254 protein-coding genes, 29 tRNA genes, 1 other RNA gene, 1 pseudogene and 1 riboswitch (2 of these 286 running past the window's edge) are annotated in these 220237 nt (G+C 66.6%); of the genes and pseudogenes, 183 read left to right on the top strand and 102 right to left on the bottom strand.

Translation table 11 applies throughout. From position 1 onward, the window contains the following. A protein-coding gene (locus H958_RS0109495) for a hypothetical protein (RefSeq protein WP_028058496.1) crosses the window boundary here: on the top strand, window positions 1–338 show its 3' end. It extends 601 nt beyond the left edge of the window; only the last 338 of its 939 coding nucleotides appear in the window; its start codon lies beyond the left edge, outside the window; it ends in the stop codon at window positions 336–338. An 8-nt stretch (window positions 339–346) separates the two neighbouring features. Beyond that, on the top strand, window positions 347–1159 hold the full coding sequence (locus H958_RS36080) for a PfkB family carbohydrate kinase (RefSeq protein WP_196807294.1): 813 nt from the start codon (window positions 347–349) through the stop codon (window positions 1157–1159). Here the strand turns inward: H958_RS36080 and H958_RS0109485 are convergent. The 10 genes from H958_RS0109485 to H958_RS0109440 form a co-directional block, all read right to left on the bottom strand. Beyond that, entirely contained in the window at window positions 1146–2102 is a 957-nt protein-coding gene (locus H958_RS0109485; protein ID WP_028058495.1) for a zinc-dependent alcohol dehydrogenase family protein, read from the bottom strand. The genes H958_RS36080 and H958_RS0109485 overlap by 14 nt on opposite strands. 4 nt (window positions 2103–2106) lie before the next feature. Next, window positions 2107–5004 (bottom strand): alpha-mannosidase, encoded by a 2898-nt coding sequence (locus tag H958_RS0109480; protein WP_028058494.1) that lies wholly within the window; start codon window positions 5002–5004, stop codon window positions 2107–2109. Between the two features lie 90 nt (window positions 5005–5094). Next, window positions 5095–5748: a hypothetical protein gene (locus H958_RS0109475; RefSeq protein ID WP_028058493.1), complete on the bottom strand. Its 654-nt coding sequence runs from the start codon at window positions 5746–5748 to the stop codon at window positions 5095–5097. Further along, window positions 5748–7145, bottom strand: coding sequence for a selenium-binding protein SBP56-related protein (locus H958_RS0109470; protein ID WP_028058492.1), 1398 nt, complete (start codon window positions 7143–7145; stop codon window positions 5748–5750). Before H958_RS0109470 ends, H958_RS0109475 begins: the two co-directional genes overlap by 1 nt. Window positions 7146–7186: 41 nt before the next feature. Next, the gene (locus H958_RS0109465) at window positions 7187–7486 is read right to left on the bottom strand and encodes a hypothetical protein (protein WP_156027850.1); all 300 of its coding nucleotides are present in this window, start codon (window positions 7484–7486) and stop codon (window positions 7187–7189) included. Between the two features lie 45 nt (window positions 7487–7531). Further along, window positions 7532–8497: an NAD(+) diphosphatase gene (gene nudC / locus H958_RS0109460; RefSeq protein WP_028058490.1), complete on the bottom strand. Its 966-nt coding sequence runs from the start codon at window positions 8495–8497 to the stop codon at window positions 7532–7534. A 5-nt stretch (window positions 8498–8502) separates the two neighbouring features. Beyond that, window positions 8503–9132: an MBL fold metallo-hydrolase gene (locus H958_RS0109455; protein WP_028058489.1), complete on the bottom strand. Its 630-nt coding sequence runs from the start codon at window positions 9130–9132 to the stop codon at window positions 8503–8505. Then, complete coding sequence (locus tag H958_RS0109450) at window positions 9129–9449, bottom strand: co-chaperone GroES (RefSeq protein ID WP_028058488.1); 321 nt, start codon at window positions 9447–9449, stop codon at window positions 9129–9131. The genes H958_RS0109455 and H958_RS0109450 overlap by 4 nt, the downstream gene beginning before the upstream one ends. A gap of 13 nt (window positions 9450–9462) precedes the next feature. Next, window positions 9463–9933, bottom strand: coding sequence for an acetoacetate decarboxylase family protein (locus H958_RS43060; RefSeq protein WP_051324016.1), 471 nt, complete (start codon window positions 9931–9933; stop codon window positions 9463–9465). After that, the gene (locus H958_RS0109440) at window positions 9891–10685 is read right to left on the bottom strand and encodes a hypothetical protein (RefSeq protein WP_028058487.1); all 795 of its coding nucleotides are present in this window, start codon (window positions 10683–10685) and stop codon (window positions 9891–9893) included. The genes H958_RS43060 and H958_RS0109440 overlap by 43 nt, the downstream gene beginning before the upstream one ends. Before the next feature lie 3 nt (window positions 10686–10688). Between H958_RS0109440 and H958_RS0109435 the strand changes: the two genes are divergently transcribed. The 3 genes from H958_RS0109435 to H958_RS0109425 are packed head-to-tail and all read left to right on the top strand — an operon-like array spanning window position 10689 to window position 12205. Further along, window positions 10689–11492, top strand: a complete 804-nt coding sequence (locus tag H958_RS0109435) for an MBL fold metallo-hydrolase (protein WP_028058486.1) — start codon at window positions 10689–10691, stop codon at window positions 11490–11492. A gap of 29 nt (window positions 11493–11521) precedes the next feature. After that, window positions 11522–11866 carry a hypothetical protein gene (locus H958_RS0109430; protein ID WP_028058485.1) on the top strand — a complete coding sequence of 115 codons (345 nt, stop codon included), beginning with the start codon at window positions 11522–11524 and terminating at the stop codon, window positions 11864–11866. Between the two features lie 45 nt (window positions 11867–11911). Then, window positions 11912–12205 carry a metal-sensitive transcriptional regulator gene (locus H958_RS0109425; protein ID WP_028058484.1) on the top strand — a complete coding sequence of 98 codons (294 nt, stop codon included), beginning with the start codon at window positions 11912–11914 and terminating at the stop codon, window positions 12203–12205. Window position 12206: 1 nt separating this feature from the next. Here H958_RS0109425 and H958_RS36070 read toward each other — a convergent pair whose 3' ends face one another. From H958_RS36070 to H958_RS0109405, 4 genes are all read right to left on the bottom strand, one after another. Then, window positions 12207–13334 carry a S8 family serine peptidase gene (locus tag H958_RS36070; protein WP_051324015.1) on the bottom strand — a complete coding sequence of 376 codons (1128 nt, stop codon included), beginning with the start codon at window positions 13332–13334 and terminating at the stop codon, window positions 12207–12209. A 65-nt stretch (window positions 13335–13399) separates the two neighbouring features. After that, window positions 13400–14110 carry a GntR family transcriptional regulator gene (locus H958_RS0109415; RefSeq protein WP_231379202.1) on the bottom strand — a complete coding sequence of 237 codons (711 nt, stop codon included), beginning with the start codon at window positions 14108–14110 and terminating at the stop codon, window positions 13400–13402. After that, window positions 14107–14907: an AttM family quorum-quenching N-acyl homoserine lactonase gene (gene attM, locus H958_RS0109410; RefSeq protein WP_028058482.1), complete on the bottom strand. Its 801-nt coding sequence runs from the start codon at window positions 14905–14907 to the stop codon at window positions 14107–14109. The genes H958_RS0109415 and attM overlap by 4 nt, the downstream gene beginning before the upstream one ends. Window positions 14908–14929: 22 nt before the next feature. Further along, a complete protein-coding gene (locus H958_RS0109405) occupies window positions 14930–16213 on the bottom strand; it encodes a hydroxyacid-oxoacid transhydrogenase (RefSeq protein ID WP_028058481.1) in 1284 nt (427 codons plus the stop codon). Between the two features lie 37 nt (window positions 16214–16250). Between H958_RS0109405 and H958_RS0109400 the strand changes: the two genes are divergently transcribed. Next, on the top strand, window positions 16251–17588 hold the full coding sequence (locus H958_RS0109400; protein ID WP_028058480.1) for an FAD-binding oxidoreductase: 1338 nt from the start codon (window positions 16251–16253) through the stop codon (window positions 17586–17588). Between the two features lie 128 nt (window positions 17589–17716). Here H958_RS0109400 and H958_RS0109395 read toward each other — a convergent pair whose 3' ends face one another. The 5 genes and pseudogenes from H958_RS0109395 to H958_RS36065 all read right to left on the bottom strand — a co-directional run bounded on the left by H958_RS0109395 (window position 17717) and on the right by H958_RS36065 (window position 21869). Further along, window positions 17717–19144 (bottom strand): APC family permease, encoded by a 1428-nt coding sequence (locus H958_RS0109395; RefSeq protein WP_028058479.1) that lies wholly within the window; start codon window positions 19142–19144, stop codon window positions 17717–17719. A gap of 35 nt (window positions 19145–19179) precedes the next feature. Further along, window positions 19180–19449 (bottom strand): annotated as a pseudogene (locus H958_RS44955) (deferrochelatase/peroxidase EfeB); the annotation flags it as partial. A gap of 54 nt (window positions 19450–19503) precedes the next feature. Next, the gene (locus H958_RS0109385; protein ID WP_196807293.1) at window positions 19504–20109 is read right to left on the bottom strand and encodes a sensor domain-containing protein; all 606 of its coding nucleotides are present in this window, start codon (window positions 20107–20109) and stop codon (window positions 19504–19506) included. A 63-nt stretch (window positions 20110–20172) separates the two neighbouring features. Next, window positions 20173–20835, bottom strand: a complete 663-nt coding sequence (locus H958_RS0109380; protein WP_028058477.1) for a response regulator transcription factor — start codon at window positions 20833–20835, stop codon at window positions 20173–20175. Then, entirely contained in the window at window positions 20826–21869 is a 1044-nt protein-coding gene (locus H958_RS36065; RefSeq protein ID WP_081685730.1) for a sensor histidine kinase, read from the bottom strand. Before H958_RS36065 ends, H958_RS0109380 begins: the two co-directional genes overlap by 10 nt. 109 nt (window positions 21870–21978) lie before the next feature. On the opposite strand from H958_RS36065, the gene H958_RS0109370 reads away from it, so the two are divergent. After that, on the top strand, window positions 21979–22476 hold the full coding sequence (locus H958_RS0109370) for a ribonuclease H family protein (RefSeq protein ID WP_037409742.1): 498 nt from the start codon (window positions 21979–21981) through the stop codon (window positions 22474–22476). 62 nt (window positions 22477–22538) lie between these two features. On the opposite strand, the gene H958_RS36060 is transcribed toward H958_RS0109370, so the two are convergent. Both H958_RS36060 and H958_RS36055 read right to left on the bottom strand, forming a co-directional pair. After that, window positions 22539–23168, bottom strand: coding sequence for an MOSC domain-containing protein (locus H958_RS36060; RefSeq protein ID WP_051324013.1), 630 nt, complete (start codon window positions 23166–23168; stop codon window positions 22539–22541). A 9-nt stretch (window positions 23169–23177) separates the two neighbouring features. Next, entirely contained in the window at window positions 23178–24059 is an 882-nt protein-coding gene (locus H958_RS36055; protein WP_051324012.1) for a DMT family transporter, read from the bottom strand. Between the two features lie 62 nt (window positions 24060–24121). Between H958_RS36055 and H958_RS0109355 the strand changes: the two genes are divergently transcribed. The 6 genes from H958_RS0109355 (at window position 24122) to H958_RS0109330 (ending at window position 30094) form a co-directional block, all read left to right on the top strand. Further along, on the top strand, window positions 24122–25051 hold the full coding sequence (locus H958_RS0109355; protein ID WP_231379201.1) for a LysR family transcriptional regulator: 930 nt from the start codon (window positions 24122–24124) through the stop codon (window positions 25049–25051). Beyond that, a complete protein-coding gene (locus tag H958_RS0109350; RefSeq protein WP_028058474.1) occupies window positions 25048–25713 on the top strand; it encodes a response regulator transcription factor in 666 nt (221 codons plus the stop codon). Before H958_RS0109355 ends, H958_RS0109350 begins: the two co-directional genes overlap by 4 nt. A gap of 70 nt (window positions 25714–25783) precedes the next feature. Next, window positions 25784–27115, top strand: a complete 1332-nt coding sequence (locus H958_RS43055; RefSeq protein ID WP_051324011.1) for a sensor histidine kinase — start codon at window positions 25784–25786, stop codon at window positions 27113–27115. Beyond that, on the top strand, window positions 27112–28269 hold the full coding sequence (locus H958_RS0109340) for a LolA-like protein (RefSeq protein WP_028058473.1): 1158 nt from the start codon (window positions 27112–27114) through the stop codon (window positions 28267–28269). Before H958_RS43055 ends, H958_RS0109340 begins: the two co-directional genes overlap by 4 nt. Further along, window positions 28266–29231: an ABC transporter ATP-binding protein gene (locus tag H958_RS36045; protein WP_051324010.1), complete on the top strand. Its 966-nt coding sequence runs from the start codon at window positions 28266–28268 to the stop codon at window positions 29229–29231. The genes H958_RS0109340 and H958_RS36045 overlap by 4 nt, the downstream gene beginning before the upstream one ends. Further along, window positions 29228–30094 carry an ABC transporter permease gene (locus H958_RS0109330; protein WP_028058472.1) on the top strand — a complete coding sequence of 289 codons (867 nt, stop codon included), beginning with the start codon at window positions 29228–29230 and terminating at the stop codon, window positions 30092–30094. The genes H958_RS36045 and H958_RS0109330 overlap by 4 nt, the downstream gene beginning before the upstream one ends. 71 nt (window positions 30095–30165) lie before the next feature. Here H958_RS0109330 and H958_RS0109325 read toward each other — a convergent pair whose 3' ends face one another. Both H958_RS0109325 and H958_RS43050 read right to left on the bottom strand, forming a co-directional pair. Then, complete coding sequence (locus tag H958_RS0109325; protein ID WP_028058471.1) at window positions 30166–32370, bottom strand: NHL repeat-containing protein; 2205 nt, start codon at window positions 32368–32370, stop codon at window positions 30166–30168. A 40-nt stretch (window positions 32371–32410) separates the two neighbouring features. Further along, window positions 32411–33943 carry an LCP family protein gene (locus H958_RS43050; protein ID WP_081685729.1) on the bottom strand — a complete coding sequence of 511 codons (1533 nt, stop codon included), beginning with the start codon at window positions 33941–33943 and terminating at the stop codon, window positions 32411–32413. Window positions 33944–33995: 52 nt separating this feature from the next. Between H958_RS43050 and H958_RS0109315 the strand changes: the two genes are divergently transcribed. Then, complete coding sequence (locus tag H958_RS0109315) at window positions 33996–35408, top strand: peptidoglycan-binding domain-containing protein (RefSeq protein WP_028058470.1); 1413 nt, start codon at window positions 33996–33998, stop codon at window positions 35406–35408. 46 nt (window positions 35409–35454) lie between these two features. Here H958_RS0109315 and H958_RS0109310 read toward each other — a convergent pair whose 3' ends face one another. Genes H958_RS0109310 through H958_RS0109290 form a run of 5 tightly spaced genes read right to left on the bottom strand, consistent with a single transcriptional unit; the run spans window position 35455 to window position 41667 of the window. Beyond that, the gene (locus tag H958_RS0109310) at window positions 35455–36510 is read right to left on the bottom strand and encodes an aldo/keto reductase (protein ID WP_028058469.1); all 1056 of its coding nucleotides are present in this window, start codon (window positions 36508–36510) and stop codon (window positions 35455–35457) included. 35 nt (window positions 36511–36545) lie between these two features. Next, window positions 36546–38471, bottom strand: coding sequence for an alpha-galactosidase (locus H958_RS36035; RefSeq protein ID WP_037409740.1), 1926 nt, complete (start codon window positions 38469–38471; stop codon window positions 36546–36548). Further along, on the bottom strand, window positions 38468–39382 hold the full coding sequence (locus H958_RS0109300) for a carbohydrate ABC transporter permease (protein ID WP_028058468.1): 915 nt from the start codon (window positions 39380–39382) through the stop codon (window positions 38468–38470). The genes H958_RS36035 and H958_RS0109300 overlap by 4 nt, the downstream gene beginning before the upstream one ends. Next, a complete protein-coding gene (locus H958_RS0109295) occupies window positions 39379–40326 on the bottom strand; it encodes a carbohydrate ABC transporter permease (protein ID WP_028058467.1) in 948 nt (315 codons plus the stop codon). The genes H958_RS0109300 and H958_RS0109295 overlap by 4 nt, the downstream gene beginning before the upstream one ends. Next, on the bottom strand, window positions 40327–41667 hold the full coding sequence (locus H958_RS0109290; protein ID WP_028058466.1) for an ABC transporter substrate-binding protein: 1341 nt from the start codon (window positions 41665–41667) through the stop codon (window positions 40327–40329). Between the two features lie 213 nt (window positions 41668–41880). On the opposite strand from H958_RS0109290, the gene H958_RS0109285 reads away from it, so the two are divergent. Together H958_RS0109285 and H958_RS0109280 are read left to right on the top strand one after the other, a co-directional pair. Continuing rightward, window positions 41881–43830 (top strand): beta-galactosidase, encoded by a 1950-nt coding sequence (locus tag H958_RS0109285; protein ID WP_028058465.1) that lies wholly within the window; start codon window positions 41881–41883, stop codon window positions 43828–43830. A gap of 5 nt (window positions 43831–43835) precedes the next feature. Then, window positions 43836–44627: a DeoR/GlpR family DNA-binding transcription regulator gene (locus H958_RS0109280; RefSeq protein WP_028058464.1), complete on the top strand. Its 792-nt coding sequence runs from the start codon at window positions 43836–43838 to the stop codon at window positions 44625–44627. Here the strand turns inward: H958_RS0109280 and H958_RS0109275 are convergent. Next, window positions 44624–45493, bottom strand: a complete 870-nt coding sequence (locus H958_RS0109275) for a uroporphyrinogen decarboxylase/cobalamine-independent methonine synthase family protein (RefSeq protein ID WP_028058463.1) — start codon at window positions 45491–45493, stop codon at window positions 44624–44626. The two genes, H958_RS0109280 and H958_RS0109275, sit on opposite strands and share 4 nt — an antisense overlap. Continuing rightward, on the bottom strand, window positions 45493–47619 hold the full coding sequence (gene metE, locus H958_RS0109270; RefSeq protein WP_028058462.1) for a 5-methyltetrahydropteroyltriglutamate--homocysteine S-methyltransferase: 2127 nt from the start codon (window positions 47617–47619) through the stop codon (window positions 45493–45495). Before metE ends, H958_RS0109275 begins: the two co-directional genes overlap by 1 nt. A gap of 60 nt (window positions 47620–47679) precedes the next feature. Further along, a riboswitch (cobalamin riboswitch) is annotated at window positions 47680–47863 on the bottom strand. Window positions 47864–47898: 35 nt separating this feature from the next. Here metE and H958_RS43045 point away from each other — a divergent pair. Continuing rightward, window positions 47899–48699: a DsbA family protein gene (locus H958_RS43045; RefSeq protein WP_028058461.1), complete on the top strand. Its 801-nt coding sequence runs from the start codon at window positions 47899–47901 to the stop codon at window positions 48697–48699. Here H958_RS43045 and H958_RS0109260 read toward each other — a convergent pair. The 4 genes from H958_RS0109260 to H958_RS0109245 all read right to left on the bottom strand — a co-directional run bounded on the left by H958_RS0109260 (window position 48696) and on the right by H958_RS0109245 (window position 52585). After that, on the bottom strand, window positions 48696–49490 hold the full coding sequence (locus tag H958_RS0109260; RefSeq protein WP_028058460.1) for an aldo/keto reductase: 795 nt from the start codon (window positions 49488–49490) through the stop codon (window positions 48696–48698). The two genes, H958_RS43045 and H958_RS0109260, sit on opposite strands and share 4 nt — an antisense overlap. Next, window positions 49490–51097 carry a DHA2 family efflux MFS transporter permease subunit gene (locus tag H958_RS0109255; protein ID WP_028058459.1) on the bottom strand — a complete coding sequence of 536 codons (1608 nt, stop codon included), beginning with the start codon at window positions 51095–51097 and terminating at the stop codon, window positions 49490–49492. The genes H958_RS0109260 and H958_RS0109255 overlap by 1 nt, the downstream gene beginning before the upstream one ends. A gap of 113 nt (window positions 51098–51210) precedes the next feature. After that, entirely contained in the window at window positions 51211–51369 is a 159-nt protein-coding gene (locus H958_RS47450) for a hypothetical protein (RefSeq protein ID WP_196807291.1), read from the bottom strand. A 10-nt stretch (window positions 51370–51379) separates the two neighbouring features. Beyond that, window positions 51380–52585, bottom strand: a complete 1206-nt coding sequence (locus H958_RS0109245; protein WP_028058458.1) for an aminotransferase-like domain-containing protein — start codon at window positions 52583–52585, stop codon at window positions 51380–51382. A gap of 258 nt (window positions 52586–52843) precedes the next feature. On the opposite strand from H958_RS0109245, the gene H958_RS43040 reads away from it, so the two are divergent. Together H958_RS43040 and H958_RS48680 are read left to right on the top strand one after the other, a co-directional pair. Then, entirely contained in the window at window positions 52844–54505 is a 1662-nt protein-coding gene (locus tag H958_RS43040; protein WP_051324008.1) for a penicillin-binding transpeptidase domain-containing protein, read from the top strand. Window positions 54506–54719: 214 nt separating this feature from the next. Beyond that, on the top strand, window positions 54720–54848 hold the full coding sequence (locus H958_RS48680) for a hypothetical protein (RefSeq protein WP_255325414.1): 129 nt from the start codon (window positions 54720–54722) through the stop codon (window positions 54846–54848). Window positions 54849–54889: 41 nt separating this feature from the next. On the opposite strand, the gene H958_RS0109230 is transcribed toward H958_RS48680, so the two are convergent. Both H958_RS0109230 and H958_RS0109225 read right to left on the bottom strand, forming a co-directional pair. Then, window positions 54890–57835 (bottom strand): helix-turn-helix transcriptional regulator, encoded by a 2946-nt coding sequence (locus H958_RS0109230; protein ID WP_028058457.1) that lies wholly within the window; start codon window positions 57833–57835, stop codon window positions 54890–54892. Window positions 57836–58014: 179 nt separating this feature from the next. Beyond that, the gene (locus H958_RS0109225; protein ID WP_028058456.1) at window positions 58015–58389 is read right to left on the bottom strand and encodes a VOC family protein; all 375 of its coding nucleotides are present in this window, start codon (window positions 58387–58389) and stop codon (window positions 58015–58017) included. 123 nt (window positions 58390–58512) lie between these two features. Between H958_RS0109225 and H958_RS0109220 the strand changes: the two genes are divergently transcribed. Next, window positions 58513–59115 carry a helix-turn-helix domain-containing protein gene (locus tag H958_RS0109220; RefSeq protein ID WP_028058455.1) on the top strand — a complete coding sequence of 201 codons (603 nt, stop codon included), beginning with the start codon at window positions 58513–58515 and terminating at the stop codon, window positions 59113–59115. On the opposite strand, the gene H958_RS0109215 is transcribed toward H958_RS0109220, so the two are convergent. Next, window positions 59105–59500 carry a GlcG/HbpS family heme-binding protein gene (locus H958_RS0109215; protein WP_028058454.1) on the bottom strand — a complete coding sequence of 132 codons (396 nt, stop codon included), beginning with the start codon at window positions 59498–59500 and terminating at the stop codon, window positions 59105–59107. The genes H958_RS0109220 and H958_RS0109215 overlap by 11 nt on opposite strands. Next, window positions 59497–60387 (bottom strand): SMP-30/gluconolactonase/LRE family protein, encoded by an 891-nt coding sequence (locus tag H958_RS0109210; RefSeq protein WP_028058453.1) that lies wholly within the window; start codon window positions 60385–60387, stop codon window positions 59497–59499. Before H958_RS0109210 ends, H958_RS0109215 begins: the two co-directional genes overlap by 4 nt. Window positions 60388–60433: 46 nt before the next feature. Between H958_RS0109210 and H958_RS0109205 the strand changes: the two genes are divergently transcribed. The 5 genes from H958_RS0109205 (at window position 60434) to H958_RS0109185 (ending at window position 65248) form a co-directional block, all read left to right on the top strand. Next, on the top strand, window positions 60434–61528 hold the full coding sequence (locus tag H958_RS0109205) for a low temperature requirement protein A (protein WP_196807290.1): 1095 nt from the start codon (window positions 60434–60436) through the stop codon (window positions 61526–61528). A gap of 18 nt (window positions 61529–61546) precedes the next feature. Then, window positions 61547–62548, top strand: coding sequence for an LLM class flavin-dependent oxidoreductase (locus tag H958_RS0109200; protein ID WP_028058451.1), 1002 nt, complete (start codon window positions 61547–61549; stop codon window positions 62546–62548). 167 nt (window positions 62549–62715) lie between these two features. Further along, a complete protein-coding gene (locus H958_RS0109195) occupies window positions 62716–63327 on the top strand; it encodes a hypothetical protein (RefSeq protein ID WP_028058450.1) in 612 nt (203 codons plus the stop codon). 107 nt (window positions 63328–63434) lie between these two features. Further along, the gene (locus tag H958_RS0109190) at window positions 63435–64835 is read left to right on the top strand and encodes a tyrosine-type recombinase/integrase (protein WP_028058449.1); all 1401 of its coding nucleotides are present in this window, start codon (window positions 63435–63437) and stop codon (window positions 64833–64835) included. Between the two features lie 32 nt (window positions 64836–64867). Beyond that, window positions 64868–65248, top strand: a complete 381-nt coding sequence (locus H958_RS0109185; RefSeq protein WP_028058448.1) for a hypothetical protein — start codon at window positions 64868–64870, stop codon at window positions 65246–65248. Window positions 65249–65264: 16 nt separating this feature from the next. Here the strand turns inward: H958_RS0109185 and H958_RS0109180 are convergent, their stop codons facing one another. Both H958_RS0109180 and H958_RS0109175 read right to left on the bottom strand, forming a co-directional pair. Further along, window positions 65265–66353, bottom strand: a complete 1089-nt coding sequence (locus H958_RS0109180) for a two-component system sensor histidine kinase NtrB (RefSeq protein ID WP_028058447.1) — start codon at window positions 66351–66353, stop codon at window positions 65265–65267. After that, a complete protein-coding gene (locus tag H958_RS0109175; protein ID WP_051324006.1) occupies window positions 66353–67024 on the bottom strand; it encodes a response regulator in 672 nt (223 codons plus the stop codon). Before H958_RS0109175 ends, H958_RS0109180 begins: the two co-directional genes overlap by 1 nt. 213 nt (window positions 67025–67237) lie before the next feature. Here H958_RS0109175 and H958_RS46135 point away from each other — a divergent pair, with 213 nt between their 5' ends. The 18 genes from H958_RS46135 (at window position 67238) to H958_RS36005 (ending at window position 84508) form a co-directional block, all read left to right on the top strand. Beyond that, window positions 67238–67423, top strand: coding sequence for a hypothetical protein (locus H958_RS46135; RefSeq protein ID WP_156027848.1), 186 nt, complete (start codon window positions 67238–67240; stop codon window positions 67421–67423). A gap of 91 nt (window positions 67424–67514) precedes the next feature. Beyond that, entirely contained in the window at window positions 67515–67847 is a 333-nt protein-coding gene (locus tag H958_RS0109160) for a hypothetical protein (protein WP_028058445.1), read from the top strand. Then, entirely contained in the window at window positions 67847–68026 is a 180-nt protein-coding gene (locus H958_RS0109155) for a hypothetical protein (protein WP_028058444.1), read from the top strand. Before H958_RS0109160 ends, H958_RS0109155 begins: the two co-directional genes overlap by 1 nt. Before the next feature lie 232 nt (window positions 68027–68258). Further along, the gene (locus tag H958_RS0109150; protein ID WP_028058443.1) at window positions 68259–68585 is read left to right on the top strand and encodes a hypothetical protein; all 327 of its coding nucleotides are present in this window, start codon (window positions 68259–68261) and stop codon (window positions 68583–68585) included. Between the two features lie 275 nt (window positions 68586–68860). Next, window positions 68861–70840 carry a hypothetical protein gene (locus H958_RS0109145; protein ID WP_156027846.1) on the top strand — a complete coding sequence of 660 codons (1980 nt, stop codon included), beginning with the start codon at window positions 68861–68863 and terminating at the stop codon, window positions 70838–70840. Between the two features lie 85 nt (window positions 70841–70925). Beyond that, a complete protein-coding gene (locus H958_RS36020) occupies window positions 70926–71414 on the top strand; it encodes a dUTP diphosphatase (protein ID WP_051324005.1) in 489 nt (162 codons plus the stop codon). A gap of 2 nt (window positions 71415–71416) precedes the next feature. Continuing rightward, window positions 71417–71839, top strand: coding sequence for a hypothetical protein (locus H958_RS0109135; RefSeq protein ID WP_028058441.1), 423 nt, complete (start codon window positions 71417–71419; stop codon window positions 71837–71839). Continuing rightward, the gene (locus tag H958_RS36015; protein WP_051324004.1) at window positions 71836–72288 is read left to right on the top strand and encodes a hypothetical protein; all 453 of its coding nucleotides are present in this window, start codon (window positions 71836–71838) and stop codon (window positions 72286–72288) included. The genes H958_RS0109135 and H958_RS36015 overlap by 4 nt, the downstream gene beginning before the upstream one ends. Window positions 72289–72438: 150 nt before the next feature. Further along, on the top strand, window positions 72439–72633 hold the full coding sequence (locus H958_RS0109125) for a hypothetical protein (protein ID WP_028058440.1): 195 nt from the start codon (window positions 72439–72441) through the stop codon (window positions 72631–72633). A gap of 47 nt (window positions 72634–72680) precedes the next feature. Further along, window positions 72681–75671, top strand: a complete 2991-nt coding sequence (locus H958_RS0109120; RefSeq protein ID WP_037409737.1) for a 2'-5' RNA ligase family protein — start codon at window positions 72681–72683, stop codon at window positions 75669–75671. A 35-nt stretch (window positions 75672–75706) separates the two neighbouring features. Beyond that, window positions 75707–76093 (top strand): phage tail fiber protein, encoded by a 387-nt coding sequence (locus H958_RS36010; RefSeq protein ID WP_051324003.1) that lies wholly within the window; start codon window positions 75707–75709, stop codon window positions 76091–76093. An 81-nt stretch (window positions 76094–76174) separates the two neighbouring features. Continuing rightward, a complete protein-coding gene (locus H958_RS0109110; protein WP_037409736.1) occupies window positions 76175–76441 on the top strand; it encodes a hypothetical protein in 267 nt (88 codons plus the stop codon). Next, the gene (locus tag H958_RS0109105; protein ID WP_156027844.1) at window positions 76441–79245 is read left to right on the top strand and encodes a hypothetical protein; all 2805 of its coding nucleotides are present in this window, start codon (window positions 76441–76443) and stop codon (window positions 79243–79245) included. Before H958_RS0109110 ends, H958_RS0109105 begins: the two co-directional genes overlap by 1 nt. Window positions 79246–79285: 40 nt before the next feature. Continuing rightward, complete coding sequence (locus H958_RS0109100) at window positions 79286–80032, top strand: hypothetical protein (protein ID WP_028058436.1); 747 nt, start codon at window positions 79286–79288, stop codon at window positions 80030–80032. Then, a complete protein-coding gene (locus tag H958_RS0109095; RefSeq protein WP_028058435.1) occupies window positions 80032–80223 on the top strand; it encodes a hypothetical protein in 192 nt (63 codons plus the stop codon). The genes H958_RS0109100 and H958_RS0109095 overlap by 1 nt, the downstream gene beginning before the upstream one ends. Window positions 80224–80231: 8 nt before the next feature. Beyond that, window positions 80232–82670, top strand: a complete 2439-nt coding sequence (locus tag H958_RS0109090) for a hypothetical protein (protein WP_028058434.1) — start codon at window positions 80232–80234, stop codon at window positions 82668–82670. Window positions 82671–82772: 102 nt separating this feature from the next. Then, the gene (locus tag H958_RS0109085) at window positions 82773–83366 is read left to right on the top strand and encodes a hypothetical protein (protein WP_028058433.1); all 594 of its coding nucleotides are present in this window, start codon (window positions 82773–82775) and stop codon (window positions 83364–83366) included. A gap of 83 nt (window positions 83367–83449) precedes the next feature. Next, complete coding sequence (locus tag H958_RS36005; protein WP_081685727.1) at window positions 83450–84508, top strand: HK97-fold major capsid protein; 1059 nt, start codon at window positions 83450–83452, stop codon at window positions 84506–84508. A 73-nt stretch (window positions 84509–84581) separates the two neighbouring features. On the opposite strand, the gene H958_RS36000 is transcribed toward H958_RS36005, so the two are convergent. The 3 genes from H958_RS36000 to H958_RS49025 all read right to left on the bottom strand — a co-directional run bounded on the left by H958_RS36000 (window position 84582) and on the right by H958_RS49025 (window position 86842). After that, a complete protein-coding gene (locus H958_RS36000; protein ID WP_081685726.1) occupies window positions 84582–85247 on the bottom strand; it encodes a class I SAM-dependent methyltransferase in 666 nt (221 codons plus the stop codon). Between the two features lie 110 nt (window positions 85248–85357). Next, window positions 85358–86245: a collagen-like triple helix repeat-containing protein gene (locus H958_RS0109070; protein WP_028058432.1), complete on the bottom strand. Its 888-nt coding sequence runs from the start codon at window positions 86243–86245 to the stop codon at window positions 85358–85360. A 318-nt stretch (window positions 86246–86563) separates the two neighbouring features. Further along, window positions 86564–86842, bottom strand: coding sequence for a transglycosylase family protein (locus H958_RS49025; protein WP_081685725.1), 279 nt, complete (start codon window positions 86840–86842; stop codon window positions 86564–86566). Window positions 86843–87344: 502 nt separating this feature from the next. Here H958_RS49025 and H958_RS0109065 point away from each other — a divergent pair. The 3 genes from H958_RS0109065 (at window position 87345) to H958_RS0109055 (ending at window position 88799) form a co-directional block, all read left to right on the top strand. Beyond that, window positions 87345–87863, top strand: a complete 519-nt coding sequence (locus H958_RS0109065) for a hypothetical protein (RefSeq protein ID WP_028058431.1) — start codon at window positions 87345–87347, stop codon at window positions 87861–87863. A gap of 28 nt (window positions 87864–87891) precedes the next feature. Then, window positions 87892–88293: a hypothetical protein gene (locus tag H958_RS0109060; RefSeq protein ID WP_028058430.1), complete on the top strand. Its 402-nt coding sequence runs from the start codon at window positions 87892–87894 to the stop codon at window positions 88291–88293. 182 nt (window positions 88294–88475) lie between these two features. After that, the gene (locus H958_RS0109055) at window positions 88476–88799 is read left to right on the top strand and encodes a hypothetical protein (RefSeq protein ID WP_028058429.1); all 324 of its coding nucleotides are present in this window, start codon (window positions 88476–88478) and stop codon (window positions 88797–88799) included. On the opposite strand, the gene H958_RS0109050 is transcribed toward H958_RS0109055, so the two are convergent. Continuing rightward, window positions 88796–90337: an AAA family ATPase gene (locus tag H958_RS0109050; RefSeq protein WP_028058428.1), complete on the bottom strand. Its 1542-nt coding sequence runs from the start codon at window positions 90335–90337 to the stop codon at window positions 88796–88798. The genes H958_RS0109055 and H958_RS0109050 overlap by 4 nt on opposite strands. Next, window positions 90330–90662, bottom strand: coding sequence for a hypothetical protein (locus H958_RS48155; RefSeq protein WP_231379199.1), 333 nt, complete (start codon window positions 90660–90662; stop codon window positions 90330–90332). The genes H958_RS0109050 and H958_RS48155 overlap by 8 nt, the downstream gene beginning before the upstream one ends. 31 nt (window positions 90663–90693) lie before the next feature. Here H958_RS48155 and H958_RS0109040 point away from each other — a divergent pair, with 31 nt between their 5' ends. From H958_RS0109040 to H958_RS0109005, 8 genes are all read left to right on the top strand, one after another. After that, complete coding sequence (locus tag H958_RS0109040) at window positions 90694–91539, top strand: hypothetical protein (RefSeq protein ID WP_156027840.1); 846 nt, start codon at window positions 90694–90696, stop codon at window positions 91537–91539. Then, on the top strand, window positions 91539–91949 hold the full coding sequence (locus tag H958_RS0109035; RefSeq protein WP_028058425.1) for a phage tail fiber protein: 411 nt from the start codon (window positions 91539–91541) through the stop codon (window positions 91947–91949). The genes H958_RS0109040 and H958_RS0109035 overlap by 1 nt, the downstream gene beginning before the upstream one ends. Next, a complete protein-coding gene (locus tag H958_RS0109030) occupies window positions 91949–92398 on the top strand; it encodes a hypothetical protein (RefSeq protein WP_028058424.1) in 450 nt (149 codons plus the stop codon). The genes H958_RS0109035 and H958_RS0109030 overlap by 1 nt, the downstream gene beginning before the upstream one ends. Next, window positions 92398–93132, top strand: a complete 735-nt coding sequence (locus H958_RS0109025; RefSeq protein WP_028058423.1) for a hypothetical protein — start codon at window positions 92398–92400, stop codon at window positions 93130–93132. Before H958_RS0109030 ends, H958_RS0109025 begins: the two co-directional genes overlap by 1 nt. A 177-nt stretch (window positions 93133–93309) precedes the next feature. Continuing rightward, a complete protein-coding gene (locus H958_RS0109020) occupies window positions 93310–94722 on the top strand; it encodes a hypothetical protein (protein WP_028058422.1) in 1413 nt (470 codons plus the stop codon). A gap of 14 nt (window positions 94723–94736) precedes the next feature. Beyond that, window positions 94737–95363: a hypothetical protein gene (locus H958_RS0109015; protein WP_196807288.1), complete on the top strand. Its 627-nt coding sequence runs from the start codon at window positions 94737–94739 to the stop codon at window positions 95361–95363. A 57-nt stretch (window positions 95364–95420) separates the two neighbouring features. Further along, window positions 95421–95915, top strand: a complete 495-nt coding sequence (locus H958_RS0109010) for a hypothetical protein (RefSeq protein ID WP_028058420.1) — start codon at window positions 95421–95423, stop codon at window positions 95913–95915. A 32-nt stretch (window positions 95916–95947) separates the two neighbouring features. Further along, window positions 95948–96184, top strand: a complete 237-nt coding sequence (locus tag H958_RS0109005; protein ID WP_156027838.1) for a hypothetical protein — start codon at window positions 95948–95950, stop codon at window positions 96182–96184. On the opposite strand, the gene H958_RS35995 is transcribed toward H958_RS0109005, so the two are convergent. Next, window positions 96181–96375, bottom strand: a complete 195-nt coding sequence (locus H958_RS35995; RefSeq protein ID WP_037409735.1) for a hypothetical protein — start codon at window positions 96373–96375, stop codon at window positions 96181–96183. The two genes, H958_RS0109005 and H958_RS35995, sit on opposite strands and share 4 nt — an antisense overlap. A gap of 64 nt (window positions 96376–96439) precedes the next feature. Between H958_RS35995 and H958_RS47445 the strand changes: the two genes are divergently transcribed. The 11 genes from H958_RS47445 to H958_RS0108945 are packed head-to-tail and all read left to right on the top strand — an operon-like array spanning window position 96440 to window position 113761. Next, the gene (locus H958_RS47445) at window positions 96440–98503 is read left to right on the top strand and encodes a hypothetical protein (protein ID WP_051324001.1); all 2064 of its coding nucleotides are present in this window, start codon (window positions 96440–96442) and stop codon (window positions 98501–98503) included. Continuing rightward, window positions 98500–99252 (top strand): hypothetical protein, encoded by a 753-nt coding sequence (locus H958_RS0108990; RefSeq protein WP_156027836.1) that lies wholly within the window; start codon window positions 98500–98502, stop codon window positions 99250–99252. Before H958_RS47445 ends, H958_RS0108990 begins: the two co-directional genes overlap by 4 nt. Continuing rightward, window positions 99252–99977, top strand: coding sequence for a hypothetical protein (locus H958_RS0108985; protein ID WP_028058417.1), 726 nt, complete (start codon window positions 99252–99254; stop codon window positions 99975–99977). The genes H958_RS0108990 and H958_RS0108985 overlap by 1 nt, the downstream gene beginning before the upstream one ends. Beyond that, entirely contained in the window at window positions 99977–102757 is a 2781-nt protein-coding gene (locus H958_RS0108980; protein ID WP_028058416.1) for a hypothetical protein, read from the top strand. The genes H958_RS0108985 and H958_RS0108980 overlap by 1 nt, the downstream gene beginning before the upstream one ends. After that, window positions 102757–103623, top strand: coding sequence for a tail fiber protein (locus tag H958_RS43030; protein WP_028058415.1), 867 nt, complete (start codon window positions 102757–102759; stop codon window positions 103621–103623). The genes H958_RS0108980 and H958_RS43030 overlap by 1 nt, the downstream gene beginning before the upstream one ends. A 47-nt stretch (window positions 103624–103670) precedes the next feature. After that, the gene (locus H958_RS0108970; protein WP_028058414.1) at window positions 103671–104153 is read left to right on the top strand and encodes a hypothetical protein; all 483 of its coding nucleotides are present in this window, start codon (window positions 103671–103673) and stop codon (window positions 104151–104153) included. Further along, the gene (locus H958_RS43025; RefSeq protein WP_028058413.1) at window positions 104153–106483 is read left to right on the top strand and encodes a baseplate J/gp47 family protein; all 2331 of its coding nucleotides are present in this window, start codon (window positions 104153–104155) and stop codon (window positions 106481–106483) included. Before H958_RS0108970 ends, H958_RS43025 begins: the two co-directional genes overlap by 1 nt. Then, window positions 106483–108465, top strand: coding sequence for a DUF7297 family protein (locus H958_RS0108960; protein ID WP_028058412.1), 1983 nt, complete (start codon window positions 106483–106485; stop codon window positions 108463–108465). The genes H958_RS43025 and H958_RS0108960 overlap by 1 nt, the downstream gene beginning before the upstream one ends. Beyond that, window positions 108466–110100 carry a hypothetical protein gene (locus tag H958_RS0108955; protein ID WP_028058411.1) on the top strand — a complete coding sequence of 545 codons (1635 nt, stop codon included), beginning with the start codon at window positions 108466–108468 and terminating at the stop codon, window positions 110098–110100. It abuts the gene before it with no gap. Further along, window positions 110100–112496 carry a hypothetical protein gene (locus tag H958_RS0108950; protein ID WP_028058410.1) on the top strand — a complete coding sequence of 799 codons (2397 nt, stop codon included), beginning with the start codon at window positions 110100–110102 and terminating at the stop codon, window positions 112494–112496. The genes H958_RS0108955 and H958_RS0108950 overlap by 1 nt, the downstream gene beginning before the upstream one ends. Then, window positions 112496–113761, top strand: coding sequence for a PKD domain-containing protein (locus tag H958_RS0108945; protein WP_028058409.1), 1266 nt, complete (start codon window positions 112496–112498; stop codon window positions 113759–113761). Before H958_RS0108950 ends, H958_RS0108945 begins: the two co-directional genes overlap by 1 nt. Here the strand turns inward: H958_RS0108945 and H958_RS0108940 are convergent. From H958_RS0108940 to H958_RS0108825, 25 genes are all read right to left on the bottom strand, one after another. Next, window positions 113758–115728: a helicase-related protein gene (locus H958_RS0108940; RefSeq protein WP_028058408.1), complete on the bottom strand. Its 1971-nt coding sequence runs from the start codon at window positions 115726–115728 to the stop codon at window positions 113758–113760. The two genes, H958_RS0108945 and H958_RS0108940, sit on opposite strands and share 4 nt — an antisense overlap. Next, entirely contained in the window at window positions 115725–116351 is a 627-nt protein-coding gene (locus tag H958_RS0108935; protein ID WP_028058407.1) for a hypothetical protein, read from the bottom strand. Before H958_RS0108935 ends, H958_RS0108940 begins: the two co-directional genes overlap by 4 nt. Before the next feature lie 16 nt (window positions 116352–116367). Then, window positions 116368–116835, bottom strand: a complete 468-nt coding sequence (locus H958_RS46125; protein WP_156027834.1) for a hypothetical protein — start codon at window positions 116833–116835, stop codon at window positions 116368–116370. Then, complete coding sequence (locus H958_RS0108925; RefSeq protein ID WP_028058405.1) at window positions 116835–117500, bottom strand: sigma-70 RNA polymerase sigma factor region 4 domain-containing protein; 666 nt, start codon at window positions 117498–117500, stop codon at window positions 116835–116837. Before H958_RS0108925 ends, H958_RS46125 begins: the two co-directional genes overlap by 1 nt. Next, complete coding sequence (locus H958_RS0108920) at window positions 117497–118036, bottom strand: crossover junction endodeoxyribonuclease RuvC (protein ID WP_196807287.1); 540 nt, start codon at window positions 118034–118036, stop codon at window positions 117497–117499. Before H958_RS0108920 ends, H958_RS0108925 begins: the two co-directional genes overlap by 4 nt. Window positions 118037–118160: 124 nt before the next feature. Next, window positions 118161–118934 carry a hypothetical protein gene (locus H958_RS0108915; protein ID WP_028058403.1) on the bottom strand — a complete coding sequence of 258 codons (774 nt, stop codon included), beginning with the start codon at window positions 118932–118934 and terminating at the stop codon, window positions 118161–118163. Then, the gene (locus H958_RS0108910; RefSeq protein ID WP_156027832.1) at window positions 118934–119311 is read right to left on the bottom strand and encodes a PDDEXK family nuclease; all 378 of its coding nucleotides are present in this window, start codon (window positions 119309–119311) and stop codon (window positions 118934–118936) included. Before H958_RS0108910 ends, H958_RS0108915 begins: the two co-directional genes overlap by 1 nt. Before the next feature lie 8 nt (window positions 119312–119319). Further along, window positions 119320–120384, bottom strand: a complete 1065-nt coding sequence (locus H958_RS0108905; RefSeq protein WP_028058401.1) for a RecA family protein — start codon at window positions 120382–120384, stop codon at window positions 119320–119322. An 8-nt stretch (window positions 120385–120392) separates the two neighbouring features. Next, window positions 120393–123758, bottom strand: coding sequence for a DNA polymerase III subunit alpha (gene dnaE / locus H958_RS0108900; protein ID WP_028058400.1), 3366 nt, complete (start codon window positions 123756–123758; stop codon window positions 120393–120395). Continuing rightward, entirely contained in the window at window positions 123755–124252 is a 498-nt protein-coding gene (locus H958_RS43020; RefSeq protein ID WP_051324000.1) for a hypothetical protein, read from the bottom strand. Before H958_RS43020 ends, dnaE begins: the two co-directional genes overlap by 4 nt. Next, the gene (locus tag H958_RS0108890; RefSeq protein ID WP_196807286.1) at window positions 124249–124653 is read right to left on the bottom strand and encodes a ribonuclease H family protein; all 405 of its coding nucleotides are present in this window, start codon (window positions 124651–124653) and stop codon (window positions 124249–124251) included. The genes H958_RS43020 and H958_RS0108890 overlap by 4 nt, the downstream gene beginning before the upstream one ends. A 20-nt stretch (window positions 124654–124673) precedes the next feature. Further along, window positions 124674–124910 (bottom strand): hypothetical protein, encoded by a 237-nt coding sequence (locus H958_RS35970; RefSeq protein ID WP_037409731.1) that lies wholly within the window; start codon window positions 124908–124910, stop codon window positions 124674–124676. A gap of 4 nt (window positions 124911–124914) precedes the next feature. Further along, a complete protein-coding gene (locus tag H958_RS0108885) occupies window positions 124915–125907 on the bottom strand; it encodes a hypothetical protein (RefSeq protein ID WP_156027830.1) in 993 nt (330 codons plus the stop codon). 88 nt (window positions 125908–125995) lie between these two features. Beyond that, entirely contained in the window at window positions 125996–126154 is a 159-nt protein-coding gene (locus H958_RS46120) for a hypothetical protein (protein ID WP_156027828.1), read from the bottom strand. A 28-nt stretch (window positions 126155–126182) separates the two neighbouring features. Beyond that, window positions 126183–127289 carry a toprim domain-containing protein gene (locus H958_RS0108875; RefSeq protein WP_028058397.1) on the bottom strand — a complete coding sequence of 369 codons (1107 nt, stop codon included), beginning with the start codon at window positions 127287–127289 and terminating at the stop codon, window positions 126183–126185. Beyond that, window positions 127286–127411: a hypothetical protein gene (locus H958_RS48675; RefSeq protein WP_255325413.1), complete on the bottom strand. Its 126-nt coding sequence runs from the start codon at window positions 127409–127411 to the stop codon at window positions 127286–127288. Before H958_RS48675 ends, H958_RS0108875 begins: the two co-directional genes overlap by 4 nt. Further along, complete coding sequence (locus tag H958_RS43015) at window positions 127408–128289, bottom strand: FAD-dependent thymidylate synthase (protein WP_051323999.1); 882 nt, start codon at window positions 128287–128289, stop codon at window positions 127408–127410. Before H958_RS43015 ends, H958_RS48675 begins: the two co-directional genes overlap by 4 nt. Further along, entirely contained in the window at window positions 128289–129539 is a 1251-nt protein-coding gene (locus H958_RS0108860) for a DnaB-like helicase C-terminal domain-containing protein (RefSeq protein ID WP_028058396.1), read from the bottom strand. Before H958_RS0108860 ends, H958_RS43015 begins: the two co-directional genes overlap by 1 nt. Then, window positions 129536–130363 carry an ATP-binding protein gene (locus H958_RS0108855; RefSeq protein WP_028058395.1) on the bottom strand — a complete coding sequence of 276 codons (828 nt, stop codon included), beginning with the start codon at window positions 130361–130363 and terminating at the stop codon, window positions 129536–129538. Before H958_RS0108855 ends, H958_RS0108860 begins: the two co-directional genes overlap by 4 nt. Further along, the gene (locus H958_RS0108850; RefSeq protein WP_156027826.1) at window positions 130338–130904 is read right to left on the bottom strand and encodes a hypothetical protein; all 567 of its coding nucleotides are present in this window, start codon (window positions 130902–130904) and stop codon (window positions 130338–130340) included. The genes H958_RS0108855 and H958_RS0108850 overlap by 26 nt, the downstream gene beginning before the upstream one ends. Next, the gene (locus H958_RS0108845; protein WP_028058393.1) at window positions 130901–131170 is read right to left on the bottom strand and encodes a MerR family transcriptional regulator; all 270 of its coding nucleotides are present in this window, start codon (window positions 131168–131170) and stop codon (window positions 130901–130903) included. The genes H958_RS0108850 and H958_RS0108845 overlap by 4 nt, the downstream gene beginning before the upstream one ends. Next, entirely contained in the window at window positions 131151–131741 is a 591-nt protein-coding gene (locus H958_RS0108840; RefSeq protein WP_028058392.1) for a hypothetical protein, read from the bottom strand. Before H958_RS0108840 ends, H958_RS0108845 begins: the two co-directional genes overlap by 20 nt. Window positions 131742–132154: 413 nt before the next feature. Beyond that, window positions 132155–132331, bottom strand: coding sequence for a hypothetical protein (locus tag H958_RS46115; RefSeq protein ID WP_156027824.1), 177 nt, complete (start codon window positions 132329–132331; stop codon window positions 132155–132157). 36 nt (window positions 132332–132367) lie between these two features. Continuing rightward, window positions 132368–132838: a hypothetical protein gene (locus tag H958_RS46110; RefSeq protein WP_156027822.1), complete on the bottom strand. Its 471-nt coding sequence runs from the start codon at window positions 132836–132838 to the stop codon at window positions 132368–132370. Between the two features lie 112 nt (window positions 132839–132950). Further along, window positions 132951–133688 carry a DUF3102 domain-containing protein gene (locus H958_RS0108825; RefSeq protein WP_028058390.1) on the bottom strand — a complete coding sequence of 246 codons (738 nt, stop codon included), beginning with the start codon at window positions 133686–133688 and terminating at the stop codon, window positions 132951–132953. 225 nt (window positions 133689–133913) lie between these two features. On the opposite strand from H958_RS0108825, the gene H958_RS35960 reads away from it, so the two are divergent. The 33 genes from H958_RS35960 to H958_RS0108680 all read left to right on the top strand — a co-directional run bounded on the left by H958_RS35960 (window position 133914) and on the right by H958_RS0108680 (window position 141437). Next, on the top strand, window positions 133914–135842 hold the full coding sequence (locus H958_RS35960) for a glycyl radical enzyme family protein (RefSeq protein ID WP_156027820.1): 1929 nt from the start codon (window positions 133914–133916) through the stop codon (window positions 135840–135842). A 332-nt stretch (window positions 135843–136174) separates the two neighbouring features. Continuing rightward, window positions 136175–136246, top strand: a tRNA-Arg gene (locus tag H958_RS0108815). Between the two features lie 298 nt (window positions 136247–136544). Next, window positions 136545–136626, top strand: a tRNA-Leu gene (locus tag H958_RS0108810). A 12-nt stretch (window positions 136627–136638) separates the two neighbouring features. After that, window positions 136639–136713: transfer RNA gene (locus tag H958_RS0108805), tRNA-Pro, on the top strand. 11 nt (window positions 136714–136724) lie between these two features. Next, window positions 136725–136798 (top strand) — tRNA-Asp (locus H958_RS0108800). Window positions 136799–136803: 5 nt separating this feature from the next. After that, window positions 136804–136875, top strand: a tRNA-Trp gene (locus H958_RS0108795). A 9-nt stretch (window positions 136876–136884) separates the two neighbouring features. Then, a tRNA-Val gene (locus H958_RS0108790) sits at window positions 136885–136957 on the top strand. 3 nt (window positions 136958–136960) lie between these two features. After that, a tRNA-Val gene (locus tag H958_RS0108785) sits at window positions 136961–137033 on the top strand. A 70-nt stretch (window positions 137034–137103) separates the two neighbouring features. After that, window positions 137104–137487: a transfer-messenger RNA gene (ssrA, locus tag H958_RS44935) on the top strand. A gap of 142 nt (window positions 137488–137629) precedes the next feature. Further along, window positions 137630–137701: transfer RNA gene (locus H958_RS0108780), tRNA-Arg, on the top strand. A gap of 2 nt (window positions 137702–137703) precedes the next feature. Next, a tRNA-Ser gene (locus tag H958_RS46105) sits at window positions 137704–137791 on the top strand. A gap of 4 nt (window positions 137792–137795) precedes the next feature. Next, window positions 137796–137869 (top strand) — tRNA-Lys (locus tag H958_RS0108775). A gap of 19 nt (window positions 137870–137888) precedes the next feature. Beyond that, a tRNA-Asn gene (locus H958_RS0108770) sits at window positions 137889–137960 on the top strand. Between the two features lie 56 nt (window positions 137961–138016). Beyond that, a tRNA-Cys gene (locus H958_RS0108765) sits at window positions 138017–138088 on the top strand. A 3-nt stretch (window positions 138089–138091) separates the two neighbouring features. Continuing rightward, window positions 138092–138175, top strand: a tRNA-Ser gene (locus tag H958_RS46100). Window positions 138176–138178: 3 nt separating this feature from the next. Continuing rightward, a tRNA-Ser gene (locus H958_RS0108760) sits at window positions 138179–138265 on the top strand. Between the two features lie 17 nt (window positions 138266–138282). After that, window positions 138283–138453 carry a hypothetical protein gene (locus tag H958_RS46095; RefSeq protein ID WP_156027818.1) on the top strand — a complete coding sequence of 57 codons (171 nt, stop codon included), beginning with the start codon at window positions 138283–138285 and terminating at the stop codon, window positions 138451–138453. Continuing rightward, window positions 138444–138516 (top strand) — tRNA-Ala (locus H958_RS0108750). Before H958_RS46095 ends, H958_RS0108750 begins: the two co-directional genes overlap by 10 nt. Before the next feature lie 98 nt (window positions 138517–138614). After that, window positions 138615–138686, top strand: a tRNA-Phe gene (locus tag H958_RS0108745). A gap of 4 nt (window positions 138687–138690) precedes the next feature. After that, window positions 138691–138765, top strand: a tRNA-Ile gene (locus H958_RS0108740). Between the two features lie 12 nt (window positions 138766–138777). After that, window positions 138778–138849 (top strand) — tRNA-Glu (locus H958_RS0108735). A gap of 1 nt (window position 138850) precedes the next feature. Beyond that, window positions 138851–138925 (top strand) — tRNA-Leu (locus H958_RS0108730). A gap of 15 nt (window positions 138926–138940) precedes the next feature. Then, window positions 138941–139014 (top strand) — tRNA-Met (locus H958_RS0108725). Between the two features lie 14 nt (window positions 139015–139028). Next, window positions 139029–139099 (top strand) — tRNA-Gln (locus H958_RS0108720). Window positions 139100–139105: 6 nt separating this feature from the next. Then, window positions 139106–139181, top strand: a tRNA-His gene (locus H958_RS0108715). A 7-nt stretch (window positions 139182–139188) separates the two neighbouring features. Next, window positions 139189–139261 (top strand) — tRNA-Glu (locus H958_RS0108710). Between the two features lie 125 nt (window positions 139262–139386). Further along, on the top strand, window positions 139387–139875 hold the full coding sequence (locus H958_RS0108705) for a hypothetical protein (RefSeq protein ID WP_231379197.1): 489 nt from the start codon (window positions 139387–139389) through the stop codon (window positions 139873–139875). A gap of 37 nt (window positions 139876–139912) precedes the next feature. Next, window positions 139913–139985, top strand: a tRNA-Arg gene (locus H958_RS0108700). A gap of 88 nt (window positions 139986–140073) precedes the next feature. Then, window positions 140074–140145 (top strand) — tRNA-Gly (locus H958_RS46090). Between the two features lie 3 nt (window positions 140146–140148). Further along, window positions 140149–140221, top strand: a tRNA-Thr gene (locus tag H958_RS0108695). Between the two features lie 5 nt (window positions 140222–140226). Next, window positions 140227–140299 (top strand) — tRNA-Thr (locus H958_RS0108690). Window positions 140300–140613: 314 nt separating this feature from the next. After that, a complete protein-coding gene (locus tag H958_RS0108685; protein ID WP_028058388.1) occupies window positions 140614–141147 on the top strand; it encodes a hypothetical protein in 534 nt (177 codons plus the stop codon). Between the two features lie 86 nt (window positions 141148–141233). Beyond that, on the top strand, window positions 141234–141437 hold the full coding sequence (locus H958_RS0108680; protein ID WP_028058387.1) for a hypothetical protein: 204 nt from the start codon (window positions 141234–141236) through the stop codon (window positions 141435–141437). Here H958_RS0108680 and H958_RS0108675 read toward each other — a convergent pair. Next, window positions 141434–141676 carry a hypothetical protein gene (locus tag H958_RS0108675; RefSeq protein ID WP_028058386.1) on the bottom strand — a complete coding sequence of 81 codons (243 nt, stop codon included), beginning with the start codon at window positions 141674–141676 and terminating at the stop codon, window positions 141434–141436. The two genes, H958_RS0108680 and H958_RS0108675, sit on opposite strands and share 4 nt — an antisense overlap. A gap of 111 nt (window positions 141677–141787) precedes the next feature. Between H958_RS0108675 and H958_RS0108670 the strand changes: the two genes are divergently transcribed. From H958_RS0108670 to H958_RS47435, 64 genes are all read left to right on the top strand, one after another. Next, window positions 141788–141859, top strand: a tRNA-Gly gene (locus tag H958_RS0108670). A gap of 6 nt (window positions 141860–141865) precedes the next feature. Continuing rightward, window positions 141866–141938, top strand: a tRNA-Ile gene (locus H958_RS0108665). 35 nt (window positions 141939–141973) lie between these two features. After that, on the top strand, window positions 141974–142594 hold the full coding sequence (locus H958_RS0108660) for a lysozyme (protein WP_196807282.1): 621 nt from the start codon (window positions 141974–141976) through the stop codon (window positions 142592–142594). 2 nt (window positions 142595–142596) lie between these two features. Beyond that, window positions 142597–143403, top strand: a complete 807-nt coding sequence (locus H958_RS0108655) for a hypothetical protein (RefSeq protein ID WP_028058384.1) — start codon at window positions 142597–142599, stop codon at window positions 143401–143403. A 2-nt stretch (window positions 143404–143405) separates the two neighbouring features. Next, window positions 143406–144458, top strand: coding sequence for a hypothetical protein (locus H958_RS0108650; RefSeq protein ID WP_037409729.1), 1053 nt, complete (start codon window positions 143406–143408; stop codon window positions 144456–144458). Between the two features lie 93 nt (window positions 144459–144551). Continuing rightward, a complete protein-coding gene (locus tag H958_RS46085) occupies window positions 144552–144776 on the top strand; it encodes a hypothetical protein (RefSeq protein WP_156027816.1) in 225 nt (74 codons plus the stop codon). 9 nt (window positions 144777–144785) lie between these two features. Continuing rightward, window positions 144786–145349, top strand: a complete 564-nt coding sequence (locus H958_RS0108645; protein ID WP_156027814.1) for a hypothetical protein — start codon at window positions 144786–144788, stop codon at window positions 145347–145349. A gap of 102 nt (window positions 145350–145451) precedes the next feature. Continuing rightward, a complete protein-coding gene (locus H958_RS0108640; protein WP_028058381.1) occupies window positions 145452–145853 on the top strand; it encodes a hypothetical protein in 402 nt (133 codons plus the stop codon). Between the two features lie 6 nt (window positions 145854–145859). Then, a complete protein-coding gene (locus H958_RS0108635; protein ID WP_028058380.1) occupies window positions 145860–147914 on the top strand; it encodes a hypothetical protein in 2055 nt (684 codons plus the stop codon). Between the two features lie 42 nt (window positions 147915–147956). Continuing rightward, the gene (locus H958_RS0108630; protein WP_156027813.1) at window positions 147957–148304 is read left to right on the top strand and encodes a hypothetical protein; all 348 of its coding nucleotides are present in this window, start codon (window positions 147957–147959) and stop codon (window positions 148302–148304) included. Window positions 148305–148552: 248 nt separating this feature from the next. Next, window positions 148553–148987: a hypothetical protein gene (locus H958_RS0108625; RefSeq protein ID WP_028058378.1), complete on the top strand. Its 435-nt coding sequence runs from the start codon at window positions 148553–148555 to the stop codon at window positions 148985–148987. A 5-nt stretch (window positions 148988–148992) separates the two neighbouring features. After that, a complete protein-coding gene (locus H958_RS46080; RefSeq protein ID WP_156027811.1) occupies window positions 148993–149415 on the top strand; it encodes a hypothetical protein in 423 nt (140 codons plus the stop codon). A 263-nt stretch (window positions 149416–149678) separates the two neighbouring features. Further along, window positions 149679–150449 (top strand): hypothetical protein, encoded by a 771-nt coding sequence (locus tag H958_RS46075; protein WP_156027809.1) that lies wholly within the window; start codon window positions 149679–149681, stop codon window positions 150447–150449. A gap of 147 nt (window positions 150450–150596) precedes the next feature. Then, window positions 150597–151121: a hypothetical protein gene (locus H958_RS46070; protein ID WP_156027808.1), complete on the top strand. Its 525-nt coding sequence runs from the start codon at window positions 150597–150599 to the stop codon at window positions 151119–151121. Between the two features lie 4 nt (window positions 151122–151125). Beyond that, window positions 151126–152493, top strand: coding sequence for a hypothetical protein (locus H958_RS46065; protein ID WP_156027806.1), 1368 nt, complete (start codon window positions 151126–151128; stop codon window positions 152491–152493). Between the two features lie 39 nt (window positions 152494–152532). Continuing rightward, on the top strand, window positions 152533–153705 hold the full coding sequence (locus tag H958_RS0108605) for a zinc ribbon domain-containing protein (RefSeq protein WP_028058374.1): 1173 nt from the start codon (window positions 152533–152535) through the stop codon (window positions 153703–153705). A gap of 10 nt (window positions 153706–153715) precedes the next feature. After that, the gene (locus tag H958_RS0108600; RefSeq protein WP_028058373.1) at window positions 153716–154432 is read left to right on the top strand and encodes a hypothetical protein; all 717 of its coding nucleotides are present in this window, start codon (window positions 153716–153718) and stop codon (window positions 154430–154432) included. Window positions 154433–154638: 206 nt separating this feature from the next. Next, on the top strand, window positions 154639–156729 hold the full coding sequence (locus H958_RS35955) for a hypothetical protein (protein ID WP_231379196.1): 2091 nt from the start codon (window positions 154639–154641) through the stop codon (window positions 156727–156729). Beyond that, entirely contained in the window at window positions 156701–157993 is a 1293-nt protein-coding gene (locus H958_RS0108585) for a hypothetical protein (protein ID WP_028058372.1), read from the top strand. Before H958_RS35955 ends, H958_RS0108585 begins: the two co-directional genes overlap by 29 nt. Before the next feature lie 246 nt (window positions 157994–158239). Further along, window positions 158240–158761, top strand: a complete 522-nt coding sequence (locus H958_RS44930; protein ID WP_081685720.1) for a DNA N-6-adenine-methyltransferase — start codon at window positions 158240–158242, stop codon at window positions 158759–158761. A 135-nt stretch (window positions 158762–158896) separates the two neighbouring features. Then, entirely contained in the window at window positions 158897–159217 is a 321-nt protein-coding gene (locus H958_RS0108570; RefSeq protein ID WP_028058371.1) for a nucleoside triphosphate pyrophosphohydrolase, read from the top strand. 5 nt (window positions 159218–159222) lie between these two features. Further along, window positions 159223–159468, top strand: a complete 246-nt coding sequence (locus H958_RS0108565; RefSeq protein ID WP_028058370.1) for a hypothetical protein — start codon at window positions 159223–159225, stop codon at window positions 159466–159468. A gap of 9 nt (window positions 159469–159477) precedes the next feature. Then, window positions 159478–160023, top strand: a complete 546-nt coding sequence (locus tag H958_RS0108560) for a hypothetical protein (RefSeq protein ID WP_028058369.1) — start codon at window positions 159478–159480, stop codon at window positions 160021–160023. A 65-nt stretch (window positions 160024–160088) separates the two neighbouring features. Beyond that, window positions 160089–160727: a deoxynucleotide monophosphate kinase family protein gene (locus H958_RS43010; protein WP_156027803.1), complete on the top strand. Its 639-nt coding sequence runs from the start codon at window positions 160089–160091 to the stop codon at window positions 160725–160727. Window positions 160728–160733: 6 nt separating this feature from the next. Then, complete coding sequence (locus H958_RS0108550; protein WP_028058367.1) at window positions 160734–161369, top strand: hypothetical protein; 636 nt, start codon at window positions 160734–160736, stop codon at window positions 161367–161369. Then, window positions 161350–162006 carry a metallophosphoesterase family protein gene (locus tag H958_RS0108545; RefSeq protein ID WP_028058366.1) on the top strand — a complete coding sequence of 219 codons (657 nt, stop codon included), beginning with the start codon at window positions 161350–161352 and terminating at the stop codon, window positions 162004–162006. Before H958_RS0108550 ends, H958_RS0108545 begins: the two co-directional genes overlap by 20 nt. Beyond that, the gene (locus H958_RS0108540; RefSeq protein WP_028058365.1) at window positions 161999–162223 is read left to right on the top strand and encodes a hypothetical protein; all 225 of its coding nucleotides are present in this window, start codon (window positions 161999–162001) and stop codon (window positions 162221–162223) included. The genes H958_RS0108545 and H958_RS0108540 overlap by 8 nt, the downstream gene beginning before the upstream one ends. Beyond that, window positions 162216–162506, top strand: a complete 291-nt coding sequence (locus H958_RS0108535; protein WP_028058364.1) for a hypothetical protein — start codon at window positions 162216–162218, stop codon at window positions 162504–162506. Before H958_RS0108540 ends, H958_RS0108535 begins: the two co-directional genes overlap by 8 nt. Next, complete coding sequence (locus H958_RS0108530) at window positions 162503–163102, top strand: hypothetical protein (RefSeq protein WP_028058363.1); 600 nt, start codon at window positions 162503–162505, stop codon at window positions 163100–163102. The genes H958_RS0108535 and H958_RS0108530 overlap by 4 nt, the downstream gene beginning before the upstream one ends. Before the next feature lie 407 nt (window positions 163103–163509). Continuing rightward, a complete protein-coding gene (locus H958_RS0108520; RefSeq protein ID WP_028058362.1) occupies window positions 163510–164283 on the top strand; it encodes a hypothetical protein in 774 nt (257 codons plus the stop codon). Further along, window positions 164283–168887, top strand: coding sequence for a hypothetical protein (locus H958_RS43005; RefSeq protein ID WP_081685719.1), 4605 nt, complete (start codon window positions 164283–164285; stop codon window positions 168885–168887). The genes H958_RS0108520 and H958_RS43005 overlap by 1 nt, the downstream gene beginning before the upstream one ends. Next, window positions 168880–176622: a PcfJ domain-containing protein gene (locus H958_RS0108510; protein ID WP_196807281.1), complete on the top strand. Its 7743-nt coding sequence runs from the start codon at window positions 168880–168882 to the stop codon at window positions 176620–176622. The genes H958_RS43005 and H958_RS0108510 overlap by 8 nt, the downstream gene beginning before the upstream one ends. A gap of 475 nt (window positions 176623–177097) precedes the next feature. Then, the gene (locus H958_RS0108505) at window positions 177098–179728 is read left to right on the top strand and encodes a LamG-like jellyroll fold domain-containing protein (RefSeq protein ID WP_081685717.1); all 2631 of its coding nucleotides are present in this window, start codon (window positions 177098–177100) and stop codon (window positions 179726–179728) included. 10 nt (window positions 179729–179738) lie between these two features. Further along, window positions 179739–180554, top strand: coding sequence for a hypothetical protein (locus H958_RS0108500; protein WP_156027801.1), 816 nt, complete (start codon window positions 179739–179741; stop codon window positions 180552–180554). A gap of 38 nt (window positions 180555–180592) precedes the next feature. Beyond that, window positions 180593–180895 (top strand): hypothetical protein, encoded by a 303-nt coding sequence (locus H958_RS0108495; RefSeq protein ID WP_028058357.1) that lies wholly within the window; start codon window positions 180593–180595, stop codon window positions 180893–180895. Further along, entirely contained in the window at window positions 180892–181416 is a 525-nt protein-coding gene (locus H958_RS0108490) for a hypothetical protein (protein ID WP_037409728.1), read from the top strand. Before H958_RS0108495 ends, H958_RS0108490 begins: the two co-directional genes overlap by 4 nt. Continuing rightward, a complete protein-coding gene (locus H958_RS0108485) occupies window positions 181416–181700 on the top strand; it encodes a hypothetical protein (protein WP_037409817.1) in 285 nt (94 codons plus the stop codon). The genes H958_RS0108490 and H958_RS0108485 overlap by 1 nt, the downstream gene beginning before the upstream one ends. Next, the gene (locus H958_RS0108480; RefSeq protein WP_028058354.1) at window positions 181701–181973 is read left to right on the top strand and encodes a hypothetical protein; all 273 of its coding nucleotides are present in this window, start codon (window positions 181701–181703) and stop codon (window positions 181971–181973) included. After that, window positions 181974–182315, top strand: a complete 342-nt coding sequence (locus H958_RS35935) for a DUF6283 family protein (RefSeq protein ID WP_051323996.1) — start codon at window positions 181974–181976, stop codon at window positions 182313–182315. Between the two features lie 347 nt (window positions 182316–182662). Further along, entirely contained in the window at window positions 182663–183271 is a 609-nt protein-coding gene (locus tag H958_RS0108470; protein WP_028058353.1) for a metallophosphoesterase, read from the top strand. After that, window positions 183243–183716 (top strand): HNH endonuclease, encoded by a 474-nt coding sequence (locus H958_RS47440; RefSeq protein WP_196807280.1) that lies wholly within the window; start codon window positions 183243–183245, stop codon window positions 183714–183716. Before H958_RS0108470 ends, H958_RS47440 begins: the two co-directional genes overlap by 29 nt. 85 nt (window positions 183717–183801) lie before the next feature. Beyond that, a complete protein-coding gene (locus H958_RS0108465; RefSeq protein WP_156027799.1) occupies window positions 183802–185007 on the top strand; it encodes a hypothetical protein in 1206 nt (401 codons plus the stop codon). A 90-nt stretch (window positions 185008–185097) separates the two neighbouring features. Further along, window positions 185098–185433, top strand: a complete 336-nt coding sequence (locus H958_RS0108460) for a hypothetical protein (protein WP_028058351.1) — start codon at window positions 185098–185100, stop codon at window positions 185431–185433. 4 nt (window positions 185434–185437) lie between these two features. Further along, on the top strand, window positions 185438–185653 hold the full coding sequence (locus H958_RS0108455) for a hypothetical protein (protein ID WP_028058350.1): 216 nt from the start codon (window positions 185438–185440) through the stop codon (window positions 185651–185653). A 51-nt stretch (window positions 185654–185704) separates the two neighbouring features. After that, complete coding sequence (locus H958_RS0108450) at window positions 185705–186025, top strand: hypothetical protein (protein WP_028058349.1); 321 nt, start codon at window positions 185705–185707, stop codon at window positions 186023–186025. Continuing rightward, complete coding sequence (locus H958_RS0108445) at window positions 186022–186192, top strand: hypothetical protein (RefSeq protein ID WP_156027797.1); 171 nt, start codon at window positions 186022–186024, stop codon at window positions 186190–186192. Before H958_RS0108450 ends, H958_RS0108445 begins: the two co-directional genes overlap by 4 nt. Next, a complete protein-coding gene (locus H958_RS0108440) occupies window positions 186192–186410 on the top strand; it encodes a hypothetical protein (RefSeq protein WP_028058347.1) in 219 nt (72 codons plus the stop codon). The genes H958_RS0108445 and H958_RS0108440 overlap by 1 nt, the downstream gene beginning before the upstream one ends. 102 nt (window positions 186411–186512) lie before the next feature. Beyond that, entirely contained in the window at window positions 186513–187613 is a 1101-nt protein-coding gene (locus tag H958_RS35930) for an ArdC family protein (RefSeq protein WP_051323995.1), read from the top strand. Continuing rightward, complete coding sequence (locus H958_RS0108430) at window positions 187613–188017, top strand: hypothetical protein (RefSeq protein WP_028058346.1); 405 nt, start codon at window positions 187613–187615, stop codon at window positions 188015–188017. The genes H958_RS35930 and H958_RS0108430 overlap by 1 nt, the downstream gene beginning before the upstream one ends. Continuing rightward, complete coding sequence (locus H958_RS0108425; protein ID WP_156027795.1) at window positions 188017–188211, top strand: hypothetical protein; 195 nt, start codon at window positions 188017–188019, stop codon at window positions 188209–188211. The genes H958_RS0108430 and H958_RS0108425 overlap by 1 nt, the downstream gene beginning before the upstream one ends. 127 nt (window positions 188212–188338) lie before the next feature. Then, on the top strand, window positions 188339–188740 hold the full coding sequence (locus tag H958_RS0108420; protein ID WP_028058344.1) for a hypothetical protein: 402 nt from the start codon (window positions 188339–188341) through the stop codon (window positions 188738–188740). Further along, window positions 188740–188976, top strand: a complete 237-nt coding sequence (locus H958_RS0108415; RefSeq protein ID WP_028058343.1) for a hypothetical protein — start codon at window positions 188740–188742, stop codon at window positions 188974–188976. Before H958_RS0108420 ends, H958_RS0108415 begins: the two co-directional genes overlap by 1 nt. 328 nt (window positions 188977–189304) lie before the next feature. Next, entirely contained in the window at window positions 189305–189622 is a 318-nt protein-coding gene (locus tag H958_RS0108405) for a hypothetical protein (RefSeq protein ID WP_028058342.1), read from the top strand. Window positions 189623–189946: 324 nt separating this feature from the next. Next, entirely contained in the window at window positions 189947–190372 is a 426-nt protein-coding gene (locus tag H958_RS0108395) for a hypothetical protein (RefSeq protein ID WP_028058341.1), read from the top strand. 193 nt (window positions 190373–190565) lie between these two features. Beyond that, window positions 190566–192581 (top strand): hypothetical protein, encoded by a 2016-nt coding sequence (locus tag H958_RS0108390; protein ID WP_028058340.1) that lies wholly within the window; start codon window positions 190566–190568, stop codon window positions 192579–192581. Between the two features lie 89 nt (window positions 192582–192670). Next, window positions 192671–192931 (top strand): hypothetical protein, encoded by a 261-nt coding sequence (locus H958_RS0108385; RefSeq protein ID WP_028058339.1) that lies wholly within the window; start codon window positions 192671–192673, stop codon window positions 192929–192931. Window positions 192932–192943: 12 nt separating this feature from the next. Then, window positions 192944–193339 carry a hypothetical protein gene (locus tag H958_RS0108380; RefSeq protein WP_028058338.1) on the top strand — a complete coding sequence of 132 codons (396 nt, stop codon included), beginning with the start codon at window positions 192944–192946 and terminating at the stop codon, window positions 193337–193339. Window positions 193340–193397: 58 nt separating this feature from the next. Then, entirely contained in the window at window positions 193398–194159 is a 762-nt protein-coding gene (locus H958_RS0108375) for a hypothetical protein (protein WP_028058337.1), read from the top strand. A 5-nt stretch (window positions 194160–194164) separates the two neighbouring features. Continuing rightward, window positions 194165–194473 (top strand): hypothetical protein, encoded by a 309-nt coding sequence (locus tag H958_RS0108370; protein WP_156027791.1) that lies wholly within the window; start codon window positions 194165–194167, stop codon window positions 194471–194473. Then, entirely contained in the window at window positions 194470–194745 is a 276-nt protein-coding gene (locus H958_RS0108365) for a hypothetical protein (protein ID WP_028058335.1), read from the top strand. Before H958_RS0108370 ends, H958_RS0108365 begins: the two co-directional genes overlap by 4 nt. Before the next feature lie 34 nt (window positions 194746–194779). Next, entirely contained in the window at window positions 194780–196468 is a 1689-nt protein-coding gene (locus tag H958_RS0108360; protein ID WP_156027789.1) for a hypothetical protein, read from the top strand. Window positions 196469–196612: 144 nt separating this feature from the next. Then, window positions 196613–197182, top strand: a complete 570-nt coding sequence (locus H958_RS0108355; protein WP_028058333.1) for a hypothetical protein — start codon at window positions 196613–196615, stop codon at window positions 197180–197182. Then, window positions 197175–197711 carry a hypothetical protein gene (locus H958_RS0108350; RefSeq protein WP_028058332.1) on the top strand — a complete coding sequence of 179 codons (537 nt, stop codon included), beginning with the start codon at window positions 197175–197177 and terminating at the stop codon, window positions 197709–197711. Before H958_RS0108355 ends, H958_RS0108350 begins: the two co-directional genes overlap by 8 nt. A gap of 179 nt (window positions 197712–197890) precedes the next feature. Further along, window positions 197891–198163 carry a hypothetical protein gene (locus H958_RS47435; protein ID WP_196807279.1) on the top strand — a complete coding sequence of 91 codons (273 nt, stop codon included), beginning with the start codon at window positions 197891–197893 and terminating at the stop codon, window positions 198161–198163. Here the strand turns inward: H958_RS47435 and H958_RS0108340 are convergent. From H958_RS0108340 to H958_RS0108270, 15 genes are all read right to left on the bottom strand, one after another. Further along, window positions 198096–198464: a hypothetical protein gene (locus H958_RS0108340; protein ID WP_028058330.1), complete on the bottom strand. Its 369-nt coding sequence runs from the start codon at window positions 198462–198464 to the stop codon at window positions 198096–198098. The two genes, H958_RS47435 and H958_RS0108340, sit on opposite strands and share 68 nt — an antisense overlap. After that, window positions 198461–198664, bottom strand: a complete 204-nt coding sequence (locus H958_RS0108335) for a hypothetical protein (RefSeq protein ID WP_028058329.1) — start codon at window positions 198662–198664, stop codon at window positions 198461–198463. The genes H958_RS0108340 and H958_RS0108335 overlap by 4 nt, the downstream gene beginning before the upstream one ends. Continuing rightward, the gene (locus tag H958_RS46060) at window positions 198661–198828 is read right to left on the bottom strand and encodes a hypothetical protein (RefSeq protein WP_156027787.1); all 168 of its coding nucleotides are present in this window, start codon (window positions 198826–198828) and stop codon (window positions 198661–198663) included. Before H958_RS46060 ends, H958_RS0108335 begins: the two co-directional genes overlap by 4 nt. 28 nt (window positions 198829–198856) lie before the next feature. Beyond that, window positions 198857–199330, bottom strand: coding sequence for a hypothetical protein (locus tag H958_RS0108325; RefSeq protein ID WP_028058328.1), 474 nt, complete (start codon window positions 199328–199330; stop codon window positions 198857–198859). A 474-nt stretch (window positions 199331–199804) separates the two neighbouring features. Next, complete coding sequence (locus H958_RS46050) at window positions 199805–200035, bottom strand: hypothetical protein (protein WP_156027785.1); 231 nt, start codon at window positions 200033–200035, stop codon at window positions 199805–199807. Window positions 200036–200095: 60 nt separating this feature from the next. Beyond that, the gene (locus H958_RS0108315; protein ID WP_156027784.1) at window positions 200096–200272 is read right to left on the bottom strand and encodes a hypothetical protein; all 177 of its coding nucleotides are present in this window, start codon (window positions 200270–200272) and stop codon (window positions 200096–200098) included. Window positions 200273–200291: 19 nt separating this feature from the next. Further along, window positions 200292–200468 (bottom strand): hypothetical protein, encoded by a 177-nt coding sequence (locus H958_RS46045; RefSeq protein ID WP_156027783.1) that lies wholly within the window; start codon window positions 200466–200468, stop codon window positions 200292–200294. Between the two features lie 3 nt (window positions 200469–200471). Further along, complete coding sequence (locus H958_RS0108305; RefSeq protein WP_028058326.1) at window positions 200472–200687, bottom strand: hypothetical protein; 216 nt, start codon at window positions 200685–200687, stop codon at window positions 200472–200474. Window positions 200688–200855: 168 nt separating this feature from the next. Further along, a complete protein-coding gene (locus tag H958_RS0108300) occupies window positions 200856–201170 on the bottom strand; it encodes a hypothetical protein (RefSeq protein ID WP_028058325.1) in 315 nt (104 codons plus the stop codon). 111 nt (window positions 201171–201281) lie between these two features. Then, window positions 201282–201605: a hypothetical protein gene (locus tag H958_RS0108295; protein ID WP_028058324.1), complete on the bottom strand. Its 324-nt coding sequence runs from the start codon at window positions 201603–201605 to the stop codon at window positions 201282–201284. Further along, on the bottom strand, window positions 201598–201840 hold the full coding sequence (locus H958_RS0108290) for a hypothetical protein (protein ID WP_028058323.1): 243 nt from the start codon (window positions 201838–201840) through the stop codon (window positions 201598–201600). Before H958_RS0108290 ends, H958_RS0108295 begins: the two co-directional genes overlap by 8 nt. Window positions 201841–202051: 211 nt before the next feature. Beyond that, window positions 202052–202249: a hypothetical protein gene (locus tag H958_RS0108285; protein WP_028058322.1), complete on the bottom strand. Its 198-nt coding sequence runs from the start codon at window positions 202247–202249 to the stop codon at window positions 202052–202054. Then, entirely contained in the window at window positions 202246–202428 is a 183-nt protein-coding gene (locus H958_RS0108280; RefSeq protein ID WP_028058321.1) for a hypothetical protein, read from the bottom strand. The genes H958_RS0108285 and H958_RS0108280 overlap by 4 nt, the downstream gene beginning before the upstream one ends. Before the next feature lie 222 nt (window positions 202429–202650). Next, window positions 202651–202854: a hypothetical protein gene (locus H958_RS0108275; RefSeq protein ID WP_028058320.1), complete on the bottom strand. Its 204-nt coding sequence runs from the start codon at window positions 202852–202854 to the stop codon at window positions 202651–202653. Between the two features lie 38 nt (window positions 202855–202892). After that, window positions 202893–203201, bottom strand: coding sequence for a hypothetical protein (locus H958_RS0108270; RefSeq protein ID WP_028058319.1), 309 nt, complete (start codon window positions 203199–203201; stop codon window positions 202893–202895). 587 nt (window positions 203202–203788) lie between these two features. On the opposite strand from H958_RS0108270, the gene H958_RS47430 reads away from it, so the two are divergent. The 16 genes from H958_RS47430 (at window position 203789) to H958_RS0108190 (ending at window position 209810) form a co-directional block, all read left to right on the top strand. Beyond that, entirely contained in the window at window positions 203789–203932 is a 144-nt protein-coding gene (locus tag H958_RS47430) for a hypothetical protein (protein WP_196807278.1), read from the top strand. Window positions 203933–203953: 21 nt separating this feature from the next. Continuing rightward, entirely contained in the window at window positions 203954–204181 is a 228-nt protein-coding gene (locus H958_RS0108260; protein WP_028058318.1) for a hypothetical protein, read from the top strand. After that, window positions 204171–204350, top strand: a complete 180-nt coding sequence (locus H958_RS0108255) for a hypothetical protein (RefSeq protein ID WP_028058317.1) — start codon at window positions 204171–204173, stop codon at window positions 204348–204350. Before H958_RS0108260 ends, H958_RS0108255 begins: the two co-directional genes overlap by 11 nt. A 159-nt stretch (window positions 204351–204509) precedes the next feature. Then, window positions 204510–204761 carry a hypothetical protein gene (locus H958_RS0108250; RefSeq protein ID WP_028058316.1) on the top strand — a complete coding sequence of 84 codons (252 nt, stop codon included), beginning with the start codon at window positions 204510–204512 and terminating at the stop codon, window positions 204759–204761. Window positions 204762–204780: 19 nt separating this feature from the next. Continuing rightward, on the top strand, window positions 204781–205056 hold the full coding sequence (locus H958_RS0108245) for a transcriptional regulator (protein WP_037409721.1): 276 nt from the start codon (window positions 204781–204783) through the stop codon (window positions 205054–205056). After that, window positions 205049–205372, top strand: a complete 324-nt coding sequence (locus H958_RS0108240) for a hypothetical protein (protein ID WP_028058314.1) — start codon at window positions 205049–205051, stop codon at window positions 205370–205372. Before H958_RS0108245 ends, H958_RS0108240 begins: the two co-directional genes overlap by 8 nt. Window positions 205373–205381: 9 nt before the next feature. Continuing rightward, entirely contained in the window at window positions 205382–205774 is a 393-nt protein-coding gene (locus H958_RS0108235; protein ID WP_028058313.1) for a hypothetical protein, read from the top strand. Then, window positions 205774–206043, top strand: coding sequence for a hypothetical protein (locus H958_RS0108230; protein WP_028058312.1), 270 nt, complete (start codon window positions 205774–205776; stop codon window positions 206041–206043). The genes H958_RS0108235 and H958_RS0108230 overlap by 1 nt, the downstream gene beginning before the upstream one ends. Window positions 206044–206047: 4 nt before the next feature. After that, window positions 206048–206377, top strand: coding sequence for a hypothetical protein (locus tag H958_RS0108225; RefSeq protein WP_028058311.1), 330 nt, complete (start codon window positions 206048–206050; stop codon window positions 206375–206377). A 515-nt stretch (window positions 206378–206892) separates the two neighbouring features. Continuing rightward, a complete protein-coding gene (locus H958_RS0108220) occupies window positions 206893–207402 on the top strand; it encodes a DnaJ-like cysteine-rich domain-containing protein (RefSeq protein ID WP_196807277.1) in 510 nt (169 codons plus the stop codon). A gap of 46 nt (window positions 207403–207448) precedes the next feature. Next, complete coding sequence (locus H958_RS0108215) at window positions 207449–207715, top strand: hypothetical protein (protein WP_028058309.1); 267 nt, start codon at window positions 207449–207451, stop codon at window positions 207713–207715. 160 nt (window positions 207716–207875) lie between these two features. After that, on the top strand, window positions 207876–208163 hold the full coding sequence (locus tag H958_RS0108210; RefSeq protein ID WP_028058308.1) for a hypothetical protein: 288 nt from the start codon (window positions 207876–207878) through the stop codon (window positions 208161–208163). Between the two features lie 242 nt (window positions 208164–208405). Continuing rightward, the gene (locus tag H958_RS0108205) at window positions 208406–208759 is read left to right on the top strand and encodes a hypothetical protein (protein ID WP_156027782.1); all 354 of its coding nucleotides are present in this window, start codon (window positions 208406–208408) and stop codon (window positions 208757–208759) included. A gap of 1 nt (window position 208760) precedes the next feature. After that, window positions 208761–209066 carry a hypothetical protein gene (locus H958_RS0108200; protein ID WP_028058306.1) on the top strand — a complete coding sequence of 102 codons (306 nt, stop codon included), beginning with the start codon at window positions 208761–208763 and terminating at the stop codon, window positions 209064–209066. Further along, window positions 209063–209593, top strand: coding sequence for a hypothetical protein (locus H958_RS0108195; RefSeq protein ID WP_028058305.1), 531 nt, complete (start codon window positions 209063–209065; stop codon window positions 209591–209593). The genes H958_RS0108200 and H958_RS0108195 overlap by 4 nt, the downstream gene beginning before the upstream one ends. Window positions 209594–209603: 10 nt before the next feature. After that, window positions 209604–209810 carry a hypothetical protein gene (locus H958_RS0108190; RefSeq protein ID WP_028058304.1) on the top strand — a complete coding sequence of 69 codons (207 nt, stop codon included), beginning with the start codon at window positions 209604–209606 and terminating at the stop codon, window positions 209808–209810. Here H958_RS0108190 and H958_RS0108185 read toward each other — a convergent pair. The 9 genes from H958_RS0108185 to H958_RS0108145 all read right to left on the bottom strand — a co-directional run bounded on the left by H958_RS0108185 (window position 209797) and on the right by H958_RS0108145 (window position 213594). After that, window positions 209797–210093: a hypothetical protein gene (locus tag H958_RS0108185; RefSeq protein WP_028058303.1), complete on the bottom strand. Its 297-nt coding sequence runs from the start codon at window positions 210091–210093 to the stop codon at window positions 209797–209799. The two genes, H958_RS0108190 and H958_RS0108185, sit on opposite strands and share 14 nt — an antisense overlap. After that, the gene (locus H958_RS0108180; RefSeq protein WP_028058302.1) at window positions 210080–210268 is read right to left on the bottom strand and encodes a hypothetical protein; all 189 of its coding nucleotides are present in this window, start codon (window positions 210266–210268) and stop codon (window positions 210080–210082) included. Before H958_RS0108180 ends, H958_RS0108185 begins: the two co-directional genes overlap by 14 nt. After that, window positions 210265–210663 carry a hypothetical protein gene (locus H958_RS0108175; protein WP_028058301.1) on the bottom strand — a complete coding sequence of 133 codons (399 nt, stop codon included), beginning with the start codon at window positions 210661–210663 and terminating at the stop codon, window positions 210265–210267. Before H958_RS0108175 ends, H958_RS0108180 begins: the two co-directional genes overlap by 4 nt. Next, on the bottom strand, window positions 210660–211082 hold the full coding sequence (locus H958_RS0108170) for a hypothetical protein (protein ID WP_028058300.1): 423 nt from the start codon (window positions 211080–211082) through the stop codon (window positions 210660–210662). The genes H958_RS0108175 and H958_RS0108170 overlap by 4 nt, the downstream gene beginning before the upstream one ends. Further along, window positions 211060–211293: a hypothetical protein gene (locus H958_RS0108165; RefSeq protein WP_156027781.1), complete on the bottom strand. Its 234-nt coding sequence runs from the start codon at window positions 211291–211293 to the stop codon at window positions 211060–211062. The genes H958_RS0108170 and H958_RS0108165 overlap by 23 nt, the downstream gene beginning before the upstream one ends. Continuing rightward, window positions 211268–211507 (bottom strand): hypothetical protein, encoded by a 240-nt coding sequence (locus tag H958_RS0108160; protein WP_028058298.1) that lies wholly within the window; start codon window positions 211505–211507, stop codon window positions 211268–211270. The genes H958_RS0108165 and H958_RS0108160 overlap by 26 nt, the downstream gene beginning before the upstream one ends. Next, the gene (locus H958_RS0108155) at window positions 211504–212508 is read right to left on the bottom strand and encodes a hypothetical protein (RefSeq protein WP_156027780.1); all 1005 of its coding nucleotides are present in this window, start codon (window positions 212506–212508) and stop codon (window positions 211504–211506) included. Before H958_RS0108155 ends, H958_RS0108160 begins: the two co-directional genes overlap by 4 nt. Before the next feature lie 12 nt (window positions 212509–212520). Next, a complete protein-coding gene (locus H958_RS0108150; protein ID WP_037409718.1) occupies window positions 212521–212940 on the bottom strand; it encodes a hypothetical protein in 420 nt (139 codons plus the stop codon). 339 nt (window positions 212941–213279) lie between these two features. Continuing rightward, window positions 213280–213594 (bottom strand): helix-turn-helix domain-containing protein, encoded by a 315-nt coding sequence (locus tag H958_RS0108145; protein ID WP_156027779.1) that lies wholly within the window; start codon window positions 213592–213594, stop codon window positions 213280–213282. A 110-nt stretch (window positions 213595–213704) separates the two neighbouring features. Between H958_RS0108145 and H958_RS0108140 the strand changes: the two genes are divergently transcribed. Further along, complete coding sequence (locus H958_RS0108140) at window positions 213705–214007, top strand: hypothetical protein (RefSeq protein WP_028058294.1); 303 nt, start codon at window positions 213705–213707, stop codon at window positions 214005–214007. Between the two features lie 125 nt (window positions 214008–214132). On the opposite strand, the gene H958_RS47425 is transcribed toward H958_RS0108140, so the two are convergent. The 4 genes from H958_RS47425 to H958_RS0108115 form a co-directional block, all read right to left on the bottom strand. Continuing rightward, window positions 214133–214300: a LysM peptidoglycan-binding domain-containing protein gene (locus H958_RS47425; RefSeq protein WP_196807276.1), complete on the bottom strand. Its 168-nt coding sequence runs from the start codon at window positions 214298–214300 to the stop codon at window positions 214133–214135. A gap of 584 nt (window positions 214301–214884) precedes the next feature. Continuing rightward, window positions 214885–215037 (bottom strand): hypothetical protein, encoded by a 153-nt coding sequence (locus H958_RS47420; protein WP_196807275.1) that lies wholly within the window; start codon window positions 215035–215037, stop codon window positions 214885–214887. Further along, window positions 215034–215426 carry a hypothetical protein gene (locus tag H958_RS0108120; RefSeq protein ID WP_028058292.1) on the bottom strand — a complete coding sequence of 131 codons (393 nt, stop codon included), beginning with the start codon at window positions 215424–215426 and terminating at the stop codon, window positions 215034–215036. The genes H958_RS47420 and H958_RS0108120 overlap by 4 nt, the downstream gene beginning before the upstream one ends. A gap of 184 nt (window positions 215427–215610) precedes the next feature. After that, window positions 215611–215799 carry a hypothetical protein gene (locus tag H958_RS0108115; RefSeq protein ID WP_028058291.1) on the bottom strand — a complete coding sequence of 63 codons (189 nt, stop codon included), beginning with the start codon at window positions 215797–215799 and terminating at the stop codon, window positions 215611–215613. Between the two features lie 130 nt (window positions 215800–215929). Here H958_RS0108115 and H958_RS43000 point away from each other — a divergent pair, with 130 nt between their 5' ends. The 4 genes from H958_RS43000 to H958_RS0108095 all read left to right on the top strand — a co-directional run bounded on the left by H958_RS43000 (window position 215930) and on the right by H958_RS0108095 (window position 219812). Beyond that, window positions 215930–216538: a sigma-70 family RNA polymerase sigma factor gene (locus H958_RS43000; protein WP_081685716.1), complete on the top strand. Its 609-nt coding sequence runs from the start codon at window positions 215930–215932 to the stop codon at window positions 216536–216538. Window positions 216539–216547: 9 nt separating this feature from the next. Then, entirely contained in the window at window positions 216548–216931 is a 384-nt protein-coding gene (locus H958_RS0108105; RefSeq protein WP_028058289.1) for a hypothetical protein, read from the top strand. Between the two features lie 2 nt (window positions 216932–216933). Continuing rightward, on the top strand, window positions 216934–217206 hold the full coding sequence (locus H958_RS0108100; protein WP_028058288.1) for a hypothetical protein: 273 nt from the start codon (window positions 216934–216936) through the stop codon (window positions 217204–217206). Between the two features lie 158 nt (window positions 217207–217364). Then, window positions 217365–219812 (top strand): hypothetical protein, encoded by a 2448-nt coding sequence (locus H958_RS0108095; RefSeq protein ID WP_028058287.1) that lies wholly within the window; start codon window positions 217365–217367, stop codon window positions 219810–219812. Here the strand turns inward: H958_RS0108095 and H958_RS0108090 are convergent. Both H958_RS0108090 and H958_RS0108085 read right to left on the bottom strand, forming a co-directional pair. Further along, complete coding sequence (locus H958_RS0108090) at window positions 219809–220060, bottom strand: hypothetical protein (protein WP_156027776.1); 252 nt, start codon at window positions 220058–220060, stop codon at window positions 219809–219811. The genes H958_RS0108095 and H958_RS0108090 overlap by 4 nt on opposite strands. 10 nt (window positions 220061–220070) lie before the next feature. Continuing rightward, window positions 220071–220237: the final stretch of a helix-turn-helix domain-containing protein gene (locus H958_RS0108085; protein ID WP_081685715.1), read on the bottom strand. It continues 667 nt past the right edge of the window; 167 of the gene's 834 nt are visible here — the last part of the coding sequence; the start codon falls outside the window, past its right edge; the stop codon is at window positions 220071–220073.

Raw genomic sequence — 220237 nt, 5'->3', positions numbered from 1 at the left:
ACCCGGCGCTGTTCGACGGCGCCTGGTCGCGCGAGCGCCGGGCCGCGCACCTGCTCGCCCGGATGGCGTTCGTGCAGGAGCTGTTCGGCGGCCGCTCCGTCACCGTGTACCGCGGCTCGCGGGAGCCGGAGACCGCCTCGTTCGTCTCGGCGTCGTTCTCCCGCGCCGTGGCCGCGGAGAACGTGGCGGGGCGGGCGGGCACCGTGCGCGCGTGGGTCGTGCCGGCCGAGCGGCTGTTCATGACGTTCATGGAGACCGAGGCGATGAACCGCCGCTATCGCGAGGCCGAGGCGGTCCTGCTGGGACACGGGTTCGCTCCGGCCGCGCCGCGGGCATGACGTCGCACGTGAGGTTCGCGGTCGTCGGCCATGTCGAGTGGATCGAGTTCGCCCGTGTCTCGCACATGCCGGTCGCGGGCGAGATCATCGACGCCTCGGACTCGTTCCACGAGGCGGCCGGCAGCGCCGCGGTGGCGGCGGTCCAGCTCGCCAAGCTCGGGGGCGGCGCCGACTTCTTCACCGCGCTGGGCGACGACGAGCGCGGAGGGCTGGCCGCGGCGCGACTGACCGAGCTCGGCGTGACCGTGCATGCGGCCAGGCGCGACGCCGCGACGCGCTGGGGCTTCGTCCACCTCGACGACCACGGGGAGCGCACGATCACGATCGTCGGCGAGCGCCTGGTCCCGCACGGCGCCGACCCGCTGCCGTGGGAGCGCCTGGACGCCGCCGACGCCGTCTTCGTCTCCGGCGGCGACGCCTCCGCGATGCGCCAGGCCCGGCGCGCGCGGGTGCTCGTCGCCACGCCGCGCGCCGCCGCCGGCCTGAGCGGCGTCCAGGTCGACGCGCTGGTGGGCAGCGGCCACGACCGGCTCGAGCAGGTCGACCCGCTCGACCCGCCGCCGCACCTCGTCGTCACCACGCGCGGCGCCGAAGGCGGCGAGTGGCACGGCACCGAGCACCGCCGCGGCACGTGGAAGGCGGCGGCGATCGACGGCGACGTGGTGGACGCCTATGGCGCCGGCGACACGTTCGCAGGCGGGCTCACGTACGCGCTCGGCGCGGGCTGCGACACCGACGCGGCGCTCGCCTTCGCCGCCCGCTGCGGCGCCGCGAATCTGCGCGGCCGCGGGCCATATGAGGGCCAGCTCACTGAAGCGTGATCACCGCGCTGCCCTCGATCCGTCCCGCGCGCAGCCGGGAGAGGGCGGTCTCGGCCTCCTCGAGCGTGAACTGGGTGACCGTGGTGCGGACCGGGATCCTCGGGGCCAGCGCGAGGAACTCGCGCGCGTCGTCGCGCGTGAGGTTGGCGACCGAGCGCAGCACGCGCTCCTGCCACAGCGCCTCGTAGGGGAACGACGGGATGTCGCTCATGTGGATGCCGGCGCAGACCACGACGCCGCCGGGCGCGGTCGCGCGCAGGGCGGCGGGCACGAGCTCGCCGGCGGGCGCGAAGATCAGCGCCGCGTCGAGCGGCTCCGGACCGGGCTCGGCCGAGTCTCCCGCCCACTCGGCACCGAGCGAGAGCGCGAGCGCGCGGGCGCCCTCGTCGCCGGCGCGGGTGAATGCGAAGACCCGCCGGCCTTCGTGGACCGCTACCTGGCAGATGATGTGCGCGGCCGACCCGAAGCCATAGAGGCCGAGCCGGACGCCGTCGCCCGCCAGCCGCAGCGCGCGGTGGCCGATCAGGCCGCCGCACAGCAGCGGCGCGACCTGGAGGTCCGGGTAGCCATCGGGCAAGGGGAAGACGAAGCGCTCGTCGGCGACCGCGTACTCGGCGTAGCCGCCGTCGATGTCGCGGCCCGTGAAGCGGGCGTGCTCGCACAGGTTCTCGCGGCCGGAGCGGCAGTAGCCGCACGTGCCGTCGGTCCACCCGAGCCACGGGATCCCGACGCGCGTCCCGTCCTCGGTCATGCCGACGATCTGGTGGCCGGGGATCAGAGGGAGATGGCCCGCGGGGACCTCGCCGTCGCGCAGGTGCAGATCGGTGCGGCAGACGCCGCACGCGTGGACGCGGACCTTGACCTGGCCGGGGCCGGCGACCGGCTCCGCGACCTCGGCCGGGCGCAGCGGCCGGCCCGGAGCGTCGAGCAGCGCCGCGCGCATCAGCTCAGCGGGCGATGACGGTGACGATCTCCCACGGGCGGAACGGTACGACGATCTCGCCGTCGCGGAGCTCGAGCGGCGCGCCCTCGTCCTCGAGCAGGTTCGCGCGGACGGCGGCGGTGAGCGGGGCCGCCAGGCGGACGCGCGCCTCGCCGCGGCCGCCGTGCGGCTCGTACAGTCGCAGGACGAGCGCATCGGAGTCCTCCGCGCGCTTGACGGTGTCGAGCACGAGGCCGCCGTCCACCGACGCCCAGCTGCCCGGCGCGGCGTCGCTCCAGCGCACCGGCGAGTTCAACGCCGCCGCCTCGGCCACGACGCCGCCGTCCTGCCAGCCGCCGGCGTGGGGGAGGAGGGCGTACGCGAAGGCGTGGCGGCCGCGGTCGGCCTCCGGGTCCGGCAGGCGCGGCGCCCGCAGGAGCGTGATGCGCAGCGTGTCGCCGAACGCCGAGTAACCGTACTTGGCGTCCGTCAGCACGGCGACGCCGAACCCGTGCTCGGACAGGTCCGCCCAGCGGTGGCCGGGGACCTCGAAGCGCGCGAGGTCGGCCTGGGTGGATGCGTGCGTGGGCCGCCGCACCGCGCCGAACGCGACCTCGTAGGTCGCCTCGGTCGCGTGGACGGCGAGCGGGAACGCGACCTTCAGCGCCTTGTGCTCCTCGAGCCAGTCGACCTCGGTGTGGATCTCCAGCCGGCGCGACGCCGCATCGAGCCGGATCGTCTGGCGGATGAAGCCGCGCTCGAACGCGACCTCGGCACGCAGCGGGTGCTCGCGCACCTCGGCCACGCCCGCGGCGGGCTCCAGGTCGCGGCGCGTCTCGAGGTGGACGGGGTCGAGCTCCCACGCATCCCAGCGCGTGGGCTCGTCGTCGTAGATCTCCAGCCGGTTGGCCGGCGCGGACAGCGCCTCGCGCCCCGCGGCGACGAGCGAGACGACGGTGCCGTCGGGCGCGACGACGGCGCGCAGGTGCTCGTTGGCGAGCACGAGGGAGCCGTCGGCGAGGCGCTCGGCGGCGACGCGGTCGGTCAGCGGCGCTGCCGCCGGGGACGCGGCGGAGCCGCGCGCGAGCACCGCGCCCGCCCCGCACGGCGGCAGCGAGACCAGCGCGAGCTCGCCGTCAGGCGCGAGCACCACCTCGCGGCGCGGCCAGCCGCGCGTGTTGACCGGCGTCTCGCCGGGCGGCAAGGCGGCGCGGCAGAGCGCCTCGGCGCCCGCCTCCACCTCCGCCAGATCCCTGCGCGCCCGCTCGTTGACCTCGGTGATCGAGGACCCGGGGAGGATGTCATGGAACTGGTTGAGCAGCAGCACGCGCCAGAGGCGGCCGAGCTCCTCGCGCGGATACGGCGCCGCGCGCAGCGCGCTCAGCAGCTCCGCGTCGTGCAGCGCGCCCTCTCCGCGCCGGTTGCCGCGCTTGATCGCCGCCTGGCTCGTGTAGGTGCCGCGATGGAACTCGAGATACAGCTCCCCGACGATGATCCGCAGGTCACGCGCGTCGGCCTCGAGGTCGTCGAAGAACGCCGCCGGCGAGCGGACGACGGTGCGCGGCAGCCCCGCGACGTCGCCCGCGCGGCGCAGGCGCTCGAGCATCTCGCGCGTCGGGCCTCCGCCGCCGTCGCCGTGGCCGAAGACCAGCAGCCCGTGGTGCGAGCGGCCGTGGTCCTTGTAGGCCGCGGCCGAGCGCCGCAGCTCCTCGACGGTCGCCTCGGCGTTGTAGGTGTCGGCGGGCGGGAAATGGGTCAGGACCGAGGAGCCGTCAAGACCCTGCCACGTGAACGTATGGCTCTCGGGGGAGGTGAAGCGGTTCCACGAGAGCTTCTGCGTGAGGAAGCGCGTGATGCCCGCCTCGCGCATGAGCTGGGGCAGCTGGGCGGTGTAGCCGAAGACGTCCGGGTTCCAGAACTCCGTGCAGCGGCGGCCGAAGGCCTGCTCGAAGAAGCGCTGCCCGTAGAGGAACTGCCGCGCCAGCGACTCGCCGGAAGGGAGGTTGCAGTCGGGCTCGATCCAGGTGCCGCCGACCGGGATCCAGCGCCCGGCCTCGACCGCCTCGCGCACGCGGGCGAACATCGCCGGCGCACGCTCGCGCAGCCAGTCGTAGTGCTGGGCCTGGGAGTGGGCGAAGACGTGCTCGGGGTACTCGTCGAGCAGCCGCAGCTGCGTCGCCGTCGTGCGCACGAGCTTGCGCCAGGTCTCCTCCAGCGGCCACAGCCAGGCTGTGTCGAGGTGCGCATGGCCGACCGCCGACAGCTCGTGCACGGAGCCCGAGCCGCGCGCCAGCAGCCGCCACAGCCGCTCGCGGTCGCCGTCGAGCGTGAACGCGTACAGCTCGGCGAGCAGCTCGCCGGCCCAGGCCCCGTCGAGCCCCGGCGAGGACTCCAGCGCCGCGAGGAAGGCGACGTCGCACCACGTGTCCCAGGCCTCGCGATCGAAGCGCGCGAGCTCGCATCGCCGCAGGACGAACTCCTGCTCGAGCCCCTGGCCGGACTCGCCGAGCCCAAATGGGTCGTTGGAGGCCAGCTCGAGGTCGAGCGTCAGCCGCTCCCCGCCCGCCGCGGACGCGACAACGGTCGCATCCGGCCGGGCCTGGCGCGCGCCGGTGCTCAGTCCCTGGACCGGCTCGCCGCAGGCCCACAGCGTCGCCTCGCCGCCCGTCTCGAGCAGGAGGTCGACGCGCGCGCCGGCCCACTCCCGCGGGACCGCGCCCGTCGCCCGCAGCCAGTGCGTGGCGAACAGCGGGCCCAGCGGCTCGCCCAGCCCGACCGGCCGGTACTCACCGGCCGGCTCGCCGCGCGCGACCGGTCCGGACAGCGCCGGCGACAGCGGCGCGCGCTCGTGCCACACCCGCGCCGCGAGCCGGGCCGCCGCCTGGGCGACCCGCTCACGGGCGTACTCGCGGTGGGGGAACACTCAGGAAACCGTACGACTTCGACGGCTCCTATGGCAGGACCGCCGCGACGATGGACAGCATGAAACGACGCATTCAGCACCGTTGCCCGCTTATGTGAAGAGCGTCACGATGCCGGCGAGCACGAACGCGCTCGCCCACAGCCATTCGGTGTTCAGCCAGGCCTGGCGCACGATCGCGACGCCGACCTTCTCGTAGACGACGACCGCCACGATCCCCATCACGAGGATCATCGAGGCGACGTGCAGCATCAGGGCGAACCCGCTTCCCAGCAACGAAAGCGAGGCGTCGTGCACATGCTGGATCTCGTGGTCGGACGACGCCCGCGCCGCGCCGGCGGCGCTCGCGGAGATCAGGACCGGCGTCACCATCAGGCCCGCGCCGTGCGCCGTGGACATCAGGAACGACCACCAGCCCAGCTCGCGCCGGTTGACGGCCATCGAGGTCCAGCGGAAGTGCGCGTGCGGCTTGACGAAGCGGAACACGCCGAACACGATCAGCGCGATCCCGGCTCCGACGTGGAGCGCCGAGGAGTCGGCCAGCAGCCCGAGCCCGAGCACGAGCGCGGCGATCAGCAGGATCGAGCACTCATGGCCGATCGCGATCGGCCACAGCGAGCGCAGCACCGCGCGGCGCGAGCGCTCCTGCATGCCGATCGCGACCGCGAACAGCCAGCCCATCGCCGGATTGATGCCGTGATAGGCGCCGAGCAGGCCCAGGAGGAGATAGGGCCAGAGGCCGTGCACTACCGGTCCGGGAAGCAGTACGAGTCAGACGACGCGTCCCCGCCGGAGAGGCGAACCTGGTGCGGCCGCTCGCCGCTGTAGGGGATGAACACGTCCGGGTCCACGGTCAGCGAGCCGTCCTCGCCCGCGTCGAGCTTGACGAACCAGCCTTCGATCCCCTCGGGATAGAACTGGGCGTCCCAGGAGGCGTAGAGCGAGTTCGTGAGGTAGACGCGCTTGCCGTCGCGCGAGGTCTCGACCATCTGCGGGCCGCCGTTGAGCGGGCCCGAGGCAGGGTGCGCGGCGCGCTCGACGATCCCGCCGAGCTTGACGGTCGCCGTCTCGCGCGGGTTGCGCGGGTCGCTGACGTCGTAGCGCTTGAGCTCGCCGGTGCCCCAGCAGGACACGTACAGCGACCGGTCGTCGACCGAGAGCGAGATGTCGGTCACGAGCGGCGGTACGGCGCCGAAGCCCTGCAGCAGCGGAGGCAGCTGGTCCGCGTCGGCCGGCTGGGCCGGGATCGTGATCACCTTCCGGGCGCTGACCGTGCCGTCCGCGGCGCGCTCCCACAGCCACACCGAGGCCGACAGGTCGGCCGTCGAGGTGACGACGCCGACGAACCCGTAGGCCTTGCTCGGGTCGTGCGCCGGGCGCAGCTCCAGCACCATCTGGTGCTCCGGCCCGAGATCGATCTCCTGCACGTGGCGGCGCTCCTTGAGGTCCCACACGTGCAGCTTGTGGCCGTACTTGTTGCCGAGCAGCAGCTCGCCGACGAGCCCGTCCTCGACCATCTTCGGGGTACCCCACTCGGACGTGATGACCGTGCCGTAGTTGAGGTGCCACCAGAAGTCGTAGGCGAGCTCCTGCGGCCCGCGGTCGGTCTCCCACGCGCCGCGCACCGAGAAGTCGTCGTGATCGAGCAGGAAGATGCCGCCAGGGCCATCGCCCTCGGGGTTGCCGAGCGCCGACACGTAGATGCCGTCCGGCCCGCAGTGGACGGTGTGCGGCCGCGAGTAGCCGGCCTTGGACGCGATCTCGCCGGCGCCGACGGTCTTGACGAGCTTCGGCGCGCCGCCTTTGACGTCGACGACGTGGATGTCCGAGGAGCGCAGGCCCGGCACGAGCAGGTAGCGGCGTTCGACGTGCGGGTGCGGCGCCCACGGGCACAGCGCCGACGAGCACGCGTTCCAGCCGAAGTGGTGCAGCTCGTCGCCGATGCCCGGCATGTCGAGCCGCGCCGTGACCTGCCCATAGGTGGAGGAGCCCTCCCGCAGGTCGATCGTCGTCAGCGCATCCGGCGCGCGGTCGCCGTTGCTGCCCGTGTTGAGCGTGACGACGTACGCATGCGTCTCCGGTGCGGCGGCGGCCGCCTCAGCCGGGGACGTGTAGAAGGTCGGATCCGGGGTGAGTCGCGCCATGGAGGCAAGCTACCGAATCCCTGCAGGGATTGGCAGCTTTTTCAGGAGTGGGGCGAGCGCTTCACCGGCGCGCGAGCCGGAACGGGGTGCGGCGCGCGGCGCGAGGGCACCGGGGCGCCCTTGCGGTCGCGGCTGTGATCGCGCAGGCGCGCGTGCCACGGCTGCGACACCGGCAGCGGCAGGCGCAGCCCGCCGCCGCCGCACGGCTCCTCGGGATCCGGGGCGTCCCCGGGGCCGCGCCGGTAATCGTCGCCGTCGTCATCGTCGTCGTCGCGCAGGCGGAAGAACCAGACGAGCCACACGACGAGGGCCCCGACGTCGAAGACTCGGAGGCCAACCATGAAGATCCACCCCTCCAGCGACACAGCACCGAAAGGGTAGGCGAGTCACCCCGTCGTCGGCAAGAGCCAGTGTTCGACCAGACGGCGGGCGATCGCGAGCCGGGGCGGGAGCTTCAGCCGCCCGCCCGCGTCGCCGGGAGTGCCCCATCCGGCGTCGTCGTCCTCGGCCGCCGCGGCGGCGATCTCCTCGCGCGCGAACCAGCGCGCGTCCTGCAGCTCGTCATCGGCGACGTCCGGCTCTCCGCCGGCCCACGGCGCCGAGAAGCCGAGCATCAGCGAGGCCGGGAACGGCCAGGGCTGCGAAGCGACGTAGACCGGCCGTCCTACGGCCACGCCGGTCTCCTCGCGGACCTCGCGGGCGACCGCCTCTTCGAGGCTCTCGCCGGGTGAGACGAAGCCGGCCAGCGCCGAGTAGCGGCCCGTCGGCCACGCCGCCTGGCGGCCGAGCAGCAGGCGCTCGTCGCCGTCGGTCACGAGCATGATCACCACGGGGTCCGTGCGCGGGTGATGCTCGGCGCCGCAGGTGGGGCACGAGCGGACGAGCCCGGCCTCGGCGACGTCGGTCGGATGCCCGCAGTTGGCGCAGAAACGGTGGCGCCGGTGCCAGTTCAGCAGCGCCGCGGTGTAGGCCGCGAGCCCCCCGTCCTCCTGCGAGAGGACCATCGCCGCCTGGCGCAGCCCGATCCGCTCGCCGCCGGTGCCGGCCGGCGGCTCGCCACGGTTGCCGCCCGCGCCGATCAGCGGCGGGACGCCCTCGCCCGCCGGGTCCTCGTCGACGGCGAACAGCGGGCCTTCGGCGTCCATCCCGAGCAGGAGGTCGGCCGGCGCGCCGTCGAGCGGCACGCGCGCGAGCGACGTGCCCTGCACGCGCAGCCCACGGCTCCCGGCGACGATCGCCCGCGCGGCCGGGTGCGCGCGCTGGCCCGCGAGCCACTCCGGGTCGCGCCGGCGCGAGTCGTCGGCGCGGTCGAGCAGCGCCCCCGTGAACGCGTTCGGATCGGTCACCCCCATGGACGTTAGTCCCCGCCTGTCCAGGGCTCGCTCTCCAGCGCCTCGGCCAGCGCGGCCTTCCCATCGTGCAGGACCGGCGCCCCGTGACCGACGAGCACCCGCTCGAACGGGTGATCGAACAGCGGCGCGAGGTAGCGCCGCAGCCGCTCGTAGTGGCGCGGCGTGAACGGGCGCTGGGCCCAGATGCGCAGGCCGCCGCCGACGCCGACGAAGCGGTCGCCGAACGCGAGCGCGTCGCCGACCTCGACCGGCCGCTCCTTGTGGCTCGGGATCGCAAACAGCTCCACGCCGGGCGCGCGCTCGTGGACGGTCAGGCCCGGCAGCCGGCGCGCGAGGTCGGGATGGCCGACGATGCGGGCGTTCCAGCGCTCGGAGGCCTCCGCGGCGCTGCGTACGTGGTAGGGGATCGTGACCGCGACGGTCACGCTGCCGGACACGATCGCGTCGAGCTGCTCGGCGATGCCGTCGCCCAGCAACGGGTCGATCAGCACCGTGTCGGCGCCCGCGCGCACGGCGTAGCAGGCCACGACCTCGCTCCGCGGCCGCCATTCGGGGTGGGGGAGCGCCCAGCGCCAGATGCCGCCGCCGAGATCCTCGAGGCCGTCGCTCGCGCGCGGATCGCTCGGCGGCGTCACGCGGCCTGGACCTCCTCGACCTCGTCGAGCACGCCCAGCAGCTCGCCGACGCGGCACACGAGCAGGCGCTCCTCGTCGACCTCCACCCACGCGCCGGCGGACGCGGGGAAGACGACGTGGTCGCCCGGCTGTACCGGCATCCGCACGCCGACGTGCTCCCACCAGTCCAGGCCCGGGCCGACGGCGAGCACGATGCCGTGCTGGGGCGGCGGCTCGTGCGAGCCGGCCGGGACCAGGAGGCCGGACTGGCGGATCCGGTCGGGCTCGAGCTCTTTGACGACGACGCGGTCGAAGAGGGGGCGGAGGAAGTGGCGCATTTCGCCGGACACGCTAGGGCATGAACAGCCGCATCCCGTCGCCTGCGAGCGCCGGCCGCGTGCCGTTCAGGCCCAGCTCGGGTGCGTCGAGCGTGACCAGCGCGGGCGCCGCGCGCATCCGCAGCCAGCCGACCGAGACCTTCCCGTCGCCGATCGCCGGGCCCGGGATCACCAGCGGCACGCGCCCGCGGCGGCGGCGCACCCGCGCACGCAGCAGGACGCGGCCGTCCTTGCGCACCTCGACGGCCGAGCGCGTGTAGCTGAACTCGGCGAGCTCCTTCGGCAGGCGCCAGATCTCGCGGCCGCCGCGCATCGACTCGGGCGAGTCGACGTAGATGCGCGAGACGACCAGGCCGGAGAACACGATCAGCTCGTGGTAGGCGAGCGTGCCGCCGGTGTAGTCGGCCAGCACGATGCCTCCGCGCAGCGCGGGGACGATGATCACCTCGCCATGGAGGCGCCACGGCGCCGGCGGGTAGCCCATTGAACGGCCTCCAGGATCACGAGCGAGATCGCCACCGGCACCGTCGCGGGCAGCGTGTCATAGGCGAAGAAGAGCAGGTCCCACAGGATCGAGCATGCGAGCACGAGCAGCGCCGCGGGCAGCTGCGGCCGGCGCTCCATCGCCAGCACGCCGCCGAGCACGCCGGCGACGAACACGTCGCCGTAGCCGAGGCTCGCGTAGTGCAGGTCGAGGTACTGCAGCTGTGGCGCGCCGGGCGCGGGGATCGCCGCGTTGAGGACCGCGTTCGGCGCCTGCAGCTGGTTGCCGAACACGAGGATCGCGTCGACGGTCGCCATCGCCACGACCCCCGCCTTCAGCCACAGCGCCGGGACGATCCCGGCGAGGATGCGGCCGAGCGTGACGCAGCTGAGCGCGGTCAGCACCGCGGCCGCCGCGTCGCCGGCGAGCCCGTCGACGTCCGCCCACGCCAGGACCAGCAGCGGCGCCGCCAGGGCGGCCAGCGGCCATCGCGCACCGCGCATCGCCCATCCGAGCGCGAGCGCGGCGCCGGGCGGGATCAGCAGGAGCGCCACCCAGGTGAGCGCGTCCGCCGTCTCCGGGACCAGCTCGATCGCTCCGACCACGACGGCGATCGAGAGCGGCAGGATGAGCGCCCACCAGCCGCCCCGGAAGCGGTGCATCCACCGCGGCACGCCGGCCCCCGGCAGCGCGACCAGGCTCGCCTGGGCGGAGATCAGCACTGCGTCGGTGGCGATGAACCGGAGCGTCATCGCATGAAAGGATCACGTGTCGTGCTTGGAATCTGCGTCACGTGCGGCGTTCAGTACGCCGAAGCGGCCCCGGAGCGCTGCCCGGTCTGCGAGGACCCGCGCCAGTACGTCCCCCAGTCCGGGCAGGCATGGACGACGCTGGACGCGCTGCGCTCCTGCCACGCGAACGCGATCCGCGCGGAGGGCGAGCTGACCGGCATCGGGACCGAGCCCAGGTTCGCGATCGGCCAGCGCGCGCTGCTCGTGCCCACCGGCGACGGCAACGTCCTATGGGACTGCATCACGCTGCTCGACGACGAGACCGCCGCGGAGGTCGAGCGCCGCGGAGGCCTGCGGGCGATCGCGATCTCGCATCCGCACTACTACTCGAGCATGGTCGAGTGGGCGCACCGCTTCGACTGCCCCGTGCTCCTTCACGAGGACGACCGGCAATGGGTCATGCGCCCCGACGACTCGGTCCGGTTCTGGTCGGGCGAGGCGCACGAGCCCGCCGAGGGGCTGACGCTGCTGCGGCTCGGCGGCCACTTCGCCGGCGGCACGGTCCTGCATCGCGAGGGGATGCTGCTCTCCGGCGACATCGTGCAGGTCATCCCGGACCGCTCGCACGTCGCCTTCATGTACAGCTATCCGAACCTCATCCCGCTGCCGGTCGAGACCGTCCTGGACATGGCCGCCCGCCTGGAGCCCTACGCGTTCGAGGCGATCTACGGCGCCTGGTGGGGAACGGTCATCCCCGCGGACGGCGCCACGATCGTGCGGCGCTCGGCGAACCGCTACGTCCAAGCCGTGCAGGGGAACCTGCCGTGAAACACACCATCGGAGGTAAGAATCACGCCATGGCCGTTCTCGAACTCGTCAACTCGCAGCCGGACTGGCTCGGCGCCCTCACCGTCGCCTTGACGCGGCCACCTGGGGTGCCGGAGCGGCGCGCCGGGGACGATCCGTGGAAGGGCACCGGCCGCGCGGAGCGGCCGCGCCGCATCTCCGACGATCTCGCATGGCTGCGTCAGGCCTACGACGAGCCGGCCGGCCACGGGCTCAAGGGGCTCGACGACACCGCCGCCGTGGCCGCCTGGGAGGCCGATCACGATGCGCAGGAGCGGCTCGCGCGGCTGCGCGACCGCCAGGTGCTCGACGCCGCCGGCTTCCTGCTGCACGAAGAGGAGCGAGTCGTCGCGTAGCGGGCGCTCGATACCCCTGTGGGGTACCTGATAGCCTGAGTGGGCATGACGACGCCAACCCGCGGCTACACCGCCACCAAGGATCAGCTGCAGAAGCGCCTCGCGCGGATCGAGGGGCAGGTCCGCGGCGTGTCGAAGATGGTCGACGAGGATCGCTACTGCATCGACGTCCTGACCCAGATCGGGGCGATCCAGGCGGCGCTCGACAAGGTGGCGCTCGGACTGCTGGACGAGCACGCGCGCCACTGCCTGCTCGGCCACGGCGAGGGCCCGAAGGAGCCGGACGCGCAGGCGGACGAGCTGATGTCGGCCGTCGGACGGCTCATGCGCCGCGGATGAGCTACGGCGCGGTAGCCGCGCCGGCGTCGAGGATCCCGGCGCCGTAGGCCTGGTCCGGCCCGGGCGGCCCCGCGTCACGCGCGGTCGCCTTCAGCCGCTGCTCGAGCGCCTGGGGGGTGGGCTTGGGGCCGAGTATCCCCGACGCGATCACCAAGGCCGCTGCGGCCGACACGTGCGGCGCCGCCATCGAGGTCCCGACGTAGTCTCTCGGCAGGCCGAACCGGTGCTTGGAGCCCGCGTAGGTCATCTGCACGATCGGGCGAAGCGCGACGCCGGGACGGCATTGGGGCTCGCCCGGCCGCAGGGCGTCGTCGCCGCCGCCCGGCGCGACGATGTCGAGGCCCGGTCCGCTGTCGGAGTAGTCCGCGAGGCAGCCGTCCTCGGTCACGGCGCCGACCGACACCACGCCCGGCAGCGCCGCCGGGTACGCGACCCGCGCCTGGGCGGCGTTGCCGGCGGCGGCGACCACCAGGACGCCCCGGCGACGGGCGTGCTTGACCGCGGAGAGCACCAGCGGGATCTGCCGCGCCGAACTCACCAGCGTGCCGAACTCGAACGAGAGGTTGATGATCTGCGCGCCGTGGGCGACCGCGTAGCGGATCCCCGCCGTGATCGACTGCTGGTCGCCGTAGCCGTCGCGGTCGAGCACCTTGATCGGCAGCAGCGTGGCGCCGTAGGCGAGCCCCGTGACGCCGATCGCGTTCGCCGTCGCCTCGCCGATCGTGCTCGCGACGTGCGTTCCGTGCCCGTTCGGGTCGTCGGGGTAGGCGTCCTCGCCGTCGCACGGGTCCTCGCCAGGGCCGGCGTGCGGGCAGAAGTCGCGGCCGCGCGCCAGACGAAAGCGGCTGATGTCCGGCGAACGGCGGAACCGGCCGCGGTCCGCGTAGGCGAGCCCGGTGTCGAGCACGGCGACCCGCACGCCGATCCCTCCTGGGCGGCCCTTGGCGATCAGGTTGCCCCAGGCGCGCGGCGCGTCGACGCCGGTGCCGGGCAGGAAGTTCCACTGGTCATTGACCCAGCCGCCCGGCTGCCCGCTCGAGCCGGGGTCGTCCGGCGCGAAGACGGTCTGCGCCTGCGCCGGGGCCGCCGCGAGCAGCGAGGCGACGATCAGACCGGCCAGCACGCGCATCGGAGCCGGATCGTAGTCCCCGGCCGGACCGCTAGGAGCTGTTGAACTTTGATCCGTCGATACTCCTAGCTCCAGTCGAGCTCGAGCTGCGCGGCGCCGGCTCCGGCCTGCTGCAGCAGCAGGGAGCCGGTGTTGCACAGGTGCTCGCGCATCGCGGCGGCCGCCGCGGCGGCGTCGCGCTCGCGCAGGCAGCGCATGATCTCCTGGTGCTCGGCGAGGATCGTCGCGAGGTCGCGCGTGTGGCCGACCGTCGAGCCGACGCGGAAGCGCACGTGGTCGCGCAGCGAGCGGATCGTCGCCACCAGCCGCTGGTTGCCCGCCGCGTTCAGCAGCGTCTCGTGGAAGCGGACGTCATGCGCCATGAACACCGCCTCCTCGCCGGCGTCCGCGCAGCGCGCCATCTCTCCGAGCTCGCGCTCGAGCGCGTCGAGCTCGTCGTCGCGCAGCCGCCCGCAGGCGCGCCGGGTCGCGGGGACCTCGAGCAGCAGCCGCAGGGTGAACACCTCTTGCACGTCGTGCGCGGACGTCTCCAGCACGCGCACGCCGCGGTTGCGCTCGAAGCGCACGACGCCCTGGCGCTCGAGCTGCAGCAGCGCCTCGCGCACCGGCGTACGCGAGACGCCGAACAGCTCGGCGAGCTGGGCGACCGAGAAGCGCTCACCCGGCGCCAGGCGGCCGTCGATGATCGCCGTCCGCAGCTCCTGCAGCGCCCGCATGGCCAGCGTCTCGCGGCCGTCGCCCAGGCGGGCGAAGCCTTCCGGGGGAGGGTCGGTCAATCGTAGAACTCCGGGGCCTGCTTGAACTGGGGCCAGGCATCGGGGTCGTGGCCGGTGACCACGGTCGAGCCCGACCGCTCGGCGATGCGGCGCAGCTTGCGGACCGAGCGGACGGCGTCGACGGCCGAGGCCAGGAATCCCGGCAGCGCCTTCTCGTTCCAGTGGTCGGTCGTGTAGGCGGCGTCGACGGTCAGCAGCACCGAGCCGGAGTTGGGCAGCGTGACTTCGATCGACTGGTGGCCCGGCGCGTGTCCAGGCGTCTGCCACAGCTTCAGCACGCCGTCCCCGAACAGGTCGTAGCCGTCGTCGGTGGTCTCGAGCAGCTGCCACGGGACGCCGGGCTTGATGAAGTCGGCGTCGATGTAGCCGGCGGCGGCGAACCAGTCGGGCGCCCGGCTGTACTCGTACTCCGCGCGCGTGGCGATGACCTCGGCGTTGGCGAAGGAGTCGAGCGCGGCGACGGCGCCGGTGTGGTCCAGGTGCAGGTGCGACTGGACGATGTACTTGACAGACGACAAGTCGACGCCGAGCTTCTCGAGCTGCGGCACGCACGCCTCCTCGGCGGTCATCGTCGGCCAGTACACCTCCCAGATCCCGTCCCAGTGCTTCTTCGCGTCGACGGCGCACTCGGCCGCGTTGCCACCGTCGATGACGACGTTGCCGCCGGGGTGGGTGAGCAGGAACCACGGCACGGGGATCTCGTACTCCTCGCCCAGCCCCTGGTTCATCTTGATGTTCTCGACGTGGCACTTGAGCGTGCCGCACTGGAACATGTACAGCCGGATGTCGTCGCTCATCGCGTCGCCTTTCTCGTGCGCGCTACCAGTTCGCCAGGGAATCGCGCAGGATCTGCGCGAGGTCGTCGGGCCCGACCTCGCGCGGGGCCCCGACGAGCAGGCGCTGCTGCTTGAGCGCTCCCTGCACGAGATCGGGGATGTCCTCCTCGCCATAGCCGAGCTCCTCGATGCCGCGCGCGGCGCCGATGTCACGCATCAGCGAGCGCAGCTCGTCCGGCAGCGCATCGGGGCCGTCGTGGTCGACCGGCCCGCCGTGGAGCAGCTCGGCGACGTGCTGGTGGCGGTCCGGCATCGACTCGTAGGTGAAGCGGAAGGCGGCCGGCGCGGTGACGATCACCGAGTGGCCGTGCGGGACGAACGGATGGTCGTCCGGGTAGCCGGCAGGCCGGTAGACGTGCTTGAGGCCGGCGATCGGGTACGCGCACGCGTGCGGGATGTGCACGCCGGCTGAGCCGAAGCCGACGCCCGCCATCGAGGCGGCGAGCATCATCATCCCGCGTGCCTCGAGGTCGTCCGGGTCGGCGACCGCGCGCCGCAGGTAGCGGCCGCCGTACTCGAGCGCCTTCGCCGACCACACGTCGGCCACCGGGTTGGAGCCCTGGTAGGGCGGGCGGTCGTCGGGCGTCTCGGGCCGCGGGCGCTGGTCGTACGGGCGCGCGAGGAAGGACTCGGCGGCGTGGCAGACGACGTCCAGGCCGGTCGAGGCGACGACCTCCGGTGGCATCGTGCGCGCGAGCTCGGGGTCCACGATCGCCTGCGCGGGCCGCAGGTAGCGGTGCGAGATGCCGGTCTTGACCTTCTGCTCGGGGATGTCGAGCACCGCGACGGTCGTCGCCTCCGCGCCGGTGCCCGACGTCGTCGGGATCGCGAGATGGGGCTTGAGCGGCGCCTGCGGCTTGCGGCCTTCCCCGACGGGCGGGTTGACGTAGGACATCACGTCCGCGGGGTGCGTGGTGACGAGGTCGGCGACCTTCGCGGTGTCGATCGAGGAGCCGCCGCCGACCGAGACGAAGCCGTCCACGCCGGCGTCCTTGGCGAACTCGACGGCCTCTTCGAAGGACTCGATCGTGGGCTCCACGCGCGCGCGGTCGTAGACCACGACCTCGATCCCGTCGTGCTCGATCAGCTCGCGGATCCGGTCTGGATGGCCCGTGGCGAGCACTCCGGGGTCCGTAACCAGAAGTGCGCGTTCGACGCCGAGCCGCTTCAGCTCCCATCCCGCGTCGTTGGCCGCCCCAGGGCCGAACTTGATGGGCGTCGCCTCGAGCGTGAAGACGGTCTCATGGTCGGAAGATCTCGCAGACATGGCTCTCCTCGGACGACTGGCATGTAGCATGCCACAGGTGACAGGGAATCTGGCCGACGCGCTCGCGACGGTCGTCGGTTCGGCCCATGTGCTCGAGGATCCCGAGCTGCGGGCGCCGTACGAGCGTGATTGGTCAGGCCGCTTCGGCGCCGAGTCCCGGCTCGTCGTCCGGGCCGCCGATGCCTCGGAGGTGGCGGCGGTGCTGCGGATGTGCCGCGACTCCGGCGTCGCGGTGGTGCCGCAGGGCGGCAACACCGGGCTCGTCGGCGGCTCGGTGCCGCGCGGCGGCGAGGTCGTGCTCTCCCTGACGCGCCTGACGTCGCTGGGCGAGGTCGACATGACGACGGCGCAGGTCGAGGCCGGCGCGGGCGTGACGCTCGCCGTGCTGCAGAAGCACGCCGGCGCGGCCGGCCTGGACGCCGGCATGGACTTCGCGGCGCGCGACAGCGCGACGCTCGGCGGCATCGCGTCGACCGACGCGGGCGGGCTGGTCGCGTTCCGGCACGGGACGGCCCGCGCGCGGATCGCCGGGCTGGACGCGGTGCTCGGGGACGGAAGCGTCGTGCGCAGGATGTCAGGCTTGCTCAAGGACAACGCCGGCTACGCCCTGCCGGCGTTGCTCGTGGGCAGCGAGGGGACCCTAGGGGTCATAACGCGCGTGCGCTGGAAGCTCGTGGTACCGAACCCTGAACGAGTCGCGGCGCTGGTCCCGCTGGACTCGATCGAGGCGGCCGCCGAGCTGCTCGGAATCCTGCGCACGCGCGTTCCCTCGCTCGAGGCCGTCGAGTTCTTCCTGCCGGAGGGGCTCGAGCTGGTCTCGTCGTACTTGGGCGTCGACCCGCCGGTCGACGGCGCCGCCGTGTACCTCATCGTCGAGGCGGCGGCGCCGTTCGACCCGACCGAGGAGCTCGCCGAGGTGCTGCCCGAGGATGCCCTCGTCGCCGACGACACGGCCTCGCGCCGGCGCATGTGGCGTCTGCGCGAGTCGCACACGGAGGCGATCGCCGCGGCCGGCGTCGCGCACAAGATGGACGTCGGCGTCCCGCTGACCGCGCTGGGCGAGTTCCTCGCGCACGTGCCCGACGTCGTGGCGGCACTCGCGCCCGAGGCGCGCACGATCCTCTTCGGGCACCTCGCCGACGGCAACGTGCACGTCAACGTGCTCGGGCTCGACGACGACGGCGACGCGGTCGACGAGGCCGTGCTGCGGCTCGTCGCCGAGCTCGGCGGGACGATCAGCGCCGAGCACGGCATCGGGATCGCGAAGGCGCCGTACCTCGGCCTGGTCCGCGCCGCGGACGAGATCGAGGCGATGCGCGCGATCAAGCGCGCGCTCGATCCGTCGGGGCTACTGAACCCCGGCGTGGTCGTCTGACGGCGCGGCCGGCCCGAGCCGGCGCACAGCCATGCGCTTGCGGCGCGCGAGGCTAGCAGTTGGCGCGCCGCCGCTTTCCGTTTACCAGTTCACATAACGTTGATTAGCGAGCATTGAAACCGGCGCGCTCAGTCCTTGACCTCGCGCGCGAGGCTCTCGCCGATGCGGCGGGTGAGCGCCGGGAACGCGACCGTGATCGACAGCCCGACGATCAGCCAGACGCCGACGACGATCGGGAAGCGGTTGTACGGGAAGCTCGTGCCGTCGATGTTCTTCCAGATCGTGTAGCCGAGGAACGCGATCCCGATGATCGGCACGACGATCTGCCACAGCGGCGCGCGCCGGGCCGCCACGAACAGGAACCGGATCGCGCCCACGTTGGTGACGATGTAGGCGACGAGCATCGCCAGCACCCCGATCGTCCCCGGATACAGGAACGCGTTGACGGCCGAGGTGCCCACGATGCGCTGGACGATCGTGACCGCCAGCGCGGCCATCATGACGACCGCCAGCGCGCCCGCGGGCGCGCCCGTGCGCGAGGATGCCTGCCCGAGCCGCGCAAACCCGAACCCGTCCCGGCCCAGCGCGAACAGGATCCGCGAGGCGGCCGTGGCCGCGGCCAGCGCCGCGGCGAAGGCGCTGATCGTCGCGCCCAGGTCGATCGCGTCCGCCAGCCCGCGCCCCACGTAGGAGCGCGAGAGGTCCCCGAGCGGCGCCGACGAGCCCCCGAACGCCTTCACGCCCGCCGCGTCGGTCCCGAAGCCGAGCGTCTGGGCGATGATCACGAGGATGTAGAACCCGCCCGAGACCAGCACGGCGGCGGCGATCGCGCGCGGGATGTTGCGCGTCGGGTCGTCGGTCTCCTCGCCCAGCGCGGCGGCGCCGTCGAAGCCGCCGAATGACAGGAAGCCGAACACGGCGGCGGTCGCGACGGTGTCCAGCGACGTGCCGGACGGCACCTTGAAGATGTCGGCCGTGAAGCCCTGCCCGCGCGGGGCATCGCCGGTCGCGAGCTTGACGAAGATCACGATCACGAGGATCACGATCAGCGTCACCGACAGCCCTTCGAGTCCCAGTAGCGACCGCGTGACGGCGCGGATGTCGCCGTACGCGAACACGGTCATCCCGACCCCGGCGACGAGCGCGATCAGCAACCACTCGGCGCCGTCCCAGATGCCCGTGCTCTGGAAGAACGCGACGCCGAACAGCCCGACCTCCGCGGTCGAGGCGGCGACGAACGCGATGTAGGTGCCCAGGAGCGCCCAGCCCGCGAAGAACCCCGCCCGCGGCCCGAGCGTCACGCCCGAGAACGCGTACACCGAGCCCGCGTGGCTGAAATACGACGTCAGCCGCACGAACGCGTATGCGACGAAGATCACGCCGACGGTCGCGAAGATGAACGCGAGCGGCACGGCGCGGCCGATCAGCGTCGCCGGCAGCGTGCCGTTGAGCGCCATCGCCGCCGTCGGCGCCATCACCGCGATGGAGAGCGCGATCGCCTCCCAGAACCGCAACTCGCGGCGAAGCGTCGGGGGCTCTTGCTCCTGCATCTGCATGGCGCTTCCTCCTTCAGGCTCGAGGACGGCTGACGCTACATGCCTTCGCCGACGTATCCACCCGGTCGCGCGCCCGGCGGGATCGCGAACACCGCGCTGCCGACGTGCCGCGTGAACGCGTTCAGCGGATCGCGCTCGGCCAGGCGGCGGTGCACCGGCACGTAGCGGCGCCGCGGGTCCGCGGTGAACGCGAGCAGCAGCAGGCCGCGTTCGTAGCCGTAGCCACGCCGCAGCAGGCGTGCGCCGCGGTTCGCCCGCGGCTCGGCGAGCCCCGCATGCGAGTGCGGCGGCAGCGGCGCGGCGTCGAACTCGTGGTTGCCATAACCTGCCCGCGGTGGACCTGCGGATCTTCCTGCACGTCAGCGCGCGACGCTCTTGACGCGGCGCGGCCCGAGCAGGCCCGCGGCGAGCAGCGCCTCGGTCCAGGCCATCCAGCGCAGCAGGATCACGGTGACCGCGGCGAGTGGGATCGCGAGCAGGGCGGTCGCGAACGCCAGCGGCAGCGTGTCGGCGCTCCACAGCCCCATCTCGGCCCCGTCAGGGAGCGCCCAGTACCAGGCGGGCAGCGTCGCGAGCCCGAGCACGGTGCCGATCAGCGTCACCGCGATCGTGCCGAACGCGAACCCGACGATCGAGTGCACCGTCAGCCAGCTGAAGTCGCGCCACGTCTGCGGGTCGCGGAACGTCGCCGCCAGGCGGCCGAACAGCGTGTCCGCGCGATGGTCCTGGTAGCGGCCGCGCACCCGGCGCCCGAGGAGGAAGGACACGTTGCGGCGGTCGAGCTCCGCGACCCAGCGGAACGCGACGGCGCCGGCGATCATGATCGGCAGGCCGACGATGAAGAGCGCCAGCGAGAGTGAGAGGGAGACCGCCGTCACCCACACCGTGAAGGCGACGATGCTGGTCAGCAGGCCGGCGGTCAGATAGGCCGCCTCGCGGCCCGAGCGGATGAGGATCGCGTTCATGCCGTGAGCATCGAGCGCGGGCTGGCGCGTCGCCATGCAGCGCGCGCGAGAGTCGTCCTGTGGCTATCCCGAAGCCCGGAGGAAGGCCAGCACCGCCAGTACCCGGCGGTGGTCGTCGTCGGTCGCCGGCAGCTCGAGCTTGCCGAAGATGTTCGAGATGTGCTTCTCCACCGCGCCGGGCGTGACGACGAGCGCCCGGGCGATCGCGGCGTTGGTGCGGCCCTCCGCCATCAGCGACAGGACCTCGCGCTCGCGCGGCGTCAGCGAGCCCAGCGCGCCGTCTCCGTCCTGCGGCGCGCGGGCGCGCACCAGCTCCTTGACGACCTCGCGGTCCAGCGCGGTGCCGCCGTCGGCGACGCGCTCCACGGCGCCGACGAACCCCTTCACGTCCCCCACCCGCTCCTTGAGCAGGTAGCCGAGCCCGCCGTCGCCGTCGGAGTCCAGCAGCTCGGCCGTGTAGACCGGCTCCACGTACTGCGACAAGATCAGCACACCGAGGCCCGGGAAACGTGCGCGGGCCTCGAGCGCCGCGCGGATCCCCTCGTCGGTGAACGTCGGCGGGAGCCGCACGTCGACGATCGCGAGGTCGGGCTTATGTCCCCCGACGATCCGCAGCAGCCCCTCGCCGTCCTCGGCCTGCGCGACGACGTCGATCCCCTGCTCGCGCAGCAGCGCGACGATCCCCTCGCGCAGGAGCGCCTGGTCCTCCGCGATCACTACTCGCACGGCAGCTCCGCGCGGATCACGGTCCCCTCCCCCGGGTTGCTCACGACGGCGAGCGTACCGTCGAGCGCCTGCACCCGCTGGCGCAGGCCGCTCAGCCCGCCGCCGTCGGGGCGCGCGCCGCCGGGGCCGTTGTCGGAGACCTCGACGATCAGGTGCCCGGGGTCCTCGAGCAGCGCCACGTGGGCGGTCGCGTGCGGCGCGTGCTTGGCGACGTTGGTGAGCGCCTCGGCGACGACGAAGTACGCCGCGGTCTCCACGACCGGTGGCGGCCGGCGAGTGATCCTCGCGGTCATCGCCACCTCGATCGCCGAGCGCTTGCCGAGCGCGTCAACGGCGGCTGCCAGACCGCGGTCGGCGAGCACCGGCGGCGCGATCCCGCGCGCGAGGTCGCGCAGTTCGCCGATCGCCGCGCTCGCGTCCTCGCGCGCGCTGCGCACGAGATCGGCGACCTCGGGGTGCTCCTCGAGCCGCCCCTCGGCGCGGCCGAGCTTCATCGTCAGCGCCACGAGCCGGGCCTGCGCGCCGTCGTGCAGGTCGCGCTCGATCCGGCGCAGCTCCGCCGCCTGCACGTCCAGGGCGCCGCGCCGGGTCCGCGTGAGGACGTCCACGCGATCGGCCAACTCGCGCTCGCGCGGGCGCAGCGTGGCGAGCTGGTTGAGCACGACGGCGTGCAGGGCGAGCGCCGCGCCGAGGCCGAGCGCCGGCCAGATCGGCCAGAAGTAGCCGCCGGTGAGCACCCAGATGAAGACGAAGAGCCCGACCAGGACCGCCGATACAGCGCCCTGGACGGCGAGGCGGCGCCAGCGCCGCGGCGCCTTGACCGCCTCGCGGATGCTGAGCTGCAACGCGAGCGGGAGCGCGAGCCCCAGCGCCACCCAGATCGGCCAGAAAGCCCCGCCGGTGAGCCCCCAGATGACGATGCAGAGGCTGCTGATCACGCCGAAGACGGCGAGCTGCAGCGACAGCCACGCGCTCCAGTCCATCCGGTTGCGCTCCGGTTCAGTGATGGAGAAGTGTCGCCGAGTCGATTCCATGTCCCAAGCTTCGCCGTCGCCTGCGCGTGGCTCCCTGGGGCGCGATGGCGTTCCGGGCTGGGGCTAGCCCCCGGGTCCGACCGCCGAGTCTGGAAGCATCGGACGCCGAATGCCGAGCGTACGACACAAAGACACCCCGGTCGAGCGGCGCGCGGGCGAGGCGCTCGTGTGGACCGACGGCGCCTGCTCGGGCAACCCCGGTCCGGGCGGGTGGGCCGCGATCGTCGTGCCGCCGGACGGCGGTGAGGCGGTCGAGCTCTCCGGCGGCGAGCCGAAGACGACCAACAACCGGATGGAGCTGACCGCCGCGCTCGAGGGCCTGCGGTCCCTGCCCGCCGGCGGCCTCGCCTGCGTGGTGACCGACTCGCAGCTGATGCTGAACTCGATGACGACCTGGCTCGCGGGCTGGAAGCGCAAGGGCTGGAAGACGGCCGGCGGGCAGCCGGTCAAGAACCAGGACCTGCTCAAGGCGCTGGATGCCGAGGTCGGCCGCCACGCCGCGGTCCGCTGGCACTGGGTGCGCGGGCACCAGAAGGGCGTCGAGCACGCGGTCCTCAACGACCGCGCGGACAAGCTCGCGGTGGCCGCCGCCGCGGCCGCGCGCTAGGGCTCGCGCGCCGGGGGCGCTGGCCACGGCGGCGAGGCGCCGCGGGGATCGGTGGATCCAGGCTAGGCCGCCTGCTCGCGCAACGGCGCCGCCAAGCTCTCGGCCAGCTCCGGTGCCGACGCCGCGAGCCCGCGCAGCGAATCGTCGAGCAGGATCGCGTCGGAGACCAGCGCCACCGTGACGCCGTGCGCCGGGCGCGAGAGGATCTCGATCTCGTCGCCGGCGCCGAGCTCGCCCTCGGTCACGATCCGCAGGTACGCACCCGGGCGGCTGGCCTCGCCGAAGCGCCTGACCATCTTGAGGTCCTCGAAGCGGATGCCGAGCTTCGAACACGGCAGCCGCGGCTGGGACACCTCCAGCTCGACGGTCCCGATGCGCCAGCGCTCGCCGATCACGGCGCCCGTCACGTCGACGCCCTCGGTCGTCAGGTTCTCGCCGAACGCCCCGGGCGCGAGCTCGCGCCCGAGCTCGGCCGCCCACCAGGCGATGTCCTCGCTCGCGTACGCGTAGACCGCCTTGTCCGGCCCGCCGTGCACGCGCAGGTCGGCCTGCCGGTCGCCGGCGACGTTGACGCCCTCGACGCGCACGCGCCCCTCGACCGGCGCCTTGCGGATCGCGCTCATCAGCGGCCGCCCGCGGCGCGCCGCGATCTGGACCGGGCGGCCGACGTTGACGGAGAGGACGCGAGGCACGCTCTGAGGCTAGCCGCTGACCGCCGGCGCGCGGCTCGGCAGGTTCACGATCACGGCGGCTCCCAGGACCGCCAGCGCGCCCAGGATCTGGATCGCGCCGAGCGCCTCGCCGAAGGCGAGGAAGGAGAGCGACACGGTGACGGGCGGCTCGAGCGTGGAGAGGATCGCGGCGGTCGAGGCGCCCACGCGGCTCATGCCGCTGAAGAACAGCAGGATCGCCGACACCGTCGAGACGAGCGAGGCGAGCGCGAGCCAGAGCCAGCCCTCGGGCGCGAAGCCGAGGTCGATCGAGCCGGTGAGCAGCCCGACCAGGCCGAGCGTGACGACCGCGCCGGTGGCCACGAGCGCGGCGAGCGGCAGCGGCTCGAGGTGCTCGGTGACGACGTCCGAGACGAGGATGTAGGCCGTGTAGGCCAGCGAGGCGCCGAAGCCCATCAGCGCCCCGACGGTGTCGAAGTCGCCGCCGCCCGAGCCGGCGAGGACGAGCACGAGCCCCAGCGAAGCGGTGACGAGGGCGGCGAGACGGCGCCGGCTGGCCGGCTCGCGCCTGAGGAGGATCGCCGCCCCCGTCACCATCGCGGGATAGCCGTACAGGATCAGCGAGAGCACCGACGCATCCATGCGCGAGAGCGCCGCGAAGTACAGCCCCGCCTGCGTCGCGTAGCCGATGCCGCCGAGCGCGAGCGCCCGCCACAGCACGCCGCGCGAGACACGCGGCACGGCCCGGCGCAGTCCCACGCCCGCCCAGAGGAGCGGCGCGGCGATCGCGAAGCGCACCAGCAGCAGCGTGCTGACCGTCACGCCCGCGTCATACGCGAGCTTGCCGAACACCGGCATGACGCCGAAGGCGACCGCCGAGGCGAGCACGAGAGCGGCGCCGAGACGCGACATGGCCGCAGTAGACCACCGCCGACCGTCCGCATCCACTGGAAGTTCTGAGCGATATCCGATAGGTGTCCTTCACGATGCTCGACCTCCGCCGGCTTCGCCTGCTGCGCGAGCTCGCCGCCCGCGAGACGATCGGCGCCGTCGCCGAGGCGCTCTCCTACAGCCCGTCGGCCGTCTCGCAGCAGCTCGCCCAGCTCGAGAAGGAGGCGGGCGTGAAGCTGCTCGAGCGCGCCGGGCGCAACGTGCGCCTGACGGCCGCCGCCCAGACGCTCGTCATCCATGCCGACGCGCTGCTCGCCCGCCTCGAGGAGGCCGAGTCCGACCTCGAGGCGACGGCCGAGCAGCTCACCGGCACCGTGCGCGTGGCGACGTTCCAGTCGGCGGGCCTGTATCTGCTCGCGCCCGCGCTCAAGCGGCTGGCGGCCCAGCACTCCGCGCTGCGCGTGGAGGTCTCCGATGCCGAGCCGGAGACGACGCTGCCCTCGCTCGCGCTCGGCGCGCTGGACCTCGTGCTCGGCGACGAGTACCCCTTCCTCCCCCGCCCCGTCGACCCGCGACTCGACGTCGAGCCGCTGCTGCGCGAGCAGTTCCGGCTGATCCTCCCGGCCGGCCATCCGCTCGCGCTCGACGGCGGGGCGGTGCGGCTGCACGATCTGCGCGACAGCCCGTGGGCGGCGGGCAAGGCGGACACGCACTACGCCGAGTTGACCGTCCGCGCCTGCCGCGCGCTCGGCGGCTTCGAGCCGGACGTCCGCCACCGCTCCAACGACCTGATGATGCTGCTGGCGCTGGTCGCCAACGGCCAGGCCGTGACGCTGCTGCCGGACCTCGTGCGGGCCGACGGCAACCCGGAGGTCGCGATCCGCGACATCGCCGAGGGCGAGCTCGCCCGCACGGTGTTCAGCGCGATCCGCCGCGGCAGCACGCGCCGGCCCGCGCTGATCGCGCTGCGCGCGGCGTTGCGCGAGGAGGCGGGCATACACTCGGGCTCATGAGCGAGGCGCTTCTGCTCGTGGACGACGACGCGCCGATCCGCCGCATGCTCGCCCGCACGCTCTCCGCCGAGGGCTACGAGGTGGAGGCGGTGGCCGACGGCGGCGCCGCGCTCGCATCGGTCGAGCGCAGCGTCCCCGACGCGATCGTCCTCGACGTCACGATGCCCGGCATCGACGGCCTCGCGGTCACGCGCCGCCTGCGGGCCAAGGGCCTGCGCGTCCCGATCCTGCTGCTGACCGCGCGCGACGCACTGCGCGACCGCGTCGACGGCCTCGACGCCGGCGCCGACGACTACCTCGTCAAGCCGTTCGAGGTCGAAGAGCTGATGGCGCGCGTGCGGGCGATGCTGCGCCGCAACGCGCCGGCGGCCGAGCACCTCGCGTTCGCCGACCTCGTGCTCGAGCCGGAGTCGGGCGCCGCCCGCCGTGGCGGCCGCGAGCTGGAGCTCACGCGCCGTGAGTCGGAGCTGCTGGAGCTGCTGATCCGCAACGCCCGCGCGGTCGTGACGCGCGAGCGCGCGCTCGAGGAGGTGTGGGGCGGTGAGGGCGAGGCGACGTTCAACGCCGTCGACCGCTATGTCGCCTACCTGCGCCGCAAGCTCGGCGAGCCGCCGCTGATCCACACCGTGCGCGGCGTCGGGTTCCGGCTCGACCGGCCGTGACCGGCGACGACTCGCCCGGAGGGCTCGCGTCGCTGGGAGCAATCGCCCTTCTCCCGGGCGCGGCTGCGCCATGAGCCTGCGGACGCGCGTCGCGGCGGCGGCCGCTGCGGCGATCGCTCTGGCCCTGGTCCTGCTCGTGATCGCGGTGCCGAAGCTGTTCGGGCGTGAGCTGCGCAGCTCGCTCGACGACACGCTGCGCCGGCGCGCGGCCGATGTCGCGCAGCTCAATGCCTCCGCCCCCGCCGAGCTGACGCAGCCCGGCGCGCTGGAGGGACGGCTGACCGGCGGCTCCCTCTACGTACAGGTGATCGACAAGACCGGGCGGCTCGTCGTGCGCTCGAGCGCGCTCGGCGCGCGGCTGCTGCCGGAGAACGCGGCGGTCCGGCGCGCCCTCGAGGACCGCCGGCCGGAGTTGGCCGACGCCGCGCTCGGACCCGAGCCGGTGCGCCTCTATGCGGCGCCGCTCGGCTCGCTCAGCCAGGGTCCCGGCTCCGGCGGCGCGGTGATCGTCGCCGGCACGACCACCGACATCGACCGCACCGTCGACCGCGCCCGCACGCTCCTCGCGCTGTGCGCGCTGGCCGCCGCCGCGCTCGCCGCGCTGCTCGCGACCCTGCTCACGCGCCGTGCGCTGCGGCCGCTCGCCCGGCTCTCCTCCGGCGCGCGCGCGATCGAGCGCTCCGGCGACGTCTCCGAGCGCCTGCCACTCCCGGTCGCGCACGACGAGGTCGGCCAGCTCGCGGACACGCTGAACGCGATGCTGGCGTCGCTCGAGCGCGCGCGGGAGGCCGAGCACCGCTTCGTCGGCGACGCCTCGCACGAGCTGAGGACCCCGCTGACGGCGCTGCGCGGCAACGCCGCTTACGTCGTCAGGCACGGCGCCGATCCGGCGGTGCTGGCCGACATCGAGGCCGACGCCGCGCGGCTCGGGGTGCTGCTCGACGACCTCCTGGCGCTCGCGCGCGAGGACGCCGCGGCGCCCGCCCGCGGCGAGCCCGTCGACCTCGTCCAGCTCGCGCGCGAGGCCGAGGCCGACGAGGTCGTCGTGATCCGGCCCGGCACGGTCCACGGCGAGAAGCCGGCGCTCGAGCGCGCCGTCGGCAACCTCGTCCGCAACGCGCGCAGCCACGGCCGCGGCCGCGTCACCGTCACCGTCGACGGCGGCGTGCTCAGCGTCTCCGACGAAGGCGCGGGCCCGCGCGACCCCGTCCGCGCGTTCGAGCGCTTCTGGCGCGAGGGCGGCGAGGGGTCCGGGCTCGGCCTGGCGATCGTGAAGGCGATCGCCGAGCGCCACGGCGGCACGGTGACAGTCAGCGGCTCGAGATTCACGCTCGCTATCAAGGAGTTGTCAGAGAGCCCCCGTACAACTGCGTCGTCCACTTCAGAAGGACCCTCCCCATGAGACGACTCCGCACCGCTTCCTCCCGCCACCTCGCCATCCTCGGCGCGACCATCTTCGCGCTCGCGCTCGGCGCCGTCGGCATCGCCCAGGCCGTCGGCGGAGCCACCGCGCCTGCTCCCAAGCCGCTCGCGCAGGCCGTCTACGACGCCACGCACGCGCCGGCGGTCGACGGGATAACCGCCCGCATCCACTTCACCAACAACCTGCTGCCGTCGGGCTCGCTGCCCGAGAGCGGGGGCTCCCCCGTCCTCACCGGCGCCGACGGCCGCATGTGGCTCACCAACGACGGGCGCCTGCGGCTGGAGCTGCAGTCCGACGCGGGCGACGCCCAGGTCGTCTCCGACGGCAAGACCTTCAGCGTCTACGACGGCGGCTCCAACACGGTGTACACCGGCACGCTGCCGCAGGACCGGCAGGACGCTTCCGCCAAGCACGAGGCGCCCACGCTGGACGCGATCAACACCGCCCTCGGGCGGCTCGGGCGGATGTGGGACGTCTCCGGCGCCGAGCCGGGCACCACGGCAGGCCGGCCGAGCTACACCGTGCGGATCGCGCCGAAGGACGACGGCGGCCTGCTCGGCGCCGCGCAGCTCGCGTGGGACGCCGCCCGCGGCGTGCCGCTGCGCGCCGCGATCTACGCCCAGGGCCAGTCCGCCCCCGTGCTGGAGCTGACGGCGACCGAGATCTCCTACGGGAAGATCGCCGCCGCCGACGTGGATGCCCAGCCGCCGGCGAACGCCAAGAAGGTCCAGCTCAACCCGCAGCTCGGCGTCGACTCGCATGGCAAGCCGACGAGCGTCCACGGGCTCGACGCCGTCCAGAAGCAGGTCGGCTTCACGGTCAGCGCGCCCGACACGCTCGCCGGGCTGCCGCGTCACGACGTCACGCTCGTGCGCGCCGGCGGAGAGAACGGCGCCCTGGTGACCTACGGCCGCGGCCTCGGCGCGATCGCCGTCTTCCAGCAGAAGGCGACGGCCGGCGAAGCCAAGGGCGATCTGCGGCTGCCGACCGTGAACATCGACGGCGCGACCGGCTCGGAGCTGCCCACCGCGCTCGGCACCATCGTGACCTTCACGCGCGACGGCGTCGCCTACACCGTCGCGGGCTCCGTCCCGCCGCTGGCGGCCGAGAACGCGGCGCGGGGCCTGAAGTGACCTCGCACTCCGCCATCGAGGCGCGCGGGCTGGTCAAGCGCTACGGGCACGTGACGGCGGTCGACCACGTCGACCTGACCGTCCGCGCCGGCGACGTCTACGGCTACCTCGGGCCCAACGGCGCCGGCAAGACGACCTCGCTGCGCATGCTGCTCGGGCTGATCCGGCCGGACGAGGGCAGCGCCAAGCTGTTCGGCCGCGACCCGCTGGTCGAGGGCGTGGGCGCCCTCGACGGCGTGGCCGGGTTCGTGGAGGCGCCGCGCTTCTACCCGTACATGACCGGCCGCCGCAACCTCGAGCTCGTCGCCGCACTCGACGGCGGCGACGCGGCGGAGCGGATCGACGCCGCGCTGGAGACCGTCGATCTGCACAAGCGCCAGCACGACAAGGTCAAGGGCTACTCGCACGGCATGCGCCAGCGGCTCGGGATCGCGGGCGCGCTGCTGCGCGACCCGCGCCTGCTCCTGCTCGACGAGCCGACCACCGGGCTCGATCCCGCCGGCATGCGCGACATGCGCGCGCTCGTGCACCGGCTCGCCTCCGAGGGCATGACCGTGCTGCTCTCCTCGCACCTCATGAGCGAGGTCGAGGAGCTGTGCGACCGCGTCGCGATCGTCGCGCGCGGGCGCGTGATCCATGAGGGCTCGCTCGAGGAGCTGATCGCGAGCACGTCCGGCCGCTACGAGCTGCGCACGACCGACGACGATCGCGCGACCGCCATCGCCGCGCGCGCGGAGGGCATCGGCGAGCTCGAGACGACCTCGCACGGGCTCACGTTCACCGCCGAGGAGCGTGCCGTCGCCGCGCTCACGCTCAGCCTCGCGCAGGCCGGCATCGGCCTGACCGCGCTGGTGCCGCGCACCGCGACGCTCGAGGAGCTGTTCTTCCGTCTCACCGAAGGCGACCAGGAGCCGCGGCCTGCGCTGCGGGTGATCGATGCGAAGGGGAAGGTGGCGGCATGACGGCGATCACGGCACCGCTGGGGCGGGCGGGGTCGGGTTCCCGCCGCCGCCCCGACCTCGGCACGGTCTACCGCTGGGAGCTCGTCAAGCTGCGGGCGCAGAAGCGCACCTACATCGGGCTGGGCGCCGCGCTGCTGGTGCCGATGATCTTCATCGTCGCGCTGTTGACCGGCGACGGCGGTCCCGACGGGATCCCGTTCGGCAACTACGTGCGCGAGTCGGGCCTCGCGATCCCGCTCGTCGGCCTGTTCTTCGGGGCGATCTGGTTCTTCCCGCTGATCACCGCGCTGGTGGCGGGCGACATCGTCGCCGCCGAGGACGGCAACGGCACGCTCAAGACGATCCTGACCCGCTCGGTGGAGCGGTGGCAGGTGTTCGCGGCCAAGGTGCTCGCCGCGCTGAGCTATGCGTTCGCCGGGCTCGTGGTCTACGTCGGCGTCGGCTTGTTCGTCGGCGGCCTGATCTGGGGCTTCGACCCGCTGATCTCGCTGTCCGGGACCCCGATCTCGGTCTCGCGCGGGCTGACGCTGATCGGCGCCTCGGCGCTCGCCTACTTCCTGCCGACGGTCGCCGTCGCCTCGATCGCCCTGCTGCTCTCGACCGCCACCCGCAACAGCGCGGCGGCCGTCGTCGCGACGCTGATGATCTCGCTGATCATGCAGCTGCTGGGCGTGATCACGGCGCTCGACTTCCTCAGGCCGTACCTGCTCTCGGAGCAGTTCAACGCCTGGCAGGGCCTGCTGCGGGAGCCGATCGACTGGGCGCCGGTGATCCGCGGCGCGTGGGTGTCGGCCGCGTACTCGCTCCCCGCGCTGGCCGTCGCGCTGACGGTGTTCCTGCGTCGCGACGTGGCGGGCGGCTGACGACGTCGCCCAGAGGGCTCGCGTCGTTGGGAGTGTTCGCCCAGAGGGCGAAACTCCCGCGGCGATGAGCCTCAGCCGGTGAGGTCGTACTTCCGGCTCACGACCGTCGGCGCGCTGTCGTCCGTGCCTGCGGTCACGCGCAGGTCGGCGACGAGGCCGCGGCGGCCGTGCAGCGCGCGGCGCAGCTTGGCCATGTCGGCAGCCGACACCGACGCCTTGACGACGGTCAGCTTGCCCGCGGGCAGCGACTGGGCCTTGAAGCGCACCGGCGCGCTGGGCGTCTTGCCCTTCTTGCGCGTCTTGCGGTCCAGCAGCCGGCCGGAGATCGAGACCGTGCACGGCACGTCGCAGCGCACGCGCAGCCGCAGCGCCCGCGAGGCGAATATGCCCTTCGTCCCCGCCGGCGTCGCGGTCAGCTCCGGCGGGACGGGCTCGGGCTGCGTCGGCAGCACCGGCTCGGGCGGGCTGGTGACCGGCGCCAGCGCGCCGCAGGTCCCGCCGGGCGCGGCCTGGAAGGCCTGCACGCGGTTGTTGTCGGTGTCGGCGACGGTGACGACGCCGCGGCAATCGACCGCGATGCCGGTCGGCTCGAGGAACTGGCCGGGGGCCGTGCCGCGCTCCCCGAACGCGGTCAGCAGCGAGCCGTCGGGCGCGAACGCCTGCACGCGATGGTTGCCGCGGTCGGCGACCCACAGGTTGCCGGCCGCGTCGAGCGCGATCTCCCCCGGCGAGCGCAGCTTGCCCGGCTTGGATCCGCCGCCGCCGATCTGCGCGAGGTCGCCGCCGGTCGGCGTCAGGACGTAGATGTGGTTGGTGCCGGCGTCCGAGACGTAGATGCGGCTCCCATCAGGCGGCACGGCGATGCCGCGGATCGACGACAGCGAGCCACCTGAGCCGAGATAGCCGCCGCTGGACGTGAAGCGCGCGACGCGCCCGTTGCCGGTGTCGGCGACGTAGACCGTCCCCGCCGCGTCGAGCGCGATCGCGGAGGGCGAGAGCAGCTTGCCCGGGCCGCTGCCGCGGCTGCCGATCGTCCGGACGATGGTGCCCGCGCGGTCGAAGACGATCACGCGCGAGCGCCGCTGGTCGACGACGTACGCCAGCCCGGCGCCGTCGAACGCGACCGCCACCGGATCCGGCAGCAGCGTGGGCCCCGGCGCGGGCGACCCGTACACGGCCGCGATCGACCCGTCCGGGTTGAGCAGCTGCACCCGCCCGGCGACGGAGTCCGCCACCGCGCGCACCCCGCTCGCGTCGGCGCCGATCCCGAGCGGCGCGATGAACTGCCCCGCCACCCGGCCGGAGCTGCCGAGCGTTCGCAGCGGCGCGCCGCCGATGTCGAAGACGTCGACGCGGTTGTTGCCGGGATCGGCGACGTAGGAGTTCCCCTGCGCGTCGGCCGCGATGCCGCGCGGGTACTGCAGCTGGCCCGCGGCGGACCCGAACGAGCCCCAGCGCGCGCGGTAGACGTAGGTCGGCGACGGCCCGTAGCGGACGACGCGGTGGTTGGAGTTGTCGGCCACGTAGAGCCGGCCCTTCGGGTCGGCCGCGACGTCGTACGGGTTGCGCAGCTGGTTCGGCTGCGGCCCGGGCCCCGAGCCGATCGTGCGGATGAACCTCCCGCCGGTGTCGAACACCGCGAGCCGGTGGTGGTCGTCGTCGGCGACGATCAGCCGCGAGCCGACGACGGCGATCCCCTGTGGCCGGAACAGCCGCCCCTTGGGGATGATCATGCGCGCCTGCGACCCGTCGGCGGCGAAGCGCTGCACGCGGTCGTTGCGCGTGTCGGCGACGTAGACCATCCCGCCGGCGACCGCGATCCCGCCACCGGCGCCGGAGTCGTTGCCGCCGCCCGCGCCGAACCTGAACTCCCCGACGCCCGAGCCGGACTCGCCCCAGCTGTCGAGCAGGGTCCCGTCGGCCGCGAAGCGGTCGATCCGGTCGGCCCCGTCGGCGACGTAGACCGAGCCGTCGGCGGCGACCGCGACCGCGCCGACCGAGCTCAGGCCGCCCGGGCCCTTGCCGCTCGAGCCCAGCTCGCGCCGGAACGTCCCGTCGGGCGCGAAGACCTGGATCGCGTGCGAGTACTGGTCGGCGACGTAGACCGAGCCGTCGGGGCCGACGGCGACGGCCTGCGGGAAGCGCAGCACGCCGCCGGCGCGCTGGCCGACCATCCCGTTGGCGGAGTAGGGGCACGGGTCCGCGCCGGGGCACGCGGCCTGGGCCGGCGCGGCGAGCAGCAGCAGGAAGGCGAGACCGAGGAGTAGGCGCGGCATCGGGGCCACGTAACCCGGGTGGTGGCCCAAAGTCGCGCGGCTACTGCTTGAGGTGGGTGAGCGAGGCCGCGATCGCGATCATGCGCGTGTTCGCGATCTCGTGCGTGATCGTGTTCGAGACCCAGTAGGAGGCCTTCGGCGTCTTCCAGCCGACCGCACGCAGGTGCGAGCCGTCGTAGTACAGCAGCAGCCGCCGGCCGTTCTGCGTGACGATCCGGTCCGGGTTGTCCAGGAACGGCGGCGACATCCACGTCGTGCCCTGGATGCCGTAGTACTCGCCCGCGCCGCCGGCTGCGATCACGAGCCGGTACGCCTCGTGCCGCTTGCCCTTGCCGTCCTTGAGCTTGTAGATGCGCGGCCCGTTGTCGTCATAGCGTGAGCCGACGGTCCGGTAGGCCGGGAAGTAGAACGGGAAGTGCAGCTTGGCGTCGGCCAGCACCGCCAGGTTCTCGCCGAGGTTGCGCGCGTTCTCCATGCCCGAGACGCCCGACGCCTTGACCGTCTTGCGCCGCGTCGTCTTCTTGACCGGCTTCGGGTTGCGCGTCCCCTCGCCGGTCATGAACTGCGTGTAGAGCTTCTGCAGGCTGGACTGCGAGATGAACAGGCGGGTGTCGGTCTCCGGGTCCGGCGAGTCCGTCACGCCGCTGAACGGGATCTGGTTCACGGGCGCGTGCCCGTTGGACAGCGCGACCGCCGTCTTGAGCATCCCGAAGATGTTCTTGGTGCTGAGGAAGTCCTTGTCGAAGCGGAAGTAGGACTGCAGCACCTGCAGCAGCCGGCTCGCCTGATCGATGCTCTTGAGCTTCTGCACCGACGGCTGTGTGACGGCCTGGCGCAGGAAGTCCTGCTGGCGTGCGGCGCGGAAGAGGTCGGAGTCGGTGTGGCGATAGCGGACGTAGGCGAGCGCGTCGGATCCGACGAGGCGCTGGTAGCCGGGCTGCAGGTCGATCGCCGACGTTCCGGTATTCGGCGGGATGTAGTAGCGCCGGTCCACGTCCACGTAGACGCCGTGGACGTAGTTGACCGCCTCCTGAAAGCCCTTGAAGTTGACGTCCAGGACGCCGTTGATCGGGAAGTTGCGGCCCGTGGCGGACTCGAACAGGTTCTTGACCGTCTCGGTCGTGAGCTTCGCCCCGCCGTCCGTGTAGGCCTCGTTGATCTTGATCCCGTCCCCGTGGCCGGGAATCGTCACCGCGAGGTCGCGCGGGATCGAGAGCACCCCGACGCGGTGGCGCTTCGGGTCCAGGCGGATCAGCAGGATCGTGTCCGAGCGCGCCTCGAAGCCGACCTTGGCGTCGGCCGAGCGCTTGGACCGGCGGTCGGAGCCGAGCACGAGCAGCGTGCGCGGCCCGCCGGGCTTGACCGGCTCGACCTTGATCTTGAGCGCCGGCTCGGGCTTGGGCAGGTTCGCCAGCGGCTTCGGGTGCACGATCTTGTGGACCTGGAGCAGCACGGCCGCGGCGACGGCGCCGCCCGAGCAGATCACGATCACGAGCGAGGCGACTGCGGCGCGCGCCAGCACGCTGAGGCCAACGCGCGGCGGCCGCTGGCGACGCTCCCACTCCGGACGCATGAGCTGTGAAGGGTAGTCGGGCCGCCGCCGGAACTTCCGGGCCTCTGGCCTGTTGGCGCTTCACGTGACGGGAGCACGAAGGAGATCGACCGCGCTGGCCGCACTCGCGCTCGGGGGCCTGGTCGCCCCGGCCGCGGCGCAGGCCAAGCCGCACCCCAAGCCGCAGCTGACCCGGATCCGCTGCGTGCCCGCGAACTCGGCCGCCTGCAAGAGCGCCATCAAGGTGCAGATCGGCAAGCAGCTGCAGCTGAGCGGAAAGCGGATCTACAAGGGCATGCGCGTCGCGTTCCGCTGGTCGAAGGGCGCGATCGCGACCAAGCTCGACCACACGCGGGTCGGCTACATCGCCCGGGTCCCCCCCGGCGTCGCCGTCGGGACGGTGTCGGTGACCGTCCGCGACCGCGCGGGGCGGCGCTCGAACGTCAAGCGGGTGCGCATCACCCCGGTCTCCAAGGTCGGCGGCAGTACGCCGGCGCGTGGCAGCCTGCCGCAGGCGTTCGCCGGCAACGGCATGTGGATCTGGCAGCTGCCCAAGACCGAGGGCGGCAACCTCACCGCGATCGTCCAGCGCGCGCAGGCGTACGGGATCTCGACCGTGTTCATCAAGAGCGCGGACGGGGCGGCGTCGTTCAACAACCAGTTCACGCCCGAGCTCGTCGCAGCGCTGCACGCCAACGGCCTGCGCGCGTGCGCGTGGCAGTACGTCTACGGGTCCGATCCGCTCGGCGAGGCGAGCGCGGCGATCGCGTCGATCCAGGCCGGCGCCGACTGCTTCGTGATCGACGCCGAGTCCGAGTACGAGGGCCGCTACGCGGCCGCGCAGCAGTACGTCAACGCGGTCCGCGCGGCGATCGGCCCCGCCTACCCGGTCGGCCTGACGTCGTTCCCCTACGTCGACTACCACCCGCGGCTGCCGTACTCGGTCTTCCTCGGCCCCAGCGGCGCGCAGGCGAACCTGCCGCAGATCTACTGGAAGACGATCGGCGACACCGTCGACGCCGCGAGCGCCCACACGCTCGCCCACAACCGCATCTACGGCACCGCGATGGCGCCGCTCGGGCAGACCTACGACGGCGCGCCGCCGGCCGACATCCAGCGCTTCCGCTCCATCTGGACGGGCTACGGCGCGGGCGGCATGTCGTGGTGGTCCTGGCAGGCGACGCCCGAGCCCGCGTGGCCTTCGCTCGGCCCCGCCGGCGTCGCCCCGGTCGCGCTCTCGGATCCGGGCTGGCCGGCGCTGAGCAAGGGCAACAAGGGCGACGAGGTCGTGTGGCTGCAGCAGCACCTCGCCTCCTACGACCCGACCGTGAAGGTGACGAGCTCCTTCGACGCCGCGACCGACGCCGCCGTCCGCCGGCTGCAGACCGAGCGCGGCATCCCCGTGACGGGAACGACCGACGCGCAGACCTGGGGCGCGGCGCTCTCGTTCCCGCTCGCTCCCGTCGACTGGACGGCCCAGGGCTGAGGGCGCGGCGGGGCGGCACTCGCACTGCCGCCCCGCCGCAACGGGCCTACTTCACCTGCAGGTGCGGGCCGATCAGCGACAGGTCGGCCTCCGACAGCCGATCCGAGGCCGTGTTGGCCTGGTGCCAGTACGGGTACAGCAGCGGCGGCTGGCTGACCGCGTCGAGCATCGCGCGCTGGTCGTCGGCGAGCTCGAGGCCCGCCGCCGCGAGGTTGTCGGCGAGCTGCTCGTCGGTGCGCGCGCCGACGATCACGGAGCTGACGCCCGGCCGGCCCAGCAGCCAGGCCAGCGCGACCTGCGCGGGTGACACGCCGAGCGTCTCGGCCACCCGCAGCAGCACGTCGACGACCGAGTAGAGCGCCTCTTCGTCGCGCACGGGCGGCTCGCCCCAGCCGCTCAGCTGGCGGCCCTCGGGCTGCTCCTCGCCGCGCCGGTACTTGCCGGACAGCAGGCCGCCGGCGAGCGGGCTCCAGACGAGGATGCCGACGCCCTGGTCCAGCGACGCGGGCACCAGCTCGTACTCGGCTTCGCGCGCCTGCAGCGACACGTGGATCTGCTGGCTGGCGAAGCGCTGGTAGCCGAGCCGGTCGGAGATCCCGAGCGCCTTCATCAGCTGCCAGCCGGCGTAGTTGGAGCAGCCGACGTAGCGGACCTTGCCGGAGCGCACGAGGGTGTCGAGCGTGTCGAGCGTCTCCTCGAGCGGGGTCTGGCCGTCCCACTCGTGGACCTGGTAGAGGTCGATGTAGTCGGTGCGCAGTCGCCGCAGGCTCGCCTCGACGGACTTGATCAGGTGGGTGCGCGAGAGGCCGGCGTCGTTGGCGCCGTCGCCCATGCTCATGCGGGCCTTCGTCGCGAGCACGACCCGCTCGCGGCGTCCCTCGAGCACCTCGCCGACGATCTCCTCGGAGACACCGGCGGAGTACACGTCGGCGGTGTCGATGCAGTTCACGCCGGCGTCGAGCGCCATGTCGACCTGCCGCCGCGCCCCGTCTACCCCGGTGCTTCCGACCTTCGCGAAGTTGCCCTGGCCACCGAAGGTCATCGTTCCCAATGTGAGCGTTGACACCCGCAGACCCGAGCGTCCCAGCTGGCGATATTCCATAGGCGTGTGATCGTGGCACAGGGCCACGGAGGGCCTCAGCTGCGGACGTCGAGCAGGAGCGCCTGCTCGGGATGCAGGACCGGCATCTGCAGGCCGATCGCGGCGAGCGCCTCGCCGGTGGTGACGATGCCCTCGCGCAGCCATGGCGGCGGCTCCTTGTGCGCGAACGACGGCGCGTTGAGCGCGCTGACGCGGACGCGGCCGGACAGGCCGGGGAGCCGGACCGGCCCCGGGATCTCCAGCGCGCTGGTCGTGAGCTGGACGAACGCGAACAGCGCCTCGCCGTCGCCGACGACGCCGTGGACGTAGGCGCTCGGGTCGGGATGGTCGGCGCGGACGACCGTGCCGGAGTGGATCAGCCCGCGCCGGCGCTTGTAGAGCGCGACCGCCTCGCGCAGCTCGTCGGGGGCGGCGGTGGTGATGTCCCACTCGAAGCCGAAGTGGCCGAACAGCGCGGTCGCGACCCGGAAGGACAGGTCCTGCGTGCGATGGGTCGTGTGCGCGCGCGGCGGACCGACGTGCGAGCCGATCAGCTCCGGCGGAAGCAGCAGCTGCGTCCAGCGCTGGATCGCCTGGCGCTCGAGCGCATCGTTGGTGTCGCTGGCCCACACGCGGTCGGTGCGCTCGAGGATGCCGAGGTCCACGCGCGCGCCGCCGCTCGAGCAGCTCTCGATCTCGACGCCCGGGTGGCGCTCGCGCAGCTCGTCGAGCAGCCCGTAGACGGCCAGCGTCTGCGCGTGCACGGGCGAGTCGACGAGGTCGCGGTTGTGGTCCCACTTGAGGTAGCCGATCTCGTACTCGCCGAGCAGCGCGTCGAGCCGCTCGAGCAGGTACGCGCGGCAGTCCGGGTTCGCGACGTCGAGCACCTGCTGGCCGCGCCACGTCGGGCCGCCCGGGTTGAGGATCCAGTCCGCATGTGCGCGGGCGAGGTCGGAGTCCGGATTGACCATCTCCGGCTCCACCCAGAGCCCGAACTGCATGCCCAGCGCACGCACGCGGGCGATCAGCGGGTGCAGGCCCTCGGGCCAGACGGTCTCGTCGACGAACCAGTCGCCGAGGCCGGCGGTGTCGTCGCGGCGGTGGCGGAACCAGCCGTCGTCGAGCACGAAGCGCTCGACGCCGGCGTCCGCGGCGGTCTCGGCCAGGCGTGTGAGGCGGTCGAGGTCGTGGTCGAAGTAGACCGCCTCCCACGTGTTGAGCACGACCGGGCGCGGCGTCCGCGGGTGCGACGGGCGCGCGCGGATGTACCCGTGGAACTGCGCGGAGAGGCCGTCGAGCCCGCGGTCGGAGTAGGCGGCGTAGAGCCACGGCGTCGTGTACTCGCCCAGCACGACCTCGCCGGGCTGCAGCAGCTCGGCGGCGGCGAGCGTCGCGTTGCCGTCCGGCAGCCGCTCGGCCCAGTAGGCGGCGTCCCCGCTCCAGCCGAGGTGGATCCCCCACACCTCGCCGGTCCGGAAGCCGAAGCCGGGCGTGCCGGCGACGAGCATGAGCGGCGTGTCGAATCCCGTCCGCCCGTGGCGCGTCTCGCGCAGCCACGTGCCGAGCTCCAGGGCGCGGCGCTGCGGGTGACGCTCGCGGCACCAGCGCCCGGAGAGGTCGAGCACCTCGGTCGCGACCGGCGGGATCGGCAGCGCGATCGCGAGGCGATGGAGCTCCAGCGGCTCGCCGGCGGAGATCGTGTGGCGCAGCCGCGTGACGCCGGACGGCGAGTCCTCGATCTCGGTGCGCACGACGACGTCGCCGGCGCGCCCCGTCAGCCCCTCCCACTCGAACGCCGGCAGCCGGCGCGACCCGACGAGACCCTCGCGGCCGCGCCAGCCGCGCGCGCGCTCGTTGATCAGCATCGGCCGCACCGCGACGTCGAGCGCGGCGCGTGCGACCGGCGGCTCGAGCGCGGCCCCGGGCGGTTCGACCTCGGCGCCCCAGTGGAGCACCTCCCCGCCCGGGCCGAGCGCGATCATCCCTTGGTCGAGCCGAGCGTCAGGCCGCCGATGAACTGCCGCTGCAGGGCGAAGTACACGATCAGCGTCGGCAGCGCCGCGACCAGCGACGCGGCGGCGATCAGGTTGTTGTTGGTGAAGAACTGCCCCTGCAATCCGGCCAGCGCCGAGGTGATCGGGCGCTTGTCGCCGCTCTGCATCAGCACCAGCGCCCAGAAGAAGTCGTTGTAGATCCAGGTGAACTCGAGCGTCGCCAGCGCGGCCAGCGGCGGCCGGCACAGCGGCATGATGATCTGCCAGTACTGGCGCCAGACCGACGCGCCGTCGACCATCGCCGCCTCGGTCAGCTCGATCGGGATCGTCTTCATGTAGTTCGACATCACGAACACGCAGAAGCCGAGCTGGAACGCCACGTGGATGGCGATGATCCCCCAGAACGAGTCGTACAGCGTCTCCGAGCTGCTCATGAACGCCGGCAGCGGGATCTCGAGGAAGAGCCGGTACAGCGGCGTGATGATCACCTGCTGCGGCAGCAGGTTGCCGGCCGTGAACAGCATCAGCAGCGGCAGGTTGAGCTTCCAGCTGTAGCGGGAGATCCCGAACGCCACGAACGACGCCAGGATCAGCGTGATCACGATCGCCGGGATCGTCACGATCGCCGAGTTGACGTAGTAGTGCGGCAGGTCGGCCTGCGTCCAGGCGTTCTTGTAGTTCTCGAGGCTGAACGAGCGCGCGATCGAGACGTAGCCGTGCTCGGCCGTGTCGGAGTACGGCCGCAGCGACGTGTAGAGCGAGTACAGGACCGGGAACAGCCACACGACCGAGACGACGATCAGGAACGCATGGATGCGCCCGTTCCCGCGCCGTCCCCGCCGCACGGCGCGCGCGTGCGCGCGCGCCGCGGTCTCTTCGCCGGTCGCCACGGCGCTCATGGCCGCTGCTCCCGCCGGAAGTTGATGACCAGGAAGCTGATGATGAAGCCGAGCGAGATCACCAGCAGGATCGTCCCGAGCGCCGAGCCGTAGCCGATCCGGCTCGCCTCCCCGACGATGTTGTCGTAGACGAGCACGTTGAGCAGCTCGAGGCCGTTCTTGCCGCCGTTGATCACGTAGACGATGTCGAACGAGCCGCGCAGCGACTCGATCACCGTCACGACGACCACGATCACGTTGATCGGCTTCATGACCGGGAAGATCACGCGCCGGAACGTCTGCCACTCGCTGGCGCCGTCGATCGCCGCGGCGTCGCGCAACGACGGGTCGACGCTCTTCAGCCCCGCCAGGTAGAGCACCATGATGTAGCCCACGTGGCGCCAGCTGGCCGCGATCAGCACCGCCCACAGGTTGAGCTTGGGGTCGCCGAGGATGTCGGGCGGCTCGCCGGCGCGCCCGAGGACCCCGTTGATCAGGCCCTGGTCCTGCGAGTAGAAGAGCTGCGCGATGAACCCCACCAGCGCGAGTGACAGCATCACCGGCAGGTACAGCGTGCTCTGGTAGATCCGCGTGAACCGGATCTGCTTGTCCAACAGGACGGCGAGGAAGATGCCGAACGTCGTCGGGACGAGCGTGAAGAACACCAGCCAGATCACGTTGTGCCGCAGCGCGGGCCCGAACGGCGGATAGATCGTGAAGATCTGGTGGTAGTTCTGGAACCCGACCCACTTGATCGTGCCCAGGCCGCCGATCCCGTCCCAGGACGTGAACGAGAGCCCGATCGACGCGAGCGCGGGGAACCAGACGAACGCGATCAGCAGCAGCGTCGGGATGCCGCACATCACCACCAGGACGAGCTTGTCCGTCCGGGTGAGGCGGCTCAGGCGGCGCCGCCCGCGCGGCGCGGGGCTGCCTTCGGCGACGGGTTCCGGGACCACGGCCATCTAGGACGTGAAGATCGTCTTCTTCTGGTCCTCGATCTTCTTCTGCAGCCCTGACACGTCGTTGGGGTTCTTGATGAAGTCCTGCAGCGCCGGGATCATCACCGTGGACGCGAAGTCAGGGCGCGTGTCGCGATCCATGAACTGCGTGATGTTGGACGCGTTCGAGACGAGCTCGACCGCCTTCTTCTGCAGCGCGCTGTAGTTGCTCGTGTCCGCGTCCTTGGCGGTCGCGATGTTGTTCGGGTCGTTCTGCAGGTAGATGCTCTGCGCCTTGGCGGAGGCGAGGTACTCGAGCAACGCCTTGGCGCCGTCCTCGTTCTTCGGGCTCTTGGAGATCATGAAGCCGTCGATCGGCGCGTCGAGCGTGTCGGCGCCGACGTTGGAGTCGATCTCCGGGAAGTTGAAGAAGTCGAGGTCGGCGTGCGTCTTCTCGTCGGTGAACTGCTGACCGACGAACATGCCGAGCAGGTACATCGCGGACTTCTTGCTCGCCAGCCCCTGCGCCGCCTCCTGCCACGTGCGCCCGAGCGCCCCCTCCTGGTGGTAGGGCAGCAGCTCTTTCCACGTGTTGAAGACGGTGGCGACCTTCGGGTCCTGCCAGGACTCCTTGCCGGCCATCAGGTCGACGTGGAACTGATAGCCGTTGTGGCGCAGGTTGAGGATGTCGAACGTGCCCATCGCGGGCCAGCCGTCCTTGTCGGCGAAGCCGAGCGGCGAGTAGCCGGCCTTCTGCATCTTCGGCAGGAGCGCCTTGAGCTCGTCGAAGGACTGCGGGACCTCCCAGCCCTCCTTCTCCCACACGCTCTTGCGGTAGAAGAGCGCCCACGGGTAGTAGTAGTACGGCACGAAGTACTGCTTGCCGTCGAGGCCCGTGGACGCCTTCTTGAGGGCGTCGGAGTAGTTGGGGCCGATCTTCTGCCAGACGTCTGAGATCTCGGTCGCGAGGCCGCGCTGGGCGAAGAACTGCATGCGGTAGCCGGCGAACCACATGAAGGCGTCGTCGGGCTTGCCCTGGAGGTAGCTGTTGATCTGCTCCTGGAACGTGTTGTGGTCGACGGTGTTGACGTCGACCGTGCCGCCGGTGGCCGTCTTGAAGGCGGCGAACACCTTCTCGTAGGAGGCCTTGGGCACCGCGTCGGACGCGTTGGAGCCGAGCGTGACCGTGCCGACCGCCTTCTTCCCGCCGCCGCCACCGCCTCCGGCGCTCTGGGTCGAGCCGCCGTCGTCGCCGCCGCAGCCCACCAGCGAGGCCGGCAGCGCCGCCAGGGCCGCGGTGCTCGCGGCACCTTTCAGCAGCGTGCGGCGGCTGACCGGGGCATCCGTGTCGAACGGGATCCTCATCGCGCCTCTCCTCCTCCTCTGCGCACCATCGCGACTTCGCACGAAACAACGCGACCTATCAAAGGCCAGCACATAACACCCCGATAGCTCCCGCCTGTCAAGGGCGAATCACACGAATCTCTCGTCGCGCCTGCGCGATCTCGCAAGCAGCGGACGTTGTGTTGCGATGCTTTGTGTTGACTTCTGGGCGGCAGTAGAGGAAAACTCCGCCGCATGACCGCGTGGCCGATCGCGCTGGACCGCCTGGCGTACGGGGGCGACTACAACCCCGAGCAGTGGCCGGAGACGACGTGGCGCGAGGATGTGCGCCTGATGCGCGAGGCGGGCGTGAACCTGGTCAGCGTCGGCGTCTTCTCCTGGGCACTGCTGGAGCCGGAGCCCGGACGCTTCGACTTCGGCTGGCTCGACCGGGTCCTGGACCTCCTGCACGAGGGCGGAGTGCGCGTGGACCTCGCGACCGCGACGGCCTCTCCTCCGCCGTGGTTCAGCCGCGCGCACCCCGACAGCCTTCCGGTGACCTTCGACGGCCGCACGCTGTGGCCGGGCGGGCGCCAGGCGTACTGCCCGAGCAGTCCCGCCTACCGGGCGGCCGCGGCGCGGCTGGTCGAGCAACTGGCGACGCGCTACGCCGGCCACCCGGCGCTGGCGATGTGGCATGCCAACAACGAGTACGGGTGCCACGTCGCGCGCTGCTACTGCGACGTCAGCGCGGCCGCGTTCCGCGACTGGCTGCGGCGCCGTCACCGGGATCTCGACGCGCTCAACGAAGCCTGGGGCACCGCGTTCTGGAGCCAGCACTACTCCCGCTGGGACGAGATCAACCCACCGCGGCAGGCGCCGAACTTCATCAACCCCACGCAGCAGCTCGACTTCGCGCGCTTCTCCTCAGACGAGCTGCTCGCCTGCTTTCGCGCCGAGCGCGAGATCCTGCGCCGGCTCACGCCGGACGTCCCGGTGACGACGAACTTCATGACCCCGGCGTTCAAGCCGCTGGACTACTTCAGGTGGGCGCCGGAGCAGGACGTGATCTCGACGGATCACTACCTGCGGCCGGCCGAGGGCGACCCGAACCTCGACCTCGCGCTGTCGGGAGACCTCACGCGCGGGCTCGCCGGCGGCGCGCCATGGCTGCTGATGGAGCACTCGACGAGCGCGGTCAACTGGCAGGAGCGCAACCTCGCCAAGCGGCCCGGGCAGATGCGGCGCAACAGCCTCGCGCACGTCGCCCGCGGCTCGGACGGGGCGCTGTTCTTCCAGTGGCGCGCGTCCCGCCGCGGCGCCGAGAAGTTCCACTCCGGCATGGTGCCCCACGCCGGCGAGGACTCGCGCATGTGGCGCGAGGTCGTCGCGCTCGGTCGCGACCTCGAGCGGCTGGCGCCGGTGCGCGGGAGCCGCGTGGTGGCCGAGGTGGCGATGCTGTGGGACTACGAGAGCTGGTGGGCCGTCGAGCTCGACTCCCATCCCTCCGCCGATGTGACCTATCTCGATCGCGTGCGCGCGTTCCATGCGGCGTTGTGGCGCGCCGGCGTCACCGTGGACGTCGTTCATCCAGAGCACGAGTGGTCCGGGTATCAGTTGGTGCTCGTGCCGAGCCTGTATCTGGTGAGCGATGCGACCGCCGAGGCGCTCGAGCGCTACGTGCGCATGGGCGGCCATGCCGTGGTGTCGTACTTCAGCGGGATCGTGGACCCCGACGACGCGATCCGCCTCGGCGGCTACCCGGGCGCGTTCCGCGAGCTGCTCGGCGTGCGGGTGGAGGAGTTCCGGCCGCTCGCGGCGGGCGAGACGGTCGAGCTGGACGACGGCTCGGTGGCGTCGGTGTGGACCGAGGACCTCCGGCTCGACGGGGCACGGGCGGTGATGTCGCATCTCGACGGGCGCCCGGCCGTGACCCGGCACGAGTACGGCGACGGCGTCGCGTGGTACGCCGCCACGCGCCTGGACCCGGCGCCGCTGCTGGAGCGCGTGTGCGCCGAGGCCGGCGTCGAGCCGGTGCTGCCGGGGCTGCCCGCGGGCGTCGAAGCGGTGCGCCGGCGCGGCGCGGACGGCGACTTCGTGTTTGTGCTCAACCACACGGCCGGCGCGGTCGCCGTGCCCGGCGAGGACCTGCTGGGCGGCGACGGGACGGTGCCTGCCGGCGGCGTCGCCGTGATGAGAGGCTGACGCGCGTGCTCGCACGCCAGCGGCAGGAGCGGATCCTCGAGGCGCTGCGGGCCTCCGGCGGCGTGCGCGTGTCCGACCTGACGGAAGAGCTGCAGGTGTCGTACATGACGATCCGCCGCGACCTCGACGCGCTGGCCGAGCGCGGCCTGGTCGAGAAGGTGCACGGCGGCGCGACCGTCGCGACCCAGCGCACCGCCGACGAGCCGGGCTTCGAGGCCAAGTCCTTCCGCGAGCGCCCGGAGAAGGAGGCGATCGCGGCGGAGGCCGTCCGGCTCGTGCGGCCCGGGACGGCGATCGGCGTCACGGCGGGCACGACGACGTGGACGCTGGCGCGCTACCTGCGCGACATCCCGAACCTCACCGTGGTCACCAACTCGGTGCCGGTCGCGGAGGTGATGCGCCACTCGGGCCGCACCGACCTCTCGATCGTCCTCACCGGCGGGCTGCGCACGCCCTCGGACGCGCTCGTCGGCCCCGTCGCCGACCTCGCCGTGCGCTCGATGCACGTCGACCTGCTGTTCATGGGCGTCCACGGGATGGAGGAGCGCGGCGGGTTCACGACGCCGAACCTGCTCGAGGCCGAGACCAACCGCGCCCTCGTGCGCTCCGCCCGCCAGCTCGTGGTCGTCGCCGACCACACCAAGTGGGGCATCGTCGGCCTCTCCACGATCGCCGCGCTCGACGAGGCCGACGTGCTCGTGACCGACGACCGCCTCAGCCCGGAGGCCCAGGCGACGCTCGGCGAGCACGTCGGCAAGCTCGTCATCGCGCGCAGCGTCGAGGAGAACGGGGCTTAGCCCACCGGCAGGGCCCGGGCCGCGGCCGCCGCGGCGTGTAGCGAACGCGCCAGCGCGCGCTCGCGGGCGGGCCGCGCGAGCCCGGTGCCGCAGGCCGGCGTGAGCAGGCTGTGGGCGAACAGCCGCGCCGGCTCGATGCCGAGCGCGGCGACGGCGTCGGCCAGTCGCGCCGCCGCGAACCCGGTGCCCTCGCGGCCCTGCACCGGCAGCAGGCCCCACGCGATCCGCCCGCCCCGCTCGATCTGCGCCGCGGCACGCGGGTCGGCGCCGTAGCGCGCGACGTCGAGGCTCAACACGTCCGGCGCCGCCGCCTGGACCGCGTCCCACGGGACGGGGCAGCAGAAGTGCAGGCCCCACGCGGGCGCCGCCGCGCGCAGCGGGTCCCACACGTGCGCGGCGGCCGCCGACGCGCCCGCCGGCTCGTCGACGATCAGCAGCGCGCCGAGACCGCGGCCCGCGAGCGCGGCGACCTGCGCGCTCGCCGCCGCCGCGAGCCAGACGGCGATCTCGCGGGCGAGGGAGACGACGGCGGGCGCAAACGCGGGCGCCGGGTCGTGCGCCTCCAGCGCGGTCGCGAGCGTCAGCGGGCCTGTCACCTGGAGCTTCACCACTCCGTGCGCCGGCGGGCGGGCGGTGACCTCGGCCAGGAACGCGTCCCAGGCGTGCGGGCGCTCGCGGTCGCGCTCCGGCGACCATCCGCACGACGGGCCGAGCCACTCCGCGACCATGTCGCCGTCGAGCCGCGGCAGCTGCGGGCAGAACGGCACGTCGTACGCCGTCGCGGCGTGCGCCGCGGCCTCGGCGGGCGACGCGAACGGCAGGCTGCCGACGCCGGTCGTCGCGCACGCGGCCAAGCGCTCGAGCATCACGCCGCCATCCGCCGCCGGCGCGCCGCGGCCACGAGGTTCTCGAGCGCGGGGAGCGTCTCCTCCCAGCCGCGCGTCTTGAGCCCGCAATCGGGATTGACCCACAGCCGCTCGCGGCCGAGCCGCGCCTCGGCGAGCGCCAGCAGACGCTCGATCTCCTCGACCTCGGGCACGCGCGGCGAGTGGATGTCGTACACGCCCGGCCCGATCTCGTTGGGATACTCGAAGCGATCGAAGACGTCGAGCAGCTCCATGTCCGAGCGCGACGCCTCGATCGAGAGCACGTCGGCGTCCAAGCGGGCGATGTGCTCGATCATCTCGCCGAACTCCGAGTAGCACATGTGCGTATGGATCTGGGTCTCCGGGCGGGCCGGGGCGGCGGTCAGCCGGAAGCAGTCGACGGCCCAGCGGACGTACTCGTCCTGCTCGGAGGGGTGCAGCGGCAGGCCCTCGCGCAGCGCCGCCTCGTCGATCTGGATCGCGAAGCAGCCGGCCGCCTCCAGGTCGCGCACCTCGTCCTGGATCGCGAGCGCGATCTGCGTGCAGGTCTCGCGCCTCGGCTGGTCGTCGCGCACGAACGACCACTGCAGGATCGTCACCGGCCCCGTCAGCATGCCCTTGACGGGCCTGGACGTCAGCGACTGCGCGTGCCGCCACCACGCGAGCGTCATCGGCTCCGGGCGCGAGACGTCGCCGTGCAGGATCGGCGGCTTGACGCAGCGGCTGCCGTAGGACTGAACCCAGCCGTGCTCGGTGAACGCGAAGCCCTCGAGCTGCTCGCCGAAGTACTCGACCATGTCGGCGCGCTCCGCCTCGCCGTGCACCAGCATGTCGAGGCCGAGCTCCTCCTGGAGCTCGATCGCCTCCGCGATCCGCTCGCGCATGAAGCGCTCGTACTCCCCGGCGCCGAGCGCGCCGGAGCGCAGCTCGCGCCGCGCGCGGCGGATCTCCGCGGTCTGCGGGAACGAGCCGATCGTCGTCGTCGGCAGCGGCGGCAGCGCCACGCGCTCCCGCTGCGCCGCCGCGCGCTGCGCGTACGGCGCCGAGCGGGCGTAGTCGGCCGGCCGCAGCGCGGCGACCCGCGCCCGCACGGACTCGTCGCGCGGCACCGGCGCGACGGCGCGCTGCGGCCACTCCCCCGCCTTGAGCAGCGCGAGCTCCTCGAGCTTCTCGTAGGCGAACGCGAGCCGCCCGGGCAGCGCGCGTTCCCGTGACGCGTCGTAGGGGACGTGCAGCAGCGAGCACGACGGCGCGATCGTCACCCGGTCCTCCCCGAGGGCCGTGATCGCTCGGTCGATCAGGGCGCGCGCCCGCTCGAGGTCGGCGGCCCAGACGTTGCGGCCGTCGATGACGCCGAGCGACAGCCGCGTGGACCCGCCGGCGACCGCCGCGAGCGCCGGCTCGAGCTGCTCGGGCGCGCGCACGAGGTCGAGGTGGATCTCCGCGGCGCCGAGCGCGAAGACCTCCCCGGGCACGCGCCCGAAGTAGGTCGTCAGGCACAGCTCGCGCTCGCCCGCGGCGTCCTCGAGCGCGCGCCAGGCGCGCTCGAACCCCTCGTAGCGCCCCGTCACCAGGCACGGCTCGTCGATCTGGAACTCGCGCGCGTCGAGGGCGTCCACGAGCTCCGCGTACACCGGCAGCAGGGCGTCGAGGCATGACAGAGGCGCCTTCGCGAGCTGCACGAACGACCACGGGCCGAGGATCACCGGCCGGCCCTCGATGCCCAGCGCGCGGGCCTCGGCGAGCTGCTCCAGCCAGTGGTCCGGGCGGGCGGCGAGCTCGCCGGTGAGCCGCGGCACGAGGTAGTGGTAGTTGGTGTCGAACCACTTCGTCATCTCGAGCGGCCGCGCGCCACGCGCGGCCTCGAAGTAGGCGTCGAGCCCCGGCTCCACGGCGCCGACGGCGACCGCGGTGTCGAGCACGTGGTCGTAGAGGCTCGCGTCGCCCACGCAGATCACGTCGATCCCGGCGTCCGCGGCTCGCCGCCACAGCGCCGCGCGCTGCTCGCGCGCGACGGCCAGCAGCTCCTCGTCGGTCGCGCGGCCGGACCAGCGCGCCTCGAGCGCCGTCTTGAGCTCACGGTTCGGGCCCACGCGGGGAAGGCCCAGCACGGCGGTGCGTGCCATATGGGTGCTCCTTGTGCTCCGTGCGGCCCGTACGCGAGGCCGCTGATGTCGGGGCCGGCGTGCGTGCCGGCGGAAGCGACAGGTCTTCGGGCTCGGACGTGATCGAGGCGACCGCCTTCCCAGGCCCTTGGGCCCAGTGGCATCGAGTCGCGTGCACGTCCCTACCGCTGCGCGTCAGCTCCGGATTTCGAACCGGATTCCCTGGCCCGTTCAGGTGGGCGCGATCGTTTCCGCCGGGAACCTTATCGAGGACTCACCCGGCCGCGCCATCATGCATGCATGGCAAACGCGCAGGGATCCCGCAGGAAGCGCCGCGAGGAGGCCCGGGCGGCGCGTCAGGAGGCCGAGCAGCGCGAAGCGGCCCAGTCCGCACGCCGGCGCAGACTGCTCCAGCTCGGCGCGCTCGTCGGGATCGCCGCAATCGTCGTCGTCGTGGCGATCGTCATCTCCTCCGGCGGCACGAGCACCCCGAAGAAGCAGAGCGGCGAGGCGATCGCCGGCCAGACGCTCGCGGCCCAGGAGTTCGGCGGGATCCCGCAGTCGGGCAACGCGCTGGGCGATCCGAAGGCGCCGCACACGCTCGTCGAGTACGGCGACCTCGTGTGCCCTGCCTGCAAGGCCTACTCCGACGACATCCTCCCGCCGATCATCGAGAAGTACGTCCGCTCCCACAAGCTGCGGATCGAGTTCGACGCGTTCGGCTTCGTCCGCCCGTGGTCGCAGCCGGCCGCCCAGTACTCCTACGCCTCCGGGCTGCAGGACAAGAGCTGGAACTTCGACCGCATCTGGTACATCAACCAGGGCGACGAGAGCGACAACTACGTCAACGACGCGTTCGCGCGCAAGATCGCCGCGGGCGTGCCCGGCCTGGACGCCGACAAGCTGATCGCCGACAGCAGGACGGCCGCCGCCAAGGACGCGGTGGCCAAGGCCCAGGGCGAGTTCCAGAGCTTCGGCTTCGACGCGACCCCGTCGTTCGCCGGCGGGACGACCGGCGGCACGATGAAGCCGGTCGACCTCAGCCAGAACCCCGATCAGGCGATCTCGAGCCTGATCGCGGGCAAGTCCTCAGGCGATTAGGGGCCTAGCGCCTGCACCAGCTTGCGCTCCTCGGGCCCGAACCACGGTGCTGAGCCGGCGGCGGCGTTCTCCGCGGCTCGCTCGGGCCGTGAGGTCGCGGGTATCGCGACCGTGCAGCGCGGGTCGGAGAGGACCCACTTGAGCAGCGCCTGGCCCCAGGTCTCGACGCCGAACTCGCGCAGCGGCGCGAGCTGCTCGGGCGACGGCGGCCGGCGCGTCAGCGCGCCCTCGCCGAACGGGCGCATGATCAGCACGCCGAGCCCGAGCTCCTCCGCGAGCGGGAGGATCTCGCGCTCGACCTCGCGCTGGCGCGGGTTGTAGGGCACCTGGATCGCGTCGATGCGCCCGCTGCGCATCACCTCGGCGAGCTCCGAGAACGCGCCGGCGCTGCAGTGCGTCGCGCCGAGCGCGCGGACGCGGCCCTCGTCGCGCAGGCGCTCGAGCAGCGCCAGGTGCGCGCGCGTGTTGACCAGGTTGTGGACCTGGTAGAGGTCCACCCGCCCGTACCAGTCCAGCGCCGCGGCGGCCTGGCGCTCGCCGTCGGCGGCATCGGGCGTCCAGATCTTGGTCGCGACGTACGCCTCCTCGCGGCGGCCGTCGAGCGCGGCGGCGAGCACGCGCTCGGCCGCGCCGTACATGGGCGAGCTGTCGAAGACGCGGATGCCGGCGTCGAGGCCGGCGCGCACGACGGCGTGCGCGCCGGTCTCTCGCGGGCCGCGCACGTCGAACGTCTTCCACGTCCCCATCCCGACGACCGGCACGTCCTCGCCGGCGAGCCTGCGCATCTCCATCACGCCGTCACCGCCTCGGGCTCCGCCGCCGGCTCGGGGCGCGTCCGGGGCGGCTGGCGCAGGGCGAAGCACGCCCCTGCGGCGGCGAGCATGATCGCGGCCGGGACGATCAGCGACCAGCGCATCGCGGAGACGAACGCGAAGTCGAACACCTCGCGCGCGACGGCGGCCACGCGCTGGGCGATCTCCTCGGGCAGCCCTGCCGGAGGCGTGGCGCCGGTCTGCCCGGCGCCGACCTCCAGGCCGCCGCTCGCCGCCTTGTCGAAGCCGTGGACGAAGCCGGAGCGCGCCTGTGCGGGCAGCTCGCCGGCGCGCGCGATCGCCTCGTCGTGCAGCGAGGCCGCGAGCCGGTTCTGCAGCACCGCGCCGACCAGCGCGCCGCCGATCGCGCCGCCGAGCTGGCGCGTGGTGTTCAGGAGCCCGGACGCGGCGCCCGCGAGCGGCGGCGGGACCTGGCCCATCGCCATCGTGATCATCGGGACGAAGATCCCGCTGACGCCGAGCCCGCCGAGGATCATCCCCGGCACGAACACCCAGCGCGACGTGCTCACGCCCGCGATCGCCACCAGCGCCAGCATGCCGGCCGCGAACAGCGTCAGCCCGGTCATGAGGATGTACTTGCCGCCGATGCGGTCCGTGAGGCGGCCGCTGACCGGCGAGAAGACCATCGAGGTGAGCGAGAACGGCACGTACACCAGTCCCGCCTGCAGGGCGCTCAGCCCGAGCACCGACTGCAGGTAGATGGTGAACGGCAGGAACAGTCCCGCCATGCCGAGGTGCACGGCCGCGGCGACGGCGAGGATCAGGCCGTAGTTGCGGTCCTTGAAGAGGGCGAACGGGACGAGCGGCTCGCGCCCGCCGGTCTGCCGGCGCCGTTGCATCCAGACGAAGGTCGCCAGCAGGACGGCGCCGCCGGCGAGCAGCCCGATGATCCTTGCGTCCCAGTCGTAGCGCTGGCCCTCGATCAGCGCGTAGGTGATCGCGGTCAGGGCGAGCGTCGAGACGAGCACGCCCGCCATGTCGAGCCGGTGCCTGCGGCCCGGGCGCAGGTCGGGCACGATCCACAGCGTCAGCGCGATCGAGAGCACGCCGAAGGGCAGGTTCACGAAGAAGATCCCGCGCCAGTCCCAGTGGGTGACGATGAAGCCGCCGAGCGTCGGTCCCGCGACCGCCGCCACGCCGGCGACCACGCCGTTGACGGCGAACGCCGACCCCCGCTTCTCTGGCGGGAACAGCGGCAGCACGATCGCGAGCGGCTGCGGCGTGAGCAGCGCGGCGCCGACGCCCTGCACGGCCCGCGCCGCGATCAGCGCGGCCGGGCTGTTCGAGATCCCACAGGCGGCGGAGGCGAGCGTGAACAGCGCGGTGCCGGCGAGGAAGACGTTGCGCGGGCCGAAGATGTCGCCGAGCCGGCCGGCCGTGATCAGGCACACGCCGAGCACGAGCACGTACGCGTTGAGCACCCACAGCGCCTCGTCGATCGACGCGTTCAGCGAGTCCACGAGCTGCGGGATCGCGACGTTGACGATCGTCACGTCCAGCAGCGTCATGAAGAGGCCGAGGCTGAGGACGCTGAGCGCAGCGAAGGGGTTGTCGCGCCGGCTCACGACACGAGCCTGAGGTCGGGCGGCTCGTGCAGCGGCCGGAGGGCCGTGAGGGCGAGGTGGTTCAGGCGCATGGGTTCGCTCGAACCATATGCGGACGTTCGCCGGCCCCGCCGTCAGGCGTCGTCGGACCCGCCGTCGTCGGCCGAGTCGGCCGAGTCGGCCGCGTCCGGGTCGCGCGCGTCGACGTCCGGCTCCGATTCCTGGCGCTCGTCGTGCTCGCGCAGCGCGTCGCGCACCTCGTCCATCTCTGGTCTGGGTCGTCGTTCCTCCACGAGACGAGCCCTACCCCCGGATCGCGGCCCCCAGACGGGCGGCACCCTCGCGCAGCTCGCCAGGCGACGCTGTGGCGAACGAGAGCCGGAGGGTCTCCGGGCGCCCCGCCCCTGCGTAGAAGAACCGGCCCGGGACGAACGCGACGCCCCGCTCGAGCGCCACCGGCAGCAGCGCCTCGGCGTCGAACCCGTCCGGCAGCGTCACCCACACGAACAGGCCGCCCTCCGGGGACGTCCACGCGCTGCCCTCGGGCAGCTGCTCGGCCAACCCCTCCAGCAGCGCGTCGCGGCGCGGGCGGTAGTGGGCGGCGAGGCCGGCGATGTGCGCGCCCATGTCGTGGCGCTCGAGCCAGACCGCGGCGGCCATCTGATTGATCGTCGGCGAGTGCAGGTCGGCGGCCTGCTTGGCGACCGCGAGCGGCCCGCGCAGCGGCTCCGGCGCGCGCAGGTAGCCGAGCCGCAGGCCGGGCGAGAGCACCTTGGACAGCGTCTGCACGACGATCGTGCGGTCGCGCGCCGCCGGCTGGGCCGCGAGCAGGTCGACCGGGTCGCCCTCGAGCCGCAGCGCGCTGTACGGATCGTCCTCCACGACCCACAGCCCCGCGGCGGCGGTCGCCTCGGCGAGCGCCGCTCGCCGTGCGGCGGGGATCGTGCGCCCCGTCGGGTTCTGGAACGTCGGGATCAGGTAGACGGCCTTCGCGCGGTGCTCGCGGGCGAGCTCGACCAGCGCGTCTGGCTCCGGCCCCTCAGCGTCCGACGGCACGGCGACGGGCCGCGCGTCGGCGAGCCCGAAGGACTGCAGCGCGGCGAGGTACGTCGGGTCCTCGACGAGCACCGCGTCGCCCGGGTCCAGCAGCGCCGACGCGATCAGGCCGAGCGCCTGCTGCGAGCCGGTGGTGACGATCACCTCGGCGCCGGCGCAGTCCTCGAGGCCGCCCGCCCGCAGCCGCGCCGCGAGTAACTCGCGTAAGCGCGGGTCGCCCTCGGTGAGCGAATACTGGAGCGCCCGCCGCCCGTCCGCACCGCCGAGCACGGTGGCGAACGCCTCGGCCAACCCCTCGACGTCGAACGTGTCCGGCGCCGGAAGACCGCCGGCGAGCGAGATCACCTCCGGGCGGTTGGCGAGCTCGAGCAGGTCGCGGACCGGCGAGGACTCGGTGCCGGTGAGCCGGCGGGACAACGTGGCGCCGGCGTGCGGCGGGGGCGAGATAGCCATCGGTGGCCTTTCGGGAAGCGGAGCTGGGACAGGGACAGCCACCGCCCTCCCCGGCGCCGGCCGGGGCCTAAGGGGCGGTGGTGCGGGCTACTCGCCGGATGCGCGACATCCCGACAATCCTACGTCCGAGTGCAAGTCCCGCGACCGGAGGCGCCGGGCGGTGAGGGTTGCGGCCGCCAGGGCGGCGCGGGGCCGTGTTCGGTGCAAGTGAGTCACCGAACGGACCTCACGTCCGCCTGACGCGGTAGACCTGATGCGGTGGCCCGCCGTCGTCGACGCCGTTCCGGGACGCTCGGGTACACGCCCCGAGCCGGCTCGCCCTTCCTGTCGGGGCCGCCCGCGCGGCGGCGGCGCCGCAACCGCAGCCTGCCGTCCCTGAGCGCCGTCCTGACGGTCATCGTCGTCATCGCCGCACTCGGCGCCGGCGGCTATTACCTCGTCTCCAAGCAGCTCGAGACCGACCACCGGCCCGCGACCGTGCGGGCGTTCGTCACCGCGTGGGAGAAGGGCGACCAGAAGGCGATGTGGCGGCTGATCGACGCGCGCAGCCGCAAGGCGCACCCCGAGCTCGGCTTCACCAAGGACTACGCGCAGGCGTACCGCGCCGCGACCGTGAAGACCGTCGCGGTCGGGCGCCTCTCCCCCGTCAAGGACGGCGTCGCCACCGCGCCGGTGACCGTCACGACGCGCTACTTCGGCACGCTGCGCGGGACGGTTCGCTTCCCCGTCCACGAGGAGGGCCAGACCGCGCTCATCGCCTGGACGCCGGACATGCGGCTCCCGGGCCTCAGGGGCGACGAGGAGGTGCGCCGGCGCAGCGGCGATACGCCGCGCCGCGGCGACATCTACGACACGACCGGCCGTCTGCTCGCCGACGACCCGACCGGCGCGTCGATCGCCGGCGTCGCCGGCGACAAGCCGACCGGGCTCGAGCGCATCTACAACGACCGCCTCGCGGGCCGCCCGAGCTCCACGCTGAGGTTCGGCGACCGCACGGTCGCCAAGGTCCCGCGCGTGCCCGGCAGGTCGGTCCACACGACGATCCGGCTCGGCCTCCAGAAGACGGCGCTGAGCGCGCTCGGCGGCAAGCTCGGCGGCGTCGCGGTGGTCAAGCCCAGCGACGGCTCGGTGCTCGCGCTCGCCGGCCTCGCCGTCTCCGCCCCGCAGCCGCCCGGCTCCACGTTCAAGATCATCACGCTCGCCGCCGCGCTCCAGCACGGCGTCGCCAAGCCGACGAGCTCCTACCCGAGGCGCACGTCGGCGACCTTGTCGGGCGTCAAGCTCGGCAACGCCAGCGGCGAGACCTGCGGCGGCAGCCTGACCGCGTCCTTCGCCGACTCGTGCAACTCGGTCTTCGCGCCGCTCGGCGCCAAGCTCGGGGCGAAGAAGCTCGTCGCGACGGCCGAGGCGTTCGGCTTCAACGACACGCCCGCCGTCCCCGCCGCCAAGCCGAGCACGATTCCGAAGGCGTCCCAGCTCAAGGACGCGATCGCCGTCGGCTCGAGCGCGATCGGCCAGAACAAGGACCTCGCGACGCCGCTCGGCATGGCCGAGGTCGGCGCGACGATCGGCAACCGCGGCGTGCACGTCAAGCCGCGGATCGTCAAGAGCGCCAAGGTCCACCGCAACCGCGCCGTCAGCTCCACGGTCGCAGGAAACGTGCGCGACATGATGATCGCCGTGATCAGCAGCGGCACCGGCACGGCGGGCGCCGTCCCCGGGGTCCAGGTCGCCGGCAAGACGGGCACCGCCGAGCTCGTCGCCAACTCCAAGAACCCCAAGGACGCCGACGCCTGGTTCGTCGCCTTCGCCCCCGCGCGCAAGCCGAAGGTCGCCGTCGCGGTGATGCTCGTCGGCGCCGGCTTCGGCGGCACCGCCGCCGCGCCGGTCGCCAAGAAGGTGCTGCAGGCCGCGTTATGAGCCGCTGAAGATCGCCACCGGCAGGAACGCGCTCACCAGAACACGCCGGCGACGGTGTCGCCGGCCCCTACCGCCAGGTGCGGCTGATTCGAAGCGTCCCGGAGGCAATGCACACCATCGGGCGGGAAGTAGTGCGTGGTGGCCATGCGCGGCACCCGATGCCTGGACAAGGTGTCGGTTGCCTCCGGCCCTCGGTTCACGAAGACTGCGCGACATGCGAAGCATGCGCCTCGGCGAAGCCGTGATCAGCACCGCCCTGCTCTCCATCTACGTCGGCGCGCGCGGGACCGCCCTCGCCATCGCCGCCGCTCAGAGCTTGACTCGAAACGGCCAGGCGGTCTGAGAGGGCCGGATCGTGGATGCCAGACGACGGCCGGCGCCCTCTTAGACGAGTCCGACCCTGTGGGCGAGCGCGGCGGCCTCGGTACGCGAGCGGACGTCGAGCTTGGAGAGGATGCGCGACACGTGGACGCTGGCGGTCTTCTCGGCCATATAGAGCGCCTGCCCGATCTCGCGGTTGGTCCGGCCGTCGGCGAGCAGCGCCAGGACCTGGCGCTCGCGCGGCGTGAGGCCGAACGGATCCTCGTCCGCCGCCTCCGCGGCTGACTCGCCGGCGTCGCGCTCCAGCCGCAGGCGCGCGCGCAGCGCGAAGCCCTCGATCTCGGCGGCGAGCCAGGCGGCGCCGATCCGGTTGGCCTCGTCGAGGGCCTCGAGCGCCGTCGCCGCCGCAGCATCGCGGTCGCCGGCGGCGAGCTGAGCCTCGGCCCGGCGCCGGCGCGCCTGCGCGGCGCGGTAGGGACGGCCGAGGCCCTCCCAGGCGTCGGTCGCGGCGGCCCAGAGATCGGGGTCGTCACGATCCTCGGCGCGGGCCAGCTCCGCCCGCGCCGAAGCCAGGAAGGCAGCCTCGACGGGGCGCTCCCCGTCGGCGCACGCCTCGACGCGCAGCAGCAGCATCTGGGCGTTGGCGATCGCGCCGCTCGGGTCCTCGCCCAGGTCGCGCGCACGGACGGCCGCGTCGGCCTCGACGCGCACGCCGGTCGCGGACACGCGCGCCATCCGCTGCACGTCCTCCGAGCAGAACTCCAGCCGGTCCAGCGCGTTGTCGATCGCCTGGCGGGCGGCCTCGAGGTCGCCGGCGCGGCGTTCCAGCTCCGCGCGCAGCGACCCGAGCGGCCCGATCCACTGCGGCTCGCGCGAGTCGGACGCGATGTCCTCGGCCTGGTCGAGCAGCGTCCGCGCGCGGTCGTGGTCGCCGCGGCCGAGCGCCAGCTCGGTCCAGCGCAGGCACTCGTTGACGTACGTGGTGCCCATCGCCGGGCGCCCGGGCGGCGGCAGCTCGGCCTCCGCCAGCGCCCAGTCGCCCGCCTCGAAGGCGAGCTCGGCGCGCAGCAGGATCGGCCAGCGCGGGCGGATCCCGTGCTCGCGGGCGAGCGCCACGCCGTCGTCGGCGATCACGCGCGCCTCGGCCAGCCGCCCGGCGCCGGCAAGCGCGTCGCCGAGGTTGACGTAGGTCGTGAGCGCGGTCTGCAGGAAGCCGCCTTCGCGGGCGAGCGAGAGCGCGGAGCGCAGCGCCGCCTCCCCGTCTGCGGCCCGGCCGAGGCCGAACAGCGAGAAGCCCAGGCCGTCGAGCGCGCGGATCCGCGAGACGCTGTCGCCGACCGCCTCGGCGACCTGGATCGCGGTCTCGGCCGCTTCGACCGACTCGCGGAAGCGCGACTCGAGCATCAAGGCCTTCGCCATGCCCGAGAGCACCGTGGCGCGCGCCTCGCTCGGCTCCGCCGGCAGCAGCTCGAGCGCGCGCCGGCGCGTCTCCGCCGCCTCGCGCGGGCGGGCCATGTGGAACTGCTCGCGCGCGATCCGGTCGAGCAGGATCGCCGCGCGGTAGGGCTCGGCGCCCTGATCGATCTCCGCCAGCGCGGCGCGCAGCAGCGTCTCCGAGCGCCCGGGCTCATGCTCTTTGGAGGTCGCGTCCGCCGCGGCGGTGAGCAGCCCGACGTGATCGCGGCCGGTCAGCGCCTCGGGGTCGCCGACGCGATGCCACAGCTCCAGCGCGCGCGAGTACAGCGCCGCCGCCTCGCCGTACGCGTGCACGTTCTCGGCGGCCTCGCCGGCGCGGACCGAGGCGGCGAGCGCCTTCGGCTGATCGCCCGACGCGAAGTAGTGATGGGCGATGCCCGCGGCGAGATGCGCGCCGCCGTGGTCCGGCAGCCCTTCGGCGCGCGCCTCCAGCGCGCGGGCGAGCGCGAGGTGCAGCTCGGCCCGCTCGCCGGGGAGCAGGTCGTCGGCGACGACCTCGCGCAGCAGCGCGTGACGGAACGCGTAGCGGCCCTCGGAATCGGCGACGATCAGGTGCGCGGCGGCCGCCTCGCGCAGCGCGTCGCGCAGCTCGCGCGGGTCCATGCCCGACGCCTGGGCGAGGATTGTGTGATCGAGCCGGCGGCCCGTGGAGAGCAGCCGCAGGAGCTCCTGCGCCTGCGCCGGCAGCCGGTCGATCCGCAGCATCAGCGCGTCGCGCAGCGTCGGCGGCAGCGCCCCGCGGCCGTCCAGGCCCGCGGCCAGCAGCTCCTCCGCGAACAGCGGGTTGCCCTCCGAGCGGTCGAACAGCCGGGCGAGCAGGTCGGGCGCGGGCTTGGAGCCCAGGATGTCAGTCAGCTGCTCGGCGAGCTCGACCTGCGTGAGCGGGTGCAGCTCCACGCGCCGCGCGTTGGTCCCGCGCTCGAGCTCAGCGAGCAGCGGCCGCAGCGGATGGCGGCGGTGCAGCTCGTCCGGGCGGTAGCTGGCGACGACGAGGACGCGCTCGCGGCAGAGCGAGGACGCGAGGTAGACGAGGAAGGCGCGCGTCGAGCGGTCGGCCCAGTGCAGGTCCTCGATCGTCAGGACAAGCCCGTCCTCGCTCCCGAGTGCGTCGAACAGCTCGAGCAGGCCCTCGAACAGCCGCGCCTGCGCGGTCGAGGACTCCTCAGGCCGCGTGCCGCCGCTGCCGTCGCCGAGGCCGGGGAGCATGTGCGCGAGGCCTGAGCGGGCGGCGGGCGACAGCGCGTCCAGCGCCGGGTCGCCGGACCGCGCCAGCGGGCGCAGGGCGGCAACGATGGGCGCGTAGGGCAGCTCACCCTCGCCGAGCTCGACGCACTCGCCGCTCAGCACGCGCGCGCCGGAGGCGCGGGCGCTGCGCTCGAGCTCGGTCAGCAGGCGCGTCTTGCCGACGCCGGACTCGCCGGCCACGAACGCGATCGACGGGCGTCCCCGGCGCGCCTCGTCGAGCGCGGCCTGGAGCTCCGCCAGCTCAGCGGCGCGTCCGACGAAGGTGGCGCTCGACACACGCGTTGCCATGTGAGCAGTATCGCGCCGATGGCCGACGGCGCCACCACCGCCGCCACGCGGGGAGCGGCGGGCGGCGGTGACGTTGACAGCGGACACGCCGGGCATGCTGGCGGCGCGGCGGCCGGCTCGCATCGGGCGGATGGAGCCGGGTCGCCGCGCAGACCCCTTATGCCGGGCCTAGGAGACCCTTAGGGACGATCCGGCGGCCAGGGCGGCTGCGGCGGCTTGGACATCACCTCGACGAGGTTGCCGCCGGGATCGCGGACGAACACGCGCGGCGCGTCCCATGCGTTCAGGCCGTCGCGCAACTCGAAGCCGGCCTCGCGCAACCGGCGCACGTCGGACTCGTAGTCGGGCGCGACGACCGCCACGTGACCTTCGCGCATGTTGACCGCGTCGTCGGACGGGATCAGGTGGATCTGCGTCCCCTCGCGCTGCACCCAGGTGAAACGGCCTCCCAGCAGGGGCGGCGCCTGCATCTCCTCGAAGCCGAGCAGCTCCCAGAAAGCGACGCACTCGCGAACGCGGTCCGGTGGAACCTCCAGCGAGGTGTGTTGCAGCATCGACCCAGGATACGGCGCGGCGATAGGCTCGGGAGCTCCGGTTGGACCACGCAACCGGAGCCCCCGTCGCGGGACACCCCTCCGCCGCCGCAAGGTATTCCATGCGTCTCCACTTGACAAGAGATGACCTCCGGTAAGCCGGACGGAGAAGGCGCGCCGGAGCCTGCGCTGGGCCGCGATTTCGGCTCGCACGTGCGCGAGCTGCGGCGCAGGCGGCGCTGGTCGCTCGAGTCGCTCTCGAAGGCCTCGGGCGTGAGCCGCTCGATGCTCTCGGAGATCGAGCGCAACCAGGCCAATCCGACGCTCGCGACCGCGCTCGGGATCGCGCGCGCGTTCGGCATGCGGCTTGGCGACCTGGTCGACGGCCACCCCGCCGACAGCCGGCTGCAGGTGATCCGCTCCAACGACCCGTCCTACGACTACCGCTCGGACGCCGAGTGCACGCTGCGCACGCTCTCCCCGCTCAGGCCGGACCGCGCGTTCGAGTTCTACCGCGTCGACTTCGAGCCCGGCGGCGCGCTGCGCAGCCCGCCGCACTTCGAGGGCACGCGCGAGCTCGTCTACGTCGACCGCGGGCGCGTCACCGTCGAGTCGGGAGACGAGTCCTCGCGGCTCGGCGCCGGCGACTCGATCATGTACGCCGCCGACGTCCCGCACGCGATCGTCAACGCGGGCCGCTCGCACGCCCGCGTCTTCCTGATCGACCTGTTCCCGCCTACCGCCTGAGCGCGGCCCGCACGACCGCCTCGTCCTCGGCGCCGGAGGCGCCCGACGCGCCCATCGCGCCGATCAGCTCCGCGCCGTCGACGATCGGCAGGCCGCCGATCTGCGGCGTGAAGCGCCCGTGGGTGGCGGACGAGATCGCGGCGCTGAACGCGTGCAAGTCCTTCATCTTGTCGCCCTGCGCGGCGCTGGGCGTCTGCCACGCGGCCGCCGTCCACGCCTTGCCGAGCGCGACCTCGGGCGTGATCCACGGCGCGCCGTCCATACGGTGCAGCGCCACGAGATGGCCGCCGGCGTCGACGACCGCGAACGACAGCGTCAAGCCCTGCCGCGCCGCCTCCTCCTCCCCGGCGCGGATGTAGCCCAGCGCCCGCTCGAGCGTGATCATGCGGCCGGGACCTCCACGGTGGTCGTCAGCAGCAGCGCTTCGCGGGCCGCCTTACGGCTTTCCTCGGCGAAGTCCGGCGCGGCGCACATGAGCAGCGTGTTCCCCTCGGGCCCGCCGAGCATGTAGGCGAAGACGGCGAGTCCCTCAGGGGGCGCGATCGTGTCGACCACCTCGCCGGCCGGCGAGATGCGGGCGACCGGGCCGCCGAGCGCGTTCGCGGCCCACACGTGGCCTTCGGCGTCGAGCGTCAGGCCGTCGGGCGCGAAGGTGGCTCCGGCGAGCATCTGGTCGAGCGGGCCGACCGCGGGCGTCGGCTGCAGCTGCGCCCAGACCCGGCGATTGCCCAGCGATCCGCCGGGCTCGATCCCGAACGCCGTGATCCGGCCGCCGAGCGTCTCGTTCACCAGCAGCGTCGAGCCGTCGATCACCGCGCCGTTCGGGAAGATCAGGTCCTCGGCGGCGACGGAGACCGCGCCATCCGGCGCCACCCGCAGGAGCTTCGCGTGGCGCGCGTCCGCGCCGCCCATCAGGTCGAAGCCGAAGTTGCCGACGTACGCGGTGCCGTCCTCGGCGACGACCATGTCGTTGAGCAGCCCGCTGCAGTGCTCGCCGAGCTCCGCGTGCACGCTCAGCTCGCCGTCGCGCAGGCGCAAGAGGCGATGATCGCGCATCGACACGACCAGCAGGGAGCCGTCCGGCAGCCAGCCGAGGCCGGAGGGCTGGGCGCCGCCTTCGAGCGTCAGCACGGCTTCAGCGCGTCCGTCCGGTTGGACGGTGAGGACCGTATGCCGGTAGAAGTCAGAGACCCACCAGCGCCCGTCGCGCCAGCGGGGACCCTCGAAGTAGTGCCCACCTGACAGCAGCGTGACCAGCTCCCTCGCTCCCATCGGCCGCAGCCTACTCCGCGATCGCGCGGACGGAGCCACGCCGCGCGTGACGGCGACGGAGCTGTTCTTCGACCTCGTGTACGTGTTCGCGGTGACGCAGCTCTCGCATCTGCTGCTCGGCCATCTCACCCCGCGCGGCGCGCTCGAGACGGCGGTGCTGCTGGCGGCGGTCTGGTGGGCGTGGAACTACACCGCGTGGGCGACGAACTGGATCGATCCGGACAGGCCGCCCGTACGCGCGCTGCTGATCGGGCTCATGCTGCTGAGCCTGATCATGTCGGCGGCGATCCCCGAGGCGTTCGACGGGCGCGGGCTGCAGTTCGCGGGCGCGTTCGTCGCGATGGGCCTGGTGCGCGGCGCCTTCATGGTCTACGCGCTGCGCGGGAGCCGGATGGGCCGCAACTACGCGCAGCTGACGGCGTGGACGGCGATCGCGGGCGCCGTGTGGATCGTGGGAGCGCTGCTCGACGGCGACGCCCGCCTCGCGACCTGGCTGCTCGCGCTCGCGCTCGACTACGCCGCGCCGCTGCACGGGTTCCAGCTGCCCGGCGCGGGCCGCACCCCGACCGCGGACTGGACGCTGGCCGGCGGCCACCTGGCCGAGCGCGGCCAGCTCGTGGTGCTGATCGCGCTCGGGGAGTCGCTGCTGGCCGCCGGCAAGACCTTCTCCGACCTCGAGACCGAGCCCGCCGTCGTGTTCGCGTTCGTCTCCGGCTTCTTCATGAGCGTCTCGCTGTGGAGCGCGTACTTCATCCGCTCGGCGCAGGAGGGCGCCCGGGTGATCTCGCAGGCGACCGACCCGACCCGCGTCGCGCGCAGCGCCTACGCCTACGCGCATGGGCTGATGGTCGGCGGGATCATCGTCGCGGCCGTCGGCATCGACCTCGCGATCGAGCATCCCGGCGGCCAGACCGCGACCTCGACGGCGGCGACGATCCTCGGCGGCCCAGGGCTCTACCTGCTCGGCAGCGCGCTGTTCAACTGGTCGCTCACGGGAATCCCGCCGACGTCGCGCCTCGCCGGCGTCGCGGTGCTCGCCCTGCTGAGCCCGGTCGCGCTCGTCGCCGGCCCCGCCGCGCTGCTGTGCATGGCCGCGGTCGTCGTGCTCGTGCTGGCGCTCGCGACGGGGCGGCCGCACTGAGTAACTAGTGTCACTGCCATGAAGCTGAGCGTGCTCGACCAGTCGCCGATCTCCGAGGGCATGACCGGGGCGCAGGCGCTGGCGAACACGCTCGACCTCGCGCGGCTCGCCGACTCGCTCGGCTACCACCGCTACTGGGTCGCCGAGCACCATGGCGGCCCGATGCTCGCGGGCCCGAGCCCCGAGGTCCTGGTCGGCCCGATCGCGGCGGCGACCGACCGCATCCGCGTGGGCAGCGGCGGCGTGATGCTGCCGCATTACAGCCCGCTGAAGGTCGCCGAGAGCTTCTCCGTGCTCGCCGGCCTCTTCCCCGGGCGGATCGACCTCGGCATCGGCCGCGCGGCCGGCACCGACCCGATGACCACGCATGCGCTCCAGCGCGACCGGTCGCAGGCGATGCCCGACGACTTCCCGCAGCAGCTCGCCGAGCTGCTCGCCTACTACGAGGACCGCTTCCCGCCCGAGAACCCGCTCGCCCGGATGGCGCGCGTGCTGCCGGGGCGTCCGGAGACGCCGGAGCCGTGGCTGCTCGGGTCATCGCCGCAGAGCGCGATCTGGGCGGCCGAGCTCGGCCTCCCGTACGCGTTCGCGGACTTCATCAACTCCGGCGGCGCCGAGATCGCCGAGCTCTATCGCTCGCGCTTCGAGCCGGCGCGGCTGGACACCCCGCGCACGATCGTCGCCGCATGGGCGCTGGCGGCCGAGACCGACGAGGAGGCGCACCGGCTCGCCGCGAGCTCGAAGATGGCGTTCGCGATGCTGCGCCGGGGGCGGCTGATCGCGGTCCCGCCGCCGGAGATCGCGCTGCGCTTCCTCGAGTCCCAGGGGGACGAGCTGCTCGGCCGCCGGCGCACGGTCGTGGGCAGCCGCGAGACGGTGCGCGCCGGGATCGAGCAGGTCGCGGCCGACTACGGCGCGGACGAGGTCGTCGTCGTCACGATCACGTACGACCACGCGGCGCGGCGGCGCTCCTACGAGCTGATCGCCGACGCGTTCGCGGACGCGCGCGCCGCCGCGTAGGTCTACGCCGCCGCCCGGGCGGGCTCGGCGAGCGCGGCTCCGGGCGCGGTGCGCGTGCGACCCCGGCGCGGGACATCACGCCCTCCCGCTCGAGCAGACCGGGGGTCATTGAGGCGACATCAGCCATGGTCGGGGCCTCATCGAAGGCCGTGGGTCATCATCCGCGGATGCCCGTCAGGACTTACGACGAACATCGGCTCGGCCTCAGCTGGGTCTGCGAGGACTACCTCTCGCGCGCGGCGCATGCGCTCCTCGTCGACGGGAAGGTGTGGTTCGTCGATCCGGTCGACTCGGGCGACGCGATCCAGCGCGGGGTCGCGCTCGGCGAGCCGGCGGGCGTCCTGCAGCTCTACTGGGACCACGCGCGCGACGGCGAGGCGATCGCGACGCGGCTCGGCGTGCCGTTCCACAAGCTCCCGGAGACCATCCCCGGTGCTCCGTTCTCTCTGATTGCCCTGAACTTCGGACCGGTGTGGAAGGAGGTCGCGATCTGGGTCCCGTCGGAGCGCGGCCTCGTGGTCGCCGAGTCGATCGGCACCGGGCACCTCTACCGGCTCGGACCGGGCCCCGCCGGCGTGCACCCGATGCGGCGCCTGGCGCCCCCGGGTGCGCTGCGCACGTACCAGCCGCAGCACCTGCTGGTGGGTCACGGCGCGCCGCTGCACGGCGGCGACGCGACCGCAGGACTGCTCGACGCGCTCGCCCGCTCGCGGCGCGATCTGCCGAAGATCGCCCGACGTGCGCCCGACATGCTGCGCGGCATCCTTGCCCGCCGCTGAGGTAGTTTGCCCCATATCCCCGCAAACGGCGCTGTAGAGCCACGTTGTTAGTGCCATGAACACCTTCCCACTTTCCTTTCCCACTTTCGTCGGGTAGGCTTGACCCCATGCCCAGACCCCTGAAGGGATCCCATCGCGTCCGCAACGGCCAGGTCTACCTCCGCTTTCGAGGCGACGAGTGGTGCGTCGGCTCCGAGCTTGAGTGGCCGCCGAGCCGCATCGACGCGGCGCTGGAGCAGATCGTCAACCAGTACAGGGCGGGCGTGTGGACCGGTCCCCCGCGCGCGGAGGCCGTGACCGCGAGCGCCGGGCGCGGGCCTGCCTTCTCCGACGCCGCCGCCGACTACCTCGCGCGCCAGAAGACGCGCGGCCTGAAGCGCGGCACGTTGAAGGACATCGAAGCGCGCATCGCGCACCTGCTGAGCTTCTTCGGTGACCGCCCGCTGCACGACATCGACGTGGCGCTGATCGAGCGCTACCAGGAGCACAAGCAGCGCGAGGCCGAGTACCTCGCCACCGTCTATGAGCGCTACCAGGACGGCGACGACACGCTGACCGAGGCCGAGGTCGAACTGGCGCGCTACAAGCGCACCGGTATCGGCCCCTACCTCATCAACCGTACGATCATCACGCTGGCCAACATCATCGAGCGCTACCGCGACTCCTCCGAGGCGGCGGCCACGGCGATGCCGAGCAACCCGGCCCAGCGGCAGTCGCTGAAGCTGCACGTGCCCAAGCGCCGCAACCGCTCCTACATGGAGCCCTCGCAGACCAACGCCGTGCTCGATGCCGCGTTGCTGTTGGACAATGGGGCACGCAGTGACCACCGCAACTACCCGGTCCGCGTGATGGGCCGGATGGTCATGCTCGCCGTGCTGCTGACGACCGGGATCCGCATCCACGAGTTGTGCAACCTGCTGCGCCGTGACGTGAACCTTGAGGTGTGCAAGCTGACGATCGCGGACTCCAAGACCGATGCCGGAGTGCGCGAGGTGTGGTTCACCCCGTGGCTGGCCGACCTCCTGCGCGCGTGGATGTTCGAGCAGGAGACGAAGTGGACGCGGCCCGACGATCACCTGTTCTCCGCGAGCGCGCCGGACGGTCCGCGCCGTCGCAAGTCCAACATGTGCCCGTGCTCGCCCAGCGGCAAGGCCGCCGATAACCGCTGCGGGCGTCTCGGACGCCGTGACGAGAGCCGCGTGCGTGAGTACATCCTCGCGCCCGCCGTCAGCCTCGCTGACGATCTGCTGCTTGAGGCACAGCAGAGCCCGATGCCCGAGAGCGTCACGCCGCACACCTTCCGCCGTACCTACATCACCTACGCGGCCGAGATGGGCTTTTCCATCCGCTACATCATGAACCAGGTGGGGCATGTCGACTCAAGCGTCACCGTCGAGGTCTATAACCAGTTGATGGTGCAGCGCAACGACGCCCGTATCCCGCAGTGGGTGGGTACCCCCGAGGCGATGGGGGTCGGCGGGCGCGCGCCGGTGAGGCAGGCCGCCTGAGGATCGCGGGGCGGCGGCCGAGAACGTATCTCGTGGAACCGCTGCCCCGCCTTCACCCTGACGACATCGAGACGATCGCCGCCCGCGTGGCCGCGCTTTTGGGCGCATCGTCAGACAAGCACTACCTCACGGCCAAGGAAGTCTCCGCGCGTTACGGCGTCAGCACCGACTGGGTCTATGACCACAAGGCCGAGCTTGGTGCCGTCCCCCTCGGTCAGGGGCGCAAGCCGCGTCTGCGGTATCCGCTCGTGGCCTGTGAGCGCTTCATGGCCGAGCGCGCTGAACAGCGCGTCACCTCCACGCAGCCGAAGCCGAAGCGGCGAACGCGTCGGCCTCGCAAGGACAACGGCCTCACCGCTGCGGGTAACCCCAGGCTCGCGATCCCGGAGCCGATCATCCCGGTTCTCTATTAGAGTTTTCCGTAGAGTTTCAGAGCATGCGGTGCACGCCATCGGGGATCGGCGTCTGAACCGGCGGGGTCACGAGCGGGAAGCCGACCGTGATCTCCGTGAACTCGCGCTCCTGGGTATCGAGCGTGACAAACCCCCCGGCGCCCTGGGCGATGCCGTACACGGTCGCCAGGCCCAGGCCGTTGTTGCCCTGACCGACCGACTTGGTCGTGAAGTACGGCTCGAAGACCTTCTCCATCACCGACGCGGGCATGCCGTGCCCGGTGTCGCGCACGCACATGCAGGCGTACTCGTCGGTCACGTAGGTGCGGATCAGCAGCGTGCCGCCGTGCGGCATCGCGTCGCGCGCGTTGAGCGCGAGGTTCAGCAACACCTGACGAAGCTGCGCGCGACTGACGCGGATCGTGCCGTCGTCTCCGAGGTCGAGCGCGATCTCGATGCTGGGAAAGCGCAGCAGGCCCGACAGTTCGCGCACGACCTCGTTGAGCGACATGAACGTTGTCGCCTCCTTGCGAGCGCGCGCGAACTCCATCAGCCCGGTCGTCAGCGACTCACCCTCCCCGACCGCCTCACGGATCGCCGCCAGGCTCTCGTCCAGGCGCCCGTAGCCCCGGCGCTCGTGTCCCTCCGGCGGCGCGAGGTCGCGCTCGATGAACGTCAAATGACCCTTGATGATCGCCGTGACGTGGGCGAAGTCGTGGATCACGCCGCGCGCGAGGTTGCCAAGCGCCTCCATGCGCCGCACCTCCTGTAGCTCGTGCTCCAGATGGCGCCGGGCGGTGATGTCGGTCGCCACGCCCGCGATGGCCCACACACGGCCGTCGTCAGCGCGCATGGCGCTCTTCTGGTCAACGTAGAGACGGCCGTCCTTGCCGAACTCGAACTCGAATCTGCCCGTGGCGTATGCCTTCTCGTCCCCGAAGCGGAACATCTCCGCGTCGATGGGATCCATGAAGTCGGCGTCGCTGTGGCCGATCGCGTCCGCCGGGGTACAGCCGAGAAACGCGGCCGTGGCGGCGTTGACGTAGAGATAGTTGCCGTCTAAGTCCTTGACGTAGATCAGCGACGGGATCGCGTCGGCCAGGGCACGCAGCACGGGGCTGTCCATCACAGGATCCCCCGGCGCATCGCCTCGGCTACCGCCTCGGTCTTGCTGCTCACGCCAAGCTTCGCGTAAATCTGTGACGCCCGCTTTCTGACCGTGCCCTGTGAGACGTGAAGCGCGGCTGCCACCTGGGCCGCCGTGCCGTTTCTGAACATCCGCAGCATGGCGATCTCATCGCGCGTCAAGGTCGCCCCATCGTCACCGCGCACGGTCCCGAGGAACTTCGCCATCATCGCCGGATCCACGACGATCTCCCCGCGTGCCACGCGGATCACGGCCTGCGCCAAGTCCTCCCACGGCGCGGTCTTTAGCAGGTACCCACTCGCCCCGGCGGTCAGCGCGGCGACAACCCACTCGTCCTCGGCCGAGCCGGTCAGGATCAGAACGTGCGTGGGCAGCGCCTCCTCCTTGATCGCCTTGAGCACATCCAGACCCCCGAGGCCGGGCATATTGAGGTCAAGCAGGGCCACGTCGGGCTCGTGCAGACGGATCATCGCCAGCGCGGAGTGACCGTCCTGTACGGCGCCTACGAGCGTAAGGCCGGTCGTCTCCTCGATCTCCCGCGCGATCCCGAGCCGCAGCATCGGATGGTCGTCGGCTACCAGCACACGGACGCTCACTGCGCGGAATTCCTCCTTTTCGGCGGGCGCGCCCTCCCGGCGCGCGCTCGACATCAGATAAGACCTTAGCAGCGCCGAACGTACGGGCTCCCGTACCGCGCCCGTAGTCAGTCGACTACCGCGCCATGGTCGCCTCGATAGTCATCGGGGTAGTCAGGTATCCATACAAGAGTGGTCATGATCGTGGTCGAGTGGTCATTGCGTTACGGGTACCGCTTCAGCACTATTGGCTGACGCCGCACAGCACCCCACCACCGAGGAGGAGACATGTCCGATCGCGAGCTAGCTATGCACCACCTGTGGCGGGAGACGGTCGCCGCCCTGATCGACGGCCGCGACCACGACGTCATGGCCTTCGAGTCGGTGCTGGTCGAGTGTCTGTCGCTCACGGATGAGGAGTTCCTCGCGCGTTTCCCTAACGCCTTCGTGTGGGTTGCCCAGGGGTGCAACTGATGTCGCTCACCGTTCCCACGTCACAGCGCGACCTCGTGACGCTCTCGCTGCTCCTGAGGCCCGACAGCAACCAGCCGACTAAGGACAAGTAATGCTCGACACCACCATTCTTCACCTCATGGGCGGCGGCGTGACCGCGCCCGAAGCCGACGAGATCGAGCCGGGGACGGTTCCGACACTGGTCCTGAATCTCGTGAGCGGTCTGGCCCTGCCGTTCGCCAATCCCGACGACCCGGGCCAACCACTGGTTATCCCCTCCCAAGCGTTCAACTTCCGCATGAACGCGGACGTGGCCGTCCAGATCGGACAGATGCTGCTCGATAGCGGCCAGAAGATGCCCAAGCCCTCGCGCCTGGCGCTCGCCACCAGCGTCCCCGGAGCGGAGGCCGCCGCCGCTCGCCTGGCCGCGCTGAAGGCCGCCTGATGGGCGCCCACGCGGTGGCCGAACTGGAAGCGCAGATCGATGGTCTCTACGACGAGCTACACACGGCGGGCGACGTCATCGCGACCTACCGGAGCGCGCTGGAGCGGATCGTCCTCCTCGGCGGCACACACGGCGCAATCGCGCTCGACGCCCTGCACGCGACCCCGCTAGATTGCTAGCTGGCGCGCGGCGATCCTGATAGGGTCATAGCAAGCCGAATGCAACTAGCATCAGTTCGGCCGGGTGATCGTGTCGAGTGCGAGGTGCGTGGGTGGATTTTCACCGCCGTCGTGGAGGAAAAGTTCCCCGGAGAGCTTCGCATCACGCCCGAGAACCCTCGCGTCACCAATAGAACCGTGCGGGCATCCCAAGTGCGCAAGCGGTTCCCCCGAGACAAGAGACGAAAGGCACATGGCCACGACCAGGGATGAGGGTGTTATCGCCAAGGCGGCGGCACTCGATGCCGTTCGGGTAGAAGCGTACGCGTACTTCGAGCTTCGTGACAAGCTCGCGGCTCGGAAGATCCGGTGGCTGGAGCGAATGCTCCAGGCCGCCGAGGACGCCGGGGCCACCCAGGTGGAGATCGCGGAGGCGGTCGCCTTCGAGCCCGGCGTGAGCGGCGCGGGTGACGACTGGAGCTTCCATCGCACCCGCATTCAGCAGTTCCTCACTGACGCAAAGATCAACCGGCAGAAGGGGATCGTGCCCGACGACCTACCGCCGCTGCCGGTCAGCTAGGAAGCGCACCCATTCCCCTCTCGTAAGAGAGGATGAACGAGATGGCGTGGCGGCGCGTAGCGCGACAGATTGAAGCCGATGCCCTGGATGACCTCCAGGGCAATCGGCGGTTGCAGAGTCCGGCCGGTCAGGAGTTCATCGAGCGACTCCGCAGGCATCACAACGAGCGGACCGACCCGCTCATGCCGTGGCTCGCGCGCGAGTTCCGCAAGGGACGGGTGCGCACTCGGACGCCGCTGGAGGTGCAGTTCGAGTCGCACCCGATTGGGCGAGCCATGCCCGACGAACTCAAGGACGCGCTGCGCCAGCACGAGCGCTACCACGTGGGAGCGCTGCCCGAGCCTCCGATCTTCCACGGCGCAGACCTTGCAAGCCTCTACAACGGGCTCACGCGCGAACACCCCGACCAGCTTCAGTACCAACAGCAACAAAGCCCGCAGCATCACTCGTGGCACCACCTGAGTCCGAACACGCTGAACCACTGGGCCGACTGGTATCACCAGCCCGATCGTCGGAGAGTGCCGCTTGAGCAGTTGAAGGTCCATGACCTGCCGGAGGAGGTGGCCACCTACGAGCGGGAGAAGGCCAGGCGCCAGAAGGAAGAGGCGATCGAGGAAGGTCGCCATGGCGGCGAGGTCGTCCACTCCTGGCCGGACGGCTGGACGCTGCGTAAGCTCCCGACGGGTACGCCGCTTGACTTCGAGGCGTGGCACATGCGCGGTGACCCCACGCCGGGGAATCCCGAGGGTACACCGATCTGCGTGAACTGGCCGCAGTACCAGGACGCCGTGGGGCGTGACGAGACGATGATCTACTCGCTGCGGGATCCCCAGAGCAAGCCGCATGTCACGATGGAGATGCGGCCGACGCAGTACGTCAACAACACGGGCGGCTTCCACACGCCGACCGAGTACCGCGACATGCTCCGCGAGGAGGACCCCGCCATCGAGCGCTGGGGGGTCCGTTCCTCGCCCGAGCAGGCGAGGATCGAGCAGATTCAGGGTAAGGGCAACTCGGTGCCCAAGCCCGAGTACCAGGCGCGGATGAAGGACTGGTTCCAGACGTTCCCCGAGGCGACGCGCCCGAACTGGGAGCGCGAGACGCGCCCGATGGACCACATCCGCGACATCATGCCCACCGCCGAAGAGGGCGACGACGAGGACGACGGCGACTACGAGGACCCGGACCACGGTGGTTACGGTGTCCACGGCGACTACGGTCTCGTGGAGCCGCCGCGCCCGATCGACTACCGCTCCACGATCGAGTCGCTGCTGCGCCCGCGCAGTTACCACGACCGCAACAACTACACCACCTCGCCCCACGACGACGATGAGGTCACGGCGCTCTATCGCGAGGCGCTGCGCCGAGGCGAGCTTCCCCAGTTGGCCGAAGCCGTCGAGGGTTACGGGGAGTACGCCGACCACGAGCTAGACAAGCAGGGATGGCGCGAGAATCTTCCGTCGTGGCCGGGTGAGTCCTGGGACGAGGATCCCGAGCGCCTGCGTGACCTCTACGAGTCGGCGCACGGGCGGCCGGTCGAGTACGACCACGAGACGCCCGAGGAGCAGGAGGAGGCGCTGCGGGACTACTGGAAGAACTTGAGCGACGAGTATGAGTGGGCCGAGGGCGAGATGTACCACGAGCACAACCCTTCGCGGCTCGCGAGCGCGCTCTACCAGACGATCTCTCCGCACCACGCCGGACCCGAGGGCTACACCAACGAGCTACACGGTGAGCTAGAGGGCTTTCAGCCCGCGTGGGGTCACATGGGGCCGCCGGGCCTTGACCGCTACCCGGCGGGCACCGAGTACGCGTTGCGCCATATCCACCCGCACCGTGAGCCGGAGTTGACCAAGGGCCGGATCGTCAGCACCGAACCGTGGACCACGACCAGCGGGCACCCCCCGAGCGTCATCCCGCACTTCGTCAAGCTCCCCGAGCCGCCGCCGGAGCCGGGGCAGGGCACGTTCGCCAAGATCGCGCGCACGTTTGATCCCGACCGCTATCTGTGGGCGTTCTCGCCGCAGACGGCGCAGGTGCACCTCGCGCACGAGTGGGACGGGCACCCCGCGCACGTGACGACGCACGAAGACCTCGGCCGCCGGATCGGAGAACCCGATCTGCACCACGGCTACGCGTACCCGATCGGCGGCGGCTACCGGCTGTTCAACCACGACCTGGAGCCGGTCGGGGACCCGTTTATCAGCCGTAAGGTCGTGCAGGCGCTGGCCAAGGAGTTCGGGCACGGGGGGTAGTCGCATGACCACTCTCGGGTGGTCATCCGACCCTACTTAGAGTTTCAGTCTTGCAAACTCGATTTGAGTTTGCCAGCCTGAAACTATGCACTCGACGCCAGATTGGTACTCGGCGCAGGACGCCGAGTGGCACGCGGGCCTAGTCCGCATCAAGCGCCTGCGCGACGACGTGGAGCTTCCCACCTGGGGCACATCGCGCTCGGCGGGCTTTGATCTCCGCGTGCCCGACGACGTGACGATCGCCAACCTCGCCACCGAGGTCGTCGGGCTCGGGCTCGTGATCGCCACGCCGCCCGAGCACATGCTGCTCGTCGCCCCGCGCTCCTCGACGTTTGTCAAGTGGGGCGTCAAGCTCGCCAACACGGTCGGCGTCGTAGATGAAGACTACTCCGGCGACGAGGACGAGCTTCGGCTGCTGCTGCATAACCCGAGCGCCAAGCGCTGGGCGACGATCCCGGCCGGGACGCGAGTCGCGCAGGGCATCTTCGTGCCGATCTCGCGCGAGGTCACGTGGAGGGAAGTGGACGCCATGGGCGCCTCGCGCGGCGGTCTCGGCTCTACCGGCACCAACTAGCCGTGGACCTGTACCTCTCGCCGGGGATGCTGCGGTATCGCCCCGAGGTGACCTCTCACATCCGGCAGATCAAGGATGTCGCGGTCAGGCTCGATCGCGACATCCGCCTGAGAGGTCTCCGGGTAGAGGTCACGCGTAACCCCCATTTCGACCGCTACTCGGGCTGGGCCGTCCCGGAGGTCCACAGTCGCTCGCGCCAGGGTTACATCACCCACGCGCACCCTGACGGCCTCATCACCCTCCGCATCGGGGACGAGTGCGGGGACGAGGACATCATCCGCCTCACGGCCCATGAGCTTCGGCACATCGGGCAGTTTCACCGTGGTCGCAAGCGCTACGGCGTGATGACGACCGCACCGCTTGACCATTGGGAGTCCGAGCGTGACGCCGAGGGCTTCGAAGATCGCGTACTGGAGAGAATGTGAAGACCAGCAAATCAGGCGACATCCTCGCGGGTGCCTTGGCCACCCTCGCCGTTGTCGTGGGCATCGCGCTCATCGTCGGGCTATTGCTCGGCGGACTCACGGGGATCAAGGCGTGGAGCCGCTCACAAAAGCGCGCGGACGCCAACAACCGCGTGAAGGTCACGACGATCAACATCCGTACCGCCCAGCAGCAGGCCCGCGTGATCGCCGCCCAGGACGCCACGGTGCAGGCGCAGGCCGACCAGCGCTTCATCGCCGCCACCGGCATCCGCAAGGCCCAGGATGAGATCAGCAAGACGCTGAACCCGCTCTACGTGCAGTGGGAGGCGATCCAGGCGCAGATGAAGATGGCCAACTCGCCGTCGCACTCGCAGGTGTACATCCCGGTCGGCGCCAACGGCGTCCCGCTCGTGCAGACGGTCGGCAGCACGGTCGGAACGGACAAGTAGTGCTGTCTGGCCTCACCCCCGAGGAGTGCGTCGAGAAGGTACGCATCGCCGTCGATGCGCTCGTCTCGATGGCCCTCTGTGACGATTGCGCCGTCACGCTCGTTTCCCGTCAATACGGCGTACCTCGCGACGAGGTAGAACGGATTTGGCATGACCAAAGATGACCTTCGTATCCTGCTCTTCCTCGCGGCCATGTTCGCGAACCTCGGCGCGGCGGCCGTGCTGTTCATCCAGGGCCATGAGGTACGGGGCGACCTCGCCATCATCGTCGCGATGCTCTTCGTCGTGATCTACGACCTCGACCGTCTGCACCGCCGATTGGATCGCCGCCTCCGACGCAAGTAGGCGAGAGAGCCCCGCGAAAGCGGGGCTCTTCCTTTGGGTAAAGATAGATGTGGACTGAGAACACAGGCTTCGACGTGACCGCGACGTTCATGGGCGTCACGACACCGATTGACTCCCTCTACGGCGCGATCCACTCCCGAGGATGGGAGGTCACGAAGGTCAAGCCCACGAGCGGCGGCTATGAGGCCGAGGCCAAGAACCCCGTCAACGGGCAGAAGGTCAAGAAGGTCGGGGCCACGCCGGAGACCGCCGTCGCGGCCGTGCTGATGGCCGTCACGCGGCTGGACTTCATCCGCACGCGCCAGAGCGCGTGGAGCAAGACGTGGACCGACCAGCTAGCCGAGGTCGCGCAGGCGTACGCCAAGGCGCCGATCTATGACCCCAAGGCCGTCTCCGCGTGGCAGGAGCTAGCCCACGACTCCAAGCGGCGCGTCGAGACGCTGGCCGACCAGCTTCAGATCGAGATCGTAGACAACCCGACGCCCTACGACGGCCCCGACGACCTCTTCAAGGACATCAAGAAGGGGCACCTGTTCGTCTCGCGCTCAAACGCCATCCATCCCGTCTGGTCACCCGAGCAGGTGGTCGACTTCCGGATCGTCCACCAGGTGCTGGGGCACGCCGCAGCGGGCTCGGACTTCGGCTGGCACGGCGAGAACCAGGCGTGCGCGCAGCACCTGCCGCTCCTCTCCCCCACGGCCCAGAAGGCGCTGTTCACGGAGTGCATCGGGCGGACCGCGTTTGTCACCTATCAGCCCGGCGTGCCGAGCGATCAGAAGATCGCCTTCCTCGATGACGTGTTCTCTGAGGAGGCGCAGGCCGAGGGCAACGGGCCGGGGCACGACGGCGTGCACCCGTCGCAGGCGCTCGCGCCGGTCGAGCTACCGCAGGCCAAGACCGCCGCCGTGCTTGACCCTAATGCGGGGTGGGAGTCCGGCTACGCGCCCGTCGAGCGCGGAGACGTGCCCGAGAGCGGCGCGGCCTACACCGACTGGGGTGACCCGCTCGGGTGGGACCGCGCGAACGCCGATGGCGTGACCGCAAAGGACATGGTGCACCGCCTGAACTCCGGCTGGGAGCACATCACGCGCCCGGACGGCACGCCGAACCGCGAGATGATGAAGAAGGCGATCGTCAACGCGTTCGCCGTCGTCCTGCTCTCACCGCAGAAGAACCTCAAGTGGAACGCGATCCACTACCAGCACCTGGCCGACACGGCGCACCTCACCGATGACCCCCACGAGTACCACCGCGTGCTGGAGCAGAACCGCGTGGCGTGGAACGCCGCCCGCAAGATCCCCGTCAACGCGCACAAGGTCTACTACGAGGCCGAGCGTGACTACGCGCGCTATCTCCAGACCAAGCACCCCGAGTGGAACCACGATCAGTGCCTCGCGCGCGCCGAGCAGTTCGTGCGGATCCTGCTCGAAGACGAGAAGCGCAAGGTCGCCGCCGAGCTTGCCGCCAAGGAAGCCAACGTCCCCGACGAGAAGAAGACGACGATCTCGCAGATCGAGATCAAGGCGGGGCAGAAGGTCAAGCAGCACCTCGAAGCGATCATCAACCCGAGCTTCGATCCGGCGACGGACTACGGCACGCAAGAGGCGTTCCGCTTCGGGGCCAAGCAGGTACATCCGCCGGGCCAGGTGTCGCTCCAGTCCGAGGACGTCGACCCGACCGTGACGGATCTCTTCAACGGCGACGTGAACCCCGAGGACATGGGCGCGTACTCCGCGTGGCTGGGTGACCACCTCAAGGCACTGGCCGCGATCTCCAAGCGCTCTGACGAGCTTCTCGACGCCGCCCTGCGCGACATCCACGACCACGACGCCGCCGGTCATCACTTCCGCGCCGCCGTGCTGAACATGGGTCTCTACGGCGTCGGGCCGAAGGTCTGCTCGTTCGCGTGGCTTCTGCTCCAGCCCATGCGCTCGCAGCTAGCCACGATCGACTCCCACATCATGGACGTGCTCGGCTACGAGCCGGAAGAGATGAACAACCGCGACTACTTCCGCATGGAGCGCGAGCTTCAGGCGCGTCGCGATGCTTCAGGCTACTCGCACGTCCCGCTCGGTGGCCTCCAGTGGGCGATGTGGGACTACAAGCGCAGCGGCCCCGACTCCCACCAGGACCACTCCGCGCTGCGCGTCCTGAACCCGCTCGACCACAACCTGATCGACTGGAACGCGAGGGCCAACGCCCCGAAGGGCAAGAAGTGGAAGACGAGCGCGCCGCCGTGGTGGAAGGCGACCGACCCGGCCGCCGAGGAGGTCGCGCAGCACTTCAACGACACGCTCGGGCTCTCGCACCCGCGCCACGAGTATCCCTTCCGCGAGACGCCGATCTACGCGCCCGTGACGGCCGCCTCCGAGCCCCACGACGAGCTACACATCGCGTGGGGTGTACCCGCGAACATCCGCAACCAGATCGCCAACTGGCTCGTGACGATGGAGTGGCCCGAGGGCACCGAGTTCGAGGACCCCGACGACTACCACATCACCGCGCTCTACGCCACGCGCGGCTGGAGTGACCCCGAGGTCCATGCCTGGGCCAAGGCGTACAAGACGACCGGCGTGCCGTTCGAGGCCGTCGATGTCCGCGAGTTCGGTGACGGCGACGAGAAGGCAATCGTCATCTACCTGAAGTCTCCGCAGGCCAAGGAACAGGCCGAGCGCCTGATGGACCTCGCGGATGACAAGGGGCTCGAAGTCTCGCGCCACGACGGGTACAAGGCCCATGTCACCGTCGCGTATGGCCCGGGGAAGCCGAAGGGCGCTCACATCGACCTGAAGTTCAGGGGTAGTGACCTCCTCGTATCCAAGCCACGCCCGCGTCGTGATGAAGACGGGGACAACCTAGAGGCGTTCGCTCGCGTGGCCGCGCTTGGCGATCCGGCGCCCGCGTTCTCGCACGAGGACGGCACGGATGACGTAGGCGCCCCGGGCATGACGATCATGCAGCTTCTCCGTGAGTACTACCCGCTCACGACGGAGGAGCTATGGGCCTTGCCGGGCCTCTCGGTGAGCAAGACTAGGTAAGTCTCTCCTTCCCTCTGTGTAAGGGGGGAGAGACTATGGCCAACAATCTTACGAACTTCACCGAGACCGAGCTACTCAAGTGGCTCCTGAATCTCACCCCGGCCTACACGCCGGGCGCCACCAAGCTCGCGCTCTACACCGTTACTCCGGGTGAGGCAGGCGGCGGCACCGAGGTAAGCGGCGGCTCATACGTCCGCCAGAGCATCACCTGGGGAGCCGTGACGAGCGGCACCGTATCGAACTCGGCAGACATCACCTTCCCGAGCGCGACGGCCGACTGGGGCACGATCACCGGCATCGGTATCTGGGACAACGGCGGCACGAACATGCTGTGGTACGGCCCGCTCACCGCTGCCAAGACCATCGCCACAGGAGAAATCTTCAAGGTGCTGTCCGCGAACCTCACTGTCTCTCTCGACTAAGCACTGAGGTAATCCACGATGAGCTACGTAGGCACAAGGACCGCACTCGGCAGCAATGCCACATACACGTCTCCGGCGATGATGAGCAACCGCGACGACACCGTTGTCGGTGCGGTGCTGGCCGACCAGGCGGGCACCCTGAACATCGAGCAGGGCTATCCCGACGATGCCACCGGCCTCGTCTCGACCTGGACTGCCATTGCCACCGTAGCCGTCGTCGCGAGCACCCCGACACCGTTCTCGCAGGCGCTCGTCGCCCCGAAGTGGCGACTGCGCTACGTCAACGGCGCGAGCGCGCAGGGCACGTTCCGCGTGGACGCGAAGACCACCGCAGCGGGTGACTCCTGATGGCCGCCCTCGGCCTGCTCGCGCCGCTCGCTGAGGCGGTGGGTATCGGCGGTGGCGCAGCGGCAGCCGGTGAAGCCGGAACAGCCGCTGGACTGGGCGCAGGGCTGCTCCGGCGTGCCGTGCCGAGCCTCATGGGCTCAGCGCTCGGCAACGGCCTCACGGGCGGTGGAGGTGGCGGCAACGCCGGTCCCGAGTCCGGCGCCGTGCCCGAGGAGCGTCCGTTTGAGGCCATTGCCTCACGCACGTCGAACCTCGGCTGCGAGGACTGCGGTCACAGCTTCTATTACCCCGGACAGAACACGCCGCTGCTCGTGGAGGGCGGTTGCCCCGAGTGCGGCGGCAACGTGCGTCCGGAGCCCGACCAGCCCTCCCCCACGCACGGCGACGGTGGCCTGCGCGACATGGCGGGTCCGGGCTACGAGTCCGACCAGGGCGGTAACCCGCTCCAGGAAGGCGTCATCGGGCAGACGGACGGCGGCTTCGCTCCGCGCATGAAGCGCGACGAGAGCTTCGCGTCGGTCAAGCAGCAGTTCAGTGCCACGAGTAACCAGGACGTGCAGATGCCCTGGGACTTCGAGGTGGAAGAGGTCGCTCCCCCGGGCATCCCCAACGAGGAAGCTGAGGAGATCATGGACGGCACCAAGCGTGCCGCCCTAGACGAAGACGACGACAAGGGCACGGACACATCCGACGATCGCCCGCCGACCGGCGAGGGCGAGGACGATGATGCCGACCCCAAGCAGAAGGACGACGGGGACAACAAGGACTTCCAGAAGGATGTCTCCGTAGACGAGGGCGGCGGCGGCTCGATCACGGGCCAGGAACCGGGCGCGCACGACCTCGAACTCTCCGTCAACCCGGATGCGATGACGCCGGGCCTCCAGTCGCTTCAGATGATGCTCCCGCTCGTGGTGCACTACGCCGAGTCTCCGGAGGCCGGTAGCGAGCACCCGATCATTCAGGCGCTGGCCGACCTCCTCACCTCTGAAGGTCACATGGACGCCCCGCACGACCACGGTGCGGCGGCCGAACTCATCCAGCACCACCGCAAGTCGTCGTGGCTGCCGTGGGGAGGTCTCAGCGGTCCGGCGCCTGGCGCCCCGCAGCAAGTCCCGCAGCCGCAGGGCTCCAACCCGTTCAGCCCGACCAATTGCGCGATGTGCGGCGGTACCGTCGAGCCCGGCAAGGCATGCGCGCAGTGCGGGTATGCCGACGCCGGTCAGGGCCAGGTGATGGCAGGCACACAGGGTCCGCATAACCCCGAGCAGATCGCCGCCGTCCAGCAGCTACTGATTGACCAGGGCCGCGTAGACGAGGTCCCGAACGTCCTCCTCGCGCCCGAGCAGTACGCCGACGAGATGGGCGAGGTCGCCAACCGGGTCGACACGCCCCCGCAGGACATCACACGGCAGCCGCAGCCGACGCAGGAGGACGCACCTCCCGGCGACACGATGCCGGTGCCGGGGATGTCGATCCCGCAGGGCCAGGGCGCCGCAGGAGTGATGGCGGGCTACGCGACCTCGAACATCGGCTTCGGCCAGTGCCAGAACTGCATGGGTCCGCTTCAGCAGGACGGCTCGTGCGCCGGTTGCGAGCGCTCTCCGGCGGCGGGCGCAGCCGTCCCGGCCCCGGGCTATCCGGCGGCCGGAGCGCCGCAGGGCAACCAGAACGCCGCTACGCCCATGAACCCGGCGATGCAGCAGTTCGCCCCGGCCAACGTCTCGCGTCCCCCCAGCGTGGCTTCCTGGCGGGTCACAGGCCACGGAGACGACGGCGCCCAGGAGGGCGTTGACGCCGCCGACCAGGAGCACCAGCGCGACGTCTCTGAGGAGCAGGATTCCTCGCACCAGTGGCAGACGGAGGACGGTACGCCCGTCCAGGACGGCCAGCAGTACGAGCTACACACGCCGGGCGTCGAGATTCCCGACATCGTGACCGTCCAGCGGATCCTGCCGGACTCGATCGAGCTTGCCTTCACGGGTGAGTTCCAGATGGGCTTCACGAAGAACATCTCCCGCGAGGAGTGGGACACGATGGGCTACACGCTCACCGACCCGCGCGCGGACACGGCCGCACAGCCCGAGCTTGACTCGCAGGGACCTGTAGGACGACCCGAGGATGAACCTGCGACCGGCGTGCAGAACGGCGGCATGTCGAACATGGACCCGGGTCACAACTTCAACCTCATGGCTCGCCACCACGCTGCCGAAGGCGACGGTTACGAGTCCGAGTGGGGCGGTCCGGGTGAGTCGTACAACGACAAGACCCAAAAGCCCGGGACCAAGCCGATCTATGTCGAGGTGCCGTACCGCAACGCCTTCACAGGTCAGAACGACGTGTACCGAGGGCCGGTCATGGCCATCAACAAGTACCAGAAGCGCGGTCAGATGGTGCACGAACTCGTCATCAACCCGATGACAGTCATGCAGATGCGCGAGGGCGACTACAAGGTAATCCCTACCGACGACCTACATGGCACGCCCGAGGTAGGCCCAGACCAGCCGGAGCACTTCTCCTCCATCCCGACCGTTGACGCCGAGACCGGTCAGCCGTTGTCACGCGAGCGTCAGGCGGCCGTGCAGCACCTCCTCACACGCGCTGCCGTAGACCCGGCGCCGGGTGAAGAGGTGCCCGAGGCAGACCTTCGTACCGCCGGGGCTCACTTCCCGCCGTCAGCCCAGCGAGAGCTAATTGACGAGGAAGGCGCCGCCCGTAATGCGGACAAGCTGGACCTGTCCAACACCCACTATGAGTCTCGCGCTCCCCTCAAGACGGTTGTCGATGCCGACAGCTTCCTGTGGTGAGGCTCTATTCACCTGACACCCCTACGAGGTAAGAAACGACATGGAGTACACATCTAAGACAGTCGTGTGCAGGAAGCCGGGCATCTCTCAGGAAGAGGCTCTCGCTGGACTGTACGACGCATATGGTGACGTTCGCGTAGCGTCGATCAAGCGCAAGGGTGACGCCTGGGTCGCACAGATCCAGCGGCGCGTTGCTGAGTTCCCGCCGCCGAAGGAGGAAGCTCCCGACGCTCCGGAGGACGCAGGCGATGGTCCCGGCGGTCCCCCGAGCGGACCCGAAGGTGACGCTCCTTCCGACGATGCACCCGAAGGCGACCCGACCGATGGTCCCCCGTCGCTACCGGGCGACGACAAGGGCGGCGACGACAAGGGTAAGGGCGACGCGGCCGAGCACCAGATTCTTCACCTGCTGCACGAGATCGCTCAGGCGCTCGGCGTTGGCGGCGGTATGGACATGCTCGCGCCCGGCGATGAGCCTGCCCCCGCTCCCCCTCCGGGTCCCGACATGGGCGCAGGCGCAGACGCACCGCCGCTGAAGAAGCCGACCAAGCTCAAGCCTGGGGAGGTTCTACCCACACAGACGCCGATTGGGGCTCCGGCATTCAGCAGCGTGCAGAAGACCGCCACGATCACGGTCGAGTCCGCTCGCCTGAACCCGCAGTACATGTCTCCCTCCCAGGCCGAGGCAGACCTGAACCGCCAGTTCGCGTCGCATGGTTACACGGTCAAGCAGCTTCGGTTTGACAACCAGAGCAGCACCTACAAGGCACTCCTCTCTCTCCACTAATGCCCCAGACAGCCGAGAAGGTTGTCGAGGTCGAGTTGAACCGGCTTCGAGGGAGGCTCTGCGGGCTCATTGAGTCGTGGGGTCTCCCCGAAGTGCAGGAGCGCGGTATGAAGTCCACGCTGAAGTATCTCACCTACGACAGCGAGAAGACCATCCGCGAGGCTATTAGTAACCCCGGGTCGGACGAGTAACTTTCGACATGGCCTTCACTAAGTTCGCATCATTCGAGTGCTCCCAGGTACTAGACCTGAAGGGGTCCAAGGAGCGCGTGAAGACGGCCTCTCTCTCCAAGCTCGCAGACTTCGAGGACTTCCGCACCGAAGACGGGTACCTCTACGCCCGCATCCGCGCCATCTCCTCGCGCGTCAATAAGAACCACGACGGCTGGCCCTCGGTCGAGCTTGCCGGTGGCGAGGACGTGTTCCGCAAGCACCAGTCTTCCGAGGGCCGGGGCTTCACAGTGGAGGCCAGCAAGGGCGCCGAGTACGGGTTCTCCACCTTCCTCGGCAAGCCGATCTTCGTAGACCATCACAACTCTGATCCGTCACGTGCACGTGGCGTCATCGTAGACGCCAAGCTCCATGTCGAGGATCACCGCACGGCGGCAGAGCATGACCCCTACTACGCATCGGCGCCGGATAACCACATGCCGCCGACGTGGATCGAGCTTCTCCTAGAGGTTGATGCCAAGTCCTTCCCCAAGCTCGCGCAGGCGATCATCGAAGGCTCGAACGACCCCGCGAAGGGCATCGACGGCTTCTCGATGGGCTGTGACGTAGAGCGCTCGGTCTGCAACATCTGCAAGAACAGCGCCACGTCACCCCAGGACTTCTGCGCGCACATTCGCATGAAGGGTGCTCTCCACAACTACAAGGACGAGCACGGTAACCGTAAGACGGCCAAGTCTTATGAAGACTGTTTCGGCATCAAGTTCTTCGAGATCAGCGCGGTGTTTGACCCGGCTGACGAGACGGCACTGCTACGCGAGGTACGCGCGAGCGTGCACCACGAGGCAAACAGCGTTCCGCTGCCGTGCCCGGACTGCTCCACACGCGGTGCAGGACCCACCGCGTGCGACACCTGCGGAGGAATCGGTCACGTCGGCCAGCTACCGATCACGCGTGGCATCCCCGCCGGAGACGACGGCACATTCACTCAGCCCTCGCTGGTCCCCTTCAACATGGGACAGGACCACGCCCACGAGGTGATGAACGCCGGATTCCCGAACGGGGTGGCTCCGGACCGGCGCTATCAGGGCTCAACCCGCACCGCAGACAACCCGCCCCCGCAGGATGACCTCCTCCGGGCGCCGGAGCAGATCAACACGCTGCGCCAGGTCAAGACATGCGACGTGTGCGGATCCGACATGGAGGACGGCGTCTGCACCCTGTGCGGTCACGTCGAGCCGCCGGAGCACTTCAACAACCCCGATCTTCAGAAGGCGCGGGAGATGGACCAGGCGCCGATCGACGCAGGGCCGGACGGCAGTCCGGAGCGCCGAGTCGATGACCCCGCGCTCGACCCGGCGTTGCTCCGAAACGTGCCGCAGCCTGAAAAGCCCATGCCGCTGTCCTCTGTAAAGGGTGACATGCAGTGGACGGTCGTAAGCACACCCCGAATTGCAGGACGCATCAACTCGATTGAGCGTCCGGTCACCCCTGGCAGCGCGCCCTCGACTAACGAGCCGAGGGAGAACGTCATCAAGGACGAGCACGCGCCTGTCACATCAAAGGTCCGCACCGCTGGCGACATGCTCGCCTCGGTCGGGCGCGACAAGGAACAGAACATGGACAAGGTAGCAGACAGCGCCACTACCGTCTCCGCGCCCGACGTGCGCACTGACACCACGGGTGTCGGCGGTGTGATGGAGGCAACCAACGAGGAAGCATCCAAGGCCGACGCGCAGGTAGCGGTAGACGCCAAGGGTGGAACCGGCGTGGAGGATGTGTCGGCCGACAAGACCGATCACGTCGACCACGGCGACGAACACTCCAAGAACATCCAGGGTACGCCCACCGACACGTGGAGCGGCACCGATGGTAATGGTGTGACCAAGCAGGAGAGCCCGGTCGGCGGCGACGTTTTCCCCTCCTCTGATGAGGGTGTGAAGAAGTCACACGACTCCGGCGCGTTCCCGGCCGATGACAACGGTCTGTCCGGCGGCAAGGCAGTACAGGGCGTCAAGCCGGTAGCCGAGCAGTTCGGTGACCGCGTCAACGTCCTGGAGCCGACGACCTCTCCGTCCAACAACTCCGGCCCGACCACGCAGTGGACCGGCACGGACGGTAACGGTGTCACCAAGCAGCAGGACCCCGTCACCAACGTAGTAGCCACCCCGTTCACCTCCAAGGTGGTCAACGCGCTCAAGCTCGTTGACCTGGAGATCGAGTCGGGCCTTCTCGCTAAGGCGCAGAAGTTCGCCCGCCTCACGGAGCTAGGTGAGTTCAGCGACGAGCGCGTAGCGGCAGAGCTTGCATACGCGGAGCGCGTACGGACTGCGGGCCTTGCGAAGGCAGCCCCGTCCGTAGTCAAGCAGGCAAAGAAGCTGCCGGTCCTCGGCCGCCCCTCTGAGCCGCGTGTGGCAAGCACACACACAGATGACTCCGACCCCTTGAAGGGAACTCTCTTCGGCTTCTAAGTCGGAGTCACCTTACTTTCGCCATTACCCCTTCTCTCAAGGGGTGACGGTAGAGCGCCAATACGGCGCATCCGTAACTCACGAAACAGGAAATCACTTCAGATGATTCGCGCCCTCAAGCTGAGCAACAAGTACCAGAAGCGCACGCTTCGCGCGCTCTACGGTCAGACACAGGCTTACCCCTTCGCGGGTAACCTAGACGACACCTTCCGCGCTGCGGATGGTTCCCTCGTCCTCCCGGTGGCATCAGGTTCTGCCAACCCGGCACGTACCTCTGCTGCGTTCACCATCCCGAACAAGAACACTCTTCCGGCTGGCCTCGTCATGGTCAAGGCACCGGGCCAGGGTGACCGCTTCAAGGTTGCCGTAGGTAACGACGCCCTCTCGGGTGAGCGTCCCTTCGGCCTTCTGGCCAACATGGTCGGCGGCGAGATTGACGAGCTTGGTGACGAGAACATGATCGGCGTGTGGCGTGGCCCGGACTCCGTGTTCGAGCTACTCGCTCCGGCGTTCGACCCGGCCATCGCAACGGCGGCTGCGTCCAACGTCAACGCTGGCGCTCCGCTCGCGCTCTACGCGGGCGCTGACGGACGTCTCACCTCCACGGCTCCGGTCTCCACGACCAACGTGACCATCGTCGCGCACCTGGTCGAGGCCGTAGGTACCTCCCGCATCGTCGTGGACCTCCGCGTCTGATCTCTCGACCACCTAAGCAACTAGAAACGGTAACTAACCAAATGGAACTTCGTGCAAAGAACTGCACTTCTTCCACGGACTACGTGGAGAAGCTGTCGTCGCTTCCCAAGCTGACGAAGGCTGAGAAGCAGCAGCGCCTCGCCACCATCCTCTCCGATGGTGCGAACGCGATGCAGCGAATCGGCCAGGGCATGATCGGACCGATTCAGATTCGTCTCCGCTACGAGGGTATTGTCCGTAACGTCCTCGTTGAGGATACGTTGGAGCGCGGCCCCCTCATGCCGTATGACGTGCTGGATGACCTCGGTGTCGCCTACTTCCTGAACCAGACTGACTCCGAGATCCGGGTCACTCCGTTCGAGGGTAAGCAGGTATACCCGCAGCTATTCCGCATCGCCACCTTCCCGCGCGTCCGCAAGGAAGACCTCTACTACCTGCGTGTCAACGCAGTGGAGTACGCACAGGACGAGTCCCGCCAGGCCATCCAGAAGCAGGAGGACGCACGCCTGATCCTCCTCCTGGAGAAGGCGATCTCCGACCTCGGCACCGCTCGCGGCACCACCGTTGGTCAGTCCACCACCATCGGTGCAGTACAGACCGGCGGTCTCGCGATCGACAACGCTGCTGGCCCGGCAGGTAACCCGAACGAGCAGACGGTAATCATCGGTGCCTCCAACCCGCTGGAGCCCGCTGACTTCTACAACTCCGTAACCCAGATCGAGATCAACCAGCTAGAGGCGAAGCGTGTCCTCGCCCACCCGGCTGACATCCGTGACCTCTACACCTGGGACATCAACGTCACGGGCTTCAAGTTCAAGGATGAAGTGTTCGCGGGCGGGAAGATCACCAAGTTCGGTGAGTTCCAGATTCAGAAGTCCATCATCATCCCGCAGGGTGAGCTATTCCTCACGGCCGAGCCGGAGTTCGTCGGTGTCATGCCGATCATGTACTCCCTCGACGTGGAGGAGAACCACCAGGTAGAGCAGTTCTACAAGGGCTGGGTCATGGACGAGATGATCGGCCAGATGATCCTCAACGCACGCGGTCTCTCCCGCATCGTGAAGGCCAACTCCACGGCTGCCCCGACGCAGACCGTCGCAGCCACCGGCCGCAACCGCCTGGACATCAGCGGCCTCCGCTAAGCCCCGGGTACATCGCCACTACGACGAAAGGCCCGGCTCTTGCCGGGCCTTTGTCGTTCCAGGGGTCACCTACCTACGCGAGTTCGTAGACCCGCGTCCCCATCTTCCGCGACCACGTGCGACCGGGCCGGAGACCGACGAAGCTGTGCACGAGCCGTGCACGGTTTGTCGCGACCAGCCGCTGCTCCTCCATCGGGATGCGGTAGATGACGCGAATCCGACGCGGGTTGCGCTCCAGTGAGGCAAAGAGGCGCGCGAGCGCCTTGTCGAACACCTCGCCGCGAAACGGGTTGTGCATGAACACTACGGTCACGTCGTCCGGGACATCCCACTCAGTGACATCGGCGGCCACGACCTCGATCGCACCGCAGCGGCGGCGCGAGCGGTCCACCTGAAGGTTCGCCCGCGCGACGTCGCACAGGTCGGGTGAGATGTCCACGCCGACGACGCGCGCGAAGTCGCGCCGAGCGGCCGTGACGAGCACCCGTCCCTTGCCGCATCCGTAGTCGAGCAGTACGTCGCCCGGCTGTGGGCGACAGACGCGGAAGGTACGCAGCAGGTCAATCCAGCCTGTCGGCTCGTAGCGCACGCGCTCCGGGTGAGCCAGGCCGACGTTCTTGAGATCCATCTCGCGCGACGTATCGAGACCTGTCGCCCGGTCGAGTATGACGACGCCAAGCGTCCGCCGACCGGCGAGGTACGCTCGACGCGCACGGTAGCGCACGTATGCCCGATCCATTACCGGGTCCTTCCTGTTGAGGATCTACGGCTACGACGAACGAAGGCCCACCATTTGGCGGGCCTTCGTCGTTCCCTCCCCTGCTCCTCACACGCGGAGGAGCGTACCAGCTAGTTGCAGTCGGTGATCGTGCCCGAGCCCGAGAACGCGCCGTCGTAGTACGCGTCGCGCCAGTGATGGCCGCAGGCGGAATAGTCGAACTCGTACGACATCGTTGCCGGGTCGGCATCGGGGGCCAGGCCGAACGCCGCCGTCAGGAACGCACTCCAACTGCCCGACTCGGGCAGTGTCGCATCGGGGTTGTAGTCGAAGCCGGTCATGTCGCTCGTGACCTTCTTCGTCCACACGCCGTTCCAGGTGCCGGTGGTGGCGCTGGTGAACGTGTCGTCACAGCCGGAGCCGGGGTTCTTGGCGCCGACGTTGGCCGTGAACGTTCCCTTGGTGTCGTAGCGGGTCACCAGGTAGCCGGTGCCGTCATCCAGCGGCTTGACCGCGTAGAAGCGATCGGAGGCGGTCTTGGCCCATGTCTCCTGGCCGTTGGCGTCCGCACAGGCGTGGTCGTCCTGGTCGCTCAGGTGCACGGGGCCGACAACGCCGACGCCCGGACCGGCGGGACCCTGCGCGCCAGTTGCCCCGGCAGCACCAGCGTCGCCCTTGTCGCCCTTGGGACCGGGCGCGCCCGTGTCGCCCTTCGCCGCAGCGGTGCCGGGGAGGCCCTGCGGACCCTGGGCTCCGGTGTCGCCCTTCGCGCCGGTCGCGCCCGGGAGGCCGGTGGCACCCGTGGCCCCCGTCGCGCCGGACTTGCCCGTGAGCGACTTGATCGACGCCGTTGACAGGTCGGCGGTCGTCAGCGAGCGGTTCTTGATGTCGGCTCCGGTCAGGGAGCCGTTCTTCACGTCCTTGCCCGTGATCGCGCTGGCGGCGACGGCCGAGCCCGAGCCCGCCAGCACTACTGCGATGATGCCGAGGATCCATCCCGGCTTGAGGTACTTCTTCACGTAAACCCTCCCTGGGGTCGTCCTTGAACTTTCGCTACGACACTATCAGCGCCACTGGAGCGAAGTCAACTACTTCGAATTGACTCTCCCTAATGGCCCGGTGCCTTAGTCACTCCGCCCGCGTAGGCAAGTCGGACATCCGTCCATACGACACCAGAACGACAAGACCCCGGCCGGAGCCGGGGTCTGTCGCCAGGAAAATGGGCGTCGTTGAGCCAAAACGAACCCACCCGGGCGCATACCGGTTCTTGGGCGAACCGGGTCTCTAGTCAGGAGACGGCGGCAGTCTAGCCGTGAGTGCTCAGGACTGCAAGAGCGCTAGCAGTTGACCCACGGCTGGCCTCCGCGCTGCGCGTAGAGGAGCGCTGCGCGGTAGTCCTGCTCTTCGGGCGGGGCGTCAAGGGGGCTACCCGTACCCCCGACGCTACGCCATGTCCGTAGGTCGAACTGGTACTTGCCGAAGTGGGTGCCGTTCGAGGCGCGGTAGTCACCGCCGCTCTCCGGTCCCCAGGTGCACCAAGGGAGGTTGGCCTTGTATGAGGCCGTCCACACGCCACCTGGCGCGAGGCGAGGCTGCGCAGCGCGGCGGGTGAGCATGGGTACCCCAGTGGGGCGAGTGAACTTGCGAAGCTGGCGTAGGCTCCTGCGAAGCTCGTGACACCGTGCCTGCCGTACGTGGTAACTGTGGTCGTGTCCTCGGTAGCGGACACCGAGCTTGCGGATGTTGCGTCCCGGCACGTGGTGACCGAACCGGCGTGCCACGCGGTGGTAGGCGGTTGAGTAGTGTGCCTCAAGGGGCTTGGAGCACTCGGAGCTAACCGTGGCGTGAGGTGTGGTGGGCGCGGCAGCACTGAATGCGATGGCTCCCGCGACTACAAGTGAACTAGGCATAACGTCCTCGGCCATATCTCCCGCGTCTCGCTTCCCCAGCGCGCGGGCCGTGGCCGGTGGACCCTCCTTGGGTCGATTGTGGATGGGACCGCGAATGTTCTCGCAGCATTGTGGTGATGATCGCGGGCGTAAAGGACAGCAGCATGTCGGTCGTCCGCATGGACGGCCTCAGTCGAGTGTCCATATCGTCAAGGAGAATCAATCCCCAATGGCACGTAGCACGCAGAAGTACCTTCGCAACCTCTACGCCTCCCCCGCGAGCCTAAGGCTCCAGTCAGGGCGGCGCATCGAGTTCCCTCCGCGTGGCATGCGCGGTGACCTTCAGCCCATCACGAGCGATGAGGCGAAGGACCCGGCCATCCTCCTGAACATCGGCCTCCTGGTAGAGCTTGTCTCCCAGGGTGAGGCCATCAAGGTGTTCGAGAAGCAGGCCACGAACCAGCAGGCTGTCCACCCTGCACTAGACCTAATCGGCCAGGAGTCGGTGGAGATGGAGGTGCTGATCGAGGATCAGGGCGTCGTAGTCGCTCAGACCGAAGACGGCAACGTCGTCATCAAGCCGGGCCGCGACGGCGGTATCCAGCGCACGCTACCCAAGTCGGTCGGACCGAACGTGTCCAGCAACTTCACGGGCTCCGACAACGAGATGGCCACCCTGATGGCCTCAGACGATGCCGCGAAGAGCGGCACCGACCTCACGTCCATCCTGGGCATCCAGCAGGACTAAGGCCGTACCAACACGACCAAGGAGACACATGTCTGAGCAGATTCTCTCTGACAACGAGCTACGCCTGATGACCAAGGCCGATGCTCACTCCCACCTGATCGAGTCGGCAGCGCGCAACCACGCGGTGATCGCGAGTGCCGCCGACCTCGAAGGCTTCGAAGAGCTATGGCCCTTCGTGGAGGAGCGCCGCGCGAAGATCGCGGCTGTAGAGGGCACTCCACTGAACCTGTCGGAGGGACTATCGCGTGGGGCCGACCCCCTGCACGAGAACGCCACCGGACTCTTCCCTCGCGAGGAGCCGGAGACAGCCTCTGAGGAGCCCGCTGAGGCCCCTCAGGAGCCCGAGGCGGCCGACCCCGAGCCTGTACCGGCTAAGCCCGCCTCCAAGCCGCAGCAGCGCCGCAAGCCTGCGGCTAAGAAGTCCGCATGACAGAGAGGCCCGGTTCTCACCGGGCCTCCTGCTTTGTGAGCTTCGCATGACGCTGAAGCGATGCCGGGGCTCAGCGTCTATCTGAACTCGTGTGACTCCAATAGACCTCCCTCGGATAGGGAAAAGGCAGCCGACTAACGCGACGGCATGATAGACCCCTCTCGCGGGCCTGTAAAGACCGAATGACCGGTGTAGCCAAGTACGTCATCATGATCCCCCGGGTGCCACATGCGCCGAGCCTGGCGCAGGACGCCCAGCACGCGCTGGTCAACGGCGACCAGCCCCTCCACCATGCCTTCCTGGATCCGGGCAAATGGGCGCATTGGCCCGGAGAAGAGCCGCAGCTACACGATCTCGTGGTGGCCTATGCCGACGAGACGCCCGTGATGGACTCGCACGTCAAGCAGCTAGCACGCACGATTGGTAAGCACGGCAATCTCGCGGCGGTCTTCGCCCTCAAGGAAGGGAACGGGCGCGTGACGCCCTGGAAGATCCACAACACCTAGGCCCGGTACTGCGTGAGATTCGTCACACCCGTGACGGCGGTGACGACGGATGCGAACTCGGCGCCGGTCAACGTCACGCGAGTGTTCACCTCTTCTGCGATGGCGCGGAGATAGCCCTCCCCCACGTTCGCGAGCGCGGCGCGCACGTCTGCCAGCGCGTCATCTAGTAGTTCGCGGATGTCCAAGTCCGAGCAGCGCTTGGAGTCGTCGGACACGTTCGAGAAGACGCCTCCACCCCCGCTCGCGCGATAGTCCCCCGCTTGGCCGGAGTGGAACAGCCCCGTGCGCCGACCCGAGTACAGCGAGTCCACGAGTCGCGCGGCCATCTGGTTTGCCTGCGCTACGTCTCCACGTGCTCCGAGCAGCGTCGGGTGCCCGGTGACCTCTTCGGCCGCGAGCGACCCCAGCGACACGCGGATGTGGTCCTCCATCTCCTCCACGGTGGCAATGTGATCCTCCACCTCGGCGGTCATCACGCGACCAAGCGACTTCTTGCCCGGCTGCACCGTGATGAGCCGCATGGGCACCCCGAAGATGCACGCAGCGAGGGCGTGACCGACTTCGTGGATTGCGACCCGCAGGCGGGCGTCGTCGTTGAGGTTCAGGAACGAGACCGGCGGTCCGACGAGACGTGTGATGAACACGCTGATGAGATCGGCCTGCGTCAGGAAGGGAGCCACGGCCGCGTTCTCTGCCTGGAGCGCCCGGTGCACGGCGAAGGTCCACGCCTCGACGCACGCCTCCTCGATGTCGGCTGCCGTGGCGTTCTGATCGAAGAAGAATGAGAGCGTCTCCGTGTCGATCGCGTCGCGCGTGTTGTACCCGGCGAGGTAGTGCTCCAGGATCAGCCGCTTGCCCCGGCGATCGGGAGCATGGAACTCGATCTGGAGCCCCATCCTCCCCGGGCGCTTCAAGGCGGCGTCGATGCCGTAGATGTAGTTGGTGCAGCCGACGAGGAGAAGGCCCTCGTTCTTGCCGTGGATGCCGTCAAGCTCGGCCGTTAGCTGGGAGACGGTCGCCACCTGCTCGGGGCTCGCGGCGCCGCGCTCGACGGCGGCGTTCTCGAACTCGTCCCAGAACAGGATGACCGGCTGCTCGGTCGCGGCGTAGTGCGCCCGTGCAGCATTGAACAACTCCCGGATGTCGGTGTCCGTGTAGAGCGCTCCGGCATGTGGCCAGTCGCGTACGTTGATGAAGTGCGCCCCGGACGCGGTGGCGATGTAGCGGCACACAGAGGTCTTGCCGGTGCCCGGCAAGCCTTCCAGGATGATTCCCGGCTCGATCCGCGCGCCGTGCACTAGGTAGTCCTTGGCGTTGGCCAGCCAATGCACCACCCGGTCGACGCGCTCCAGGACGTTGTCGATGCCGACGATCTCGTCACGGCTCGTAGGACGGAACTCCGAGCCGTCCTCGAATAGCTCCCGTCGAGCCGCGTTGATGTCCGTCCACGGCTTCTCTCGCACGTCGGGCTTGGCGTTTCCCCTCGCCTTGCGCCGCTGCTCGTACGTGTCGATGGGTGGTGCGTTCAGTTCAGGCATGAGACTCCTGGGCGCGCCGCCGCGCGATGACCTCGGAAGCGCGGTGGACCCGGTAGACGTAGGTTTCCTCGTCGGGCTTGCCCCACTCTTCATCGGCCACCATGGCGACGACCTCAGGGTCACGCGCGTCCGGCCAGTGTGCGCGGACCGTCTCTGCCTCGTTCAGGCGCTTGAACTCGGCCACGGCCTCGGCTGAGGAGAACGCGTTGACCGAGGTGAGCTTGCCCGAGTTGGTGTCGATCACTCCGTAGCCATGGCTCGTCGCTAGCCAGCCGACGCTACCGGCGCTGTTGATCTCCTCGAAACGGACGGGGACGTACCTCAAGGGTGGCTCCTTCGTGGGGGTAAGGGATGACATGTCTCTGGGATTCGATCGCGAAGTAGTCCTCGTCAATTCGGGCGACAGCGCCGAGCTACACACGACGCTGTACGACGCCGAAGACACCCCGATGAACCCGGACGACCTCCTGTCCGTGGATTTCACGATCCAGGACCCCGAAGGTCAGGTTCATCACGCAGAAGGCATCCTGGATGACGACGGCGCCGGGACGCTGATCTACAACGCAACATCCCTAATCGGCCAGTACAAGGTCGCCGCAACATTCACCCTGGCGAACGGAGCCAAGCGCTCCACCCGCCAGGACTTCCGCGTCATCAACCCCTTCGATCCGCCCGCTCCCTCATACGCAGAGGTAGTCGGCACGTATGTCTGGAAGAAGCTTGAGGACTGCTTCGACGCTGAAGACGAGGGTCCCTACCTCAGGGACATGACCCTCAACTACTTCAACGAAGCGAAGATGACGAGCTTCATCGGGGAGGGGCTCTTCGAGTTGAACGAGTCCCCGCCTGTCCGCACGCAGCTAACAGTGGACTACTTCTTCGCCGGTCCCGGTGACCCGACCGCCGACCTTCCCCTCCTGGCCGAGTGCGTCTTCCTCCCGGTGGTGCGTCACCTCATGCGCTCCTACGTCGAACAGGCAGCACCGCAGGGGATGAACGCTCCCTACCAGGACCGTCGTGACTACCTCCAGCGCTGGGGCACGATCTACCAGCTAGAGAAGGACACCTACCAGCGTAACGCCGCGATGTTCAAGCGTCGCTTCGTCGGCTTCGGTCACTCCGCGATGCTCGTGGATACGAAGGCCGGTCGTCTCCTCCCCGCACCTCTCCGCGTCCGGACCGTAGGACGCGGTTACTACTGATGCCCATTTCTGACTTCCTCAAGACCGCTCTCGTCAACCACGTTACGGGAGCCACAACTTATACCCCGCCGACGACCCTCTACGCCGGACTCTTCTCCTCCATGCCCGCCGCCAACGGTGGCGGCACGGAGCTTACGATCGCGACCGCAGGCAAGTACACGCGGTTCGCCCTGGCGTGGGCCGGAATGGGCTCACCCCGCTCCCTCTCCGGCAACGTCTATTTCCCGTCGCTAGGGACCGGTTCGGATACCGCTCCAAGCCCATGGCCCACGGTGGTGGCCGTAGGCATCTTTGACGCGCTATCGAGCGGTCACATGCTGGCGTGGGAGCCGCTGACGACACCCCGACGCCTCAACACCGGGGACTTCCTCCAGTTCACATCCTTCAACGTCAGCTTCGCCATCGCCTGATGCCGCAGCTTAGCTTCGATGGGATCGCACCCACGGCGACGACGATCGCAGAGGTACACGCAGTCATCTCGCGCCACGCCGCCGAGATCGCCAACCGTGATCCGCGCCTCCTTGGGCTCGTGGAACACGCGAGCAACGTCTGGCGCGAAGCGTCGGTCAAGTCCGAGGTAGTCCCGGGGCGCGGGCTCTGCGTCGAGTACGACGCCGCCCTCCTCTACGGCAACAACCGCAAATGGCGCCAGGCCATGCGTCAGATCGGCCACGACGCGATGCGTCAGGCGGTCGTGGAGAAGGACTACCTCCTCGTCGGCCTCATCGTCGGAGAGGCACGCAACGGACGCAACTACTTCTCCAACTACGCAGCTAACCGTGAGGAACCCGCCTCCGGCCAGATCCAGATGGATCTCTTCCCCAACGAACCTAACGGTCAGACCTCACTCGACATCTGATGTCACTCCTGCCCCGCTACCTGCCTGAGAAGACGGTCAAGTACAAGACCTTCCTCAAGTCCTCCGTCCAGGATGGACTCGCACGCGTCTTCGCCAACCACCCGGATGACGCCCTCCGCACGACGCCCGTCGCGCGGCAGGACGGAACGCACGGGACTGAGGGCGTGAAGGTGACGCTGGAGTGGCCGCGAGACAAGGACCGTTACCCCTGCGTCGTCGTGCGCTTCTTCGAGCGCGACATCCAGAGCGTCGGCGTTGGTCACCAGGAAATGATCTTCGTAGAGGACGACGACCTCATCCCGATGCGCATGCTCCACAACATCTTCACGGGTGACCTGGAGTTCGCAATCTATGCGCTCTCGAACCTCGACCGTGACCTCATGTCGGACACAGTGGTCCAGACCCTCACCATGGGAACGATCTCGGACTACACCAACAACTTCTTCAACGCCGTGTACGCCGACCAAGACAACGTGCCGGACGCGAGGTGGCACTTCATCGACGTCTCTAAGAAGGTCTCCGGGTTCGGGGAGACACAGGCGCCCGTCCCGTGGCAGTCCGAGGACGAGCAGTTGTACATCGTCCAGTACCGCGCGCCTGTAACTGGAGAGTTCTACTCCGTGCCGCCCGAGAACCGCTCGGGTGACTACGTCCGTCGCGTCCCGATCTACCCGTGGATCGAGGACTTGGAAACCGAGCCGACTGGAGCGACCGATACCGGCGAGTGGGTCTGACCTTACTTTCCCGAGACGGCGCCTACACAACATACGAGGACTAACTAGATCATGGCACTTGCTTATCGACCCCCTGGCGTAACGGTAGACGAAGATGTCTCACCGAACGTATCCCCCCTACTAGCGGTCCCCGCGAGCGTTGCCGTAGTTGGTTCTGCTCAGGGCTTCGTTGCGCGGGTGGACCCCGACATTCTGCTCAGCGGCACGACGCCGACGCCGCTCCCCGGACTACCGGCGGGTGCTGTCCTGGTCGGTGTCACCTCGGTTGCCGACGTACTGTATCCTGGCCAGGCAGTCAATCTCGATGGCACCTACCGCTCGGCCAACGACTACACCGTTGACCTGACGGCGAAGACGATCAGTCGTGTGGCCCCGAGTGGCGGCGACGGCAAGATTCCGGACCACACCCTCGTTGCCGTCACGTACCAGTACGTCCCCTCCGACTACTTCGACGCGATCTTGCTTGAAGACCTCGGGTCTATCGCTGATCGTTTCGGCCCGGCATGGAAGAACGGTGCGATCTTCTCGCAGCTTACCTACGCTGCGCAGGTCGCCCTAGAGAACGGCGCACGGTTCGTCATCTGCCAGCCGCTGTACACCCGCTCCACGCCGGGGAACGTCGCTACGGCGAAGGAGGCACCGATCATCGGCACGTCCTCCACGGCTAAGGCGACATCGAACCCTGCCGTGTGGTCGGACACGCTCTACGGCCTGCGTGACATCGAGGACATCAACGTCTTCGTCCCGGTCGTCGGGCAGAGCACCGTAGAAGGCATCGACAACACCACCTGGATTGGAATCGCCCAGAAGTTCCAGGACCACATGAAGTTCCTCAAGGACAACGACCAGTACTCGGTCACCATCTTCGGTGAGGATCGTACGGCAGACGCGGTGAACTACGCGACGAAGACCAGTCTCCGCAACGACGCGGGTGCTCTCGCAGCACGCTACGGCGGCGAGCTAGCCCGACAGTCCGTCCTCATCAACACCGCCTCCTTCCTGCGCCCGCGTCCTGACTCAGTTGGCGGCACGGTACCGGTCGGCGCTCAGTACATGGCGGCGGCCATCGCCGGGATGCTCGCGTCTCGCCCGACGCAGCAAAGCCTCACACGTTCGCAGATTTCCGGGTTCCTCTCGGCTACCGACACGCGCTCGAAGCAGGACAAGAACGACGACGCAGCGGCGGGCCTCATGGTCATCGAGCAGAAGGGCAACGGGCTGTTCGTCCGTCACGGCATCACGCTCGACACGACGGCAGAGCAGTACCAGGAAGTATCGGTAGTCCGCTCCCAGCACCGGATGGTGGAGTCACTGCGTACGACTGTAGACACAAAGATCATCGGCAAGATCATCGCCGATGCGCAGGCCCCGTACACGATCAAGTCCACCATCATCGGAGTGCTGGAGGCACTCCGTGGCGACCAGACCATCGTGAACTACGGCAATGTGCAGGTGAGGCAGCTTACCGCGCAGCCTACGACCTTCGAAGTGCGGTTCTCCTACCTCCCGGCGTTCCCGGTCAACTACGTCAACATCAAGTTCTCCATCGACCTGTCCTCCACGGGTGTCGAGAACGTCGTCACCTCCTAAAGGGCAACTGACATATGGCACTCTCTACCGCAACATCTGACGTCAGCGTGCGTACAGCCCGTACGCGCGTGGGTGGCTCCGGCTTCACGTACCTGCACTTCAACGACACGCTAATCGGCTTCGCGCACCAAATTCAGCACACAACTGGCCGCCCGGTAGCTGCGGCGACCCCGATCCACCCCATGGACTCCCCGTACGCCGTTGAGATTGTCACTCCGGCCGCGATGGGACCGGGCACGATTGTGGTCGAGCTATTCGAGCGCTACGGCCAGCGCGTGTGGGATGAACTATCCACCATCGCAGGCGCAGTGGACATCGTGGAGATTTTCCAGAGGGTAGCCAACACGGCCAGCCCGATCACGATGGTCAAGTACGTCGCCCCGCCGAGTCTAAATGGCACTAAGCCCGCAGCGTACACCGAGGAGTATCACAACGTCGTCATCTCCGATGTAGCAGACGGCGAAACGATCGATGTCTCCACCCTCCAGGTCATGAAGCAAGTGACCTTCATGTACACGCATCTCACGCGCGGTGGCCGTAACGACAACGCTCCTGCGTGGAGTCCGCCTCAGGGTTGGAACATCAGCAACGGCAAGATCGTCAAGGGCGTGCCGTCCGCCAACCTCTTCGCAACCTCCTAAGTCCCTCCGAAGGCCCTCTCCGGAGGGCTTTCCTAGTTCTGTCAACGAAAGAGTCCAGTGAGCTTCGAAGCCATTCCCGAAGATGTCCAGAAGGACATCGAACAGCTAGAGATGTACGGGTACATCTCCGACGAGTACCGCGTGTGGGGCAGCGCCTACACCATGCGGACCCTCAAGGGCGACGAGGAGCTTGCCGCCGCCGTCGTCACGAAGGAGTATGTCGAGACGCTGGCCCAGGCAAAGTCCTGGGCATGGGCGAACATCGCCCTCTCTGTGGATGCGATCGACGGCAAGCACGACTACTGCCCGCGCGTCCAGGTAGACGCTGTGGAGTTCGCGCGTGCGCGCTTCCGCTACTGGACCAGCACCTACACCTGGACGCTCGGGGAGCGTCTGTTCACTGAGTTCGTCACCCTACAGCGTCGCGAGTTGGCGGCCAGGGAGGCGATGCAGGATTTTCACGTGCCGAGCCCGGCGCCTTTCTTGCCAGGGCTCAGTTCGTTGAGCGACTTGGGTATCTCGACCGACGAACTGGCCCCCGAGGCGGCCTAGGACGTCTCCAGATGTTCTACGTGTCTCGGCTGATGAACGCCGAGCACGAGGAACGCGGAGAACTCATCGGTAGCGCCCTGGAAGCCGGTATCGAGGGCATGGTCTTCGCCAACAGTCCGGAGATGTGGAAGGCCCTCTACGGCAAGAAGAACGAGGACGAGGAGTTCCCCGCCGACGAGGACGTGGACTGGGTTCAGCCTGGCTCGCCGGAGTTCAAGGCGATGCTGGAGCAGGCCGCCGCCAGTGGGGTCTTCGAGCTAGACGACTAGCGGTACCGGCGCTGCTGGCGATCCAGCCAGTCATCAATCCGGCGCTTCAACGGGGGCCACCCAAAGTGGGCCACCGTCACCGCCGCGAACATCATGAGAAAGAACGGGATCATCACCGGTATGGCAATGCAGAAGACGACGATGCACGCAAAAAGGATGTGGCCTGGAAGTCCATCGTTGTTCTCGTTCACGACACGAGTCTATCACGGGCGAGTCCTGTAGATCAAGTGCCCATCCTACACGTAACCAGTACACATGCCTGCCGACAACCAGATCGATATCTCACTGTCTCTTCTGAGTCAGCAGTCCGGGGCGGCTATGCAGGAGTTCATCATCCAGTTGAAGGGCATCAACGCCTCCCTGGCAGCGATGTCCCGCGTGAGCACGCCGGGGACTCTTGACGCACATGCGGCCATGTCAGAGCAGTTCGCCAACGCCTCTCGCGCGAAGGCTGAGGGCACGGGCAAGCCAAGCATGGAACACGCCTCATCGGGGCAAGAGACAATGCGGGAACAGGCGAAGTACTCCACCGATATCGTTCCTCTGTCGTTCTACGGCTCGCGCGCGGTAGCCACGGCGGCGAAGCTCGCTCAGGCGGCTGAGTACGCCGATGCTGACGTGGTGCCTACGGAGGTAATGCCCGTCCCATACGGGGGCGGCGGCTGGGCGACTACCGGCGGGGGTGGTGGTGGTGGCGGCGGCGGCGGCGGTGGCTACGGCGGTGGAGGACCCGGAGGACCGGGAGGACCGGGTCCAGGTGGTGGTGGCTGGCAGGACTGGCTTCGGTACCAGATCAACGGACCGTGGGGGCGCCGAGGCAAGCAGTTCGTCAATAGCAATTTCGGCGCTCAGGCCGCACAGACCTGGTTCCTCAACCGCGCGCTGAACGCCCGGATGGGTCAAGGGACAGCGGAACAGAACGCGGAAGCCGGATGGGGACGCGCCGATCAGATCGACGGGACAGGGTTCTTCGACAAGATTCCGCTCGTGGGCACCTCTGGATTCGGGTTCCTTCTGCCCGGCTCCGGCTTGTTCTCCGAAGCAGGTAGGCACGGCATCACGGAGTCGGCTAAGGACTGGGCCTCGTCCGTATTCTCTCCCGGGTTCTCGCGCAACGACTCTAAGGAGATCAGGCAGCAGCTTTACGGCCGTGGGTGGGTCGAGGGTGGCGCGCGCGACCGCATGTACGAGGGCCTGAAGTACATGAAGCAGCGTTATCCGGGCATGGACACGGGCATGAACGCCGAGGCCATCGACCAGGCGACTCGATATGGCGCGACCTCCGTCAAGGAGTTCGTCAACACCCTGAAGGACGTCCCCGAGGCGGCTCGCGCAGCAGGCGTCAACTTCAAGGATCTCCAGCAGCAGCTAATCGAGATCGGCAACGCTACCCAGAAGATGGGCGGAACGTTCGCCCAGGGCGCGAACTTCGCCGTGCAGTCAGCCGCGATCACGGGCATGGACCCGCGTATCCAGCAGAGCCTCTCCGAGAACGGGTTCGTTCAGGCGATGGGTATGTCGAAGTACGGGCTCCTACCGCAGGCGCAGGGGGCACTAACCGCTGGCCAGCGCCTCCAGATGAACTCCGACTCCGTGCACCGCATGATCGGGATGTTCTCCGGCTTCGGAACTAAGACGTACACGGATAGGGAAACCGGCGCTGTCACCCGGGTCACAGGCTACGACCAGGGCGTGGCCCAGGTCGCCGCGCAGCTTGGAGTAAGCCCCGAGGTCATCAAGGAGATGGAGCGCAACCGCCCGCGCGATGTCGCCGGAGCCAAGGTAGAGAACTTTGTAGAGGGACAGCAGCAGCAGGTGGAGGCGGCACTCAAGCGAGGTGACAAGACAGCGGCAGCGAACATCCTCAACGGGAAGTTCGCGAGCACCACGGACGGCGTGTCCACCTGGGGTGACCTCAGCAAGTACCTGCACGGCGCAAAGGACGCTGACGGCAAGAACATCTTCTCCGGCGACGAGATCAAGAAGATCGCGGAGGCGGGAAGGGTCGGTTCGCACACTTCGGCGAAGGACGCAGCGCAGAAGCGGATGGACGCCGTGAAGGACATCATGGCGAAGAAGGCCGAACAGGACAACGAGGACACGGCAGGTACCAAGGTCACGGTCGGACTCACCGACGATGCATCGAAGCTCCTGAAGGTGGTATCCGTGGATGACTCCGACTACGGCAAGAACGCGCTAGAGAGCATCGCACGCGCCGGAGGCACAGCGGTTCGCAACCGGTCAGACTACACGCAGGTTCCGAACCTCGATCCGCAGGCACTGTCCAGGCGGGTCATGACGCCGGACCAGACCCGATGAGCGCAGTCAACGTAACCTTCTCCCAGGCACATGTGAACGAAACGCTCGGTCCGCTTACAGTGACGACCGGCGCCGACGAGATCACCTGGGGCTACGGCCTGAACACGAAGACGTTCCCGACCTACGGTGGCGAGGTCGTGCAGATTCTCTCTGCCTACACGACAGACCTGACCATCACAGGCACCGTCAGATCGTATCGCCAGATCGAAGCGATCTACACCTGGTTCCTCTCCTACCTCCAGTTCGCCACCCAGAGCGGCGGGTTTGACCAGACGCCGGTCACGTTCGAGTACTCCCACCGAGATTGGCACCTCCACATCATGCCCAAGCGGCTCCCCCAGTTCCACTACGGACGCGACGTAGTTGCTCCCGTGTGGCGTATGGAAGCAGCCGTGATTGAGGGCGATCGCAAGATGAACGACGCGCTGAAGTGGCTCGTCCAGACGACGGGGATCGACACGACTCAGTTCAACCGCGTCACGGGGGACATCGGATACATCGAGGACAACCCCTTCTCCTCCCCGTTTGGCGGAGACTCGGACGCGAACGCCAAGACGAAGGAGACGCTCGGGGAGTTGGGCGACTACTACACCAAGCTCATCGACAGTTACGCCAACGGCGACTTCGAGGACTTGCACGCCGACTACTCCAAGCCTGCCTTCCTCGCCAACGAGGGAACCGCACTCCCGGGCAACAACACTGGAATCGCAACCGACGACAACGGTCGCGGAACCGTGGAGACACCGTAATGCCTGAGTGGAAGTACGACGGACGCAACGGAAGCATCGCTAAGGGGTACGCGGTCAGGTGGGCACGGACGACTCCGGAGACAAACGGAGGCAATGCCGTCCTGATAAACCAGTCTGGCGATCACATCGGACTCTGGGTCACCGACGTTACGGCTGACTTCGAGATGGCCGGGACCACAGCGCAGTCCGCGCGTAAGCGCGACTTCTATCCGCACAACTTCGTGCAGCCCCACTTGAACGTCAAGGGCCAGAGCGGGGACTCCTACCAGTACCAGCGGATCGCAGAGTTCGTGCGTGATTCTCACCTCAAGAGCATCCTCTACAGCGACCACGACAACGTGACGACGCCGACCGTGACCCTCACGGTTCTCGGCCGAGGCTTCGACGCCGCGCGAAACATGCGCGGATCCACGCAGACGATCATCGTGGACGGGTACATCGAGTCAATCCAGCGCGGTGCGCAGAAGGCTCAGTTCTCCCCCGAGTGGGAGTTTGACTTCATCGTGTCAAAGGCCCGATCCTGGCTCATGACCGACGAAAAGGTCAAGGGCCGCAAGCTCAAGAACATCCTCGACTTCATCACCAAGGGGAGTGCAGATTCCCTGGCGACCGATGTGAATGGCCCGCGCTTCGAGGACGATCCCGACCCGCCTGACGCGACCCTAGGCGCGATCAACGAGGCCCTGGCCAGCTACGGCTCCGACTTGTTCCCGAAGGTCGGCTAGTGCGTCGCCTCGTCTACAGCCCCAAGGTGTACGCCTACGTCCGCACCGACAAGTTCCCGGACGGGCTCGATATCTCCGACTACATCGTAAGCGGCAACGTTCACCGTCGCGTCAACGCCGCTTCCACGCTGGAACTAGAGCTTCGCAATCCGAACCTGATCTGGACTGCGCCCGGGTTCCCGACGTTCCATCCTATGGACGCAATTACGGTGTACCTCACGCGCCTGAAGGGCTACCCCGTGCAAGCGTTCACGGGGTACCTCGACACTGCGGACGCGATGGTGCTCTACCCCGGGACGATCAAGATTACCGCGTCGTGCACTCTCAAGCGGCTGCTGAACACATTCTGGGACCCGGCCCTCCCCTACGTCCAGAACGGCTTCCTCGCGAAGTACGGATGGAACGTCAACCCGCAGACGGGCACCCTGTTCAACTCAGACGCAATCTCGAAGACCCTAGGCGAAGCAAGCAACAAGCAGCTTACCGACGGATCGATGGGAGCCCTGCTATTCGCGATCCTCAAGCACGTCGGGAATTGGGACTCTCAGGACATCTACATCGAAGCGCTGCCGTCCAGGATCAAGGACCGCATGACGGCGATCTACAGCGAACTCGCGTCGAGCAATGACGCCGTAAAGGACCAGGTGGATGCGCTCCTCTCGAAGTTGCTCGGCCCCGGGGGGTACGGCCAGGGTGGTGGCTCCGGTGACACCGGGCAGGCCAGCGGCACCGTCCCGGCGACGCCGGACGGAGGCTACACCGAAGCAACCTGGGCTGCGGCGCTGCTGAAGTCGCTCGGGATCCAGCAGAACAACGACAACATGCAGGCGCTGGTCGGGTGGGAGAAGGCCGAAGGAGGGCACTGGATCAACGACGCGCGGTACAACCCTCTCAACACAACCGAGCCCATGCCCGGCGCGGGGAACACAGGCTTGCAGGGTGATATCAAAATCTATACGTCCTGGTCGCAGGGCCTCCAGGCAACAGTGAAGACGCTGAATAACGGCCGCTACGGCGCAATCTTGAAGGCGCTCAAGAACGGCAGTGTCCCCGACATCGCGAGCGCCATCGCGAGTACCCCATGGAACCCCGGTGGCTACCCGGCTCTGTTCGCGGCAATGAATGCCGCACCCAAGGACCTTGGAGGCACTCAGGTGCCTGGCGCGCACGACGACCCAACCGATCCGACGACCCGGGGTGCGGCGCCCGACGCCACGACGAAGACGAAGAACCTTGATAAGGGAAACTGGAGCGCCGCACCCGGAGCCAACCTGCCTGGGAAGCCGATGCGCGACCCGATCAAGCAGTTCCTCAGCGTGCTCGCTGGTCTTACCAACGAACAGATCGTCGTCGGTTTCGGCACGAACCACGACCAGTTCACAACGAGCGGCAACGTCTCGGACCACTACACGGGAGACGCGGCCGACATCCTCGTAGGTGGCGACGCGCGAAGCGACTCGGCGGCCGCATCCAAGGGTGACAACATCGCTACAGCCGCACTGCGGCTCCTCGGGTACTCGCAGAGCGACGCTCGCAACATGGCCATGAGCGGGAAGCTCAACTTCACACAGAACTTCGACTGGTACGGCCACCGAGTGCAGGTGGGCTGGCGAACCCTTGAGGGTGGAAATCACTTCAACCACGTTCACGTCGGCGTCGCATTCACAGGCCGCACTATCCCCGACGACATCCCGGCGGACGGAAGTGGCACGTCCAGTGACAGCACGACCGGAGGCGGGTCGTCCTCCCCCACCAGCGGCGGTAGCGATACATCCATGGCCAGCGCGTTCGCCGCCTACCTGAACTTTCCGAGCCTGGAGCAGACGGCCGAGGCGATCGGCCTACAGGGACAGAAGTCGCTCATGAACGATCAGCCATTGTTCCCGTTCGTGCAGCAGGTGGTCGAGGCGTCACTACGCAACTTCATGTCGCTACCCAACGGTGACTTCTACGCCTTCTTCCCCGACTACTTTGGTGGTTTCAAGCACCGCACACCGTACTGGCAGATTGACGACATCGAGATTCTCGACGGCCGCATCACGCTGTCGGACGAGTCGCTAGCGACGCATGTCTACGTCGTTGGTGACATCGTACCGGATGGCGCCACGTCGTCTGAGGTCAACTTCCTCGACAAGCTTCAGTCCGGCGGCGTAGTCACGATGTTCGACGCCTTCAAGGGCGGATTCGTCAGGATCCCAGAAGAACTAAAGGTGCAGGAGGAGAAGGGCGGTAAGACCTCGACTCAGGTAGTCGATCCTGGCACCGGCCTTGCCCACGGTGGAACGCGTGAGGCAACCAAGGGCGAGCTAGACCGCAGCTACGTCATCAAGTTCCTCCAGAAGTATGGTGTGCGTCCGCACTACGAAGAGGCGCCGATGGTGCGCTCGCCATACTTCGAGGCGTTCCTTGCCTACCAGCGCTTCCAGCAGCTATGGGCGCAGCAGTTCGCCACCACCTTCACCTTCACCTTCATGCCTGAACTCTTCCCCGGTGGCCTCGTCGCGTTCCCCGATCACAACCTCCAGTGCTACGTGGAGGAGGTCGTACACTCGTTCGACTACGAGAGCGGGTTTGCTACGCAGGCGGTTCTCTCGGCTCCGGCATCTCTCACCGACACCGGCTCAGATGTGTCCGCAGGCATGGTCCGTGCCTTCAACAACACCGGTCCGAAGAAGGGTGTGACCCGCGATACGACGACTGCGACGCCGCCGAACCCGCCGAATCTCAACATCACGTCGCCCAACTGGCTCCAGCGCGCTATCAAGGTGGAGACGGGCTGATGGACACCGCGTTTGCGCGCATCGTTACCTGTGACCCAGCCACCCGCAAGATCGAGGGAACGCTGAAGGACGGGTCCGTCATCCAGATCATCGTGTGGGAACTACCGGGCGTATTCGTATGGCCGAAGCTCGCGGAGACGTGGGGTGTGACGCGCACGCGCGGGGTATGGCGCCTCGGCAATAGGATCGAGGACGCCGAGGGACACTCCATCCAGGACTTGCAGCCCGGAGAGGCGAAGATCGACGCGGATGAGGTGTTCGACGGTCAAGGAAGGAGGTTCCTAACCGAGGCGGTGGGACTCTTCGTCGGCCAGATGGTGTCGTCGGCGGTGAGCGCGCCCAACGACAGATGGCTGCCTTGCAATGGGGATGGTGTCACAGATAAGCACCCGCTCCTGCGCGCAAAGCTGATCGCGGACGGCAACCCGCATGGAAGCGATGACTCGGGCAATCCGCGTGTTCCTGATACTCAGGGGCGCGCTGTAGCGGGCGCCGGTACCGGACCAGGTCTCACTGAGCGCCTCCCGGGCGACAAGTGGGGCGTGGAGGCCGTGGGCCTGACGGCCGCGCAGTCGGGACTCCGGGAGCACGACCATGGCGGGTTCAGCGAGTTGATGACCGTCAATAAGACGCATAACCACGCAACGGCAGGCAATGGTCAGACGATCGGCTCCGGCACCGGATATCCGAACGCCGTCAACCTCACGGTCGGCGGTGGTGCATTCGGTTCTACGACCGCTCCGCTCAACGACGCCACCATCGACCATAGACATCCCATCCCCTTGCAGACCGAGGCGGACGCGACCGAAACGCACGACAACACGCCCCCGTCTGTTGCCGTGCGCTGGTTCGTCTTCGCGGGATGAGGCAGTTCACCTAGGTACCGGGCGCCATCTCTCCGTAATAGGAGACGATGACTTGGAGCCTATTCCTACGTAACGGCGACTTTGATGTTCAGGGCGCGCAGCTTGGCAAGGTCACTGGCCAGGCCAAGCTCGTGCAGGACTTCCGCTGCGCCGTGCTCACCGAGATGGGAAGCGACCCTATGCATCCGGGCTGGGGCTCGCTCATTGACGGCGGCGTCACTCCTGACGGACGCGCAGTCCCCGGCGTGATTGGGGCGACGGACACCCAGTTGGCGCTAGCGGTGATCGAGACGGAGATCCGTCGCATCGCTGAGTACTTTCAGAACCGCCAGCTACGGCGGATCAAGGAGGAGAGGCAGAGGTACTCCAAGTCCACCCTTACCGCCTCCGAAATCCTAGTAGGGGTGTCGGGCGTGCGGGCCATCCAGACGTCCACCACCCTCGCAGTCCTCGTCACCCTCGCTACCGGTAGCGGCGACACCGTTGACGTAGCACTGCCCATCTCTGACAACTCACTGGTAGCTCGCTAATGGCCGTAACCTCCCGAGACATCGCACTACAGATCGTCAACCAGCTAAAGGTTCTCGATCCGGCAATCTCCGCAGAGATCGGCACGCCCGAGCGCCTGCTGATCGATGCGTTCGCGCAGAAGATCGCGGACAGCACCATCGACCTTACCGCGCTCTCCGGCGGGCTCGACATTGACTCCAAGATCGGAAGTAGCCTCGACAAGTTCCTGGCGATCTTCAACTTCGGGCGTCAGTCCGCTGTCGCCGCGACCGGCTTTGTGACGTTCAGCCGGTCGCAACCCGCGCTCACGGATATCCGGATCCCCGCCGGTCAGAGGGTCGTCGCGTCACTCGACGCCGCCGATGTCTTTTTCCAGACTACGTTCGACGTAACGATCCGTATGGGCGAGACTTCCGTGGTCGCTCCGATCCAGGCGCTAGTGCCGGGTGCCCTCGGTAACGTGGCCGCGCAGGCGATCACACAGTACGTCAATGGTGTCGGATTCGACGGGGTATTCAATACCGTCCCCACTTCCGGCGGTCTAGATCAGGAGTCCGACGATGAACTCAAGGCACGATTCAAGAACACCGTCTTCCGCAACGTCTCGGGCACGACCGATCAGTACCTCGCGCTCGCGATTGCCACGCCGTACTCCACCAAGGCAAACGTCGTAGGCCCGATCTCTCGCTACCGCGAGTACATCCAGGTCCCCGTCCCGGACGACGCAACCTACGCTGGCGACCCGCCGCCGTTCCCGATGACAGGGACGTGGACCACGGCGATGTCGACCGTGCCCTTCTCGAAGTACACCTACACTCAGGTTCCGTACTTTGTCTCCAACGGGAAGCTCGGCGCCGAAGCCCTCTTCTATCGCGAGGTAACCGACTTCAGACTCAACGTCGACCCCGATGACAAGAACCGAGGGGACGCCTGGCGCTTCTTCGATGAGGTGCCCGAGTACGACCTGACACTCGACCCGTTGTTTCCGGGCAACCGCTTCCGCCCGAGCATCACATTCCTGAATGTGATCGACCCGTCCGCCGATGCTTCGATCCAGGGTGTGCGGCCCGGCGACGTGGTGCTGTTCGAACACTCCTATCTGTCGACCTCTTCACGTAACGACTACGAGCGAAACATCACCAATGCGGTTGACATCTTCGTAGATGGAGGAAATGCCACGCTCGCGGACTGCGTGATCGGCATTCCGAACCCGCTCAACACCTTCACAGCGGACCCCAACCATCCGTACTACCGCGAGAACTATCGCCGTGTGGGTGAAGTGGAACATCGCCCGATGCTGGGGAACCTCTTCACGCCGCTGTTCCTCCAGCCCGTGGCAGACATTCCCGACAGCATCAAGATCGGCAGCACCATCTACTATCGCGACCTTCACTACTGGCTCGTAGAGGATGTCTCCGAGCTTCGTGGCACCGTACGAGCCCGCAATGGCATCGAATGGGATAAGTACCTGCCCGGTCAGGCTGCCGACGACGATCCGGATTCCCCGACGATGTGGACTGGACCGGTCGTCGCGCTGAACACCGAGCCGAGCGTCACGGTCGCACAGTACGCATACGACAAGAACATCTATGACCTTCAGGCGACGGTGGACGGCTCCCGACAGACGACCACGGACGTGCTCGCGCACAAGGCGACTACGCGCTACTTCAAGCTCGATATCGCCGTCATGTACGGACCGGGGGCGAGCGTGGCAGCAACAAATCTCGCGATCCGCGACGCTGTGCAGGCGTACTTCAAGAGTCAGTACTTCGGCACCGCCATCCAGCTATCCGACCTCCTCCAGGCAATTCACAACGTCCCCGCCGTGGACAACGTGCGCTGGTCGGCCGACGCGGTGCACGCACCGTCCAACTACCGCGTTGCGGGCTGCAACGTCGATGGCACTCAGCGCACGAGTGTGCTCATGGATACCGTCGTACTGGGCAATGCCTCACGGATGGAGCAGCTTAGCTGGTACTTCACCGGCACGCCGCAGTCGGGGGAGTGGACGATCGAGCGCACCGACACGGGCGCGACGACGACATTGGGCGTCATCGTCTCTAATCCGACCCTTCGGGACGCACTCCGAACCCTCACCGGCGACACTATGCTCGATGTCCAGGGCTCAGGCGTGGCCACGATTCCGTGGGTCATTACCTATAGCGCCAATGGAGTCCGACCGAAGCTGCGCTTGAAGAGCACCACTTTCGTCGGCGGCGTGTACACCCATGACTCAGATTTCTTCCTCGCAGATGATGAACTTCCGTCCCTGCCTGAGCAGGCCGTCCCAGGCGACTCGGTACCCGGCCTCATCATCAGGGCTAAGGCGCAGAACACCTGGAGCTTCTAATGGCTGATGAGACACTGACATCTGCGCCGCAGATCAGCGCCGTCATCCCCCAGCAGTTCATCGTTGAAGCGCTCGGAGGCGCGGAGAACCCTGTCGGCCTGCTCAACCGCTTCCCGGACGGCCTCTATCACAAGTCGCCAGAATCCCACCTCCTACGATTCATTTACGCACTCCTGGGTCCCTCGGGCGTAGGGTCGCTGAGCGACAACTACCTCAAGGCCCGGCTGAAGCTAGAGGAGATGGGGCTCGAACTCTTCGACCTCGACGCATTCTTCGGCAACCCTCTCGGCTTCGGCCGCATCCTCGAAGAGGAGTACGACACCGCCGACGCCGCCGACTCCGACGCACGAGCGCAGATCACTGCCCGCGACGCTGCCTACCGCAGCCGCGCGCTGGACTTCCTCGGCGGCGCGCGACTCGGGAACTCTCCGCAGGGTATGCAGTTGGTCGCACGTGCCGGGCTCGGGCACGACGTGGAGATTGTGGAGAACTACAAGTACCTCTACGACGTTCACACCGACCGGCCCGTGGGCTTCCGCAGCTTCGGCAAGACCGTCTCGACGGAAGAGATGATCGTTATCCCGCGCCAGGAGATCAGCACCTCCGAGGTCCAAGAGATCAAGATCGTCGGCGGACCCACGAGTGGCGCCATCATCTTTAGCTACAACGGTCGCATCACGTCGAACGTCACCCGTCGCAACGTGCCATGGAACGCCCCGGCCATCTCCTCCTGGGACCTCACCGATCCGGAGAACCCAGCGCTCGACACACTCGGCGTCCAGGAGGCCCTAGAGGCGATCCCTGATATCGGAGAGGGAAACGTGCGGGTAACCGGCGGCCCCGGCCCCGACATCCCCTGGACGGTGACCTTTCAGGGCAAGCTCGCACGTCAGGACACGTTGCCGCTCACCGTCGAATCCAAGACACTCAGCGGCGGCCTGAACCCCGCAGTCGTCATCAAGACGCTCCACGGCGGCGTGGACGCCACGGAAGAGGTCGTGGACATCCCGCCACGTGACCTCTACCACCTTCAGCAGGCGCTCGACCGCATCAAGCCGGTCACGATGATCCCAACAGTGTCTTCCGGCTCGGGCACGCGCCAGCGCCAGGCCCCGCTGACGGACTTCGCGTCCTCCGAGTTCACGGAGGTACTACGGTTCGTGAATGGCCTCCACGCGGTTCCGTGGCCGTCCAGTGGCTGGATCGAGGGAGGCAAGGAGAAGCAGGCTCCGCGCGCCTACGGATCCGACGCCCAGCACTACCGTGGATTCCATGACGTGGTGTCCACGGTCGCCTACGGCCAGGCCGCGCTCGATGACGCCAACTACGAGGCCGATCGCACGAGCACCGCTCTCTACGTCTCTGAGCACATCGGCCCCTTCGGCCCCGACCAGCGCGCGATCTACCCCATGCTGGGCGCCGACGCAGGTATCAGGTATACCTCAGACCGGGCACTCGCGGACTATCCCGAGCAGCCCATCATGGGCGCAGGCGGCCTCGTCAACGGAATCTATGACGCCTCCTACGCCAGTCTGCCTGGCACTCGCCAGATCATCTACAAGGACGAGCAGTACTGGTCATCGGTAGAGCGCATCGCCGGAGCCGAGTACCTCGAACTCGACCTGGGCACGGTACAAGTAGTCAACTTCATCGGCTTCGAGACGCTGACGAAGCCAATGCAGATCGAGGTAGCCGTAGACATACTCGATCAGCACCCGCGCCGCAAGTTCGTGTCCGTCAGCCCGGTGGGTGGCATCGACTACCCGGATCAGGTGTCGGCCTCCGCTAGCGGATGGACCTACCTGGAGTTCAACTTCTCAGACGTAAGAGGCGAACCCTTCTATACGCGCTTCGTTCGTATCAAGCTCGACCGAGTCGTCACACCGACTCGGCCATTCCTGCTGAACCCAGTGACGCGGGTGTCCGCACCCTGGAGCGTCGAGGTGCGCAACCTCCGGCTCGGGCGCAACGTGAGCAACTAAATGACCGATCTTCTCAACCGCTATTACAGCGGTGTCGTCATCAACCAGAACGCAGTCTACGAGAACGGCAGCAGCCACATCGACACCACGACGCGCAAGTACCAGACCTTCAGGCTCCCGCCTGACTACGTACGAGAGAGCGTCGTCCCGGCTCTCACGGGCTTCCAGCTATTCGTTGGGATTGCCGCCGCAGACGCACGTCTGTCCTGGACCGTCGAACACCGGCCGTCTACGTCTGCCACGTGGATCGCACTCGCCAGTGGGCTCACTACGGGCGCACCGACGATTGGCAACGAAGTGTGGATGACGTGCCTCGCGGACCATCCAATCCCCGTAGACGACAAGCTAGATGACGAGTTCCGCATCTCCTTCATCATCGTCTCGGGAATTGCCCGCTTTTGGTACACGTGCCCTAACCCCGATAACAGCGGCGTGGCACTCGGCGCAGACGGCAGTACCCCGCTCGTAGACGCTGGGCGCCAGTACTCGTTCATGTACCGCATCCTCGCGGGCGTGACGGATTCCGGCACCGACTTCCTCGGGAACACCTACCGTTCCGTCGCCATCGTCAAGGCCGCCGCTGAATCCGACCCGACCTCCTCGCTCGACGGATACTGGCTCTCCTCCCCACAGCCCTCGCAGTTCGCCGTTGTCTCACGCTATTTCGACATGCGCGATTCGTTTGGGCGCCCTCAGGTCGTTGACCGTGTGCTTCTAGACCCCATTACGCCCAACGTATGGGTCCACCTGTACTACTCCGATGATGGCGAGCCTGGCGCAGACGATACCTCCTGGGAAGAGCGCATCTGGACCCCTATCCCGAAGTCGTACAAGATGACTACGCGAGACACCTTCGTCCTGCCCACGCCGGTCAAGGCCAAGTTCATCAAGGTCGAGTTCTCTCACCTCCAGGCAAAGTCCTACTCCCCCGGAGCCTTCCAGAAGCCACTGACGTACAAGAAGCACCCAGCGTGGGTGCTCGACTACTTCCTCGTCCTCACCGAGGCGGCACGGCCGTCCTCCAGCGCTGCCTTCGTTGCTAACCAGAAGCGCGTCACCTTCAACGCCTACGACCTCGCGTTCCGCTACTACCGGGACGATCTCCTCCAGTCGCCGGACGGACCGGGATTCACGTCGCCCGATGACGCCGCACGCGTGCAGCCGTTCCTCACATCTGACCTGACCAACCTGGTCGATCCGCAGACACAGGCGCTCATTAGCGTCGCCATGAGGCCGTACCTCTCCGACCCCGCCGTGCGGAACGTCGCGCGCAACCTCCTCGGGGAGGTAGCGCTCACTGCTCTTTCGACGCCGGGCTCCTATCCGGTTGAAACGCTGCCCCCCACGTCGGCCGTCAGCACAGCGGTGTCATCGCTGGACCGCGAGGCGGTGATCTTCGAGCAGACCTTCCCGGTGATGTACTTCTTTGTCGCGTGCCGCCACCGGTATCGCGAGGTCTCTGCGGTACTAGACCAGGATCGTGCGTACTTCGTCGGAATCAATGAGATCGCGTTCACCCGCGAGAACTACTCCGTCGAGAGCGACACCGCCATGTACATGGAGCATATGGGCGACTTCGTCAACGCCGAGCGCAACGACTTCATTGTTGGCGATCCCCCGGTGGTGAATGTTTGATGCTTAGCGCACGCGAGGTACCGATTGCCGACCACTTCGACCACCCGACCGGCACGCTCGTTGGGTACGACTGCTACGACGCAGCCCAGCGCGCGCAGCTTCGCAAGCAGCAGCACATCGACATCCGCTGCTTCATGTCGCAGAGCGCGAACTATTGGCAGGAGAACTGGACGTTCTCTGCGGCAGGCTCACTCTTCAATGGCACGGACAGCGTACTCCTCAACCTCCCGACTGCTCCGACCGGCAATATCGCCACGTCGATCTCAAATCGGCCGGTGGACATCGCTTCGGTGGGAGACGACTGGAAGCTAACGCTCGACGCGCCTAGCTGGGACGACGCGGTCATCGACCATGCTGCGTCATACATTGAGCTAACTGCGGCCGCAGGCGGCAGCTTCTCAATTGGTCCGACCGTCAAGCTCTTCCTCAATACCGCGTCCTACCCTCAGGGCAGTGCCGCCGTCAACCAGATCATCGAATGGCCGATTTCCGTCCTCGCTCCTCTGAGTGGGACCATCACGGGAGTACGGATCGGCATGTTCGGAACCGCCTCGACGTTCTTCAAGTTCGCCGCCATCCGTCTCCTTAGCCCGGATTGGATGGGTGCCCCGCTCGACATCAACACGCTCTTCCGGGCGATGATGAATCCTGTTCCCAAGTCGGGCCTAGTACTGGGAAGCTCATATCCGTTCCCCCAGTCATCCATCATCGATCCGCTCGTCCCGACCAACTTCCCCATCCTGTTCCGTTCTGACGGTCGGGCGGGCGCCGACGACCCGAAGCCCATCGATGTGTCCGAAGCGATCCTGTTCTCCCCCGGGCGCATGAATAGCCCTGGCGAGATTCGCGTCTACATGCGTGAGGGGTCATTCGACAACGAGATCATGCTTGACCTCAACGGTGTCACGATGGCCGAGCTTGACGCGGCTGGGGCGCAGCCCGACTACGGCGTGGCGAAGTACAGCGCCAAGACGCAGCGCGACCTCGAAGGGCTTGCGCAGTCACTGCTTGACGATCAGTTCCAATGGGCGCTTGACGCCAAGCCGGACCTGTTCACCGCAGCGTGGATTCAGTCCACGCTCGTATGGGATGCCGCCCACCTCGCTAACGTCGAGGTGCGTGACACGGACGGTAACGTCTATCCCTTCCCGCAGTTCACTCTACCACCGCTGAACGGCACGGACGATACACGCTACATCTTGACCGTCGAGCTAGAGGAGGAGTCCATCCGAGTGCGCGTCCTCTCGTCCGATACAGAGAGACTAGAGGACGCCGCAACACTCTTTGACTCGACCGTGCTCACAGACGGCTCGGTCCTCCGTCGCCGGAGTGGGCGTGTCGGCGTGTACGCCAACTTCGTTGACGGCGACGCCTTCATCCAGGACATCATTCCCTACTCCGTCAACTTCGCGGAGTATCGCTCGCAGCCACTCCGGTCGATCTCACCCGTATCTGGCGCCCAGGTGTTCTTCGGTGGTAGCGCCACTCGCGAGCTATTCACCGGGTACGTCGGAGAGAATGCTGACGTGATCGCCGCTCCCGACCGGGGAGACAATGCATTCGCGATCAAGCCGACGACGGCGCTGGGCCGCGTTCGCTCGAACTTCTTCTCCACCCACTCGCTCAGGCACACCCGCGTGAGCGTCGATGTATTCATTCCGAGCGCGGCGGCAGAGGCGGGGGCCGAGCTAGCGGTGACGTATGAGCGCCTGCGTCACTTCAGCAGCGTCGCACACAGTACCCCGCTCAACGTCGGACGGGTTCCGGTTGACCGCTGGCACACGCTTGAGTTCGACCTCTCCGAGATCGCGTCCGTGCTGCCTGGCAACAATATCGTCGCGCTGAGCACGGGGAGTGACGCGGTGTTCTACGTCGCCAACTTCTCGATCTCTCACGTTCCGCTGGAGTGGTCGGCACGCGCGACACCGCTCGACCCTTGGGGCGACAACACGGCCGATTGGCTGCCGCTGCGCGATGTAACGAACTCGCAGACCGGTGGTGTGCTTTTCGATCAGCCGGGATTCGAGCTACGGGCACGGTGCATCGCTAACCGCCAGGATGCTTCTCTCACCTCGGTGAAGATCATTCCGCAGTACGCGCAGCCGGGCCGCCTCGTTTGGACGGACATTGGAGACCCTGTAGGGACCACGTACACGTTCGACGTGGACTTCACCATCGATACCGACGATCTCGCAGCCATCGTCACGGCAGTAAAGGGCCTCGGCGGTTCGGCCCTGCTGGCCAACGTCAGCCTGGTCGAATGGGACTGGGGCGACGGCGCCATCGATTACGGTCTCCAGGCGTCTCACACGTACGCGATCCCGAGCACGTACACGATCGCGATGACCGTTCATTTCTACCACGGTGACCGCATGGTCGTCACCAAGACAGTCTGATGCCCGCAATTATCGTCACCGCAGACCAGAACGTCGCCTTCATGGGTCAGGGACGCTTCCGCGCTCCCGAGAACCCTGTTGACCACCTGAGCAAGGTTCCGGCGGCGCGTCAGACCGTCGCGATCGACTTCCGCTGGACGCCTCAGCTTGCGCCTCTCTTCTACGATGACGGCACTCCGACTGGCACCTTCAGCACGCAGGTAAATACCCTCATCACATTCGAGGGTTCCTTCCTGCCACCGCCTGGCCCGCCGCGCTCGATCGTACGCTGGGAATGGAACTTTGGAGACGGCACGAAGGGGGTCGGCCAGACCGTCGCTCACGTGTTCACAACCGCATCCCCCGGCGTGCGCGTGACCCTCAGGACGACCGACAACTTCGGGGACGTAGTGACTGTGGGTCACTACATGAGCCTGGCCCAGGTCACGCGGTTCGGTGTCATCAATCTGTCTGGGAACAGCGAGGTGGCGCTCACTCCGACGTTGCCGGTCAAGCTGACGAGCCTCCCGCTCGACGCCAGCGGTTCCCTCGCCGCGATGGGTATTCAGGCGACCGTACGGGCGTCCGTGTCCGTGTCCGCGTCCGGCTCGCTCACCGCCAGCGGCACGCAGGCGGCGCAGTTGGCGTCGGCCGCACTCTCCGCGTCCGGTAGCTTGAGCGGCGGCGGGTTCCAGGCGACCAAGCCCGGAGACTCGACCCTCTCCGCGACTGGCACCGTTGTTGCCAGTGCGACCGTCCTGCTTGCGCCGATCGCCGTCCTCGCGGACAACTTCAATAGCGGTTCCTTCGGTCCGCAGTGGACTGCGAGCCTCGCATTCATCGATGCTGGCCGCGCAGTCATTGACAAGAATAGCTTCTTCATGTCCGTCCGGACTTATGACTTCACCAACAGCACCCTAGCGCTCAAGGTACAGCCCAGCGGCGGCTTTTCTGGCCCGCCAATCAACGCCGTGATCCCCTGTGATCTAGGAATCACGAGTGCCACAAATTCCGCCGCTGGCCTGTTCTTCCAGTACAGTGACGGCACGCTCTCCTTCCTGCTCAATTCGACGCCGGTCGGCTCCATCGCGTACAACGCAACCAGCATGGCGTGGCTGCGGCTGCGCGAAAGCGGGGGCACGAGCTACTTCGAGACGAGCCCGGACGGCACTACGTGGACTCAACGTGCCTCTCTCGCAACCCCCGCGTTGGCTACACAGGTGAAGGCGTACTTCAGCGGCGGCCAGGGCAACACGTACATCGATATGGTCAACGTACTCTCCTAACCCGAGAGAATGTAGCGGAGGTCGGCTCCGCTCATCCCCGCCGACAACGACTGATTGGCGATCACGCCCTCGAACACCGCCTGATGGTATCCCTGCTTCTTCGCCACCACGGCGCGCTTGCGATCCTCGACGGAGTTGGCCATGACGTAGTCGATTACCCAAAGCGTCTCGTGCTGCGTCGTGACTCGGTCGTTGCGGTTGATTCGCTGTTTGCGGGTTGACCACTTCCACGGGCCGTCGTAGTTGATCGTGGCTACGGCGCATTCCAACGAGATCGAGTCCGAGCCCTTGTCCGAGGAGAGGAAGACCTGAACGTCCGGATCGCCTTTGAAGCTGTCCTCGGCCTCCTGCATCTGCGTACGCGATCCGTCGTAACGCACGTATGAGACGCCCCACTCTTGGAAGTGCTGCTCGATGATGGGGATGATCGTCTCGTTGCCCGCCGTGAACACGATGACCTTCTGGCGCTTGAACCGCACCGTGATGTCGTTGCGTAGCTGCTCGAACTTCGTGTGCCCCTCATCCGTGGGGATCGTTCCGAGGTCTTCTACAAGCCTGCGCGCGACTTCCGAGCCCTGAGCCTTGGCTGCCTCGTCGCCGTCCTCTACGGCGCCCAGAAAGACCTCACGAAGGGCCGCTGACCGGCCGATAGCAGACGGAGCGTTGCAGAGCATCTGAAGGACGCCGATGACGCCGAGGATGTTGAGCTTCTGGCCCTCGTCATCTTCGCTCCCCTCGGCGTACTCCTTGGAGAGCCTCAACAGCCTGTCGTAGACCTTGCGGTGGGGCTCGTGCCAGTCGAGTACCTTCACTTCCTCGACCTTCGTCGGGAACTGTGCCCTGATCTCGGGATCGCGCTCCTTGTCTACCTGGTGGACGATGTGGGCGGCCCGTAGCTCCATGTCGTCCAGGTTGTGCCACTCCTCCGGCTTGCTGTTGTCGAAGAACGAGTAGCGCTTGACGTACCGCTCGCGGAAGTCCTTTACTGTCCCGTAGCAATCCGGGTCGATTAGCCGCACGCAGTTGAACCAGTCCTCAGGGTCGTTCTCGATCGGTGTAGCGGAGAACATATACTGCCGCAGACTCTCCGCGCGTCTCTTGTCCCAACGGGGGTAGGCGGCGTCATAGAGACACGCCTGTACTGCCTTGTAGAGCTTGGTGGTGCGTGTCTTGAGCTTCATGGGCATCTCGTCCCAAAGGCACAGGAGGTTGCGCTCGAACAGGAAAGAGAAGTCAGTATGGAAGCGCGCAAGCCACTCCTTGTTTTTCGACCTCTCGAACCAGCAGAAGTCATCGCGGAACTTCTCGTAGTTCGTGACGACGACGACCGGGTTCCCGGAGACCAGTTGCCGGTTGATGTCGAGATAGGTCTTGTCGCGCTGCTTCGGGGTACCGTCCAGGATGACGGACTCGATCCCTGCCAGCGCGTAGTAGGTGCGCTGCGTGTTGATCTTGTTGTGCGCCCTGGCGAGAGACAAGCACACGTCGAAGCTCCCCCGCTCCAGGTGGTACTTCAGGAGGGCGCTCTGTGCCACGGACTTGCCCGTCCCAGTGGACCACTGCGCTACGCCACCACGAGGGAGGTCGCGGAGGAAATTGACCCCGCGCGCCTGGAAGGGCAGGAGTCCGTTGACGGTGCCCGGCAGCGTTGAGGTCAACGTGACCGGAGCAGCCTCTGCGAGCCGCGTAAAGGGGGCTAGGACGGCCTCGGGGTCCTCACCGAAGGCCACCCTGTACCCATGCTCCTCAGCGGCACGGAGGAACTCCTCCAGATTCGCCGGAGACACGACCCGGTGCGGCCCGATGATGTCGCGGAGATCGAATCGGAAGAAGTCGCCCAGGCTATTGACCTCCCAATGGCCTAGGTACCGCTCGTGCGCCTCTAGGATGAGCCACGATTCACGGTCGGCGGGGCTGGAGGACGCGATCTCGTCAATCAGGGCGTCGTCCAGGAGGGCGTAGCTCACCCCTCCTCAAGCTCCGCGCTGCCGACATCTTCAGCGCGCGCGGCGATCCGGCGCGTCTCCTCGAAGATTGCCTCCCACATGTCTCGCGGCACGATGCGCTGGACGGCCGTCTTGAAGGCGTTGAACTGGAAGTACAACTCGTCGGTCGCGGCGACCGACGTTTCCTTCTCCATCTTGTCTAGCTGCTGGATCATCTGAATCGCCACGGCGGGGTCGATTCGGACGTTGCCTTCGATCAGGTCTTCCCATGCCTTCTGGAGACCAGCCGACAGGTAGGCGTGACGCCGGAGAGCCCCGTTCAAGCCCTCCTCGTAGTTCGCGTTGATCTGCTTTGCGTCGTGCTCGATGATCGCCCGGATCGCAGCCTGCTCGTAGGACAGATGCTCCCTGGCGTGATTGGAGATGGAGCGACGCGGTACCTCCCCTGCGAACGTGCGCTCGATCTCACTATGGTTCGTGCCCAGCGCAATCATGCGCTCGATCGCGTGACGGTACTTCGAGGTGCACACCTTGCAGCGCGCCTCGTAGTGCTCGGGTAGATCGTTATTGATCCTCGCGGTCACGGAGTGCTTCTTGATGTCACGAGCCTCCCCGACAGACTCGCTCTTGCGGAAATCAGGCATTCAGAGATCGTCTCCTTCACCGGAAGAAGCTGGCGCCGTGCTTCTTGCGCTGCTCCTCTGTGTTGACCTTTCGGCCCTGCGGATGTGTGCGGTTGTAGATGCCAGACACGATCTCGGGGTCCGGTGTGCCGTTCGCGGTGTAGATTTCCCGGCGACGGCGCGAGGCGAGGTGATCCTCGAAGAGGATGGGATGCTCGCCACCGATCCCGCGCGCCTTGCCTTCACCCTTCCACCACTCGTGGCCATTCGCGCAGGCAACCTGCTCGAACTCCAGCACAAGAACGTTGCCCTCGGTGTCGGTTACTGCCTGCGGCACCGCTTCGGTGACGCCCGTGTCTAGGCCGGGCTCGCCGCAATCCACGCATACCTCGGTGCGTGCTTGATCCTTCAGCAGCTTGTCGGCATATGCCTCTAGCTCCGCAGAGGAGTACCGCGTACCGGGCTCTAGGGTCTCCGGAACCTCAACATCCTGACGGCGACGCATCACAAGGTCACTCCCGTGACGCTTGCTGTAGGCTTCCTCGCGTCTGATGAGTGCCGCGTAACCCGAGCGGACGCTGAAGAGTCCACTTCCTCCAACGTCGTAGCCTGCGGAGCCCCACATTCGATCTTCATTCCCTCTGAGAAGTAGTCCTCGGCTAGCTGTCGCATCGCCGCATCCACGTACTGTCCAACCGAGACGGTGGTGATGCCCATCTCCTCGGCAACCTCGCGCTGGAGCTTGTCCAGAATCACGTTGTGAAAGACGGCCTCCCGCTTACGGTCAGACAGCGTGCTGAGGCCCCGATGGAGGTCCCAGAACGAGAGCGTCACGTGCGCCTTGCCGGTTGTTGTCTCGCCATCGAGGTCATAGAGCCAGTAACCGTAGTCGATGACGCCGTTATCGGAGATCACCGACGACGCCGACTTTCCGTCAGCAGAGCCGCCAGTGGGTGCGCTCACTACGTCGCGGAACTCCAGGTAGTGGCGATACACCTCACGCAGCACACGATGGAGCGGCGTGGGCTCGACGTGCTTGCCCTTCTTGAGCAGTTCCGCCTTGACGATCCGCCGTTCCTTGCCCGTAAGCTGTGACTTCCACTTGCCCTCGGTGAACTTGCCGATCGGCGGTACCCACACGTCCTGTTCCGTGACTTCGAACCTGGTCATGCCTTGTACCCCAGCGCCACGAGAGCCGTTGCGCAGGCATCGCTCTCGTCCATCCATTCCTTCTTGGTCCACAGGTGGTGCTTCATGTCCTTCAATTCGGGGATAAGGGCGTACACGCCGTTGCGTACGCCTACCTTGGTCGCCTCGCTGTCACCTGCGATTGCCTTCTTGATGGATGTGGCGCCGAATTGCTTGATCTGGATGTTTCGGGCCGCTGCCATCGTGTGAAGCGCGGTGATTGCCGTTGCGGCCAACTGACCCTGAACCCCGTTCGACTTGAACGCTCGGCCTGTAGCAGGCGGGATGATCTCGTTGGCCACAAAGTCGGGCGTGTATGTGTCGAGGAATGGTCCGCTTGCGAGCGCCCAGTACTCGATCAGCCGCAACCTGTACGGCTGATACTTCTCATTATCGGCACGTTCACGGTCAAGTCCTGCGATACCTGACGCGATCCACGTGGCCTGCTGTCCCTTCCCTCCCTCGATCACGGCCCACCCCATACGGGCCGCCCCCGGATCGAGGGCAAGTACTCTCACGTCACATCGCACTCACACAGGACCGTGAAGCCGCAGGTGCTGCACACCTCTCCGAGTCCATCGCAGACGTAGCACGCTTGGCCGACCTCGTCGCGGCCAGCGCCTTCACACTCCGGGCATTCGATCACTTGTTGTGTCCTCGCAGGGGTAGGGGGAACTCTTCGTCGGCAGGAGGCTGGACACCGTCCATGACGCACTCAGCCACGAGTTCCCACTTCTGGTAGAGCGCGTCAATGAGTGGCTGGTTGCGTTCGTACGTGAACTCTTTGAACTCGTGTGGTGACCCCTTATCAATGCAGACGATGAAGGCGGTCTCGGAGTCGGTCCAGTCCATGTAGATGTTCAACTGGCACTCCCACTTGTCTGCCGTCCACGTGGGAGCATCCTGCTTCTTGAAGTCCATGGAGTTCATCGTCTTGAAGTCCACGACGGCCTCTCCATGTCCCGGCACGGCGTAGTTCGCTACGTCGATAGAGCCAGTGACCCAGTGCCAAGCGGCCCATGGAACATCTCCGACGTGCTGGAAGTGGCGCCGCGCCAGGTCTCCCCATCCGACCATCCCTCGACGCTCGATACTGCTGCGCTCGACCATCTCGGCGCGTACCATCACCTCCTGGAGGTACGCGTGCCAGAAGTGGCCGACCTGGAACGTCTTGCGGAGAGGCACGCCGATCGGGCGGTGTTCCCCCTCGCCGGTAGCCTTCAGGTAGAGGTCCAGCAGCGAGGGCGTGCAGTCTCCAGAGGGATGCCAGGCATCGTCACCGGCCTTCGCGCCGAACTCGGCGGACCACTCGAATTCGCCCAACGTGTCGATCGCGCGCTCGATGTGGGGCACCACCTTGAACTGGCGGGCGATGTTCTTGACCCAGTCACGCTGCGGGCCGAGCTTGAGCGCCATCAGGCCAGGTCCCCGTAGCGCCACGCTGCGTCGACAAGCTCGACGTCGTCTCCGACGCGGCGGACCACGAGGTCCACCCAACCCTGTGAGTTCGCGAGCACCGAGCCAGGGCTGAAGAATCGGTAGGCGAGTAACGGCTCGCGGCCCTCGGAGTGAGCCTCCTCCGCGATCTTCTCGAACGTGGACAGCATCGTGGACTTGGCGGGCTTGGTCGGCCTACCGGTGAGCTTGCACTCGATCAGGTAGTGCTCGGTCCGCACGTCGCCCTGATCGTTGTCGGCCCCGCCGGAGGACGGCGAACGCCGTCCTCCGTATTGCGAGGCAATCCATTCCTCGTGCTCGACCGAGAGTGCCTTGGAGCTACCTCGTGTTGCCATCTCTTGCCTTACTCGTCCATGCTCTCGGCAGCCTCAGGCACATGCGTCAGATCGCGCATCTTCCGAAGTACGCCCTTGCGAATCTCCGGGACGGCATCCGGGTTACCCGCGATGAACTCCGCGACCCCCTTCTTTCCCTGTAGTCGCCCCTCCGGGAAGAGTCCATGGCGATACCACGCGCCCGCCTTCTCGATCACACCGGTCATGACGCCCGTCGCGATCACGTCCGCCGCTACGTCGATCCCGAACGGGAACCCCGGCCACTCCTTCTCGTAGAAGTCGAACTGTGCCCTCGCGTTAGTGCCCTCGGCCAGCTTGTTACGGATGGCAATGGCCCTCACCGTACGACCGATCTGCACGTCCTCGCCATCAATCTTTACGGTGTAGCGATTGTTGACCGGCTTCATCTGGAGGATGGTTGCGCACGAGTGCTCCAAGGCGTTGCCGCCTGGCGGCTTCACCAGGCCCTGAACGTTCCCCTGCATCACGTCGCGTACCTGGTTGAGGTAGATGAACGTCTTCTTGTTCTTCCAGATCGGCATGAGCAGCCGCTTGGCGCCGTCTGTGATTAGCTTTGATTGACCGCCGACGCGTGACTTCAGTTCGTCCGCGTCTCGCTCGGCGTCAGTGACGACGGCCCCGATGGAGTCGAAGATGATGTGATCGATGAGGTCGTCGTTGCACCACTCCAGCGCGATCTCGAACGCCTCCTCCCCCGTGTTGGGGCGAGCGACAACCACGCTTTCAGGGTCTACACCATGCTTGCGCATCCACTTCTCATCGACGCCCGGCTCAAGCGCGATGATGCCGCAGAGCTTGTCTACTCGCTGTGCCTCTCGGATGGATGCGAGGCCGAGCGACGACGACTTGCCGATGTCACGCGGGCCGAAGATCATGTGCGGATGGCCCTCCGTCCATCCACCGGTCCCGAGCTTGTAGTCAAGCGCCAGTACGCCCGTGGATGTTACCCCGAAGTCATAGCTCACGTTGGCTACGTCGGCGGCCTTGTGACCGTACTTCTGCGTAAGGCGGGCGGCCTCCTTGACCGCCGCCGCCTTCTTCTTATCGTTCATGTATGTTCCTAGTCGAGCTTGATGGCGTCCACGAAGCTGACGCCGCGTTCGGTCTTACGTACGGTGAAGCAACCCGGCGTACGCTCGTTCCAGAGAAACCGATACGATCGCCAGTCGTTGGGGAAGACGACGAACTCGCACTCGTGACCCTCCCATTCGATGGTCACGATGCCCATCGCCTTGCCATCTCTCTTAGTCGTCTTCTCTTCGATTGCACTGATGACGCCGGGCACGGATACCTGCAATCCCGCCTCGGGCTGGTCTTCGAGGAGCAGGTAACCATCCTCCGGCTCGTCGCCCCGTAGGTAGGCGTCGATCTCGTCGCCGTTCCGGGCGAAGACGCGCGCGCAGTCGTCGGAGAGGATCACGCTGAGCAGTTCCTTCTCCAGCTTCTGCTTTTCAAGCAGGGTTACGTCGCGGTCGGTGTAGTTGTCGAAGGCGCCCGCCTGGTACAGAGCAGCGATCTGATTCGAGCGGAGCGTCTGCTTGGGGCTCTTCTTCTTGAAGGAGGTGCCGCTCTCCTTGGCCACGTCGCGCGCTTCCTTCCACGCGCCCTCCTCGGCCTCCAGGGCGTCGGTCAGTGCCTCGGGGGTCGTTACGTCATACAGGTGAGACAACTCGCGGACGTACCTCGCCGCTCCCTTGCCGACGCCCTTGACGTTGGACAGGCCGAAGTAGATATGTGACCCCTTGACGGCGATGTCTGCCTCGGATTCGAGTACGTCCGGCGTGAGCACCGCGATGCCCATGCGCCGCCCCTCACCGATGAACCCTGCCGTCTTCGCTGCCTTCTTCGGGTCGTCACCGATCGTTCGGATAGACGCCATGATGAACTCGGCGGGGTAGTAATACTTCGCGTATAGCGTGCGGAACGCGATGATCGCGTAGGCCACGGCGTGAGCCTTGTTGAAGCTGTACTTTGCGAAGTCCGCGATGATGTTGATGATCTGCTTCGCGAGGCTTTCGCCCAGCAGCTTTCCCGCGACTTCGAGGTAGCCCTTGCCCTCCCATTCACCCTCGCCGTGGATGAGGCGCTGCATCTCTTCGGGCGACTTCTTGCCGAGCATCTTGCGCACCGCGTCGGCGTCACCGAGGTCGTACCCCAGGTCGGAGAAGAATCGAATGATCTGCTCCTGATAGAGGAACCATCCGTATGTGCCCCCGAGGTTCTCCGCGAGAATTGGGATGTTGCGGCCGTCGAACTCGTCGTCTACGCCTCCGCGACTACGTGTGATGAATGAGTCGGGGGCGCCCGAGCGGATCGGCCCTGGACGGTTCAGCGCGACGAGTGCGGAGAGGTGTTCAATTGACTGGGGACGAAGCTCCTGAGCCAGCCACGCGGCGTATCCGTCCTCGATCTGGAAGACACCTCGGGAGAGCTTGGCCCACAGCATCTGCCACATCTCGATAGGGTGTGTCAGCTTGTCGAGGCCAGACCACCTGATGCCGTGCTTCTTCTCCAGCCTCTGGAGCACGGTCATCTTCTTCAGGATGTCCTGCCGTGTCTCCTCGTCGGCACCCTCGAATGCAGCGATGATCTGGTCGTCCCAGTCCGAGAGGGTGTCCAGGTTGCGGAGTCCGAGCAAGTCGTGCTTGACGAACATCCGCTTGTCCACGTCCCCCATCGGGAAGCACGTGACGCGTTCCTCCTGGGAGCGGTTGTACATGCACGGAAGCTCGTCACAGAGGTCCACATCGGACACGACGACGCCGGACGGATGTACTCCGTAACCCGAAACGCGGGAGCAAGCGGCCTCGACAAGCTCGATCCATCGGAGCACGACGCCCTGGCGGTCGTCCTCCAGTGAGGTAACCCACTCGATGATCTCCTGGCCCACAGAGCGCATGACGTAGATCGTCTTGCCGGGGTCACTCTCGGCCGCCCATCCGATGGAGTCGGGGCCGAGGATGTCGATGTCGGGGACGCCGTCGATGATCTTCTTCAGCGCCTCCTTCTCTTCCCAGGTGACCTCCGCGACCTTCCACGTCTTGTCGCAGGCGGCCTTCGGCTTCAGCCGGGTGATCGTGCCGATGGTCCGCACACGATCGTGCCCCCATCTATCCTTGAGGTAGTCGCGTACCTTCTTGCGATCGGCTTTGGGGAAGTCCTGGTCGATGTCGGGGAAGCCCTTGGCTCGACCGGCGTTCCAGAAGCGCTCGAAGATGAGGCCGTAGTGCAGGGGGTCAACGTCGGTGATCCCGAGCGCGTAGGCGACGATGGAGCCTGCCGCCGAACCTCGCCCCGGCCCACGCTGGATGTTCGTCGCGTTGCAGAACTCGCACATGTCCCACGCCTGGAGGAAGTAGTGCGTCAGGCCGCCTGTGAGCCCCGTGTCGGCGCTCAGGAAGACCTCGCACTCGCGATAGGCCCGATCCCACGCCTCGTCGTTGTCGAGCCCGTAGCGCTCCGTGATGCCCACCGCCACGAGTTCGAGGAACAGTTCGGCGGCCGACATCTCCCGGCGCTTGTCGTCCTTCGTGAGCCACGGGCACTCGCTCGGGAAGAACGGCGCCAGGTGACGCTTGACCCCCGGTAGCCGCGCGTTGCACTTCTCTGCGATCAGCGCGGAGTTGGCGATGGCCTCGTCCACGACGCTCTCGGGGAGGTAGGAGAGGTTTGCCCGGATCTCCTCCTCGGTCTGGATATACAGCACCTGCGGGTGCCACATCTTGCGGTCCTCGGGCGATGTATAGATCGAGTCGCCAGAGGTCATGGCCACGTAGGCATCATGTGTCTCGTACTGCTCCGGCGAGGCGAAGTGGGCATCCGTGGCGTATACGAACGGCACGCCCTTCTCCTGCCCCATCTGCACCAGGCACGAGTTCAGGTACTCGTGCTCTTCACCCGGGTAGGTGTGAAGCTCGATGTAGAAGTTGTCCCCAAAGACTTCGAGGTACTGGTTGAGCAGAGCGTACGGGTCGTTCTTTTCCTTCATGATCGCCTGCCCGATGGGAGAGGCGATACACGCGGAAGTCGCAAAGACTCCCTCGCGGAACTTGCGTAGGATGGGGAAGGTGACGCGGCCGACGTACCGGTAGTTGTCTGGGTGTGACGCTGCGTCCACCATGCGCCAGACGTTTCGCAGTCCCTCGTCGGTCATGGCGCCGACGATGAAGTGCCCGTTGTCGCGCTCGTTCTTCGCCCACTCCACGTTGCCGTACTTCAGCCCGTGGTAAAGCTCCACGCCGAAGATCGGCTTGAGGTCGTGCGCCCTCATCACCTTGTCGAACTCCAGGTGACCGGCGACGGTGCCGTGGTCTGTGATGCCGACTGCGGTGCACCCGATGCACTGGCAGCGCTGCGCGATCTCCAGAGGAGTCGCCAGACCGTCCAGCGCGGAGTACTCCGTGTGGTTATGCAGTGGAGCGATCACGCAACTACCTCGTAAAGTTCGTCAACCGGACGCAATGCCTCGTGGGGCACAAACCAGGCAGCCGCGCGCCCTCCATGCGTCTTACGCCACTCATCGTGGGCCTTGGCGATCCCGCCAAATGTCCACCCCACCACGACATACTCCGGACTGACGCCCGTGACGAGGACAAACACGTCATCGTCGCGGTCCTTCTCGCGGATTATCAACTCGTAGTCGTGACGGCTTCGTGTCCGTACCTGAATCTGGCCAACGTCGCCCCCTTCACCGAAGGTGTTGACGCTGCCGCTCCAGTACACGTTGAGGCACTTCGCGAACGCGAGTTCACCGGCAGCACCTTCGATATGTAGATTCCAGCCGCCCTTCTCCGCGCCGTAGCGATCCGGCAGGCCCTTGGCGACCGACTCGATGTGACGCTGGCAACCCACGTAGGCGGCCTGCGCTAGCTCGTACGGTTCGAGATCAACTGCGTACGCCGTCATCTCCTGAAGACTCATCGCTGTCCCTTCCGTGCTTCACCTGCGAGGACATCGCAGCGCTCGTTGAAGTGCTCTCCCTCGTGACCCTTCACGTGCTCGAACTCCACATACGAGTGTCCGAGCAGCGCCGTGTCCAACAGCCACCAGAGGTCCGTGTTCTTCTTGCGCGAGCGCGACGGGTCTTGACACCCGAGCACCACGTATTGGGAGTCGGACCGCACCAGCACCTCGCACTCGCCGTAATCGGCCGCCAGACGCAGGAGTCCGCGAATGACGGCCGTCATCTCCATGCGGTTATTGGTCGCGTCCGTCTCGGCGCCCCAACCTTCGGTCTGGTTACCGAAGGCGTCGGCGGCAACGTACGCCCACCCGCCGGACTTATCCTTGTAGTTCGAGGATCCGTCCGTGTAGAGGGCCACGCCCTCAGATGTGTCGAGCATCAGTAGTCGAATTGCCTCACGAAGAGGCCAAAGAGAACGCCTGTAAGGAAGGGACCGGCGTGCTCGCTGATCTCCCCCGCGCGCTGGTACAGGAGGTCGACGTTCGTCACGCCGACCCCCTCCCACACTGTCTCCAGGGTTTCGCTACGCTCGCCTTTCGGGCGGGTGAAGTTGACCCTCATCAGTGCCTCTACGCGCTGCGTGGCGTACTCGATGGCCTCATCAGAGACTCGCATCGAATTAGGCGGGCTGCGCGATCTTGTCCTTCAGGCGGGCGAAGCGCTCTGCGTTAGTCTCCTCGGGAGCCTCGGCCGTCTCGGACGCCTCGGGTGCCTCGGACGCCGGAGCGCTCACGCGACGAGATGCCCGCTGCGGGCGCTCGCGCGGAGCCGCCTTCTTGCTGCCCCCGCCGAACTTCTGCGTGATCTCCTCGATCGGATTCACAAGCTCGTCGTAACGCTCCTTGTCCGCAAGCTCCTCAAGGCGCTTGTCGAGCAGGGCCGCTGCAATGACCGAGGCCGCCTCGCCGTCGTCCTCGGGAAGCTTGCTGACAAAGGCGGTGATCTCCTCGGCGTTGCCCAGGTAGGAGACGCCGTCGATGTGGTTGACGAGCGCGGACAGATCGACCGGGAGGTTTTCCAGTGCGATGAAGTCATACGCCGTGTCGGCGTTCTTGCCGCGACGGACGATCTGCATCGGGGTTTCCTCGATCGGACCCCGCGAGGCGTCATAGGAGGACAGCCAGCCAAAGAAGTTCTGCGCGGCCTGGACCACGAGCCCGACCTTCGGCTGCGTCACCTCTACCTCACCGTTATCCGTCTTGCGGGTGTAGGTATCGGTTGCCACGGAGAAGCCGACTGCCTTCGTGCGGCCCTTGACCATCTCGGTGATCGGCTCAAGCTCGACGGCGACGGCAATCTGCCGCGTCTTCGGCTTGACGCCTAGTCGGTCCTCAAGCTCGTCATAGGACTCGCCAATAGCGGGGTCCTTACGAGAGATGAACTTCTCATAGCGAGTGTAGGTCTCGCCGTTTGCCTTCTCGCCAGTGCCTACCGGGATCCAGTCGTGGTACTGGATGGTCGGGATCTCCTCCACCGCCGTCAGGAACAGGACGTGCTTCTCCTCCTTGTCCTCGCGCCACTGAATCTCGGGCACGAATGCGCGGAAGTTGCCTCCGGCCTTCGAAGTGGCGGCCTGCTCGATGGCCGCTGCGCCGCGCCTAAAGTTAGGCATGGATACTGCTCCTTTACTCTGGTGATTTCTAAGGCTTGGACCTCGGAAGAGGTACTTGCAGCCCGTGACTTACGTAGTCGGCCAGTGCCTACTTGACCTTGCTCGTGACCTGAATGAACCGGAGGCGTTCGGCCTCGGTAAGGTCACGAGCGGAAGTCTTGCCCATCTCGCGAAGGGCGTCACCCGCCTGGCGATGCTCGTCAGGGGTGAGGACTTCGGTCTTCTCGGTGCCGGTGTACTTACGCATCTGTCTTCCAGTTACGTGTGCGGAAGAACTAGGAAATTCGTTCCGCTGCGCGCAGCAGGGAGTCGATGTCCTCACCGTTCTCGTTGAAGCGGTCCAGGAGGTCCCACTTCTCCCCGGTGTCCCATTCGGGTAGGACCACCGAGAGCGGGATGAAGCCGTCCAGGTAGTCCGCCGTAGCGACGCACGAGCGCAGCCCGGCGCCGTCGTTGTCGGGTGCGAGGATCACGCCCTGCTGGTAGCGACGGAGGAGCTTCAACTGCTCCGTCGTCACGGTGCCCCCGAAAGTCGCCACGGCGGGCCAGCCGATTCCGGCCAGGAAGATGGCGGTCGGTACGGACTCCACGATGACCACGGGGAGCGGCCCAGAGGGGCCTCCACGCGGCTTGTAGAGGGTCGTGCGCTTCGGGAAGTCCGGCGTGTTGGTGTACTTCGAGCACCACTTCGGCCGGTCGTCCTCCAGCCAGCGGTGTTGCCACCCCACGAGCCGCTCCCCGACGTAGTGCGGGAAGATGACGCACGGACCTTCGTAGAGGTCGTCCAGCGGCACGCCGGTCTTCGAGTCTCGCGGAGGATGCTTGATCGCGCTCGGCGCGTAGCACACATGCGCGGCCCGCAGCGCGTCCCTGGCGATGTTCCTCGGCTTCCCGTCGAGTACCCCGAGGTTCCAGTCCTCCAGGCCACGCCCCTGGTCCTCCCACTTGCGGAGGATGTTGGCGTTGTAGTAGGGAAGGGTCTCATCCTGCTTCCTACTCGGAGTCAACTGCGCGAGGAGGCTGTCGATCTCGTCCAGGAACCGCTCATCGGACACTTCTCTGTTCTCGTCGGCGTACTGGATGAGCCAGTCCGTCGCTTCGTCGGGGTCGAGGTCGAGCATGGCCATCGTGAGTGAGAGCAGTGACCCTCCCCCGCAGACCCAGCAGTTGTAGACCTTGCGCCCAGGGTTCAGGGCGAACTTGCCCGTGGTGTCCCCGTTGCTATGGAGACTCCATGGGTCAGGGCACTGCCCGACGTACTCGGGCTCGCCATGCTTATTCCTACCCTCCTCGCGCTCCTCCAGGATCCCAAGCGCGAGGATGACTTCCTCTACGTCAATCCGGCTCGCGAAGTCCTTGTAGCGATGAACGCGCTTCGTCACGTCAGGCGCTCCGCGAGCGCTACGAGCTTGCCCACCATGAACGTTCCCCACCAGACCACGACGGGGTCAGGGTGCATCTGCATCTGGTACCGCAAGTTCTTCAGCGCTTCGAGCCGAGTCATGCCGCTAGCTCGTAGTTGTGCTCGTCGCGGATGGTCTTTCGGTACTGGAGCCACCCGTAGAAATTGCCCCGCCACTCCTGCCCCGGAAGGGTGAACACCTGTCCGGTGTGGTAGACGTGCTTGATCCACTTCGGGCCGGTCAGCGCAACCGGTGTCGCGACGTGTTCGAACGGGGACATATGCCCGTCACTCTCAAGCTGATTGGCGAGGTGTACGTCGGCGTTGAGATCGCGGTGGCCACGGTGATTCAGGTACGAAACGCGAGCGCACCGCCCGGCTGATACCTTGGCCAGCACCTGGAAGTTGTCCCCTACGTCCATCCGGTCTTCGAGCCGGATGTACGGCAGGTGGGGCTCCCCGAGCGCGAGGTAATCGGGGTCCGCCGGGTACATCGCGTCGTACATCAGGTTGGCGATCTTCTGCACCTCGGGACGTGCGTTCTCTGCGCGCCGGAGTGCGTAGAAGTTGTCCCATTCGGTGGCCGTGATGATGCCTGTGATCCACGTCAAATCCTGGAGCAGGAAGTTCACCTGCGCCTTCGCGATCTCCAACTCGATCATCTGGTCCGCGACGTTGAGCGTGTGGTCGATGTGTTCTTCCCACAGTTCGCGTGCGCGCAGTTCCTGCTCTTCAGGCAGTGCCTGCCCCTGCCCCATGCCTGTCACGCGGCTATCGAACGTCTCGGGGATAAACGGATCGTCCTCGATGTTCGCGATCACCTTCTCCGGCGGGAAGGCACGAAAGGACTTGAAGCTACGGGAGAACATCCGGTGCGTCATGATGTCCTTGTGGATGGCGTGCGGGTACTCCACCTCAAGGGTGGTTAGTCGCACGCCATCGGGCGACATCGAATCTGCGATTACCTCTGCGCGGTACATTACTCGTCCACGTCCTCGATCTCGCCCTTCATCTCAATGCGGCATCCGCGTGAAAGCTGGACGCCGAGTTCCCATGAGGCGTGTCCGTAGTTGCGCGACGCGAGCGTGCCTAGCTCCACTACGTTCGAGCGCCGCATGTCCTTGTTTGCCCATAGACCGAGGGAGAGCGTTGCTACCTCCTCGATCGCAGATGAGCCCTTCGCCTGCTGCATCTCCGGCATCGCCGTCGCGCTCATCACGGAACGGTTGAACTGGTGGACCACGAAGACCGGGATGAGGTCTGACCAATTCCGGAGGTCGTTCACTACCTCGAAGTAGTCCGCCGTCGAGTTCTGTGCCCCGATCGAGTTACCCTTGCGATTCTCGATGTACTGAAGCTGATCTACGATGATGCAGTCAGCGCCGGAATCAAGTGCCTTGTCTACTAGCTGAGCGACCGAGCGCGAGCCCTGGTTGGGCTTGTCCATGCGGAAGTTGCCCATCTCGTCCAGGGTCTTGGCGGCGCTCTCTACCTTCCGTAGCTCATCGGGCATGAGGCTACGCTTGAGGTACTTCCAGTACGGCACGTCGGCCGCCATGCACGCGAGACGCCAGTAGGACTCCAGCGACGGTAGCTCCAGCGAGTAGAGGTACGGGTTGAAGCCCTTCTCTACGTTCGCCAGCACGGTGTTGATCGTCACCCACGACTTGTAAGTCTTCGGCGGCGCGATGAGGAATGTCACGCCTACCTGGCCGTGAAAGTGATCGTCAAGCTCGTCGTAGCCCAGGGACGGCCCCTTGCCACGCAGGACTGCCTTGTCATACTCCTGGCGAGCGCGCGGAAAGTCGTAGCGGCCGTAGACCTCGCCTCGTTGCACGGTGAGGTCAAGAAGCTCGCGCGACTTCTGAGACATCGCGCGAGCGACTTCCATAGGCTCGGTGATCGCAAGCTCGGAAATCTCACGGATAGCCTTCTTGCCCTCCGACCGGAGGTAGCGAGTCCGCAGGCGCAGGATGAGATCGTTGATCTGCGTCTCCGGCGTGTCCAGCGTGATGTCCGCGAACTCGTCTTCGAGAACGGACGGAGTAGCAGCCTCGCCGTAATCGCGAACGTGCTGCATCTGCCACTTGAAGACCCTCTTCGCGAGCGGATCGAAGATGACCGCCGCCTTCACCTGCTCAGCCTGGAGCTTGCCTACCGAGTCCGGGTAGGCGAGGTGGTTGATGAGGTCTAGATCGATGTCTAGCTCGTAGATGGTCTGTTCAGTCAAGTGATCGGCCTTACTTCGTCGTTCAGCACGAGGTCTAGGTTCTGAGCCGCGATCCACGACATGCGCGCGTCTTGACCCGTCAGGTCAAGACGGATGTGCTTCGCACTCATGAGCGAGTAGACGCGGGGGTAGTGCGTCCGAAGCTCATCCTCGGTTAGGTTCGTAGTAGTGATAATCGGCAGGTTGAAGTTCGTCCTATGCCGCACAAGCTCTTCGAAGCGGTCCCCGAACCACGCCTGCCTCTCAGTGCGCGGCGGACGAAGCTCATCCACCACAAGGACGGTCACGCGACGCATGCGCTCCATGCGCTCCCTGGACTCGTCGTCATCGCGGATAACGGTCGAGAGGAATTCCAGGAAGGGCACGAACAGCACCTGCACCCCCTTCTTGATGAGTTCCTTCGCGACGTAGGTAGCGGCGAATGTCTTGCCTACTCCCAGGGCCTCGCCGCCGAACTCGATGCCCATCCCATTCCGGCGAATGGCATCCCACTTCCCCAGGTAGAGTTCAACGTCCCTTTTCACCGCGTCGTTGCGGTAGTCGGCCCAGTCCAGGCGCATATACTGCTCCCCGATACCTGCGAGGAGGTAGTGCTTGCGAAGCTGAATCTGCGTCTCGCAGTCGCACTCGTACACCTCCCCCATGTACTTGTAGGTCCCGTATTCGCGACCCTCAGCCTCGGCCGTGCCGTCTGCGTATGCGACACGGACCTTCTCCGGGTTCGACCCGCACGTGGGACAGCGCGAGAGGGGGACGCCCGACATCCGCGCTAGCTCTACGGCGCGGTCGTACTCGGCGTCACTCCGCAGGCGGGGCAGATTCATGGATGACGTTGAGAGCGTGAGCAAGGTTCTCCTCGAAGGACGGGCGGTCGAGCGTGATGTGCGGGATGTCGAAGAGCCTCAGCGAGACGGGAAGATTGCTGCGCACTTCCTCATCGAAGCCGATCCCGAACGTCTGCGTGTGCTCCGGCAGCGGCAGGTAGAACGTGAAGTCGTATGTCACGAGGTCGTTGACCATGCACCCCGCGAGTGCGAGCGAAGCCAGGTGACGGCGCTGCCAGCCGGGCTCGTCAGGGAACAGCGTGGCTTCGCACGCCATGTATGTCGCCGTGTCCGCCATCGTCCCGCAGACGATGAAGTCGTCTCCCATGCGGCGTTCGGACTGCAACCGCGAGAGCGCGATGCCGAGGTTGACGATGTACGTGGCATCTTCTCCGATGGCAAAGTCAGAGGTAGTCGAGTACCCCTCTGCGTACTCGTCAATGACGCCCACTGTCCGGTCGTCAGTATCGAGCGCGTTGGCCAGCGCCTGCGCCAGACGTGTCTTGCCGGAGCCCGGCGGCCCCACAAGTCCAATCTTCAAGTCTTATCCTTCTCTAGTAGTTCGAGCAGCGTGAGGCTCGCCAGGACGAGCTTCAGCCGGTCGCAGGAGATGCGGCCGAGGTCATATGCGGCGTGCGCGATCTCTCGCACCTGCCCCGCCGACATCTTGCGGTCGCCGGAGGGGTCACGCGGGATCGTCACCAGACCCTGTCGGTCCCAGCCCCGGAGGGTGACGGCGCTCTTGCCCAGGAAGAGGCCGAGGTCGGTGACGGTGAAGACGAAGCCCTCAGTCAGCGAGGGCGGCAAGCTCTTCCTCCGTGGCCTCGCGCGGGGCCGCGAGCTTCACGACGGGCTTGCCTCGGTAGATGTAGGGCTGGAGGGCCGCGAGGTTGTCCGCGTGCAGCGAGTCGAGCGGGCGCAGCGTGGTGCCGCCCCAGGGGAACTCGAAGACCAACTGCTCGTACAGGAGCACGTTCTCCTTGGCCAGGCGCTCATCATCCACGAGAAATGGCCCGTCCTGCACCTGCTTGGTGTAGACCGTGCCGTCCTCCGCGTTCACGTAGCTCATGGGCTTGAACTCGGGGCGCTCAATCAGGATCGCCTCGTACTCGTAGCCGTCCCTTCCTGCCGGGAGCCCCACGCGGATGGCGTCCACCTTGTGACGAGGGTGGTACTTCTCCAGGCGGTCCGTCGCCTCGACGCCGTTGGCTGCCACCGTTTCGACCAGTACCTCGGCCAGGCCGCTCTCGGCCGCGAGGTCGGTCATGCGCTCGAAGAACTCGTCCCTCCGGGTGTTCTTGGCCTTCTCGTGGAGCTTCCATCCCTCATAGGCCCTGCCCAGGGCAGCGGTCGATTCGTCAAGCGTCAAGCTGGTCATCCTCCCTCAGGGGCCGTAAGGCCCATTCCGTGTCTTCACCGCAGGAGGGGCAGACCATCGTGGCCCGCTGTGCCCTCGTCTGCTGATGCGCCTGAATCCCCATCTCGGTCCACCCGCACCACAACTGCATGGCGATGACCTGGTGGTTGCACGCGCCGCGATACTCGTAACCGGTGCACTCGCAGATGTTCTCGTCAGTGGTCCCGAATGGGCAGACCAAGACCGTGTACCGAATGTCAGGGTCAGTCTGCGACGGGACGTGCACGGGAACCCACGGAGCACGCGAACGGCAGCGTTGATAGGCAGCTAGGTCCATCGTGGATCCCTAATCGGCCGCTGCGCGAGCGAACTCCTACAGAACGCAGAAGACCCGCCAAGGCGGGTCTTCTGATACATCCTGGAGTGGCCGAGCCTTACTCGGCTTCGTCGGACGTGCCGAAGGGGTGGATGCCGAAGACACCCACGGCCACGAGTACGGCGTCCACGATCGCCTTGATGGAGTCGCTGTCGCCCGGGACCAGGAGTCCCTTCGCAACGGCAAGCGCTAGTCCGGCTGCGATTACGCCCTTGACTGCCTCGGTCTTCTTCATCGAGTCGTTCCTTTTGGGGTTGGGGCTTGTCACCCGTTACCCAACGGCACCGTCACCATATGGAGCGCTGGGACCCGGTGGCAGCGCCGGAAGCTCATCGGAGAACTCCTCACATGCTCTATCAAGCGCAGCACTGAGCACCTTCTGTCCTTGAGGATCACGATGCACCACGCGAAGTGTGAGCAGCAGAGCGTCGTTGTCTGCCCTTAGCTCCCGTATCTCGCGCCTGTAGGCGTCCTCTATGCGGGTCAACTCGGGCACGAGTTCGGGACACTTCTCCGACGCGACGAGCAGAATTCCGCTCGTAGCCCCTTCGAGCCCCCTGCGTACCGGATTCATGGTGCCTCGCTGGTGGTCAGCTAGGAGATTAGAGTTGGTGCTGATTGTCTCGTATCTTCCCTTCGCCTGCACCCACGCGATCGGCCGCCCTTCGTACCCCGGCTCTCTGGTCCGCCGGAGAATCGTGGCCACCCGCGTTTCCGGGTACCTAGGGTAGTCGAGGAACATGGCCATCTCCTCGGCAAGCTCACGTTTGGTGCACGGACGATTCGCGTGGTTCAGATTGTCCACGACCATCGCGGCGATACTGCCCTCCTTGCGCAAATCGAGGCGCGGACCTCTAGACATGACTCTCCCCTGCCTCGTGGAGAGACATGAGCACCCGCCTGACGATCTTGTGCGCTTCTCCTAGCTCGCCCGCCAGCCTCGCATCCACCTTGCCACGTGCACGAGCGATGGCGTCGATCGCCGCGACGACGGCGGTATAGGCGTCGTCACCCGAGGCTAGGGAGGCAAGCGCTCGCGTGCGATGCGCTTCGAAGGCGGCGCCGCGCCGCATCTGCGCGATCTTCTCCTCTTCCGCCTGGACGATCTCGTCAATCTCCTCCTCCGTCAGAGGGCGACGCGTGCGCTTGCTCTCCTCAGGGCCGGGGCGATGCGTCGCGATCACAGGCTCGTGCTCAGGTGCGCCAGGTGTGGCAACGGGAACTCCCGTCTCCTCACGCGGTCGAAGGCACGTCTCCGTAGTGTCCTCCACAGGCGGCGTCGGGTGCTCGGCTGGCGGGTCGAAACGCGTCGCTGACGACGTATTTGCTAGCCACTCGTCGGCCTGTCGCATGTATCTCTGCGCGACGACCGTCGAGCCCTCGAAGTTCTCCGCGAGCCACGGCAGCCATGCGCCGTGCTTCAACCGCCGCTTGCGCTCGATCAGCAGGATGCCGGTAACAGTCGCGTGCTGCTCGTAGGCCGCCTTGTGGGAACCCGCCGCAGCGTGGCCCTTACGAATCGAGTTGTCGAGCTTCCGATCGCTCCATGATCCGATGACAGCGGAGCTAGGTACTGCCTCTAGGGTCGTCATGAGCCTCCTTCAAGAACATAAGGTATGTGTCGGTACCTAGTCGGCACCCCGCCCAGGCACTGATGCGCGCACGCGCACAGTCTTCTAGTACCTCCTAATCCTCAGAGAGAGGCGCTACGCGCAGATAAATATCTGACCGAGTGCGCGCGTGTTATCGGCCCTTCAGTCATCAACCTGAGCTTCTACTTCAGGTCGCGAGTGGCCGACTATGTAACGAGCACGCTTATGACTGAAGAGAACGACATCGTTACCCTCCCAACCCTGTACCAGCAGCAGATCCACATGACGAAGTACTCGCGGTGGGTCGAACGCGAGGGTCGCCGGGAGTTCTGGCACGAGAGCATCGAGCGCTACATCTCCGCGATGGAGAAGCAGGCGCTGAAGATGGGGTACGCTCTAACCCCTGATGAGCGCTCCGCGCTCGCGGATGGAATGCTCGACCTCCGCTCCCTTGGTTCCATGAGGGCACTCATGACCGCCGGTCCTGCTCTGGAGCGGGATAACGTTGCGGGTTACAACTGCGCCTACCTCACCGTCTCGCGCGTTCAGGCGTTCGCTGAGGCCATGTACATCCTGATGTGCGGTACCGGCGTCGGGTTCTCGGTGGAGCGTCAGTACGTCAGCAAGCTCCCTGAGGTGCCGAACCTCTTCCCTTGTGATGACGTGATCGTGGTCGCGGACTCGAAGCAGGGCTGGGCGTCCGCCCTGAATCGTCTGCTGGCGGCTCTCTACGCGGGCAACATCCCGAACGTCGATACCTCGAAGGTACGCCCTGCCGGTGCTCGGCTGAAGACCTTCGGCGGCCGTGCGTCTGGTCCGGCTCCGCTGGAGGATCTGTTCCGGTACATCATCGAGACGTTCAGGGCAGCGCAGGGCCGCAAGCTCACCTCTATCGAGTGCCACGGCGTCATGTGCAAGGTGGGAGACATCGTGGTGGTGGGCGGTGTCCGTCGCTCGGCCCTGATCTCCCTCTCGAACCTCTCCGACGACCGCATGCGCAACGCGAAGGCCGGGCAGTGGTGGGATAGCCACCCCGAGTACGCGCTCGCCAACAACTCGGCCGTCTACGACGAGCGCCCCACGGCTGAACTCTTCATGGAGGAGTGGACCAGCCTCATCAAGTCCAAGTCAGGGGAACGCGGGATCGTCAACCGCGCCGGGATGCAGAAGATCGCTGCTCGGTCCGGGCGTCGTGACGCCTCCTTCGACTTCGGCACCAACCCGTGCTCGGAGATCATCCTCAGGGACCGGCAGTTCTGCAATCTGTCCGAGGTCGTGTGCCGGGCCGACGATACCTTCGAGACCCTGGCAGAGAAGGTACGCCTCGCGACCATCTTGGGCTGCATCCAGAGCACCTTCACCGACTTCCGCTTCCTCTCCCCCACGTGGAAGAAGAACTGCGAGGAAGAGCGTCTCCTGGGCGTCTCGATCACCGGCATCATGGACAACCTGGTCATGGCCGGGCGCAAGGGCAAGGCACTACTCCGGGACATCCTCGACGGCCTGAAGCAGGTGGCCATCGACACGGCCACCAACTGGGCATCCAAGCTCGGGATCAACGTCCCCACGGCGATCACGTGTGTGAAGCCCTCCGGGACCGTCTCGCAGCTTGTAGACGCGTCCTCGGGTATCCATCCGCGCTACGCGCCGTACTACGTGCGGACAAACCGCGCGAGCAAGAACGACCCCGTGGCCCAGTTCCTCGCCGCTAGCGGCGTGCCGGTCGAAGACGAGCTTCTGCACCCAGACAGCACGTTGGTCTTCAGCTACCCCATGCAGGCCCCCGAGGGCGCGATCACGCGGCACGACATGAGCGCCATCGAGCAGCTAGAGCTATGGCTGACGTACGCCGAGCACTGGTGCGAGCACAAGCCCTCGATCACGGTCTACGTACGCGACGACGAGTGGATGGAGGTCGGCGCCTTCGTCTTCAAGCACTTCGACCGCATGTCCGGCGTCTCGTTCCTCCCCCACTCCGACCATACATACCAGCAGGCGCCCTACCAGGACATCGACCAGGAGATGTACGTGCGCCTGGCCGAGGCCATGCCCGACAGCCTGTATTGGGACGCCCTCACATCGTTCGAGACGGAGGACGCCACGGAGGGAATGAAGGAGCTTGCCTGCGTAGCAGGGGCATGCGAGATCGCCTAGGATTCGAACCCGCCTTATAGTTTCTCCTTGACGAACGGTAGGCCCCGGGCTATAGTTCTCCGTCGTCGCCCTTCCACGCCGCCAGCCTTTAGACAATCTTTAGGCTGGCGGCACTGGAAACCGCCCCACACGCCTGGGGTAAGGGGTACAGAGAAGCAATGGCCTACTTCATTAGACATAACTCGCGTCGCGATCCGAAGGGTCAGACCCTGTCGTAGCCTCCTGCTACCCGCACATCGCGCGTACAGGAGGCCCGCCATTCGAGCGGGCCTTTTCTTTCTCTCGACATAGGAGTTCGCCCGGCCCCGGCCGATGACGTTCTCATGCAAGTCGTCCTCCTAGCTCAGCGGCAGAGCGCGCCCCTTCTAAGGGCATCGTCAAGGGTTCGAGTCCCTTGGAGGACACTCCGGTCTGAGACACCGGTACATATCAACGTCTCAACGCAGGGTAATCCTCCTGAGTGCAGCGGTGAAATACCGCATGGCCCCCAAGCCTAGCTGGGGTCTAGTTGCTCCGTGGTCGCGCCCGAATCAGTGAGCCTGCGTCATTCGCGCTCTATGGGGAACTGGAGTTCCCGACCGGCTGTAACCCGGTTGCAATTGCTGGCGAGGTTCGATTCCTTGAGGGCGCGCTAGCGACGAGGCCCCCTGGTTCATGGTTTGCACCTCCAGGTCCCTTCCCTCCCTCGGCCTCGTCGCTTATGCACCCGTGGTGGAACTGGCATACACGCTGGTCTTAGGAACCAGTGCCTTCGGGATTGAGAGTTCGAATCTCTCCGGGTGTACTTACGCGGTAACAGGGTGTAGCTCAGTCTGGCCAGAGCGCTCGCTTCGGGAGCGAGAAGTCGGAGGTTCGAATCCTCTCATCCTGATAGAAGTACCTGGTGGTGTAGCTCAGTTGGTTAGAGCGCTGCCCTGTCACGGCAGAGGTCGCGGGTTCGAGCCCCGTCACTACCGCTCCCAGGGGATTGGTGTAAAGGCGAACATCTCGGTCTCCAAAACCGAGGCTACGGGTTCGAGTCCTGTATCCCCTGCTATACCTCGCGCGGTTAGCTCAGTTGGGAGAGCGACCGGTTTACACCCGGTAGGTCGGCGGTTCGAGTCCGTCACCGCGCATCCGTACCCCTAGCTCAGTTGGGAGAGCACGTGCTTGACAGGCACGAGGTCACAGGTTCGAGCCCTGTGGGGTACATGGTTCGCAGCCGGAGACTTCGAGCGCTCCGGGTCCACCCGCGAAGGGTGGTCGGAGTGGCGAACCTCCTGGGGGCGAACATGGCTTCGACTCCGTGAGATGCAGTCCCGAGCAGTGCAGCGGTCGGCACACCTACCTGCCACAAGCCATAACTGGCGAGAACATCATCGCTTCCATGCCGTCCGAGGTCACTATGACCGTCGAGGACGAACTGGAAGCACTTCTAGCCGTAGCGTAACCTACGGCGCGGGCTCCCGGGGCCTAGGACCAGAACTCCGGGTGACGCCCTCCTAAACGGAGGGCCGGTTTCCTGCTCGACCGTATCGAGCAGGTGGTGGAGACACAGCTAGCCTGTGTCCTTAGATTGTGGATGGCCACCTACGGCCTAAGCTGCTGAAAGACTGGCGAGATACGCGCACGGAACACCCGGGTTCGACTCCCGGCGCCTCCACTAAGTCCCACCCGACCTGGATCGGTTACGAGCCAGGCGAAACCGCCTACCCGCAGACTGAAAGATCGGATACATGTCTGCGGTCAGGACCGATCTCCTCCGCACGGAGGACAGGCAAGCGGACAAGCCTTGGTGGGCAATCTTCGCCCCTGTAGCTCAACGGAAGAGCGAACCCCTCCTAAGGGTTAGGCTGGAGGTTCGAGTCCTCTCGGGGGCACTGGAAGGATGCTAGAGAGGCCGAATAGGCTCGCCTGCTAAGCGAGTGTGCCCTAACCGGGTACCGAGGGTTCGACTCCCTCTCCTTCCGTATCGGACCGTTGATGTCAACTGGATAACATACTTGGCTCTTACCCTTGCTATCCGGGTTCGAATCCCGGACGGTCCACCTACCAGCACCTAACTACTGGCCCGTAGTTCAGTGGCAGAACGCCCGACTGTTACTCGGGATGTCGGGGGTTCGAATCCTCCCGGGCCAGCTTATCTGTAGCGTGCAGGGCATTCGCTACTGCTAAACTGCTGCTTGTCCACACCCGGCGGGGTGACAGAGTGGCTTATGTGCGCGCCTGCAAAGCGCGTTACAGGGGTTCGATTCCCCTCCCCGCCTTACGGAAGTAGTCCGGCATGGACGAGGACACCGGTTTGAACCCGGCTGCGTGTGACAGCGTCGGGGGTTCGATTCCCTCTGCTTCCGCTTGGAGAGGTGCCGGAGTGGCTGAACGGCCCGTCCTGGAAAGACGGTAGACACGAAAGTGTCTCGGGAGTTCGAATCTCCCTCTCTCCGTCCGACTACGTTTGTGCATGGAGCAGATGGTGGTCATCGACCATCCCACGTACGACCGAATTCAGTTCCACGTGTGGGTCGAATGGGATACGCACGGAAGGATCGTGAGGATGCGCTGGTGGCGCGTCTATCTCGAAGATGGTGCAATCGCCAAGTGGGAATCGTTTGGCGACGACATGGGGCCTTAGCTCAGTTGGGAGAGCGCCTGCCTTGCAAGCAGGAGGTGAAGGGTTCGAACCCCTTAGGCTCCACTTCAGGTCACGAGGGGATCGCGAGACGCTAGCGGCGGTCCGGGATGTCCCATGACGCCGCTCAGACGAGGCTCCCCCTTTGCCTCGTGGCCTGACCTGGAGCGCTAGCTCATCGGTAGAGCACGCGGCTGAAACTCGCGGTGTACCCGGTTCGATTCCGGGGCGTTCCACTCTGCACTCATAGCTCAGTTTGGTTAGAGCGCCGCTCTGATAAGGCGGAGGTCCGAGGTTCAAATCCTCGTGGGTGCACTCGAAGTACCTGGGGCGGTAGGTTAGTGGTCAGACCGCTGGGTTTTCACCCCCGTAGCCGGAGTTCGATTCTCCGTCGCCCTATGCCCTCGTAGCCCAATTGGCAGAGGTAGCGGTTTCAAACACCGTTCATGTCTCGGTTCGAATCCGAGCGAGGGTACTTGCAGTTCACCCATGCGGGATGGAGCAGTCAGGTAGCTCGCTAGGCTCATAACCTGGAGGTCGGAGGTTCAAATCCTCCTCCCGCTATCAGCAGTAACCACTGGGGAGTGGTGTAACGGCAGCACGACGGGTTTTGGCCCCGTTAGTTGAGGTTCAAATCCTTGCTCCCCAGCTTCATGGCGGCCATAGTGTCAGCGGTTAGCACTCTGGACTGTGACTCCAGCAGCGACGGGTTCGAATCCCGCTGGTCGCCCTCCACCTGCCGCGTTCGTCTAGTGGACCAGGACGCCTGCCTCTCACGTAGGTAACACGGGTTCGATTCCCGTACGCGGCACTAACCAGTGAGGAACAATGTCACGCGCCCGTCCCATCACTCTCCCCACCGGGGACACCTGGTGGTACGACGCTTCGGCCAATGGCCGCAAGGCAACGCACGAGCAGCTTGAACTCCTCACCACGGTGACGGGGATCGAGCTTGACGACTTGCTCGATACGCACCCGACGCAAGGGCAAATCGTGGAGGCTCTGCGTGATGCCCTAGACCAGGGTACTCCCCCGGCCGAGATCGTAGAGCGCAGGAACGCCTACAGAGCGCTGAGACAGGTTCAGCCTGAATGTCGCTGCTGCGGCCGTCCTGGGGACTCCACGAGGCACCACTACGTCAACCGTTGGATGATGCGGGAGCTATCCAACTACGTACAGGTCGCCGCCCGGTCACGGTGCACAATCCCTGTGTGCATCGACTGCCACCGTGACCTCCACGACAGAGATAACACCGTCTCGATCGTGGGGTACCTCACGCAGGAGGAACGGGCGAACGCCCGTCGCCTCCTGGAACAGCTTCGTCGCGAGCACCCGAAGATCATCGAATTGCTCGCGGAAGGCGATGACCAGGTATACGAGGCTCGCCTCGTAAAGGACTGGCTCGAAGGCCGGTTCGATCAGTAGCAGGGTGGGGTCCTAGCGGTGTGTGACCCCACCCTCTGCCCTCTTAGCTCAGTGGATAGAGCGCGGCCCTGCGACGGCCGAGGTCACTGGTTCGAATCCAGTAGGGGGCACTTCCGCCCTTGCCAGTGTGTCTGGCGCTTGGACTTCGAATCCGAGATGCGAGGTTCGATTCCTCGTTGGGGCGCTAGCAGTAGACAAGGGGTATTCGTATATCGGCTATTACGGTGGCTTGCCATGTCGCAAAGGTGGGTTCGATTCCCACATACCCCTTACGCCGCCATAGCTCAGAGGACAGAGCACTGCCATGGTAAGGCAGGGGTCCAGGGTTCGACTCCCTGTGGTGGCTTGCACGCCCACGTAGCTCAGCAGGTAGAGCGCTCCCCTCGTAAGGGAGAGGTCCGGGGCTCGAATCCCCGCGTGGGCTCTCACGCCTAGTCGATCGCTGGCCTCGGCCAGAGGAAGTTCAGGACACCCTGGCGGGGGCAAACCTCGTCGCAGATACTGATCCTCCGGAGGGAGGCTTACGGCCGTTCGAACCTCAGTGGGGAGGCAGGGTGCAACCTCGCAATAGCCACCCGAGGGCAACCAGGGGTGAGCAAGGTTGAGGGCAGCCACCACGTAAAGGTGTGGCCTGTATCGCGTATCGATACGCGATACAGAGGTAGATGATCGACCACGACAGAATCCTGGCTATAGGGCGTGACCTTACTTCATCGTTGAGCCTCTCACGTAAGCGGCATGAGCCGCCTACCGCTTCTGAGCACGGTCTACCCGGCGTGGCACATCGTCAAGTTCGACAATGTGCCCGTCTACCGGGGCCTCGCATGGGCACTCCAGGACGCGCGTAACAACGGCTGGAAGGGACACCTTGTCTCGGCAGATCGTCGCGTATCCACGATCAAGTCGTTCAACAAGAGGCACAAGACCAAGCTTCACGACCAGGCGTACCTGTTCAACGGATGGACGAAGCGCCTGCCCGGGTTCCTGCCCGCGAACCCACCGACCCAGGGCTCCCACCTGCTGCTCGGAGATGGCACCATCGGCCACGTCGGGCACAAGCTCCGGCCCTATCAGCTAGGTCTCGACGTTACGGAATGGGATGACCTACTCCGCGTGCTCCATCGCTACGGCTACAAGGTGCACCAGCCGTATCACACGGCCTCCGAGGCTCACCACGTGAACTTCGCAGCAAGCCCGGCGAAGCTCGCCCGCAGGCGACTCAACGCGCATGCTTCTCGCTTGCATCGACACAAGAAGAGCCCGAGGAAGTAGGGCTCGTCCCGCTCCCTAAGCATTGATGGAGATGCACGGGCCTTGTAACCCCGGGAAATCAGTTCGATTCTGATAGGGAGCTTAGAATGGCAGGTACCACCGACCTCAATGGTGACAAGATCAGGGCGTACCGTAGCGAGACGTTTCGCTCGCTCGGCTTCGTTGACGACCAGGTGATGAGCCTCGTGGATGCAAAGGGCTTGGACGGCTTCGCCCTCAGTCACCACGACGTGCGTCGCTATCTCGCCCAGGGAGCGACGCACGAGCAGATCGCTCGGATCTTCTCCTAGACCGGGTTGACGGTACCGGAGACCGTGGTCTCCACGCTGATCGACGTGACCGGCGGCAACGACGCGTAGCTCGGGTCCGCGAGTAGCTTCCACCAAATCGTGACGGCGCTAATGGAGTCCGGCGCCGGGTTGTAGTACGGCATCCCGCCGAACACGTATCCGTCGATGGTATGGGCGCCGATTGCTAGCTGTGGGACAGCTACGAACGTGCGACTGTCGAGCTTGACAACCTGAGACATGATGTTTCCCTTTCGGGTAGATGGATGGTGACCTTCACCTCTTCCGAAGGGCGCGGGAGGTAAGAATCTCGCGAGGCGAAACTGGTGCATCAGAGCACCGTTTCTCTGCACGCCGCGTTGGTGTAGTGGCCAACACTCCTGCCTTCCAAGCAGGCATCGCGGGTTCGAGTCCCGCACGCGGCTCTCACCGGCTCTATAGCTCAGAGGCCAGAGCGATCCCCTCATAAGGGAGAGGCCGCAGGTTCGACTCCTGCTAGAGCCACTTTTCGGGCGCGACCTAAGTCGTAACGGATAGACATGACCGTTACCGAGCTACAGCACTCTCTCGCCCTCTGGGAAGAGCGTGAGTCTCGCTTCCACAAGAACTGGCGAGACTATGTCAAGAAGAACTCCAAGTCCCCGCGCCGGGCCTACTGGTACGGGATGTACAAGAACGCCCATGAGTTGGTGCAGCGTCGCAAGAAGCAGCTTGCCGCCAAGCGCATCACCAAGGTCTCTGACTCGGGCGTCGCCCTCATCAAGCGCTTCGAGGGCTTCGTAGATCACCCCTACCGCGACGCCGTGGGCGTGTGGACCATCGGCTACGGTCACACGTCCGGCGTCGGCCCAAACTCGAAGAACATCACCGAGAAGCAGGCGACGGCTCTCCTCAAGACAGACCTCAACCACAAGTACGCCCCGCCGGTCGCCGCCCTTCACCTCCCGCTGAGCCAGCATCAGTTCGACGCCCTGGTGAGCTTCGTCTACAACTGCGGACCCGGAGCCATCGACCGGGATACCGGCGTCGGCCGCGCGCTGCGCTCGCACGACTGGAAGGGCGCGGCGAACCACCTGCTCGATTGGGACATGGCAGGCAGCCGTGTGCTACCCGGGCTCACAAGCCGTCGCGAAGCGGAGCGCAAGCTCTTCCTCTCCTAATCATGGCATCCCTCCTCGCCAACATGGGACTGGTCGCATGGCCGTCCCCCACCGATCAGTTCAGTTCAGCGCAGCTTGCTCTGAACATGCAGAGAATCGACAACCACGATCACTCTCCGGGCAAGGGTAAGCCGCTGGGCGCTGACTCGTTCGCTGACGGCTCGGTAAGCAGCTTCAAGCTCGCGACCGACGCCGTCACGACGACCAAGCTTCTCAACGGTGCCGTCACCGTCCCGAAGCTCGACTCGGCATTCGCGACGTACCTCGGGATCACACAGGGGACCACTGTCCGTCGTGGTAAGTCAATGATCTCTGCGGAGGAATCTGTGACGACTGGCGGCATCGGCTTCCAGCTAATGCCCACACCAGACAGGGTTACCAGCGTCTCTCTCCCGACTGATGGCCTTATCAGCGTAGCGTTTCAGGCGATGTGGAAGGCCGTGACTCCCGCGAACGCCATGGCGGCGCTGTTCTTGAACTCCACGCAGGTGCAGGTAGTCCTAGACACAGCGACCAACCCAGCGTCGGCGGCGGCGAACATGCCGACCGGCGCGAACCTCTACCGCGCGCTCGCCACGTCCGGTTTTGGGCTTCACTCCTCCGCCAATTCATCGGGGGCGTATACAGGCGACGCTACGACAGGCCAGATCATCGGCGTCAGCCCAGCGAACGGCACGCTCGCAGGTAGTGGAGTGTGCCACATCTTCGCGGCGGCGGGAACGTACGATGTGTCGGTGCGATACGCCACTGGCCCGGACCCGGTGACGGCGAAGAACCGCAAGCTGTGGGTTTGGACAACAGGTTTCTAACTATGGCCCAAATCAACCACGCAGAATTCATGACCCAACTCATCCTCTGGGATGAGCTTGATGATCCCTACTCCCACGGGGAGTTGGTGCAGAACTGGAACGCGGTAGCTAGCCATAACCACACCACGGGCCAGGGAGTGAAGATCCCCGGGGGCGGCATCGAGGACAACGCGATCGGGGCTCAGCACATCGCCAACGGCGCGCTCCCCGGGAGCAAGCTCCAGGACCACTCTGTAGACCTCATCAAGGCGAGCGCCAACCTGCTCGCCGGGATCATCCCCCTCGGTGTCGCATTGCCCTGGACGCGCCTGCATCCGTCGCAGCCGATCCCGGCCGGACCGGGCACGCTGTTCGAGGTACCTCGCGGGCAGACGCTCCAGCAGGGGGAACACAACCTCCCCGGCGTCGCAGGCTCTGTCACGTTGCCGAACTGGACGGACCGCTTCGTGTTCTACACCTATGCGGCTGACGGCTCGGGCACGCAGGTATTCGGCGGTGCGAACTTCCGAAACCTCTCGCACTCCCACGCGGTCGCCGGGCACACGCACCCCATCCCTGCGCACCGTCACCAAGTGGACTCGCATGCCCACCGCGTCAGCGGCCACACGCACGTCATCAACGCGGACGGCTTTCATGGCCACGGTATGGATCCTGCTGGGGATCACACGCACACGTGGAACGCAGACAACGGCTCCGGTCAGCACCTAGCAAGCCGTCGCGTGGGCGACCCCAGCCCTGACGGGATTCGTCAGGCGCTGTACATCCCGGGCTTCAACTCCGGAGACACAAGCCAGACCCGCCCAATGAACGGCGCCGGTAACCACGTCCATGGCATCCAGGGTGGCGGGATCCACAGCCATGGAGGGCACACGGGCGGCATGGACGGTGACGTGTTCACCGAGAGCACCGCGCCATTCACAACTTTCAATGTAGACGCGCTCCTAACGCAGGTGCCATCCGCACCTGTATCGACGGACGGGCAGCTTCCGCCCAACTTCGACATGCGCGCGGCGTACGTGACGGTCATCCCCATCATGCGAGTACGTAACCCATAAATCGGGGACCCCGCTGTCGCGTAACTGGCGACATCCAAGCCTACGTGACACTGCGGCTGGCGTAGGCGAGAACAAACCCCAAGAGGAACACAGATGGCACAGCATGTAGCAGTCCGGGCGCTCAACCGCTCGGCCAACATCAAGGTCGTAGACCGTACCGGCGCGACCGTCAAGCTCACCCCAACCACCGATGTGGTTGTGGACCTTGACCTCGCGACCAACCGCCGCGCCCTCAACCGTCATGCAGCGGTGGGCCAGTGGATCGTTACCGCAGGCAACGCCAACGACGGCGGCGTAGCCCTCCCGGCGAACTCCTAAGGTCTGGCCATGCCGACCTATGTAGCCCTACGGGCACTCAATCGATCCTCGCGCGTGCGCGTCCTCGCCGTGGCTGCTGTAGCGGCCCCTGGCGTCGTCACGCCCACGCCTTCAGCCAACGGTGGCGCTCTTGCGGCGGGCACCTACTTCTACAAGGTCACCGCCCTAGGCGACTTTGGCGAGACCACCCCCGCAGCCGAGGTCAACTCGGGCGCCCTCACCGGCGCCACGAGCAGCGTCAGCCTTGCGTGGGCCGCCGTCACGGGCGCACAGAAGTACCGTGTGTACGTCGGCACCGCGTCGAACGGCCAGACTGGCTACTTCGAGACGACGACCAACTCGTTCTTGCACACCACGCAGACCGGGCTTGTCGTAGCAACGGTGCCGGTACGCAACACGGCGACGGCCAAGGCAGGACAGGCTCGGCTCCAGGCGACGGCTGACGTGATTGTCAACGTGGACGACATCGTCACCCGCCAGGCACTGAACCATCACCGCTCCGTAGGCCAGTACACGGTATCTGCCGTGAACGCGCGCCTCGCAAGCGGCACGGTCCTTCCGGCCAACTCCTAAGTCTCCTCTCCTGAGCCGACTGAAGCCCGCCTGGTGCGGGCTTTTGTCGTTGTACTGGCGCCATAAGGGTTGCAGGTCAGTCCAGTCAACGAGAAGAGAGTTATGAACCCCCAGGTACCCGACGACAAGATCACGAGCGGCAAGCAGTTCGCTGAGTTCGCCACCGAGCTACTGGACACAGAAGTGCAGGCGGTCCTCCAGCTTCACGTACGCCTACAGCAGAAGTACGGCTACATGGCGAACACCGCAGACAACCTAGAGGCCATGCGTGACGAGTACGTCACCCGCCTCGCGGAGATGGGCATCCTCGCAACCGTAGACCCGGCTCCCTGCCTCTACGGAGAGCCGCCGGTCGTAGAGATCCTCGGCAAGATCAGCGGTCACTCCCAGCACACGTACGGCTTCGATCACGAGCAGAAGCAGTACGAGGTACGCAAGTCCAAGGAACGCGGTGAGGACTTCCTGGGGCAGAAGGAAGCTCCCAACGCGCGCCGCGAGAAGTAGTCCTGCATGGCGGACTTCCTCAAGGAACTGGAGTCCTCGCTCGCTCCTAGGAAGGTGAGCATCGAGGAGTTCGCAGAGTCGAGCGACTTCTGCGGCAAGTCGCTGTACCCACGGCAGAAGCTCCTGCTCAAGCTGTTCTTCCTAGAGGAGCTATCCAATCGCGAGGAAGACACACTCAACTACTGGATGCAGGGCGGGCGTGGCGGCGAGATCGTCCTCGCACCGCACATCCGCAAGCGGATCGACAGTCTCCGCGACCAGGGGTTCCCCCACTTCCGCGAGGTAGTGCTAGTCGGTGGCCGTCGTTGCTCCAAGGGGTTCGTCACGGGGCTCGCGATGGCCAAGAAGATGTTCGACACCCTCCAGCTAGAGGATCCGAACACCGCATACGGCATCGACCCCGAGAAGCAGATCTACTTCTCCTGCGTGGCGGCGTCCCTGGACCAGGCCCGCAAGTTCCAGTACTCCGACCTCGCCACCACCGTCTCGGAGTGCCACGCGTTCGGGGACAACCTCACGAAGCTGTACGAGAAGGAGTTCTCCGTCGCGACGGAGGCGGACCTCCGAAAGATGGCGGCTCACCGCCGCAAGTCACACAAGATCGGGCGCGACATCTCGAAGCTCCGAGGTAACGCACTCGCAGCCAACGCCTCCACGATTCGCGGTTCCACAACGATGGCGATTGCCTTTGACGAGATGGCGTTCATGGAGGTAGGCGCGGAGACCGACGCGTCCGCAGAGAAGGTGTACGACGCGGCCCTCCCGTCGCTGGCGCAGTTCGGCAAGGAGGCGATGATGTTCTGCAACTCGTCGCCCTATACGAAGCTCGGCCGATTCTTCGAGCGCTTCCAGGCTGGCATGGCGGTGGAGAAGGATCACCCGTCTATCCCGCTGAACCCCTACATGGTGTCCTTCCAGTTCCCTTCCTGGGCACTGTTCGAGGGCTGGTGGGAAGAGCCGCTGTACAAGGGACCCCGCAAGTGCATCACGCAGTCGCCTGACTGGGATCACGAGCAGAAGAACGAAGACGGCACGTACTTCTTCTCCGAGGACGACCGCATCGGTATCAAGCTGGCACGAGACGAAGAGAAGCAGAACCCCGACACGTACAAGGTGGAGCGTCGTGGGCAGTTCAGCGAGATCATCGACGCGTACCTTGACCCCAAGGCCGTAGACCGCATGTTTGAGGGCGTGCCCGCCCCGGACGGCTCGCACATTGCCGTCGCCTCCAACTACACCTCACCTAACGGCTTCCTCTACGAGTACCGCGCGCACCTCGACCCGTCCTCCACCACGGCGGGCTTTGGTTTCGCGCTCGGACACCTCGAAGCATTTCCCGGCTCGGACGGCGAGCCGGAGGAGCACGTCGTCTTCGACATCATCAAGCGCTGGCAGCCGCAGAACTTCGAGAGCGGCGTGATCGAGTGGGAGACCGTCCTACGGGAGGTCTATGGATACATCGATCTCTTCCGTCCCACAGAGATCACGATGGACCAGTTCAACTCCGACGCGCCGATCGAGTGGCTCAACAAGGAGCTACGGATGCGCAACGTCGGAGGAGTGAAGGTCTTCAAGAAGTCAGCAACCTCGCAGAGCAACTGGAACCGGTCCGAAATCTTCCGCACGTGTCTCTACCGTGACCTCGTCCACGGCCCGGCAGACACGCCGGATAATCGCTACTGCGCTCTAGAGTTGAAGTACCTCCAGCAGATCAGCACCGGCCTCACACCGCGTGTAGACAAGCAGGAGATCGGCCCCGTCCAGACCAAGGACATGGCCGACTGCGTGATGACCGTCACGGAGTCCTTCCTCTCCAACCGACTCCGCGATCAGATGATGGCCTCCCTCGGCAGCACCCCGCTCGGACTCGGCGCACTCGGCGGGTACCCCCTGGCCGGTGGCGGACCGGGCAACGGCAAGCATCCTCTCTTTGGGCAGTTCTCAGGCGGTCGCGCTGGCGAACAGTCACCCGGCGGCTCGCCTGCCAGTCGCGCCCGGCAGATCGGGACCAATCCCGCGCGCTCGGGCTTCCGTGCCCGAGGCAAGCGTAGAGGCTTCTAACTGGGCATGACATTGGCGCCCTTCTGCCTCGTAATGAGGGAGATGAGCGTTGATCCAGCAAGACTGTCCTTCACCGTGTGGAGGGGTACCACCTTTGAGAAGGCGATCACGTACTACGAGGATCGCGATGAGGCGAGCCCGCACGATCTCACCGGGTTCACTGCCGAACTCATACTGCGCGACAAGATCGGCGGCGTAACACTCGCCGCGATGACCACCGAGAATGCGATGATCGAGTTGCGCGCCGGGGGCATCATCTTCCTCCAGGCCACTCCAGAGGTCACCGCCTCGTGGACGTTCAACGCTGCCGCCTACTCGCTGACGGTTACTTCGCCAGCCGGAAGGACCGACGCCCTGCTGCACGGTCTCTTTCGAGTCCGTGACCTCTAAAGCTACAGCGGCCATCCCCATAAGCATCGATGGCACTTACCCGTGAAATCTCAGGGCATCCGGCGGTCGAGGCACATCGCGGCGGCCGTCCTTCCCTACAGCTAACCGTGTGCGCGGAGTGCGAGCGGGTTAGCTCGATTCTCTTCCTATCGCGCGACCGATGGTTCTGCACGCATTGCCGCTCAAACGGTGACGCTCGCCCCACCCAAATTCCCATCACGAATCCCTCCCGGAGGAGGTAATCCCCAATGGCCGAAATCTTCCCCGACGAGGGGCTCGACATCATTCTCAACATCTTCCCTAAGGGAGGAGCCAACCTCACGACGACGTTTCTCGCGCTCTTCACGTCGTTCACTGCCGCGACGGTCGGCGCATCAACGTCGGTAGCCGACAACTACACCGAGTCCGACTTCGGCGCTTATGCGCGCGTAGCGGTTCTCGCAGCCGATTGGGGCGCACTCGGTGCCGGAACCGGTGGTCGTAAGACGACTGCCGCTCAGAAGACGTTCCCGACTGCTACAACTCCCGGGTCTGCGCCCATCAACGGGTTCTGGCTCGCAAATCAGTCGTCCAACGCGGGTGACAAGTGCATCTTCGCGGCGAACTTCGATGACACCACGGCGGTATCGATCGCCACGAACGATGTCATCAAGGTCACGCCGACTATCCAGGCCAACAACTAAGTCCAATGGCTGACAACCTCAACGTTACCCCCGGCGGCGGTGCGGTTGTCGCTGCCGACGATGTCGCAGGTGTCCTGTACCAGCGCATCAAGCCGAACTTCGGCACAGATGGTGCGGCCACGGATGTCTCGCTGCTGAACCCGCTCCCCGTGCGTGACCCTGTCAAGGGTAATGCTCTGAGCAAGGGCGGTGCAAACTCAGCGCTGGCGGCGGGCACTCTTGTCGCGGCGAATACTGGTCGCACAATGGTCGAGATCAGCAACGGCGGCGCCAGCGGCGTCTGGCTCGCGTTCGGCTCTACCGCCGTCGCCGGGCAGGGAACCTATCTTCCCGCAAAGGCGACCGGTTACTGGCCCACGACGGCCACAGTCTCCATGATTCTAGAGGCCAGCGGCACAGCGGGTCCGGTGGGGTACACCGAATGGTAGGAAGCACCTGGCGGCGAGTCATCACGACGATTCTCGTCAGTGGTGCCGTCGCTGGCGGCGTCGTGGCGAGTTCAACCGGTGGAGGCGGCGGAATTCCAACGCCTACTCCTACGGCCACAGCAACGGCTACCGCGCGTACCGACCATTGTTTCTCTTCGCCTGGAGCGTGCGGGTTCCCTGATCCCGCCTTCGGAACCGTAGGCGTACCGTCTGGCACAACCCTAACCGCCTCCGGAAGCATCACGGCGTCGACGCCGGGGCAGGTGATCGATGGCAAGGATGTCACCGGCGGCATTACGGTGAGCGCCGACAACGTGACGATCCAGAACACTCGCATCACCGCTAGCGGCGCAGGATGCGGAACGACCTCCACGTGTGGTAACTCTATCATCACGCTCACCGGGCCATACAGCGTCACGGTGTCGCACGTGGAGTTGACTTCAGCGGGCACAACTGTCGAGCATGCGATTCGCAACCCGGCGGGTGGTCAGCTACACATCAACAATGCGTACCAGCACGGCACGATCGATTCACTGTGCTGGTGCGGCAACGCTGAGATCCGTGACACCTACTCGGTCATCGATCTTGCCATCGTGGGCGACCATCTAGAGAACACCTACAGCGACGGTCACACCCTCCTAGCCGACCATAACACGTTCATCAACAAGCAGGATCAGACCGCCAATATCTTCGCGAACACCGGAAATGGTTCCGGCGGCCCCTGCACGAACCACCTCACCATCAACAACAACCTGCTTGCCGGTGGTGGTTACTCGATCTACGGATGCGCCAACTCTTCAAGCGATGGCACGGGCACCGTCTCGATCACCAACAATCGCGTCGCACGCTGTGGTGGAGGCGTTGAAGTCGCGAGCGGGGGCGGTTCATGGGTCTGTTCCGCTGGCGCCGATGTCAATGGCTACTTCCCTCGCGGTGGCGCGTACGGAATGTGCCTCGCTCTTCCCGCAGGCACGGTCGTATCCGGCAACGTGTGGGACGACACCAGCACTAGTTCAAACACTCGGTGCGGCTAAGCATAGATCATGCCACTGACACTATTTGAACCTGCTGTCGCCGTTTCTTCCGCTGCGAACGTAACTACGCTCTCCGCGACATTCACAACCGCGCCCGCGTCGGGACGGCTGCTCCTATGTGCCGCCAACTCCGACGCAACGCTCACAATGAGCAGCACTGGATGGTCGCTCGCGGATTCCTCCATCGGAGGCACCGGCCTCTACCTGTGGTACAAGATCGCCGGTTCGTCGGAGTCATCCACGGTGACGATCGCTCCGAGTGTGGCAGCATCGGCAGAGTTGGTAGTGATGCAGTTCACCGGGAATGCCACCTCCGGCGTCCTGGACCAGACCGCACACGCAAGCGGAGGCGCCACCACCGGCACAACAGCAGCGACCGCGCAGAATGATGAACTTGCGGTTGCCGCTGTAGGCATGACGGCGGTCGGCGGCACGATTAGCGCTACTTGGACTAATGGCTTTACCGCGAATCCGGCGACCACCGTAGCCGCAGTGGGAACGAATGGAACCGGAATTCACGTGGCGCTTCGTTCGCTCACGAGCACCGGCACTGTTACCTCGACGGCAACGCCATCCGAGGGCAGCGCCGTAGGCGGCCTCGTTGCGACCTTCAAGGCTTCCTCATCGGGAGTCACGTACACCAAGACCGGTATCGCGCTAGTCGGACCGTGAGCCCATGCCTACGTACAGCAAGACGGGCTCTGCTGGGCTAGGCAAGCTACCCCTACTCAACATCGGGGGAGCGAAGACTACCCTCACTGCCTCTGGGTCTAGCTTTCACGGTGCGGTCGGTGCCGAAACGGCCAAGTCCGGCATCGGCGTCCTCGGAGCCATCCCATTCATCAAGTCCGGCTCGGGCGTCTCCATCTGGGTAGGGTCCGGCACCGAGGTACATAACAGCGACAAGACCAAGACGGGCGCCGGAGTATCTGCCTGGGCCGCTTCGGGCGGCAAGACGAACGTCGTCGCCAATATCATTCCTAAGACCGGCGTCGCTGCGATCGGCGCTATCCCGAAGCAGCGAACCGGCTCCGCTACGACTGCATGGAGTGGCTCGGGTGCGTCCGTCGCCGTCCTACGTCTCGTCAAGCGAGGCGGCGGCGCAGGCGGCAGCGGCACGCCGTCATTCGGCCTGCTCACCCTCTCTCGTGCGCCCGGATGGAGCGCGACCGGCACGAGGAAGCTCAACAGCATCATCAAGACTGGCTCGGGCATCACGGCGCTAGGAGCTTCGGGTCCCCGTTCTCTCGTCAAGTCGACGTCCGGCGGTGGGGCCGGAGGCACAGGGACCCCGCGCTACGGAATGCTGTCCCTGGCGGCTCCGATCGGCTGGCAGGCACGTGGCGCGATGGAACATCACGTGACGCGTACCGGCGCAGCGATCACGGTGCGCACTGCGTCCGGCGCCAAGCTCTTCATCCCCTTCACGGTCATCTCCAAGACGGGTACCGCGATCACGGCCCTCGGCGGGTCCGGGCTCTCGATACGGATCCGGCCCGCCATCAACCCTGTGACAGGCACAGGAGCGCTCCGGACGGTTGCCTCCGGTAGCAAGCAGTTCCTACCGTCGCAGACCCACGTGAAGTCTGGCGGGGCAGTGGAGAGGTTCGTCGCGTCTGGTGCGGACACCTTCTTGCCGTACACGGAGATTGCTCGGGCCGGAGCGGGCGTCACTCGCGTGGTTGTTTCAGGCTTCAAGTCCGTTGGTGTCGTCACAAGCAACTACCTCAAGACAGGCTCGGGCGCGCTAGGGCTGAGCGCATCGGGTAACCAGCTACTTCCGAACTTCATTATCCGATCGGGATCCGCAGCGATCGCGTATCTTGGCGCTGGGGCCAACAGCACTCACTTCCTGACCTGGATCAAGGAGGGCCACAGCATCGCGCGCCTCACCGCTCTTGGCGCTAGAGAGATCGAAACGCCGACATCCGTCGTCCTCCGAACCGTTGACGGCAAGGTGGCGGCGCGCACTATCCCATACGTAATCGACCTCGCCGTGGACGATGCTGGCGGCATTGTCCTTCGTGTCCCATCGGTCAACTAACCCTAGAAAGGTTACGGGGGCTACGACTAAGCAGTAGAGATGAGCGATCTACACTTCATTTACGAGAACGACAAGGTGTACGCCATCCGTGAGGGCAAGGTAGTGGCCTCTGCGGAAAACCTTGCCACCCTAGAAACCAAGCTAGCGTGGGACGGCGCTGACACCGGCTACTCCGGCGGCTTCGGTGAACACGAGGACCCCAACAACTACCACGACGGACCCTGCGCTGGCTGCGGTACTCCGCTTGCGCCCGGCGATCAGAAGTGTGAATACTGCGGTCACCCGGCTGGAGGGCAGCAGTTCCCCGAGTTCGACCCGGACGGCAATGCTGCCCCCTACGGCGACCCCGGTGACGACTACCCCGACATGGGCGGTAACAGCCCGTGGGACACAACCGCTTCCACGAGGGCTACACACATCGTCACCCCAGGCGGGCTGAAGGGCAAGATCCTCAGCCGCGTCAACGATGTATGGGGTGAGGAGGTCGCCGTTCGCCTAGAGAACGGTCGCATCGCTCATCTCCGCGTGACGGAGGACACTCGCTTCTCTACCGAGAAGACTGCCTCTACCCGCTCGGCAGCCGTCGAGCTTACCTCACGTCTAGAGGCTCCCTTCGGCTCCGATCGCGCGTCGATCACAGCGCGCCTGAAGGCGCTTGAAGGCATGCGCTCCGATGCCATCGCCGCTCAGCGCACCGCGTCCCACGAGGATGCGCAGACGCTTGACGGCATCGTCGTGGCTGCCGACGCCGAGCGCGGGACCCTGCGCCAGGCGCTCGACGCGATCGAGGCTCAGGAGGCTCAGGCGTACGCCTACAAGCCGCTGGAGTACACCGCTGGCCCGGTAGGCGAGTCCCTAGGCGGCGGCGAGGCGTCCTGGCTCGACAACACGGTCAACGAGATGATCGCGGAGGCAGAGGGCACCGACTTCGACAAGGTGCTGACCGAGGAGCCCCACACCCTGGTCGCGAGCCTCTCGGACGGCACCGTTGCCGACATGGGCTCCACTCGCGCCGTGGCGCTCGCGCACATCCGCTCCAAGGTGGCCGGGATCGCTCCCGAGCGCGCCCAGGAGATCACGCAGCGCTTCCTCACGAGCGTCGAGGAGACGCGCCGCTCGGAGCTAGCCAACCGCAAGCAGACCACCCACAAGGAAGCGTCGGCAAAGGAAGACCGCTACGCGGCTCTCCCCGACGACATCCTCTTCTCCTGAGGCTGAACCAATGGATCTCTTCTCCTACGACGCAGCACAGCAGCACGAGGAGCGCACGGCCGCTCGCAACGCGTCCGTGCTCTTCAATCTCCGCGCCTCCGAGCAGTTCGAGGGGTTCCTTCGCCAGGCGTCCACCATGGACGAGTTCGAGGCTCGTGTAGCCCTCACTAAGGGCGCCATGAGCGACCTTGCCGAGGGTGACGCAGCGCTCGTGACGGCGTTCGTTGCTCGCATCGCTGGCGGTGCCTTCTGCGACGACTGCCGCTGCTGGAAGGTTGGCCCGAAGAAGATGTGCTCCTGCGACGACAACGGCGAGGGCGCACTCTCTGACGACGTGTCTGCCGTAGGCAAGGGCGAGGTCGAGTCCTCGGTCCGCACCGCCGAGGACAACCTCGGCGGCAAGGGTGAAGTATCCGGTCCGTCAATGGACAAGACCAAGTGGAAGCCAAACGCACTCACCGGAGACGGCAATCTGCCGGAGATCAACGTGGACGGCGGCGCCTTCAAGTCCGAGCGGCAGGACGTGAAGGACACGGCCGACTACGCGAACGATGCTCGTGAGTACGGGGAACTCCTCGACCACAACACGGACATCGGCAAGGTAGACACCCAGCCGGTCATCCACACCGACACCTTCCCGGACACAGGCCAAGCTAACCCGGTCACCTCCGGGTTCCTCACCACCGCTCAGGCACTCGGCGCGATCAGCGAGTTCGAGCAGGCGTAACCCTGCCGCCGCGATTCTCGCGGTGAACGGACGAGTACGTAGAGTTGAGTATGCAGAAGCGAGTTGACACGAGGCAGCTTGACGCAGAGCTAGCCAATCTCCAGAAGCGAGGGGTTGCTCTCCCTCAGAACACCGCGCGAGCCCGACTCGCCGCTCACGACATGCACCGGATGGCTCAATCGCCCGGTGACCTTGAGCGGACGATCATGTCCGGGCTCGCAGGCGGTGCCAACAGCGTAGAGGCGATCGAGCAGAACACGCGCCTCATGCGAGCGATGCGGGCGCAACGCCGTGCCTCTTCCGTCCAGCGTACATCGAGCTTCAGCAGCGGCGGCAACGACGTGTTCGCCGCCATTCCTCGCTTCTATGACCCGATCGAGTACTGGGACGTAACGGGGCTGCCGTGGAACACCGCTGACGAGTCTCACCGGCACAAGCTCCACAAGTGGCTCCGTCTCTACTACGCGACGCACCACCTCGTACCCATCCTCATCGACATCTTCACCCGCTTCCCACTCGTGGGCATGGAGATGTACTGCAAGGACCAACAGCTAGCCGACTGGTACTCCGAGCTATTTCTTGACCAGCTTGAGTACCAAAACTTCTTCGTCAACCTCGGTCGTGAGTACTGGACCGTAGGCGAGGCGTTCCCCATGGCCTCGTTCGATGAGAACCTTGGCATCTTCGAGCGCGAAGAACTCATCAACCCGGAAGACGTGGTGATCGAGAACTTTCCGCTGCTCGGTACACGATCACTGAAGATCGTACCGCCGGACTATCTCAAGAAGCTCGCTCAGTCCAAGACCCCGCCGAAGGAGTATCGCCAGCTAGAACTCAACTTCCCCGAGTTGATCCCCTACCTGAAGCGCGGCGACCACATCCCCATCTCGGATGTCCTCCTCAAGCAGGTAGCCAACAAGACCTCACCGTGGGACGACCACGGCACGCCGATCCTCCTGCGCGGCCTACGGACACTCATCCACGAGGAGAAGCTCCTAGCGTCACAGGACGCCATCGCGGAGCGTCTGTACTCCCCGCTCATCCTTGCGAAGCTCGGCATCGTGGACCTGGGTGACGGTTACCCGCCGTACATCCCTGGCCCGGAAGAGCTAGATGCATTCCGCGACGACCTGGACATCGCTCTTACCTCGGACTTCCGTCTCCTCGTTCACCACGTCGGCATCGAGATGGAGAACGTCTTCGGGCGTGAGCAGATGCCTCGCCTTGGTGACGACTTCGATCGCGTCGAGCGTCGCCTCATGCAGATTTTCGGCGTCAACCCGTCACTGCTCTCCGCTGGATCCAATTCCCAGCCGTATGCATCCTCCGCGCTTCAGGCTGAGTTCCTGAACCAGATTCTCCGTACCTACCAGGGCTTCCTCAAGGATCACTTCCGCTCCCGCGCGATGGTCGTGGCAGAGGCTCAGGGGCACTACGAGTACGAAACGCGTGGACAGACTCGCGTGCCGGTGATGGAGGAAGTCGTAGAGCACGACGCCGAGGGCAAGAAGGTCATCGTGGAGCGGCACAAGCTCCTAATCCCGGAGCTTCGCTTCCAGACGCTCGATCTCCGCGACGAGGCAACCGAGCGTCAGTTCCTCCAGACACTCCGGACCATGGGTGTGCCCATCTCCGACAAGAGCATGCTCATCGGCGTTGACTTCGACATCGAGGACGAGATCAACGACTACAACGAGGAACTGGTCAAGAAGACCGTCGCTCAGCAGGAAGCGAAGATGAAGACCTACAAGGTACTTCACGAGAAGAACCTGCCGATCCCGCCCGACCTCAAGGCCGAGGTGGAGACAGTCCTTCAGGGCTCGATGCCGATCGCACCGGGTACCCCCGGTCCGGGTGCGCCCGGCGGGATGCCGATGGCCGGGCCTCCGATGGGACCCGACGCAGGCGGTCCGCCGATGCCGGGAGGTACGCCGGGCGACTCAATCGTCATGCCCCCTCCCCCGGGCGGAATGCTTGGCCCTGGAGGCTTCGGAGACAGCGTGCCGGGTGGCGGCCCCGCCATCACCGCCCCTGGCCCTCAGGGAGGCCCTGGCGGCGGTCTGGTGGCCCCTGCAATCTCGATGGAGAGGCGGCCCGGCATCGGCGGACCAACATCGTCTGTCAAGGCTGAGGTTACCCACGATGCGGCCGAGAATGAAGGTACAGCACTACGGCCGCGTGTCGCCTCCGCAGAGAAGACGGTAGAGCGCCTGCCCCGGCCGGTGAAGAAGCAGTCCTACAGCATCATCGAACCGGATTACAAGGCAAGTGACTCAGACCCAGACAAGCCCGCTTGACGCGCATCGGGAGTTCATTCTAGACCTTCACGCCAGGCCGTTCACGAACCCCGAGATCGTTCGCGAATTGTATGCCCTCGGTGTCACAACGTCCGAGCGGTCGGTGCGCCGGGCGCTTCGACGTTGGGGTGCGGTAGCTCCGGGTGACGATCACGCCGAGAAGGCAGGAGTCCGTATCGACGGCGACCAGGCCACGGTAACGAGTCGTGCGGCAACCGTCCTCAACTCACCTGGGGAGCTACTGCGCGAGCGGGGGCTTGACCCCGACGAGTGGGAGATCACGTCCCTTACGGTCAACGAATGGGACACGATGGGGAGCGCTGATGAGTACGGCGAGAACCCCATCGTCACGATGAAGCAGTTGAAGGTGACGTGCGCGCGCAAGAAGCCGTACGAGTTCGTCATGCCTGCTGTAGACGGGCCGAGCTTCCGGCTGGACCGACTATACGTCACGCTCGACCGCGACGCCGAGCTAGTGGTCTTCGTCGGATGTCAGCAGGCTCCGTACCAGAACCCGGACCTACACGACAAGTTCTGCCAGTGGTTGGAGTTCAACCGCCCGGATCGCGGCGTCCTTATGGGTGACACCATTGACCTGCCAGACGTGTCTCGTCACCCCGGCAATCCAGATTGGCACGTCGATGCCCAGACATCAATCAACTCGGGCTATCTCATGCTGCGGGACTACGTACAGGCATGCCGTTCCACGAACTGGGTCAAGCTGCTCGGAAACCACGATGAGCGGATCCGCAACCGCCTCATCAACTATATGACCAACCTGCACGGCATCCGCCCCGCTGACATCCCTGGCGAGGACCCCTTCCGGGCGGTGTGGGACATCCGTGACCTCTTGCACCTTGACTCTCTCGGCATCAAGCTGATCGAGCCGGACGGCGGCTACGCACACGCGCACTACCGCGTGTCCGATGTGCTCGCAGCCATTCACGGCGAGAAGGTGAAGAAGGATCCAGGCGCCTCGGTCCTCGCACACCTGGACGAGGTACAGCACTCCATCGCGATGGCGCACACCCATCGCCAGGCGATCACACACAAGACCGTCCACGACATTGACGGCGTCCCCTGCACAGTGACCGGCATGGAGATTGGCACGATGGCCCGCATTCAGGGCGGCCTCGGCTACAAGCGGTTCGCCAACTGGCAGAACGGCTTCGGCACGGCAATCGTGTGGCCTGACGGCACCTTCAAGGCAGAACTTGCCTCATACGTTGACGGCAAGCTTATGTGGCGCGACCAGCGGTACTAACTTCGTATCCATCCCCTAGCCAGAGGTAATCATGGCTGAACAGAAGAACGGCGGCTCCAAGAGCCGTCGCACTGCCGGACGCTCGCGTGGCCGCTCTCACGGTTACGTGCAGAGGTCACCAGCCGTCTGCATCGTTGTTCACGACCCGAGCGGGAAGCCGATGCCGGACTCAGACGCAACCGAGATCGTGAACTCCATCCACGAGATCGCATTCTCGAAGGGGTACCTCATCAACTTCACGAGGACGTGACGGATCCGTGGCGTAAGCTCCACGCACCGAACGAGGGGGCAACGAATGAGTGGTACACGCCCCCACATGTCTTCGAGGCACTGGGGGTCGAGTTCTCGCTCGACCCCTGCTCGCCGCCTGAGGGCGTCCCGTGGATTCCCGTGAAGACCTGGATGTCTGAGGCCGACGACGGTCTCAGTCAGCGGTGGTTCGGCCGCGTCTGGATGAACCCGCCCTACGGGAGAGTCACAGGCAAGTGGATGCACAAGCTTCGCGATCACGGCAACGGAATCGCGCTGGTGTTCGCGCGCACCGACGTGAAGTGGTGGCACGAGACGGTACGCGACGCCGACGCCGTGTGCCTCGTCGCGGGCCGCCTCACCTTCGTACCAGGCGACGGGCAGAAAGCCCCAGGCAACTCCGGCGCCCCATCAGCACTCGTCGCCTACGGGGCCGATAACGCAGAAGCAGTAGCACAGTCGGGACTGGGGATGACCCTGGTCCACAAGTCGAGTGAGGAGAGTACCAGTGTTGCATGAACAGTCAGAGCGTCTCATTGAGGCCGTCGAGCGTGTCGCCGGAGCCCTAGAGGCGGCGAATTCTCTCGCCATCACGTCGAGTGTCATGGCTTCCACCGTGTTGGCAAACATGGGAGTCCTTCCGGACGAAGACGAGTGAGGAAGCTCGTCCGGGATCGTATCCCTCTCATCATCGCGCAGCGCGAGGGATCCTTCCCGACGACGTATCGCGCTGCGGGCACCGAGTACGAGCAGCTACTCCGCGACAAGCTCCAGGAGGAGGTCACGGAGTACCTAGAGGAAGGCAATGTCGAAGAGCTAGCAGACATCTTCGAGGTGTTGCTCGCACTCGCCGCACTAGACAACTACGTCCAGGAAGACCTTCTCTTGGTCGCGGACGGGAAGCGGGTCGCGCGCGGTGGCTTCTTTCAGGGCATCGTCCTTCAGCAGTCGGCAGCGGTCCGGCCGACAACGTAGTTCACATGGATCCCGTAGTCACCGAAGTCAGCGCCTCCGTCTCCGTTGGGGGCAAGTTCCAGCTTGTCAAGTACGAGCAGGACGCGAACTACACGTTCACCATGCGCCGAGTCTGGTCGGGTGAATGGACCGAGGAAGACGCCAAGGCATTCCACGCCGCGAAGATGGCAGACCTTCGAGAAGAGGTCGAGCCGCACGCTGAGGCGGAATACCAGGCACTTCAAGACGCACGCACAGCACTCAACAAGTAGGGATACAGGATGACCAGCATCATTGTTCAGGCGTATGGCGACAACACCTACGAGGTATTTGACCCCGTGTTCGAGAGTGACGGCTCCGTCAAGGGCAAGTACCGCGCTCTCGCCACCGGCGGTGAATACGGACCGGGATACTTCTCGAATCCCAAGGTCTTCGTCCAAGAGGATGTCGGCACCGCCGAGTTTCTCCTCGCGCAACGCGCCGCCGAGGAGGCCGAGGACACCTGCCCGGTCGACGGCGGCCCGTTCTGCGGTGACGACTGCGATTGCGGCGACGCGCCTTCCGACGAGGCGGCCGACGACTTCGTCCAGGTCAGTCTGGACGACCTCGCGGACATCCTTCATGCGCCGGTCCCGGATCCGCTCTCGCTCGTCGCGGGACAGGCCATCGTCTTCCTCAGCGATGTGGTGGCCGACGAAGACGAGTACGTGGGCGAGCGCACACGTGCCGCCGAGGTACTCCTACAGGCCGTCCAGGGCTTCGACGCCAACTACATCGCAGGCATCGCGGCCAACGCCGTTGCCGACACCGCCCTCGCCCTCTCCTAGCCGCACCTAGAGCCGTTGTGAAGGGGCACCTTTCTGGTGCCCCTTCGCTTTCCCTAAGGACAACATTGCCTCTTCTCGGATTGCATGGCCTTGCCGAATCCGGCAAGGATCAATCACTCACGTTCATCCGCGAGCTATTGCCGGACATGAACGTGATCCGTGACGCCTTCGCTGACCGTCTGAAGCTATCAGCCGCGCGCGTCTTCTTCCCCGACATCGCGGTGGAAGACGCCATCGCATGGTGCAACTCCCTCAAGGAGAGCGGGCACATCTTCTCCCTCTCTGATGACGAAGCGGAGATGTCCTACGGCAGGCTCGGGATCACCGGTCGCGTCTTCCTCCAGCACTACGGCACAGAGGCACATCGCGACGTGTTCGGGCATGACTTCTGGACGCGAGTCGTCCTCCCTAACCCCGTGGCGGCCAACTGGGGGCGCGCCGACGTAGACGAGATGGCCGACTTCCTCGTCATCACCGACGTGCGCTTCCCCAACGAGGCAGACCATATCCATGACTGCGGCGGCCAGGTATGGAAGATCGATCGACCCACAGTTGCAAAGGGCGATGGTCACGCTTCGGAAAAGCCCCTCGCTCCCGAGTACCTGGACGTAGTAATCGACAACTCGGGCACGTTGGACGATCTCAAGGCGCACCTCTCTCAGGCGCTGCTCCATCACTACGGGCTTCGCTGGCCGAATAGGTAACGGTACATGGCCAGCATCGCAATCGATATTGACGACACGCTGTACAGCTTCGGTGACCTCGCCCGAGATACGTGGTCCAAGCTCGCGATCGAGTCCGGAGACAAGACCCTCCTCCGTGGCGCCTACTGCGCATGGCCGGAGTGGCGTTCACCCGCTGACGTAATCGACCTCTCCCAGTGGCTGGAGATCATCGACCGCTGTCACGACAACGACGCCATCACTACGCAGGAGCCGTACCTGGGCGCCTACGAGGGCATGTGGGACATCGCTGAGGAGTTCGACAGCATCCTCTACATCTCCACGCGCAAGCCCGAGGCAACTGAGGCGACCGCAACGTGGCTGTTCGACTTCTGCGGGTTCCCTCCCGGGGACCTGATCTGCACGCACGATTCCAAGATTCCGTATGTCCGTGAGTGCCGTTACATCGTGGACGACCGTCCCAAGACGCTCGTGCAGTTCGCCTATGACGCTGACTGGGCGCTGCTGAATCCCGACACTCCCCGTCTCGGGTTCGGGCTACTGAAGGAGTACAACCGCGCGTTGACCGATGTCCCAGGCATTCAGCTTGCGCCGTCGTGGCGTCTGCTGATCCACACGATGATGGACAAGGGGGCGCTCAGCAGTGCGGATCTTCGCTACTAGCGACCTCCACGGGAACCTTCCAGAGGTCGAGCCCTGTGACCTCCTCATCATCGCGGGAGATATCTGCCCCGACTTCGGCGGGACGCCCAGCGAGATGGCGTCGCGCCAGTCTGACTGGCTCGACACTGAGTTCCGCGAATGGCTACTCGACATGCCGACAACCACGACGGTCATCGGCGTCGCGGGTAACCACGACTTCGTGTTCGAAAACGGCGATCTCGTACCCAAGGACTTGCCGTGGACGTACCTGCGCGACGAGACCACGGTCTGGCAGGGGCTAACCATCTACGGGACCCCGTGGGTACCTAACCTCAGGTACTGGGCCTTCTACGCATCCGACGCGACGCTGGCCAGAGTCTATGCGGCGGTGCCGGATGACACGGACATCGTGATCTCCCATGGCCCGCCCCATTTCGTTGCTGACCGTATCCCTCGCGCCGACCATGTGGGCACATCGGCTGCCAACCTAATGCTCTTCCGAGTGAAGCCCCAGGTGTTCATCTGCGGCCACATACACGAAAGCCACGGCATTCACGAGCACATGTCAGGAACACCCGTCATCAGCGTCGCCCACGTCAACGACGTCTACGACCCTGTCTACCCAATCGTAGACGTTACGGAGTACATCAATGCCTGATCCCACGAAGGAAGCACCGATCCTCGTAGGCGACCTTACCCTGATCCGGGACACCCTCAACGCGGTTCACAACGTCCTCCAGGCGGAAGACCTCGCGTCGCAGTACCGCAAGCTAGACACGCGCGTGCGCCGCTCACCGCTGACCAATGCCGTAGCCGACGCGCTCCTGAAGCTCGAAGGCTACATCGAGTCCGCCGAGGAGCCCGAGGATGAGTGAGGAGGTCGGACGCGCAGGCTGGTCACCCAGCTACGGCTTCCACTCCCAGGACTCGCCGTTCACGGGGCAAACTCTCGGTTCGTTCGTTGACGCCGAAGATGTGCGCGCCGATCTTGAGGCTCAGGTCGCTGAGGCGAGGGGCCGCGTGTCTGCTCGCGATCGTGACCTTGCGGCCGAGATTCGAGACATCCTCGATTACCTCGAAACCTACCCGCTCACCAACATTCACGTGGAGGAACTCGTGGATGACCTCGTTCCCCGCTTGCGGCGGCTACTGCCATGAGCGATGTCACGAACCTCGTTGGCCTCACCGTTGAGGTAACGGAGTCCGGCGCCGACTTCTACGTGGTAGCTACCGCTGGGTGGCGAGGGACCGTCGTTGACGCCAAGGTCGATGAGGACGGCTTCGAGATGATCTACGTCAAGTGGGACCGCGATCACTGGCTCTACCGCCCCGGCCAGGAAGACGGTTGGACCTACCCGAGTCACTTCCACGTCGTGCGGGCGCCGAGCGTCAAGGACTTCGTAGAGGATGCGATCGAGCGCGAAGCCGCCGAACAGGTACTAGACCTCGACAATCCCATCGGGGCGAATGATGTCTGCCCGGGCTGCGGCGGTAACCATGAGCAGGAGAACCGCGACTACCTCCGCGCGCTCTTCGAGCACGCGGTAGAGGAAGCGCGTGGGTCAGAGGGCTTCGTGCTCATGTGGATCACGAAGGAACAGGTCCACGGAGTAGTTGACATGTACCCGAACCGCATCTCGGCCGCCATGGACCAGAACTCGGTTGACCTTCTTGAAGCCGAGGCGATGGAACTCGGCCAGGAGGTACTTCAGAAGTCGATTCGAGAGAGGATGCGCAAGCGCAATGGACGGTAGGGGACACGTCTTCTCCCGCCGGGTGGTGAATGACCGCCCAATCAAGAATGAATGGAACTGCGAGTGCGGAGGCACGGTATACGCCGCTCCCTCCGCGCAGTTCGCCAAGTGCACCGGAGGAGAGACGCGCTGCGTCAAGTGCCGCCGGGAGGCCCGCAAGATCGGAAAGAGAGGACTGACCTGTGGCGTTGGATGCAAGCCCGTCTAAGTACTGCCAAGGATGCAAGAAGGACCGCGAACGTGCCGGTCAGTCACCGCGCGAGCTAGTGGTCCTCCCGGACGAGATCACCGCCTTGGAGTTCGCCAAGGACATCCCCCTCCGGCTCTGCTCTACATGTGACGGACCGGAACTCGAAGCGGCTATGGCCGAGCACTGGAAGCGCGTTACTCCTGAGGACTAATAGGTAATGGCTCCTGAGCAGATCCCCGTCTCGACTCTGAACAATGTTGACACCTCGCCCGAGGGTCAGGTCGCGGGGTCCGCTCAGGAAGCCGCCACCCTCCAGCAGGCAGGGTTCGAGAAGTGTTACAACCCGGTGTGCGACTATCACATCCACCCGGACCGTCTGGCGACGCACGACGAGTATGACGCCTTCACCTGCCCGTCGTGCCGGAAGACATACAACCTCCTCGACCCGGCTCCGTTCGCTCAGGGTCGCTTCACGCCGGGAGGTCGCACTATCGTCGGGCTCTCTCCGACCGAGCAGGGGCGGCTGGCCGAGAACATCGTGAAGGGCCTCGGAGAGATTCCGGGTTACGGGCCGATCACATGGTGGTCCGATATCTACAACTCGCCCCTCGACGGGGGCACGGCAGAGTGGGGCATCGAGGTCAAGGCCGTCGCGGTAGACGCAAAGAACCATCGCTTCATCGCCGGACGCCCAAGCGAGAAGGCTAGTAAGAACGAAACGGCGGCGAAGATGGGATACAAGGGTGTGCTTGGCATCCTCGTCATGCTCGACTATCGCCGGTCGGTAGCCGACATCTACGTCAAGGAGATGCCGCTCGCGGGCGTAACCATCGGCGGCAGACGCTTCGAAGGCATCTTCGCCTACCGCGCGCATACCGTGCCGAAGCTCATAGAGGAAGTTCCCTTCCGTAACCCCTTTCTGGAACCGGATCACCCGAGCCCGACGGTCCAGGATGCGCCGGACGCAGACGACGCGATCAACCACTTCTAATGCTTAGCCAGGATCAAATCCATGCCCTCCAGAATGCCGCGACGCAGGCGTGGTCTGATGACACGCGCCCTGACGCCTTTCGTGGTCACCCGGTACCTGCGGTGGGCCAGTGCTACGTCACCTCACGCTGGCTTCAGAGCAAGCTCGGGGGACACGTCGGGCGCAAGGATGGTTGTTACTTTTGGACGGACGGCAAGCACGCTCTGGATATCTGCGGTGATCGCCACGTCCTACCGCCTGCCGATCCGTCTATCGAGGGCATCCGGCTGGACGAAGAGGATCCCGGCCTGCGGCTTCACCCGGAGCACCTTCGGTGGAGGACGGCACCGATGCTCTACAAGCGAACTACTCATCCTATCTTCGCCGGGCATGAGGTCATCCCGGACATCGATCCGGAGCCGCGCACTGTCCGCTTCATGTCGCGCGCCGATCGCGCGCTAGAGGGCCGCTACGCCAAGCTCGCGTTCGACCTCGGAGACGCCTACCCCGGCGAGGAGGCGCAGGCGGTCGAGAACTACAACCAGCGCTATCTCCACGACACCCCCGGAGCCCCGGACGGCCCGAAGACCTACAACGTCGTCTACGGCAATGGCAACCTTCATCTCTCGGCCGACGACTCCCACGAGGAGCTAGCTCGCCAGGCCGGGATCCCGGTCGACCACACCGGCCCGTTCGCCGCCGGATTCGTGACGGTCAATATGGGCAGCGCCAACTGGCAGCTACGGTCGAACATCGCTCTCCACGCCCTGGAGCGGGTGCTCAAGGACTACGACAAGCACGTGGGCTGGGAGTGGGGCGGGCTCGTGGACTCCAGCGGGCAGCCGATCAACGATGACTTCGCTCCGAAGAAGTCATCCCGCCTGATCTACGCCTGGCTACCTGATACAGAGCATCTGCTGCTCGCGCGCTCCGCATGGGACCTCGCCACGGCGATCGAAGCTGACTACGGCGTGGGACCCAGGGAGGCCGCCGTAACCGGCGCGATTCACATCGAAGGTGCTGTCGCCAAGGTGGCGCGCTTCCGGGATCGCCCGTACCTGTTCACCGCACTGAGCGAGTGGGCAACAGACAGCGGTCTGCGCCTGATGGCCGGGGATAACGTCGTCAAGCGCATCGAAGACCTACAGACCGACAACCTCTGGAGCCCAACCGACAACGAGCCCGAGGGCGGCCAGTTCTTCAACGAGCCGCAGCGTGACGAGCGCGCGCCCGGTGGAGTCTTCAAGTGCCCCGAGTGCGACCAGATTTTCCCCCGCTGGGACCTCTACATTCGTCACCGTGAGCAGGAGGAGCCGATGGGGACGACCGACACCACGGTGCAGCCGTCCAAGTTCCCCGAGCTTCCTGACCAGGACGCCACCTTCCCGCCCAACTTCTCCGAGCAGAGCTTCGAGCCGACGAACGTCGTTGCGGCTCATGGACGCGGGCCGTGGCCCTGGGATGCTGATCTCGCCACTCGCGGGTTCGGCATCTACGTCTACCGTGGCGATCAGCCGGTTGGACAGGTTGGCTTCGGGCAGGCGTGGAGTCCTGAGGAGATCAAGGCTGATCCGCACGCCTTTGAGGGGGACGTGCAGAGTGACTTGGCTGAGGCGGCTAACTGGTTGGCCGCGAATGGGTTCGATTCGGTCAACGTTGCTGGCGGCGACCGTCTCATCTTCCTGAACGGCGGTGTCAGTGCGGTGGTGCCCGCCACGCACGACTTCGTGCGCGACTACTTCCTGCGCCACTTCCCTATGCCCCGCTCGGCTTACCCGGATGGCCCGCCCGGTCCTCCGGGGGCGAACTTCTCCCGTTTCGAGGGCGTCATCCTCCGCACGAGCAATGCAGAGGCAGACAAGGTACCCGGTGTCAATCACCGCTACTTCCGCCACGCAGAGAGCACCTACTACACGGCCTACGAGAACGGATCGCCGGTTGGCTGCGCTGCCCTCGAAGGCCCGTTGCTCACCTGGATTTCCTCACCCGTGGGATTCCACGTCACTGACGCGATCCTCTCGCGCCTTCAGCGAGTCTACACGGACCTCCACATGCACCTCGCCGCTGAGTACTCGCCGGACGGGCAGCGGCTTGCGGCGACTGAAGAGTTCCACGTCCTCACCCGGATGGGCTTCATCCATGCCGGGCACCGTATCTACCGCTGGTCGGCCGACCAGGATCCCTCCAAGCTCCTTGAAGGTGCCGTACCGTTCATCTATGACGTGGACGAGGACTCCGTGACAGTCGGTCACCCCGGCGAGCGCCACTCCGACATCCAGGGCAAGTTCACCCCGGGCGGCATCGTTGAGGGCACATACGAGCCGGGCGGCAAGGTAATCGTCCGCTCGCTCACCAACATGCCCTACACGGTTCGGCACATGCTGGAACTCTGGTATTACCAGCACCCGGAATTCGTCATCAAGTCGGTCCATCTGCGCGACGACGCAGGTAACGACACGAAGCTGGCACGCGTCGCCCGCCCGGTTGATGAAGGCTATTGGGAGGACGAGACGCAGCCGGAACTAGCACGGTCTCGCTACCAGGGTTGGCCTAAGTGGGAGAAGCTCTACCATGGCACGACGAGCAGTCGTGCCGCTGACATCACCCGCCAGGGTCTGCGTCCGTGGGATGAGCTAGGTCAGCATAACTGGGACCCGAGGATGACCCCGCGCCCGGGCCACGTGTACCTAACTAACGACAAGGACTTTGCGTGGAACATCGCTCCCACGACCGCGTCAGATGACGCCACGGTAGTTGAGGTAGATCCGCGCTATCTCGACCCGGAGAACATCAACCCCGACGAGGACGCCACTCCTACTGGGATGTGGGACACCGGCGAGTACGACAACAAGGGCAGGTGGGCGGAGGGAGTTGGCCTGGGAGACAATCCCGAACTCACGCAAGTGATCCTCGAAAGCGACCAGCATCACTCGCTCGCACACCAGGGCACTATCCCTCCGCACGCGATCGTCGGCACGCACGTCATGACCGGCATCAGCGACGACGGCCCCGGAGGCTGGAAGTTCGCCCCCAATCCCGCATACCAGCCCGTGTCGGCACGGCCGATCACGTCCAACATGGAGATCGGCCAGCACATCGCCAACCTCGTCGCCCAGGATGACCTTGCCTGGCGCGTCTACCAGGCCCTCAAGCAGGAGGGCGGGCACGTCTACGTGGTCGGCGGCGCGGTCCGCGACGCCGTCATGGGCGAGGCCCCCAAGGACTTGGACCTGATGGTCACCGGGCTCCCGCATCAGCAGGTGCTGGCCGCCCTGCGCAGGCTCCCCGGTAAGGTCATGCAGCACGGCCAGGACTTCAGCGTCATCCGCTATCGCCAGGACGGCGAGGTCATCGAGATCGCCCTCCCCCGTCGCGAGCGCTCGACCGGCCCCGAGCACACCGACTTCGACGTGCAGGCCGACCATACGATGACCCCCGAGGAAGACTTCGCCCGGCGAGACTTCAATGTCAACGCGATGGGCGTCGACCTCGACACCGGCAAGCTCGTGGACCCCTACGGCGGCGCCGACGCCATCCGGCACGGCACGTTCTCGACCACCTCGACCAAGAGCTTCGAGGACGACCCGCTGCGGATCATGCGCGCGCTCGCGCTCAACGCGCGCCACGGACTCGAACCCGACGAGATGACCAAGGCACAGATGGCGATGTACGCCGATCGCCTCGTGCACCTCCCGGCCGATCGCAAGCGCAATGAACTCTTCAAGATGTTCGGGCTCGACCCCGAAACGCGGGAACCCAAGCCCGCGCCGTACACCGAGCGGTCGCTGCGGCTCGCGCACGAGACAGGCACTCTCCCCTACTTCCTACCCGGCCTCGCCCGCACGATGGGCTTCGAGCAGTACAACCCGCATCACCCCGAGGGCGACCTCGGAGAGCACAACCTGCTCGTCCTCCGTCACGCCAAGCAACTCGGGGCACACCCGCTACTCCAGCTAGCGGCGGCGAACCACGACAACGGCAAGGTGGACTCGCAGTGGTTCGAGTGCAAGCCGTGCTCGCAGACCGACCACGCCACCGGCCTACGCGTGAAGAACCCGATCCCCGGCAAGGTGTGCCCCACCTGCGGGCAGGACGGCGAGGGTCACTACTACGAGTGGCGCCAGGAGAATCCGAACGGATCCCGCACTGTATGGGGAGCCGACCACGCTCCGCTCGGGGCTGACCAGTTCGAGCAGGACTTGCGTGACCTCCGCGTCTCCAACGACGACATCGGCTACATGACGCACATCGTGCGCCATCACATGTTCCCTGCCTTCCACTCCACCAACGGCGCGCGAAAGTTCATCAACAAGGTGGGCGACGAGAACGCCGATGACCTTCTCCTCCTGCGCCAGGCCGACCAGGGCGGCAAGCTGGAATACCCGAGCGATCCGAAGCTCAACGTGGATAAGCAGCGCGAACTGGTGAACAGAGTACGTGAAGCGGGCGAGCCCACGAACGCGAGCCATCTGGCGATCAACGGGCACGACCTCATCCGTGCTGGCTTCACGCCCGGCCCGCAGATGGGCGAGGTACTACGTCACCTCACCGACATCGTGCTCGAAGACCCGGCGGCCAACAACCCGGAAACGCTGCTGAGCGCGGCCAGAATGTATGATGCGTAATCCGTTCAGGCGCAAGGCGATGCCGGTCATCCCGGTGAACCACGACATCCTCAACCAGACCCGTGACGAGTATCGAGGCTATCCCTCGCAGCGGCCGTACGAGCCATACGAGGACTACGGGGCGCGGACGCGGCACCTAGACCGCGATCACGAGACGGTTCGGAGCCTGGAGAAGGAGTGGGATCGCGCCGCCCGCCATGCCATCGCGACCGGCCGTCTCACCCCCGCAGAGGCGGTGGCTCGCGGGTACCGCCCGAGCGGTTACGAGGCCGACTCGAACTCCTGGGCGCCGTACCACGAGAACACCGGGTCCTGGAAGCCGCTGCCGAAGAAGCTCTATCACGTCACCACGAACCTGCCCGACGTTCTGAAGTCCGGGGTTCTGCGGTCGCGTCATGAACTCGATCTCAACGGCGTCAACGCCGGTCGTGGACTCGGCGGCGGTGACGATGAGACGATCTCGCTGACCGACGACCCGACGATCGCGCACAACATCCTCATGGCCATGCGCGAGGGCGCCGACGTTGCCTCCGGCCGCCTCCCGATCCACCGCCTGGTCGAGATGGCCGAGAAGGGCGAGGGAGCCAAGGAGCCGTGGCTACGCAAGATGTTCGGTGACCATGACTGGTCGCGGGGCAATCCTCGCGCGCTTGATGACCTCCTCCTGGGCCGTAAGCCGTTCTACTCACACTTGCTACCCGAGGGCCACCCGCTAAAGGGTATGAGCGGCGGATTTCAGACCCTTCCGGCTGAGGAGTGGGCGCAGTACGGCTACTACCCCTACGAGGACGCCTACGCCCTCGGGTCGCCTGAGAAGCCGATCTACACCGCCCAGAGCGTCTACCGTCACCTCTCGCCAGAGGAGCAGGCGCATGAGGCATTCGAGTGGTGGCGTAACCCGTATGCGCCGATGCGTGGCTGGAGCGGCGGTCCGCCTGACCCGCTCTTCACTAGTGTCGACCCCGAGTGGTTCGCTAAGGTCAATCCGAACCACATCGGCGTCGTTGAGGCCCAGCCGGTCAAGAATGGTCACGGCTACCCGATGGGCTCACTCAAGGAGTGGCGCGTCCCCACGGGTGACGCCGTCAACATCACGGGCGTCAACGGCAAGCCGTGGCCCGTGGTGCCGACCCAGGATCCCGAGGGACAGGCGTCGCTCTTCGATCGCACCGTCGCGTCAGCGCCTGCGAACGGGCCTTCTGTAAACTCCCAGCGCGTGGGAGCGGAGACCAGGACGCAAAAGCTCCGTCGCGCCGCCGAAGTAGAGGCGGCCATTGGCGCACCCGATCAGTCCGAGGTCGTCCACGCCTTCCCGGACGGCTGGACCATCCGCCGTCCGACCACCTGGAGCGATGTGTACCGCGAGGGTGCACTGATGCACAACTGCTGGAACGGCGACTACTCCGACTCTCCGGCGGGCATGTGGGCCAGCCACCCTCAGGGGGATTGGCTCGACCCAGATGAGGATGACAGCGGAGTGGACATCCCTTACGGCCCGCTGTCCGAGTACTACGAGGATGCGAAGGCGGCAGGGCACCCGGTCCTGGAACTTCACCACCGCATTGACCCGGCTGGCTGGTCGAACTACCCGCACTCCCTCCGAGACCCGGACAACATCCCGCATGTGAGCTTCTACTCCGGCCTCCGGTCGAACATGGCGCGCGTTGACCAGCCGCTAGGGATGAAGAACTCCGATCCGAAGCCCGAGTACATGGCGCGTGTGAACGAGTGGGCGAGTACTCGTCAGGCGTCAACGCCCTCTAACGCGGATTCTGTAGACCCGTACGAGATTCGTCCCGCCGACGAGGGATGGTTCTCCCACGACACCGGGACCTTCGTCCCGCGCTTCGATAGCCGTGGCGGTGACACGCTGACGACGAAGCATGGCCAGGGCGACGGTCGCGTCGCGTACTACAACGGCGAGCCGGTCGCGAGCGTGACCTGGCAGGGTGTGCCAGGCGGCATCATGCTTGGCTCGGCGTACACGCATCCTGAGCACCGTGGGAAGGGTCTGTTCAACCGGCTCACCGAGGAGCTTCGTGCGGGTGGCCAGCCGATTGACGCCTTCCATTGGGATAACCCGTGGCTCAAGAACAAGGTTCGCGACTGGAGCCGGATGGCGTCAGCGCCCCCTAATGGCGGTTCTGTAGAGTCTGTGGCCGTGATCTCACCTGAGCAGGTTATGGAGCACATGCGTGCCCTCCACAAGGGCTCGCGTGGACGCTCTCGGGTGGATAACGACATCTGGTGGGAGCGCATGGAGCGCAAGATCCACCAGCATCCCTCTTGGACGCGCACACAACACCCGCTGGCGAGCATCGCCGGGGTGGGCTCCCTGGACGTGGAGCCCGACCGGGTGAATAGCCTCGCGCAGATGCCTGGGCCGATGCCCGAAGTGGTCATCGACCATGAGGGCACCTTGCTCGATGGCTGGCATCGTGCCACCGTCGCGCATCGTCGCGGAGATACGCATCTCCCGGCGTACATCCCGGCGGCGCCCGCTAAGGCATCTTCTGTAGACCAGGAGCGCACGGCCTCGACGCCGCTCCACATGGACTGGACTCCCGGCGAGTGGGGCAAGGGCTTCCTCGTCAACAACGAGCCCGTGATGTGGAACGTCCGCGCTCCGGGGCTGGCCCCGCACCACGACGATGTAGCTGCGACCCGTTGCCCCTGGCCGCAGGACTACGAGTGTCCTATTGTCATCCATCCGAGCGGGTGGTACACCCTGAGCGACAGTAGGTCTCCTGACCCGAATGCCATCGAGAAGGCGAGACGCTTCGCTGGAGGCGGTCTGCGCTTTGCCCCGACGTACGAGCATTGGGAGAAGATGACTCGTCGGTCCTCTGTCGCCTCGGCGCGCGTACGTCCGTACTACAGGCTTCTGCCTTCCTCCATACGCGAGCAGGTGCTTGCTGAGGGTATGGTCCCCAACCCCGTTACGGGCAACCCGATGCACTTCTGGGACAACCTCCCAGAGGCGCGGCGTTACGCCGAGATTTGTAACGGCATCGAGCCGCACGACTTGTGGGAGGTTCATCCTCGCGCTGTCGGTAGGCTGAAGCGCGATCCGTGGTTCAAGCAGGTTCCGGCGGACTACTGGGACCCCGCGCCAGGCAGGGGTCGCCCTGGCGCCTGGCAGAGCGATGTCACCCACATCGCTCCTGAGCGCCTGCGCCTAGTTGACGACCAGGACGGCGAGGTAACGCCCTCTAAGACATCTGCTGTCAACCCGCCCAAGAGGCCCTACCTGATGCAGTTCGGTGCCCCGTGCCCGAGGTGCGGCAGCGACCTCTCGATCGTGCCTGAGATGAACGGCTACGTGTGCAACGGCTGCTCGTCCGGTTACACCTTTGGGGATCGCATGAAGATGCACGAGCAGCTAATTGCGCCACTGGGCGATGCCTTGCGCGCCCTTCCGGAAACCGAGCACCCTCTAGGACCTACGACTGGCTCGGTAACGCCCTCTAAGTGGGCCTCTGTAGACGAAGAGTGGCTGCTATGCCCCGAATGCGGCGAGCACCAGATGTACCTCGAACAGACCGGCGTTCCAACTCTCCTGTGCCTTGGGTGCGGACACCGCCAGATGGTCGGCGGCGATGATCCTGTGCCCGGCCGTGAGTACCCCTTCGAGGACATGGGCGCGGTGCCGGGCGAGGTTGACCCGCGCGTTCTGCCGGAGGGCTTGACGCCCCGCCAGGGCGCAACGCCTCACAAGAGCGTGAAGCGACGCCCGCACTCGCACATCACCACCGGGCAGCCGTGCACCTGCCCGTGGGGCGCACACACCTACATGGGGCGCACCGCGTCCAAGTTCGACTGGCTCGCCGCGCGCCCGGACATGCAGACGCCGGAGGGTGAGGAGTTCCTGCGTTTCCTTGATGAACAGGGCTACCGCCAGGCCGACAAGCTGCTCCCCTGGGTCGTTCGTGAGTGGCGTAAGGGACGCCTGATCCCAAATGATGTGGGAGGACTTGGCGTCCCCGGTCCCGGGCAGTCCCCGCTCAACCCGCAGACGCTGGCCGAGATTCAGCGCGACCTCGATCAGATGAAGAAGGCCCGTCAGGGCATCGACATCATGCAGTTGGGTGCGCCGGAGTTACTGACCCGCATTACCGACTGGCGCGCCGACCAGGAGGCTAAGGCCCGCAAGGATCTCGGTGAGGTTGTTCACGAGTTCCCTGACGGCTGGACCGTGCGGCAGTTGAACAACCGGCATGAGATGCGCGACGAGGGCGACATGATGGGCCATTGCGTTGGGAGCTATGGCGATGATGCAGAGCTAGGCAGTTCTGTCTTCCTGTCGCTTCGCGACCGCAAGAACCATCCCCACGCTACGCTCCAGATGACGCCGGATCACGCCGAGTGCGCCAACTGTGGACATGACTACGGTCGATACGGTCATGGCCAGCAGTGCGATCACTGCGGCGGCGTGATCCGCGCCCGGGTCGGTCCCGGGTCGGAGACGACGGAGTACAAGGGTCGCTCCAACCAGGACGTGGACGACGAGTACAACGACCGCATGAACGAGTACCTCGGGACGAAGGGCGCCGAGGCGGCTGCCTACCAGCCGTGGTGGGATGACACCTACCACATGGACGGTCCCGAATCTCTCACACAGTTGGTCGGGTACAACGGCGGCTACGTGGGTGGCCGCGAACACCATCTGCCGGATATGCACCCGTATGCGCAGGATCAGTGGTACGAGAACGAGCCCGAGGATTACCGGATCGCGCAGGGCGACGCCGACGAGCATGGCGTCGAGGGACCCGACCTAGAGATCGGGGACCCGAACTACGAGAAGATCATCGGCTCGATGATTGAGCCTGACCGGTTCGAGTCGTCGTGGAACACGTGGCAGGACGGGCGGAACCAGCGCGTCCAGGTACAGCCGGGCTACCGTCCCGAATGGGCGAACTTCCTCCTCCAGCACGCGAAGGAGGCCGGTCACGAGGACTATCTTCGCGAAGCCCTGACCGAGCACATGGCCGACAACGGCGTAGCGGATTGGCGCAAGCTCCGTCCGCTGGAGTTCCACCAGGAGATTGACCCGATCGCCGCGCAGTACTACAACCACCTCGGCGGCGCACTGATCCCGAGGTGGCGGTCAATTGAGCCCTACGACCCTCGGCCGAGGCCGAAGAGGACGCCACCGGGGCAGGAGACATTGTTTGACCGTACCGTGGCGAAGCGCCATGGACCACTACAGGGCGGCCCGGTACAATCGCGTAACGAGCATGAAGAAGATCGCACTCACATCGGCGCAGGGCGGCCGGACGACCGTCGTGACCTGCTCGGGCTGCCGGGAGCCGATCGCGCTGCCCGGGCCGACAGGCGTCTGTCCGCACTGCCGGACGCTCAATCACGCCTAGCCGCGAACTATAAGTCCGAGGCCGACTTCATGGCGGCCGAGATGCCGCACTGGTCCTTGGACAAGTACAACGCCCAGGGCCACCCGATGTACTCGTGGCCCGACGCGAACGGCAACCGCCACATCGTTACCGGCTTCGGCAGCGTCCATGGCGGCGGCCGAGGACAGCCGGTCCCGGTCCAGATTGGAAACATCAGGCGCCAGCTACAGCGCTGCGAGCAGGGCGCGTGCGATCACGTCTTCACCAACGCGGAGCACCCGATGGCTCAGCCGGTGTCGACGGAGGACGCACAGGCACTCTTCCAGCGCCAGCTTACGCACGGGCAGCGCGTTCTCCTCAACGGTCAGCCGCACTATGTGACCGACATCGTCAATGACCCGCACGAGCCGCTTGTCAGCGTTGTGCACGCCGAGACGGGCGAGGAGAACATCGTACCCCCGTCGCAGCTACGTGCGGCGCGTGTTGCCACTGACTTCCGCCGGTACCCCGACTCCGATCTCCAGATGTCGGCGTGGAACCTCATGGTCAACGGCGACAACCTCTCGCGCCAGGACGCGATCGACCGCCTCGTGAGGATCCACCCCGGCACGACGCCGGAGATGGCCGACAAGGCGATGCAGAACGCCCTCATGATGTGGTTTGAGGGCGAGAGCGACGGCGGCCCATACGAGGGTCCGTGGTGGAAGCGCGTGATCGAGGAGGACATCAACGACTCCGTGAAGCCGGACCCGCGCATCCCGAAGCGCCAGGGCAACGTCCTCGACCCGATCCGCGACACACTCGACCCCACGGTATGGGATGACCCGGCCTCCCCCACTCCGCGCCTCAAGCACGAGCATCGGCTGTGGATCATGGACTCGATCTACAGCATCCTAAGCGAGGCGGGTTACACGGGCTGCGAGAAGTGGGGCAGCCTGTATCTCACCGGTAGCCTCACGACGTACCAGTACGCCGATCACTCGGACGTGGACGTGTCGCTGTTCGTGGACGCCGAGCAGTTCCCCGAGTGGTCGCGCTCGGAGATGATCGGCCTGATGATCCAGGCGTGCGACGGCCTCATCATGCCGGGCACCACACATGAGCTACAGACCTACGTCGTGGCGCGCGGCATCAAGCCCGCCGACCTCTACCAGCCCGGTCTACGCTCGGGCTACAACGTCATCCAGGACAAGTGGCTCGTCCCGCCCCAGCCCGATCTCGCGCACGATCCCGAGCACGAGGAGAACGAGGCATACACGCAGGCGCTCATCAACGCCGACAAGATGGATCGGCTGCTGCGCTACGAGCCCGACAAGGCCGTCATGTTCTACCGGCAGCTACACCGCAAGCGGATGCGCGACCAGGCGGCGGGCAAGGGGGACTTCGCCGCCTCGAACCTCACCTACAAGATGCTGGACAACCGAGGGCTGCTCCAGCAGGTGACAGGGCTGCTCGCGGGCGCTAAGCTGTCGTCCGACGTGCCCGACTACTTCCCCGAAGACTGGACGCCTGAGCCTGATCCGAATACGGTGCCCAATCACCTGATTACCGAGTACCTGAAGTCGCTCCCGCCCGATAAGGCCGAGGCCGAGGCCGAGACGATGGCCCGAAACATCATCGAGCAGCAGAAGGCGGCTACGGGTATGGACCTGATCCACGACGGGAAGGACTACACCGATCTCCTGGTTTACATGAAGAAGGTGAATCTCCTCGGCCAGTGCCATAACTGTCACGGTACGTACAAGGTCGTCCCGGGCACCGGAACCCTGATGGGACTGCCGAGCGACAAGTGTGCCTACTGTCGCGGCGATGAGAAGCGCCCGCCGCCCCCGCGCGACCTAACGGTGATGAAGGAGTCCGAACACGGCCACCCGGTCGTGTTCGACACCACGAGCAAGCACAACGTCACCGTAGAGGATCAGCGTCAGTGGTCCGACTACGACGAGTGCGGGCAGTGCGGACGGCCGCGTTCCGCGCACCGCTACGCCGAGCACGAGTTGGATGAGCACCGTGCAATTGACGAGAAGCTAGGCTACCCCCGACGCTCAATTGAGGACTTTCAGGGTTGGCAGCCGATTGGGCTCAATCACCACTTCGACGGACCGCCGGTCGAGTATCACCCGTGGGTCGAGCCCCAGGAGCACCCGAACCCCTGCACCGAGACTCACCACTACGACCGGGAAAGCCTGGAACAGGCGATGCGAATGGGCGGCGGGCAGTTCAAGGATACCTACGGCACGCCTCACGAACTCATCAACGAGGGCGGACACTATCGCTTCCGCACGGTGAGCGAACACAACGGCAGCCGGAACCCGTACGCCGATCCGGGCTTCAAGGTGCCGGTCGAGGATGTGCACACGGCCCTGGGCTACCATCAGCCCTGATGCGGCGGGGTAAGGGGTGATGCTGCGCCCTGAACGTGTGAGCGCGGCGCGTTCGTCTGACACACCTCTCCGTCGCCCCGTGAAGAGCCCGAGCCTCGCTCGGCTTTCGCGTTTCTAGGCAAGGAACGAGTGCACCTCTGCCACCTCAATAGGTGGTATGGCATTCACGCCGAAGCAGTGGAAGAACTCCCCCGATAGCTCAACGCCGCTTGACGCAGCGGGCCTCATCGATCTTGAGACGCGCCTAGCTGCCTATGCGGAGACGCAGCCTGGTCCTGAGGGTCCCGCCGGTCCCGCCGGTCCCGCCGGTCTTGAGGGTCCCGCCGGTCCTGAGGGTCCCGCCGGTCCCGCCGGTCCTGCCGGAGCCGATGGCGCAGACGCTTTGGTGCAGATCGTAGTCACGGGACCCGCCGAGGCATCCCCGGATCCGAGTGCCTATGCCGCCAACACACTCTGGATCGCAAGGCTCCTATAAATGAGTTACACCACCGAAGTACTCGCTGACACTCCCCATCTCTATTACCGGATGGGAGGCTCGACCCCGATCCACGATGAGATCAACCCGACCATCAGTTTGCGGGACCTTGTCATTCCTGCGGGCAATCTTACCGCTGTCGCTGGAGCGCTCGCAGCAGACTCGGATCAGGCTCGACAGTTCAACGGCTCGACGGAATACGCCGACCGTAGCGGGCTCGACCTGTCAGGGACAGCCGGAGCACCCCTCACCTTCGAATGTTGGTGCTGGATTGACGCCTACTCGAACGATGATCGGATGCTCGCTGAGTTCGGCGGCGCGTGGTCAACGAACTCCGGGACATTCGTCATCGATCCCAACAACTCCGCAACCGGTGCGGAGGCCAACACGGTTAGCGTGGGCTTTCGCACGAACCTCAACGAGATCGTCCGTCACACGTTCCCGCGCTCCGCGATGTCCGCTGCGGCCTGGCACCACTTGGTAGCTGTCTACACGCCCGATCCGGCTGTCGCCTCCGCGAGCCGTATCAAGGTGTACGTAGATGGAGCGCCCGTGACGACCACCTCGCGTCAGGACGCACTCGTCACCGCCAGTACGTTCAAGGTGAGTGGCACGCTATTCCTGATGGCTCGCGGCACTACGTCATTGAACCTGGCCGGACGCCTCGATGAGGTTGCCGTCTACAAGGGCGAACTTTCCAGCACGCGCGTTGCTGCCCACTACGCAGCGGGCACCGCCACCACGTCTCCCCCGGCGAATACGACCGCTCCCGCCATCACCGGCGTCGCAGAGACCGGACAGACGCTCACCTGCTCCACCGGCACATGGGCGAATAGCCCATCCGCGTACGCATTCCAGTGGAAGCGGGCAGGCGCGGTAATCTCCGGCGCGACCGCTAACGCCTACGCTCTCCAGGTGGCTGACCAAGGCCAGCCTGTGACGTGCACCGTGACGGCAACGAATGCGGGCGGCTCCGTATCCGCCGATTCGAACACCGTCACACCCACCGCACCTGCTGGCAGCCCTCCGGCAAACACCGTCGCGCCTGCGCTCACCGGCACAGCGGAGACCGGGCAGACGCTTGCGTGCTCGAATGGCTCCTGGACCAACTCGCCCACGAGCTTCGCATTCCAGTGGAAGCGCGCTGGCACGAGCATCCCCGGCGCAACGTCGAGCCTCTACGACCTTCAGCCCGCCGACGAGGGTCAGGCAATCCTTTGTACGGTGACTGCCTCTAACGGCGCGGGCTCCGCATCGGCAGATTCGAACGCGGTGACCCCGACTGCCCCCGCGACGCCGCCCGCCCCTGTCTCGGCGCGCATGTCTGTGCTCGTGAGCGGCACTTGGCAGCCCGTAACGTTTGCGAGGGGCTCAGAGGGACTCAATCGCTTCTACGTCGAAGATTACGTCGCGTCCGGTGTCAGCGACCAGCAGGCAATCAATGACGCCATCGGGGCGGCGTTCGCGCAGGGTCGCGCGGATGGCTCCCACTACGCCGAGGTCATCTTCTCTGCCGAGCGTGGCGAGTACCTCCTCGATGGCCCCACGATCAAGGGCGGGACCACCCTCGGCAACGCGCAAATCCCGCTCCCGATCTGCGACGATGACGAGCAGAAGTTCACTCTCGTCCTCAAGGGGACCGCCAACGCGAGTACCTGGAACCACTGGAACCAGGACGTTGCGCAGCACAACGGTGTGATTCTCCGCAGTACGCTTACCGGCGTCGCAACTGATCCCAGCTACGGTGTCCCGTCGATCATCGGCGGCCCCGACCCGACAGACGCGATCATTGCCACAAGCCCGTTCCCGTCCGGGTGGAGCAACATGCTCCTCGTCATCGACGGACTCCAGGTCATCGCGCCGCCTAACCCCGGGCTTGTCGCAGTCAATCTCAAGCGCATCGCGATGGCAGACGTCAAGAGCCTCTCGACGCTCGCCTTCCAGACGACGGCACAGATGAACGCCGCGAAGCCCACAAACCCGAATGGCGCGGGTCTGATCCTGCCGAAGGTTGGCAACAACGACAACGTTACGATTGACACGTTCTCGTGCGCGGGCTTCTACACCGGTATGACGCTCACCGACCACCTCGCTGCGAACCGAATCGGCATCCTGTTCGCCAAGAAGGCACTGGGCTTGTACGGACTAGGAGGACGTGCCTTCCACGGCGCGTCGATCCTCAATCTCTCCGTCGAGGCGAGCGATACCATCATTGACACCAGCGTCAACGCTGGCTGCAAGTTCCCCGTGTTCATCGGTAACCTGAACATCGAGACGAGCACCGGTACGACGTTCAGCGATCCGACTAACGGCCTCGTCGGGCAGATCAACTTCACCGACAACAACAACGTGGCGCCCACAGTCAGTGGGGCGAAGAACGTTCGCATCACCGACCTAAACCGGGTCGCTGGCGCGGCTCCCTCCACGCCAGTAATCCCGGCCTCCGCTACGCCGTTCACCAACCCCTTCTTCCGTGACGCTGCCGTCCTCGTCAGCGGCGGCACCGTTACCGCAATCGCGGTAGACGGCCAGACGCTCGGCGTCACGAGCGGCCTAGTGATGTTGCCGTCAGGGAAGACGATCACACTCACGTACTCGTCCGCCCCGACGTGGACGTGGACGCTGCTGTAAGGGCGCTGGCTTGCCGATGCTCTATCCGTCTACCGGACTCTTTCCGGCAAGCACGCTGTACCCCGGTGGGACTTCGGAAGCTCCCGTCACCCTCCCGCCGCTCACGCCGAGGGTGCGTGGGATCAGGCCGGAGCCTTCCGCAAAGTACCTAGGGAATGAGAATGTCCCCCGCGACATCAAGCGGCTCCGTCGCTCCGTCTACGACACATTCCGCCGCTTCGGTCAGCCGATCCTGGTGAAGCGCATGTACACCGCCGAGGACGTAGAGAGCGGTCTCGCGCAGCGCTCCCCCAACATGGCCGACGCCTACGGCCAGACACGCGCCGTCGACCCACTCTCCTGGGGTACCGGCTTCTGCTCGGTTCAGACGGCTCCAGGCGAGTGGATCGCGCCGGACGGGACGATCGTCAAGGCGGCCGTCAAGCCGTCCAGCGCGCACGTACCGGCTCCCCTCTATCGTGGCTTTGATCGCGGCTACCTGACGTACTTCATCGAGCCCGACGCAGCCGAGGACTTCTTCAAGCTCGCGCCGACCGGTGCCCTCATCAAGGTTCAGACGGCTACCGCGCAGGCTCCCTGGTGGCCGGACATGAACGACAACGACATGATCGTCAACGTCGAGCTAGACCGCAGCGGCAACATCGTGGCGACCCACGAGCGCTACCAGGCCAAGCAGGTCAACCCTGTATCTATCCGTGGACAGGACCGCAGGGGCAGGCGGGAATACTCGGGTGACGTAGGCAACCGGTGGACAGTCGGCCAGAGTTTCGAGATGACCCTTGTGCCTACCACGTCTCCCTTCCAGCACGTGGATACAGATAGGTAGCGTTGACTCCCCGGGGGGAGTAGGCTACACTCCTCTCCATGCCGACGACACTTCCCGAGGGTTGGTTCCAGCGTGACGTGACCGTCACCCGGACCGAGCAATTCCACAACACGGACCGCAACGTGGAGGCCGGGAGATACCGCTTCCTCTACTTCCCCACCGCGACCGGCGGCGGCGTTCTCCAGGCGTACAGGGGCGGCACGAGCAAGGCCACCGGAGCCCGCTTCGACCCCGAGCACGAGTGCGTTGACAGGATCAACGTCACGCTCGCGGACAGCGAGGCCATGACGCCCTACATTGAGTCCTACCTTCGCGACGGCGAGTGGAGCGAGTCGGCATGACCGACGCTCTCACCCTCCCCGAGTGGTACGACCCGCAGAACTTCTCCGACGCGGGCCTCATGCGCACGATCTCCGGCGTGGCCGACCTGGACATCGAGTTCGAGTACGACCCCGGTGACCGCAGCGTCGGCCTTGCGGACGGTTTCACCTCCGTCGCCTTCTCCCTGACCGGCACAGGTCTGTTCGACGTGCACATCGCCTTCGAGTACCAGCAGGGCGAGGGCGGCAACCACGACGTGGTGCTCGGCCTCTGGACGCTATGCAGCGTCATGGTGAAGATGTTCGGCGGGGACATGCCCCTGACGTGGAGCATGGAGCCCCGTCCTTATCTGCTCGCTGATTTCCCCGTCCTGCTCAAGATGGCGCAGGACAAGTGGGCCGACATGGAGCGCGTCGAGCGCGAGCAGGCCGAGGCCGAGGCCGCCCTGTTCGAGCAGCACGAGCAGGAGGAACGCGAGGCCCACGAGCAGGGCAAGCACAACGACGGCTACGACCATCCCGACTGTACGCTGTGCCCGTGATGTTCCCCCTCGGTCAGACCGTCATGACGCCGGGCGCTCAGGAGATCATGGAGCGCCTGGACCCGGACGGCAACGTCCAGCGCTACGCCAGTGGGCTCCTCGACCGGCACGTCTCCGGCGATTGGGGCGACGTGGACGAGCAGGACCGAGGCACGAACGAGAACGCCCTGAAGCACGACGGCCGCCTCATGAGCGTCTACGGCACCGACTTCGCCACCAAGCTCTACGTCATCACCGAGGCCGACCGCTCTGTCACCACCATCCTGACTCCGAGGGACTACTGAATGCCCGTTATCACGCAGTCGGCATACCAATGCCCCGACCACGGGCTCGTCAGCGACAACGACGCCAGATTCGCCGACTGGTACTGCCCGACGTGCAAGCGCGACCTGGAGGAGGTCGAATGCGTCCTCGTCACGGCCGCCGACTGGCGGGGGGCCGTAGGCGAGCCGGTCACGATGTACCGCTACGGCGACGAGTGGACGAGCGTCGAGCGCGGCTATCCGCACCAGGACGCCGACGAACGGGCCGAGTTCGCCCGCCTTGGGGGGCAGTAGGTGAAGCCGCCCTGCCCCACCTGCCCCTGGCGCAGGGGCGCCGACGCGCGCAGGATCCCCGGCTTCAAGATGGAGCTTGCCGAGGAGCTTGAGCCCACCTGCACCGACCAGATGGGCAACGTCTTCGCGTGCCACTGGTCCAAGGACGGCACCGAGCTTGCGTGCCAGGGGTGGATGGTCAGATATGGCGGGGACAACATCCGCGTCCGTCTCCTGCTCATGCATGGGCGCATCGCGCCGGAGCAGGTGTGGGGTCCCTTCCCCGAGGAGTGGGACCTCTACGAGACCTACGACGAGATGATGGCGAACCTGCGCGCCACTTGGGCGCTGCACGAGGAGTGACGCGCTATGGCAAGCCGCCCCTGCCCCGGCCCGGGATCACTGAAGACCACCGCTTGTATTGTGTGCGGTTCCCCGGGCCAGGGCCTGAGCAGTTCGCCTCTCGGCGGCTAGAACCCTAGCAGCCGCCTAGCTGGACGTCCGCGCCCAGCCGTGAACCTCGCAATCGCGCTTCACGGCGAAGACGTTCGTCCCTGGCTTGCTTGAGTCAGGGCGCGGACAAGTACAACCGCGCTTGAGCGCGTCGTCCGAGCCCGGGTCTGGTTTCGTTGCCTGCTGAACCATCAGCCTCCCTTCGGGTTGTCCGAGAGGACGCTAGCAAAGGTCAGGCCGCCCGTGCGTAACGGGCGATGGCTCCCCCACTGAAGGCGCCGTTCTACGTACTCTCCGATACGCACTTCTACCATGAGCGTATCCTTGAGTTCTGCGGTCGCCCCTATGACCACGAGGTCATGATGGTCAAGCGCTGGCAACGCACCATCGATGACTCAGACACGATCCTTCACCTCGGAGACCTGTTCTTCGGCGGGCAGGAAGGATACGACCGGTTCAAGGAAGAACTGACGCCGAATCTGCCTGGCAAGAAGTTCATCATCCTCGGTAACCATGACAAGAAGAAGTGGGACTACGAGGCACTCGGCTTCACCGTCCTGAAGCCGTTCTCGATGCCCTACCGGGGCTATACCGTCTCCTTCTCGCACTACCCGCTGTTCGTGCATGACCACAAGGAGATTCACGTGCACGGCCACATCCACAACCACCCGTACGCACGTGGCGAGAGGTCTAGAGCGCGTAACATCAACGTCTCGGTCGAGGTACTGGACTACCGTCCCCACCGCGTCACTCGCCTGCTGAACTCGTTCATCGCCAAGCGCAACGGCGGCTCGAAGCGCTACTACAACTCGCGCTCGTACAGGCAGAGTAATACTCGTGATAGAGGAACAGGTAGCCGAGCGTAAGTGGCGGAAGCAGAAGCTCACGGCTGAACAGAGGAGAGAGGCGAAACGCCTGAGAGCCGAGGGTACGTCATGGACAGCCCTCGGGCGTCGGTATGGAGTGCACTTCCAGACGGTGCAGCGCGCCGTCGCGGCAGGCGATCCTCCCGAGATTTGGGGGCGGCACCTAGCCGACTCGGGCTACGTTCAGGTGATGCCCTCCGACGAGTGGCCGTTCCTCGAAGCGATGAAGCGTCCCTCCTCACGCTACGTCGCAGAGCATCGGTACGTGATGGCGAATCACCTTCGTCGGCCGCTCGAATCGTATGAGACGGTCCATCACAAGAACGGCGACAAGACCGATAACCGCATCGAGAACTTGCAGCTACGGACAGGGCAGCATGGGACCGGTCAGGCTGGACGATGTGCGGAGTGCGGTTCGTGCAACATCATCTTCGATGATGTATAGGGCAGGCAAGCGATGACGAAGAAGGGTAGGCGCCAGTACGTGTAGCTACATGACGCGCGCCAGTATCTGGCCGATAACGGGTAGCATGCCCGCTCTCCCCTCCAAGGTGTTCCGTCTCGGCGCAGTCGATGTCTCCTGGGAGGAGACGGATCCCGGCGTCGCCCTCATCAAGGTACTTGGAGGCACGGCCGACGATCGCGCCGTCGCCCTCTACGTCACCCGTGTCTCCCTAGCCGAGTGCGGCTACGAGGCCGCGCAGTTCGAGATCACCGGCTCGGTGACCAAGCAGTCCCACTGGGACGACATCATGGCGAAGGCCAAGCGCCTGATCGACTCCGGGCAGGTACAGGTTCTGCGCAACCACCGCAACATGGTGGTGGGTCACGTCATCGGAGACCACGGCGAGTACAACTGCGAGTTCTCCCGCGACGACCCCAACTCGTGGACGATCACCGGCTGGCAGTGCGAATGCCCCTGGGACCAGTACGCCTGGCAGCGCACGCGCAAGTGGAAGAAGTACGAGGGACGCGTCTGCTCGCACGTGCTGGCCACGTTCTGGCAGGCGCGCCGCACGCCGGTCGATGAAGACTACGACCCGAGTGAGCACGGGCCGCTGCCCAAGGGCCAGATGGGACCCGCTCCGAGCGCGCCCCCTGGAGCCCCTCCCGGGCCGCCTGCGGGGCAGCTAGACCTCGACGCCGCCGGTTACGCCCCTCCACCCCTCCCGAGCCCTCAGCAGACCCCTGCGCCGTCCCCTGCGCCCGCCCCGGCTCCGGCTCCGGCTGGGATGGCTCCCCCGGGCTCCGGCGTGATCCCGCCGCAGCCGATGCTGCCCGGCTTCGGCGTCGACCAGTTGCAGCTACCGATCCCGGGCACGACCCCCGGCGGTGGCATCTCGCAGCCCAACGCCGTCTCCGTCCCCGGCGCCAAGGTCCCCGATCCCTTCAACCCCGTGCAGAACGCAGGGGGTACGTTCTCCCACGTCGCCGCAGCCGAGTTCACGCCGGACATGCAGGTGCGGCTCGACAAGCCCCACATGGGCATCCTCGAAGGCAAGTCCGAAGAGCACGGCGCCGGGCAGTACATGGAGATTCCCCAGAACGAGATCGGCACCGTCATGGGAGAGGACGAGCTACCCGTGCTCGGCAAGGTCGTAGAGGTGATCTTCGCGGGACCGTGCCGCAACAACGGGCCGATGGAGCCCTACCACGTCCGTGCCTTCATCCCCGCCTCGGACCTAACGGTGGCGGGATGGGTCAAGGCACCCGGCCCCTTCATCAAGCGGAGATAGATAACCCGTGTAACGCTCAACGGTTGACATACGCGACGAGACGTTGATAGGGTCCTATCCACGCAATCGAAGCCCTGGGAGGGTCTCACGATGTCCACCGTTCCCGTCGCGACCACGAAGTCGCGTGTCCGTCAGCGCACCTACGTCGCGCCGAACCGCAACCAGGTTCTCCTCGCCCTGTACCGCTCGGTGGGCGAGAACGGCAAGCGCGTCCCGCTGACGGCGAAGGACGCGGGCACAACCCCCGCCTACATGCTCAACCTGGAGAACCCCGACGTGGGGTCCGCGCTCGTGCGCCGCGTCGGCGTCGAGCAGACCGGCAGGCCCGGCCGCCCCGCCGTCCTGTGGGCGCTGACCGACGCGGGCGTCAAGCGCATCGGCCAGGCCGTGGGCGACCTCGACCGCAAGGGCAAGCGGATCCGGTAGCCCCATGGCCGACGCTGAGCACACAATCACCGTCGAACCGGCAGGCAGGGGCTACTACGTCGCAGTCTGTTCGTGCGGGCGGTACCACTCCGAACTGAAGTCGAGTAGGCTCGACGCCGAGATGGACGGGGACGACCACCTGCTCGACGTGCTCAGCGTCCGGGTCATCGACCTCATGCAGAAGAGAGACGAGAAACGCAACGGCGAGCAGGAGGACTGAGCCTCGCAGTACGGTTGACCTACCCTCGTAACCCCTGCTAAGCTCCTATCCATGCCTGTTAGTCACCCGTTCACCACCTCCCTTGAGCCCGAGACATGGTTCAAGGGAGGCTCGGGCATCGACAAGGAGACGGGCGAGCCGTTCGCCCTCGTGGTCCGCAACAAGAACGACCGCGCGACGACCTGGACCCTGCGCCTCACGACCAACCGCAACGGCAAGACCGACTGGCGCGCGGTGGCCCACACGACCTCGCAGGGCGAGACGGTCGTCTACCCGTCGCCCCGCAACCTCTCTCACTCCCACATCGACACGCACCTGCGCAACGTCGCGCAACCGGGCGAGTGGGTCGGCACGCGATGGAGTCCTCGATGACGTTCAAGATCACCTACACGGCCAACCGGCCCCCGCGCGAGGTGGACGAAACCCACTTCGAGAAGAGCAAGGCGTTCGCGCCGGTCCTGACGCTGGCGGTGGGCGAGTCCACCCCTCCCGGCCGTTACGTCTCGGCCGGGTACAGGAAGATCGAAAGGATTTCGTGATGGAGCGCTACGCCCGCAACATCGTGTATCACCGCTTTGTCCCCGGCGACCAGTTCCGGCCGCACGCGAGTTTCGACACGCTCGTGGAGGCCGTGCAGTACGCCGACGAGGTGGCCAAGCAGCGCGAGGTCATGGTCATCGACGTGGAGCACATCGAGATGGGCGACATGCTCGTGCACCCCGCCTGCGCCGATCTCGTCGCCCGCGCCACGGCATAGCCTCGGGGGCAGTAACGGGTACGCTTGACGTAACCCTTTCCTAGCCTGTAGTATCCTCTCTGCAAGCAGCGCCCCTTTACTCCCCACGATTGGAGTCACGACATGGCCGCGAAGAAGACCTCCCGCAAGTCCCCCCGCAAGCGCCGCTCCAGTGCCGAGCGCTTTGACGTCTACGTCGCCGTCAACGAGGCCATGAACAAGGCGCTCGACGCGGGCATCAAGCCCTGGCGCAAGCCCTGGAGCAGCAAGCCCGGCCAGCCGATCGAGCAGATGCGCAACGCGATCACCGGCCGTGCCTACCGGGGCATCAACGTCTTCCTCCTCAACGTCGCCGCCGCCTCGATGGGTTACAACGATCCGCGCTGGCTGACGTTCAACCAGGCCGCCAAGCGCGCCAAGGCCGTGTGGCTGAAGGCCAACGGGCACGCGGACGATGAGGCGGGCGAGACGGCATACATGGAGGCCGTCAAGGCGGGCTACCGGGGCGGCGTCATCAAGGGCGAGGAGTCCACCCTCGTGACCCTCTGGAAGCCGTTCAGGGCCGACGCCAAGGACCCGAAGACGGGCGAGGTCATCCTGGACCCGAAGACCGGCAAGCCCAAGCAGGTCCAGCGGCTGCTGCTCACCTACTTCAAGGTCTTCAACGTCGAGCAGTGCGACAACCTGGACCTCGCCAGCATCGTGGAGGAGCCGGAGGCCGAGCCCGAGGTCGAGTTCACTCCGATCGAAGCCGCCGAGTCCATCGTCACCGAAATGCCCAACGCCCCCAGCCTCCGTCACGGCGGCAACAGCGCCCACTACGCGCCCTTCCTCGACCACGTGCAGATGCCCGAGCGCGGCGACTTCCGCACCGAGGAGTCGTACTACGCGACGCTGTTCCACGAGCTTGTGCACTCGACCGGCCACGAGAGCCGCCTGCACCGCGTCAAGCAGTGGACGGGCTTCGGCAGCGGGCAGCCCTATGCGCAGGAGGAGCTTGTGGCCGAGATGGGCTCGGCGTTCCTCTGCGGCATGGCCAACATTGACGGCGACCTGGACCAGAGCGCGGCCTACCTCAGCGGCTGGGCGAAGGCCATCAAGGACGAGACGGCCAAGGACCGCAAGTGGCTGGTCATGGCCGCCGCCCGCGCGCAGAAGGCCGCCGACTACATTCTCGGCGTGCAGCAGAACACCCAGGAGCCGATCAACGGAGAGGCTGCGTGATGGACGACACCTTCCCCCTGAAGTACCTCAAGCGTCACGAGAGCGGGTACCGTGGCGAGTTCAAGGGCCGCCCCCTGCTCTGCTATTCGGTGGGCAACGGCAGGTTCCGGCTGGAGTTCGTGCGCAGTGGCCGGGGCGCGGATGCCCCGGTCGCCCACGTGGAGGGACCGAAGTACGGCGAGCTACTGCTCGACTGGTTGGACACCCTGGACTACTCGGCCCCCGCGAAGATGCGCCGTAAGGACGGCTGGTGGTGGTTCAAGGGCTACCCCATGGTCCCGCAGTCCGGTGACGGCCGCACAGGCGCCTCAGACTGGCTGATGAAGGGCTCCCCCGTCCCTGTCACGTTCTACCGGCTCAGCAACGCCCGCGCCTTCCTCACCGCCGTCAAGGAGACCCCATGATGGACGACTTCCTGACCGACGAAGACCTCGCGTATCTCCGGGTCCTCGTGGGCCGTGACCTCGGCCGCGAGCAGCGCAAGCTCGCCGCCGCGAGGCCCGGCCCGACGTTGCAGCAGTTCACCGAAGAGAAGCAGCAGAAGATCGAGTACCTGGAGGGCTTGCGGGACAAGCTCTTGCGGGAGCAGCACGTCTAACGGTTACGCTTGACAGGCACTCATCCTACCCTGTATCTTTCTTCCTGCAAGCTGCTTCTCACGACTGGAGCCCTACGACATGCCCAGCACCGCCAACTGGATTCTCCGCACCGCTGAGGGTGTGCCCATGGCATTCCCCTACTACCTCAACGGCCGCAACGGCGCCGTCACCACGCTGGAGGACATCACAAAGTCCGGCACGGCGCAGGCGGCCAGCCAGAAGCAGTTGGTCTACGTCGAGCATGCGGCGACGCACGACACCCTCCGCACGTGCCACCCGGACGGGACGGCCACCCCGGGCCGCAGCTTCACCGTCACCGCGAACGCCGACGAGACGGTCATCATCGTCAGGCGCTCGGGTGACGAGAAGTCGCTGCTGGCCACCGTCAAGAAGTCCCACGGCCCGGACGGCATGTACGCCGGAAGCGACCTCGTGGACCTCCTGCTCACGGTGGCGGCCAACTCGCCGGGGCTCGACCAAAGCGACATGGCCCGCAAGCTCCGCGAGATCGCGCAGGTGATCGGCTGATGCCTCGCACGACCAAAGTCCGCTGGGGCATCTTCGTCTGGGACGGCGACGGGAACATGGGCGAGGGCATCATCGTCGGCGCCTACCAGTCCGCCGAGGGAGACGTGGACACGAAGGCCGACACCATCCGCAAGGCGTCCGAGCGCGCCGGTACCGCTCTGGAGTGCATCGTCGTGCCGCTCGTGAGCGGGAGCACGTCGGCCCGCGACATCGTGGACCGGGTGCTCAACCCGTGATGTGGTGCACGTATGACGACGGCACGGTGTGGCCCTGCGAGGTGCTGCGCCGTGCACTATGGGGGCGAGTGGTCATCCGGCCGATCTCCCCCGCCCCGGACGCCGGTCAGGAGCGCACGGTGGTCGCGTCGCGCATCTTCTCTTGACGCCGCGCTAAGCAGCACCGCGCAGTCACTCAAGGGCCGCTCCTCGGAGCGGCCCTTTTGTCGTTCCCTGAGGTTCGGACCCGACTGGGCGATTATCACCCGTAGATCGGACTACGGAGAGTCAATGACCGCCTACACCCGAACAACCCTCACCGTCCACGCCACGAGGCAGGAAGCGACCGATGCCCTCAACGAAGCCGACCCGGCTCTCCTCCCCCGCGTCGAGTACGACCCTGCGCGACTTCCTGGCTCACGTTGGCTCGTGGCTGCTCGAACGCCTCTCCCAGTGGGCGGCGCGGGCATCTGACCGGCTTGCCACGCCGCCCCTCAGCGGCAAGTACGTCCGTTATCCCTACCTGCTCCGGTTCCCTGACTACACCTGCGGGGTGTACTGGCTCTGGCCGCCGGACGCGCACGCGTACCGCGACGCAGGGGAGGCCGAAATTCACCTCCTCGTGATACAGAGCCTGCCTGACATCGATCTCTCACCCGGTCTCTGATGTGCGGCCCTGCCTGCTCGCTGTGCCTGAAGGCCGGGATACGAGCGCCGAATGACTATGACCTCCAGCAAGCCGTGAACGACTGGTTACGTGCTGTAGATCGCTTCCTTGCGCACATGAAAGAGACGAATGGTGTGGAGGTATGACAGACAGCGCCAGAGAGTGTGGGTTTGCGGTAAGCGGATCCACCATGGTCTGGTCGGCATCGCGCTCGTGGCCGTAGGGACATGGCTCATGTGGGATGACCGCAAGGACTGCCCCTGGCTTCGCGACAACATCTAGGCGATAACGGATGACCTTTTCATTTCTCTCCTTAGGCCACCCATGCATGTCTTCGCATCAGAACTCGTAACCACCCTCGTTCCGCTCATCACCACCATCTGTGGTGGCGGGGTAGGATTCTCCCTCTTCGGTCTTCTCAAGATCCGTCCTGAGAAGCGCAAGCTCGAAGCCGAGCGCGCGAAGATCGAGGCCGAGCGGGAGCGGACGATCACCGATGCAACACGCAACGCCGTCGAGGTGTTCGAGGCAGCGATTCAGAACCTCCGTGGTGACCTCCATGAGGCCCAGGAGGAGGCCCGCAAGCTACGCTTTGAACTTGGGGAGGCCCGGCGCGAGCTTGCCGAACTCGTTTCAGTGAACACTCGCCTTGAGGATGAGGTCCGATACCTACGTGAGCGCGTCGCCTCATTGGAGCAGCAGGCGATGCGCGCGGAGCAGCAGGCGAAGCATGTGGACGACCCACAGTAAGCCTCACCCGAAGGCTCAGTGGACACGCGGGAGCCACGGAGTCGGGTACATCAATCAGTATGGCGACGTGGTGTCGTGGAACACGGCACACGAGCCGGGCGCACATGCCTCCGAAGCATCCTGCCCTCGCCAAGCCTATGCGCACTTCACACTCTCCCCCGGCGGCCACGTAAATGCGCACCTCCTCGGCAACATGACGATGACCGAGTTCTACCGCCTGCTCAACCAGGCTCACCCCGACGCAGCGCCCAAGTGGACCCGCCAGGGCGCCGAGTGGAACGACTCCAACCCCGGCATGGATAACGGCATGCCTGAAGAGGAGCCGGTCTGGTGGGACAAGTGCCCCGAGTGCCACATGGAGCGGCCCGCCGACCAGGCGTATTGCCTGAACTGCAACAAGGTGACCGAGCACCCAGAAAACCCTGAGTGGCAGGACATCCCCGAGGACGAGCACGGCAACCCGGTGGAGATGTGCACTCAGTGCAAGCATACGAAGCAGATCGGTGAGCCGTGTGAGTACTGCGGTCACTACGACTGGAACCCACGTCAGGCGAGCCGCTGGGAGCCAGGGCAGGAACTACCCACTGACATTTCGTGGTTGCGCAACTCGGCGGTCACCTGCCCCGAGTGCGGTACCGAAGACTGCCAGGCGCACTGGCACGATGAGGACGTACAGATGCCCGCCGAGCCGAAGACGGCGGGCGAGGGTCCTGAGGACGAGACCTACTGGCTCAGCGACCAAGGCCGCCCGCAGCAGTACGGCGAGGGCTACGAGGTACCTCCGTCGACTGAGATGGGTCGTCGCCACTTCGGTGGCTGGGAAGATGACGAGTACGATCCGGCTGACGCGCAGGACGCGCGGGACAATGCGGCCTGGGAGGAGCAGGAACGCAAGCGCAAGCAGGAAGAGCTAATGGGCGAGCTTGGCCCGATCCAGGAGCAGATGGCCGAGTTGATGCGCTCGCGCGGCATGAACGAGCCTGACTGGGAGCCGCTGAAGAGCATCATTCCCGAGCCGTACCTGCGTGACTGGATGTGGATGGGCTACGGACCTGGCGGCTTGCGCGAGTACAAGCACAGTGACACTCGCCGCTACCTGCATCTACTCCCGGGCGAGGAGGCGACGACATCCCATCCTGACTACGGGGTGCACTTCCGTAGCGCTCTTCCCGGAGGGGAGAAGTTTGTCAACGGGCGCAACGAGTGGGGCGAACAGGTCGCCGCCTTCCAGGGCTACTCGCACCCTCGTGATCCATACGGGCCGATCACCTACCGACCGATCAACCTCGGCCACGCGATCGATCGCGCCTACGAGGACGTTGACCAGCTAGGCGGCACTCACCCGTTCCGTGACCCGCCGGACACACCGCGTCCGAACACCGCTGCAATCAACTATCAGCGCACGTGCCCGGCATGCGGGACGGGACTCATGTGGAAGGGCAATGAGTCCGTTCAGCTTCCCGATGATGCCGGACGGCCGATGTACGAGGGCACTGACGTGCCGCTGCCGAGGACCAAGTACCCGATCCATGAGTGCCCGAACTGCTCGTGGCCGCACCGAGAGATCCGAAGGCTTCAGGGCAATACCGGCACGCGCCCCATCGAGCCCCCGGATGGCGATGCGCCGCATGCGCTCGACCTCTACTACTGGCTGAAGTCACACGGAGGCGACCCCTCGAACGCATCTCCCTCGTACGCCGTCGATGACCCTGTGCCCACTCCTGACCCTGAGCCGGGTGCCTACACGTCGGCCTCGATCGATATGGGCGACATGCCCGAAGGCGCCCCGGCTGGCTTCGGCCCGGTCCGCACTACTCCCGACCCTGAGACACTCGACCCCTTCGCCCCCCGAGGTCGAACACCGAGGGAGAACATCTGGTGGGAGATCGGCAAGGCGGTAGAGGAAGGTGACATCGCCCGCGCCCAGGCGCTCTACCGGCAGCTACCCCCGGGCTTGCGCCCCCCGAGTCTCTCAGCAGCGCGCACGTTCTATGCCTCCGCTCGGGTACCGGTGGGCTGGCCGTTCTCCCCTGGCCAGACCGTCGAGCACACGATGCTCGGAATCAAGGGTGAGGTGCAGGCCGTGGATGTGCCGGGTAACCGCGCCCTCGTGCACTATCAGGGCAAGCCGTACGCGATCGTCCAGCCTGCCGATCGGCTCGCGCTGGCGGATGTGCCTTCGCCGGACGCTCAGGCGCGACTCTTCTAGCCTACCTCTTCATCAGGTAGGGTTGACAATGATTACTTCTACCATGTAGGCTTGTCCCTCAAGCGCCTGTTCCCTACGATTGGAGCCTCATGACCGCGCAGCCGCACACGTTCGAGTTCATCGGTACCGCCCGCCAGGCCGGTGCCAACGTGGTGCACACGGTCACGGTTGACGGCCGCGATATCCCCGGCGGTGTCCGCCGCAGCGCCCACCGCTACCCCTACGCCTTCGTCAAGCGCACCACCTGGCGTTGGGAGCCCGGCCAGGCGCCGCCGTTCGCGGTCAAGCGCTGGAGCCGCAGCAACGTCGCCCGCTCGGGCGAGATCGTCGTCGCCGTCGAATCCATCTAGGAGACCTGAACCATGTACTACCGCCCCATCCCGCTGGTCGTGCTGGCCCAGGTCCCCGTCCTGGCCGCACAGGTCACGAACCAGCCCGTCAACGTCAGGATCACATCGTTCCCCGGCGACGACCTCGGCACGCTGTACGGCCTGGACGTGGACTACAACCCGCGCGCGGTCCAGGTGAAGGACGGCCGCAAGAGCGACTACGTGATCTCGGAGCGCGTGACCATCTTCCTGCGGGCGGACGGCTCCGAGGCCGACGAGCGCCAGCACGAGTCGCGTCACCGCCTGGGCAACATCACGATCAGCGAGGGCGTGCCCTACGAGGTCGTCACGGAGTCGAAGCTGGAGCAGGAGATGCGCGAGGAGGAGAGGGCACTGGCCGCGCGCATGTACGGCCCGCAGGGCTCGTAACCCTTGGCGTAACCCTTACGCTTGACGTACCCCCTCTCTACCCTGTATCTTTCTTCCCATGCCGCGCACCATCACCATCGAGCAGCACGCCGCCTTCGCCGTCACCACCGACAACACGATGTACCGCGTGTCGGAATGGCTCGACTATGGTCCCGCCCACGACCGCTTCAACCGCCTGGATGACCCGCGCTTCCACGACGGGCAGGCGTACGAGATCGAGGGCAAGTTCGTCAAGTTCTTCGCCGTCCGTTCGGAGCGCGACCCGGACTGGAACGAGGCCAAGCAGGTGGAGGTCAACGCGGTCACGCTGCGCGGCAACGACTTCCTCACCAACGGCGGCCAGCCGCTCCAGGCGGTTCGTGACTACGCCACGCGTCACGGTCACAAGGGCGACCACGGCGGATGGATCCGCGACGCGCAGGGCAACGCCATCACCCAGGGCTGGTTCAACTACGTCACGGGCCAGATGAAGCGCCTGCGCCGCGACCAGCGCGTCATGGAGGCGGTCATGGCGCAGAAGGCTCAGCCGGTCGCCCCCGCGATCCCGCAGACCTCCGAGGAGGCGCGCATCGCCGCCAAGCTGCCCCGGCGTCAGCGCGAGACGCTGCTGGCGCTCGACAAGCACCTCGCCCCCAATCAGAGCGTCCGCCCCGGCCTCGACCGCACCTGGACCGGCCCGTACTCCACCGACATGGTGGCCCCCGCGAGCAAGCTGGCCGAGAAGGGCCTGATCTCGATGAGCGGCGTCCCCTACGGCCCGAAGACGTACCGCATGACCGACCTGGGGCGCCGCGTGGCCGCCCTCCTGAAGGGGGAGTGACGCAGATGCCGGAGACATGGACGATCGAGCAGGCCGCGACGGCAATCGCGGACGGCAGCGATCCGGCTGAGTACGTGCTCGCGCTGACGCTGCACATCGAGCGCGGCAAGGGCATCGCCCTCTACCGCAACGAGGAGTTCGGCCATCCCGGCATGGGGCACACCGTGGGCTTCACCTACGGCACGTCTGAGGCGCAGTTCGAGACGCCTGAGCCGCCCGTCCAGTGCCCCGATGGACTCATGCGCGAGATCACCGGGGGCATCAACTGGCGCTACCGCCTCGCGGCCGTGGTGCCCCCGGAGGAGACGGCATGAGGCTCGCTCACCTGCGTAACCCGCACGACGGCGGCTACGACATCGCCACCGGCCGCGACATCTCGATGGGAGATGTCGTCGGCCACATCTACTGGGACGACCCCGGTGACGGCACCGGCAACGCGGGGCTCGTGATCCGCTGGGCGGATGACGATGAGTACGGCCCGTTCGAGATGCCCGACAGCGCCGAGGAGGCCGTCTCGCTGATCGAGGCACATGGTTACGAGCTTGACGTTGACAGCAGGCAGGACATCGCCGCGCTGAAGGGGTAGACACGAGTTATCCCTAGCTGGTAGGGTTGTGCCCATGACGACTCCCATGATCGAGTCCCAGGCCATCGGCATCGACTCCGTGTCGGGCCTCACCCTTGAGGACATCGGGCACATCGGCCCGGCCGCCCGCGCGTTCGCTCTCCAGAACGCCGCCGACACAGCGCAGCGCAACCTGGACTGGCACCGCGAGCGCCTGTACGACCAGATCGACCGCGACGAGCGCATCGCCGCCGCTCGCGGTGCCATCGGTTCCCTCACCGACCCCACCACGCGGGTCGAGCGCGACGCCGTGACCATCGAGCTTCGCGCGAAGGCCGAGGTCGCCAGCAAGGCTGCCAGCGAGGCGCAGGCCGAGGTCGGCGGGATCGTCTTCTGCGTCGCGGGTGACAAGCTCGCCTACGCCCACGAGCGCATCACCGCCCTCTCGCGCAAGGCCGCCCGCATCGGCTGCGACGACCTGACGCTCACGGACACGGACGAGACGGTCCTCCTCAACTACTGCTACGCCGAGGACCCCGATCGCGGCTATCACGCCGACTTCCTGCACACGTTCGTGATCTTCTCGGGCACGACGCCGAAGATCGATGGCTTCGAGTTCCTCGCCACGGTGAACACGACCGAGGCGGGCAACATCATCAAGCGCATCCCCGTCATCCGCTTCGGCATGCAGCGCGGACTCGACTGGGGCGACGGTCACATCGTGCGCGAGAGCGAGTCGGCCGCCGCGCTGGCCCTCAACGCGATCAACCTCGACCGCTTCCGCGACACCGGCTCCATCTGCGAGCACTGCGGCTACAAGCGCGAGCGCAACGACACCTTCATCGTCTACTCGCACGAGACCGGCGAGACCAAGCAGGTGGGCCGCCAGTGCCTCCGCGACTTCACCGGCCTCAACAACCCCGAGCGGATCATGAAGGTGCTCCAGCAGGTGTGGGAGGAGATGCGCTCGCTCTCCTCCTCCAAGGGCGAGGTGCCGCCGGTTCTCATGCACGACTTCCTCACGCACTGCGCGCTGACGGTGCGCAAGGAGGGCGGCTACGTCTCCACCCGCGACTACGACAACTCCACCAAGGCCGTCGCCTCCAGGAACTACTGGAACAAGCGCGATCAGCGCAAGCACCCCAAGACCGGCGCCCCGCTGTGGACCGAGCCCGAGCAGCAGGACATGGACGCGGCTCGCATCGTGCGCGCCTGGGCGCTGACTGAGTGGGAGGAGAACGGCGAGTTCGCCTACAACGTCAAGACGGCCGTCACCCCCGAGGTCGTGGACCCGAAGGCGTTCGGCATGGCCGCCGCCGTCTTCGCCGCCTACACCAACTACAAGGCCCGCCAGGCCAAGCGTGAGGCGACGGCCGAGCGCGCCTTCGTCGGCACCCCGGGCAAGCGCTCGAAGGGCGTCACGGTCACCGTGGACAGCATCTACTGGGTCAACAACCCCTACGCCTACGACAGCACGAGCCCGATCTTCACCCTGAAGACGCCCGAGGGCAACGTCATCCGCGCCAAGGCCAGCAAGATGCCGAGCATCAAGGAGAACGGCACGAACCCGGTGCTCGGCGGGACGTACATCGTGGACTTCAGCGTCAACGCCGAGACCGACTACTACGCCGGTCACGTGGACGACGAGAAGTACGGCAAGCAGACCAACGTCAAGCGCCTGACGTTCCAGAAGGTCGTGAGCGAGCCCGTCCAGGCTTCGCACGACGACAACATCGAGGACTGACCCACACTACACTTCACGGGCGGGGCTTCGGCCCCGCCCTCAAGCTACGAGAGGAATACTCGACATGAGCAGCCACCTGGAACCGTCCGGCACGACTCGGGAGAGTCAGATCAGGGCGCTGGACCGCGAGGCAGGTGACCGGCCGTGAAGGACACGGGCGCCCTGCTCAGGGCTCAGGAGGAGCGCGTCGCGGCCGTCAACACGCCGGATGACTTCCAGGCGCTGATTACCGACCGTGGCATCGACATTGACGGCCTCACCCGTGTGATCGGCCAGCGCTGCACGAACCTGTACGCCGCTCTCAGTGGACAGGTGAAGGGCTGGGGCAAGCGGACGCCGGTCGTGGTCCCGGCCCTGGCGATCCAGCGCATGTTCGAGCAGTGGATCGACGGCTTCGCGCTCGGCGTGCTGATGGAGCATGGTGAGGGCGAGCCGGTCACTCCGGTGCTCGGCTTCGAGGAGATCGCCACGGCGATCAGGGATGCCGACTCACTCTCCGAGGAGCACGGCATCACCATGCAGCACATGGGCTATGACCTCATGGTGCTCGCTGACCGGCTCGCGTCCCGCGTGCCGCCGCCCACTCGCCCGATCCTCAAACGCGCCGGGGTGCCGAGGTACGCGCCGGGGCTCGATGGGCTCTCGATGGCCGTCTGCGTGATCCGCTGGCGCCGCGACGGTCACGTCTACCGGGTGGGCAGTGACCATGCCTAGCTGGGACGGCGAAGAGATCAACGTGGTGGACGGCCGTCGCATCGAGCGCACGTGCATCATCTGCCACGGCACCGGCCTTGAGGAGTGGTGGGAGGGTGGCGACCCGCGCAAGCCTCACGAGTACTGCGGCGGCCGTGGTCGCCTCCAGGTGAGCCGTCTGGAGATGATCTGGCGTGATCGGCGCCACGGCCAGGGACCCGGCTACGACAAGGACGGCAAGGAGAAGTACGTCCGGATCGCGCTCGACGTGCCGCCGGAGATCGGCGCGCTGATCGACGCCTACATCGCGCACCGCAAGCGCACGGACATCAACTACCGGGACTTCAACCGTGCCCGGTTCGCGCGCATCGCCATCCTGGAGATGCTGGACAGGGAATGGCCCGAGCAGCCGGAGGCGATCGAGGCGACGGCCGTGGACGCGGAGGCCGTCGAGTTGCCGCTCGAAGCAGGCCCCTCAGAGGCCACGAGCGAGGGCGAGGCGGGCGCTACCCCTCCTGCGGGCCTGGACGGGCCGCAGACGGGCCGCTAGGCCCCTCGGAGAGGACGCTCGCAACTGTGCTGTGGTGCTCCGGCATCGAGAGCACCAGCGCGAAGAGCACTGCGAAGCTCTTCTCAGCGCCGTGCTGATCGTCCCGCGCCCGGTCGTACTGCACGTCCAGCGCCGCCGCGACGACGGCCTGAATATCCCTGTCTACTGCCATGCGCCTGATGGTAGCGCTACGCTGGCCGACTACTGAGTGCATGGCCGACTTCGAGATCGTCACGTGGGCGGGGCGCTACGCCAACAAGTGGCTCGTGGTGAGAGCGCACGACCAGCGCATCATGACCGAGAGCGCCAGCGTCTACGAGTGCCTGCGCTGGGTGCGCACCTGGGGTGACACCAACATCGGGCGCTTCAAGAAGGGTCAGCCGCTCAGTCCTGCGTACGTCGAGGCGCTTCAATCACCACTTGACCAATCACCTCGTCAGGACCCTCTGTGACGAAGTGACGGATGCGGATGATGAGCCCGGCGTTCTCTCTCGTCATCCACTCGGCCCACTTGCGTATGACCGCGAGCGAGCGCTGATCGTTGGCCATCGCCGGTCCGGGCGAGGAGAAGCCGAACGCCTTGGCAACCTGTGGAGTGATCCACAGCGGCCCCTCCCAGTCCTCGCCACGCGTCGATGAGACCGTGGTGGCCATCCAGTACTCACGGATACGGAAGCCCCGGTAGCGCGGGTCGTCCGGTCCGACGCCGATCGAGGGATCGATCCGCTCGGCCTCGGTGCGCTCGTCGCTCATAGTGAGAGCATACGCAGCGCGTCGGGCGAGTAGTTCAGCCGCTCCGCGCCGAACCGGCAGTGCGACAGGTGCGCGGGGATCCCAACCTGCCAGCACTGCTGGATGAACAGGATCGCCTGCCCGAGTGACGGATGCGGGAAGGGCTGTCCGGCGGCGATCACGACGTGTTCGAGCACGCGGCCGTGCGTGTCGAGCGTCACGCCCGCTGGACCTCGGTGACGCTCACGAGCGAGAAGCGCAGCCTGCCGGTCTCCTCGCGCGCCTGGCGCCGGGCCTCAGCGATGCAGGCGTCGCGCGTGTCGGCCTCCACCTCGTAGGCGTAGAGCCTGCGGCCATCGTCCCTGAGGGTGATGTACAGCGTCATGGGAACAGGGTACCAGCGCCGCTAGAGGTCATGTACCGGTGACCCTGGCCAGCGCCTTGCGCACAGCCGTGAGCACGTCCGTCGCCACCTCAACGTAGAGACCCTGCCTGAGCATCTCGTGCCCCCTGGCGGCTTCGGGGCACAGCGCGATCAGCCCACCGTTACGCTCCACCTGCTCAAGCTCGACATGCCACTGCTTCCACTCGAAGTACAGGACGGCGCGCTCTTCCACCTCAGGCCACTGAATCTCCAGCACGAGCGAGAACTCACCTCGGGCGGCATGCGGCTCGCGGAAGAACGACCATCGCGACTCCGAGTTGATGTCCTCTCGCGAGACGGCCAGCGTGGTGACACGCCGCATCGTGTCTGACCATCGGACCTTGAAGAACACGTAGACGCCGTCAGGGCCGAGCATGACCGCCGAGCCGAGCGGCCCGATCGCGGCGGCTTTTACCTCGGCGTGCAAGCGCTCGGCATCTTCCTCTGATGTGTACTGGGTCATGCCGGACAGTCTACGGCCGCTGGCGGTCGGCAGCCGGTGATTCCCACAGTCGTTCGAGCATCTTCAGTTCAAGCTCGGTCCGACAGTGCTCGCGGTAGGCGTCGGTGATCTCGAACATGCCGTCACAGTTCGGACACGGTCCACCGACCTCGGGCGGCCACCACGTCTCCTTCGCGCACACCGGGCACGCTGCGATGGGCGGCACATCGACGCGCAGGTGATATGGCGTCATAGGGCATGACAGCGCGTGACCGTGACGCATCCCACACGTCTCGCAGGGCGGGTCACTGACCGATGAGGACATCGACCGGGGTGTCGTCGGGGACGGGCTCGACAGCAATGATCTGGTCAACTGGCAGCCGCTCGATGACGTAGTGACCATCAGCCGTAAGCCCGCTGAGATCACCTTGCCCGGCAATAGTGAGACGGACTTTTCCGCCAGGAGCTTGAGCAACAAGTGTGCGTGCACGCTCGTCACCTCCTACCTTCTCTCTCTCCTGCACTGGCCTCTCCTCTGAGCGCATTACACACCTGCTCGCCAATCTCCCTGCCCAGTCCCTCGGGCACTGCCAGTATCACCGTGTCGTGCGGTCGTGCGGGCGTGTCGGCGTCAATCTCCTCGACCGACCACTGCTCATTGACCTCGCCCAGCGTCTCCTCTGCTTTGCCGCCCGCTGGCGACACGCCGACAACGATGTGGTTCATAGCGCACTAACGCTAGACCTGCTGACGCCATCTTCAAGGTGGTGCGAGCACATGCCGCGCTCACGTTGCACCGTCACGATCATCAACGTGGCGCAGGCAGCGCTGATGGCACAGGACATAGCTCATGCCGAACGCGTCCGGCTCATAGCGCACGATGATCCCTGTCTCTCCAGGCTTGAACGCCTCCCCGCAGGTGCAGTGCAGCGCGAGGTGGCCCGCGCCCTCGTCTTCGATCACCTGGAGCGCGAGAAACGCGTCAAGCACTAGACAGCGCCGCGTAGACCATGTTCATCAGGTCCGCCGTGGTGTAGCCGTACTCCGCGACGAGCGTGCTCATGGCCTCGACGGCATCGCTCTCCAACGATGCCTGTATTTCCGTCTTGACCGGCTCGTCGGGCTCGGGCTCCTCCAGGCGTTCATCATCGAATGCCATGGGTCACTCCTTCACCGACACCTGCGCGATGGCCGCCTCGCACCGATGGCACGAGATATGCAGGACGCCGTGGTCATACATGACGCGCGTGGCAGCCTCGGGGTGACAGCGCGCGTGGAAGTACAGCGGCACACCCTGCTGGTGATCGCAGGGACGGCCGCCGTGCTTCATGCCGCAGCGCATGTCATCCAGTTGCTCGCGCCTGAGGGGGATCAGCATGCAACGACGCTATCACCGCGTCCGGACCGAAGCGCCCCACGTCCGTGCGCGGACATTCTGAGAGGCGCTAGATGCTGGTGCGATGCGCGCCTGAGCCGCCGAGCGCGCGTGTGACATGCAGTGTCATTCGGGTGACAATTCTGGCGCGTTCGCACTCGGACATTTGGCTCACTCGTCGCGCTCGGCGCGCCACTCGCCGCGCCGGGCCACCTGGTCATGCATGAACTGACGGCCCAACTCCAGCAACTCGTGGGCCGAGCGGCGGCGGAAGTCACGCCCGAGGATGGGATGCATGACATCCTCGGGCAGCCAGCGCAGCGCCTCACCTCGCTGTTCCTCACTCAGGTCACCGAGCACCCACCCGATGTCCTGCTTGGCCCTCACCACGTCGCCCACCACCCAGGCGTGCTCAGCGATGAGATCGCGCGCGGCCTGCTCACTGTCGAGCCGGGCGACGCGGGAGACAAGCTCGGTGTACCTCATGCCTCTCCTGACACTCGCGCGGTCAACCTGCCCTGGCAAGTTGCCGTCATGTTCACTGTCGCACATATACACAGGCGCACGCCTGAGGCCAAGCTGACGTAACCTGACGCCTCAGCGGAACTTGTGCACCATGCGCGTCATCGCCGCTTGAATCTCCTTAGCCACCTCATCGTTGAGCCCGTTGGGGGCATACACGATCTCGTCGGCCACACGCCGCAGACGCTTGGAGACACGGCGGCTCAGCACGACGGCGAGGATCGGCTTGTCCATCATGATCGCGGCCCCAAGCTCGACCCACAGCTTCACGTCGCCAGCGGTATCGTTGGGGTCACTCGGCCCGAGCGAGAGGAACACATCACTCTGCTCAATCTTGGGCGCCAGACCGGAGATGACCTGACGCACGAACGCCTTCGACGGCGACCAGTCGTCACTCATCGTGCTCTACATGCTCAGCGATGTGTCCGAGGGCGGCCTCATGGACATAGAACTGCGGCCCGTCACTTGCGCGCTTGCCGAAGCTCGCGATGCAGACACGGCAGTCAAAGCCCTCGCCTCGCGGCGTCGTGACCTTCACCGGCTCGCGCCAGCGGATGTATGGATACGTCTCCTCCAGGAACGACAGCGTGAAGGGCGCGCGCTCCGCTCCGGTCCTCTCCGGTCTGGCATCCATTTGCGAGGAGCTTAGCGCCCGCCTCGGGCGCCGCCCTCCAGGCCCGGCTCAATGTCCGCACGCGAACCTCAGGCGGCGCTCAGGACGGCTCAGGGGGCTCAGGGGCCTCGCGGCCCAAGCACTCGTCGCAGAGGACCGGCTCGCCCTCGGTCACGTCACACAGGCGGATCAGGCCACAGCGAGAGCAGCGCTTGAACAGTCGCATCGTCGCTCACCCCGGCCAGCAGCCAGCGCAGTAGTCAAGGGCGTTGATGCTCACCCATCCCTCGGCGTCGGCAAGCTCAGGGCTACGCCGCGTCCCGCAGCCATCGCACTCGAACACCGGCCCGGTGAGTCGCACCACGTCGCTGTCACTCATGAGCGCGCGCATCGCGGCTCTCTCCATGGCGGCCCGCTCGGCGTAGCTCACTCCTCGGCCCTCACGAAACTCACGCTGTCCACCCCGGCCTCGTCACTGAGACGTGAGGTGAGGCTACCGAGGAAGTACTCGAACTCACGCCTGATGATGTCCGTCGCCTCGTCGGCCTGCGTCTTGGTCTCTGTCCCCTCGGGGTTGGCAGCGAAGGCGAAGCGTAGCTCGATCTGCATGCGCGCAAGCTTAGCGCTCGTAGAGTGTCGGGCTGCTCCTTCGGGGAGGGACCGCTTCCGCGTTGCCCCGGGAGAGGACAGAGCCGTATCCCATTGGGGCTGTGCTTCGGCTGCGTGCGTCCCCTATGAAGCCAGTGGCTCGGAGCAGCCCGACCAGCGCAGCATACAGGGCGCACTAGCCTGAGTGTAAGGCGGCCCGCGCCTCGGTCGATCATTGGGGGATCACTGCGTGTACTCACCATCACCTACGCGGCCCAGCACACGTACTACATCAGAGAGCAGCCCCTCGGTCGTCGGCCCACGCTGGTCCTCGGGTAGGGCCATGATCGTCTCCTCGGCCAGGCGCACAGCGGTCGCGAGGTAACACAGCCCGGCAGCGTCAAGCTCCTGTCCCGCAGTGAACAGGTCACGCACAATGATCGCCATGCCACGTATCGTAGCTCGCCCCCCGCCCCAATGCGTGTCTACCCCGAGCCACCTCGCCTCTTCGTCGCGGTCTTGGGCAACACGAACCCGGCCACCCGCTCGCTCGGCGGCGCTCCCACCCTGATGCACATGCCCACGAAGCGCATGGGCCAGTCCATCGGGTGATCGCCAAACAGGTCACGCATCTCACTCGGGGACATCATGATGAGTCCGTGGTCCTCCAGCGCAGATGGCAACGCCTCGGCGTTCTGTACAGTGACGATCACCGCATCATCGTCATCAGCGCCATCGCCCGGGTAGGCAAGCCGATAGGCAGGCGCAACTCGATCCGCGTCATACTCAGACATGCGAATACAGTAGCGCCGTTCGCCCAGGGCGCTAGGCTCGACTCGGCACGTCCTGGCAGGCTTGCCGCGATGATCCCACAGCCCCAGGGCATGATCTACCCGTGATCTACCTATCAGACGCCTCCACGCGCGCCCTGCCCGCCCCGGGGGGTTGACTGCCCCTAGCTCGTGTGGTAAGGGTCGGCTACGGGTGAGCAAGCCTAGGGGCGAGCAATGCCCGTATGTGGGGCGTAGCTGGGGACGCATACTCAGCCCTAGGACGAAGTGCCTCGTATGCAGGGCATTCGTGGTTGGACATGACGCTTGGAGAGCGTGGGGTCACATGCTCAGGCGCTGTGTGTCGCCTGCCTGACGCTGCCCCTTGACAAACCGGAGGGCTTGTGCTTTGAGGGCTCCCCTCGCACAGGGCTCGATAGGTGAACGTCACCGCGCAGATTGCTCGCAGGTAAAGTGACATATCCCGGCAGGTTGGTGAGGGATAGGCACCGCGTAACCCTGAAAGGGACCCAGAGGACTCCACTGGCGATAGGTACCCTTGTCGTGTATCCTGTGGAATGCACGCTACCCCTGATGAGGCGGCCAAGGTTGTGGCCGACCTGAAGGCGAAGGCAGAATCGGAGACGGACACGCGTCAGTGCGTGGGCTGCTTCAACGAGGTCCGCCCCGGCCACCGCGAGGATCACTCGCCCGGCTGCCCGACCGGCCAGAACGGCACTCCCAACTACGAATGACCCTGCGCTAGACTCCCGCGCGTGGCAGATTCCTTCGATAGGCTTCTCTCTGCCGAGGAGCTACACCGGGCGGCGGACCTCGTGGGGGATACGGGAAGCGAGGCCGAGGCGGGGATCGCGTACGGCGCGCTCCAAGAGTTCATCGCGAGCGCGGAGTTCCCCAACGCGGCCATCGACCCGCTGTCGCTGTGCTACGGCATCATGATCGGCGCTCAGGCCATGATGGATAGGAGTCCCGATGGAGCGTGAGCCGAAGAAGAAGATGGTGAACCGCAACTTTGGCCTTCGCCCCGATCAGGTCGAGTGGCTGCGCGAGATGTCTTTCATTCAGCGCAGGCCGCAGACTGAGTATGTGCGCGAGGCCATCGCTGACCTTCAGGCCAAGCTCGACGCGGATGGACCTCCCGATGGAACGTGACGCGGCTAAGCGCATCTGGACGATCGAGGTCTGCAAGACGTGCAGCCGCCTGGCGGTGTGGCCGTTCTGCGAGCATCGCCCGGATGGTTACGTCCCGCCCGGCACACCGTCGTGGTGTGAGCTTGTGAGAGTGCGCGAGGTCGGCACGAGGAAGCGTCCATGAGGCGACGGTACTTCGCCCACCGCCGGGCGTACTTCCCGAGGCTGTGGCCGTGGGCGGTCCTCACGGTTGCCCTCGACACGGTCCTGTCACGGCTGCTGTCTCCCGGCTTGCTTCTCACGTTGGGGGTAAATCTCGTCATGGGAGCCGGGGTGATCTACCTCCGGGTCGCGGTGTGGCGCTGGCGTAACCCTGCCATCTCCTCGGAGGAGTACCTGGACGACATGCGCAAGGCGGCGACGTGGAATTAGGCACGCGGTGGAGGGGAAAGTGACGGATAAGCGGTTCGACCCCGACTGGGTGATCGCCCCCGGGGAGACGTTGAAGGAGTGGCGCGAGGAGAACAAGCTCGGCGTCAAGGCCGCCGCCACCACCTGCGCGCGTATGTCGGTGGACCTCTACACGGCGATCGAGGCGGGCGAGCAGCCGATCACCGACACGATCGCGGACGCCCTGCACTTCGGGACGGGCATCCCCAAGCGGCTGTGGCTGAACCTGGAGCGCATCTACCGCGAGGGCCTGAAGGCCGGTAAGACGCGTGTCTGACAGCATCGACCCCGACGACTTCGACCTTCCTCTCCACGACCGCGAGGGCAATCCAATCTCCTTCCTGGAGGCCGGTCGCCTCCTGACCGACGAGAACTACCGGGTACTCCGGAAGACGTGGTGGGCCGACGTTGAGGTGTCCACCGTGTGGCTTCCCCTCTCGCTGGACGGATGGCGGTTCGAGACGATGATCTTCGGTGGCCCGCTGGATGAGCGCTGCTGGCGCTACAAGGACGAGTTCTCTGCCCTTGAGGGTCACGAGGCCGCCGTACAGGCGGTCAAAGCGGCCGTGGCCCGCGAGCAGGAGAGGCGATAGACTCTTCGCATGGACCGCGACCCCCACATCCACGAGATCATCGACTTCCTCCAGCCGTTCATCGACGGCAAGGTGTCGCATCAGTGTGACCTGGTGCGCCAGGAGCGGCTGAACCGCCTCGGTCCTCCGGGCAACACTCCGGCGCGACACTGGGGCCACTACTGGTGCCACGACAACCCCTTCCCCTGCGCGTGCCCGTGCCACTGGACGCAGGACGAGATCGCGCTCAAGCTGATCGAGATCATGGGCGAGTATGAGCCCGCGCCCGTCGTCGGCACGTGGCTCGGCAGCTACATGGGCCGCCAGACGCGGGAGGGAGCGAGACTGCGCTCCCTGGCCGATGAGCGCGATGCGATGATCGCCCGGGTCGTTGAGGCCCTCAGCGCTCCGGCGGGGACCTGATGGGTGATATCGAGCGTTGGACGATCTACGTCTGCCCGGTCTGCCGCAAGCGCGCTCAGCTTCCCGGTGATCCGCCGATGTGTCTCGACCACCTGAATCCGGAGCGGTGCGAGGCGGTCATCGTGCGCGTTGACGACACCGAGGGGGCCGTAGGACTGCGCGAAGAGATCGGGAGACTGGCCGACCTGTGGGAGCGATCCGGCGACGCCAGATTGATCGCGCACAGCGCGTCGTTGCGGGCGATCCTCAAGGCCCACGGGGGGCAGTAGCACGATGGACGTTCTCAGGCATTTCGTGGACACGGCCCAGGGATTGATGCTCGTCCAGGACGACGTGTACGGCATGAGGGCCGCGACACCGCTGGAGAAGGAGATGCGAGCCGAGATCGAGCGCCTGCGCTCAGAGCCCCAGCGGTCTCACGCGTCCGAGGATGTCCACCTTGCGCTGGCGGTGGAGCACATGGTCAAGACGATCGAGTCGTTGGGCGCGGTCGTCGTGTCGAGCGAGACGAGCTTCGAGCAGCGCGTGACGACGATCGCCTACGTCGTGGCCAAGATGTACGACCCGGGCTACGAGGTCGTGGTCCAGGAGCGTGACGGTTAGAGCCCCGGCCGCCAGGGCACCTGTTTGGCTGACTGGCGGAATCCCCTGGCGGCCGGGCGGGGTCGGTCCCGGAAGGAGTCGCGCATCCGGGGGACGACGCGCACGAGCATAGCGGAGCCATGGGCCAACCTGGCAGCGAGATCACCTCGTTGTTCGTGTGACAACACTCTCGTAACTGACCCTTGACGGCCGTTGAGAGGGTGCTAGCTTGTGTCGAGCCGGAGCTAAGGAACAGACGGCAGACCGGGTAAGGAAACAAGCCCGAGGGAGTTCACGCCGAAAGACGCGACTCCCTACCTCATCCCTCACGGGAGAATGGTGAAAAGACCGTCTGTGGGCAACGACCCTGCTGAGTGAAAGCTCGGAGGGACAAGTACCCAGAACCCCCTGGGGTTCGCCTAAGGCTTCGGCGTTTTGCGTTCCGACGCTTTCCGTCGTCGGCGGCTGATATGTTCGGGGTTGTCCAAGCAAACGATTTGGAGGACCCATTGGACAGCGAAAGGCAAGTGGCTGCCGTGGCGGCGATCATTCGGCGCGACCGCCATGATCGCGAGGCCCCGGCTGCCACGGTCGTGGCGCGCGAGATCATCGCCAAGCTCTCGGAGACGCGGAAGGCCAGCATCCTGAGCGACCCGCAGATGGCGAAGGCGTGCTCGCACCCGATCCGCGCCCGCATGGTCCGGCTGCTCGGGGACGCGCCCGCGTGCGAGCCCTGCCGGGGCAAGGGGCACCGCAAGGAGGAGACTTGTAAGGAGTGCAAGGGCTCCGGCCGCCAGGCGCTGTCGCCCAACGACCTCAAGCACGCGATTGGGGTCCACCTCGGGGTCGTCAGCTACCACATGCGAATGCTGCGCGAGTACGACGCGGTGTCGTTGATCCGAACGGAGCCCAGGCGCGGAGCGCTCGCGCACTTCTACGGGCTCTCGCCCCGGGGCCGTGAGGTCCACGCCGAGCTTCCCTCGTTCGATGAACTCCCGCCTATCCCCGTCGCCAGCGCCAACGGGGCCACGGCCGTCGCGGTCTGATGACGATCGAGGCGGGGATCGGTCCCTTCCGCCGACCCCAGGGCTGATGGCGCGCGTCATCACCGTCACGTGCGACAAGTGCGGGGCCTCGGCCCAGGGACCCACCTGGCCCGACAACTGGTACCACTGGCACCGGCAAGACCTCTGCCGCACCTGCGCGCTGCCGGAGATACTCGCCGCGCTACGCGGCTGCGATGAGGCCGACGCGCCCGACTGGGCCTCTCCCAACCTCGGCGTCGCCCCCGCGCCGCTGTGGACTCTCCCCCAGGCGCCCGGGACCGTCGAGCGCATGCTGCGCGAGGACGAACACTGAACGTGTTCCTCTACCGCCCCGGCTACTACGCCCACCGCGTTCGGCACTTCGGCCACGGCTTGCAAGACAACTACCAGGGGGAGTTCAAGTACTGCCCCCGCTGTCGCCGTGGCTGGGTGTCGTTGTTTCGAGTGCGACGACCGAGAAGGAGAAGGACGACATGGCCGAACTAGGCGACACGCTGTGGGCCTGGCAGAGCCAGCAGCCCGATGGGTCCTGGTCGGTCGTCTCGGTGGTCCTCGCGCGCGCTGAGGAGATCGCGGGTATGACTCCGGAACGTTCGCAGGACTTCCCCAGGGCGGTGGTGCTCGTGCATCGGATCCGCGAGGCCATGCTCGACCAGATGCCCTACGCGCTCGCGCACCTGCACAAGTACGGTCAGCCGATCCGCCTCGCGCGCTTCGAGCTAGCCGAGCTTGAAGACGTTCCGGTACCCAGGGCGACCTAAGGGAAGCCGCAACCGAAGTGACTGAGGGGCCGCGAAAGCGGCTCTTCGTGTATCTCGGGGCGACGTTTCGGGTCACAACGTCTCCCTGAGGTAGGTAATGTGCCTCCAAACCACGTTCGCTCAAGGTAATTCTCTCGCCCGAGGTACCTGGTGTATCTTTCGGATCCGAAATGCTTGTCACCCGTGACCAGGGGTGATAGAGTGTGGGGTACACACCTACCCAAGGGAGACACATGGCGCGGATGTCTAAGCTGGACCGCATCGCTGAGGCGGCCGGTCTCATGTCCAACGCGGACTTCGGTGACGTCGCGAGTGACGTGGCCCGCATCAACGAGGCGGCCGAGAGGATCAGCGAGTCTCTGTCCGAGGCGGCCGAGGCGCTGGAGCAGGCGCAGGGCGCTCACGAGGAGCGCGAGTGGGAGGAGCGCGACGACGCTCTCTCCAACGCGAACGACTACGTGGAGGCCGTCGGGGAGGCGCTGGAGACGCTGGACGAGGCCGAGGACGTGCTCAACCGGCTGATCGAGATGCGCACCGCGCTGCGTGAGGCCGTGGACGGCGCCCGCGCCCACCTGGACGAACTGATCGAGGTGTGACGTGAAGAAGGTCAATTTCGCCGTTGAGCGTTCCTACGTCGGCGGCCTCATCGACGCCGCCCTGCTCGATGAGGGCGAAGACCCCACCCAGCAGGTGATGCGTCAGGTCTGGGACGACCTGTCCACCGACCTGAACGTGAAAATCAGCGGCGTGACGATGTTCGCAGCCGCCTGGGAAGACCCCGACCACTGGTCGCAGGACTGGGCCGAGAAGCTGGGCATCGACTCTGGCGACGTGCCCGAAGCGGTGGCGGCGCTGATCGCAAGCGCCATCGAGGAGGACGCATGGAAGAAGAAGGACACATGAGTGAGGAGGCCGAAGCGATGACCGAGAAGGTGCCGGAACTCATCCCCGCCCACAAGGCGGCCCTGGCCAAGGTCGCGGCAGGCAAGATCCACGCGCTGACCATCAGGGGCGTTGCCCCCACCCCTGTCCGCGCGCTTGGTCGCGGGGCTACTACGGGAGCCGACATCTCCGGCAAGGCGTGGAACTTCTTCCGCGAGCACAAGCTCATCACGTGGGAGCAGGGCGAGGGACCCGGCCCGTGGCTCGTCACCCTCACCCACGAGGGGCACGTGGCCAACGGCACCGTCTTCGCGAGGGATCGATGGCCGGACACGCCGAAGAGCGAGCTTTCCATCATCGGGCGCGAGCGCTCTCTGATCGACGGCCTGACGAAGATGCTGCGCAACTCGGTTCGCGGACACAACATCTCCCCGATCTCCGAGCAGCGGCGCGGCTCGTCATTCGAGGTGCAGTTCGTCGTGGACGGCGAGATCACCGGCCACATCGCGCGCGTCACCGTCGAACTCGACCGCTTCGAGCGCAAGTAGACTCGACCGCGTGGCCGACTTCATCATCGTCGCCGCCGAGAGGCCCGTCTGCGTCATCCACGACGCTGGCGACGAGCGGGACGCGCTCAGCGTCTTCCAGGGCGAGGAGGGCGGCGTCCGGGCCGTGGGCTCGGATGTCGTCTTCCATGCCGCCTACGGGCGCCTGAGGGCCGTCAGAGCCCTCGAAACGGCGCCGGGCGAGTTCACCCCCGCCTGAGCGCCGTCCAGGCCGTGTAGAGCACCAGGAGCCACCCCAGGGCTCGCTCAAGCGGCGTCGCCGGAGGCGCGGGTGGGATGCGGCGGACCTGCATCGGCGGATCCCAGCGCTTGAACCACGGCGGCTTCCAGTACTTCAGCCGCAGCCCGAGCAGCCAGCGAGCCTCCTCCCCGAGTACGCCCGGGCGGAACAGGAACTCGATCTCGGGAGCCCAGCCCTCGAAGACGTACACGTTGTCCCCGACGCGAACCTGCGAGGCGTAGTAGGGCTTAGCGTCGGTCATTCTTGCGCCGGTATGACCGAATCCAGTACAGCGTCACGATGACGCCGATGCCGACGACGATGTTGGCCCATCCGGTCCACCCGATGCTGCCGTTGAAGCCGACGTAGCAGCCGACGAAGATGTTCATGAGCCCGGCGAACCACGACATCAACGTCACCTGCCGCTGAGAGATCACAGGGCGTTCCCCTCGTGCGGCCGGGTCATGTCGAAGTAGAGCACGGCCTGGAGGGCGGCCTCCCTCCGGCTGAGGTCGGGCGGGTCGGGAGGATCGTCACCCCCGCAGCACGAGCACGTGCCCTTGAGGTGGTTCAGGCCGCCGATACCGGCCCGCAGGAAGCACTCCAGATGGGCGGGCGCCCCGTTTCCGTAGTAGACGCCGGGAGCGCCGTCACCGAAGCGCGAGTCGGCATAGACAGGGAAGTCGGTCCCACCGGCAGAGAAGTCCTCCTCGCAGTGGATGCAGACCGTTCCCTCTGGCGGCGGCTCGGTGACCGGCACCTCGCGGAACATGATGCTCGGCCATAGCTCACGCGTGCCGTTGAATGTCTTGATCGTCTCGAAGTCGCTCATGCGCTGAACTTGAAGGTGAAGGTACTGTCCGCGAGCACACCCGCTGCGCGCAGGCGGTCGAGCATGTCGATGGTACTCATGTCGCCGTCCAAGTCGTCGCCCACCTGCTCACCGTAGATGTACTCGCCGTCCTCGGCCTCGGCGCGGATGCGCTCCACCTCTCGCTCGAACAGACGAGCGTTGCTGTCGATCTCATTGTCGATTAGCCCCTCCTCGAACCAGCGGTGGAGCCTCACGTGGGCCATCAAGTCGGAGGAGCCCACCTTGATAGCGTCGTTCATCGTGGCCCCGACCGTCACCCGCAGGAAACCCCACCGGTAGCGGATGTACACGTGGCGGCCGTCCGCGAGCTTGCCCTCCCACTGAGATGGGCAAGCCCAGCACGTCTGCTCCAGGTCAGTGATCTCGACCTTGCTCATCTCCACCCGCCACTGCGATCTCCCGCAGGGACTGCGCCAGGATCGCGCGCTCCAGGTCATACCAGCGGTTGCCCTCGGGATCCTCGAAGTACGTCATCGCCCGATCGCGGTCATCCCCGAGCGTCCAGCCGCGCTCGCGCAGCGCTTCGTAGATGACCAACAGCAGCGGCGGCAGCCGCTCGCTCTCAGGCCACTGGCCAGTTGCTGCCATAGCCCGCCCTCTTCTCGCCGGTCGCCACCACGGTCCAGGTCCACCAGTTCGAGATGCGATCGTAGGTCGGGTCCCGGTAGCAACCCGACGTGATCTCGATCTCCCCCTGCTCCGGGTGCACGTAGCGCCTGCCGATCTCAAGCGTGATCGGCGGCAGCACCTCGTCGGTGATCTCGCGCGCGATGGCGTACATCGCAGGGTCGTCCCACGTCATAGGTCGTATCCCTTGCGGCGCAGTTCGGCGCGCTGGTTGGCGATGGCGCGAGGGTCCATGTTCCCGTTGCTGATCCCGCCGACCACCTGATCGCCATCGATGAACTGGAGGTGGGAGCCGCCACTGGCCACCGGACGGACCCCCAGCCCCTGCGCCTCGACCTGTTCCACGAACTTGCGCACTTCGTCACTGCGGTACGTGATCCCGCGTCCCGTCCCCGCGACGCTCCTCCCGCGCCGTGGACGCTGAGCGGCGACCGACCGCGCCACCTCTACCTCGACCGGCGCCCGCTTGCGCCGGTTGACCGGCTCTGACGGTCGATTGATGTAGTCGTAGAGGATGCGCTTGCCTGCGGGTATGGAGGAATCCTCTACCTCGACCCTGTCGAAGGTCCCTCGTTTGACCCACTCCTCACAGCACTTTGCCGCCGTGGCGTAGCTCATCCCCGGCGCGACGTTGAGGATGTCCTGGATAAAGAACGCCCCCTTCAACTCCCGGCCCACGTCACACACGAACCCGAGCGGGTCAACCATGTGCTTGGGCGCTGTGTCCTTCAACCAGTACCGCGTGCCTGACGCCTGGCCGGTACGCTCGACGGCTCCGCTTGCGATGAGCCGTTCGAGACGAGTGCGGACCATGTTCTCGGTGATGGTCAGATGCTCTGCGATGGCGGGCACAGACGCGTGCGGCTGAAGTGCCTCTACCTGCCGCTTGATTACCTCTAGCTCGTGAGGAGGAATGTCACGGCCACGGCGATCGGTCGGCATGCCGACTCGTTTGTGCTCAACCCGGCGTGACTGGTAGATGCGCACAAGCTCGGCGTGCTGCTTGAGTTCTCTCGCGCGGGCGAGAAGGCTCAGCCGCTGCTCCCGAAGCCGCTCTGCCTCGGCTTCGAGTTCGGCTGCCGCAGCGACAAGCCGGTCAGGATCCGCTTCGTCGCTCAGTTCGACACGCTCGGCCGCTACTGCCACCGGGGCTCCTTCGTCGGGGTCAAAGTCCATCGCCTGCACAGCCTAGCTCGCGGAAACCTCGCGGTACTCGACCTCTTGGCGAAGCTCTTGCAAGCGGGTCTGGGCGGCCTGGAACTCACGCTGGAGAGAGCTTCGCTCCTCGTCGCTCATCTCCTCGTCTCTGGAGAGCTTATGCTCAGCCCAGCGCGTGAAGCCTTCAAGATGCGCCGTCTCCTGCACCTTCGCGACGCGCTCAAGGGTCATCTCGGCGCCAGCCTGCATGCCGTCGCGCCTGCCGGTCGCGTAGCCGATGGCGCTGACCATCGCGGCCAGGCTGATGCCCGTGATGATCGAGGACACCGCCTCCGGCAGCGGCGCCCACAGGGCGACGAGATAGGCGGGAACCATGACTATCACGATGGAAATCGGTATTTCGCCGCGCGCGTTCCATAGCTCGCGCCAGGCCCGAAGGATTCTCCCCATGCCATGAGACTATCCGGATCTCGGACGGATCGCGGCAGCAATCACGATAGAGTCCTAGCGGTGACCACGGCAGAGCCTGCGGGAGGCCGAGGCTCAGTCGCAGCGGCCGGAGAATGGAGAGAGATGCTGACGCACATCATCGAGGCGACGCAGGGCTCGGAGTTCAACTGGGGCAAGTTCCTCGTGGGACAGTTCACCATGGAGTGGGGATGGCGGTCCGCGATCAACAAGGATAGTCCCCTCCCCCTTCTCCTCCAGCGCGGCTGGGACTATGGGAAGGCGAGGCCAGGCGGATCGCCCGCGAAGCGCTCGACGCCATCGGGGGGGGCAGTAGCTCAGCTACTCGCCCCACACGATCTGACGCCGCCGGACCGCCTCGCGAGACTCCCCCTTCCTAGGGCGCATGTGAGGCGGACGCCAGCAGGCCCGCCTCGTCGGCACGTCGTACTTGCGCATGCGGCTGTGGACGGTGCGCTGGGAGATACCGATGATGTCCGCGATCTCGTGGGTCGTCTTGTACTCCACCCAGTAGAGGCGCCGAATCTCCTCGATCCGGTCCTGCTCGGGTGTAGTGCGCTTTCCTCCCCACCGCAGTGAGACACCTCTCTCGGTGAGGTACTTGCTCACGGTGCTGGGGCTGACGTGAAACTGCATAGCAAGATCATGCATGGTTGGCCCACGACCATCGTCGTACAGGCGCGCTAGCTCGTCAATCTGCTCTTCTGTCAGCGCTCGGACCGAGGGCATGCGAGTATTCTATCCGCATGCGGGACATCATCGCTGCCATGCCAGCAGCCCCCATCGGACGACACTCAACCATCGCGGATCACCGGGAGCATCCACCGGCCCCGGGGCGGCCCTACGCGCCGCTGGCGGACTGGACCCTGCACGTCCGTGACGCGCTCGTGGCGTCCGGGATCGCGACCGAGGCTCAGGGAGAGGAGTTCATCGAGTGCCTCAGCGAGATCGTGGCCGAGGCCCAGGTGAAGGCGGCCCTCCTCCGTAAGGAGGATCCCCGCGCAGCGGGGACGCGCTCGTGGCGTGACTTCCTCGCGCTGCGGGCCTAGGTCCATACAACGCAGAAGGCCCGCCGGAGCGGGCCTTCTGATTACGAGCCGCCGCAGTATGGGACACGGAGCCCGCGAAACGCGGAACCCATCTTCGAACACAACTTCCGCGCCCTCCGAGCGTATCAGACGATCTGGAGCACCTGGCCGGGGTAGATCAGGTCCGGGTTGGCGAGCCGGTTGACCTCGGCCAGCCGGGGCCAGGAGGTCCCGTAGCGGGCCGCGATGACGCTGAGGCAGTCACCCGGCCGGACGACGTAGACCTTGCCCGAGAGCCGCGTTCCGACCGCCACGACGGTAGGGTTCGTGGCATGTACCTGAGCCACCGGCAGACGACTCTCCTGCTTCGCCGGGGCCACGCCGCCCTTCGCCTTCGCACGCGCCCCGAGACGGTGGGCGCGGGCGCGATGTGGCTTTCGACTGACTTTCTTCACCTCTGGCTTGACCACGGGGGCCGCGACCGGGTTCTGGTCCTGCACCCCCGTAGCTGGCGGAGCGCTCGCCCCTGGCGCGTCTGGCCCCTGTGGCGTGACGGCTGGCGCTATGACCGTCTCTACAGGAGTTGCCGTCGCTGTGGGCACGGGCGCCTGGACAGTCTCCTGGCCGCCCTGCGCTTCCCCCACGTCCACGACCGGTGAGGCGGTGGGCTCCGGCGTCGCCACCACGATCGGCACGGCCGTAGGAGCCTCTGTGGGGGCCGGTGCGGGCTGCGGCGGGAGGTCCGGCTCGTCGTCGCTCGTGTCCTCGGGAGCCGGACCCCAGTTGATGTCGATCGGCGGTCCGTCGTCATCGTCGCCGGGGGCTCCGTACGCCGGAGCGGCGACAGCAGCGAGCGCGGCGACCGAGACGGCCGCCCGCATCGCGAGTGCGCGAGCGCTCATTCGGCCTCGCTCCGATGCGCCGCCGAAAGCAGCAGCGCGACGATCACGCCGTAGAACCCCCACGCCCACCCCGGCAGGCCCGAGAACGCGATCAGCAGCGCGAGCGCGCCCGCGAATACAGCGAACACGATCCAGTGGTTGCGCTTCATGACGCGAGACTACCGACGATCGCGCCGATGCAGGCTGTGGTTGCGTCGCGCTCGGCCTGCCACGCGTTCTGCCCATGCGCGACGCCCGCGTAGAGCGCAAACCCGCCAGCCGCTAGACATGCCTTCGCCGCTCGGCAGACCTTCTTCATGAACGCGTTGTCGTTGCAGCCCGCGAACTTGTCCTTCTCCTGGCGGGCGTACGCCTTCAGGCGCGACTTGACCCCGGGCTTGACGATCGGGTTCTTCACTCGCGAGTCGTACTCGGCGTTGAATCGCTTCCACGAGATGTGCTGGACGAACTGCACCTTCGCGCACGTCGGGCAGCCCGCCGCGTTCGGCCTCGCGTGGGCACTCACCGGAATGCAGAGCACCGCGACGGCAGCGAGCACTGCGGGACAACAGAACCTCATAGGCCCCTCCCCAGGCGTTGTTGATGTACTCAACGTATACCCGGTGGTTCCGGATCTTTCAACCCATCCAGAGCAAACAGGAATGCTCGCCGCTAGTATCACGCCAAGCGCGGCTCCTCCCTCCACGGGCCTGGCAGCAGAGGGGCCGCGCTCGCAGGGGAGGTCATTCCTGCCTGGTGATAAGGCCGCTCAGGCGTCGCCGGATAAACACGTCATCCGTTACATCCTCGATGGCTTGGTGGAGCGACTTGCCGTACCCCTCTCCTAGCTCCTCGCCCCCGTCCCACATGTTCACGTGGAACGCGCCACCCTCCTCGCGCCAGTAGACATCCAGCCGACCCTCTGTAGCCATACGACCATTCTACCGGTGGTCGAATGACTACACCTAGTAGCAGGGCGATTACTCTTTCCTAGATAGGGTTGCGCAAACTCTAAGGGCAACCTACTGTTTCCGGCGACGCAACTCTAAGCCGGAGGAAGTAATGCCCGCGTACACAGAAGCAGACATCGATAGCGTGCTCCCGATGGTGCGGTCCATCGTGAGCAAGAACTTCCATCTATCGCATCACCTCGCGGACTCGGAAGACCTTGTGTCGGTGGGTGTCCTCGGCGCGCTTGAGGCAGCCCCGCGCTGGGACCCGGAGGCGGGCGCGGCGTTCACGTCGTTCGTGTACTTCCGGGCGTACGGTGCTATCCGAGACTATCTCCGCTCGATCCAGACGGGCACTCGTCGTGACCCCAATCGCTACGACGTGCTCTCGCTCGATGTACAGGTGAAGCGATTCAGTGCTCCCAGCGACGCACAGACTTTGGCCAGCCTGATCCCGGCTGAGGAGATCGAGCTTGTCGACCCGTACCTCCGGGGCATCCTCGCGGAGGCAATGGCCGACCTCTCCCCTGAGGCTCGCCTCGCGCTGTGGCTCGCCTTCTGCGAGAACGAGACGTGGACGCGCAAGGACATCGGAGAGGTCATCGGCCGCAGCGAGGCCGCGACCTACCAGTTCATCCACAACGCGCTCAAGCGTCTGCGCGAGCACCCCGACCTTCAGGACTACAGCCCCGATGGCCCGGTCATCGCGACCCACCGATAGGAGTAGAACATGAGCAACTTCCCCGACAACTGGCCCGACATCGCCTGGGCGAAGCTGTCGCAGGCAGACCGCGACCGCGCCGTGGCGATCATTCGCAATGCGTCCTGGTGGGACACGGACATGGTCACCGACGTGGTAGTAGGTCACCGGCGCTACGGGCACGACTTCATCCACGAGGAGCCGTTTGCCGCGACGGTCGACATTGGCGACGAGACGGTCAAGTGGTCATGGCACATGAGCGGCGGCATGGGCGTGCGTAACTACCTGCGCCAGGAAGGCTTCACCGACGACCAGCTTCCGACGCTCCCCGAGCTATACGACGGCAAGGATGTGTCTACCTGGGACGACTTCTACGTTCAGGTGATGGAGGCCGCCGCAGGACTGCGTGACTAACCATGACCGACGCGATCATTGCCGTCGAGCTTTACGCGCTCGTGCGCCAGTGGAAGCCGTCCGCGATCGATGGCCACGGCGGCATCCACTGGAACAACCTCCGGCATGACGTATACGTGCCGGTCCTCGACTGGGTAAAGGACAACAACATCCTGACCCTTTACGAGCGTGCCTTCATGTACCACGATCCCGTGTACTGCGAGCTTGGGATCCTCCCCCGCGAGCCGGTCTTCCAGACGATGCTCGACTTCATGATGGGAGAAGACTTTGCCTAGCCTAGACGGCGCGCGTGATGGCTAACCTGAGGTGCTGTCTGTGCCAGCGGCCGTCTTCAGCGATCCTGCCAGTCGGGGTACCCCTGCACGTCTGGATTCGCACCGGCAACAACGCAGATTGCCCTCATTGTCCCATGGGGACGCGCCAGTAACTTGCGATGGCACTTGAATGGCAGGACGAGCAGGGGCACGGCGACGGCTACGCGGACAACGGGGCCGCGCTCAAGTTCCTTGCCCGTACCCTCGGCGGGCGGCTGAGCCAGCAGGGTCCGTTGTCGACAATCCGGACGCCCCGGGCATCGGTCGAAGTGGCCCTCCACGAGGATGTGAACTCCGTGACCCTCGATTCCGTGATCGCGGAGCCCGAGGGCACCGGAGAGGGCACGAAGCTCGTGGAGGCACTGAAGCAATATGCCGAGCGCACGGGCAAGCAGCTACACGTGAGCAACATTGCCAACGAAGGTTTCTTCAATCGCTTCCCGTGGCTCGACGTTGACCGGGACGGCGCCCTCCCCCAGGGGAGCTTCGGCCAGGCCCCGGTCTCGTGGAAGAACACGTTCTCGAAGTCCGCCGGGTGGGAGGAGTATCCTGTGCGCGTGTCTGCCAGCGAGCGGCTGCCTCGGGTGACGAAGAGCCACATCGGCTACTGGCTCGGCTGGCTGGAGGGCTACGGCTGGTACCGGCGATGGTTCACCAACGACACGAGCTACCTCCAGGCCGCGCAGAAGCTCGGTATGCACTTCGCCCGCGCCCTCGGCCGCAACGACCCCGACTACATGCGCGGCTATGAGAAGGCCCAGGCATCCGGGCTAGTGCCGGACTACCGCCTCGGCCCAGACGGGACGGCCAACGCTGATCCCAAGATGGAGTACTGGCAGCAGCAGGGGCCAGGGCTAGAGGCCCAGGGACAGGAGATCCTCGCGTGGCTCGAAGGGCTCTCGGCCCAGGATGAGCTTGAGCAGCATCAGCGCGCGCAGGAGGACACCACGCCCGGCGACCTCACCTTCCCCGAGGACTGGAATAAGGAGGGCAAACTAGCCGCGCACGGCCTCATTCCCTGCCCGTACTGCGGCGGCGACATCCAGTATCAGCACGACAACTGGGGACCCGGCCCGCGCTACTACCAGTGCGCGGGCTGCCGCCACCGCTGGCCGGACACCGAGCAGGCGCTCAAGGAGATCATGCCGAAGGGCATCGACTGCCCGCAGTGCGGCTCGGAGATGCACTGGCGAGACGGTTCCTCCCTCGGGCGCCTGTACCCCGATGGCGCCTGGGAGTGCTCCCAGCGGCGCTGCTGGCACATGCAGCGCCCCGGCGAGGGCGTGCCGAACACCGTCCCTGACATGTGGTCCGAGAAGCCCGACGATACCTTTCCCGAGGACTGGACGAAGGGGTCTAAGCTCTGGGCCGTGGCCAGCGATAACTACTCGTGGGACACCGAGCAGGTCGAGCTATGGATGGACAACGACGAGCCGACCTACACGAAGATCCGCAAGCTCTTCGAGCGCGGCATGACGCTTGAGCAGTTCGAGTCCTGGTGCATCAGGAACATCATCGGCCCGCTCAATAAGCAGCAGATTGCCGACGCCCGCGAGTGGAACGAGATCCCAGAGGATCAGCGCGTTGACCATCTCTACGAAGACCTCAAGAACAAGAGCCAGGAAGCGGCGGACTTCGTTGATTCGCTCGGCATGGGCAAGGACGTCGGCGACACCGAGCCCAACCTGATCGACCCGGACAAGGTCAACTGGCAGGAACTCTGGGACGGCCTCTACAACGAGATCAACGAGAACTCCGAGTACGAGCGCGAGATGGCCCGCATCAAGGGCATGGGTCTCGGCTGGGGCACCAACGGCGCCGATGACGACACTAACCGGCTGCGGGACGCCCTGTACCGCTACCACGGCGCTGTACCCGGTCACGATGAAGGCGGCGATGAGCGCATGGCGTGGGACGATCCCCGCGCCTACCACCGTCGCAACGTGAACGTCCCGTACGAGGACGCGAAGGTCATGGGTGACTGGCCCGAGCAGTTCATCAGCCTGGACACGCGCAACGCGATCTCGGACCACCACTACAACAAGATGCTCGCCCCCTACCTGGAGAAGGCACGAGGCTTGGCCTCTGGCGCTAACACTCCGCCCGAGCATCTAGATGAGATGGCCTTCAACCTCATGCGTCGCGAGCTTGGCAACGCGTGGACGGAGGACAAGTACGACTTCTCAGACCCAGAAGTCAAGCGCCTGACGGAGTCGGACCCTGGTGTTCAGAAGGTCATGCAGAACGGCTACAACATGCGCCTGCACGACTACACCAACACTCTGATGCACGGCATCAACATGGGGACAGCCCTTCCTCACCACGTCGAAGTCGCGCGCACGGCGCTCCAGCAGCGCGGGTACTCTGAGCAAGACATACAGCGGATCCTCCAGCAGAAGTACCGATGGGACGCTGAGCTACGGCAGCGAATCCCAGTCGCGCCGGATCACGTTCCCCCGAAGCCCCCGAGCCCCGATGATCCCGGCGACCTAACCCTCCCCGAGCACTGGGGTCGCACGATCCCGTCGCACCGGCACGGGTGGGCGGACGGCGCGCGAGCCTTCTAGAGCAGCCCTCGCACCCGGCGCTCGAATCCACGGAAGCCGTCGAGTAGCTGCACGTCGCGGCAGTAGTACGGGTCACTGGCGTAGGACGGGTTCGTGTGACCGGCCGCGAGCGCGATCACCTGCGTCAGCCGCAACGTCGGATGGTTGATCCAGAACGCCTGGATCTGCTCCAGCACGGCGGCCATGTGTGCCGGGGAGCGCACGGCCGGGTCCCTCTCGTCGCCGCCGTCGTGCCTAGGGTGCTCCATGGCCTACCTCCTATGCCGCGATGGGCTCGCGCCCTCGCTTCAGTTGCTCGATCGTCGCCTGACGGCGCGCCTCAGCCGCCTCAGGCTCCATCTGCGCCCATCCCTGCCGTGAGCGCTCGGAACGCTGCTCCGGGGTCATCCGCTCGGACGCCAGCCGGTTGACCTCGCTGCGGTCGC

Origin of the sequence: Candidatus Solirubrobacter pratensis, from assembly GCF_000425945.1 — a bacterium.
Lineage (GTDB): Bacteria > Actinomycetota > Thermoleophilia > Solirubrobacterales > Solirubrobacteraceae > Solirubrobacter > Solirubrobacter pratensis.
The sequence above is the reverse complement of the archived record's forward strand: the minus strand, read 5'-3'. Positions and strand labels throughout refer to the sequence as shown.

Excerpts from the sequence above, each read along its gene's own strand:
- H958_RS46050 (WP_156027785.1), bottom strand. The coding sequence starts at position 200,035 with ATGAACCACATCGTTGTCGGCGTGTCGCCAGCGGGCGGCAAAGCAGAG.
- H958_RS0108675 (WP_028058386.1), bottom strand. The coding sequence starts at position 141,676 with ATGTCTCAGGTTGTCAAGCTCGACAGTCGCACGTTCGTAGCTGTCCCA.
- H958_RS46070 (WP_156027808.1), top strand. The coding sequence starts at position 150,597 with ATGAGCAGCACTGGATGGTCGCTCGCGGATTCCTCCATCGGAGGCACC.
- H958_RS0108985 (WP_028058417.1), top strand. The coding sequence starts at position 99,252 with ATGCCTGAGTGGAAGTACGACGGACGCAACGGAAGCATCGCTAAGGGG.
- H958_RS0108625 (WP_028058378.1), top strand. The coding sequence starts at position 148,553 with ATGGCCGAAATCTTCCCCGACGAGGGGCTCGACATCATTCTCAACATC.
- H958_RS0108230 (WP_028058312.1), top strand. The coding sequence starts at position 205,774 with ATGGGTGATATCGAGCGTTGGACGATCTACGTCTGCCCGGTCTGCCGC.
- H958_RS0109030 (WP_028058424.1), top strand. The coding sequence starts at position 91,949 with ATGCCGCAGCTTAGCTTCGATGGGATCGCACCCACGGCGACGACGATC.
- H958_RS36055 (WP_051324012.1), bottom strand. The coding sequence starts at position 24,059 with ATGTCGCGTCTCGGCGCCGCTCTCGTGCTCGCCTCGGCGGTCGCCTTC.
- H958_RS0108250 (WP_028058316.1), top strand. The coding sequence starts at position 204,510 with ATGAGGCGACGGTACTTCGCCCACCGCCGGGCGTACTTCCCGAGGCTG.
- H958_RS43060 (WP_051324016.1), bottom strand. The coding sequence starts at position 9,933 with ATGGGCTACCCGCCGGCGCCGTGGCGCCTCCATGGCGAGGTGATCATC.
- H958_RS0108270 (WP_028058319.1), bottom strand. The coding sequence starts at position 203,201 with ATGTCTGAGTATGACGCGGATCGAGTTGCGCCTGCCTATCGGCTTGCC.
- H958_RS0108855 (WP_028058395.1), bottom strand. The coding sequence starts at position 130,363 with ATGAATCTGCCCCGCCTGCGGAGTGACGCCGAGTACGACCGCGCCGTA.
- attM (WP_028058482.1), bottom strand. The coding sequence starts at position 14,907 with ATGAGCGACGACATCCGGCTGTACATGTTCCAGTGCGGCACGCTCAAG.
- H958_RS0108280 (WP_028058321.1), bottom strand. The coding sequence starts at position 202,428 with ATGCAGATCGAGCTACGCTTCGCCTTCGCTGCCAACCCCGAGGGGACA.
- H958_RS0108905 (WP_028058401.1), bottom strand. The coding sequence starts at position 120,384 with ATGAACGATAAGAAGAAGGCGGCGGCGGTCAAGGAGGCCGCCCGCCTT.
- H958_RS0109120 (WP_037409737.1), top strand. The coding sequence starts at position 72,681 with ATGTGGACTGAGAACACAGGCTTCGACGTGACCGCGACGTTCATGGGC.
- H958_RS0109275 (WP_028058463.1), bottom strand. The coding sequence starts at position 45,493 with ATGCTCGAGCGCTTGGCCGCGTGCGCGACGACCGGCGTCGGCAGCCTG.
- H958_RS0108255 (WP_028058317.1), top strand. The coding sequence starts at position 204,171 with ATGGAGCGTGAGCCGAAGAAGAAGATGGTGAACCGCAACTTTGGCCTT.
- H958_RS0109025 (WP_028058423.1), top strand. The coding sequence starts at position 92,398 with ATGTCACTCCTGCCCCGCTACCTGCCTGAGAAGACGGTCAAGTACAAG.
- H958_RS0109215 (WP_028058454.1), bottom strand. The coding sequence starts at position 59,500 with ATGATCACGCTCGAGCGGGCGCTGGGCTACATCCGCGCCGGGGAGGAG.
- H958_RS0108915 (WP_028058403.1), bottom strand. The coding sequence starts at position 118,934 with ATGGCGCTCAAGCTCGGCCCGCAGCGTGACTGGGTCAAGAACATCGCC.
- H958_RS0108380 (WP_028058338.1), top strand. The coding sequence starts at position 192,944 with ATGTACTACCGCCCCATCCCGCTGGTCGTGCTGGCCCAGGTCCCCGTC.
- H958_RS43015 (WP_051323999.1), bottom strand. The coding sequence starts at position 128,289 with ATGTACCGCGCAGAGGTAATCGCAGATTCGATGTCGCCCGATGGCGTG.
- H958_RS0109175 (WP_051324006.1), bottom strand. The coding sequence starts at position 67,024 with ATGTCGAGCGCGCGCCGGGAGGGCGCGCCCGCCGAAAAGGAGGAATTC.
- H958_RS0109405 (WP_028058481.1), bottom strand. The coding sequence starts at position 16,213 with ATGTCTGCGAGATCTTCCGACCATGAGACCGTCTTCACGCTCGAGGCG.
- H958_RS0109005 (WP_156027838.1), top strand. The coding sequence starts at position 95,948 with ATGAACGCCGAGCACGAGGAACGCGGAGAACTCATCGGTAGCGCCCTG.
- H958_RS0108565 (WP_028058370.1), top strand. The coding sequence starts at position 159,223 with ATGGATCCCGTAGTCACCGAAGTCAGCGCCTCCGTCTCCGTTGGGGGC.
- H958_RS0109285 (WP_028058465.1), top strand. The coding sequence starts at position 41,881 with ATGACCGCGTGGCCGATCGCGCTGGACCGCCTGGCGTACGGGGGCGAC.
- H958_RS49025 (WP_081685725.1), bottom strand. The coding sequence starts at position 86,842 with ATGCTCACCCGCCGCGCTGCGCAGCCTCGCCTCGCGCCAGGTGGCGTG.
- H958_RS0109290 (WP_028058466.1), bottom strand. The coding sequence starts at position 41,667 with ATGAGGATCCCGTTCGACACGGATGCCCCGGTCAGCCGCCGCACGCTG.
- H958_RS0108925 (WP_028058405.1), bottom strand. The coding sequence starts at position 117,500 with ATGACCAGGTTCGAAGTCACGGAACAGGACGTGTGGGTACCGCCGATC.
- H958_RS43050 (WP_081685729.1), bottom strand. The coding sequence starts at position 33,943 with ATGCGTCCGGAGTGGGAGCGTCGCCAGCGGCCGCCGCGCGTTGGCCTC.
- H958_RS0108090 (WP_156027776.1), bottom strand. The coding sequence starts at position 220,060 with ATGGAGCACCCTAGGCACGACGGCGGCGACGAGAGGGACCCGGCCGTG.
- H958_RS0108115 (WP_028058291.1), bottom strand. The coding sequence starts at position 215,799 with ATGGCTACAGAGGGTCGGCTGGATGTCTACTGGCGCGAGGAGGGTGGC.
- H958_RS0109245 (WP_028058458.1), bottom strand. The coding sequence starts at position 52,585 with ATGGCTATCTCGCCCCCGCCGCACGCCGGCGCCACGTTGTCCCGCCGG.
- H958_RS46125 (WP_156027834.1), bottom strand. The coding sequence starts at position 116,835 with ATGCGTCGCCGTCAGGATGTTGAGGTTCCGGAGACCCTAGAGCCCGGT.
- H958_RS0108450 (WP_028058349.1), top strand. The coding sequence starts at position 185,705 with ATGCCTGTTAGTCACCCGTTCACCACCTCCCTTGAGCCCGAGACATGG.
- H958_RS0108195 (WP_028058305.1), top strand. The coding sequence starts at position 209,063 with ATGAGTGAGGAGGCCGAAGCGATGACCGAGAAGGTGCCGGAACTCATC.
- H958_RS0108295 (WP_028058324.1), bottom strand. The coding sequence starts at position 201,605 with ATGAGTGACGACTGGTCGCCGTCGAAGGCGTTCGTGCGTCAGGTCATC.
- H958_RS0108185 (WP_028058303.1), bottom strand. The coding sequence starts at position 210,093 with ATGACCGACGCTAAGCCCTACTACGCCTCGCAGGTTCGCGTCGGGGAC.
- H958_RS0108640 (WP_028058381.1), top strand. The coding sequence starts at position 145,452 with ATGAACCCCCAGGTACCCGACGACAAGATCACGAGCGGCAAGCAGTTC.
- H958_RS48680 (WP_255325414.1), top strand. The coding sequence starts at position 54,720 with ATGCGAAGCATGCGCCTCGGCGAAGCCGTGATCAGCACCGCCCTGCTC.
- H958_RS0108445 (WP_156027797.1), top strand. The coding sequence starts at position 186,022 with ATGACGTTCAAGATCACCTACACGGCCAACCGGCCCCCGCGCGAGGTG.
- H958_RS0109190 (WP_028058449.1), top strand. The coding sequence starts at position 63,435 with ATGCCCAGACCCCTGAAGGGATCCCATCGCGTCCGCAACGGCCAGGTC.
- H958_RS0108175 (WP_028058301.1), bottom strand. The coding sequence starts at position 210,663 with ATGAGCGACTTCGAGACGATCAAGACATTCAACGGCACGCGTGAGCTA.
- H958_RS0109195 (WP_028058450.1), top strand. The coding sequence starts at position 62,716 with ATGCCCGTCAGGACTTACGACGAACATCGGCTCGGCCTCAGCTGGGTC.
- H958_RS46060 (WP_156027787.1), bottom strand. The coding sequence starts at position 198,828 with ATGACGCTGTACATCACCCTCAGGGACGATGGCCGCAGGCTCTACGCC.
- H958_RS0108945 (WP_028058409.1), top strand. The coding sequence starts at position 112,496 with ATGCCCGCAATTATCGTCACCGCAGACCAGAACGTCGCCTTCATGGGT.
- H958_RS0108655 (WP_028058384.1), top strand. The coding sequence starts at position 142,597 with ATGGCATCCCTCCTCGCCAACATGGGACTGGTCGCATGGCCGTCCCCC.
- H958_RS46095 (WP_156027818.1), top strand. The coding sequence starts at position 138,283 with ATGGAGCAGATGGTGGTCATCGACCATCCCACGTACGACCGAATTCAG.
- H958_RS47420 (WP_196807275.1), bottom strand. The coding sequence starts at position 215,037 with ATGAAGCGCAACCACTGGATCGTGTTCGCTGTATTCGCGGGCGCGCTC.
- H958_RS0108935 (WP_028058407.1), bottom strand. The coding sequence starts at position 116,351 with ATGCCTGATTTCCGCAAGAGCGAGTCTGTCGGGGAGGCTCGTGACATC.
- H958_RS0109310 (WP_028058469.1), bottom strand. The coding sequence starts at position 36,510 with ATGGAATATCGCCAGCTGGGACGCTCGGGTCTGCGGGTGTCAACGCTC.
- H958_RS0109035 (WP_028058425.1), top strand. The coding sequence starts at position 91,539 with ATGCCCATTTCTGACTTCCTCAAGACCGCTCTCGTCAACCACGTTACG.
- H958_RS0109430 (WP_028058485.1), top strand. The coding sequence starts at position 11,522 with ATGGCCGTTCTCGAACTCGTCAACTCGCAGCCGGACTGGCTCGGCGCC.
- H958_RS43045 (WP_028058461.1), top strand. The coding sequence starts at position 47,899 with ATGGCAAACGCGCAGGGATCCCGCAGGAAGCGCCGCGAGGAGGCCCGG.
- H958_RS0109450 (WP_028058488.1), bottom strand. The coding sequence starts at position 9,449 with ATGCGCCACTTCCTCCGCCCCCTCTTCGACCGCGTCGTCGTCAAAGAG.
- H958_RS46045 (WP_156027783.1), bottom strand. The coding sequence starts at position 200,468 with ATGGCATTCGATGATGAACGCCTGGAGGAGCCCGAGCCCGACGAGCCG.
- H958_RS0109065 (WP_028058431.1), top strand. The coding sequence starts at position 87,345 with ATGGCACGTAGCACGCAGAAGTACCTTCGCAACCTCTACGCCTCCCCC.
- H958_RS0109330 (WP_028058472.1), top strand. The coding sequence starts at position 29,228 with ATGACGGCGATCACGGCACCGCTGGGGCGGGCGGGGTCGGGTTCCCGC.
- H958_RS0109125 (WP_028058440.1), top strand. The coding sequence starts at position 72,439 with ATGACCAAAGATGACCTTCGTATCCTGCTCTTCCTCGCGGCCATGTTC.
- H958_RS0108360 (WP_156027789.1), top strand. The coding sequence starts at position 194,780 with ATGACGACTCCCATGATCGAGTCCCAGGCCATCGGCATCGACTCCGTG.
- H958_RS0109485 (WP_028058495.1), bottom strand. The coding sequence starts at position 2,102 with ATGCGCGCGGCGCTGCTCGACGCTCCGGGCCGGCCGCTGCGCCCGGCC.
- H958_RS0109100 (WP_028058436.1), top strand. The coding sequence starts at position 79,286 with ATGGAGTACACATCTAAGACAGTCGTGTGCAGGAAGCCGGGCATCTCT.
- H958_RS46085 (WP_156027816.1), top strand. The coding sequence starts at position 144,552 with ATGGCACAGCATGTAGCAGTCCGGGCGCTCAACCGCTCGGCCAACATC.
- H958_RS0108645 (WP_156027814.1), top strand. The coding sequence starts at position 144,786 with ATGCCGACCTATGTAGCCCTACGGGCACTCAATCGATCCTCGCGCGTG.
- H958_RS36070 (WP_051324015.1), bottom strand. The coding sequence starts at position 13,334 with ATGCGCGTGCTGGCCGGTCTGATCGTCGCCTCGCTGCTCGCGGCGGCC.
- H958_RS0108370 (WP_156027791.1), top strand. The coding sequence starts at position 194,165 with ATGCCGGAGACATGGACGATCGAGCAGGCCGCGACGGCAATCGCGGAC.
- H958_RS0108685 (WP_028058388.1), top strand. The coding sequence starts at position 140,614 with ATGAGCCGCCTACCGCTTCTGAGCACGGTCTACCCGGCGTGGCACATC.
- H958_RS0108950 (WP_028058410.1), top strand. The coding sequence starts at position 110,100 with ATGCTTAGCGCACGCGAGGTACCGATTGCCGACCACTTCGACCACCCG.
- H958_RS0109060 (WP_028058430.1), top strand. The coding sequence starts at position 87,892 with ATGTCTGAGCAGATTCTCTCTGACAACGAGCTACGCCTGATGACCAAG.
- H958_RS47435 (WP_196807279.1), top strand. The coding sequence starts at position 197,891 with ATGGTAGCGCTACGCTGGCCGACTACTGAGTGCATGGCCGACTTCGAG.
- H958_RS0108660 (WP_196807282.1), top strand. The coding sequence starts at position 141,974 with ATGACCGTTACCGAGCTACAGCACTCTCTCGCCCTCTGGGAAGAGCGT.
- H958_RS0109425 (WP_028058484.1), top strand. The coding sequence starts at position 11,912 with ATGACGACGCCAACCCGCGGCTACACCGCCACCAAGGATCAGCTGCAG.
- H958_RS0108470 (WP_028058353.1), top strand. The coding sequence starts at position 182,663 with ATGGCTCCCCCACTGAAGGCGCCGTTCTACGTACTCTCCGATACGCAC.
- H958_RS0108970 (WP_028058414.1), top strand. The coding sequence starts at position 103,671 with ATGACTTGGAGCCTATTCCTACGTAACGGCGACTTTGATGTTCAGGGC.
- H958_RS0108210 (WP_028058308.1), top strand. The coding sequence starts at position 207,876 with ATGGCCGAACTAGGCGACACGCTGTGGGCCTGGCAGAGCCAGCAGCCC.
- H958_RS43005 (WP_081685719.1), top strand. The coding sequence starts at position 164,283 with ATGCTTAGCCAGGATCAAATCCATGCCCTCCAGAATGCCGCGACGCAG.
- H958_RS0108955 (WP_028058411.1), top strand. The coding sequence starts at position 108,466 with ATGACCGATCTTCTCAACCGCTATTACAGCGGTGTCGTCATCAACCAG.
- H958_RS0108290 (WP_028058323.1), bottom strand. The coding sequence starts at position 201,840 with ATGGATGCCAGACCGGAGAGGACCGGAGCGGAGCGCGCGCCCTTCACG.
- H958_RS0109050 (WP_028058428.1), bottom strand. The coding sequence starts at position 90,337 with ATGCCTGAACTGAACGCACCACCCATCGACACGTACGAGCAGCGGCGC.
- H958_RS0109440 (WP_028058487.1), bottom strand. The coding sequence starts at position 10,685 with ATGACGCTCCGGTTCATCGCCACCGACGCAGTGCTGATCTCCGCCCAG.
- H958_RS0108140 (WP_028058294.1), top strand. The coding sequence starts at position 213,705 with ATGCGGGACATCATCGCTGCCATGCCAGCAGCCCCCATCGGACGACAC.
- H958_RS0108630 (WP_156027813.1), top strand. The coding sequence starts at position 147,957 with ATGAGCGTTGATCCAGCAAGACTGTCCTTCACCGTGTGGAGGGGTACC.
- H958_RS0108440 (WP_028058347.1), top strand. The coding sequence starts at position 186,192 with ATGGAGCGCTACGCCCGCAACATCGTGTATCACCGCTTTGTCCCCGGC.
- H958_RS0109155 (WP_028058444.1), top strand. The coding sequence starts at position 67,847 with ATGGGCGCCCACGCGGTGGCCGAACTGGAAGCGCAGATCGATGGTCTC.
- H958_RS0109110 (WP_037409736.1), top strand. The coding sequence starts at position 76,175 with ATGAGCAACCGCGACGACACCGTTGTCGGTGCGGTGCTGGCCGACCAG.
- H958_RS0109370 (WP_037409742.1), top strand. The coding sequence starts at position 21,979 with ATGCCGAGCGTACGACACAAAGACACCCCGGTCGAGCGGCGCGCGGGC.
- H958_RS0108560 (WP_028058369.1), top strand. The coding sequence starts at position 159,478 with ATGACCAGCATCATTGTTCAGGCGTATGGCGACAACACCTACGAGGTA.
- H958_RS0108430 (WP_028058346.1), top strand. The coding sequence starts at position 187,613 with ATGGACGACACCTTCCCCCTGAAGTACCTCAAGCGTCACGAGAGCGGG.
- H958_RS43020 (WP_051324000.1), bottom strand. The coding sequence starts at position 124,252 with ATGAGTCTTCAGGAGATGACGGCGTACGCAGTTGATCTCGAACCGTAC.
- H958_RS46135 (WP_156027848.1), top strand. The coding sequence starts at position 67,238 with ATGTCCGATCGCGAGCTAGCTATGCACCACCTGTGGCGGGAGACGGTC.
- H958_RS0108365 (WP_028058335.1), top strand. The coding sequence starts at position 194,470 with ATGAGGCTCGCTCACCTGCGTAACCCGCACGACGGCGGCTACGACATC.
- H958_RS0108205 (WP_156027782.1), top strand. The coding sequence starts at position 208,406 with ATGTCTAAGCTGGACCGCATCGCTGAGGCGGCCGGTCTCATGTCCAAC.
- H958_RS35955 (WP_231379196.1), top strand. The coding sequence starts at position 154,639 with ATGTCCGGGCTCGCAGGCGGTGCCAACAGCGTAGAGGCGATCGAGCAG.
- H958_RS0108885 (WP_156027830.1), bottom strand. The coding sequence starts at position 125,907 with ATGCCTAACTTTAGGCGCGGCGCAGCGGCCATCGAGCAGGCCGCCACT.
- H958_RS46065 (WP_156027806.1), top strand. The coding sequence starts at position 151,126 with ATGCCTACGTACAGCAAGACGGGCTCTGCTGGGCTAGGCAAGCTACCC.
- H958_RS0109055 (WP_028058429.1), top strand. The coding sequence starts at position 88,476 with ATGACCGGTGTAGCCAAGTACGTCATCATGATCCCCCGGGTGCCACAT.
- H958_RS0108680 (WP_028058387.1), top strand. The coding sequence starts at position 141,234 with ATGGCAGGTACCACCGACCTCAATGGTGACAAGATCAGGGCGTACCGT.
- H958_RS0108095 (WP_028058287.1), top strand. The coding sequence starts at position 217,365 with ATGGCACTTGAATGGCAGGACGAGCAGGGGCACGGCGACGGCTACGCG.
- H958_RS0108635 (WP_028058380.1), top strand. The coding sequence starts at position 145,860 with ATGGCGGACTTCCTCAAGGAACTGGAGTCCTCGCTCGCTCCTAGGAAG.
- H958_RS0109470 (WP_028058492.1), bottom strand. The coding sequence starts at position 7,145 with ATGGCGCGACTCACCCCGGATCCGACCTTCTACACGTCCCCGGCTGAG.
- H958_RS0108145 (WP_156027779.1), bottom strand. The coding sequence starts at position 213,594 with ATGCAGTTTCACGTCAGCCCCAGCACCGTGAGCAAGTACCTCACCGAG.
- H958_RS43030 (WP_028058415.1), top strand. The coding sequence starts at position 102,757 with ATGGACACCGCGTTTGCGCGCATCGTTACCTGTGACCCAGCCACCCGC.
- metE (WP_028058462.1), bottom strand. The coding sequence starts at position 47,619 with ATGGCACGCACCGCCGTGCTGGGCCTTCCCCGCGTGGGCCCGAACCGT.
- H958_RS0108225 (WP_028058311.1), top strand. The coding sequence starts at position 206,048 with ATGGACGTTCTCAGGCATTTCGTGGACACGGCCCAGGGATTGATGCTC.
- H958_RS46110 (WP_156027822.1), bottom strand. The coding sequence starts at position 132,838 with ATGTTCCTCGACTACCCTAGGTACCCGGAAACGCGGGTGGCCACGATT.
- H958_RS35930 (WP_051323995.1), top strand. The coding sequence starts at position 186,513 with ATGGCCGCGAAGAAGACCTCCCGCAAGTCCCCCCGCAAGCGCCGCTCC.
- H958_RS0108425 (WP_156027795.1), top strand. The coding sequence starts at position 188,017 with ATGGACGACTTCCTGACCGACGAAGACCTCGCGTATCTCCGGGTCCTC.
- H958_RS0109260 (WP_028058460.1), bottom strand. The coding sequence starts at position 49,490 with ATGGAGATGCGCAGGCTCGCCGGCGAGGACGTGCCGGTCGTCGGGATG.
- H958_RS46115 (WP_156027824.1), bottom strand. The coding sequence starts at position 132,331 with ATGAAGAAGACCGAGGCAGTCAAGGGCGTAATCGCAGCCGGACTAGCG.
- H958_RS0108150 (WP_037409718.1), bottom strand. The coding sequence starts at position 212,940 with ATGGGGAGAATCCTTCGGGCCTGGCGCGAGCTATGGAACGCGCGCGGC.
- H958_RS0108325 (WP_028058328.1), bottom strand. The coding sequence starts at position 199,330 with ATGACCCAGTACACATCAGAGGAAGATGCCGAGCGCTTGCACGCCGAG.
- H958_RS0109090 (WP_028058434.1), top strand. The coding sequence starts at position 80,232 with ATGGCCTTCACTAAGTTCGCATCATTCGAGTGCTCCCAGGTACTAGAC.
- H958_RS0108340 (WP_028058330.1), bottom strand. The coding sequence starts at position 198,464 with ATGAGCGACGAGCGCACCGAGGCCGAGCGGATCGATCCCTCGATCGGC.
- H958_RS0109230 (WP_028058457.1), bottom strand. The coding sequence starts at position 57,835 with ATGGCAACGCGTGTGTCGAGCGCCACCTTCGTCGGACGCGCCGCTGAG.
- H958_RS0108510 (WP_196807281.1), top strand. The coding sequence starts at position 168,880 with ATGCGTAATCCGTTCAGGCGCAAGGCGATGCCGGTCATCCCGGTGAAC.
- H958_RS0108460 (WP_028058351.1), top strand. The coding sequence starts at position 185,098 with ATGTCCACCGTTCCCGTCGCGACCACGAAGTCGCGTGTCCGTCAGCGC.
- H958_RS0108170 (WP_028058300.1), bottom strand. The coding sequence starts at position 211,082 with ATGAGCAAGGTCGAGATCACTGACCTGGAGCAGACGTGCTGGGCTTGC.
- H958_RS0108160 (WP_028058298.1), bottom strand. The coding sequence starts at position 211,507 with ATGACGTGGGACGACCCTGCGATGTACGCCATCGCGCGCGAGATCACC.
- H958_RS0108530 (WP_028058363.1), top strand. The coding sequence starts at position 162,503 with ATGAGCGATGTCACGAACCTCGTTGGCCTCACCGTTGAGGTAACGGAG.
- H958_RS0108105 (WP_028058289.1), top strand. The coding sequence starts at position 216,548 with ATGAGCAACTTCCCCGACAACTGGCCCGACATCGCCTGGGCGAAGCTG.
- H958_RS0109150 (WP_028058443.1), top strand. The coding sequence starts at position 68,259 with ATGGCCACGACCAGGGATGAGGGTGTTATCGCCAAGGCGGCGGCACTC.
- H958_RS0108215 (WP_028058309.1), top strand. The coding sequence starts at position 207,449 with ATGGCGCGCGTCATCACCGTCACGTGCGACAAGTGCGGGGCCTCGGCC.
- H958_RS0108155 (WP_156027780.1), bottom strand. The coding sequence starts at position 212,508 with ATGGACTTTGACCCCGACGAAGGAGCCCCGGTGGCAGTAGCGGCCGAG.
- H958_RS0108235 (WP_028058313.1), top strand. The coding sequence starts at position 205,382 with ATGGACCGCGACCCCCACATCCACGAGATCATCGACTTCCTCCAGCCG.
- H958_RS0109200 (WP_028058451.1), top strand. The coding sequence starts at position 61,547 with ATGAAGCTGAGCGTGCTCGACCAGTCGCCGATCTCCGAGGGCATGACC.
- H958_RS0108385 (WP_028058339.1), top strand. The coding sequence starts at position 192,671 with ATGACCGCGCAGCCGCACACGTTCGAGTTCATCGGTACCGCCCGCCAG.
- H958_RS0108825 (WP_028058390.1), bottom strand. The coding sequence starts at position 133,688 with ATGACGACCCTAGAGGCAGTACCTAGCTCCGCTGTCATCGGATCATGG.
- nudC (WP_028058490.1), bottom strand. The coding sequence starts at position 8,497 with ATGGGGGTGACCGATCCGAACGCGTTCACGGGGGCGCTGCTCGACCGC.
- H958_RS35970 (WP_037409731.1), bottom strand. The coding sequence starts at position 124,910 with ATGCGAGTCTCTGATGAGGCCATCGAGTACGCCACGCAGCGCGTAGAG.
- H958_RS0109225 (WP_028058456.1), bottom strand. The coding sequence starts at position 58,389 with ATGCTGCAACACACCTCGCTGGAGGTTCCACCGGACCGCGTTCGCGAG.
- H958_RS0109180 (WP_028058447.1), bottom strand. The coding sequence starts at position 66,353 with ATGGACAGCCCCGTGCTGCGTGCCCTGGCCGACGCGATCCCGTCGCTG.
- H958_RS36010 (WP_051324003.1), top strand. The coding sequence starts at position 75,707 with ATGGCCAACAATCTTACGAACTTCACCGAGACCGAGCTACTCAAGTGG.
- H958_RS0108495 (WP_028058357.1), top strand. The coding sequence starts at position 180,593 with ATGCCGACGACACTTCCCGAGGGTTGGTTCCAGCGTGACGTGACCGTC.
- H958_RS0108505 (WP_081685717.1), top strand. The coding sequence starts at position 177,098 with ATGAGTTACACCACCGAAGTACTCGCTGACACTCCCCATCTCTATTAC.
- H958_RS0108420 (WP_028058344.1), top strand. The coding sequence starts at position 188,339 with ATGGCATTCCCCTACTACCTCAACGGCCGCAACGGCGCCGTCACCACG.
- H958_RS48675 (WP_255325413.1), bottom strand. The coding sequence starts at position 127,411 with ATGACTCGGCTCGAAGCGCTGAAGAACTTGCGGTACCAGATGCAGATG.
- H958_RS0108405 (WP_028058342.1), top strand. The coding sequence starts at position 189,305 with ATGCCCTCAACGAAGCCGACCCGGCTCTCCTCCCCCGCGTCGAGTACG.
- H958_RS43055 (WP_051324011.1), top strand. The coding sequence starts at position 25,784 with ATGAGCCTGCGGACGCGCGTCGCGGCGGCGGCCGCTGCGGCGATCGCT.
- H958_RS0109395 (WP_028058479.1), bottom strand. The coding sequence starts at position 19,144 with ATGCAGATGCAGGAGCAAGAGCCCCCGACGCTTCGCCGCGAGTTGCGG.
- H958_RS0109040 (WP_156027840.1), top strand. The coding sequence starts at position 90,694 with ATGTCTCTGGGATTCGATCGCGAAGTAGTCCTCGTCAATTCGGGCGAC.
- H958_RS0108395 (WP_028058341.1), top strand. The coding sequence starts at position 189,947 with ATGCATGTCTTCGCATCAGAACTCGTAACCACCCTCGTTCCGCTCATC.
- H958_RS0108480 (WP_028058354.1), top strand. The coding sequence starts at position 181,701 with ATGCCCGTTATCACGCAGTCGGCATACCAATGCCCCGACCACGGGCTC.
- H958_RS0109465 (WP_156027850.1), bottom strand. The coding sequence starts at position 7,486 with ATGGTTGGCCTCCGAGTCTTCGACGTCGGGGCCCTCGTCGTGTGGCTC.
- H958_RS0108165 (WP_156027781.1), bottom strand. The coding sequence starts at position 211,293 with ATGGCAGCAACTGGCCAGTGGCCTGAGAGCGAGCGGCTGCCGCCGCTG.
- H958_RS0109085 (WP_028058433.1), top strand. The coding sequence starts at position 82,773 with ATGATTCGCGCCCTCAAGCTGAGCAACAAGTACCAGAAGCGCACGCTT.
- H958_RS0108300 (WP_028058325.1), bottom strand. The coding sequence starts at position 201,170 with ATGAGGTACACCGAGCTTGTCTCCCGCGTCGCCCGGCTCGACAGTGAG.
- H958_RS0108910 (WP_156027832.1), bottom strand. The coding sequence starts at position 119,311 with ATGGCAACACGAGGTAGCTCCAAGGCACTCTCGGTCGAGCACGAGGAA.
- H958_RS0108415 (WP_028058343.1), top strand. The coding sequence starts at position 188,740 with ATGCCTCGCACGACCAAAGTCCGCTGGGGCATCTTCGTCTGGGACGGC.
- H958_RS0108100 (WP_028058288.1), top strand. The coding sequence starts at position 216,934 with ATGACCGACGCGATCATTGCCGTCGAGCTTTACGCGCTCGTGCGCCAG.
- H958_RS0109340 (WP_028058473.1), top strand. The coding sequence starts at position 27,112 with ATGAGACGACTCCGCACCGCTTCCTCCCGCCACCTCGCCATCCTCGGC.
- H958_RS0109095 (WP_028058435.1), top strand. The coding sequence starts at position 80,032 with ATGCCCCAGACAGCCGAGAAGGTTGTCGAGGTCGAGTTGAACCGGCTT.
- H958_RS0109220 (WP_028058455.1), top strand. The coding sequence starts at position 58,513 with ATGACCTCCGGTAAGCCGGACGGAGAAGGCGCGCCGGAGCCTGCGCTG.
- H958_RS36065 (WP_081685730.1), bottom strand. The coding sequence starts at position 21,869 with ATGGAATCGACTCGGCGACACTTCTCCATCACTGAACCGGAGCGCAAC.
- H958_RS0109295 (WP_028058467.1), bottom strand. The coding sequence starts at position 40,326 with ATGGCCGTGGTCCCGGAACCCGTCGCCGAAGGCAGCCCCGCGCCGCGC.
- H958_RS0108350 (WP_028058332.1), top strand. The coding sequence starts at position 197,175 with ATGCCTAGCTGGGACGGCGAAGAGATCAACGTGGTGGACGGCCGTCGC.
- H958_RS0109145 (WP_156027846.1), top strand. The coding sequence starts at position 68,861 with ATGCCCGACGAACTCAAGGACGCGCTGCGCCAGCACGAGCGCTACCAC.
- H958_RS0109350 (WP_028058474.1), top strand. The coding sequence starts at position 25,048 with ATGAGCGAGGCGCTTCTGCTCGTGGACGACGACGCGCCGATCCGCCGC.
- H958_RS0109300 (WP_028058468.1), bottom strand. The coding sequence starts at position 39,382 with ATGAGCGCCGTGGCGACCGGCGAAGAGACCGCGGCGCGCGCGCACGCG.
- H958_RS0108455 (WP_028058350.1), top strand. The coding sequence starts at position 185,438 with ATGGCCGACGCTGAGCACACAATCACCGTCGAACCGGCAGGCAGGGGC.
- H958_RS36035 (WP_037409740.1), bottom strand. The coding sequence starts at position 38,471 with ATGATCGCGCTCGGCCCGGGCGGGGAGGTGCTCCACTGGGGCGCCGAG.
- H958_RS0108600 (WP_028058373.1), top strand. The coding sequence starts at position 153,716 with ATGGATCTCTTCTCCTACGACGCAGCACAGCAGCACGAGGAGCGCACG.
- H958_RS0109435 (WP_028058486.1), top strand. The coding sequence starts at position 10,689 with ATGAAAGGATCACGTGTCGTGCTTGGAATCTGCGTCACGTGCGGCGTT.
- H958_RS0109160 (WP_028058445.1), top strand. The coding sequence starts at position 67,515 with ATGCTCGACACCACCATTCTTCACCTCATGGGCGGCGGCGTGACCGCG.
- H958_RS0108650 (WP_037409729.1), top strand. The coding sequence starts at position 143,406 with ATGGCCCAAATCAACCACGCAGAATTCATGACCCAACTCATCCTCTGG.
- H958_RS43025 (WP_028058413.1), top strand. The coding sequence starts at position 104,153 with ATGGCCGTAACCTCCCGAGACATCGCACTACAGATCGTCAACCAGCTA.
- H958_RS0108520 (WP_028058362.1), top strand. The coding sequence starts at position 163,510 with ATGGCTCCTGAGCAGATCCCCGTCTCGACTCTGAACAATGTTGACACC.
- H958_RS0109015 (WP_196807288.1), top strand. The coding sequence starts at position 94,737 with ATGGCACTCTCTACCGCAACATCTGACGTCAGCGTGCGTACAGCCCGT.
- H958_RS0109385 (WP_196807293.1), bottom strand. The coding sequence starts at position 20,109 with ATGAACGCGATCCTCATCCGCTCGGGCCGCGAGGCGGCCTATCTGACC.
- H958_RS0108375 (WP_028058337.1), top strand. The coding sequence starts at position 193,398 with ATGCCGCGCACCATCACCATCGAGCAGCACGCCGCCTTCGCCGTCACC.
- H958_RS0108550 (WP_028058367.1), top strand. The coding sequence starts at position 160,734 with ATGGCCAGCATCGCAATCGATATTGACGACACGCTGTACAGCTTCGGT.
- H958_RS35960 (WP_156027820.1), top strand. The coding sequence starts at position 133,914 with ATGACTGAAGAGAACGACATCGTTACCCTCCCAACCCTGTACCAGCAG.
- H958_RS47445 (WP_051324001.1), top strand. The coding sequence starts at position 96,440 with ATGCCTGCCGACAACCAGATCGATATCTCACTGTCTCTTCTGAGTCAG.
- H958_RS0108990 (WP_156027836.1), top strand. The coding sequence starts at position 98,500 with ATGAGCGCAGTCAACGTAACCTTCTCCCAGGCACATGTGAACGAAACG.
- H958_RS36000 (WP_081685726.1), bottom strand. The coding sequence starts at position 85,247 with ATGGATCGGGCATACGTGCGCTACCGTGCGCGTCGAGCGTACCTCGCC.
- H958_RS0109210 (WP_028058453.1), bottom strand. The coding sequence starts at position 60,387 with ATGGGAGCGAGGGAGCTGGTCACGCTGCTGTCAGGTGGGCACTACTTC.
- H958_RS0108485 (WP_037409817.1), top strand. The coding sequence starts at position 181,416 with ATGTTCCCCCTCGGTCAGACCGTCATGACGCCGGGCGCTCAGGAGATC.
- H958_RS0108275 (WP_028058320.1), bottom strand. The coding sequence starts at position 202,854 with ATGGCGATCATTGTGCGTGACCTGTTCACTGCGGGACAGGAGCTTGAC.
- H958_RS0108960 (WP_028058412.1), top strand. The coding sequence starts at position 106,483 with ATGGCTGATGAGACACTGACATCTGCGCCGCAGATCAGCGCCGTCATC.
- H958_RS0108490 (WP_037409728.1), top strand. The coding sequence starts at position 180,892 with ATGACCGACGCTCTCACCCTCCCCGAGTGGTACGACCCGCAGAACTTC.
- H958_RS0108465 (WP_156027799.1), top strand. The coding sequence starts at position 183,802 with ATGCCCGCTCTCCCCTCCAAGGTGTTCCGTCTCGGCGCAGTCGATGTC.
- H958_RS46120 (WP_156027828.1), bottom strand. The coding sequence starts at position 126,154 with ATGCGTAAGTACACCGGCACCGAGAAGACCGAAGTCCTCACCCCTGAC.
- H958_RS0108535 (WP_028058364.1), top strand. The coding sequence starts at position 162,216 with ATGAGTGAGGAGGTCGGACGCGCAGGCTGGTCACCCAGCTACGGCTTC.
- H958_RS36020 (WP_051324005.1), top strand. The coding sequence starts at position 70,926 with ATGCACTCGACGCCAGATTGGTACTCGGCGCAGGACGCCGAGTGGCAC.
- H958_RS0109105 (WP_156027844.1), top strand. The coding sequence starts at position 76,441 with ATGGCCGCCCTCGGCCTGCTCGCGCCGCTCGCTGAGGCGGTGGGTATC.
- H958_RS0108540 (WP_028058365.1), top strand. The coding sequence starts at position 161,999 with ATGCCTGATCCCACGAAGGAAGCACCGATCCTCGTAGGCGACCTTACC.
- H958_RS0108840 (WP_028058392.1), bottom strand. The coding sequence starts at position 131,741 with ATGACCAGCTTGACGCTTGACGAATCGACCGCTGCCCTGGGCAGGGCC.
- H958_RS0109325 (WP_028058471.1), bottom strand. The coding sequence starts at position 32,370 with ATGCCGCGCCTACTCCTCGGTCTCGCCTTCCTGCTGCTGCTCGCCGCG.
- H958_RS43000 (WP_081685716.1), top strand. The coding sequence starts at position 215,930 with ATGCCCGCGTACACAGAAGCAGACATCGATAGCGTGCTCCCGATGGTG.
- H958_RS46080 (WP_156027811.1), top strand. The coding sequence starts at position 148,993 with ATGGCTGACAACCTCAACGTTACCCCCGGCGGCGGTGCGGTTGTCGCT.
- H958_RS0108305 (WP_028058326.1), bottom strand. The coding sequence starts at position 200,687 with ATGCTGATCCCCCTCAGGCGCGAGCAACTGGATGACATGCGCTGCGGC.
- H958_RS0108605 (WP_028058374.1), top strand. The coding sequence starts at position 152,533 with ATGAGCGATCTACACTTCATTTACGAGAACGACAAGGTGTACGCCATC.
- H958_RS0108390 (WP_028058340.1), top strand. The coding sequence starts at position 190,566 with ATGACGATGACCGAGTTCTACCGCCTGCTCAACCAGGCTCACCCCGAC.